Annotated in this window: 209 protein-coding genes, 3 tRNA genes and 1 pseudogene (2 of these 213 running past the window's edge); 133 read left to right on the forward strand and 80 right to left on the reverse strand. The window is 72.6% G+C overall.

The window, feature by feature from the left end; all coding sequences use genetic code 11:
- A protein-coding gene (locus tag ID804_RS01950) for a DeoR/GlpR family DNA-binding transcription regulator (protein WP_169077269.1) crosses the window boundary here: on the reverse strand, window positions 1–254 show its start. It extends 499 nt beyond the left edge of the window; only the first 254 of its 753 coding nucleotides appear in the window; its start codon is at window positions 252–254; its stop codon lies beyond the left edge, outside the window.
- 380 nt (window positions 255–634) lie between these two features.
- On the opposite strand from ID804_RS01950, the gene ID804_RS01955 reads away from it, so the two are divergent.
- The 7 genes from ID804_RS01955 to ID804_RS01985 all read left to right on the forward strand — a co-directional run bounded on the left by ID804_RS01955 (window position 635) and on the right by ID804_RS01985 (window position 7,990).
- The gene (locus ID804_RS01955; protein WP_169077270.1) at window positions 635–1,672 is read left to right on the forward strand and encodes an autoinducer 2 ABC transporter substrate-binding protein; all 1,038 of its coding nucleotides are present in this window, start codon (window positions 635–637) and stop codon (window positions 1,670–1,672) included.
- Between the two features lie 75 nt (window positions 1,673–1,747).
- The gene (locus tag ID804_RS01960; RefSeq protein ID WP_169077271.1) at window positions 1,748–3,259 is read left to right on the forward strand and encodes a sugar ABC transporter ATP-binding protein; all 1,512 of its coding nucleotides are present in this window, start codon (window positions 1,748–1,750) and stop codon (window positions 3,257–3,259) included.
- A gap of 1 nt (window position 3,260) precedes the next feature.
- Entirely contained in the window at window positions 3,261–4,304 is a 1,044-nt protein-coding gene (locus ID804_RS01965) for an ABC transporter permease (RefSeq protein ID WP_169077272.1), read from the forward strand.
- Window positions 4,301–5,461, forward strand: a complete 1,161-nt coding sequence (locus ID804_RS01970) for an ABC transporter permease (RefSeq protein WP_223158885.1) — start codon at window positions 4,301–4,303, stop codon at window positions 5,459–5,461. The genes ID804_RS01965 and ID804_RS01970 overlap by 4 nt, the downstream gene beginning before the upstream one ends.
- On the forward strand, window positions 5,458–6,459 hold the full coding sequence (locus ID804_RS01975; RefSeq protein WP_169077273.1) for a dihydroxyacetone kinase subunit DhaK: 1,002 nt from the start codon (window positions 5,458–5,460) through the stop codon (window positions 6,457–6,459). The genes ID804_RS01970 and ID804_RS01975 overlap by 4 nt, the downstream gene beginning before the upstream one ends.
- Window positions 6,460–6,465: 6 nt before the next feature.
- A complete protein-coding gene (locus ID804_RS01980; protein WP_169077274.1) occupies window positions 6,466–7,101 on the forward strand; it encodes a DAK2 domain-containing protein in 636 nt (211 codons plus the stop codon).
- A 1-nt stretch (window position 7,102) separates the two neighbouring features.
- Window positions 7,103–7,990 carry an NAD(P)-dependent oxidoreductase gene (locus ID804_RS01985; RefSeq protein WP_169077275.1) on the forward strand — a complete coding sequence of 296 codons (888 nt, stop codon included), beginning with the start codon at window positions 7,103–7,105 and terminating at the stop codon, window positions 7,988–7,990.
- Window positions 7,991–8,005: 15 nt separating this feature from the next.
- Here the strand turns inward: ID804_RS01985 and ID804_RS01990 are convergent, their stop codons facing one another.
- The 4 genes from ID804_RS01990 to ID804_RS02005 all read right to left on the reverse strand — a co-directional run bounded on the left by ID804_RS01990 (window position 8,006) and on the right by ID804_RS02005 (window position 11,270).
- Window positions 8,006–9,640 (reverse strand): ABC1 kinase family protein, encoded by a 1,635-nt coding sequence (locus ID804_RS01990; RefSeq protein WP_169077768.1) that lies wholly within the window; start codon window positions 9,638–9,640, stop codon window positions 8,006–8,008.
- A 106-nt stretch (window positions 9,641–9,746) separates the two neighbouring features.
- On the reverse strand, window positions 9,747–10,376 hold the full coding sequence (locus ID804_RS01995; RefSeq protein WP_169077276.1) for a PadR family transcriptional regulator: 630 nt from the start codon (window positions 10,374–10,376) through the stop codon (window positions 9,747–9,749).
- 122 nt (window positions 10,377–10,498) lie between these two features.
- Window positions 10,499–10,777, reverse strand: coding sequence for a helix-turn-helix transcriptional regulator (locus ID804_RS02000; RefSeq protein ID WP_169077277.1), 279 nt, complete (start codon window positions 10,775–10,777; stop codon window positions 10,499–10,501).
- Window positions 10,778–10,799: 22 nt separating this feature from the next.
- Window positions 10,800–11,270, reverse strand: a complete 471-nt coding sequence (locus ID804_RS02005; protein WP_169077278.1) for an Lrp/AsnC family transcriptional regulator — start codon at window positions 11,268–11,270, stop codon at window positions 10,800–10,802.
- A 184-nt stretch (window positions 11,271–11,454) separates the two neighbouring features.
- On the opposite strand from ID804_RS02005, the gene ID804_RS02010 reads away from it, so the two are divergent.
- Complete coding sequence (locus ID804_RS02010; RefSeq protein ID WP_169077279.1) at window positions 11,455–12,531, forward strand: Glu/Leu/Phe/Val dehydrogenase family protein; 1,077 nt, start codon at window positions 11,455–11,457, stop codon at window positions 12,529–12,531.
- A 36-nt stretch (window positions 12,532–12,567) separates the two neighbouring features.
- On the opposite strand, the gene ID804_RS02015 is transcribed toward ID804_RS02010, so the two are convergent.
- Window positions 12,568–13,272 (reverse strand): cache domain-containing protein, encoded by a 705-nt coding sequence (locus tag ID804_RS02015; RefSeq protein ID WP_169077280.1) that lies wholly within the window; start codon window positions 13,270–13,272, stop codon window positions 12,568–12,570.
- Window positions 13,269–14,138, reverse strand: a complete 870-nt coding sequence (locus ID804_RS02020) for a FadR/GntR family transcriptional regulator (RefSeq protein ID WP_169077281.1) — start codon at window positions 14,136–14,138, stop codon at window positions 13,269–13,271. Before ID804_RS02020 ends, ID804_RS02015 begins: the two co-directional genes overlap by 4 nt.
- A gap of 113 nt (window positions 14,139–14,251) precedes the next feature.
- On the opposite strand from ID804_RS02020, the gene ID804_RS02025 reads away from it, so the two are divergent.
- From ID804_RS02025 to ID804_RS02040, 4 genes are all read left to right on the forward strand, one after another.
- Complete coding sequence (locus tag ID804_RS02025; RefSeq protein WP_169077282.1) at window positions 14,252–15,292, forward strand: ABC transporter ATP-binding protein; 1,041 nt, start codon at window positions 14,252–14,254, stop codon at window positions 15,290–15,292.
- Between the two features lie 107 nt (window positions 15,293–15,399).
- Entirely contained in the window at window positions 15,400–16,590 is a 1,191-nt protein-coding gene (locus ID804_RS02030) for an extracellular solute-binding protein (protein ID WP_169077283.1), read from the forward strand.
- A gap of 122 nt (window positions 16,591–16,712) precedes the next feature.
- Window positions 16,713–17,582: an ABC transporter permease gene (locus ID804_RS02035; protein WP_169077284.1), complete on the forward strand. Its 870-nt coding sequence runs from the start codon at window positions 16,713–16,715 to the stop codon at window positions 17,580–17,582.
- A 12-nt stretch (window positions 17,583–17,594) separates the two neighbouring features.
- Window positions 17,595–18,407, forward strand: coding sequence for an ABC transporter permease (locus tag ID804_RS02040; RefSeq protein WP_169077285.1), 813 nt, complete (start codon window positions 17,595–17,597; stop codon window positions 18,405–18,407).
- Between the two features lie 52 nt (window positions 18,408–18,459).
- Here ID804_RS02040 and ID804_RS02045 read toward each other — a convergent pair whose 3' ends face one another.
- Window positions 18,460–19,095, reverse strand: a complete 636-nt coding sequence (locus ID804_RS02045; protein ID WP_169077286.1) for a TetR family transcriptional regulator C-terminal domain-containing protein — start codon at window positions 19,093–19,095, stop codon at window positions 18,460–18,462.
- Between the two features lie 102 nt (window positions 19,096–19,197).
- Between ID804_RS02045 and ID804_RS02050 the strand changes: the two genes are divergently transcribed.
- The 4 genes from ID804_RS02050 (at window position 19,198) to ID804_RS12150 (ending at window position 23,149) form a co-directional block, all read left to right on the forward strand.
- A complete protein-coding gene (locus ID804_RS02050; protein ID WP_169077287.1) occupies window positions 19,198–20,262 on the forward strand; it encodes an agmatine deiminase family protein in 1,065 nt (354 codons plus the stop codon).
- A gap of 5 nt (window positions 20,263–20,267) precedes the next feature.
- On the forward strand, window positions 20,268–21,983 hold the full coding sequence (locus ID804_RS02055) for an amidase (protein WP_169077288.1): 1,716 nt from the start codon (window positions 20,268–20,270) through the stop codon (window positions 21,981–21,983).
- A gap of 72 nt (window positions 21,984–22,055) precedes the next feature.
- Window positions 22,056–22,436 carry an iron chaperone gene (locus ID804_RS02060; RefSeq protein WP_317451137.1) on the forward strand — a complete coding sequence of 127 codons (381 nt, stop codon included), beginning with the start codon at window positions 22,056–22,058 and terminating at the stop codon, window positions 22,434–22,436.
- A complete protein-coding gene (locus ID804_RS12150; protein ID WP_211160883.1) occupies window positions 22,433–23,149 on the forward strand; it encodes a hypothetical protein in 717 nt (238 codons plus the stop codon). Before ID804_RS02060 ends, ID804_RS12150 begins: the two co-directional genes overlap by 4 nt.
- Here ID804_RS12150 and ID804_RS02070 read toward each other — a convergent pair.
- A complete protein-coding gene (locus ID804_RS02070) occupies window positions 23,136–23,468 on the reverse strand; it encodes a ribonuclease E inhibitor RraB (protein ID WP_169077289.1) in 333 nt (110 codons plus the stop codon). The two genes, ID804_RS12150 and ID804_RS02070, sit on opposite strands and share 14 nt — an antisense overlap.
- A gap of 151 nt (window positions 23,469–23,619) precedes the next feature.
- Here ID804_RS02070 and ID804_RS02075 point away from each other — a divergent pair, with 151 nt between their 5' ends.
- From ID804_RS02075 to ID804_RS02095, 5 genes are all read left to right on the forward strand, one after another.
- Entirely contained in the window at window positions 23,620–24,336 is a 717-nt protein-coding gene (locus tag ID804_RS02075) for a CDP-alcohol phosphatidyltransferase family protein (protein ID WP_169077290.1), read from the forward strand.
- Window positions 24,333–24,863, forward strand: coding sequence for a GNAT family N-acetyltransferase (locus ID804_RS02080; RefSeq protein ID WP_169077291.1), 531 nt, complete (start codon window positions 24,333–24,335; stop codon window positions 24,861–24,863). Before ID804_RS02075 ends, ID804_RS02080 begins: the two co-directional genes overlap by 4 nt.
- Before the next feature lie 18 nt (window positions 24,864–24,881).
- Entirely contained in the window at window positions 24,882–25,760 is an 879-nt protein-coding gene (locus tag ID804_RS02085; RefSeq protein WP_169077292.1) for a putative RNA methyltransferase, read from the forward strand.
- 93 nt (window positions 25,761–25,853) lie between these two features.
- Complete coding sequence (locus ID804_RS02090; RefSeq protein WP_317451138.1) at window positions 25,854–29,609, forward strand: DEAD/DEAH box helicase; 3,756 nt, start codon at window positions 25,854–25,856, stop codon at window positions 29,607–29,609.
- A gap of 4 nt (window positions 29,610–29,613) precedes the next feature.
- Window positions 29,614–29,835: a hypothetical protein gene (locus ID804_RS02095; protein WP_169077293.1), complete on the forward strand. Its 222-nt coding sequence runs from the start codon at window positions 29,614–29,616 to the stop codon at window positions 29,833–29,835.
- A 48-nt stretch (window positions 29,836–29,883) separates the two neighbouring features.
- Here ID804_RS02095 and mscL read toward each other — a convergent pair whose 3' ends face one another.
- The 3 genes from mscL to ID804_RS02110 all read right to left on the reverse strand — a co-directional run bounded on the left by mscL (window position 29,884) and on the right by ID804_RS02110 (window position 31,431).
- Complete coding sequence (gene mscL, locus ID804_RS02100; RefSeq protein ID WP_169077294.1) at window positions 29,884–30,366, reverse strand: large conductance mechanosensitive channel protein MscL; 483 nt, start codon at window positions 30,364–30,366, stop codon at window positions 29,884–29,886.
- 59 nt (window positions 30,367–30,425) lie between these two features.
- Window positions 30,426–30,701, reverse strand: coding sequence for an FmdB family zinc ribbon protein (locus ID804_RS02105; protein WP_169077295.1), 276 nt, complete (start codon window positions 30,699–30,701; stop codon window positions 30,426–30,428).
- Window positions 30,702–30,789: 88 nt separating this feature from the next.
- A complete protein-coding gene (locus ID804_RS02110) occupies window positions 30,790–31,431 on the reverse strand; it encodes a 5-formyltetrahydrofolate cyclo-ligase (RefSeq protein ID WP_169077296.1) in 642 nt (213 codons plus the stop codon).
- A 58-nt stretch (window positions 31,432–31,489) separates the two neighbouring features.
- On the opposite strand from ID804_RS02110, the gene galU reads away from it, so the two are divergent.
- From galU to ID804_RS02140, 6 genes are all read left to right on the forward strand, one after another.
- Window positions 31,490–32,380: a UTP--glucose-1-phosphate uridylyltransferase GalU gene (galU, locus tag ID804_RS02115; protein ID WP_169077297.1), complete on the forward strand. Its 891-nt coding sequence runs from the start codon at window positions 31,490–31,492 to the stop codon at window positions 32,378–32,380.
- A 4-nt stretch (window positions 32,381–32,384) separates the two neighbouring features.
- Window positions 32,385–33,044, forward strand: coding sequence for a GNAT family N-acetyltransferase (locus ID804_RS02120; protein ID WP_169077298.1), 660 nt, complete (start codon window positions 32,385–32,387; stop codon window positions 33,042–33,044).
- Between the two features lie 68 nt (window positions 33,045–33,112).
- Window positions 33,113–34,117, forward strand: coding sequence for a hypothetical protein (locus ID804_RS02125; RefSeq protein ID WP_169077299.1), 1,005 nt, complete (start codon window positions 33,113–33,115; stop codon window positions 34,115–34,117).
- Window positions 34,118–34,210: 93 nt separating this feature from the next.
- Window positions 34,211–34,283 (forward strand) — tRNA-Ala (locus ID804_RS02130).
- A gap of 132 nt (window positions 34,284–34,415) precedes the next feature.
- Entirely contained in the window at window positions 34,416–35,387 is a 972-nt protein-coding gene (locus tag ID804_RS02135) for an alpha/beta fold hydrolase (RefSeq protein WP_169077300.1), read from the forward strand.
- A 47-nt stretch (window positions 35,388–35,434) separates the two neighbouring features.
- The gene (locus ID804_RS02140; RefSeq protein WP_169077301.1) at window positions 35,435–35,659 is read left to right on the forward strand and encodes an SCO4848 family membrane protein; all 225 of its coding nucleotides are present in this window, start codon (window positions 35,435–35,437) and stop codon (window positions 35,657–35,659) included.
- Window positions 35,660–35,672: 13 nt separating this feature from the next.
- Here the strand turns inward: ID804_RS02140 and ID804_RS02145 are convergent, their stop codons facing one another.
- The 3 genes from ID804_RS02145 to ID804_RS02155 are packed head-to-tail and all read right to left on the reverse strand — an operon-like array spanning window position 35,673 to window position 38,422.
- Window positions 35,673–36,341: a methionine ABC transporter permease gene (locus ID804_RS02145; protein WP_169077302.1), complete on the reverse strand. Its 669-nt coding sequence runs from the start codon at window positions 36,339–36,341 to the stop codon at window positions 35,673–35,675.
- Window positions 36,334–37,404, reverse strand: a complete 1,071-nt coding sequence (locus ID804_RS02150; protein WP_169077303.1) for a methionine ABC transporter ATP-binding protein — start codon at window positions 37,402–37,404, stop codon at window positions 36,334–36,336. Before ID804_RS02150 ends, ID804_RS02145 begins: the two co-directional genes overlap by 8 nt.
- A 7-nt stretch (window positions 37,405–37,411) precedes the next feature.
- Window positions 37,412–38,422: a MetQ/NlpA family ABC transporter substrate-binding protein gene (locus ID804_RS02155; RefSeq protein ID WP_169077304.1), complete on the reverse strand. Its 1,011-nt coding sequence runs from the start codon at window positions 38,420–38,422 to the stop codon at window positions 37,412–37,414.
- Between the two features lie 154 nt (window positions 38,423–38,576).
- Between ID804_RS02155 and ID804_RS02160 the strand changes: the two genes are divergently transcribed.
- Both ID804_RS02160 and ID804_RS02165 read left to right on the forward strand, forming a co-directional pair.
- Window positions 38,577–39,995: an LLM class flavin-dependent oxidoreductase gene (locus ID804_RS02160; RefSeq protein WP_169077305.1), complete on the forward strand. Its 1,419-nt coding sequence runs from the start codon at window positions 38,577–38,579 to the stop codon at window positions 39,993–39,995.
- Window positions 39,992–41,260, forward strand: a complete 1,269-nt coding sequence (locus ID804_RS02165; RefSeq protein ID WP_169077306.1) for an acyl-CoA dehydrogenase family protein — start codon at window positions 39,992–39,994, stop codon at window positions 41,258–41,260. The genes ID804_RS02160 and ID804_RS02165 overlap by 4 nt, the downstream gene beginning before the upstream one ends.
- A gap of 21 nt (window positions 41,261–41,281) precedes the next feature.
- Here ID804_RS02165 and ID804_RS02170 read toward each other — a convergent pair whose 3' ends face one another.
- Window positions 41,282–41,836, reverse strand: a complete 555-nt coding sequence (locus ID804_RS02170) for a dihydrofolate reductase family protein (protein ID WP_169077307.1) — start codon at window positions 41,834–41,836, stop codon at window positions 41,282–41,284.
- 52 nt (window positions 41,837–41,888) lie between these two features.
- Between ID804_RS02170 and ID804_RS02175 the strand changes: the two genes are divergently transcribed.
- The gene (locus tag ID804_RS02175; RefSeq protein WP_169077308.1) at window positions 41,889–44,246 is read left to right on the forward strand and encodes an ATP-binding cassette domain-containing protein; all 2,358 of its coding nucleotides are present in this window, start codon (window positions 41,889–41,891) and stop codon (window positions 44,244–44,246) included.
- Between the two features lie 34 nt (window positions 44,247–44,280).
- Here the strand turns inward: ID804_RS02175 and araA are convergent, their stop codons facing one another.
- The 4 genes from araA to ID804_RS02195 all read right to left on the reverse strand — a co-directional run bounded on the left by araA (window position 44,281) and on the right by ID804_RS02195 (window position 48,742).
- The gene (araA, locus tag ID804_RS02180) at window positions 44,281–45,801 is read right to left on the reverse strand and encodes an L-arabinose isomerase (RefSeq protein WP_169077309.1); all 1,521 of its coding nucleotides are present in this window, start codon (window positions 45,799–45,801) and stop codon (window positions 44,281–44,283) included.
- 14 nt (window positions 45,802–45,815) lie between these two features.
- Entirely contained in the window at window positions 45,816–47,444 is a 1,629-nt protein-coding gene (locus tag ID804_RS02185; RefSeq protein ID WP_169077310.1) for a xylulokinase, read from the reverse strand.
- Between the two features lie 73 nt (window positions 47,445–47,517).
- The gene (locus ID804_RS02190) at window positions 47,518–48,519 is read right to left on the reverse strand and encodes a LacI family DNA-binding transcriptional regulator (RefSeq protein ID WP_223158886.1); all 1,002 of its coding nucleotides are present in this window, start codon (window positions 48,517–48,519) and stop codon (window positions 47,518–47,520) included.
- A gap of 67 nt (window positions 48,520–48,586) precedes the next feature.
- Window positions 48,587–48,742: a hypothetical protein gene (locus ID804_RS02195; RefSeq protein WP_169077311.1), complete on the reverse strand. Its 156-nt coding sequence runs from the start codon at window positions 48,740–48,742 to the stop codon at window positions 48,587–48,589.
- Window positions 48,743–48,938: 196 nt separating this feature from the next.
- Between ID804_RS02195 and ID804_RS02200 the strand changes: the two genes are divergently transcribed.
- The 3 genes from ID804_RS02200 to ID804_RS02210 are packed head-to-tail and all read left to right on the forward strand — an operon-like array spanning window position 48,939 to window position 51,813.
- Window positions 48,939–50,114, forward strand: a complete 1,176-nt coding sequence (locus ID804_RS02200) for a Re/Si-specific NAD(P)(+) transhydrogenase subunit alpha (protein ID WP_169077312.1) — start codon at window positions 48,939–48,941, stop codon at window positions 50,112–50,114.
- Complete coding sequence (locus ID804_RS02205; RefSeq protein ID WP_169077313.1) at window positions 50,114–50,443, forward strand: NAD(P) transhydrogenase subunit alpha part 2; 330 nt, start codon at window positions 50,114–50,116, stop codon at window positions 50,441–50,443. Before ID804_RS02200 ends, ID804_RS02205 begins: the two co-directional genes overlap by 1 nt.
- On the forward strand, window positions 50,440–51,813 hold the full coding sequence (locus ID804_RS02210; protein ID WP_169077314.1) for an NAD(P)(+) transhydrogenase (Re/Si-specific) subunit beta: 1,374 nt from the start codon (window positions 50,440–50,442) through the stop codon (window positions 51,811–51,813). Before ID804_RS02205 ends, ID804_RS02210 begins: the two co-directional genes overlap by 4 nt.
- A gap of 32 nt (window positions 51,814–51,845) precedes the next feature.
- Here the strand turns inward: ID804_RS02210 and ID804_RS02215 are convergent, their stop codons facing one another.
- Both ID804_RS02215 and ID804_RS12400 read right to left on the reverse strand, forming a co-directional pair.
- Window positions 51,846–52,637 carry a helix-turn-helix transcriptional regulator gene (locus ID804_RS02215; RefSeq protein ID WP_169077315.1) on the reverse strand — a complete coding sequence of 264 codons (792 nt, stop codon included), beginning with the start codon at window positions 52,635–52,637 and terminating at the stop codon, window positions 51,846–51,848.
- Window positions 52,638–52,666: 29 nt separating this feature from the next.
- Window positions 52,667–53,530, reverse strand: a complete 864-nt coding sequence (locus ID804_RS12400) for a helix-turn-helix transcriptional regulator (RefSeq protein ID WP_169077316.1) — start codon at window positions 53,528–53,530, stop codon at window positions 52,667–52,669.
- A gap of 81 nt (window positions 53,531–53,611) precedes the next feature.
- On the opposite strand from ID804_RS12400, the gene ID804_RS02225 reads away from it, so the two are divergent.
- Together ID804_RS02225 and sufU are read left to right on the forward strand one after the other, a co-directional pair.
- Complete coding sequence (locus ID804_RS02225) at window positions 53,612–54,919, forward strand: SufS family cysteine desulfurase (RefSeq protein WP_169077317.1); 1,308 nt, start codon at window positions 53,612–53,614, stop codon at window positions 54,917–54,919.
- On the forward strand, window positions 54,916–55,380 hold the full coding sequence (gene sufU, locus ID804_RS02230; protein WP_169077318.1) for a Fe-S cluster assembly sulfur transfer protein SufU: 465 nt from the start codon (window positions 54,916–54,918) through the stop codon (window positions 55,378–55,380). Before ID804_RS02225 ends, sufU begins: the two co-directional genes overlap by 4 nt.
- On the opposite strand, the gene ID804_RS02235 is transcribed toward sufU, so the two are convergent.
- Entirely contained in the window at window positions 55,377–55,847 is a 471-nt protein-coding gene (locus ID804_RS02235; protein ID WP_169077319.1) for a nitroreductase family deazaflavin-dependent oxidoreductase, read from the reverse strand. The two genes, sufU and ID804_RS02235, sit on opposite strands and share 4 nt — an antisense overlap.
- Before the next feature lie 143 nt (window positions 55,848–55,990).
- On the opposite strand from ID804_RS02235, the gene ID804_RS02240 reads away from it, so the two are divergent.
- Genes ID804_RS02240 through ID804_RS02250 form a run of 3 tightly spaced genes read left to right on the forward strand, consistent with a single transcriptional unit; the run spans window position 55,991 to window position 58,651 of the window.
- Entirely contained in the window at window positions 55,991–56,341 is a 351-nt protein-coding gene (locus ID804_RS02240; RefSeq protein WP_169077320.1) for a hypothetical protein, read from the forward strand.
- Between the two features lie 17 nt (window positions 56,342–56,358).
- Complete coding sequence (locus tag ID804_RS02245; protein WP_169077321.1) at window positions 56,359–57,150, forward strand: alpha/beta fold hydrolase; 792 nt, start codon at window positions 56,359–56,361, stop codon at window positions 57,148–57,150.
- A gap of 46 nt (window positions 57,151–57,196) precedes the next feature.
- Window positions 57,197–58,651 (forward strand): AAA family ATPase, encoded by a 1,455-nt coding sequence (locus ID804_RS02250; RefSeq protein ID WP_169077322.1) that lies wholly within the window; start codon window positions 57,197–57,199, stop codon window positions 58,649–58,651.
- On the opposite strand, the gene ID804_RS02255 is transcribed toward ID804_RS02250, so the two are convergent.
- Window positions 58,641–59,693, reverse strand: a complete 1,053-nt coding sequence (locus ID804_RS02255; RefSeq protein ID WP_169077323.1) for a DUF4349 domain-containing protein — start codon at window positions 59,691–59,693, stop codon at window positions 58,641–58,643. The two genes, ID804_RS02250 and ID804_RS02255, sit on opposite strands and share 11 nt — an antisense overlap.
- A gap of 304 nt (window positions 59,694–59,997) precedes the next feature.
- Between ID804_RS02255 and ID804_RS02260 the strand changes: the two genes are divergently transcribed.
- The 3 genes from ID804_RS02260 (at window position 59,998) to ID804_RS02270 (ending at window position 63,211) form a co-directional block, all read left to right on the forward strand.
- Window positions 59,998–60,984 carry an aldo/keto reductase gene (locus ID804_RS02260; protein ID WP_169077324.1) on the forward strand — a complete coding sequence of 329 codons (987 nt, stop codon included), beginning with the start codon at window positions 59,998–60,000 and terminating at the stop codon, window positions 60,982–60,984.
- Complete coding sequence (locus tag ID804_RS02265) at window positions 60,981–62,330, forward strand: MFS transporter (RefSeq protein WP_169077325.1); 1,350 nt, start codon at window positions 60,981–60,983, stop codon at window positions 62,328–62,330. Before ID804_RS02260 ends, ID804_RS02265 begins: the two co-directional genes overlap by 4 nt.
- Before the next feature lie 71 nt (window positions 62,331–62,401).
- Complete coding sequence (locus tag ID804_RS02270; protein ID WP_169077326.1) at window positions 62,402–63,211, forward strand: siderophore-interacting protein; 810 nt, start codon at window positions 62,402–62,404, stop codon at window positions 63,209–63,211.
- Between the two features lie 125 nt (window positions 63,212–63,336).
- Here the strand turns inward: ID804_RS02270 and ID804_RS02275 are convergent, their stop codons facing one another.
- Window positions 63,337–64,185 (reverse strand): aldo/keto reductase, encoded by an 849-nt coding sequence (locus ID804_RS02275; RefSeq protein ID WP_169077327.1) that lies wholly within the window; start codon window positions 64,183–64,185, stop codon window positions 63,337–63,339.
- A 90-nt stretch (window positions 64,186–64,275) separates the two neighbouring features.
- On the opposite strand from ID804_RS02275, the gene ID804_RS02280 reads away from it, so the two are divergent.
- The gene (locus ID804_RS02280; protein ID WP_169077328.1) at window positions 64,276–64,863 is read left to right on the forward strand and encodes an NADPH-dependent FMN reductase; all 588 of its coding nucleotides are present in this window, start codon (window positions 64,276–64,278) and stop codon (window positions 64,861–64,863) included.
- Window positions 64,864–64,961: 98 nt separating this feature from the next.
- Here ID804_RS02280 and ID804_RS02285 read toward each other — a convergent pair whose 3' ends face one another.
- Window positions 64,962–66,170, reverse strand: a complete 1,209-nt coding sequence (locus ID804_RS02285) for an MFS transporter (RefSeq protein WP_169077329.1) — start codon at window positions 66,168–66,170, stop codon at window positions 64,962–64,964.
- Window positions 66,171–66,512: 342 nt separating this feature from the next.
- Here ID804_RS02285 and ID804_RS02290 point away from each other — a divergent pair, with 342 nt between their 5' ends.
- From ID804_RS02290 to ID804_RS02300, 3 genes are all read left to right on the forward strand, one after another.
- Window positions 66,513–68,990, forward strand: coding sequence for a ribonucleoside-diphosphate reductase subunit alpha (locus ID804_RS02290; protein WP_169077330.1), 2,478 nt, complete (start codon window positions 66,513–66,515; stop codon window positions 68,988–68,990).
- 3 nt (window positions 68,991–68,993) lie between these two features.
- Entirely contained in the window at window positions 68,994–69,086 is a 93-nt protein-coding gene (locus ID804_RS02295; RefSeq protein ID WP_169077331.1) for a ribonucleotide-diphosphate reductase subunit beta, read from the forward strand.
- Window positions 69,087–69,158: 72 nt separating this feature from the next.
- Entirely contained in the window at window positions 69,159–70,142 is a 984-nt protein-coding gene (locus ID804_RS02300) for a ribonucleotide-diphosphate reductase subunit beta (RefSeq protein ID WP_169077332.1), read from the forward strand.
- Between the two features lie 51 nt (window positions 70,143–70,193).
- On the opposite strand, the gene hrpA is transcribed toward ID804_RS02300, so the two are convergent.
- Complete coding sequence (gene hrpA / locus ID804_RS02305) at window positions 70,194–74,132, reverse strand: ATP-dependent RNA helicase HrpA (RefSeq protein ID WP_169077333.1); 3,939 nt, start codon at window positions 74,130–74,132, stop codon at window positions 70,194–70,196.
- Window positions 74,133–74,412: 280 nt separating this feature from the next.
- Here hrpA and ID804_RS02310 point away from each other — a divergent pair, with 280 nt between their 5' ends.
- From ID804_RS02310 to ID804_RS02330, 5 genes are read left to right on the forward strand one after another with little or no spacing between them, the layout of a single operon-like run.
- A complete protein-coding gene (locus ID804_RS02310; RefSeq protein ID WP_169077334.1) occupies window positions 74,413–75,138 on the forward strand; it encodes a GntR family transcriptional regulator in 726 nt (241 codons plus the stop codon).
- Window positions 75,135–76,646, forward strand: a complete 1,512-nt coding sequence (locus ID804_RS02315) for an MmgE/PrpD family protein (RefSeq protein WP_169077335.1) — start codon at window positions 75,135–75,137, stop codon at window positions 76,644–76,646. Before ID804_RS02310 ends, ID804_RS02315 begins: the two co-directional genes overlap by 4 nt.
- Window positions 76,646–77,542: a methylisocitrate lyase gene (gene prpB, locus ID804_RS02320; protein ID WP_169077336.1), complete on the forward strand. Its 897-nt coding sequence runs from the start codon at window positions 76,646–76,648 to the stop codon at window positions 77,540–77,542. Before ID804_RS02315 ends, prpB begins: the two co-directional genes overlap by 1 nt.
- 58 nt (window positions 77,543–77,600) lie before the next feature.
- Complete coding sequence (locus ID804_RS02325; protein ID WP_169077337.1) at window positions 77,601–78,728, forward strand: bifunctional 2-methylcitrate synthase/citrate synthase; 1,128 nt, start codon at window positions 77,601–77,603, stop codon at window positions 78,726–78,728.
- Window positions 78,729–78,742: 14 nt separating this feature from the next.
- Window positions 78,743–79,585 (forward strand): aldo/keto reductase, encoded by an 843-nt coding sequence (locus ID804_RS02330; RefSeq protein WP_188219137.1) that lies wholly within the window; start codon window positions 78,743–78,745, stop codon window positions 79,583–79,585.
- Window positions 79,586–79,748: 163 nt separating this feature from the next.
- On the opposite strand, the gene ID804_RS02335 is transcribed toward ID804_RS02330, so the two are convergent.
- Entirely contained in the window at window positions 79,749–80,633 is an 885-nt protein-coding gene (locus ID804_RS02335; RefSeq protein ID WP_169077338.1) for an MBL fold metallo-hydrolase, read from the reverse strand.
- Window positions 80,634–80,645: 12 nt separating this feature from the next.
- Here ID804_RS02335 and ID804_RS02340 point away from each other — a divergent pair, with 12 nt between their 5' ends.
- Together ID804_RS02340 and ID804_RS02345 are read left to right on the forward strand one after the other, a co-directional pair.
- On the forward strand, window positions 80,646–82,523 hold the full coding sequence (locus ID804_RS02340) for a thioredoxin domain-containing protein (protein WP_169077339.1): 1,878 nt from the start codon (window positions 80,646–80,648) through the stop codon (window positions 82,521–82,523).
- 58 nt (window positions 82,524–82,581) lie between these two features.
- The gene (locus tag ID804_RS02345) at window positions 82,582–84,333 is read left to right on the forward strand and encodes a hypothetical protein (protein WP_169077340.1); all 1,752 of its coding nucleotides are present in this window, start codon (window positions 82,582–82,584) and stop codon (window positions 84,331–84,333) included.
- 16 nt (window positions 84,334–84,349) lie between these two features.
- Here ID804_RS02345 and ID804_RS02350 read toward each other — a convergent pair whose 3' ends face one another.
- The 5 genes from ID804_RS02350 to ID804_RS02370 form a co-directional block, all read right to left on the reverse strand.
- Window positions 84,350–85,975, reverse strand: a complete 1,626-nt coding sequence (locus tag ID804_RS02350) for a chitinase (protein WP_169077341.1) — start codon at window positions 85,973–85,975, stop codon at window positions 84,350–84,352.
- On the reverse strand, window positions 85,972–88,272 hold the full coding sequence (locus tag ID804_RS02355) for a glycosyltransferase family 2 protein (RefSeq protein ID WP_169077342.1): 2,301 nt from the start codon (window positions 88,270–88,272) through the stop codon (window positions 85,972–85,974). Before ID804_RS02355 ends, ID804_RS02350 begins: the two co-directional genes overlap by 4 nt.
- A 173-nt stretch (window positions 88,273–88,445) precedes the next feature.
- A complete protein-coding gene (locus ID804_RS02360; protein ID WP_169077343.1) occupies window positions 88,446–89,054 on the reverse strand; it encodes a CoA-binding protein in 609 nt (202 codons plus the stop codon).
- 2 nt (window positions 89,055–89,056) lie between these two features.
- On the reverse strand, window positions 89,057–90,352 hold the full coding sequence (locus tag ID804_RS02365) for an O-acetylhomoserine aminocarboxypropyltransferase/cysteine synthase family protein (protein ID WP_169077344.1): 1,296 nt from the start codon (window positions 90,350–90,352) through the stop codon (window positions 89,057–89,059).
- Window positions 90,353–90,762: 410 nt separating this feature from the next.
- Window positions 90,763–92,397: a dolichyl-phosphate-mannose--protein mannosyltransferase gene (locus tag ID804_RS02370; protein WP_169077345.1), complete on the reverse strand. Its 1,635-nt coding sequence runs from the start codon at window positions 92,395–92,397 to the stop codon at window positions 90,763–90,765.
- Between the two features lie 95 nt (window positions 92,398–92,492).
- Between ID804_RS02370 and rsmI the strand changes: the two genes are divergently transcribed.
- A complete protein-coding gene (gene rsmI / locus ID804_RS02375; protein WP_169077346.1) occupies window positions 92,493–93,308 on the forward strand; it encodes a 16S rRNA (cytidine(1402)-2'-O)-methyltransferase in 816 nt (271 codons plus the stop codon).
- Window positions 93,309–94,051: 743 nt separating this feature from the next.
- On the opposite strand, the gene ID804_RS02380 is transcribed toward rsmI, so the two are convergent.
- Entirely contained in the window at window positions 94,052–94,537 is a 486-nt protein-coding gene (locus ID804_RS02380) for a hypothetical protein (RefSeq protein ID WP_169077347.1), read from the reverse strand.
- Window positions 94,538–94,617: 80 nt separating this feature from the next.
- Here ID804_RS02380 and metG point away from each other — a divergent pair, with 80 nt between their 5' ends.
- The 3 genes from metG to rsmA are packed head-to-tail and all read left to right on the forward strand — an operon-like array spanning window position 94,618 to window position 98,052.
- Window positions 94,618–96,207 (forward strand): methionine--tRNA ligase, encoded by a 1,590-nt coding sequence (metG, locus tag ID804_RS02385; RefSeq protein WP_169077348.1) that lies wholly within the window; start codon window positions 94,618–94,620, stop codon window positions 96,205–96,207.
- 12 nt (window positions 96,208–96,219) lie between these two features.
- Window positions 96,220–97,203 carry a TatD family hydrolase gene (locus ID804_RS02390; RefSeq protein ID WP_169077349.1) on the forward strand — a complete coding sequence of 328 codons (984 nt, stop codon included), beginning with the start codon at window positions 96,220–96,222 and terminating at the stop codon, window positions 97,201–97,203.
- On the forward strand, window positions 97,204–98,052 hold the full coding sequence (gene rsmA / locus ID804_RS02395) for a 16S rRNA (adenine(1518)-N(6)/adenine(1519)-N(6))-dimethyltransferase RsmA (RefSeq protein WP_169077350.1): 849 nt from the start codon (window positions 97,204–97,206) through the stop codon (window positions 98,050–98,052). It begins immediately after the preceding gene.
- A 20-nt stretch (window positions 98,053–98,072) separates the two neighbouring features.
- On the opposite strand, the gene rlmC is transcribed toward rsmA, so the two are convergent.
- A complete protein-coding gene (gene rlmC, locus ID804_RS02400) occupies window positions 98,073–99,206 on the reverse strand; it encodes a 23S rRNA (uracil(747)-C(5))-methyltransferase RlmC (RefSeq protein ID WP_169077772.1) in 1,134 nt (377 codons plus the stop codon).
- 85 nt (window positions 99,207–99,291) lie between these two features.
- Here rlmC and ID804_RS02405 point away from each other — a divergent pair, with 85 nt between their 5' ends.
- Window positions 99,292–100,227: a 4-(cytidine 5'-diphospho)-2-C-methyl-D-erythritol kinase gene (locus tag ID804_RS02405; RefSeq protein ID WP_169077351.1), complete on the forward strand. Its 936-nt coding sequence runs from the start codon at window positions 99,292–99,294 to the stop codon at window positions 100,225–100,227.
- Here the strand turns inward: ID804_RS02405 and ID804_RS02410 are convergent.
- Window positions 100,178–100,768 (reverse strand): signal peptidase II, encoded by a 591-nt coding sequence (locus tag ID804_RS02410; RefSeq protein ID WP_169077352.1) that lies wholly within the window; start codon window positions 100,766–100,768, stop codon window positions 100,178–100,180. The two genes, ID804_RS02405 and ID804_RS02410, sit on opposite strands and share 50 nt — an antisense overlap.
- A 75-nt stretch (window positions 100,769–100,843) precedes the next feature.
- Between ID804_RS02410 and ID804_RS02415 the strand changes: the two genes are divergently transcribed.
- Complete coding sequence (locus tag ID804_RS02415) at window positions 100,844–102,709, forward strand: ABC-F family ATP-binding cassette domain-containing protein (protein WP_169077353.1); 1,866 nt, start codon at window positions 100,844–100,846, stop codon at window positions 102,707–102,709.
- Window positions 102,710–102,719: 10 nt separating this feature from the next.
- On the opposite strand, the gene ID804_RS02420 is transcribed toward ID804_RS02415, so the two are convergent.
- Together ID804_RS02420 and fgd are read right to left on the reverse strand one after the other, a co-directional pair.
- Window positions 102,720–103,151, reverse strand: coding sequence for a hypothetical protein (locus ID804_RS02420; RefSeq protein ID WP_169077354.1), 432 nt, complete (start codon window positions 103,149–103,151; stop codon window positions 102,720–102,722).
- Window position 103,152: 1 nt separating this feature from the next.
- Window positions 103,153–104,217, reverse strand: a complete 1,065-nt coding sequence (gene fgd / locus ID804_RS02425) for a glucose-6-phosphate dehydrogenase (coenzyme-F420) (protein WP_169077355.1) — start codon at window positions 104,215–104,217, stop codon at window positions 103,153–103,155.
- A gap of 121 nt (window positions 104,218–104,338) precedes the next feature.
- On the opposite strand from fgd, the gene ID804_RS02430 reads away from it, so the two are divergent.
- From ID804_RS02430 to ID804_RS02440, 3 genes are read left to right on the forward strand one after another with little or no spacing between them, the layout of a single operon-like run.
- Window positions 104,339–105,106 carry an SDR family NAD(P)-dependent oxidoreductase gene (locus ID804_RS02430; protein WP_169077356.1) on the forward strand — a complete coding sequence of 256 codons (768 nt, stop codon included), beginning with the start codon at window positions 104,339–104,341 and terminating at the stop codon, window positions 105,104–105,106.
- 37 nt (window positions 105,107–105,143) lie between these two features.
- Window positions 105,144–105,545, forward strand: coding sequence for a hypothetical protein (locus tag ID804_RS02435; protein ID WP_169077357.1), 402 nt, complete (start codon window positions 105,144–105,146; stop codon window positions 105,543–105,545).
- A gap of 11 nt (window positions 105,546–105,556) precedes the next feature.
- Window positions 105,557–105,955: a hypothetical protein gene (locus tag ID804_RS02440; RefSeq protein WP_169077358.1), complete on the forward strand. Its 399-nt coding sequence runs from the start codon at window positions 105,557–105,559 to the stop codon at window positions 105,953–105,955.
- A 22-nt stretch (window positions 105,956–105,977) separates the two neighbouring features.
- Here ID804_RS02440 and ID804_RS02445 read toward each other — a convergent pair whose 3' ends face one another.
- Window positions 105,978–106,481, reverse strand: coding sequence for a MarR family winged helix-turn-helix transcriptional regulator (locus ID804_RS02445; protein ID WP_169077359.1), 504 nt, complete (start codon window positions 106,479–106,481; stop codon window positions 105,978–105,980).
- A gap of 146 nt (window positions 106,482–106,627) precedes the next feature.
- Between ID804_RS02445 and ID804_RS02450 the strand changes: the two genes are divergently transcribed.
- A tRNA-Gln gene (locus tag ID804_RS02450) sits at window positions 106,628–106,699 on the forward strand.
- A 20-nt stretch (window positions 106,700–106,719) separates the two neighbouring features.
- Here ID804_RS02450 and ID804_RS02455 read toward each other — a convergent pair.
- Complete coding sequence (locus ID804_RS02455; RefSeq protein WP_169077360.1) at window positions 106,720–107,241, reverse strand: hypothetical protein; 522 nt, start codon at window positions 107,239–107,241, stop codon at window positions 106,720–106,722.
- Between the two features lie 113 nt (window positions 107,242–107,354).
- On the opposite strand from ID804_RS02455, the gene ID804_RS02460 reads away from it, so the two are divergent.
- The 6 genes from ID804_RS02460 to ID804_RS02485 all read left to right on the forward strand — a co-directional run bounded on the left by ID804_RS02460 (window position 107,355) and on the right by ID804_RS02485 (window position 112,559).
- Window positions 107,355–107,573: a FitA-like ribbon-helix-helix domain-containing protein gene (locus tag ID804_RS02460; protein ID WP_211160886.1), complete on the forward strand. Its 219-nt coding sequence runs from the start codon at window positions 107,355–107,357 to the stop codon at window positions 107,571–107,573.
- Window positions 107,570–107,983 (forward strand): type II toxin-antitoxin system VapC family toxin, encoded by a 414-nt coding sequence (locus ID804_RS02465; protein ID WP_169077362.1) that lies wholly within the window; start codon window positions 107,570–107,572, stop codon window positions 107,981–107,983. Before ID804_RS02460 ends, ID804_RS02465 begins: the two co-directional genes overlap by 4 nt.
- 207 nt (window positions 107,984–108,190) lie before the next feature.
- A complete protein-coding gene (locus ID804_RS02470; RefSeq protein ID WP_317451139.1) occupies window positions 108,191–109,612 on the forward strand; it encodes an L-serine ammonia-lyase in 1,422 nt (473 codons plus the stop codon).
- Window positions 109,613–109,691: 79 nt separating this feature from the next.
- A complete protein-coding gene (locus ID804_RS02475; protein ID WP_169077363.1) occupies window positions 109,692–110,093 on the forward strand; it encodes an SRPBCC family protein in 402 nt (133 codons plus the stop codon).
- Window positions 110,090–111,517 (forward strand): bifunctional UDP-N-acetylglucosamine diphosphorylase/glucosamine-1-phosphate N-acetyltransferase GlmU, encoded by a 1,428-nt coding sequence (gene glmU, locus ID804_RS02480; protein WP_169077364.1) that lies wholly within the window; start codon window positions 110,090–110,092, stop codon window positions 111,515–111,517. Before ID804_RS02475 ends, glmU begins: the two co-directional genes overlap by 4 nt.
- Before the next feature lie 64 nt (window positions 111,518–111,581).
- A complete protein-coding gene (locus tag ID804_RS02485) occupies window positions 111,582–112,559 on the forward strand; it encodes a ribose-phosphate diphosphokinase (protein ID WP_169077365.1) in 978 nt (325 codons plus the stop codon).
- 143 nt (window positions 112,560–112,702) lie between these two features.
- On the opposite strand, the gene ID804_RS02490 is transcribed toward ID804_RS02485, so the two are convergent.
- On the reverse strand, window positions 112,703–114,064 hold the full coding sequence (locus tag ID804_RS02490) for a transaminase (RefSeq protein ID WP_169077366.1): 1,362 nt from the start codon (window positions 114,062–114,064) through the stop codon (window positions 112,703–112,705).
- 286 nt (window positions 114,065–114,350) lie between these two features.
- Window positions 114,351–114,716 carry a hypothetical protein gene (locus ID804_RS02495; RefSeq protein WP_169077367.1) on the reverse strand — a complete coding sequence of 122 codons (366 nt, stop codon included), beginning with the start codon at window positions 114,714–114,716 and terminating at the stop codon, window positions 114,351–114,353.
- Window positions 114,717–114,820: 104 nt separating this feature from the next.
- Between ID804_RS02495 and ID804_RS02500 the strand changes: the two genes are divergently transcribed.
- Window positions 114,821–116,101 (forward strand): APC family permease, encoded by a 1,281-nt coding sequence (locus ID804_RS02500; RefSeq protein ID WP_169077368.1) that lies wholly within the window; start codon window positions 114,821–114,823, stop codon window positions 116,099–116,101.
- Window positions 116,102–116,170: 69 nt separating this feature from the next.
- Window positions 116,171–118,195, forward strand: a complete 2,025-nt coding sequence (locus tag ID804_RS02505) for a CoA transferase (protein ID WP_169077369.1) — start codon at window positions 116,171–116,173, stop codon at window positions 118,193–118,195.
- A 255-nt stretch (window positions 118,196–118,450) separates the two neighbouring features.
- On the opposite strand, the gene gndA is transcribed toward ID804_RS02505, so the two are convergent.
- Window positions 118,451–119,899: an NADP-dependent phosphogluconate dehydrogenase gene (gndA, locus tag ID804_RS02510; RefSeq protein WP_169077370.1), complete on the reverse strand. Its 1,449-nt coding sequence runs from the start codon at window positions 119,897–119,899 to the stop codon at window positions 118,451–118,453.
- 106 nt (window positions 119,900–120,005) lie between these two features.
- On the opposite strand from gndA, the gene ID804_RS02515 reads away from it, so the two are divergent.
- The 4 genes from ID804_RS02515 (at window position 120,006) to mfd (ending at window position 125,571) form a co-directional block, all read left to right on the forward strand.
- Window positions 120,006–120,521 (forward strand): gluconokinase, encoded by a 516-nt coding sequence (locus tag ID804_RS02515; protein WP_169077371.1) that lies wholly within the window; start codon window positions 120,006–120,008, stop codon window positions 120,519–120,521.
- 148 nt (window positions 120,522–120,669) lie between these two features.
- On the forward strand, window positions 120,670–121,332 hold the full coding sequence (locus ID804_RS02520) for a 50S ribosomal protein L25/general stress protein Ctc (RefSeq protein WP_169077372.1): 663 nt from the start codon (window positions 120,670–120,672) through the stop codon (window positions 121,330–121,332).
- A gap of 41 nt (window positions 121,333–121,373) precedes the next feature.
- Window positions 121,374–121,964 (forward strand): aminoacyl-tRNA hydrolase, encoded by a 591-nt coding sequence (gene pth, locus ID804_RS02525; RefSeq protein WP_169077373.1) that lies wholly within the window; start codon window positions 121,374–121,376, stop codon window positions 121,962–121,964.
- A gap of 55 nt (window positions 121,965–122,019) precedes the next feature.
- Entirely contained in the window at window positions 122,020–125,571 is a 3,552-nt protein-coding gene (gene mfd, locus ID804_RS02530; RefSeq protein WP_169077374.1) for a transcription-repair coupling factor, read from the forward strand.
- Here the strand turns inward: mfd and ID804_RS02535 are convergent.
- Window positions 125,520–126,380 (reverse strand): CPBP family intramembrane glutamic endopeptidase, encoded by an 861-nt coding sequence (locus tag ID804_RS02535; protein WP_169077375.1) that lies wholly within the window; start codon window positions 126,378–126,380, stop codon window positions 125,520–125,522. The two genes, mfd and ID804_RS02535, sit on opposite strands and share 52 nt — an antisense overlap.
- A 235-nt stretch (window positions 126,381–126,615) precedes the next feature.
- Between ID804_RS02535 and ID804_RS02540 the strand changes: the two genes are divergently transcribed.
- The 11 genes from ID804_RS02540 to ID804_RS02590 all read left to right on the forward strand — a co-directional run bounded on the left by ID804_RS02540 (window position 126,616) and on the right by ID804_RS02590 (window position 138,005).
- Window positions 126,616–128,049 (forward strand): MFS transporter, encoded by a 1,434-nt coding sequence (locus ID804_RS02540; protein WP_169077774.1) that lies wholly within the window; start codon window positions 126,616–126,618, stop codon window positions 128,047–128,049.
- A gap of 310 nt (window positions 128,050–128,359) precedes the next feature.
- Window positions 128,360–129,091: a nucleoside triphosphate pyrophosphohydrolase gene (locus tag ID804_RS02545; protein ID WP_169077376.1), complete on the forward strand. Its 732-nt coding sequence runs from the start codon at window positions 128,360–128,362 to the stop codon at window positions 129,089–129,091.
- Between the two features lie 137 nt (window positions 129,092–129,228).
- Window positions 129,229–130,152 (forward strand): ABC transporter ATP-binding protein, encoded by a 924-nt coding sequence (locus ID804_RS02550; RefSeq protein ID WP_169077377.1) that lies wholly within the window; start codon window positions 129,229–129,231, stop codon window positions 130,150–130,152.
- Window positions 130,149–131,252, forward strand: coding sequence for an ABC transporter permease (locus tag ID804_RS02555; protein ID WP_317451140.1), 1,104 nt, complete (start codon window positions 130,149–130,151; stop codon window positions 131,250–131,252). Before ID804_RS02550 ends, ID804_RS02555 begins: the two co-directional genes overlap by 4 nt.
- An 85-nt stretch (window positions 131,253–131,337) precedes the next feature.
- Window positions 131,338–132,669, forward strand: coding sequence for a histidine--tRNA ligase (gene hisS / locus ID804_RS02560; protein ID WP_169077378.1), 1,332 nt, complete (start codon window positions 131,338–131,340; stop codon window positions 132,667–132,669).
- A 127-nt stretch (window positions 132,670–132,796) separates the two neighbouring features.
- Window positions 132,797–134,077 (forward strand): phosphopyruvate hydratase, encoded by a 1,281-nt coding sequence (eno, locus tag ID804_RS02565; RefSeq protein ID WP_169077379.1) that lies wholly within the window; start codon window positions 132,797–132,799, stop codon window positions 134,075–134,077.
- A gap of 71 nt (window positions 134,078–134,148) precedes the next feature.
- Window positions 134,149–134,694: an FtsB family cell division protein gene (locus ID804_RS02570; RefSeq protein ID WP_169077380.1), complete on the forward strand. Its 546-nt coding sequence runs from the start codon at window positions 134,149–134,151 to the stop codon at window positions 134,692–134,694.
- Window positions 134,691–135,209 (forward strand): DUF501 domain-containing protein, encoded by a 519-nt coding sequence (locus ID804_RS02575; RefSeq protein WP_169077381.1) that lies wholly within the window; start codon window positions 134,691–134,693, stop codon window positions 135,207–135,209. The genes ID804_RS02570 and ID804_RS02575 overlap by 4 nt, the downstream gene beginning before the upstream one ends.
- A complete protein-coding gene (locus tag ID804_RS02580; RefSeq protein WP_169077382.1) occupies window positions 135,182–136,462 on the forward strand; it encodes a S8 family serine peptidase in 1,281 nt (426 codons plus the stop codon). Before ID804_RS02575 ends, ID804_RS02580 begins: the two co-directional genes overlap by 28 nt.
- 37 nt (window positions 136,463–136,499) lie before the next feature.
- The gene (locus ID804_RS02585) at window positions 136,500–137,822 is read left to right on the forward strand and encodes an NAD(P)/FAD-dependent oxidoreductase (RefSeq protein WP_169077383.1); all 1,323 of its coding nucleotides are present in this window, start codon (window positions 136,500–136,502) and stop codon (window positions 137,820–137,822) included.
- A 109-nt stretch (window positions 137,823–137,931) separates the two neighbouring features.
- A tRNA-Leu gene (locus ID804_RS02590) sits at window positions 137,932–138,005 on the forward strand.
- Between the two features lie 4 nt (window positions 138,006–138,009).
- Here ID804_RS02590 and ID804_RS12315 read toward each other — a convergent pair.
- Entirely contained in the window at window positions 138,010–140,148 is a 2,139-nt protein-coding gene (locus tag ID804_RS12315) for an Ig-like domain-containing protein (protein WP_169077384.1), read from the reverse strand.
- A 184-nt stretch (window positions 140,149–140,332) separates the two neighbouring features.
- Here ID804_RS12315 and ID804_RS02600 point away from each other — a divergent pair, with 184 nt between their 5' ends.
- Window positions 140,333–140,899, forward strand: coding sequence for a LemA family protein (locus ID804_RS02600; RefSeq protein ID WP_169077385.1), 567 nt, complete (start codon window positions 140,333–140,335; stop codon window positions 140,897–140,899).
- Window positions 140,900–140,947: 48 nt separating this feature from the next.
- Window positions 140,948–141,829 carry a M48 family metalloprotease gene (locus ID804_RS02605; RefSeq protein WP_169077386.1) on the forward strand — a complete coding sequence of 294 codons (882 nt, stop codon included), beginning with the start codon at window positions 140,948–140,950 and terminating at the stop codon, window positions 141,827–141,829.
- 16 nt (window positions 141,830–141,845) lie between these two features.
- Here ID804_RS02605 and ID804_RS02610 read toward each other — a convergent pair whose 3' ends face one another.
- Window positions 141,846–143,054 (reverse strand): winged helix-turn-helix domain-containing protein, encoded by a 1,209-nt coding sequence (locus ID804_RS02610; protein ID WP_169077387.1) that lies wholly within the window; start codon window positions 143,052–143,054, stop codon window positions 141,846–141,848.
- 86 nt (window positions 143,055–143,140) lie between these two features.
- Here ID804_RS02610 and ID804_RS02615 point away from each other — a divergent pair, with 86 nt between their 5' ends.
- On the forward strand, window positions 143,141–144,301 hold the full coding sequence (locus ID804_RS02615; RefSeq protein WP_211160890.1) for an AI-2E family transporter: 1,161 nt from the start codon (window positions 143,141–143,143) through the stop codon (window positions 144,299–144,301).
- Window positions 144,298–145,593 (forward strand): threonine ammonia-lyase, encoded by a 1,296-nt coding sequence (gene ilvA, locus ID804_RS02620; protein ID WP_169077388.1) that lies wholly within the window; start codon window positions 144,298–144,300, stop codon window positions 145,591–145,593. Before ID804_RS02615 ends, ilvA begins: the two co-directional genes overlap by 4 nt.
- A gap of 274 nt (window positions 145,594–145,867) precedes the next feature.
- Here the strand turns inward: ilvA and greA are convergent, their stop codons facing one another.
- Together greA and ID804_RS02630 are read right to left on the reverse strand one after the other, a co-directional pair.
- Window positions 145,868–146,359 carry a transcription elongation factor GreA gene (gene greA / locus ID804_RS02625; RefSeq protein WP_169077389.1) on the reverse strand — a complete coding sequence of 164 codons (492 nt, stop codon included), beginning with the start codon at window positions 146,357–146,359 and terminating at the stop codon, window positions 145,868–145,870.
- A gap of 100 nt (window positions 146,360–146,459) precedes the next feature.
- Entirely contained in the window at window positions 146,460–146,882 is a 423-nt protein-coding gene (locus ID804_RS02630) for a DUF4307 domain-containing protein (RefSeq protein WP_169077390.1), read from the reverse strand.
- A gap of 127 nt (window positions 146,883–147,009) precedes the next feature.
- Between ID804_RS02630 and ID804_RS02635 the strand changes: the two genes are divergently transcribed.
- Window positions 147,010–147,339, forward strand: coding sequence for a hypothetical protein (locus ID804_RS02635; protein WP_169076941.1), 330 nt, complete (start codon window positions 147,010–147,012; stop codon window positions 147,337–147,339).
- Here ID804_RS02635 and trhA read toward each other — a convergent pair.
- Window positions 147,283–148,077: a PAQR family membrane homeostasis protein TrhA gene (gene trhA, locus ID804_RS02640; RefSeq protein WP_169077391.1), complete on the reverse strand. Its 795-nt coding sequence runs from the start codon at window positions 148,075–148,077 to the stop codon at window positions 147,283–147,285. The two genes, ID804_RS02635 and trhA, sit on opposite strands and share 57 nt — an antisense overlap.
- An 86-nt stretch (window positions 148,078–148,163) precedes the next feature.
- Here trhA and ID804_RS02645 point away from each other — a divergent pair, with 86 nt between their 5' ends.
- From ID804_RS02645 to ID804_RS02655, 3 genes are all read left to right on the forward strand, one after another.
- The gene (locus tag ID804_RS02645) at window positions 148,164–148,946 is read left to right on the forward strand and encodes an isoprenyl transferase (RefSeq protein WP_169077392.1); all 783 of its coding nucleotides are present in this window, start codon (window positions 148,164–148,166) and stop codon (window positions 148,944–148,946) included.
- 17 nt (window positions 148,947–148,963) lie between these two features.
- Window positions 148,964–150,094: an aminotransferase class V-fold PLP-dependent enzyme gene (locus ID804_RS02650; protein WP_169077393.1), complete on the forward strand. Its 1,131-nt coding sequence runs from the start codon at window positions 148,964–148,966 to the stop codon at window positions 150,092–150,094.
- A 144-nt stretch (window positions 150,095–150,238) separates the two neighbouring features.
- A complete protein-coding gene (locus ID804_RS02655) occupies window positions 150,239–151,618 on the forward strand; it encodes a PhoH family protein (protein WP_169077394.1) in 1,380 nt (459 codons plus the stop codon).
- Window positions 151,619–151,700: 82 nt separating this feature from the next.
- On the opposite strand, the gene ID804_RS02660 is transcribed toward ID804_RS02655, so the two are convergent.
- Entirely contained in the window at window positions 151,701–152,000 is a 300-nt protein-coding gene (locus ID804_RS02660) for a helix-turn-helix transcriptional regulator (protein WP_169077395.1), read from the reverse strand.
- A 163-nt stretch (window positions 152,001–152,163) separates the two neighbouring features.
- Between ID804_RS02660 and ID804_RS02665 the strand changes: the two genes are divergently transcribed.
- The 3 genes from ID804_RS02665 to ID804_RS02675 are packed head-to-tail and all read left to right on the forward strand — an operon-like array spanning window position 152,164 to window position 156,277.
- Window positions 152,164–153,486, forward strand: a complete 1,323-nt coding sequence (locus tag ID804_RS02665) for a proton-conducting transporter transmembrane domain-containing protein (protein ID WP_169077396.1) — start codon at window positions 152,164–152,166, stop codon at window positions 153,484–153,486.
- Window positions 153,483–155,957, forward strand: a complete 2,475-nt coding sequence (locus tag ID804_RS02670; RefSeq protein ID WP_169077397.1) for a putative inorganic carbon transporter subunit DabA — start codon at window positions 153,483–153,485, stop codon at window positions 155,955–155,957. The genes ID804_RS02665 and ID804_RS02670 overlap by 4 nt, the downstream gene beginning before the upstream one ends.
- Window positions 155,954–156,277: a P-II family nitrogen regulator gene (locus ID804_RS02675; protein ID WP_169077398.1), complete on the forward strand. Its 324-nt coding sequence runs from the start codon at window positions 155,954–155,956 to the stop codon at window positions 156,275–156,277. Before ID804_RS02670 ends, ID804_RS02675 begins: the two co-directional genes overlap by 4 nt.
- Before the next feature lie 87 nt (window positions 156,278–156,364).
- On the opposite strand, the gene ID804_RS02680 is transcribed toward ID804_RS02675, so the two are convergent.
- The 5 genes from ID804_RS02680 to xseA form a co-directional block, all read right to left on the reverse strand.
- Window positions 156,365–157,768: a class II fumarate hydratase gene (locus ID804_RS02680; protein ID WP_169077399.1), complete on the reverse strand. Its 1,404-nt coding sequence runs from the start codon at window positions 157,766–157,768 to the stop codon at window positions 156,365–156,367.
- Window positions 157,769–157,813: 45 nt separating this feature from the next.
- Window positions 157,814–158,455, reverse strand: coding sequence for a carbonic anhydrase (locus ID804_RS02685; RefSeq protein WP_211160891.1), 642 nt, complete (start codon window positions 158,453–158,455; stop codon window positions 157,814–157,816).
- A 70-nt stretch (window positions 158,456–158,525) separates the two neighbouring features.
- Window positions 158,526–159,167, reverse strand: a complete 642-nt coding sequence (locus ID804_RS02690) for a DUF4245 domain-containing protein (RefSeq protein ID WP_169077400.1) — start codon at window positions 159,165–159,167, stop codon at window positions 158,526–158,528.
- Window positions 159,168–159,177: 10 nt separating this feature from the next.
- Window positions 159,178–159,414: an exodeoxyribonuclease VII small subunit gene (locus ID804_RS02695; protein ID WP_169077401.1), complete on the reverse strand. Its 237-nt coding sequence runs from the start codon at window positions 159,412–159,414 to the stop codon at window positions 159,178–159,180.
- Between the two features lie 45 nt (window positions 159,415–159,459).
- On the reverse strand, window positions 159,460–160,719 hold the full coding sequence (gene xseA, locus ID804_RS02700; RefSeq protein ID WP_169077402.1) for an exodeoxyribonuclease VII large subunit: 1,260 nt from the start codon (window positions 160,717–160,719) through the stop codon (window positions 159,460–159,462).
- Window positions 160,720–160,804: 85 nt separating this feature from the next.
- Between xseA and ID804_RS02705 the strand changes: the two genes are divergently transcribed.
- The 5 genes from ID804_RS02705 (at window position 160,805) to ID804_RS02725 (ending at window position 166,255) form a co-directional block, all read left to right on the forward strand.
- On the forward strand, window positions 160,805–161,728 hold the full coding sequence (locus ID804_RS02705) for an ATP-binding cassette domain-containing protein (protein WP_169077403.1): 924 nt from the start codon (window positions 160,805–160,807) through the stop codon (window positions 161,726–161,728).
- On the forward strand, window positions 161,725–162,573 hold the full coding sequence (locus ID804_RS02710; RefSeq protein WP_169077404.1) for an ABC transporter permease: 849 nt from the start codon (window positions 161,725–161,727) through the stop codon (window positions 162,571–162,573). The genes ID804_RS02705 and ID804_RS02710 overlap by 4 nt, the downstream gene beginning before the upstream one ends.
- 107 nt (window positions 162,574–162,680) lie before the next feature.
- The gene (locus ID804_RS02715; RefSeq protein WP_169077778.1) at window positions 162,681–163,706 is read left to right on the forward strand and encodes a 4-hydroxy-3-methylbut-2-enyl diphosphate reductase; all 1,026 of its coding nucleotides are present in this window, start codon (window positions 162,681–162,683) and stop codon (window positions 163,704–163,706) included.
- 69 nt (window positions 163,707–163,775) lie between these two features.
- Entirely contained in the window at window positions 163,776–164,966 is a 1,191-nt protein-coding gene (locus tag ID804_RS02720) for a sensor histidine kinase (RefSeq protein WP_169077405.1), read from the forward strand.
- Window positions 164,967–164,977: 11 nt separating this feature from the next.
- Window positions 164,978–166,255, forward strand: a complete 1,278-nt coding sequence (locus ID804_RS02725) for a hypothetical protein (RefSeq protein WP_169077406.1) — start codon at window positions 164,978–164,980, stop codon at window positions 166,253–166,255.
- 6 nt (window positions 166,256–166,261) lie between these two features.
- Here the strand turns inward: ID804_RS02725 and fbaA are convergent, their stop codons facing one another.
- Complete coding sequence (gene fbaA / locus ID804_RS02730) at window positions 166,262–167,290, reverse strand: class II fructose-bisphosphate aldolase (RefSeq protein WP_169077407.1); 1,029 nt, start codon at window positions 167,288–167,290, stop codon at window positions 166,262–166,264.
- 157 nt (window positions 167,291–167,447) lie between these two features.
- Between fbaA and glpX the strand changes: the two genes are divergently transcribed.
- The 3 genes from glpX to ID804_RS02745 all read left to right on the forward strand — a co-directional run bounded on the left by glpX (window position 167,448) and on the right by ID804_RS02745 (window position 172,212).
- Window positions 167,448–168,440, forward strand: a complete 993-nt coding sequence (gene glpX / locus ID804_RS02735; RefSeq protein WP_169077408.1) for a class II fructose-bisphosphatase — start codon at window positions 167,448–167,450, stop codon at window positions 168,438–168,440.
- 65 nt (window positions 168,441–168,505) lie between these two features.
- Entirely contained in the window at window positions 168,506–170,239 is a 1,734-nt protein-coding gene (locus tag ID804_RS02740; RefSeq protein ID WP_169077409.1) for an ABC transporter ATP-binding protein, read from the forward strand.
- Between the two features lie 116 nt (window positions 170,240–170,355).
- Window positions 170,356–172,212, forward strand: coding sequence for an ABC transporter ATP-binding protein (locus tag ID804_RS02745; protein ID WP_169077779.1), 1,857 nt, complete (start codon window positions 170,356–170,358; stop codon window positions 172,210–172,212).
- A 76-nt stretch (window positions 172,213–172,288) separates the two neighbouring features.
- Here ID804_RS02745 and ID804_RS02750 read toward each other — a convergent pair whose 3' ends face one another.
- From ID804_RS02750 to ID804_RS02765, 4 genes are all read right to left on the reverse strand, one after another.
- Window positions 172,289–172,699, reverse strand: coding sequence for a VOC family protein (locus ID804_RS02750; protein ID WP_169077410.1), 411 nt, complete (start codon window positions 172,697–172,699; stop codon window positions 172,289–172,291).
- Window positions 172,700–172,742: 43 nt separating this feature from the next.
- A complete protein-coding gene (locus tag ID804_RS02755; RefSeq protein ID WP_211160892.1) occupies window positions 172,743–173,708 on the reverse strand; it encodes a bile acid:sodium symporter family protein in 966 nt (321 codons plus the stop codon).
- Window positions 173,705–175,447: an AMP-binding protein gene (locus ID804_RS02760; protein ID WP_169077411.1), complete on the reverse strand. Its 1,743-nt coding sequence runs from the start codon at window positions 175,445–175,447 to the stop codon at window positions 173,705–173,707. The genes ID804_RS02755 and ID804_RS02760 overlap by 4 nt, the downstream gene beginning before the upstream one ends.
- 71 nt (window positions 175,448–175,518) lie before the next feature.
- The gene (locus ID804_RS02765; protein WP_169077412.1) at window positions 175,519–176,844 is read right to left on the reverse strand and encodes a DNA recombination protein RmuC; all 1,326 of its coding nucleotides are present in this window, start codon (window positions 176,842–176,844) and stop codon (window positions 175,519–175,521) included.
- A gap of 61 nt (window positions 176,845–176,905) precedes the next feature.
- Here ID804_RS02765 and ID804_RS02770 point away from each other — a divergent pair, with 61 nt between their 5' ends.
- The 4 genes from ID804_RS02770 to ID804_RS02785 all read left to right on the forward strand — a co-directional run bounded on the left by ID804_RS02770 (window position 176,906) and on the right by ID804_RS02785 (window position 180,642).
- Window positions 176,906–177,817, forward strand: a complete 912-nt coding sequence (locus tag ID804_RS02770) for a LysR family transcriptional regulator (RefSeq protein WP_169077413.1) — start codon at window positions 176,906–176,908, stop codon at window positions 177,815–177,817.
- Between the two features lie 110 nt (window positions 177,818–177,927).
- Window positions 177,928–179,415: a CoA-acylating methylmalonate-semialdehyde dehydrogenase gene (locus ID804_RS02775; RefSeq protein ID WP_169077414.1), complete on the forward strand. Its 1,488-nt coding sequence runs from the start codon at window positions 177,928–177,930 to the stop codon at window positions 179,413–179,415.
- A 179-nt stretch (window positions 179,416–179,594) separates the two neighbouring features.
- On the forward strand, window positions 179,595–180,146 hold the full coding sequence (locus ID804_RS02780; protein ID WP_169077415.1) for an OsmC family protein: 552 nt from the start codon (window positions 179,595–179,597) through the stop codon (window positions 180,144–180,146).
- Window positions 180,147–180,234: 88 nt separating this feature from the next.
- Window positions 180,235–180,642, forward strand: a complete 408-nt coding sequence (locus ID804_RS02785) for a hypothetical protein (RefSeq protein WP_169077416.1) — start codon at window positions 180,235–180,237, stop codon at window positions 180,640–180,642.
- Between the two features lie 10 nt (window positions 180,643–180,652).
- Here ID804_RS02785 and ID804_RS02790 read toward each other — a convergent pair whose 3' ends face one another.
- Window positions 180,653–181,267 carry an exonuclease domain-containing protein gene (locus tag ID804_RS02790; RefSeq protein ID WP_169077417.1) on the reverse strand — a complete coding sequence of 205 codons (615 nt, stop codon included), beginning with the start codon at window positions 181,265–181,267 and terminating at the stop codon, window positions 180,653–180,655.
- 117 nt (window positions 181,268–181,384) lie between these two features.
- On the opposite strand from ID804_RS02790, the gene ID804_RS02795 reads away from it, so the two are divergent.
- Both ID804_RS02795 and ID804_RS02800 read left to right on the forward strand, forming a co-directional pair.
- On the forward strand, window positions 181,385–182,380 hold the full coding sequence (locus tag ID804_RS02795; RefSeq protein ID WP_169077418.1) for a DMT family transporter: 996 nt from the start codon (window positions 181,385–181,387) through the stop codon (window positions 182,378–182,380).
- 28 nt (window positions 182,381–182,408) lie between these two features.
- Window positions 182,409–183,461, forward strand: coding sequence for an LLM class flavin-dependent oxidoreductase (locus ID804_RS02800; RefSeq protein WP_169077781.1), 1,053 nt, complete (start codon window positions 182,409–182,411; stop codon window positions 183,459–183,461).
- Between the two features lie 40 nt (window positions 183,462–183,501).
- Here the strand turns inward: ID804_RS02800 and ID804_RS02805 are convergent, their stop codons facing one another.
- A complete protein-coding gene (locus tag ID804_RS02805; protein WP_169077419.1) occupies window positions 183,502–183,963 on the reverse strand; it encodes a hypothetical protein in 462 nt (153 codons plus the stop codon).
- A gap of 40 nt (window positions 183,964–184,003) precedes the next feature.
- Between ID804_RS02805 and ID804_RS02810 the strand changes: the two genes are divergently transcribed.
- On the forward strand, window positions 184,004–184,516 hold the full coding sequence (locus ID804_RS02810; protein WP_169077420.1) for a metallophosphoesterase family protein: 513 nt from the start codon (window positions 184,004–184,006) through the stop codon (window positions 184,514–184,516).
- A gap of 10 nt (window positions 184,517–184,526) precedes the next feature.
- Here the strand turns inward: ID804_RS02810 and ID804_RS02815 are convergent, their stop codons facing one another.
- Entirely contained in the window at window positions 184,527–186,368 is a 1,842-nt protein-coding gene (locus ID804_RS02815) for a gamma-glutamyltransferase family protein (protein WP_223158888.1), read from the reverse strand.
- A 90-nt stretch (window positions 186,369–186,458) separates the two neighbouring features.
- Here ID804_RS02815 and ychF point away from each other — a divergent pair, with 90 nt between their 5' ends.
- On the forward strand, window positions 186,459–187,532 hold the full coding sequence (ychF, locus tag ID804_RS02820) for a redox-regulated ATPase YchF (RefSeq protein ID WP_169077421.1): 1,074 nt from the start codon (window positions 186,459–186,461) through the stop codon (window positions 187,530–187,532).
- A gap of 82 nt (window positions 187,533–187,614) precedes the next feature.
- A complete protein-coding gene (locus tag ID804_RS02825) occupies window positions 187,615–187,872 on the forward strand; it encodes a DUF4190 domain-containing protein (protein ID WP_169077422.1) in 258 nt (85 codons plus the stop codon).
- A 13-nt stretch (window positions 187,873–187,885) separates the two neighbouring features.
- On the opposite strand, the gene ID804_RS02830 is transcribed toward ID804_RS02825, so the two are convergent.
- A complete protein-coding gene (locus ID804_RS02830) occupies window positions 187,886–188,464 on the reverse strand; it encodes a 1-acyl-sn-glycerol-3-phosphate acyltransferase (RefSeq protein ID WP_169077423.1) in 579 nt (192 codons plus the stop codon).
- A 56-nt stretch (window positions 188,465–188,520) separates the two neighbouring features.
- On the opposite strand from ID804_RS02830, the gene ID804_RS02835 reads away from it, so the two are divergent.
- The 4 genes from ID804_RS02835 (at window position 188,521) to ID804_RS12165 (ending at window position 190,633) form a co-directional block, all read left to right on the forward strand.
- Window positions 188,521–188,949, forward strand: coding sequence for a DUF1761 domain-containing protein (locus ID804_RS02835; protein ID WP_169077424.1), 429 nt, complete (start codon window positions 188,521–188,523; stop codon window positions 188,947–188,949).
- Between the two features lie 81 nt (window positions 188,950–189,030).
- Window positions 189,031–189,594 (forward strand): hypothetical protein, encoded by a 564-nt coding sequence (locus ID804_RS02840; protein ID WP_169077425.1) that lies wholly within the window; start codon window positions 189,031–189,033, stop codon window positions 189,592–189,594.
- Window positions 189,591–190,268, forward strand: coding sequence for a DUF2461 domain-containing protein (locus tag ID804_RS02845; RefSeq protein ID WP_169077426.1), 678 nt, complete (start codon window positions 189,591–189,593; stop codon window positions 190,266–190,268). Before ID804_RS02840 ends, ID804_RS02845 begins: the two co-directional genes overlap by 4 nt.
- On the forward strand, window positions 190,265–190,633 hold the full coding sequence (locus tag ID804_RS12165) for a VOC family protein (protein WP_317451141.1): 369 nt from the start codon (window positions 190,265–190,267) through the stop codon (window positions 190,631–190,633). The genes ID804_RS02845 and ID804_RS12165 overlap by 4 nt, the downstream gene beginning before the upstream one ends.
- 14 nt (window positions 190,634–190,647) lie before the next feature.
- Here the strand turns inward: ID804_RS12165 and ID804_RS02850 are convergent.
- Window positions 190,648–191,562, reverse strand: a pseudogene (locus ID804_RS02850) (DMT family transporter); the annotation flags it as partial.
- On the opposite strand from ID804_RS02850, the gene ID804_RS02855 reads away from it, so the two are divergent.
- The 5 genes from ID804_RS02855 to ID804_RS02875 all read left to right on the forward strand — a co-directional run bounded on the left by ID804_RS02855 (window position 191,489) and on the right by ID804_RS02875 (window position 195,599).
- Entirely contained in the window at window positions 191,489–192,031 is a 543-nt protein-coding gene (locus ID804_RS02855) for a MarR family winged helix-turn-helix transcriptional regulator (protein ID WP_223158889.1), read from the forward strand. The pseudogene ID804_RS02850 and the gene ID804_RS02855 sit on opposite strands and share 74 nt — an antisense overlap.
- Window positions 192,032–192,120: 89 nt before the next feature.
- A complete protein-coding gene (locus ID804_RS02860) occupies window positions 192,121–192,714 on the forward strand; it encodes a GNAT family N-acetyltransferase (RefSeq protein ID WP_169077428.1) in 594 nt (197 codons plus the stop codon).
- A gap of 128 nt (window positions 192,715–192,842) precedes the next feature.
- Window positions 192,843–194,234 carry a hypothetical protein gene (locus ID804_RS02865; protein ID WP_169077429.1) on the forward strand — a complete coding sequence of 464 codons (1,392 nt, stop codon included), beginning with the start codon at window positions 192,843–192,845 and terminating at the stop codon, window positions 194,232–194,234.
- 150 nt (window positions 194,235–194,384) lie between these two features.
- Window positions 194,385–194,528, forward strand: a complete 144-nt coding sequence (locus ID804_RS02870) for a GPGG-motif small membrane protein (protein ID WP_169077430.1) — start codon at window positions 194,385–194,387, stop codon at window positions 194,526–194,528.
- A 222-nt stretch (window positions 194,529–194,750) separates the two neighbouring features.
- Complete coding sequence (locus ID804_RS02875; RefSeq protein ID WP_169077431.1) at window positions 194,751–195,599, forward strand: Gmad2 immunoglobulin-like domain-containing protein; 849 nt, start codon at window positions 194,751–194,753, stop codon at window positions 195,597–195,599.
- A 25-nt stretch (window positions 195,600–195,624) separates the two neighbouring features.
- Here ID804_RS02875 and ID804_RS02880 read toward each other — a convergent pair whose 3' ends face one another.
- Window positions 195,625–196,446, reverse strand: coding sequence for an SDR family NAD(P)-dependent oxidoreductase (locus tag ID804_RS02880; RefSeq protein ID WP_169077432.1), 822 nt, complete (start codon window positions 196,444–196,446; stop codon window positions 195,625–195,627).
- Window positions 196,447–196,598: 152 nt separating this feature from the next.
- Between ID804_RS02880 and ID804_RS02885 the strand changes: the two genes are divergently transcribed.
- Window positions 196,599–197,303 carry an LON peptidase substrate-binding domain-containing protein gene (locus ID804_RS02885; protein WP_169077433.1) on the forward strand — a complete coding sequence of 235 codons (705 nt, stop codon included), beginning with the start codon at window positions 196,599–196,601 and terminating at the stop codon, window positions 197,301–197,303.
- Complete coding sequence (locus ID804_RS02890) at window positions 197,300–197,449, forward strand: hypothetical protein (RefSeq protein ID WP_169077434.1); 150 nt, start codon at window positions 197,300–197,302, stop codon at window positions 197,447–197,449. The genes ID804_RS02885 and ID804_RS02890 overlap by 4 nt, the downstream gene beginning before the upstream one ends.
- A 27-nt stretch (window positions 197,450–197,476) precedes the next feature.
- Here the strand turns inward: ID804_RS02890 and ID804_RS02895 are convergent, their stop codons facing one another.
- Together ID804_RS02895 and ID804_RS02900 are read right to left on the reverse strand one after the other, a co-directional pair.
- The gene (locus ID804_RS02895; protein WP_169077435.1) at window positions 197,477–199,009 is read right to left on the reverse strand and encodes an aminopeptidase P family protein; all 1,533 of its coding nucleotides are present in this window, start codon (window positions 199,007–199,009) and stop codon (window positions 197,477–197,479) included.
- Window positions 199,010–199,022: 13 nt separating this feature from the next.
- The gene (locus tag ID804_RS02900) at window positions 199,023–200,030 is read right to left on the reverse strand and encodes an endonuclease/exonuclease/phosphatase family protein (RefSeq protein ID WP_169077436.1); all 1,008 of its coding nucleotides are present in this window, start codon (window positions 200,028–200,030) and stop codon (window positions 199,023–199,025) included.
- 81 nt (window positions 200,031–200,111) lie between these two features.
- Between ID804_RS02900 and ID804_RS02905 the strand changes: the two genes are divergently transcribed.
- Window positions 200,112–200,963 carry a PHP domain-containing protein gene (locus ID804_RS02905; RefSeq protein WP_169077437.1) on the forward strand — a complete coding sequence of 284 codons (852 nt, stop codon included), beginning with the start codon at window positions 200,112–200,114 and terminating at the stop codon, window positions 200,961–200,963.
- Window positions 200,964–200,998: 35 nt separating this feature from the next.
- The gene (locus ID804_RS02910; RefSeq protein ID WP_169077438.1) at window positions 200,999–201,358 is read left to right on the forward strand and encodes an A1S_2505 family phage non-structural protein; all 360 of its coding nucleotides are present in this window, start codon (window positions 200,999–201,001) and stop codon (window positions 201,356–201,358) included.
- On the opposite strand, the gene ID804_RS02915 is transcribed toward ID804_RS02910, so the two are convergent.
- Both ID804_RS02915 and ID804_RS02920 read right to left on the reverse strand, forming a co-directional pair.
- On the reverse strand, window positions 201,265–202,995 hold the full coding sequence (locus ID804_RS02915) for an MDR family MFS transporter (protein ID WP_317451142.1): 1,731 nt from the start codon (window positions 202,993–202,995) through the stop codon (window positions 201,265–201,267). The two genes, ID804_RS02910 and ID804_RS02915, sit on opposite strands and share 94 nt — an antisense overlap.
- Before the next feature lie 107 nt (window positions 202,996–203,102).
- Entirely contained in the window at window positions 203,103–204,539 is a 1,437-nt protein-coding gene (locus ID804_RS02920) for a DEAD/DEAH box helicase (RefSeq protein ID WP_169077439.1), read from the reverse strand.
- Between the two features lie 94 nt (window positions 204,540–204,633).
- Here ID804_RS02920 and ID804_RS02925 point away from each other — a divergent pair, with 94 nt between their 5' ends.
- Window positions 204,634–205,350 (forward strand): ferritin-like fold-containing protein, encoded by a 717-nt coding sequence (locus tag ID804_RS02925; protein ID WP_169077440.1) that lies wholly within the window; start codon window positions 204,634–204,636, stop codon window positions 205,348–205,350.
- Between the two features lie 24 nt (window positions 205,351–205,374).
- Here ID804_RS02925 and ID804_RS02930 read toward each other — a convergent pair whose 3' ends face one another.
- Window positions 205,375–205,692 (reverse strand): hypothetical protein, encoded by a 318-nt coding sequence (locus ID804_RS02930; RefSeq protein ID WP_169077441.1) that lies wholly within the window; start codon window positions 205,690–205,692, stop codon window positions 205,375–205,377.
- A 2-nt stretch (window positions 205,693–205,694) separates the two neighbouring features.
- Window positions 205,695–205,916: a DUF3107 domain-containing protein gene (locus ID804_RS02935; RefSeq protein WP_169077442.1), complete on the reverse strand. Its 222-nt coding sequence runs from the start codon at window positions 205,914–205,916 to the stop codon at window positions 205,695–205,697.
- Window positions 205,917–206,030: 114 nt separating this feature from the next.
- Between ID804_RS02935 and ID804_RS02940 the strand changes: the two genes are divergently transcribed.
- Window positions 206,031–209,255 (forward strand): UrvD/REP family ATP-dependent DNA helicase, encoded by a 3,225-nt coding sequence (locus ID804_RS02940; protein ID WP_169077443.1) that lies wholly within the window; start codon window positions 206,031–206,033, stop codon window positions 209,253–209,255.
- Complete coding sequence (locus ID804_RS02945) at window positions 209,252–212,551, forward strand: ATP-dependent DNA helicase (RefSeq protein ID WP_169077444.1); 3,300 nt, start codon at window positions 209,252–209,254, stop codon at window positions 212,549–212,551. The genes ID804_RS02940 and ID804_RS02945 overlap by 4 nt, the downstream gene beginning before the upstream one ends.
- A gap of 19 nt (window positions 212,552–212,570) precedes the next feature.
- Here the strand turns inward: ID804_RS02945 and ID804_RS02950 are convergent, their stop codons facing one another.
- The 6 genes from ID804_RS02950 to ID804_RS02975 form a co-directional block, all read right to left on the reverse strand.
- Window positions 212,571–213,794, reverse strand: coding sequence for an NAD(P)/FAD-dependent oxidoreductase (locus ID804_RS02950; protein WP_169077445.1), 1,224 nt, complete (start codon window positions 213,792–213,794; stop codon window positions 212,571–212,573).
- Window positions 213,795–213,800: 6 nt separating this feature from the next.
- Complete coding sequence (locus ID804_RS02955; RefSeq protein ID WP_169077446.1) at window positions 213,801–213,995, reverse strand: ferredoxin; 195 nt, start codon at window positions 213,993–213,995, stop codon at window positions 213,801–213,803.
- The gene (locus ID804_RS02960) at window positions 213,992–214,900 is read right to left on the reverse strand and encodes a fumarylacetoacetate hydrolase family protein (protein WP_169077447.1); all 909 of its coding nucleotides are present in this window, start codon (window positions 214,898–214,900) and stop codon (window positions 213,992–213,994) included. Before ID804_RS02960 ends, ID804_RS02955 begins: the two co-directional genes overlap by 4 nt.
- A gap of 2 nt (window positions 214,901–214,902) precedes the next feature.
- Window positions 214,903–215,814 (reverse strand): DODA-type extradiol aromatic ring-opening family dioxygenase, encoded by a 912-nt coding sequence (locus tag ID804_RS02965; RefSeq protein ID WP_169077448.1) that lies wholly within the window; start codon window positions 215,812–215,814, stop codon window positions 214,903–214,905.
- A gap of 2 nt (window positions 215,815–215,816) precedes the next feature.
- Window positions 215,817–217,280: an aldehyde dehydrogenase gene (locus tag ID804_RS02970; protein WP_169077449.1), complete on the reverse strand. Its 1,464-nt coding sequence runs from the start codon at window positions 217,278–217,280 to the stop codon at window positions 215,817–215,819.
- Between the two features lie 108 nt (window positions 217,281–217,388).
- Window positions 217,389–217,886, reverse strand: a complete 498-nt coding sequence (locus ID804_RS02975; protein ID WP_169077450.1) for a MarR family winged helix-turn-helix transcriptional regulator — start codon at window positions 217,884–217,886, stop codon at window positions 217,389–217,391.
- 161 nt (window positions 217,887–218,047) lie between these two features.
- Here ID804_RS02975 and ID804_RS02980 point away from each other — a divergent pair, with 161 nt between their 5' ends.
- Window positions 218,048–219,289 (forward strand): cytochrome P450, encoded by a 1,242-nt coding sequence (locus ID804_RS02980; protein ID WP_169077451.1) that lies wholly within the window; start codon window positions 218,048–218,050, stop codon window positions 219,287–219,289.
- A 21-nt stretch (window positions 219,290–219,310) separates the two neighbouring features.
- Here ID804_RS02980 and ID804_RS02985 read toward each other — a convergent pair whose 3' ends face one another.
- Window positions 219,311–219,997 (reverse strand): type 1 glutamine amidotransferase, encoded by a 687-nt coding sequence (locus tag ID804_RS02985; protein ID WP_317451143.1) that lies wholly within the window; start codon window positions 219,995–219,997, stop codon window positions 219,311–219,313.
- A 129-nt stretch (window positions 219,998–220,126) separates the two neighbouring features.
- Here ID804_RS02985 and ID804_RS02990 point away from each other — a divergent pair, with 129 nt between their 5' ends.
- Entirely contained in the window at window positions 220,127–221,476 is a 1,350-nt protein-coding gene (locus ID804_RS02990) for a glutamine synthetase family protein (protein WP_169077453.1), read from the forward strand.
- A gap of 96 nt (window positions 221,477–221,572) precedes the next feature.
- On the opposite strand, the gene ID804_RS02995 is transcribed toward ID804_RS02990, so the two are convergent.
- On the reverse strand, window positions 221,573–222,385 hold the full coding sequence (locus ID804_RS02995; protein WP_169077454.1) for an acetoacetate decarboxylase family protein: 813 nt from the start codon (window positions 222,383–222,385) through the stop codon (window positions 221,573–221,575).
- Window positions 222,386–222,531: 146 nt separating this feature from the next.
- Between ID804_RS02995 and ID804_RS03000 the strand changes: the two genes are divergently transcribed.
- Both ID804_RS03000 and ID804_RS03005 read left to right on the forward strand, forming a co-directional pair.
- A complete protein-coding gene (locus tag ID804_RS03000) occupies window positions 222,532–224,052 on the forward strand; it encodes an APC family permease (RefSeq protein ID WP_169077455.1) in 1,521 nt (506 codons plus the stop codon).
- Window positions 224,053–224,131: 79 nt separating this feature from the next.
- Window positions 224,132–224,361, forward strand: the 5' portion of a protein-coding gene (locus tag ID804_RS03005) for a hypothetical protein (protein ID WP_169077456.1). 31 nt of this gene lie beyond the right edge of the window; the window shows 230 of its 261 coding nt (coding positions 1–230); the start codon lies at window positions 224,132–224,134; its stop codon lies beyond the right edge, outside the window.

The raw sequence follows: 224,361 nt of genomic DNA on the forward strand, positions 1-224,361 counted from the left end.
ACGCGTTCGGCCATGGCGCGCCCGATGGCGGTCTTCTCCGGGCGGTGCAGCTCCTCCTTGAAGTGGTGCGGGGTCTCCGACTGCCGAACGGGCACGGCGCCGCCGTGGGTGCGCTTGACGAGGTCCATCGCTTCGAGGCGCTCGAGGTCGCGACGGATGGTCGACGCGGTTACGTCGAATCGCGTTGCGAGGTCGTGCACTGACTGAAATCCCTTGACCTGCAGGGCATCCACGATCTCCGCTTGACGCGACACGGTCTCACCTCCACATCGAACAGCCGCTGCTCAGAGGCTAGACCGCGCAGCGCCCGAAGTGAACCTTCGGCGCGCGAAAGTGCGCAGATTACGTGCATCGTGCGGGGATGGGGCGTGCGCGATCCGCCGTGACGTCGGCCGAAGCGCGCGTGATGTCGCAGATTTGCGCCGAGACTCCGCGAAAACGTACTTGATTCGCGTGCTCGAGGACAGTCCTGCGCGAAAACGCGCACGTTGGTGCGCGATATCGCTTGACAAGGTGCGTGGATGCTCGCTAACGTCCCCCCTCAGCGACACATCCCGACACAGCATCGTCCGAGATTGCCGCGACCTGATGGCGGCGGGAGTCGCCACTCACTCGTTCACAAAGGAGTAAACGTATGGATCGCACTCGACTCGGCCGGGGCATCGCCCTCGCGGCGAGCTCAACCCTCCTGCTCGTCGGCTGCACCACCGTGGGTGCAGGCTCGGGCGGCGGCACCGACGAGGGCTCCGGCGACGGCGCCTACACGATGGTGACCGTGGTCAAGGCCCAGACCATCCCGTGGTTCCAGCGCATGGCGGTCGGCGTGCAGGAGTTCGCCGATGACTCCGGCATCGACGCCCGCCAGGAGGGCGCCGACGACGTGAGCCCTGAAAAGCAGGTCGCGATCATCCAGGACCTCATCGCGCAGCGTCCGACGGCAATCACGGTCGTGCCGAACTCGCCCGAGGCGCTGGAGTCGGTGCTCGCTCAGGCGCGCGAGCAGGGCATCATCGTGGTCTCGCACGAAGCCACCGGCATCGAGAACGTCGACATCAACATCGAGGCATTCGACAACGCCTCATACGGCGCGGGCATCATGGATAACCTCGCCGAGTGCATGGGCGGCGAGGGCGAGTACGTGCAGTTCGTCGGCGGCTTCACCGCCAAGACTCACATGGAGTGGGTCGAGGCCGGTTACCAGAACCAGATGGAGAACTTCCCCGGCATGACGCGCGTCGAGGAGCCCATCGAGAGCACCGACAACCAGGAGACCGCGTACGAGCGCGCGAAGGAGATCCTGGCCAAGTACCCGAACATCAAGGGATTCCAGGGTTCGGCCGGCAACGACGTGCCGGGCATCGGCCGAGCCGTGCAGGAGGCGGGTCTCGAGGACGAGGTGTGCGTCATGGGCACCTCGATCCCGTCGGTCGCCAACCAGTACCTCGCCGACGGCTCGATCGACAAGATCTTCTTCTGGGACCCGGCTCTGGCCGGCAAGGCCCAGCTCGAGATCGCGCGGATCCTCGCCGACGGCGGAACGATCGAGGAGGGGACTGACCTCGGCATCGAGGGATACACCTCGCTCAAGAAGCTCGAGGGCTACGACAACGTCTTCGTCGGCGACGCCTCCGTGGCGGCCGATGCTGAGACCGCGGCGCAGTACGACTTCTAGAGTCTCGATCAACCCGGGCTCCGGGAGCGCGAACCGTTCGCGCGCTCCCGGAGCCCCTCGTCAGGAAGGCCGACGATGGAATCTCTCCCGACGCAGGCTCCGGTTCCGGTGCTCTCCGTGCGCGGCATCACCAAGCGCTTCGGCGGCGTCACCGCGCTCGCCGGCGTATCGCTCGAACTGCTCCCCGGCGAAGTGCACTGCCTCGCCGGCGAGAACGGCTGCGGCAAGTCGACGCTCATCAAGATCATCTCGGGCGTCGAGCGGCCGGACGCCGGCGAGGTCATCATCGACGGCGTCTCGCACAGCCGCATGAACGCGACCGCCGCGATCACCGGTGGGGTGCAGGTCATCTACCAGGACTTCTCGCTCTTCCCGAACCTCAGCGTCGCCGAGAACATCGTCCTCACCGCGGAGGTCGCCGGTCGGCAGCGCTTCTACCGAGCCCGTGCCGTGCGCCCCAAGGCGCAGTCGATCGTCGAGGAGCTGGGGCTCGACCTCGACCTCGACGCCGAGGTCGGGGATCTCTCCGTCGCCGACAAGCAGCTGACGGCGATCTGCCGAGCGCTCGTCAACGACGCGCGGGTCATCATCATGGACGAGCCCACGACGGCCCTGACGCACAGCGAGGTCGCGCGCCTCTTCACCATCGTGGAGCGACTGCGCTCCCGCGGCGTCGCCCTCGTCTTCGTCTCGCACAAGCTCGAAGAGGTGCTCGCGATCTCGCAGCGCGTGACGATCATGCGCTCCGGTCGCGTGGTCACCAGCGGCCTCGCGACCGAATTCGATCGGCGTTCGATCGCCCAGCACATGACGGGCACCGAGCTGGACGAGGCGCGCATCGTCGGCCCGATCAATGCCGACGCCGAGCCGAGACTCACGGTGTCGCACCTCGACCTGCCGGGCGCCTTCCACGATGTGTCGTTCACCGTCGCGCCCGGCGAGATCGTCGGCGTCACGGGGCTGCTCGGCTCCGGTCGCACCGAGATCGCCGAGGCGATCTTCGGAGCGCGCCCCGCAGCGTCCGGCGACATCCTCGTCGACGGACGACCCGTGAGCATCCGCAGCATCCCGGACGCGGTCGCGGCCGGCATCGGCTACGTGCCCGAGGATCGACTCTCGCAGGGGCTCTTCCTCGAGAACTCCATCGCGGACAACATCATCGCCGGCTCCCTCGATCGGCACCGCAACCGCTGGCGCGGTCTCGACGGCGCGCGCATCCGGTCGACCATCTCGCGGCTCTTCGCCTCGCTCTCGATCAAGGCGCCCAGTGCCGACGCACCCGTGCGGTCGCTCTCCGGCGGCAACGCCCAGCGGGTGGTGCTCGCCAAGTGGCTCGCGACCGACCCCAAGGTCCTCGTGCTCAACGGCCCCACCGTCGGGGTCGACGTCGGCTCGAAGTCGCAGATCCTCGAGCTGCTGCGCCAGGCCGCGGCCTCCGGCATGGGCATCGTCGTGATCTCCGACGACGCCCCTGAGCTCGTGTCGTGTTGCCACCGAGTGCTCGTCGTGGCGCGCGGCCGCATCGCCGACGAGCTGCGGGGCGACGCGATCAGCGCAGAGAGCATCCACGAGCGGATGGCGGCCTGACATGCAGATCCTGCGACGCCTCCGCGGCAAGAACAACGAGGGCATCCTGGCGCTCGTCCTGGTCGCCCTCATCGTCACCATGTCCGTGCTGAGCCCGGCGTTCCTGACCGCCGGAACCGCGTTCTCGACGCTGCGCAGCGCGACGGTGCCGCTCATCTTCGCGCTCGCCGTGCTCATCGTCATCGTCTCCGGCGGCATCGACGTCTCCTTCGCGGCGGTCGCCATCTTCTCCGCCTACACGGCGGTCTCCTTCGCGATCACGATGGCCCCAGAGCTGCCGGCGGCCGTGATCATCGCCATGGCGATCGCGATCGGGGCCGGTCTCGGGCTGTTCAACGGACTAGTGATCGCGCGGTTCCGCTTGCCCACCCTCATCGTCACGCTCGGGACGCAGGGCATCTTCGTCGGCGTGATGTACACCTACGTCGGCGCGACCTACTACGCGCAGCTCCCGCCGGCGCTCGCCGCGATGTCGTCGATGACTGTTCTCGACTTCTCGACTGGCACCGGACGGGCGTCGCTCCACGTGATGGCCGTCGTCGCGATCGTGCTGGCCGTGGTGGTCTGGTGGATGCTCACGCGCACGATGTTCGGACGCTCGCTGTACGCGATCGGCGGTGACGTCGAGGCCGCGCGACGTGCCGGGTTCCGCGTCATGCGCACGCAGATCCTCGTGTACGTGCTCGTCGGCGTCCTCGCCGCCGTCGCCGGGATCGCGCACATGGTCATGGGGCGCAGCGCGAACCCCCAGGACCTGGTGGGCGACGAGCTGGACATCATCGCGGCGGTCGTGCTCGGTGGTGCCTCGATCTTCGGCGGCCGCGGCTCCGTCATCGGCACGGTGCTCGGCGTCATCCTGATCCAGCTGATCAACAACAGCCTCCTCCTGGCGGGCGTGCCGAGCGCATGGCTCCGCGCGGCGGTGGGGCTGCTGCTCATCGTCGGCGTCGGGGTGCAGGCCCTCTCGGCGCGCAGGAAGGCGCGTCGCGTGCACACGCTCGATGAGGACAAATCCGATCGACTCGTTCAGGAGGACGTGGCATGAGCGAGAAGCAGAGCCCCGCCGGCGCACCCGCCCTGGGCAAGGGCGCGCAGATCAACGAGCGCGTCGGCATCGCGACGCGCGAGTTCATCGCCCGAGCCAGCGCGAACCGAAAGACCGGCAGGATGGTCGTGGCGCTGCTGCTGGCCTTCTCGATCTTCGCGATCGCGAACCCGCGTGTCTTCCTCAATCCGCTGAATCTGCAGAACATCGGGGTCACGGCGCCGGAGATCGGCATCATTGCCATTGCCATGATGCTGGCCATGCTCACGGGCGGCATCGACCTCTCGCTCGTGGCGATCGCGAACCTCTCCGCCATCACGGTCGTCTCCCTCTACTCGGGCATCGCCGCGAACGATCCGGCGCTCGCCGAGAGCTTGACGGTTCCGATCATCGTGGCGGGGGTGCTCGTCGGCATCGGCTGCGGCATGCTCAACGGCGTCCTCGTCAGCGTGATCGGCATCACACCCATCCTCGCGACGCTCGGAACGATGCAGATCCTCAACGGCATCGCGATCGTGACGACGGGCGGCTCGACCCTGTACGGCGCGCCTGAGAGCCTCGCGTCGTTCGGGCGCTCAGGGCTCGGGCCGGTGCCGGTGTTGTTCGTGGTGTTCCTCGTGGTCGCGGTGCTCGTGGCGCTGCTCGTCAGCACCACGCCCCTCGGCCGCAAGATCCAGCTCGAGGGCGCGAACCCCGTTGCGGCGCGCTACTCGGGAATCAGCAGCAGGTCGGTGCTCATGAGCACCTACACGATCGGCGGTGCGCTCGCCGGTGTCGCGGGAGTGCTCTTCCTCGCTCGCAACCCGACCGCATCGGCCGACTACGGCGCCTCCTACGTGCTGCTCGTCATCGTGATCGCCGTGCTCGGCGGCACCAACCCCAACGGCGGTTTCGCGTCAGTGGCCGGCGTCGTGCTGGCGACCCTGACCCTGCAGATCGTCTCGAGCGGATTCACCGCGCTGCGGCTGTCCTCGTACGAGTACGCCATCGCGCAGGGTGTGATCCTCATCGCGGTGATGGTGCTCGATGCCGTCGCCGCGAGCAGGCGAGCACGACGACCGCCCAGAACAGCGATGCCGGCGGCGACGCCAGACGCGCCGGCCGCATCCCCAGAACCGACCCCCGTGACCGCACAGAAAGAGACGGAGCACTCGTGAAGAAGATCATCAATGAGCCCCAGACCTTCGTCGACGAGTTCGTCGACGGCATCCTGCTCGCCCACCCCACGCTGCTGAAGGTGCCGGGACAGGATCGCCGGGTGCTGGTGCGCGCCGACGCGCCGGTCGCCGGCAAGGTCGGGATCATCACCGGCGGAGGTTCGGGGCACCTGCCGCTCTTCAAGGGGTACGTGGGGCGCGGCCTGTGCGACGGCGTCGCGATCGGCAACGTCTTCTCGTCGCCGTCATCCGCGCAGATCCTGGAGACGACGAAGGCCGTCGACGGCGGCGCCGGCGTCCTATACCTCTACGGCAACTACGGTGGCGACGTCTTCAACTTCGACCTCGCCACCGACATGGCCGAGCTCGAGGGGATCCGCACGCTCACCGTGCTCGGTCGGGACGACGTCGCGAGCCAGCCGAAGGAGCGCGCGACCGACCGTCGCGGCGTCGCCGGCATCTTCTTCGCCTACAAGGCCGCCGGTGCCGCCGCGGAGCGCGGCGACTCGCTCGATCAGGTCGCCGCGGTCGCGGAGGACATCATCGAGCACACCGCCACGATGGGCGTCGGTCTGTCGCCGACCATCCTGCCGACGACCGGCAAGCCGAGCTTCGAGCTCGCTGAGGACGAGATGGAGATCGGGATCGGGATCCACGGCGAGCCCGGCATCCACCGCGGCTCGCTGGAGACGGCCGACGAGATCGCCGAGCACCTCGTCGAGCGCCTCGTCGCCGATCTCGGTGCGACCAGCGGAGACCGTGTCGCCGTGCTCGTCAACGGCCTCGGCGCGACGCCGCTGGAGGAGCTGTACCTGCTGTTCCGGCGCACCCACCAGATCCTGGAGGGCAAGGGCATCGCCATCGCGAAGAACTACGTCGGCGAATATGCGACGAGCCTCGAGATGGCCGGCGCCTCCATCTCCCTCCTCCTGCTCGATGACGAGCGACTGGCGCTGCTCGAGGCGCCCGCAGAATCCCCCTTCTTCCGAGAGGTCTGAACCACGATGAACGGACACGAACTGAGCCAGGCGATCCAGAACTGCCTGGTGGTCTTCACCGAGTACGCCGACGAGCTCGGCGACCTCGACCAGGCGCTCGGCGACGGCGACCTCGGCATCACCGTCTCGCTCGGTGCCCAGGCCGCCATCGACGCTCTGCAGCTGCTACCAGCGGAGTCGAAGCCCACCGAGGTGGTCCTCGCCTGCGCCAAGGCTTTCGCCAACGCGAACCCGTCGACGATGGCGGCGCTCGTCGCCGGCGCGCTGCTGGCCGGTTCGCGAGTGTGGGCGGATCGCGAGTCGATCACTCCCGACCTCGTGAACCAGTTCGCACTGGCCGCCGCGGAGTCGATCAGCCAGCGCGGCAAGTCTCAGGTGGGCGACAAGACCATCCTCGACGCGATGTTCCCGGCCGCCGAGGCCCTCAGGGGGATCCCGGCCGGACCCGAGCGGCTGGACGCGGCCATCGAGGCGGCGGAGCGCGGGGTGATCACCTCGAAGGAGCTGCAGTCTCGCCGGGGTCGAGCATCCTGGCTGCAGGACCGCAGCATCGGACTGCAGGACCCGGGGGCGACCGCCTTCCTGCGATTCCTGCAGTCGTGGAAGTCTGCGAACAGCCCTGCACGTGCGGCGGTGAGCTGAGATGGCGCGCCTCGCCGTTGTCGGACTCGGCACGATGGGGCACGGCATGGCCGCCAACCTCCTGCGCGCCGGTCATGACGTGACGGTCTGGAACCGCTCGGAGGGTCGTGCGACCGATCTCGTCGCGCTCGGCGCGCGCGAGGCCAGCAGCCTGGCCGACGCGGTGGCCGACGTCGAGTTCGTGCTGTACTGCCTCTCCGACGACGCTGCGGTGCGCGCCGTCACGCTCGGCGCGGACGCGCTCGCCGCCGTGGTGCCATCGGGAGCCGTGGTGATCGACCTGTCGACCATCAGTCCCGAGGCGAGCGCCGAGGTGCGAGCCGCGTTCGAGCGACGTGGTGCGCACTTCCTCGACGCCCCGGTGTTCGGGTCGAAGGGGGAGGCGGCCGCAGGCGGGCTGTGGGTCGTCGTCGGCGGTGACGACGAGACGGTGGGCCGGGCGCGACCGGTGCTCGAGGCGATCAGCAGTTCCGTGCATCATCTCGGAGGTGCGGGCGCGGGTGTCCGCATGAAGCTCGTCGGCAACCTCATCGTGGCCTCGCAGCTGCTGGCGCTCGGCGAATCGCTCTCGCTCGCAGCAAAGGCGGGTCTGGACCTCGACGCTGTGCTCGGAGTGCTCGCCGTGACCGACTTCCGGTCGCCGATCTTCGACGGCGTCGGCGCGGCCGTGCGCGCTGACGACTACTCGCCCTCGTTCGCCCTCGCGCTCATGCAGAAGGATGCGCGGCTCATCGCAGCCTTCGCCCGCGAGCTCGACGTGCCGCTCGACGGCCTCTCGGTGGTGGCACGCTACATCGATGATGCGGTCGCCTCGGGCCATGGCGGGGAGAACGCCTCGGCGCTCATCAAGGCCGTCGCAGCGCGCGCGGGTGCTCAGCTGGCACGCTGATCGAGCGGCGGCGCACTACCGCAGCCGCCAGGGCGACACCGCGTGGAGCCCCGGCAGGGCCGCCGCCCACAGCAGCACCGTGCCGAGCACCTCGTCGCTCGGGCGCAGCAGGGCCCCGGCGATGAGCAGGCCCGCGGCGAGGATCGCCGAGGTCGTGCGGCGCACGCTGCCGTCGACGACGCGCAGGCGCTGCTCGACCTCGGGGCTGCGCACGGCGAGCTCGCCGCGGTCGATGCGGGTGGCGAGAGCATCCAGACGCTGGGGGAGGCGCGCCAGCGCCGAGAGGATGGCGACCGCCTCGCGACCGAGCGAGCGCGCCGTCGACGACCCGGCGCCGCCGTTGAGTAGGGAGCGGGCGAACGGGTCGACGGCGTCCCACATGTTGAAGTCGCGGTTGAGCGCGCTCGTGACGCCCGAGATGAGCGAGACGGTGCGGATCAGCAGCAGGTAGTTCTCCGGCAGCTGGAACGGCAGTGTGCGGATCAGCTCGCTGAACTGCCGGGCGAACGCCTCCAGCTCGCGCGGGTCGATGCGGGTCAGCTCGGCGACGCCCATGCCGCCGAAGCGGTCGAAGAGGGCTGTGATGGCCCGCTCGAGCTCGACCGTGTCGGCCGACGGCAGCAGCACGCCGAGGCGCTGGGTGGCGGCGACCCAGGCCCGGGCATCCCGCGCGACGACCGCGAAGATGAACTGCTGCAGCCCGTCGCGCAGCTCGTCGGTGATGCGGCCCATCATGCCGAAGTCGATGTAGGTGAGCGCCCAGTCGTCGCCGGCGCCGGACGGCCCCGGCGTGACGAAGATGTTGCCCGGGTGCGGGTCGGCGTGGAAGAACCCGGCGACGAAGATCTGCTCGAACGTAGCGCGGGCGAGCTCGGCGGCGACCGCGTTCGGGTCGATGCCGGCGGCCTCCAGCGTGCCCACGTCGGAGATCTTGATCGCCGTGACGTCGCTGAGGGTGAGCACGCGGCGGGCGCTGCGCTCCCACGCGACGACGGGGGTGGTGACGCGCGGGTCGTCGGCGAAGATCGCGGCGAAGCGCTCGACGCTGACCGCCTCCTGCAGGTAGTCGATCTCCTCCAGGCTCGTCGCCGCGAACTCCTCGACGAGCGCGGGGGCGTCGGTGCGGCGGTTGACGAGCCGCACGCGCGACAGCCAGCGGCCGACGCGGCGCAGCGCGGCGAGGTCGACCTCGACGATGTCCTCGATGCCGGGCCGCAACACCTTCACCACGACGCGCTCGAAGCCGAGGTCGGCGGCGATGCCGGGCGAGAGCGTCGCGCGGTGCGCCTGGCCGAGCGAGGCGGCGGCGATCGGCTCGGTCTCGAACGAGGCGAAGGCCCGATCGAGGGGGATGCCCAGCTCGCGCTCGACCTGCGCCACGATGCGCGCGAACGACTCGGGCGTCACCTCGTCCTGCAGCCCCTCGAGCTCGCGCGTGATCTCGCGCGGCAGGATGTCGAGTCGCGACGACAGGAACTGCCCGACCTTGATCATGAGGCCGCCGAGGTCGGCGGCGAGCCCGTGGAAGCGGCGGGCGAGGCGCTGCAGCCGGCGGATGCGGCCGCGGGCGGCGAGGTTCGCGAGCCCGAACCGCGGCAGCACCAGCTCGAACCACCACGCCTGCGCGAGGGCGAGCGCCGCGAAGCGCATGATGCGGCGGTAGCGGGCGCGCAGCGCGCGGTCGAGGCTCGGCGGGCGATCGGTCGCGGGGGCCGGCGGGGCTCCCGGCACCGTGCCGCCGGGGGCGGTCACCGGGTCAGTCCTCGGCGAGGATCGCGTAGAGCTTGCGGCGCGTCTCGTCGAGCAGCGCTGCGGCGCGCTCCTTCTGCTCCTGCGTGCCCGAGTGCGCGACCTGGGCTGCGGCCTGCGCGAGCTTCGCGCCCGCCTTCGGCACGGCGGCGTCGTGCTCGCTCCAGGGGCCCCACTGCGCCCACGGCCCGGCTTGGTCGCGGCGCGACCAGTCGCCCCAGCCGCGCGCGCCGCCGCGCTCGTGTTCGGGGCGGTGGGCCTCGTGCTGGGCGACATGCTCGGCCGCGGCAGCGGCTCCTGCGGGGGTGAGCTCGTAGACGGTGCGCTCGCCCTCGTGCCGGCTCGACACGAGGCCCTCGTCGGTGAGCTGCTGCAGCGTGGGGTAGACCTCGCTCGCGGCGGGCATCCACCCCTCGTGGGCGGCGGCGATCGCCTGCATGACCTCGTGGCCGTTCTTCGCGCCCCCGTGCAGGGCGACCAGGATCGCGCCGCGCACGTCGTGGCGCTCGTGGCCGCCGTGCTCGCGGGGGCCGAACGCCTCGCGCAGCCGCTCGGCGGCCTCGCGGAAGTCGAAGGTGCGGGGGTCGAACGCGCGCGGGTCGAAGCCGCGCGAGCCGGGGCCGGTGGAGCTGCGCATGAGGGTCCTCTCGAGAAGCGACGGGGCGGCCGGGCTCGGGCTCGCGCCCACCGCGGTGTCGGGGCCGACGCTACGCCGCATCGCTGGATGCTCGCTCACCGCCCGGCGAGCGCGGGCTCGGATCAGCGCAGGTCTGACAGCGCCCTGATCAGCTCGTCGACCGAGTGGGTGGCGTTCGAGGGGTGCCGCAGCGGCAGCTCGGGGTGGAGCACGTAGTGGTTGCGACGTCCGCGTCGCTCGCGCTCGAGGTATCCAGCCACCTCGAGATCGTTGAGGATGCTCACCGCCGACCTCGTCGAGATGCCGATGCCCGCGGCGATCTCGCTCACCGTCGCGTCCTGGTTCTTCGCCACTTCGAGCAGCACGTGCGCGTGGTGGGTGAGGAAGGTCCACGCGGTCATGCGGTCATCCTGCCAGCCCGGCTCAGTGCTCGAGCAGCTGGGCGACGCGGTGCTCGATGAGCTCCCGCAGCACGAGCGAGGTCGCGGTGCGCCGCACGCCCGCGCAGCGCAGGATCTGCTGCCCGACCTCGTAGAGGTGGTCGGCGTCGCGCGCCACGACCTGGATGAGCAGGTCGTTCACGCCCGACATCGCCACGCACTCGATGATCTCGGGGATCTCGCGCAGGGCGACCATCGCGTCGTCGAAGCGATGCTGGTCGACCTCGGCGGTCACCATGGCGCGCACCGCGTAGCCGAGCGATTCCGGATGCGCGGTGATCGAGTGCGGCCGCAGCGTGCGCCCGTCGAACAGCTGCGCGATGCGGCTCTGCACGGTGCCGCGCGAGAGCCCGAGGGTCTCGGCGAGCCAGCCAACCGTCGCGCGCGGGTCGCGGTCGAGGGCGGCGAGGATGCGCTGGCTCGACCGATCGAGGCGTCTGGGCGTTTCGACCATGGTGCGCTCACTGTACGGGCTCGGCGTGATCATTTCGACCAGTTCTGCGCAATGCCCTGGTGAAAGTCGCGGAATCGGCGTTGACTTCGTAGTCATGATGCGCATCGGTGCGCGAGCGGAGATCCCGCGTGGGCGCCGAGCGACGATCACCGCCCACGACCGCACCGATCCTGCTGGAGTCATCATGCCGACCCCCGTCGCGCCCCTGCCCGAGTTCACCCACGAGCGCGTCTCGACCGTCGTCGGCGAGCGCTCCGGGCTCACGATCACCGTCGCGCTGCACTCGAGCGCCATCGGGCCGGCGCTCGGGGGCTGCCGCCTGTGGCGCTATCCGCAGTGGGCCGACGGCATGGCCGACGCGATGCGCCTGGCCTCGGCGATGACGATGAAGAACGCGCTCGCCGACATCGGCGCGGGCGGCGGCAAGTCGGTCATCGCGCTGGGGCCGGATGACCAGCTCGACGACGACCGGCGCCGGGCCGCCCTGCTCGACCTCGGCGACCTCATCGAGACCTTCGACGGCCGCTACCGCACGGCGGAGGACGTCGGCACGACCGAGCACGACATGCTCGTCGTGCGCGAGCGCACCGAGCACGTCGTCGGTCTGCCCGCCGAGAACGGGGGCGCGGGCGAGCCCGCGGAGGGCACGGCGCTCGGCGTCTTCGTGTCGATCGAGCGTGTGGTCGAAGAGCTCTTCGACTCCGGCTCGCTCGTCGGGCGCTCGTTCGTGATCTCGGGCCTCGGGCAGGTCGGCTCGCGGCTCGCCGAACGGCTCGCCCGCGCGGGCGCCCGCCTGTTCGTCACCGACATCGCCGACGCCAAGCGCGCCGTCGCGGCAGACCTCGGCGCCACGTGGATCGCGCCGGAGGAGGCCCTCACGACCGAGGCCGACGTCTTCGTGCCGGCCGGGCTTGGGGGAGTACTCACTCCGGCCGCGATCGCGACGCTGCCCGTGCGCGCCGTCGTCGGCCCCGCCAACAACCCGCTTGCCTACCGCTCGGGGGCCGAGCACCTGGCGGCCAGGGGCATCCTCTACGCCCCTGACTTCGTGGTGAACGCCGGCGGGGTCATCCACCTCGCGCTCACCGGCGAGGGCGCCTCGCCCGCCGAGATCGAGTCGCGGCTGCGCGGCATCGGCGACACGCTGAGCGAGATCCTGTGCACGGCGCGCGCGAAGGGCGTCACGCCCCTCGCGGCGGCCGAGGCGCTCGCGGTCGAGCGGGTCGAGCGCGCGCGGGCGGGCAGGCTCGCCGCCGTCTGACCCGCGCCGGGCATCCGCCGCCTGCGGGCTCTCGCGTCAGCGCGCGGTCAGCACCTCGAGCGCCATGCCGGGGCACGCCCCGCGCACGAAGCCCTCGAGCGCCGCGCCGCGGATCGAGTCGCCGGTCTCGCGCCGCGCGCTCGTCGACAGCAGCACGCGGCCGACGCCGTTGACGATTGAGAGGTCGTCGCCGAAGCCGCGCAGCCGCGGCAGCAGGTCGCGCTCGACCTGGTCGATGAGCAGGTCGAGGCCGGCGACGCCGACGAACTCGCCGTCGAGGGCGACGGGCGCCGCGATCGTGATCGTGTACTCGTCGCTGCACAGGTAGTCGACGTAGGGGCCGGCGACGTGGGGATGCCCGGTCGCCTGCGGCACGCGGTACCACTCGAGCTCGCTGTAGTCGATGTGCTCCTTGTTGACCGACTGCGAGGCGAGCACGAGCTTGGCCCGGTCGGCGCCCTGCCACCAAGCGAGGTGGCTGCGGGCGTCGGCGAGCGAGTCGAGGGCGGCGATGAAGCCAGCGCCGTAGACGGGCAGGTCGAGCTCGTCGAAGGTGCGTCGGGCGTACGGTTCGACGAGTTCGTCGAGCACGTCGGTCGTGACGGGGCCGGCGGCGCGGGCGCGGCGCAGGTCGTCGGCGAAGACGTCCGTCCACGAGGCGAGCGAGTCGATCGCACGACCGAAGTACTCGGTGACGACCGCGACGGCGCTCGAGGCGGTGACGGGTTCGGTGACGGTCACGAGGTCGTCCTCTCTCGCAGGTCGATGAGCCAGTCGACGCAACTCTGCACCTTCTGCCGCGTGAGCGCCACTGCCCGCTGCTCGTCGCCGTCGCTCACCGCATCGAGCACCGCGAGCAGGGCGGCGCGGTTGCGGTGGCGCGCGTCGGCGTCGGTGTCGATGAGCGCGAAGAAGGGCGACAGCTCGCCCTGCAGGCGCATCTGCTCGCGAGTGAGCCTCGCCGACTGGCCGAGGGCGGCGAGCTCGATCTGGGTGTCGTCGGTGACGCGCCGCCACGCGGCGAGGTCGTCGTCGCGCACGCGCTCGAGGCGGGCGCGGATGGCGCCGATCTCGCTCGGGTCGGCGCGGCGGGAGGCGAGTTCGACGGCGGCGGCGGTGATCGCCAGGTAGTGGGCAGCGAGATCGCGCAGGGCGACGCGCGAGGTCTCGACGAGGGTGCGCCGCGCGAACGCGGCGGGGTCGGCGTCGTCGCTGACGAAGCTGCCGCCGTGGCGGCCGCGGCGGGTGACGATGAGGCCGCGCTCGCGCAGGGCGAGCAGCGCCTCGCGGGCGGTCGCCGGCGCGACGCCGAAGGAGCGCGCGAGCTCGGTCTCGGCCGGCAGCCGCTCGCCGGAGGGCAGCACGCCGGCGATGATCGCCTCGGCGATGCGCCGCTCGACGAGGGCGGCGCGGCCCTCGTCGCCGATGGGCTGGAACACCGCTCGGTGCAGTCGTGTCGGGCGCCCGGAGCGCGCGGGTGAGCTCACCCGGTCATTCTCCGGGGCGAGCCTCGGTGTCGCCTGCGGCGCGCGGGGGGCGGGGGATGCTGCGCTCGAGCCGGCGGGCGCGCCGGGGTCGAGGCCGCGCGTGAGGGGAGCCCCGGGCATCCGCACCTCCTCGTCGAGAGCGCCGTTTCGTTACCTGCTTGCAACATAACCTATGAAACCATATGTTTAGAGTTATTACCTCGGTCCACCGAAGCACCCAGGAGACGCCGACCATGGTCGACACCGCCGCCACCCCCTACGCCGTCGAGCTGCGCGGCGTCACTAAGCGCTTCGGCGACACGACCGCCGTCGCCGAGCTCGACCTCGGCGTGAAGCCGGGGGAGTTCTTCTCGATGCTGGGCCCCTCCGGCTCCGGCAAGACCACCGTGCTGCGCATGATCGCCGGCTTCGAGGAGGCCACGACCGGCACGATCCTGCTCGACGGCGACGACGTCACGCGGGCCGCGCCCTTCGACCGCGCCGTCAACACCGTCTTCCAGGATTACGCGCTGTTCCCGCACATGACGATCGCGCAGAACGTCGCCTACGGCCTCAAGGTGCGCAAGACCCCGAAGGCTGAGACGCAGCAGCGCGTCGCCGCCGCGCTCGAGCAGGTGCGCCTCGCCCACGTCGCCGACCGGCTGCCGCACCAGCTCTCCGGCGGCCAGCGGCAGCGCATCGCGCTCGCCCGCGCGCTCATCCTGCGCCCGCGGGTGCTGCTGCTCGACGAGCCGCTCGGCGCCCTCGACAAGCAGCTGCGCGAGCAGATGCAGATCGAGCTCAAGCAGATCCAGCGCGACGTCGGCATCACCTTCGTCTTCGTCACCCACGACCAGGAGGAGGCGCTGACTCTCAGCGACCGCATCGCCGTGTTCAACCAGGGCCGGGTCGAGCAGGTCGGCACGCCGCGCGAGGTCTACGAGTTCCCGCAGACCTCGTTCGTCGCCGGCTTCCTCGGCATCTCGAACTTCATCGCCCCCGAGGTCGCCGAGCGGCTCACCGGCGAGTCGCGCGCCATCACGGTGCGCCCCGAGCGCGTGCGCGTCGTGCCCGCCGAGGTCTCGCCCGCCGCGCACGAGACGAGCGTCGTCGGCACGATCGCCGAGCTCGTCTACACGGGCCCCGCGACGCGCTACATCGTCGAGGGCGAGCACGGCCTGCGCATCATCGCGGAGCGCCACAACGACCACGCCCCCACCGACACCGCCCCCTGGTCGCGCGGCGATCGCGTGCGCGCGGTGTGGGCGACCGAGCACGCGGCCGTCGTGCCCTGATGCGGATGCTCGGGCTCGCGCTCGACGCGCGCCGAGCATCCGCCCCCTGACCTTCCCTCCCTGCACCACCTCAACCCACGCACCACCCACGAGAAACGAGGAGAACCATGAAGAAGCGCTATCGCGTGCTTCCCGCCATGGCAGCAGCAGCGGCGCTGGTGCTGGCGGGCTGCGCCGCAGACGCCGGCTCCGACGGCGACGGCGACGCCAGCGGTGAGATCACCTTCGACGTGCCCGACGTGCCCATGCACGAGGAGATGGGCGAGTTCGAGGACGCGGTCGACATCATCGCCTGGTCGGGCTTCGTCGAGCCCGAGTGGTCGGACGCCTTCACCGAGGAGACCGGCTGCGTCGTCAACCGTCGTGTCGCTGGCACCTCCGACGAGATGGTGCAGCTCATGCGCACGGGCGACTACGACCTCGTGTCGGCCTCGGGCGACGCGAGCCTGCGCCTCATCGTCGGCGGCGACGTCGCCCCGATCAACCGCGACCTGATCCCGAACTTCGGCGACGACATCGTGCCCGGCATGCAGAACCAGCTCTACGACACGATCAACGGCAAGGTCTACGGCGTGCCGATCGGTCGTGGCGCGAACATCCTGCAGTACAACTCGGAGGTCGTCACCGAGGAGCCCACGAGCTGGGACATCGTGTGGGAGACCGACAGCCCCTACGCCGGCCAGGTGACCGCGTACGACGCGCCGATCTACATCGCCGACGCCGCGGTCTACCTCATGTACCACGAGCCCGAGCTCGGCATCCAGAACCCGTACGCGCTCGACGAGGAGCAGCTCGCCGCGGCGATCGAGCTCCTGCAGCAGCAGAACGGGCTCATCTCCGAGTACTGGAGCGACCCGGTCGCCCAGATCACCTCGTTCGCGGGCGGCACGACCGTCGTCGGCACCTCGTGGGAGATCCTGCGCAAGCTCGCCGCCGACGACAAGCTCAAGGGCACGCTGCCCGTCGAGGGCTCGACCGGCTGGGCCGACGCCTGGATGATCTCGGCCGAGTCCGACGCGCCGAACTGCGCCTACGAGTGGATGAACTACACGAGCTCGGCGGAGGTCAACGGCAAGATCGCGATGAACTTCGGCATGGCGCCCGCCAACGGCGCGTTCTGCGAGCTGAACGACGAGGCCGCTGCCCACTGCGAGGAGTTCAACGCCCTCAACGAGGAGTACTTCGAGAACGTCTGGTACTGGACGACCCCCATCGAGCAGTGCCTCGACGGCCGCACCGAGGTGCGCTGCACCTCGTTCCAGGAGTGGACCGACGCCTGGGTCTCGGTCAAGGGCTGACGCCCCGAGCCCTCGGGCGTGACTGAGCACCGCTCCGGGTGGGGCCGAACCTCGACCCCACCCGGAGCATCCCCACCGATCTTCTGCCCCCGCCCGACCCGCCACCCGCCCGGAGGACGCTCGTGACGACGACCGCCAGCAAGCCGCTCTCGACGGCGCTGTACCGCAGCCGCCGCCTGCGGCTCGGCTCGCTGCTGACCCTGCCCCTCGTGTGGCTCGTGGGGCTCTACATCGTGTCGCTCGCGCTGCTGCTCGCGACCGCGTTCTGGCGCGTCGATCCCTTCACCTCGAAGGTCACGCCTGCCTTCCAGTTCGACGCCTTCGAGCAGCTGCTCGCCAATGAGGCGTACCTGTCGACCTCGCTGCGCACGCTCGGCATCGCGCTGACGGTGACGCTGCTGAGCGCCGCCTTCGCCATCCCGCTCGGCATCTACATGGCGAAGGTCGCCTCGCCGTGGGTGCGCGGCTTCCTCGCCGTCGCCATCACGCTGCCGCTGTGGGCCGGGTACCTCGTGAAGATCCTCGCCATGCGCGTGACCTTCACCGAGGAGGGCTTCTTCAACTCGTTCTTCGGGGTCTTCGGCATCTCCGGCCCCGGCTTCAGCCAGACCACGGTCGTGCTGACACTGACCTACCTGTGGTTCCCGTACATGGCGCTGCCGGTGTACACGGCCATCCGGCAGATCCCCGTCAACCTGTTCGACGCGAGCGCCGACCTCGGCGCGAAGGGCTGGACGACCGTGCGCACCGTCGTGCTGCCGCTGCTCGCCCCCGCCCTCATCGCCGGCTCGGTCTTCACCTTCTCGCTGAGCCTCGGCGACTACATCGCCGCCGAGCTCGTCGGCGGGGCGACGCAGATGATCGGCTCGATCATCGCCAACAACATCAACCTCAACCCGCCCGTCGCCGCGGCGTTCTCGATGGTGCCCGTCGCGTTCGTCGTGCTGTACCTGCTCGCCACGCGCCGCACCGGCGCCCTCGAGCGGATGTAGGGAAGGCCGATCATGCTCAGACTCACCCGCGGCGCCCGCGTCGTGCTCGGCGCCATCGTCGGCGTCGTGCTCGTGTTCATGTACGTGCCGCTGCTGCTGGTCATCGTCAACTCGTTCAACGCCGCGCGCATCCCCAGCTGGCCCATCGAGGAGTTCTCCTTCCGCTGGTGGGTCGCCGCGTTCGAGAACGAGGCGCTGTGGACGGCCGTCGGCAACTCGGTGATCGTCGGCCTCGGCGCGATGCTCATCGCTCTGCTGCTGGGCACGCTCGCCGCCTTCGCGCTGCAGCGGTTCGACTTCTTCGGCAAGCAGACCGTCAACCTGCTCATCGTGCTGCCGATCGCGCTGCCCGGCGTCGTCACGGGCGTCGCCTTCAGCAACACGTACAACAACGTGCTCGAGCCGGCGGGCATCCAGCTGGGCTACTTCGGCATGATCGTCGCCCACGCGACCTTCTGCATCGTCATGGTGTTCAACAACGTGTTCGCCCGACTGCGGCGCATGAACCCGAGCATGCAGGAGGCCTCGGCCGACCTCGGCGCGAGCCTGTGGCAGACCTTCCGGCTGGTGACCTTCCCGCAGTTCCGCACCGCGTTCGTCGCGGGCGCGCTGCTGGCGTTCGCCCTCAGCTTCGACGAGGTCGTCGTGACGATCTTCACGGCGCCCGCCGGCGTCGACACGCTGCCGCTGTGGATCTTCAACCAGATGTCGCGCCCCAACGAGGCGACGCAGGTCAACGTGATCGCGACCGTGCTGATCCTGCTGTCGTTCATCCCCGTCTACGTCTCGCAGCGCCTCTCGCGCGCCGAGGAGGACGAGCGGTAGCGGATGCTCGGCGCGTGCCGACTCGCTGGCGGGTCGTGATGCGCGGCCCGGCTCAGCGGGTGAGCGCACCCGCGGGCAGCGACAACTCGCGCTCGAGCATCCCCGCGATGAGGGCGAGGCCCGAGCCGCCCGCGCGGTAGTCGACGAGTTCGTGCGCGTTGAGCCCGTCGACCATGGCGAGCACGTGCGCGGCGATGCGGTCTAGCTCGCGCGCGTGCGTGGCGGCGGGCGCCGCGGCGCGCAGCGCGTCGACGACAGCCGCGTGCCACGCCGTCATCTGCTCGCGCACGGCCGCGGCGAGCGGGGCCGAGCGGCGGGCGATGCTCCAGGCGTCGACCCAGACGCCCGTGACGTCGTCGCGGCTGCCGTCGAGCAGGGTCTCCAGCAGGGCTCGCAGGCGGATGCTCGGCTCGCGCACCGCGGCGGCGTGCGCCCGCACCTCGGCGAGCTCGGTGCGCACGATCGCGGTGAAGGTCTCGGCGACGAGCTGCTCCATGCTCGGGGCGTAGTGGGCGACGAGGCTCGAGGCGACGCCGGCGCGCGCGGCGACGGCGCGCAGAGTGAGGGCGTGCAGGCCCTCGTCGAGCGCGAGGGCCGTGGCCGCGGCGGTGATCTGGGCGGCGCGCTCGGCGGGGGAGGTCCGGGGAGCGCGCGGGCGGGCATCCGCCGCCCTGCTCGCTGTTGACACGCCGACCCCCGCTCGGTAGCTTTCGAGCAGTCTAGATATTGATCACGTGATCAACAAGGGGTTCGACGCAGCCGTCGGACCCGCGACCCTGAGGAGCCGACGATGGCCTGGCGCATGCCCGCAGAGACCGCACCGCACGACCGCATCTGGATGGCGTTCCCCCGCGAGGGCGAGGTCATGGGCGACAGCTCGGCCGCCCGCGAGTCGACCTACGCCGCGTGGACGGCCGTCGCCCACGCGATCCTGCCCTTCGAGCCGGTCACGATGGTCGTCGACCCGAGCGAGCGCGAGCGCGCGCGCCGCATGCTGAGCGCCGAGATCGACATCGTCGAGGCGCAGCTGAACGACTTCTGGATGCGCGACTTCGGCCCCACCTTCGTCATCGACGACGTCACCGGCGAGCTCGGCGGCGTCGACTGGATCTTCAACGCCTGGGGTCAGGGCGCCGACTGCGAGCACGACGCCCTCATCGCCGCGCGCATCCTCGACGAGCTCGGCGTGACCCGCGTGCCGAGCCTGCTCGTCAACGAGGGCGGCGGCATCCACGTCGACGGCGAGGGCACGGTGCTCGTCACTGAGACGGTGCAGCTCGACCCCGACCGCAACCCCTGGGCGACGAAGGAGCGCGTCGAGGCCGAGCTGGCCCGCACGCTCGGGGTCGAGACGGCGATCTGGCTTCCACGCGGCCTCACGCGCGACTACGACGAGCTGGGCACGCGCGGGCACGTCGACATCGTCGCCGCCTTCGCCGAGCCTGGCCGCGTGCTCGTGCACGCTCAGCACGACCCCGCGCACCCCGACCACGCGGTCATGCCCGCCATCCACGACGCCCTGCGCGCCGCCACCGACGCGCGCGGCCGCAGCCTCGAGCTCATCGAGCTGCCCGCTCCCGCCCAGCTGCGCGACGACGAGGGCTTCGTCGACTACAGCTACGTCAACCACCTCGTCGTGAACGGCGGCATCATCGCGTGCGGCTTCGGCGACGATGCGGCGGATGCCCGGGCGCGCGACATCCTGCGCGAGGCGTACGGCCGCGAGGTCGTGACGGTCGACGCCCGCGAGATCTTCGCGCGCGGCGGCGGCATCCACTGCATCACGCAGCAGCAGCCGCGGGCGGGGCTCGCGACCCTCGCCGGCGCCCACGCGGCCGAGGGCGGCGAGCGGTGACGGGCATGCCCCTTGTCGAGACATCGATCGGCGAGCTGCGCGCCGCGCTCGACGCCGGTCGCACGACCGCCGTCGAGCTCGTGCAGGGCTACCTCGCTCGCATCGCCGCCTACGACGCGGCCGGCCCGCGCCTCAACGCCTACGTCGTCATGAACCCGGATGCCCTCGCCGAGGCCCGTGCGAGCGACGAGCGCCGCGCCCGGGGCGAGGTGCTGAGCCCGCTCGACGGCATCCCGTACGCGGCGAAAGACAGCTACATGGTGCGCGGCCTCACGGTCGCGAGCGGCTCGCCCGCCTTCGCCGACCTCGTCGCGCAGCGCGACGCCTTCACGATCGAGCGCTTGCGCGCCGGGGGAGCGATCTGCCTCGGCCTCACCAACATGCCCCCCATGGCGAACGGCGGCATGCAGCGCGGGCTCTACGGCCGCGCCGAGAGCCCGTACAACCCCGACTACCTGACGGCGCCGTTCGGCTCGGGGTCCTCCAACGGCTCGGGCACCGCCGCCGGCGCGAGCCTGTGCGCCTTCGCCCTCGCGGAGGAGACGTGGTCGAGCGGCCGCGGCCCCGCCTCGAACAACGGACTCGTCTGCTACACGCCGAGCCGCGGCGTCATCTCGGTGCGCGGCAACTGGCCGCTCGTGCCGACCATGGACGTCGTCGTGCCCTACGCCCGCACGGTCGACGCGCTGCTGCTCGTGCTCGACCAGGTGGTCGCCGACGACCCCGAGTCGCGCGGCGACTTCTGGCGCGTGCAGCCGTGGGTGAGCATCCCGCTGGCGTCGACGGTGCGCCCGCCGTCGTATGCCGCGCTCGGGATGCCCGAGGCGCGCGCGACCGCGCTGCGAGGCGTGCGGCTCGGCGTGCCGCGCCTGTACCTCGGCGCCGAGTTCGGCGGCGACGACCCGATCGAGACGCGCGCGAGCGTCATCGAGCAGTGGACGAAGGCGCGCGCCGACCTCGAGGCCGCCGGCGCCGAGGTCGTCGAGGTGGACTTCCCCGTCGTGACGAACTACGAGAGCCGCGGCCGCGCCGACGACCGCTCGCTCACCGCTCGCGGCCTCGTGCCCGAGGGCTTCGCCGACTCCGAGCTGTGGGAGCTGTCGATGTGGGGCTGGGAGGAGTTCCTGCAGGCCAACGGCGACCCGCAGCTGCAGCACCTCGTCGACGTCGAACCCGACCTCATCTTCCCGACGCCGCCGGGCTCGCTGCCCGGGCGGTACGACGACCACCTCAGCCGCTTCGCGCCGGAGGACGTGCCGCTCGACCAGTACGTGCACCGCGCGCGCCGCGACGGCATCCCGCCGCTCGAGGCGATCCCGCACCTCGAGCAGGGGCTGCGCGGCCTCGAGGAGGCCCGCCGACTCGACCTCGAGCAGTGGATGGACGAGCTTCGCCTCGACGCCGTCGTCTTCCCCGCCGTCGCCGACGTGGGCCCCGCCGACGCCGACGTGAACCCGGCGTCGAGCGAGCCCGCCTGGCGCAACGGCACCTGGGTCGCCAACGGCAACCTCGTGCCGCGCCACCTCGGCATCCCGTGCGTGCAGGTCGGCATGGGGCTCATGAGCGACATCGGGATGCCCGTGGGGCTCACCTTCGCCGGTCGCGCCTACGACGACTCCCGCCTGCTCGCCCTCGCCGCGGCCTTCGAGAGCGCGGCGAACCGGCCGGGCTCGGCGCTCGGCGCCACGCGCGTCGCCGCGCCGCTCGCCCCCGAGCTCTGAGTCGGGCCGCCGGCGAGTCTTGACGGCCGCTCGGATCAGGGTCAGGCTGGCCCCGACGAGGGCGGAGACGGCGTGAGCGAGATCGACGACTACATCGCGGGCTTCCCGGCCGACGTGCAGGGCATGCTGCGCGGCGTGCGCGCGGCCCTGCGCGAGGGGGCGCCGGGCGCCCCCGAGGCGATCCGATACGGGATGCCCGCCCTGCAGCTCGAGGGCCGCTACTGGCTGCACTTCGCGGGCTGGAAAAATCACGTCGGCCTCTACCCCGTCGCGCGCGGCGACGACGACTTCGAGGCGGAGGTCGCCCCGTACCGGGCGGCGAAGGACAGCGTGAACTTCCTCTACTCCAAGCCCATCCCGTACCCGCTCATCACCCGCATCGCCGAGCACGTGCGCGCGGTGCACGCAACCCCGGCGACGAGTCGACCGGCGGAGCCTAGGGTCGCCCCATGAGCCTGTTCCCGAAGTCGAGCGACGCCTCGCCGGAGCCGGTGCCGGTCACCGAGCCGGCGGCATCGTCGGCCGCATCCCCGCCCGCATCGACCGACGGCGCGCACGCCGACGGCGCCGTCGCCGACTGGCGCGCCGACCGCGTGGCGGCCTGCGCCAACGGCACCAACCCGATGGTCATGGTCGAGCTCACGAGCGGCTGGGCGGTGATCGGCGACACGCAGTTCTTGCCCGGCTACTCGCTGCTCATCAGTCGGCACACCGACGCGGCGATGCTGAGCCAGCTGCCGCGGGAGGAGCGCCTGCAGTTCCTCGCCGACCTCGACCTGCTCGCGCTCGCCGTCGAGCGCGCGTGCATCGCGAAGGATCCGGCCTTCCGGCGGGTCAACATCGAGATCCTCGGCAACACCGACGCCTACGTGCACGCCCACGTCTTCCCGCGCTACGAGTGGGAGGGGCCGAACGCGGCGCTGCCCGTCTGGTCGTACCGCGACACCCGCTGGGTCGACGAGCTGCACGAGTACAAGCCCGGCCACGAGCCGCTGCGCGAGGCGATCACGGCCGAGCTGCGCCTGCTCGCCGGCCTGCCCGTCGAGCCGGAAGGGCCGCTCGCGCAGCCGGGCGACCTCGACCTGGTCGGGCCGTCGAGCACCGAGCCCGCGCCGTCGAGCCCCGCGCCTGCCGCGACGGACGCCGAACCGGCTACGACGGGATGACGGGCGCGCCCCAGCCGTCGTAGTCGCCGCGGTGGCGCTCGACGATCGCGAAGACCTCCTCGACCATGGCGTCGGCGGTCTCGATGTCGACGGTCGACTGCTTGGTCGCGCGCAGCGTGGCGCGGAACAGCATGCGACGCTCGACCTCGACCGCGTAGCCGGCCGCCTCGAGCTCGCGCGCGGCGGCACGGGCCTCCTTGATGGCGCCAAAGTTGGCGAAGTGCTCGACCTCGCGAGCCCGATCGACGTCGTCGCGCATCTTGATGCGCTGGCTGTACTGCTCGACGTTCGTCGTCAGGTGCGGTCGGATGTCTCCCACGGCGGTCGAGCATAGACCCGAGTGCCGCGCTCCGCCCATTCCCGCGGCGCCCCCGCGTTCGCGTTGCCCGCGACCGCCTGCGCCCGTGACACCCTGACGCGGGTATCGAGTTCTGCGCGTTCCTCACTTAGCCTTCCCGCGGGAGGTGCGCATGACCCGAGCCGCCGCGCGCTATGCCGCGCGCCAGCGCGTCCTCGCGGGCGACGACAGTCGCGCCGCCTCGAACGCCCTGCTCGACGGGCTGCGCGAGCAGCGCTTCGGGGCCGCCGCGTGGGGGAGGTTCGCGGTCGAGACGACGCGGCGCAGCATCCTCGAGGCCCGCAAGCGGCCGCGCGCCCTCGCCGAGGCGACGCTCGTGCACGCCGCCGTCGGAGCGCTCGCCGGCCGCGAGGGTCGCGCCTGGCTGCTGACCAGCTGGCTCATGACCGTCACCCACCTGGGGATGCTCGAGCAGCGCCGCACGCTCGGCGCACCCAATCTGCTCACGGTCGCGCGCGCCGCGCTGCCCGCGGCCGCGACGCGACTCGGCGGCGCCCTGCCCGTGCTCGCGCTCGCCACCGACTTCGTCGACGGGAAGCTCGCGCGCCGCACCGGCACGGTGACGCGGTTCGGCACGCAGGGCGACTACCTCGCCGACACCGCGCTGTGGACCTGGTTCGTGCTCAAGCACGAGCCCAGCCGGGCCTGGCAGGTCGCAGCGTTCGCGGCCTGGGCGGTGCCCGTGGCCGCGCTCACCGTCGTGAGCGTCGCCCGCGGGGGCGTCGTCGACCTGCCGCGCTCGGCCTGGCTGCGGCCCGCCGCCGCGGCCGAGGTGCTCATCGGCGCGCGCGCCGTCGCACGCCTGGTCGCGAGGAGGTCGACGCGATGACCGAGCAGCGCTTCACCCCGCTCGAGGCAGAGCTGCGCACCGAGCGCCTGCTGCTGAGCCCGTTCACGCCCGACGACGCCGTCGCGCACGCCGCGATCTGGACGGCGCGCGGCGGGGAGCCGGGCGATCCTGCGCGCGTGCTCGAGCGCATCCCCGCCCTCGAGGCCCGGCTCGCCGGGCACGGTCTGGGGCTGCGGATGCTCCGGCTCTCGGGGGAGCGCTGGCCGATCGGGTACGTCGCGCTCATCCCGGGGCGCTCGACGGTCGACGAGCCCGAGATCGTGAGCGAGCTGCTGCCCGCCGTGCACGGGCACGGCTTCGCGACCGAGGCCGCCGCCGCGCTCGTCGTCGCAGCCTGGCGCACCGGCCGCGAGCGGCTGTGGGCCACCACCCGCCCACACAACCGGGCCTCGCTGCGTGTCGCCGAGAAGCTCGGCTTCGTCGCCCACCACATCGCCGTCGACGAGCGCGGCGAGATCGTGTGGAGCGTGCGCGAGCGGCGGCCCGACGAGGGCCCGCCCCGCTGAGGCTCGTACAGTAGCGGCGTGCCCGCCCCCACCGCTGCCCTCGACGCGGCGCTCGACGTGCTCGTCTGCCCGCTCTGCCGGCAGGCGCTCGAGGCCGTGGACGGCGGCGCCCGGTGCGCGGCACGGCACCACTTCGACCTCGCCAGGCAGGGCTACCTGAGCCTGCGAGGCGGCGCGGCGACTGCGAGCGGCGACACCGCCGCGATGGTCGAGGCGCGCGAGCGGGTGCAGGCCTCCGGCGCGCACGACGCGATCGCCGAGGCCGTCGTCGCCGCGGTGCCCGAGGGGGCGCACTGGCTCGTCGACCTCGGCGGCGGCACCGGCTGGCACGCCTCCCGGGTGCTCGAGGCCCGGCAGGGGCTGCGGGCGATCGTGCTCGACGCCTCCGTGCCCGCGGTGCGGCGAGCGGCGCGCGCGCACGAGCGGCTCGCGGCCGTCGCGAACGACGTGCGGGCGGGCATCCCCGTCGCCGACGGCTCGGTCGACGTCGTGCTGCGGGTCTTCGCCCCCGGCGGCGGTGAGCAGGGGGTCTCCGAACTGCGGCGCGCGCTCGCGCCCGGCGGCCGGGTCGTGGTCGTCGTGCCCGAGCCGCAGCACCAGCACGAGCTCGTCGCGGCCCTCGGGCTGCTGCAGGTGCCGGCCGGCAAGGCGGAGGAGGCCGCTGCGAGCATCCCCGGGGCGGTGCATCGCGCGACGACGACCGTGACCCGCGCGATCGAAGCGAGCCGGGCCCTCGCCGCCGACCTCGTCATGATGGGGCCGAACGCGTTCCACCGCGAGCGCGGTGACGTCGAGGCGGCGCTTTCCGCCCTGCCCGAGCCGATCGCAGTGTCGATCGCTGTGAGCGTCGTCGAGCTCGAGCTGCCCGCCGTCGAGCAAGGCTCGAGAACCCCCTGATTCCGCGCCGGACGGGGCGCAATCCCGGCGTTGGCGCCGCACCGCGCGTAGGGTGTCGGCGTGTGGCGTGCCGATCGATACGACGAACCCGACGTGGTTGACGACGACGCCTCCTCGACCCCGGAGGCGAGCCCCGCGAGCGCGAGCGCGCTGAGCACGGGCGACCCCGCGGTCGGCGTCGGCAACGTCGCGACCCCCGTGTGGCAGCGCTGGCGCGACGAGCTCGCGAGCCTCGGCGGCCGCACGCCCCTGCTGCACTTCGACGACACCGACCGCACCCGCATCGAGCTCGGCACGAGCCACCCCGGCGGCCTCGCGCGCTTCATCGCTGGCAGCCCCACGCTGCTCAGCAACCTCGTGCGCGACGACGTCGCCCTGCGCCGCGCGCGCCTCGCCGCCGAGCGCATCGCCGACAAGGGTCTCGAGCTCGCGAGCGTGCGCGGCATCGACGCCGTCGCCCTCGGCATCGGCATGGTCGCCTGGCGTCACGACGGCGTCGCCTACCGCGCCCCCCTGCTGCTGCGCCCGCTGCGGCTGCGGCGACGGGGTCGCGACGTCGAGCTGACCCTGCGCGGCGACGTCACCGTCAACCCGGCCCTCGTGCGGGCGCTCGCCCAGCAGTTCTCGCTGCACCTCGACACGCAGGCTTTCGTCGCGCTCTCCGATGACGACGGGACCTTCAAGCCCAACCCGCCGCTCGACCGCCTGCGCGGGCTCACCGCGCACCTCGATGGCTTCACGATCACGCCGCGCCTGGTCGTCAGCACCTTCGCCGAGGTCGGCGCCCCCATGGCGGCCGACGCGCACGATCTGGCCCACCCGGTGCTCGACGCTCTCGCCGGCAACCAGAGCGCTCGCTGGGCCGTGCGTGAGAGCACGACCCCGGTCGAACTCGTGCACGCCGACAGGCGCCCGCCCGAGACCGACCTCATGCTGCTCGATGCCGACCCTGAGCAGGAGCAGGTGATCGCCTCGATCGCCGCCGGCAACTCGCTCGTGGTCAAGACCCTGCCCGGCACGGGCGGCACGCAGACGATCGTCAACGCGGTCGGCGCCCTCGTCGCACAGAACAAGCGCGTGCTCGTCGTGAGCCCTCGTCGGGCCAGCCTGCGCGGCGTCGCGAGCCGCTTCACCGAGATCGGGCTGCCCGGGCTCGCGGTCACCGCTCGGACGCTGCGCCGCGACGTGATCCGCGCGATCACGCGCAACGAGAAGGCGCAGAAGCCGCAGGTCGCCGACGTCAACGAGGCGCTCGCCCGCCTGCGCGGCGTGCTCGTCGACTACCGCGAGGCGCTCGCCCGCCCCGACGCTGAGCTCGGCATCAGCGTCTACGACTGCGTCACCGAGCTCAGCCGCCTCGCCCTCCTGCCGGTGCCGCCCACGACGCGCGCCCGCCTCAGCCGCCAGGCGGTCGAGCTGCTCGCGAAGGATCGCGCCCACGCGAGCTCGGTCATGGTGAAGGCCGCCGAGCTGGGGCAATTCAAGTACGGCCCCGACGACTCGCCCTGGTACGGAGCCCGCTTCGCGACGGGCGCGGAGGCCGAGCGCGCGCACGACCGCGCGAAGCGCCTCCACCACGAGCTGCTGCCGCGTCTGCTCGAGCGGGCCAACGCGCTCATCGGCTCGACGCACATGCGCCCCTTCGAGTCGATCGCCGAGCTCGGGGTCTACCTGCGTCTGCTCATCGACATCCGCGACACGCTCGACAAGTTCCAGCCGGCCGTCTTCGACCGCTCGCTGAGCGAGCTCATCGCCGCGACGGCGCCGCGCAGCTCCGGCTCGTCGATGCCGGCAGCGACCCGTCGCCGGCTCAAGGGCCTCGCGAAGGAGTACCTGCGCCCCGGCGTGCACGTGGGCGACCTGCACGAGTCGCTCACGCGCATCCAGCAGCAGCGGGTGCTGTGGCAGCGCTTCGTGCCCGTCGGCATCACGCCGCAGGTGCCGGTCGGCATCGCCGACGTGCACCACGCCTACCAGCAGGTCGAGCAGGATCTCGAGGCGCTGGATGCCCCGCTCGGCCACCACGACAAGACCCAGCTGCTGCACCACCGCCGCATCGCCGACCTGCTCGAGCTCATGGCGGGGCTCGCCGCCGAGAGCGACGTGCTCACCAACCTGCAGGAGCGCACCGAGCTGCTGCGCGAGATGGAGCGCTGGGAGGTCGGCCCGCTGCTGAGCGATCTCTCGGCCAGGCACGTGCCGCACGACCAGGTCGCCGCCGAGCTCGAGCTCGCGTGGTGGCGCTCGGCGCTCGACTCGCTGCTGCAGAGCGATCGCGCCCTGCTCGGCGCCGACACCGCGGTGCTCGACCGGCTCGAGGCCGACTTCCGCCTCGTCGACGAGGCGCACGCGGCGGGCACCGCCTCGCTGCTGGCGTGGCAGCTGGCCGAGAACTGGTCGATCGGCATCACCGACTGGCCCGACGAGGCGCAGGCGCTGAAGTCGCTGCTGAAGTCGGGCATGCTCACCTCGGGCGACCTGCAGCGCTGCGCCCCGCACCTCAGCCGCCCGATCGCGCCCGTGTGGCTGGCCTCGCCGTACGACGTGCACCGCATCAGCGACGACATCCCCTTCGACGCGGTCATCCTGCTCGACGCGGGCGCCGTGACGATCCCCGAGGTCGCCGGAGCCATCCGCCGCGCGCGCCAGGTGGTCGCCGTCGGCGACCCGGTGACGCAGAGCCCCGCCCCGTTCACGATCGGCCTCGAGGGCGACGCCCCCGACGACGATGACGTGGATGCCCGGCACGCCGCCTCGGCGCTCTTCCAGCTCGCCGAGCTGCTGCCGAGCCTGTCGCTCACCCGCTCCTACCGTGCGGGCGGGGAGGACCTCGCCGAGCTGGTCAACCGCCGCTTCTACGCTGGCCGCATCGACTCGCTGCCCTGGGCGGGCTCGTTCCTCGGGCATCCCTCGATCGCGGTCGACCACCTCGACGGCCACGGCATGCCCGACGACGAGTCCGGCGCGGTCGAGAGCGTTGACGTCGAGGTCGAGCGGGTCGTCGACCTCGTGCTCGAGCACGCGACGGCGCGCCCGCACGAGTCGCTCATGGTCATCACCGCGAGCGCGAAGCACGCCTCGCGCGTGCACGCCGCCGTGCTCGAGGCGATCGGCACGCGCCCCGACCTGCACGACTTCGTGCTCGGCGACCGCCCCGAGCCCTTCGCCGTGCTCACCATCGAGCAGGCCGTCGCGCAGAGCCGCGACCGCGTGATCTTCTCGATCGGCTTCGGCCGCACCCCGCACGGTCGCGTGCTGAGCGAGTTCGGCTCGCTCGGGCGGCCCGGCGGCGACCGGCTGCTCGCCGTCGCGATGACCCGAGCGCGCCGCTTCGTGCGCATCGTCAGCTGCATCCGCCACGAGGATCTCGACGACGACCGCATGACCCACGGCGCCCGCGCCCTCGCCGACCTGCTCGCCGACATCGAGGCGCGCCGCTCGCGCATCGAGCTGCCCGACGACAGCGACCCCATGCTCATCGACCTCGCGCGGCGCCTCGAGGCCCGAGGCCTGCGGGTCGCGCTCGGGCACCGCGGCAAGTTCAAGCTCGTCGCGAGCCGCGGCGGCTACTGCATCGCCGTCGACACCGACGCCTCCCTCATGGAGATGAGCCTGCGCGAGTCGCTGCGCCTGCGGCCCGACCTGCTGCGCCGCCTCGGCTGGCACTACGCGCGGGTGCACGTGTTCGAGCTCTTCAGCCAGCCCGACGCGGTCGCCGATCGCATCGCGGCAATGGCGGGAGCATCCGGCACCACGACCGGCCGCCCCTCGGCCGCGACGGAGGCGGCCGCCGCCCGTCATCGGGCCGCCCTCACCGAGACGCAGCCGATCGACGTCGTCGGCTCGTAGACCCGTGGCGTCAGCGCACGACGAGGCGGCGGATGCTCGGCGCGAGCCCGGCGACGCCCCCGCTGCACGGCCCGACGAGCGCGCAGCTGCTCGACCCCGCGTGCGTCGGCGCGCGACGACGCCCCCGCCGCCCGGCTCCGACCCGGCGCCGCTGCCCGAGCCCGAGCGCCACTCCCTCGACGAGAACGACGACCGCCTCAAGGCCGAGAAGCCGCCGCACTACTGAGGCGCCGCAGCCGAGGGACGGGTCGCGCCGACGAGGGGCGCCCGCGCCTCAGCGGGAGTCGGCTCCCGGCGTGGCGTCCGTCGCCGCACCGGCTGCACCCGCGGCGCCCTCGGCGGCCTCGCGGCGGGCCAGCAGGTCGCGGATCTCGCCGAGCAGCTCGAGCTCGGTCGGCGGCTCGTCGGGCGCCGTGACCGGCTGCCCCGCCTGACGGGCGGCCTCGGCGCGCTTGGCGAGGTAGTTCATGGGCGCGACGAGCGCGAAGTACACGACCGCCGCAACGATGAGGAAGTTGAGCACCGCGGCGAGCACCGCGCCGAACAGCAGGTCGGCCGTGCCGCCCGAAAGGGTCGGGATCTGCACGACCAGCGCGGTGCTGAGGCTCTCGGCGTTGAACAGCGCGCCGATCGCCGGGTTGATGACGGCCGTCACGATCGAGTTGACGAGCGCCGTGAACGCCGTGCCGACGACGACCGCGACGGCGAGCTCGATGACGTTGCCGCGCAGGATGAACGCCTTGAAACCACTGAACACCGGAAGACTCCTCGGGGCTGAAGCGAGTGACTGTCGCTTCAGATCCTACTGGGTGGGCGTCAGCTCGCGGCGGCGGGCGCGGCGCTCGAGGCGGAGCTCGTGCTCGAGCTCGACGAGCTGCTCGACGACGACTCCGAGCCGCTCGACGATCCGCTCGAGCTGCGGCTGTCGGTGCGGTAGAACCCCGAGCCGTTGAAGGTCACCCCGACGGCCGAGAACAGCTTCCGCAGCTTCCCGCGGCACTCGGGACACTCCGTGAGCGCGTCGTCGGTGAACGCCTGCTGGATGTCGAACGCGGTCGAGCACTCGGTGCAGCGGTACGAATACGTGGGCATGGCGGTCCTCCGCCTTCCAGGATACGTCGGCCCGAGCATCCGCCCCGCCACGGCGACGAGGCGATGATCGGCGGATGCCCGCCCGCGGTCAGTCGGAGAACCGGGTGATGCCGCTCGGCGTCACCACCCCGTCGACCGGCGCATCGTGCGCCTCTCGCGGCAGCTCCTCGACCAGCTCGTCGTCGAAGACGACCGCGAACACCGGCGGGCGGCTGCTCATCGACCCGAGCGTCTTGTCGAAGTAGCCGCGCCCCCAGCCCATGCGCACGCCGGAGCGGTCGACGGCGGCCGCCGGCACGAGGATGAGGCCGACGTCGTTGATCGCGAGCGGGCTCAGCAGCTCGGCATCGGGCACGGGCATGCCCGCGACGTCGAGCAGCTCGGCGTCGGCGGCGGCGACCGAGCCGCCGGGGGAGGCGCCTGCGTCGAGCGGGGGCGGCGCGTACGGCGCCCAGTCGAGCAGGCCGTCGTCGCGGGAGACGGGCACGAGCACGTCGATGTCGCGCTCACCGGCCCAGCGCAGGAACGCCCGGGTGGGCGGTTCGTCCGGCGTCGACAGGTAGCAGCTGAGGCTGCGCGGCCCGAGGGACGAGGTCAGCGCGATGAGCTGCTGGGTGAGGCGCTCGGCGACCACCTCGCGCTCGTGCTGCGGGCGGATGCGGCGCCGCTCGCGCAGCTCGGCGCGCAGCGCCCGCTTGGCGTGGGCGGCGTGCTCTGCCTCGCTCGACATGTGCACATCCTAGGAGCCACCCGGAGGCCTGCCGAGTGCCTTCGCTAGGGTGCTGGCCATGACCCGCGCACTCACCAAGGCCGTCATCCCCGCCGCAGGGCTCGGCACCCGATTCCTGCCCGCCACGAAGGCGATGCCGAAGGAGATGCTGCCCGTCGTCGACAAGCCGGCGATCCAGTACGTCGTCGAGGAGGCCGTCAACGCCGGCCTGCACGACGTGCTCATGATCACCGGCCGCAACAAGACTGCGCTGGAGAACCACTTCGACCGCATGTACGAGCTCGAGCAGACGCTCGAGGAGAAGGGCGACCGCGAGAAGCTCGCGAAGGTCGAGTACTCGACCGAGCTCGCAGACATGCACTACGTGCGGCAGGGCGACCCGCTCGGCCTCGGGCACGCCGTGCTGCGGGCCAAGATGCACGTCGGGCACGAGCCCTTCGCCGTGCTGCTCGGCGACGACATCATCGACGCCCGCGACCCCCTGCTGACCCGGATGGTCGAGGTGCACGAGCGGCGCGACACGACCGTCGTCGCCCTGCTGGAGGTGCCCGAGTCGCAGACCCACCTCTACGGCATCGCCACGGTCGAGCCGACGGAGGACGACGACGTCGTGCGCATCACGGGCCTCGTCGAGAAGCCCCCGCAGGGCGAGGCGCCCTCGAACCTCGCGATCATCGGCCGATACGTGCTGAAGCCCGGCGTCTTCGACGTGCTCGAGCGCACGCAACCCGGCAAGGGCGGCGAGATCCAGCTGACGGATGCTCTGCTCGAGATGGCGAACGACCCCACGTCGGGCGGCGTGCACGGCGTGGTGTTCCGCGGCCGCCGGTACGACACCGGTGACCGGCTCGACTACATCAAGGCGATCGTGCAGCTCGCCGTCGAGCGCGACGATCTCGGGGCCGAGCTGCGTCCCTGGCTGCGAGAGTTCGCCTCCTCTCTAGACTGACGGCGTGGCCGCCATCCCGACTCTGCGCGACGGCGCGACGACGCTGCGGCCGATCCGGGTGCGCGACGCGCGCGCGCTCGAGCGTGAGCTGCTCGCGAACCGTGCGTGGCTGCGGCCGTGGGAGGCGACGAGCCCCGTCGCCCCGGTGTCGTGGGACACGCGCGGCAGCATCCGCGGGCTGCTCGCCTCGGCTCGCGCCGGGTCGGGGCTGCCGTTCGTCATCGAGACCGACGGCGAGCTCGCCGGGCAGCTCAACGTCTCCGGCATGACCTACGGCTCGCTCGCGAGCGCGACGATCGGCTACTGGGTCGGCGAGCGCTTCGCCGGTCGCGGCTTGACGCCGACGGCGGTCGCGCTCGCGACCGACCACGTGTTCTTCACGCTCGGCCTGCACCGCATGGAGATCTGCATCCGCCCCGAGAACGCGCCCTCGCTCCGCGTGGTCGAGAAGCTCGGCTTCCGCTACGAGGGGCTGCGGCGCCGGTACATCCACATCAACGGCGACTGGCGCGACCACTTCTGCTTCGCGCTCACCGTCGAGGAGGTGCCGGAGGGCGTGCTGCAGCGCTGGCGGGCCGGGCGGGCGCCGATGACGGCCGCGAGCATTCCCGAGGTCGACCGCATCGCCGCACGCCGCGGCATCGCCCTGCCGCCCGCGCGCTGAGCGCGAGCCGAGGGGAATCGCCGCGCGCCTGCACGCTCGGCGCACCACGCGCTCGTACCGTTACCGCCATGGAGTTCACGGGCGGAGGAACAGCGATTCTCGTCGCGCTCGCCGCGGGGCTCTGGCTCGTCTACCTCGTGCCCATGTGGCGGCGCCGCAGCGAGTACCTCTCGACCGAGCGCAACGCCCTGCGGCTGCAGCAGACGCTGCGCATCATGGCCCAGACCGCCGAGCTGCCCGAGGCGGTGCGCGCCGAGATGACGGCGCGCGAGATCGCCAACCAGGAGCGCACGCTCGCCGCCCGCCAGCGCGAAGAGCAGGCGATCGCCCGCGCCCGCGAGGCCGCCGCGCAGCGCGCCGTGCGCGAGAAGCTGCAGCAGACCGCGCCCGGCCTCGCCGCCGAGGTCGAGGCCGCGCAGCGCGGTCAGGCGCGCGTGCGCCGCTCGCGTCTCATCACGACGCTCCTCACCCTCGCCGCGCTCGTCGGCGTCGCCGTCTCCGCCGTCGCCGCGGCCTGGGCCTGGACGGCGCTCGCCGCCTTCATCGCCGTGAGCGGCATCGTGCTGCTCGTCGGCCTCGCGCGGGCGAGCCGCCGCCGCTCGGGCATCGCGACGCGCACGCTGCGCGCGCCGCGTTTCGTCGACTTCGCCGAGGGCGGCGCGAGCGGTGAGCGCGACGCGCGCGCCGACGCCGCCGACCGCGCCTGGACACCCGTGCCCCTGCCGAAGCCCCGGTACCTGGGGGCGCCGGTGCTCGGCTCCGTCGGCACGGGTGCCGGCACGATCGACCACGCCGCGCAGCTCGCCGCCGCCGCGGCCGAGGCGGAGCGATCGCAGCGCGCCGCGATGGCGGCCGCCGCGCGCGCGGAGGTGGCGACCGCCGCATCCGCCGCCCCCGCCGCGTCAGCGGCCCACGAACCTGCCGCTCCGGTCGCCGCTGATGCTGCTGACGCGACCGGGCGCAGTCCTTCCGAGCCCGTCAGCCGCTTCGCGCGGATGGGCCTGCTCGACGGTCTGCCGACCGCCGCGCCCGACCTCGACGAGGTGCTGGAGCGCCGACGCGCGGCCGGCTGATCGCGGCCTCGCCGACGAGGCGACGGATGCTCGCCGCGGGCCGCCCCGTGTGCGAGCACCCCCGGCGACGGTGATAGGGTTGTCGTCGTTCACGGGCCTGTGGCGCAGTTGGTAGCGCGCTTCGTTCGCAATGAAGAGGTCAGGGGTTCGAATCCCCTCAGGTCCACCGGAATGAGGAACCCCGGCTCGATCGAGCCGGGGTTCCGTCGTTCGTGGGGGCGTGACGGGGCGCAGATGTGCGCGGGTCTCCCCGCCGCCGGGCCGGCGGGGTGAACATGGTCGGGAGGGGAGGGCACCCATGGGCTCTCGATCGACCGCACGCCGGGCATCCGGTGTCGCGCTGGGCGCCGCCGCGCTGCTGGGCGGGCTCGCGGCGGGCTGGCTCGCCGCGCACCGCTCCTCGACCGCCGTGCGCACCTGGAGCCCGGGCGCGGGTTCGGCGCTGCCGCCGGCGCCGCTCGCCTCGCGCGTGCACGGCGACGGCGAGACCGTGGTCGTGCTGCTCTCGGGGCTCGCCGCGAGCGGACTGCTCTGGGGCTCGCAGTTCGACGCGCTCGGCCGGTCCGCGACGGTTGTGGCGCTGGATCCGCTCGGCTTCGGCGCATCGAAGGGCGCCCCCTGGGGCGACGGCAGCGTCGAGGACGCGCACATCGCGTCGATCGACGGCACCCTCGCCGCGCTGGGCCTCAGCGGCCGGCCGACCATCGCCGTCGGCCACTCCTTCGGCGCGCAGCTCGCACTGCGATGGGCGGCGAGGTCCACGAGCGTGCGCGGAGTCGTCGCGCTCAGCGCGCCGCTGTTCGCCCATCGACGCGAGGCGGACGAGCGCATCGACCAGATGGGGTGGATGGAGTCGCTGCTCGCGAGCGGGACCCTCGCCGAGCGGCTCTGCCGATGGATGTGCGCGCACCCCCGCTCGGCGGCCCGCGCGGCCGTGGCGCTCAGCCCTCGGCTGCCCGTGCCCATCGCCGCCGCCAGCATCCAGCACAGCTGGAGCACCTACCTGGCGAACCTCGACGGCATCGTGCGCGACGCCGGCTGGCAGCCCGCCCTCGCCGAGCTGCACCGGCGCGGGGTGCCCGTCGAGTTCCTCTACGGCCGGCGCGACGCCGTGCGCGTGCCTGGTCGTCTCGAGGCGATCGCCCGGCGCTCGCCCGAGGTGCGGCTGCACCTCGTGCCGGGCGGGCACCAGCTGCCGCTCGTCGACGCGCCCGCGTGCGTCGCCGCGATCGAGCGCATGATCGCCGAGACCGCCGACCGACCCGGCTGAGGCGAGCGCGCGGAGGGTGCGGCCGGCGGCCCGGTAGCGTCGAAGACATGGATGCTCCCGCCGTCGTCGCCGTCACCGTGCTGCTGCTCGGCGCCCTGTTCAACGTCCTCGCGTGGCCGCGGTTCTACCCGCGCGTCGCCGCCGATCCGCGCGCGACGGACGAGGCCGGGCGCCGCACCGCGTTCTATCGGGTGCACGTCGTGCTCATCGCCCTCGCGCTCGTCATCGCGGTGCTGTCGGTCGGCGCGGCGGTGCTGCTGCTCGTCGGCTGACGGCAGCCTCCGCTCAGCGCTGGTGCTGCACGGCTCGGGCGACGCGGTTGCCGGCCACCTGCGCGAGCTGCACGAGCACGATGAGCGTGACGATGACCGCGATCATCACGAACCAGTCGAAGCGCTGGTACCCGTAGGTGAGCGCGAGGCTGCCGAGCCCTCCGGCACCGACGAGTCCGGCAACCGCGGTCGCGTCGACCAGGGCGACGAAGATGTAGGTCAGCCCGAGCGTGAGCGGCCCGAGCGACTCGGGGATCACGATCGTGAACAGCACGCGCGCCGGCGAGGCGCCCATCGCCGCGCCCGCTTCGACGGTGCCGGGGTCGACCGCGACGAGGTTCGACTCGGCGATGCGGGCGATCGCGACCGAGGCCACGAGCGCCAGCGCGGGCACCGCGGCGGTGGTGCCGATGCTCGTGCCGAGCAGGGCGCGCGTGACCGGGATCAGCGCGATGATGATGATGATGAACGGGATGGGTCGGATCACGTTGATCAGCGCGTTGAGCGCTCCGAACACGAGCCGGTTCTCGAGTAGGTTGCCGGGCCGCGTCGCGTAGAGCAGGATGCCCAGCAGCACGCCGACGACGCCCGCGATCACGAACGACAGCGTGATCATCTGCAGGGTCTGCAGCAGCGCCTCGCCGAGCTTCGGCAGCAGCGCTTCGAGGTCGATGTCACGCATGGATGAGCTCCTCCGCGGCCGACGTCGCCTGCTCGGCCGACGGGGGCAGCTCGATGATCGCGGCGCTCGTCGCGATGCCGGCGATCGCGCGATCGACGTCGAGATCGTTCCCCAGCAGCTCGACCGTCAGCGTGCCGAAGAGCCGTGACTGCAGCTCGCTGACTCCGCCGTACACGACGTTGTAGTCGACGTCGTGCTGTCGGGCGATCCGAGAGAGGAACGGGTCGTTCGACTCGCGGTTCTCGACGTGGATCTGCACGATCCTGCCCCGGTGCACGCGCCGGATGCGGTCGAGCGCCTCGGCGTCGGGCAGGTGGTGCAGCACCGAGGAGACGAATCGGCGCGTCGTCGGATGGCTCGGGCGCGAGAACACGTCGTAGACCGCGCCGTGCTCGACGACGGTGCCCTGCTGCATGACGGCGACTCGGTCGGCGAGCTCGCGCACGACCTCCATCTCGTGCGTGACGAGCGCGATCGTGACCCCGTACTCGCGGTTCACCCGGCGCAGCAGCTCGAGCACCTCGCTCGTCGTCTGCGGATCGAGCGCGCTCGTGGCCTCGTCGCTCAAGAGCACATCGGGCCGGTTGGCGAGCGCTCGGGCGATGCCCACGCGCTGCTGCTGGCCTCCCGAGAGGCGAGACGGATGCTCGAGCGCCCGCTCGCTGAGCCCGACGAATCGCAGCAGCTCGTCGACGCGATCGACGATTTCGTCCTTCGACGCACCGGCGACCCGCAGCGGGTACGCGACGTTCTGGAAGACGGTGCGCGACTGCAGCAGATTGAAGCGCTGGAAAATCATGCCGATGCGCTGCCGCTGACGGTGCAGGGCGCGCCCGCCCAGCGCCGAGACCTCCACGCCGTCGACGACGACGCGACCGGCGGTGGGGCGCTCGAGCGCGTTGATGGTGCGCAGCAGCGTCGACTTGCCGGCACCGGAGTAGCCGACGATGCCGAAGATCTCGCCCCGGTCGATGCTGAGACTGACGTCGTCGAGGGCGGTGACGCGCTGGCCGCCCGCGGTGAACGACTTCGAGACGTGCTCGATGGTGATCGCGGTCGTCATGGCCGGGCTACTGCAGCTCTCGGGCGAGATCCTCGAGCTCGGCGAGGCGCTCGCGCAGAGCATCCACCGAGACGTCGACGAGCACGCTGTTGCCGAAGGAGTCCGCCTCGAGACCGGCCGCGACGCGCTCGTCCTGGTAGACCTCCTGCAGGATCTCGAAGGCCGGATCGTCGACGTTCTCTGCACGCGTCGCGACCACGTTGACGTAGGGCAGCGACGAATCGGCGAGCGAGTCGTCGAGGAAGAGCGCGTCCTCCTTCGTGACGCCCTGCGAGGGGTCGAAGTATGAGGTGCCGACGACGACCGCGGCGACGCTCGGGTCGTCGAACTGCTGCGGGATGGTGATCGCCTGCACGGGCACGAACTCGAGGCCGAGCTCGTTGCCGGTCACGTCGTCGACGGTCGGGTACGAGCCGGCGTCGTCGGAGAGCTCGATGAGACCCGCGTTCTGGAGGATGAACAGCGCGCGGCCGCCGTTCGCGGCATCGTCGGGGATGACCACGCGGTCGCCCTGCTCGAGCTCGTCGAGGTCGTCGATCGAGCTCGAGAAGACGCCCCACTGCGTGATGACCGTCGAGAACACGGGCGTGAGGTCGGCGTCGTTCGCGACGTTGAACGCGCTGAGGAAGGCGATGTGCTGGAAGGCGTTGGCGTCGACCTCGCCGGCGACGAGCGACGAGTTGGGCAGCACCCAGTCGTTCTCGAAGTTGACCCACTCGACGTCGAGGCCCTTCTCGGCGGCGACGAGCTCGACCGCGTCCTGCAGCTCACTCTCGCCGCTGCCGGCGATCGTGATGCTGAGCCGCTCGCCGCTCGCCGCATCGTCGGCCGCGGTCTCGGCGGTGGCGGCGCCCCCGGTGAGCAGCGAGGCTCCGAGCACGGCGGCGCCGACGAGCGCGCCGGCGCCGACGACGGCGCCTGCGCCGAGGAGGAGACGCTTGCGGCGGCGCCGGCGCTGCTCCTCGAGCGCTGCGCGGAGGTCGCTGGTCGGCTCGGCGGGGGGAGTGGGGGTGGTCATGGTGGCTCCTGCGGTCGGTGGTGGGCTCGGCGCTCCCGAGCTCGGCGTGGCCCATCGTGGGCGGCCGACGCGACCGAGCGCGAGAACATGGCGCCGTGTGACGCGAGGTTTCGTAACATTTGTCGGGCCGCCGGCGCTCGTGTGATCTGGGGGCATGAGCGAGCGCATCGGCCTGAACCTGTTCGAGATGAACACCGTCGGCCACATCTCCCACGGCCTCTGGGTGCACCCCGAGAACACCCGGCACCGCTACGCCGACCTCGAGTTCTGGGTCGAGCAGGCGAGGCTGCTGGAGGAGGGGCTCTTCGACGCGGTCTTCCTCGCCGACGTCATCGGTGCGTACGACGGCTACCGCGGCGGGCCCGAGACCGCCATCCGCGAGGCGGTGCAGATCCCGAGCAACGACCCGCTGCTCGTGATCCCGGCGATGGCGTCGGTCACTCGTCACCTCGCCTTCGCCGCGACCTTCTCCACGACCTACGAGCCGCCGTTCGCGTTCGCGCGCCGGGCATCCACCCTCGATCATCTGACGAAGGGCCGCTTCGGCTGGAACGTCGTCACCTCGTACCTGCCGAACGCGGCCCGCAACTTCGGCCTCGACGACGAGATCGCCCACGACGATCGCTACGGCATCGCGGAGGAGTACCTGCAGGTGCTCTACAAGCTGTGGGAGGGCTCGTGGGACGACGACGCCGTCGTCATCGACCGCGGGCGCCGCATCTACACCGACCCGACCAAGGTGCGGGCGATCGATCACGTCGGCGAGCACTTCCGCGTCGCCGGCCCGCACCTGGCCGAGCCGTCGGCGCAGCGCACGCCGGTGATCTTCCAGGCCGGGTCGAGCGACCGCGGCCGCGAGTTCGCCGCGCAGCACGCCGAGGGCGTGTTCGTGGGCGGACGCTCGCTCGAGGTGTACCGCGAGAACGTCGCCGACATCCGGCGCCGGGCGGTCGCGCACGGCCGGCGAGCCGATGACGTCAAGACCTACGCGAGCGCCGTCGTCATCGTCGGCCGCGACACCGCTGACGCTCAGGCGAAGGCCGAGGAGTTCCGGCGGCTGTCGAGCGCCGAGGGCTACCTCGCGCACGCGGGCGGCGGGGGCATCGACCTCGCCGCGCACCCGCGCGAGGCGGTCATCGACGACATCCTCGCCGCCGAGTCGCGCGCGGGTCGCGACGCCGGGCAGTCCGGGCGCCGCTTCCATGCCCCGGGCACGACGGTGGGCGAGGCGCTCGACGCCGTGACGGCCTTCGACCGCAATCCCTTCTTCGTCGCGGGCTCTGCCGTGCAGGTCGCCGACGCGCTCGAGCGCTGGGTCGATGAGACCGGCCTCGACGGCTTCAATCTGCGTCAGTTCCTCACGCCCGGCACCGCGGAGGACTTCATCGAGCACGTGATCCCCGTGCTGCAGCGTCGCGGCCGCTACCGCACGAGCTACGAGGAGTCGACGTTCCGCGAGCGGCTGTTCGGCTCGGGCGCTCGTCGCGTCAACGACCGCCACCCCGCCGCTCGGTACCGGGGCGGGGCGAACCTGCAGGGTGTCGAGCGCGAGCGCGTCGAGGTGGCGTCGTGACCGATGTGCTGGTGGCGGATGCCCGGCGAGACGACGAGCTGAGCGATGAGCCGACGGCCGCCGAGCTCGACGCGCGCATCGAGCGCACGTTCGCGCCGGTGCTCGCCGAGATCGCCGCCGGGGCTGTCGAGCGCGAGCGCCGCCGCATCCTTCCGCTGGACGAGGTGCGGGCGCTGCGCGACGCCGGCTTCGGCGCGCTGCGGGTGCCCCGCCGCTTCGGCGGCTGGGGTGCGAGCCTGCAGCAGCTCTTCCGGCTGCTCATCGCGCTCGGTGAGGCCGACGCGAATCTGCCGCAGCTGCTGCGCGGCCACATCGCGTTCGTCGAGACCCAGCTGGCGCTGCCGCCGAGTGCGCTGCGCACCGAGTGGCTGAGCCGCATCGCCGACGGCGAGGTGCTGTTCGGCAACGCGCAGGCGGAGCGCGGCGAGTCGTCGACGCCGACGACCGAGATCGTCGAGGTCGAGGGCCGCCTGCTCCTGCGGGGCAGGAAGTTCTACAGCACCGGCACCCTCTACGCGGACTGGATCTGGACCGGCGGGCGGCACGGCGATCACCACGTCGCCGTCGCGGTGCCCGCCGACGCGCCCGGCGTGACGCGCGTCGACGACTGGGCGGGCTTCGGCCAGCGGCTCACCGGCAGCGGCACGACCGTCTTCGACGACGTCGAGGTCGATCCGCGGCAGGTGCTCGCCTGGACCGACAACGACGAGCACCGCTCGCTCGCGTACGTCACCGGGCTGTATCAGCTCATCCTGCTCGCGGCGCTCGCGGGCACCGCTCGGGCGATCGTGCGCGACGCCGTCGCGTTCGTGCGGCCCCGCACGCGCACCTTCGGGGTGCCCGGCCTCTCGTCGCCGCGGCACGACCCGCTCGTGCAGCAGGTCGTCGGTCGGCTCGGCGCCCAGGCCTTCGCCGCCGAAGCCGCGGTGCTCGAGGCGGTGCGCCGACTCGAGGCGGCCGACCTGGGTCGCCGTCACGACGCGAGCGACGAGCCGCGGTACTACGACGCTCTCGCCCGCGTGTTCGAGGCGCAGCAGGTCGTCATCGACCTCGTGCTCGACGCGGCTGGGCGCCTCTTCGAGGTGGGCGGGGCATCCGCCGTCGATGCCGACCGCGCGCTCGACCGGCACTGGCGCAATGCCCGCACGCTGGCCTCGCACAATCCGGCGATCCTGCGCGCGCAGCTGCTGGGCGACTACCGACTCAACGGCGTGCTGCCGAAGAGCCCGCTGCACCGCGTGCGCGACGAGGCGGCCGAGCGGTAGGCGGCGGATGCGCGGCGAGCGTCACGCGCGCTCGTACGTAACCTGCACCATGCCGTTGTCGAAGCGGCGCTCGCGCGTCAGCCGCAGGTCGAGCCGCACGTCGTCGGGCAGCGCGCGCGTGCTGCCGCCGACGATGGCGGGGCAGACGAGCAGCTGCACGACGTCGACGAGCCCGAGTCGGAATGCGGTCGCCGCGAGCGTCGGCCCCTCGATCGTGACGTCGCCCGCCGCCTCGGCGAGCGAGCGTTCGATCGACGCCCGCGTGAGCTCGCGCTCGAGGCGCGTGCGGGTGGTGACGACGCCGTCGAGCGTGCGCGAGAACACGACCTTCTCGGCGCGCTGCCACATCGCCGCGAAGCGCTCCATCTCGGGGGTGTCGGCCCACTCGGGCTCGGTCTCCCAGCCCGACATCGTCTCGTACATGCGCCGGCCGTAGAGGTAGGTGCTGACGGCCTCCATGTCGTCGTTGATCGCGGCGACGACCTGCTCGCTCGGGAAGGCCCAGTCGAAGCCTCCGCTCGCGTCGGAGTTGTACCCATCGAGCGAGCAGGCGACCGAGTAGACGAGGCGCGACATGGCGGCCACGCTACGCCCCTCCAACGTCGGTGGGCAGGGCTAGCATCGCGGCATGACCGCAGCGCAGCATCCGGCCGACAGCCACGATCTGATCCGGGTGCAGGGGGCGCGCGAGAACAATCTGCGGGATGTCTCGGTCGACATCCCGAAGCGGCGCCTGACGGTCTTCACCGGCGTCAGCGGCTCGGGCAAGTCGAGTCTCGTGTTCGCCACGATCGCGGCCGAGTCGCAGCGCATGATCAACGAGACCTACAGCGCCTTCGTGCAGAACTTCATGCCGAGCCTCGCCCGACCCGACGTCGACGTGCTGGAGGGGCTGACGACGGCGATCATCGTCGACCAGGAGCGCATGGGCGCGAACTCGCGCTCGACCGTCGGCACCGCGACCGACGCCAACGCGATGCTGCGCGTGCTGTTCAGCCGCCTCGGCGACCCGTACATCGGGCCGCCGAACGCGTTCTCGTTCAACGTGCCGACGACGCGCGTGAGCGGCGAGCGCGAGAGCGCGACGGGCGAGCGCACCGTCATCGAGAACGAGGTGTACCTCGGCGGCATGTGCCCGCGATGCGAGGGCATGGGCAGCGTCACCGACATCGACATCAGCCAGCTCGTCGACGAGAGCCGCTCGCTCGCCGACGGCGCGATCACCGTGCCCGGCTACACGGCCGACGGGTGGATGGTGCGCATGTTCACCGAGTCCGGGTTCCTCGACCCGGGCATCCCGGTGCGCGAGTTCAGCCCCGAGATGCGGCAGGCGTTCCTCTACCAGGAGCCGACGAAGGTCAGGATCGCCGGCATCAACATGACGTACGAGGGGCTCGTGCCGCGCATCCAGAAGTCGATGCTCAGCAAAGACGTCGACGCGATGCAGCCGCACATCCGCGCCTTCGTCGAGCGGGCGGTGACGTTCACGGCGTGCCCCGAGTGCGAGGGCACGCGCCTGAGCGCCGCCGCGCGATCGTCGCGCATCGCGGGTGTCAGCATCGCCGAGGCGTGCGCGATGCAGATCAGCGACCTCGCCACCTGGGTCGCCGCGATCGACGAGCCGGGCGTCGGCCCGCTCGTCGCGAACCTGCGCCGCACGCTCGACTCGTTCACCGAGATCGGGCTCGGCTACCTCAGCCTCGACCGACCCGCCGGCACGCTGTCGGGCGGCGAGGCGCAGCGCACGAAGATGATCCGACACCTCGGGTCGTCGCTCACCGACGTCACCTACGTCTTCGACGAGCCGACCGTCGGGTTGCACCCGCACGACATCCAGCGCATGAACGAGCTGCTGCTGCGCCTGCGCGACAAGGGCAACACGGTGCTCGTCGTCGAGCACAAGCCGGAGGCGATCGCGATCGCCGACCACGTCGTCGACCTCGGCCCCGGCGCGGGCACGGCGGGCGGCGAGATCGTCTTCGAGGGGTCGGTCGACGAACTGCGGCGCAGCGGCACGCTCACCGGCCGGCACCTCGACGACCGCGCGGCACTCAAGCCGAGCGTGCGCACGCAGACGGGGGCGATCGAGGTGCGCGGAGCATCCGCCCACAACCTGCAGAGCGTCGACGTCGACGTGCCGCTCGGCGTGCTTGTCGTCGTCACGGGCGTCGCGGGCTCGGGCAAGAGCTCGCTCATCCACGGTGAGGTCGCAGGGCGCGAGGGCGTCGTCGCGGTCGACCAGGGCGCGATCCGCGGCTCGCGCCGCAGCAACCCGGCGACGTACACGGGCATGCTCGAGCCCATTCGCAAGGCCTTCGCGAAGGCCAACGGCGTGAAGCCCGCGCTCTTCAGCGCGAACTCCGAGGGGGCCTGCCCGACGTGCAAGGGCGCCGGCGTCATCGACACCGATCTGGGGATGCTCGCCTCGGTGTCGTCGCCGTGCGAAGACTGCGGAGGCCGGCGCTTCCAGTCGAGCGTGCTCGAGTACCGCCTCGGCGGGGCGAGCATCACCGACGTGCTGGCGATGCCCGTGAGCGAGGCCGTGACGTTCTTCGCGAGCGGCGACGCGCGCGTGCCGGCGGCGCTCGCCGTGCTCGAGCGCCTCGCCGACGTCGGACTCGGCTACCTCACGCTCGGCCAGCCGCTCTCGACGCTCTCCGGGGGCGAGCGTCAGCGGCTCAAGCTCGCGATGGCGATGGCCGAGCCCGGCCGCGTGCTCGTGCTCGACGAGCCGACCACCGGTCTGCACCTGGCCGACGTCGAGCAGCTGCTCGGCATGCTCGACCGCCTCGTCGACGGCGGCACCTCGGTCATCGTCATCGAGCACCACCAGGCCGTCATGGCGCACGCCGACTGGATCATCGACCTCGGGCCGGGCGCGGGCCACGACGGCGGCCGCGTCGTGTTCGAGGGCACGCCGGCCGAGCTCGTCGCGGCGCGCTCGACGCTCACGGGGCAGCACCTCGCCGAGTACGTCGGCGCCTGAGGCGCGGCCGCGCGGGCGGCCAGCCGCCGCGCCGCTACAGCCCCTGCGCGAGCCGGTGGTACGCCGCGTTCCAGCGCACCTCGTTCTCGAAGCCGGCGATCGTCGTCGACTCGTCGATGACGAGCAGCTCGATGCCGACCATCTTCGCGAAGTCGCGCACGACGTCGACGCCGATCTGGGTCGTCATGACCGTGTGGTGGGCGGCGCCCGCGGTGAGCCACGCGGTGGCCGAGGTGCGGAAGTCGGGGCGCGGCTTCCAGACCGCGTGCCCGACCGGCAGGTTCGGCATCTCGGCCGGCAGCTCCACGGTGTCGACGACGTTGGCGACGAGCCGGAAGCGGTCGCGCAGGTCGCTCAGCGCGACGACGAGCGCCGGGCCGGGGTCGGCCGTGAACACGAGCCGCACGGGGTCGTCCTTGCCGCCGATGCCGAGCGGCGCGATCGTGAGCCGCGCGCGCTGCGACGACAGCGAGGGCGAGACCTCGAGCATGTGCGCGCCGAGGATGAGCTCGGCGCCGGGCTCGAGGTGGTACGTGTAGTCCTCCATGAGCGAGGCGCCGCCGGGTAGGCCCGCGCCCATGACGGCGGCGGCGCGCACGAGCACGGCCGTCTTCCAGTCGCCCTCGGCGCCGAAGCCGTAGCCGTCGGCCATGAGGCGCTGCACGGCGAGGCCGGGCAGCTGGCGCAGCCCGCCGAGGTCTTCGAACGAGTCGGTGAAGGCCGTGAAACCGCCCTCCTCGAGGAAGCCCCGCAGGCCCGCCTCGATGCGGGCGCCCTCGCGCAGCGAGTCGTGCCGGGCGCCGCCGGGGCGCAGCTCTGCGTCGACGAGGTAGGTCTCGAGGTACTCGGCGACGAGCGCGTCGACGGCGGCGTCGTCGACGGCGTCGACGGCCGCGACGAGCTCGTTGACGCCCCACGTGTTGACCTGCACGCCGAGCGTGAGCTCGGCCTCGGTCTTGTCGCCCTCGGTGACGGCGACGTAGCGCATGTTGTCGCCGAAGCGCGCGAGGCGCATGCCGCGCAGGGCGGTGCGGCCGGCGGCGGCGCGCGACCAGACGCCGACGCGCTCGATCACGGCGGGGTCGCTCACGTGCCCGACCACGGTCGTCCGCGGCACCCCCAGGCGCGTCTCGATGTACCCGAACTCGCGGTCGCCGTGCGCGGCCTGGTTGAGGTTCATGAAGTCGAAGTCGATCTCGCCCCACGGCAGCGCGAGGTTGGCCTGCGTGTGCAGGTGCAGCAGCGGCTTCTGCAGCGCGTCGAGCCCGCCGATCCACATCTTCGCCGGGCTGAAGGTGTGCATCCACGCGATGACGCCGATGACGCGGTCGTCGGCGTTCGCCGCGAGCATGGTGCGGCGGATGGCGTCGCTGTCCGTCAGCACGGGCTTCCACTCGACGGTGACGGGGATGCCCGCGGCCGACTGCAGTCCGCGCGCGACCTCCTGCGACTGCTCGGCGACCTGGCGCAGGGTCTCCTCGCCGTACAGCCCCTGGCTGCCGGTGAGGAACCAGACGGTGTACTCGGCGAGGTCGGGCACGACGGAGCGGCTCATGGCGGTTCTTTCTCTCAGAGGGCGGTGATGGCGGCGCGCTCGACGGCGAGGCCGGCGCGGTAGCGGTCGAGGTAGGCGGCGAAGCCGGCGACGTCGTCGGCGACGGGATGCTCGGGGCGAGCATCCGCGCCGGTGAAGACGCGCTCGGTCAGGAAGTCGGCGATCGTCGCGCCCGCACCGGTCGCGGTGTGCGCGGCGAGCACGGCCATGCCCCACGCGCCGCCCTCGGAGGCGCTGTCGGCCACCTCGACGGGGGCGTCGAGCGCGGCGGCGAGGAAGCGCTGGGCGACGCCCGCGGTGCGGAACATGCCGCCGTGCGCGGCCATGCGGTCGACGGCGACGCCTTCGTCGGCGAGCGTGCGCATGCCGAGCGCGAGGGTCGCGAAGACGCCGTAGAGCTGGGCGCGCATCGTGTTGGCGAGCGTGAGGCTCGAGTCGGGGGTGCGCACGAACAGCGGCCGGCCCTCGTCGAGCTCGGCGATCGGCTCGCCGGCGACGTGGTTGTAGGCGAGCAGTCCGCCGGCGTCGGGTGCGCCCGCGAGCGCCTCGCGGAAGAGCGTCTCGTAGACGGCGTCGGTGTCGAGCGGCGTGCCGGCGGCCTCGGCGAAGCGTGCGAACATACCCGCCCAGGCGGCGAGCTCGCTCGCGCCGTTGTTGCAGTGCACCATCGCGACGGGGGCGCCGGCCGGCGTGGTGACGACGTCGATCTCGGGGTGCGCGCGCTCGAGGGGGCGCTCGAGCACGACCATGGCGAAGATGCTCGTGCCGGCGCTGACGTTGCCGGTGCGCGGCGCGACGGCGTTCGTGGCGACCATGCCGGTGCCGGCGTCGCCCTCGGGCGGGCAGAGCGCGGCGCCCGGCTGCAGGGCTCCGGTCGGGTCGAGCAGGGAGGCGCCCTCGGCGGTGAGCGTGCCGGCCTCCGCACCGGCGGGCAGCACGTCGGGCAGCAGCCCCCGCACGCCGCGGCCGAGCGGCGCGTCGGCGGGGTCGACGCCGTGCTGCTCGCGCAGCAGGCGGTCGTAGCGGGCGAGGAAGTCGGCGTCGTAGTCCGTGCCGGCGGAGTCGATCGGGAACATGCCCGAGGCGTCGCCGACGCCGAGCACGAAGCGCCCGGTGAGCCGCTCGTGCACGTAGCCGGCGAGCGTGGTGATGCGCGCGATGCTCGGCACGTGCGGCTCGCGGTCGAGCACGGCCTGGTGCAGGTGCGCGATCGACCAGCGCAGCGGGATCGTGAAGCCGAACAGGCCCGTGAGCTCGGCCGCGGCGCGCCCGGTGCTGGTGTTGCGCCAGGTGCGGAACGGCACGAGCAGCTCGCCCTCAGCGTCGAACGCGAGGTAGCCGTGCATCATCGCCGAGACCCCGAGCGCCCGGTACGCCGTCGGCGCGACGCCGTGGCGCGCGTGCGCATCGGCGACGAGGGCGGCGTGCGCCGCCTGCAGGCCCGACCAGACGGCGTCGAGGTCGTACGTCCACACCCCGTCGACGAGCTGGTTCGCCCACTCGTGCGCACCCGTCGCAAGCACGGTCGTGGGGGAGTCGGGGTCGACGAGGCAGGCCTTGATGCGCGTCGAGCCGAGCTCGATGCCGAGCACGGCTCCGCCGCTCGCGAGCAGCTCGGCGGGGGTGGTCGCGCCAGCGGTCATGGGAGCCTCCTCGGTCATGTGAACGTTAACATCTTCGCGCCTCGGCCGCATCCCCCCTGCTGCATCGCGGTCGTCAGACCGCCCGAACGGATGCTCGGCGCACGAGCACGGGAGCCACCGGCTCGATCGCCGCCGACGCCGACCGCCCGCCGTCGAGCACGCCGACGAGGTGCGCGACCGCGCGTCGCCCGACCTCCGCGAACTCCTGTCGCACGGTCGTCAAGGGCGGCAGGCTGTGCGCCGCCTCGGGGATGTCGTCGAAGCCGACGACGCTCACGTCGTCGGGCACGCGGCGACCCGACTCGACGAGCGCGTGCAGCAGCCCGAGGGCCATCTGGTCGTTGCCGCAGATCACCGCCGTCGTGTCGGGGGCGATCGCGGCGCCCGCGCGGTAGCCCGACTCGACCGTCCAGTCGCCGGGCACCGCCTCGCCCGGCTCGATCCCCGCGGCTCGCAGCTCGGCGTCGACCGCCTCGCGCCGGATGGCCGCCTCGAGGAAGCCGACCGGCCCCGTGATCTGCTGGATGCGCCGGTGCCCGCGCTCGAGCAGGTGCCGAGCCGCCAGCGCGGCCCCCGCCCGCTGGTCGACCGAGGCGGCAACGCCGGGCCCGTCGCCGGACTGCAGCGTCACGACGGGCAGCGCGATGCCGGCGCGGTCGAGCGCGTCGAGCATCGGCTGGTAGGGCGCGATCACGACGAGGGCTTCGATCGCCTGGTCGAGCAGGAACTCCAGACTCGTGCGCATCGCCTCGGCGTCGGGCGGCGTGCTCGTGATGAGCGGCTGGTAGCCGGCGTCGCGCGTCGCGCGCTCGATCGCGTGCAGACTGCTCGTCGGCCCGAAGTCGGGCGTCGCGAGGGCGAGCACGCCGATTGCGCGCGTGCGGCTCGTGACGAGCGTGCGGGCGGCGAGGTTGCGCCGGTAGCCGAGGTGCGCGATGGCCTCGAGCACGCGATCGCGGGTCTCCGGCCGCACCGTCTCGTGCCCGTTGAGCACGCGCGAGACGGTCTGGTGCGAGACCCCGGCGCGCGCCGCGACGTCGTGCATCGTCGGAGCGCGGCGAGCGGCGGTGGCCATGCGCGTCACGCTACCGCTCGGCGGTCTCCGTGCCGAGCGGTGCGGCGGATGCCCTGCCGGGGTCGCGCTACAGCGCCGGGTTGGCCGCGCGCGTGTTCGCGCCGACGCGTGCCTCCTCGGCGGCCGCGGTCGCGCGGCGCCGTGCCGTGCGGCGCTGGAGGCCGGTGACGAGCGAGCGGGCGACCCAGGCGAGCAGTGCTGCTCCGATGGCTTTCTTGATCATGCGGGCATCCTGCGCCCTGCGCGGCGGCGCGCCCAGGGGCTTGCACCTCGCGCCCTCACGGGTGTTGAGGCGCGTTCGCGTTGCCCTGGCGTTAAGAATCTCCGTTCCTTCGCTTTGTTCAGCCAAGATGAACGCTCGTTCTGCACGATCTCGCCACTACAGTCGCCTCACGTCCACCACACACCGAGGGAGCCGCATGCACATCGCCGTGCGCCGCGAACCGATCGAGGGGGAGCAGCGGGTCGCCGCGACCCCCGCCTCGACGGCGCAGTATCTGAAGAACGGTCTGACCGTCACCATCGAACGCGGGGCCGGCGTCGCCGCCGGCTACCCCGACGCCGACTACGAGGCCGCGGGCGCCACGCTCATCGACGCGCTCGACCTCGCGAGCGTCGAGGTGCTCGCCCACGTGCGCCCGCTCGACGCCGCGACGATCGCCGCGCTGCCGAGCGGTGCGATCACCGTCGGCTTCGCCTCGCCCGCCTCCGAGCTCGAGGGCGTCGCGGCCCTGGCCGCGAAGGGCGTCACGGCGTTCTCGCTCGAGCTGATCCCGCGCATCTCGCGCGCCCAGTCGATGGACGCGCTGACCTCGCAGTCGCTCGTCGCCGGCTACCGCTGCGTGCTCGAGGCCGGCATGCGGTTCCCGCGCTTCTTCCCGCTCTACATGACGGCCGCCGGCACCATTCCGCCCGCGCGCGTGCTCGTGCTCGGTGCGGGCGTCGCCGGCCTGCAGGCCATCGCGACGGCCAAGCGCCTCGGCGCGAAGGTCTCCGCGTACGACGTGCGCTCGGCCTCCGCCGACGAGGTGCGCTCGATGGGCGGCACCTTCATCCACCTCGACCTCGACGCCGCGGCCGACGCCGCCGGCGGCTACGCGAAAGAGCTCGCCGCCGACCGCGCCGACCGCCAGCGCGAGCTGCTCGCCCCGCACGTCGCCGACGCCGACGTCATCATCACGACCGCCGCGATCCCCGGCCGGCCCGCGCCGCGCCTCATCACGGCGTCGATGCTGCAGGGCATGAAGCCCGGCTCGGTCATCGTCGACCTCGCCGCCGAGACCGGCGGCAACGTCGAGGGCGCCGTCGCGGGCCAGGATGTCCGCGTCGAGGTGCCCGGTGGTGCGATCACCATCGTCGGCATGAAGGATGCCCCCTCGACGATGCCCTTCGACGCGAGCCGTCTGCTCGCGCAGAACATCGCCAACCTCATCGGCCTCATGACCGTCGAGGGTGCCGTCGCGCCCGACCTCGACGACGAGGTCGTCGCCGGCGCCTGCCTCACCCACGAGGGTCAGGTGCGCCACGAGCCCACCGCCGCCGCGATCGCGGCCGCGACCACCGCATCCACGACCGACCAGACGGGAGCTCGCTGATGGACGCCATCACCCTGCTGACCTTCTTCGTGCTCTCGGTCTTCGTCGGCTTCGAAGTCGTCTCGAAGGTCTCCAGCACCCTGCACACGCCCCTCATGTCGGGCGCCAACGCCATCCACGGCATCATCCTCATCGGCGCGATCATCGTCGCCGGGCAGGCGGAGGACGTCGGGCTGCTCGTCGTCGCCCTCATCGCCGTGCTGCTGGCCACCGTCAACCTCGTCGGCGGCTTTGTCGTCACCGACCGCATGCTCGAGATGTTCGGCGGGCGCAAGCCGGCCGCGGCGTCGGCGAGCACCGCTGCGACGGGCGAGGAGGGCCCGCGATGAGCATCCTCTCGATCGAGGCCACGGCGCTGCTGTACCTGCTCGCCGCCGTCTGCTTCATCCTCGCCCTCAAGGGCCTCAGCTCGCCGAAGACCGCGCGCCGCGGCAACCTCATCGGCGCGTTCGGCGCGCTCGTCGCCGTCGTGACGGTCTTCCTGTCGACCGAGCTGGACAACATCGCGCTCATCATCATCACGATCGCGATCGGCTCGGCGATCGCGGCGCCCGTCTCGCGCCGCGTCGCGATGACGCAGATGCCGCAGCTCGTCGCGCTCTTCAACGGTGTCGGCGGCGGCGCCGCGGCGCTCGTGGCGATGCTCGAGCTCACGCACGTCGACGACCTCGGCTCGGTCATCGCGGTCGCGTTCACGGTGCTCGTCGGCGCGGTGTCGTTCTCCGGCTCGGTCATCACGTTCGCGAAGCTGCAGGAGCTCATGCCGACGCGGCCGATCGTGTTCCCGGGCGGGCCGGTCGTCATGGCCGTCGTCGCCGTCGCGTCGCTCGCCTCGGCCGTCTGGCTCGTCGTGACCGGGGCGCCCCTCGCCGCCTACGTGCTGCTCGGCCTCGGCATCGTGCTCGGCGTGCTGTTTGTGCTGCCGGTCGGCGGCGCCGACGTGCCGATCGTCATCTCGCTGCTCAACGCCTTCACGGGACTCACGGTGGCGGCCTCGGGTCTCGTGCTCGGCAACACGCTGCTGCTCGTCGCCGGCACGCTCGTCGGCGCCTCGGGCACGATCCTCACGCGCGCCATGGCCTCCGCGATGGGGCGCAGCGTGGCGGGCATCCTGTTCGGCGCGTTCAAGGGCGGCTCGACGGCCGGCTCGACGGCGGCGAGCGACCGCCCGGTGCGCTCCTCGAGCGCGGAGGACGTCGCCATTCTGCTCGGCTACGCCCAGCGCGTGGTCGTCGTGCCCGGCTACGGCCTCGCCGTCGCCCAGGCGCAGCACACGATGGCCGAGCTCGCCTCCACCCTCGAGGCGAAGGGCATCGAGGTCGTCTTCGGCATCCACCCCGTCGCCGGCCGCATGCCCGGGCACATGAACGTGCTGCTGGCCGAGGCGAACGTGCCCTACGAGGCGCTGCAGGAGATGGACGAGGTCAACCCGCAGTTCAAGACCGCCGATGTCGCCCTCGTGGTCGGCGCGAACGACGTCGTGAACCCCGCGGCGAAGACCACGCCCGGGTCGCCGATCTACGGGATGCCCATCCTCGACGTCGCCTCGGCGCGCCAGGTGGTCTTCCTCAAGCGGTCGATGCGCCCCGGCTTCGCCGGCATCGAGAACGACCTGCTGTTCGAGCCGCAGACGACCCTGCTGTTCGGCGACGCGAAGGAGTCGCTCACGAAGGTGCTCGGGGCGGTCAAGGCGCTCTAGCCGACCGCGCCCTCTCGACGACGCGCGGGGCCTCAGGTGGTAGAGGCCTCGCGCGTTCCTTTGTCTGCGGCGGTCGGCGCGTCAAGCGGAGCCAGCAGACCCGCGCGCTCGGCGACCTCCACCGCCTCGGTGCGCGACTCCACGCCGAGGGCGTCGAAGACCCGCATGAGGTCGTGGCCGATGGTCGAGGTGCCGAACTGCAGCGCCCGGGCGATCTGCGCGTTGGTGCGGCCGCGGCGCACCTGCTCCAGGATCTCCCGCTGCCGTGCGGTGAGCTCGCCCGGTCCTTGGCCTCCGGCGACCTTCGGGGCGGATGCTCCCGCCGAGGCCGATCTGGCCTCCGCGTCGAGCAGCGCGAGCGTGAGCATCCCGCCCACGGCCTCCCAGAACGCCGACCGCTCGGCGAGCTTCGAGGGCTGCTCCATGCCGAGGGAGATCGCGCCGAGGGTGCGGTCGCCGCTGCGCAGCGGCAGGTACAGGGCGTGCGTGCCGCGCGGCTCGTACTCGGCGAGGGCCGGGTAGCGCTGCGTCATCTCGCGGTAGGTGCCGGCGAGCGGGCGGCCGGTGCGGGCGACATCGGAGAGCGGCAGCGCGTCGTCGAGGGGGAAGCGCGGCCCGCGCCGCAGCGTGCCGGCGGGGAACCCGTGCATCGTGCGGATCTCGAGCAGGCCGTGCTCGTCGATCGTGCCGAGCGCGGAGGCCTTCGCCTCGAAGGGCCGCAGGGCGCCCCGCACGAGCCCCTGCACGAGCGCCGAGAGCTCGGGTCGGCGGGCGCACTGCCGCGCGAGCTCGCCGAGGCAGCGCAGCAGGTCGGCGTCGTTCACGATGTCAACGGTACGAATTTTCCCGCGCGTCAGGAAGTCGGGTCGGGCTCGTGCGCCGCGAGGATGCCCGCGCGCATCGCCGCCTCGACGGCGTCTCGGCGCGACTCGACACCGAGCACGTCGAAGATGCGCATGATGTCGTGACCGATCGTCGAGGTGCCGAAGTTCATGGTGCGGGCGATCTGACCGTTGGTGAGGCCCCGCTGCATGTGGGCGAGGATCTCGCGCTGCCGCGCGGTGAGGGGGCCCGCTCGCCGGCCGCGCTCGCGCGCCGTCGCGAGCTCGTCGATCGCGAGCGACGCGGAGACGAGATCGCAGACGGCGCCCCAGAAGACGCGGTGGCGCTCGTGGTCGGGGCGGGCATCCATCTCGATCGCCAAGCCGCCGATCGTCGCCCCCCGGAGCTGCAGGGGCAGGAAGATCATGAAGCGCCCCTGCAGGCCGATCGGTGCGAGCCCCGGGTAGCGCTCGACGAGCGCCGGCACCTCGTCTTCGATGACCGTGCCGCGGCGCACCGACTCGGGCAGGGGGAAGGGGTCGCCGAGGGCGTAGCGCGGGCCGTCGCGAAGGGCGCCGACGGGGAAGCCGTACATCGTGCGCATGTCGAGGTAGCCCTGCGCGTCGAGCATGCCGACGCCGGCCGCCCGCGCCCCGAAGGGGCGCAGCGCCTGCAGCACGAGCGAGCTGGCGAACGAGGCGCGGTCGGGGCGGTTGGCGCAGATGCGCGCGAGCTCGGCGAGCGAGCCCAGCAGGTCGGCGTCGGCGAGCGGCGAGCGGCGCGCGGTGTGAGTGGTCGTGCTGATGGGGTGGTCCTGACTTCTCGGGCGCGCCCTCCGGCGGCCAAACGACCCCCATCCGACCACACCGAGAATCCGGCCGAAAGGGATTGACACGGCTTCGCCTGTCCGATAGGCGAAAGCCACTCGCGATCTCCTCCCCAGGTCGACGCGTCCGCGACCGCCTACCCTGGAGGAGTGACCGCCGCGCCCCTCACCTCCGCCGAGATCGAGGCGATCCGCGCGCAGTTCCCGATCCTGCGTCGCGAGGTCAACGGGCATCCGCTGACCTACCTCGATTCGGCGGCGACCGCGCAGAAGCCCGGCGTCGTGATCGACGCCGAGAGCGCCTTCCTGCGCACCGCGAACGCCGCCGTCAATCGCGGCGCGCACACCCTCGCCGGCGAGGCGACCGAGGCGTACGAGGATGCCCGCGGCACCGTCGCGCGCTTCCTCGGCGTCGCCGAGAACGAGGTGGTCTTCACGAGCCACGCCACCGAGGCGCTCAACCTCATCGCCTCCTCGCTCGGCACGGCGAGCCTCGGCCGCGGAGCCGGGTCGCACGCCGACGCCGCACCGCTCGCGCTGCGCGAGGGCGACGAGATCGTCGTCACCGAGCTCGAGCACCACGCCAACCTCATCCCGTGGCAGGAGCTCGCCGCGCGCACCGGCGCCACGCTGCGGTACGTGCCCGTGCTCGACGACGGATCGCTCGACCTCGAGGCGGCCGCGCGCATCATCGGCGAGCGCACGCGGCTGCTCGCCGTCACCCACGTCTCGAACGTCACCGGCGCCATCACGCCGCTCGACGCACTCGTGCCGCTCGCCCGCGCCGTCGGCGCCCTCGTCGTGCTCGACGCGTGCCAGTCCGCGCCGCACCTGCCGCTGAGGCCCCGCGAGCTCGACGTCGACCTCGCCGTGTTCAGCGGTCACAAGCTCTACGGCCCCACCGGCATCGGCGTGCTCTACGGCCGCGCCGAGCTGCTCGACGCGATGCCGCCTTTCCTCTACGGCGGGTCGATGATCACGACCGTGACGATGGAGCGCGCCGAGTACCTGCCCGCACCGCAGCGTTTCGAGCCCGGCTCGCCCCGGCTGTCGCAGGCGGTCGGCCTCGCCGCGGCCATCCGCTTCCTCGAGGGCGTCGGCCTCGACCGCATCGCCGCGACCGAGCACGAGCTCGCCGCCCACCTGCTCGGCGGGCTCGCGAGCGTGCCGGGCGTGCGCGTGCTCGGCGGCGTCGACCCCGCGGGCCGCGTGGCGCTCGCCTCGATCGTCGTCGACGGCGTGCACGCGCACGACGCCGGCCAGGTGCTCGACGAGGTCGGCATCGCGGCGCGCGTCGGCCACCACTGCGCGCAGCCCCTGCACCGCCGACTCGGCGCGACGGCCAGCCTGCGGCTCAGCGCGGGCGTGCACACGACGGTCGCCGAGCTCGACCGGGCGATCGAGGCCGTGGCGAGCATCCGCCCGTTCTTCGGGCTCGACGGAGGGGCGGCATCGTGAGCGGGCTCGAGCAGCTGTACCAGCAGATCATCCTCGACCACTCGAAGCACCCGCACGGCGTCGGGCTCGAGCCGGGCGAGGTCACGAGCCACCAGCGCAACCCCGTCTGCGGCGACGAGGTCACGCTCGCGCTGCGGTGGGATGCCGCGGGCGAGCGCGTGACGGAGGTCGCGTGGGAGGGCAGCGGCTGCTCGATCTCGCAGGCGAGCGCCTCGCTGCTGGCGACCCTCGCCGAGGAGAGCGCCGCCGAGGGCGAGGCGTGGCGGCCGGAGGAGCTGCGGGCGCTCATCGACGAGTTCCGCGAGGCGCTGCGCTCGCGCGGGTCGATCGCGCTCGACGAGGAGCGCTTCGGCGACGCGGCCGCGCTCAGCGGGGTGTCGAGGTTCGTCGCGCGCGTGAAGTGCGCGATGCTCGCGTGGGTCGCGGCGGAGGATCTGCTGTCGCGCCGCGCGGGGGTCTAACCCTCGGCGCCTGCCGTCGCCTCAGCGCCCTCGACCGGCTCGAGCAGCCACAGCGGGATGAGCCGCTCCGTCTTCTGCTGGTAGTTCGCGTAGTCGGGCCAGACCTCGCACGCGCGCTGCCACCAGACCTCGCGCTCGGGACCCTCGGGCAGCTCGCGGGCGCGGTAGTCGCGCTTGTCGGCGAGGTCCTGCAGCTCGCACAGCGGGTGCGCGACGAGGTTGTGGTGCCACGCCGGATGCTCGGGGGCGCCGCCCTTCGAGGCGACGCACACGTAGCGGCCCTCGTGCTCGACGCGCATGAGCGCGGTCTTGCGCAGCTTGCCGCTCGCCGCGCCGAGCGTCGTCAGCACGATGATGGGGCGGCCGCGCAGGTCGTTGCCCTCGGCGCCGTTCGTGCGCTCGTAGAGCTCGGCCTGCTCGCGGGCCCAGGCAGACGTGCTCGGTGCGTACTCTCCGGTCAGCGGCATGAGGCAACGGTAGCCCGCGCCGGCGACGTCGCAGCTGCGTTTGGCGTGTCGCGGTCGGGCGGCGTATCGTCAACGTTCGAACACACGTTCGAATCCTGTCGAGTCGCGCGGGCCGGAGCGCACGAGCCGTTGAGGAGGCTGCCGTGCCGGCGCTCGCCCACTCCCTCTCCGCATCCGTCGCGACCCCGACGCCGACGCCCCCGGCTGACGCCTCGGCGGCGCCCGCGGTCGTCTGGGCCGATGCGGAGGGTCGCCCCATCCGCCTGGTCTGGCAGGGCGCGCGCTGGCGCGTCACCGACCGCCCGACCGTCATCACCGAGCCCGTCGCCTGGTGGCGTCGTCTCGACCCGGATGCCCTGGCCCTCGACCTGGCGCCGCGCCAGTGCACCGGCTGGCGCCTGCAGGCCACGAGTGACGACGGCCGCACGTGCGTGCTCGACCTGCGCGACGGGGGTGATGCGAGCCGGTGGTTCGTGGTGAAGGTCTACGAGTAGGCGGCCATAATCGGCACATGGTGCGATGGCGGCGACGGGATGCTCCGCTCCTGACCGTCACGCGCGACACCGGCACCGGCCCGACCGTCGTGATGATCCACGGCATCGCCTCGTCGTCGGTGACTTTCCACCACCTCGTGCCGCTGCTCGAGGCTGACCACCGGTGTATCACCCTCGACATCCTCGGCTTCGGCGCCTCGGTCGCGCCGGAGGGTGCGACCTACACCCTCGAGGAGCACGCCGAGGCGCTCGCCGCCACGCTCACGCACCTGCGCCTGCGCGGCCCCGTCACGCTCGTCGGTCACTCGCTCGGCGCCCTCATCGCGGCGCGCTACGCCGCGACGAGACCCCGTGGGCTCGAGCGCCTCGTGCTCGTCGGCTCGCCGATCTACCTGCCGCCGGCCACCATCGGCGACCCCGTCGACCGCGCGAGCATGGGCGCCTACTTCACCGTTTACGAGTTCCTGCGGCAGAACCCGACCTTCACGCGCCGCACCGCGGCGGCGCTCGCCGCGATCGCGCCCATCCGCGGCGTGCTCGACCTCACCGAGACCAACTGGGTGCCGTTCATGCTCTCGCTGCAGAACGCGATCGAGTCGCAGACGACGCTCGCCGACCTCGCCCGCGTGCGCGTGCCGATCGACCTCGTCTACGGCGCGCTCGACCCCTTCCTCGCCCCGGGCGGCATCGCGATCGTCGAGCAGCTTCGGCACGTGCGCGCGCACCGCGTGCAGGGGGTCGCGCACATCATCCGGCCGCGGCTCGCGCAGGCGGTGGCGCGCGTCATCGCGGAGCCGCCGACCGACTGAGCGCCGCATCCTGCACGAGCGACCCTCCCAGGCTTAGAGTCGAGGGATGATCGATGACGACGACGTCGCGGCGCGTGACGCAGAGTTCGCCGCCCTCTTCCGCCGCTTCCTCACCGACGTCGTGCATCGCGCCGACGCCGGCCCGTCCGCGCTGACGGCGCTCGGCGAACTCGTGTCCCAGCATCTGGGGGTGGATGCTCGCACGCTCGCCGTCGTCGAAGATAGCATCCCGGCTCACCGACTGGCCGACCTCGACGCGGCGTTCGACGCGATCGCGGGCCCCGACGATCGCATCGTCGGCGTCTCGGGCGGGCAGCAGAAGCGCTTCGCTTCGCTCGTGGAGATGATTGCCGGCGGGGGCATGCCGTTCGGGGAGGCTCCCGTCGACTACGTCAGCGTCGACGTCGGGCCCGGCGAGCAGCGCAGCGTCGTCGGCTTCGGGCTGCGCCTCATGACCGTCGACGGCGAGCCCGTCGTCGCCCTGCAGCGCGCGGCTGATCCGCAACACGGCCGCGTGCTCGCGAGCGTCGAGCTGCTCGCTCGCGACCGCGGTCGCGCGGCGTCGCTGCTCGCCGCACTGCGCACCGCCATGAACGAGCACAGCGTGCTCCGCGGCAAGGTGCTGACCTTCTCGCAGAGCGCGTTCGACTACGGCACCGGCGCGATCGGCTTCTTGCCCCGGCCGGAGGTGCCCGCTGAGAGCGTCGTGCTGCCCGAGGGCGCACTCGCGCGCGTGCGCGAGCACATCGTCGGCATCCGCGAGCACGCGCCGAGGCTCCGCGCGGCCGGAGCCCACCTCAAGCGGGGCGCGCTGCTGTACGGCCCGCCCGGCACCGGCAAGACCCTCACCGTCAACCACCTCGTCTCTCGCGCGGAGGGCGTCACCACGGTGCTGCTGACGGGGGCGTCCATCCGATTCATCACGGAGGCCGCCCAGCTCGCTCGGGCGATGAGCCCGAGCCTCGTCGTGCTGGAGGACGTCGACCTCATCGCGCACGAGCGAGACCTGCACGGATCACCGCAGCCACTGCTGTTCTCCGTGCTCGACGCGCTCGACGGGCTCGACGGCGACGCGGACGTCGCCTTCGTGATGACCACGAACCGGGTCGAGCTGCTGGAACGCGCGCTCGTCGAGCGACCTGGCCGCGTCGATCTCGCCGTCGAGATCCCGCTGCCTGACGCGGATGCTCGTCGCCGGCTGTTCGCGATCTACGCCGGCGGTGCACCCTTCAGTGACGCCGCGGTGGCGGAGGCGGCCGACCGCTGTGAGGGCGTCACCGGCTCGTTTGCGAAGGAGCTCGTGCGGCGAGCACTGCTGCGAGCGGCGACGGCGGGCGAGGCCCCCAGCGACGAGCACCTTCGCCAGGCGACCGACGAGCTGCTCGACGATCGCGAGGTGCTCACCCGGCGGCTCGTCGGCGGCACGGACGGCGTCGAGGCGTCGCCGTGGGAGGACGACGGCCCGACGGGCTACGGCTCCACCGTCAGCTTCAGCGGCTGACCTCAGGCGTCGGGACGGGCGTCGTGGGCGCGGCCCCGCCCGCGACCTCGGTCGCCGCGTCACGCGCCGCGCGCCGCCGGCGCCGCGCCCGCAGCACGAGCAGCACGACGAGGGCGAGCAGCCCGAGCGGCAGCAGCCACGGCAGCAGCACGCCGAGGGCGACGAGTGCGCCGCCGAGGAAGGCGAGCAGGGCATCCCACCCCGTGGCGAGGCCGGTCAGGAAGGAGTTGGGCTCGTCGACGGGCGCGACCTCCTGCGATCCGAGCGTGAGGGTGATCGTCGAGAGCGAGACCTGGTCGGCGTAATAGCGCTGCTGCGCCTCGAGGCTCTCCAGCTCGGCCTGGCGGTCGCTGATCGCCGATTCGAGGGCGAGCAGGTCGTCGAGGTCGGCGGCCTGCGACTGAAGCGCGAGCAGTCGCTCGACCGAGGCGCGCAGCGCCGAGATGCGCGCCTCGAGGTCGCGCACGGCGACGGTGACGTCGTCGGTCGAGAGCACGAGCTCCTCCGGCTCGCCGAGTGCCTCGAGGTCGTCGATGACGCCCGAGAGGCGTTCGCTGGGGATGCGCAGCTCGAGTACGGCGCCACCGCCGGGGAAGCTGCCGAGGTACTGCCCGTTCTCGTCGTAGATCGCCGGAGCCCCGCTGTCTCCGTCGCCGCTGGCGCGGCCCGACGCGGCGTATTCGCGACGCCCGTCGACGCGCCCGCCCGCGCGCTCGACGATGCGGGTCGCCTCGTCGGCCGCGGCGAGCGGCTCGTCGACGGTCACGTAGAGGCTGCCGGTGACGATGCGCTCGCGGTCGCCGCCCTGCTCGCCGAGGTCGCCGTCGCCTCCGCTTCCGCCGCCCTCGCCGTCGGGCGCGCCTGGGTCGACGACGCTCGGCGCCTCGCCGCCGCCCGTGAACCAGCCGGAGTCGGTCGACTCGTTTCGCGCAGCGCCGCACCCGGCGAGCAGCGGCGCGGCCACGAGAAGGCCGACGACGAGCGCGAGGGCCGCCCGCGTCGGTCGCGCGGGGCGGTGCGGGGCGGGGCTTCGGCGCCTCATGGGGCTCACGGTAGACCCGGGCGAACGAGCCTCACCAGGCTCGAGCGCACGGTGCAATGCGATCGTGACCTGGGCATCCGCCGACAGGGCTCTGAGCGTCGACCTCGAAGCCCGCGGCCGTGCGGGAGGGCGGGCTACTGTCGCCACCACAGACCAGCGCGCTCAGGGGTGGACGCGAGGGTCGAGGGGGCCGAGCGATCGGCCCCCTCGCTGTTTCTGCGGCAGGCCCCACGGCGTCGGCCGGGCGGCCAGCGCATGCGAGCAGCGGTCGTCGAGCATCCGTCGCCCTGCCTAGGCTGATGGCATGCGTACGTCGATCCTGGGTCGCACCGGTGCGACCGTCTCCTCCCTCGGTCTCGGAACCTGGCAGCTCGGTGCCGACTGGGGTGACGTAAGCGAGACGGATGCCCGGGCCGTGCTCGACGCCGCCACCGAGAGCGGCGTCACGATCTTCGACACCGCCGATGTGTACGGCGACGGTCGCAGCGAGCAGCTCATCGGTCGCTACCTGCGCGACCGCCCCGAGCTCGACGTGTTCGTCGCCACGAAGATGGGCCGACGCCTGCCGCAGAAGCCCGAGAACTACAGCGCCGAGAACTTCGAGGCGTGGACCACCCGCAGCCTGCAGAACCTCGGCGTCGACACCCTCGACCTCGTGCAGCTGCACTGCCCGCCGACCGCCGTGTACGGCATCGACCGCGTCTTCGACGACCTCGACGCGCTCGTCGAGCGGGGGCGGATGCGGCACTACGGCGTGAGCGTCGAGCGCGTCGACGAGGCCCTCGCCGCGATCGCGCGGCCGAACGTGGCGAGCGTGCAGATCATCGTCAACGCGTTCCGGCTCAAGCCGCTCGACGAGGTGCTGCCCGCCGCGCAGGCTGCCGGCGTCGGCATCATCGCGCGCGTGCCGCTCGCCTCGGGCCTGCTGAGCGGTCGGTACACGCGCGAGACGACCTTCGCCGAGAACGACCACCGCACCTACAACCGGCACGGCGAGGCCTTCGACGTGGGCGAGACCTTCTCGGGCGTCGACTACGAGGCCGGCGTCGAGGCCGCGCAGCGCTTCGCCGCCCTCGCCGAGGCGCACGGGCTCGCGCCGTCGACGGCGGCGCTCGCGTGGCTCGCGCAGCTGCCCGGCGTCTCGACCGTCATCCCGGGCGCGCGCAGCCCCGAGCAGGCGCGCGCGAACGCCGCAGCCGGTGAGGTCGCCGACCTGCCGGCGAGCTTCCACGAGGGCGTCGTGGCGATCTACGACGAGTTCTTCCGCGCCGCCATCCACGAGCGCTGGTGAGCGGCGCCGCCGCGCCGGGCGCGGCCGGCACGGGCGGGGCTGGCGCGCGCCGCGGCCTCGGCCGCACCTTCGGCACCGTCTTCACCGCGAACCTCGCCTCGAGCCTCGGCGACGGCATCGCCCGCACGGTCTCGCCGCTGCTGGCGGCGCGGCTCACCGACGACGCCGTGCTCATCGCCGGCATTGCGGCCGTCGCGATGCTGCCGTGGCTGTTCTTCGCGCTGCCGGCGGGCATCCTCGTCGATCGCATGGATCGGCGGCAGGCGCTCGCCCTCGCGGCCGGCGTGCGCACCGCCCTCGCCGTGGGGCTGGTCGTGCTCGTCGCGACCGACGCGCTCACGATCTGGTGGCTCTACCTCGTGATCTTCGTCTACGGCGCGTGCGAGACCCTCTACGACGGCGCGATCAGGGCCGTCGTGCCGAGCATCGTGCCGAAGTCGCGGCTGCCGCGCGCCAACGCCCGCATCGAGGGCGCGGAGCTCGTGGTGCAGAACTTCGCCGCCGCGCCGCTCACCTCGGTGCTCTTCGCCGTCGCCGTGCTCATCCCGGTCGGCGGGCTCGTCGGCGCGTTCGGGCTCGCGGCGCTGCTCGCGGCGTTCCTGCCGGCGGCCGCGTCGGGGCGGCAGTTCCACGCACCCGAGGGCGAGCCGCGCGAGCCCTTCCGTCGCCAGCTGGCCGACGGCTGGCGCTTCATCATCGGCAACCGGATGCTCCGCACGCTGTGGTTCTTCTCCATCGGCACGGCCATCCTGTTCTCGGCGGCCTCGGCGACGCTCGTGCTGTTCGTGCTCGACGAGCTCGCCGTGCCGGAGGCCGCCTTCGGTGCCTTCCTGCTCTCCGGCGCCATCGGCGGGCTGCTCGGCTCGGTCGTCGCCGCGCGCCTGCAGGCGAGGTTCGGCCTCGGCCGGGTGATGGCGGCGGCGAACCTCGTGTGCGGCGTGACGACGGTGCTCATCGGGGTCTGGGCGCAGCCGATCTGGGCGGTCGTGATGTTCGCGCTCGGCTCGGGCGCCGTCACGATCTGGAACATTCTGATGATGTCGTTCCGTCAGGCGATCATCCCGGGCCGACTGCTCGGCCGCGTGCACGGCACGTGGCGCACGCTGCTGTGGGGCTCGATGCCGCTCGGGTCGCTGCTCGGCGGCGGCCTGGCCCTGTTCGGCCTCAGCGTGCCGTGGCTCGTCGGCGGTGCCGGCCTCACGGTGCTCGCCCTCGTGTTCTACAGATTCCTGACGACGCTGCCCGACCCGGAGACGATCGACAACGGCGACGAGCCGCCCGCCGAGACCGGCGCGGTGAGCACGCTGCCACCGGGGGAGCCGCCGGGGGTGCCGGCCGTCGACTGAGCGCGGCGGTGGCGTGGCGGTGCCGTGGCACCGTGGCGTCGCCGCGTCGCGAGCGGTGCCAGCATGGGAGGGTGCCCTTCGACCTGACCCGTCACCCCTTCCCGCCCCGGTTCCGCAGCCTGCGCCTCGCCGCCCGCACCGAGCTCGTGCCCGGCTTCGTGCGCGTGCGCCTGCAGGCCGACGGCCCCCTCGACGGCTTCACCTCGCCGGGCGCGGGCGACCACCTGCGGGTCTTCGTGCCTGAGGCCCCCGCGTGGGCGAGCGTCGCGGTCGACGAGGCCGGGCATCCGACCGGGGAGTCGCGTACCGAGACGATCGTCGCGTTCGACGCGGAGGCGGGCTGGGTCGATCTCGACATCCTCGTGCACCCGGCCGACGACGCCGGCGACGCGGGGCGCATCGGTCCGTGGGCCGCGAGCGCCCCGCTCGGGTCGCCCGTCGTGCTGGCCGACCCGAAGGGCTCGGTCGTGCTCACCGGCACCCCGGCCGCGTTCGTCATCGTCGGCGACGCCTCGGCGATCCCCGCGATCCGTCGCTATCTGCGGATGCTCGCCGCGAGCCCCCGCGGACTCGTGGTGCTCGAGACCGCGTTCGACCCCGCGTCGCTCGACCTCGACCTGGGCCCGGGCATCGAGCTGCGCGTGCAAGCACCCGACCCCGCGCATCCGTCGTCGTCGCTCGTCGCCGAGCTCGCATCCCTCGCAGCGGAGCAGCCGCCCGCCGGCGCCGACCCCGCCCGCCCCGACCTCGGGCCCGACGTCTTCGTCTTCGCGTGCGCCGAGCAGTCGGTCGTCGCACCGGCGCGGGCGCTGCTCGCCGCGTGGGGCATCGCCCCCGAGCGCGCCGTCGCGAAGGGCTACTGGAAGCGCCGCGCGGCCTAGCCCGCGCGCGCCGCTCGCCGCGCGCGCCGAGCCAAGCCCGCACCCACTGCGGTTCGCGGCACACCGCACGCCCTGTTCCGTGGTGTGTGCCGCGAACGGTGGTGTGTGCGACGCGGCGCCCCGCCTCAGTCGAGGTCGTCGGGGTGCTTCCCGGTGCGCTCGCCCGTCTCGAGCTCGTCGATCGCCGCGAGGTCGTCGGCGTCGAGCGCGAAGTCGAACAGCGCCGCGTTCTCCTCCACCCGCGCGAGCGACGTCGACTTCGGAATCACGACGAGCCCCTGCTGCACGTGCCACCGCAGCACGATCTGCGCGGGCGTGCGGCCGTGCTTCTGCGCGATGGCCGCGAGCACTGAGGCGTCGCGCGAGCCCGGCTCGAGCATCCGGCCGCGGGCGAGGGGGCTCCAGCTCTCGGTGACGATGCCGTGCTCGGCGTCGAAGGCCCGCACCGCGCGCTGCGGCAGGTGCGGGTGCAGCTCGACCTGGTTGACGACGGGCACGACCCCGGTCTCGTCGATGAGCCGCTGCACGTGGTGCGGCTCGAAGTTGCTGACGCCGATCGAGCGCACGCGCCCCTCGTCGCGCAGCGCGATCATGGCGCGCCACGCGTCGACGAAGCGGTTCTGCCGCGGCGCCGGCCAGTGGATGAGGTACAGGTCGAGCACGTCGAGCCCGAGCTCGCGCATCGTGTCGTCGAAGGCGCGGCGCGTCTCGTCGAGGCCGTGCGCGTCGTTCCACACCTTGCTCGTGACGAGCACCTCGTCGCGCGGCAGCCCGCTGCGCCGCAGGCCCTCGCCGACCTCGCGCTCGTTGCGGTACAGCGCGGCCGTGTCGACGTGCCGGTAGCCGAGCCGCAGGGCGCCGTCGACGAGGTCGACGGTCTGCGCGGCGGGCACCTTGTACACGCCGAGTCCCAGCTGGGGGATGCTCGTGCCGTCGTGCAGCGGAATGCGGGGGCCGATCGCGCCAGAGCTCATCGCTCCAGTATCTCGACATCGCCGGTGGGCCCGGTGGCAGTTCCCTCCACGCCCGGAATGTCCCCAGCATCCATGCGGTTGCATCGACTCATGACGCGAATCATGATCATCGTCGGCAGCACGCGCCCCGGCCGGGTCGGCCTCTCGGTCGCCGAGTGGGTGCGCGATCGCATGCACGAGACCCTGGAGCAGGACGCGACCGCGGAGGCGCCCGCCGCATCCCTCGACTTCGTCGACCTCGCCGAGCTCAACCTGCCGCTGCTCGACGAGCCGCATCACCCCGCCAAGAAGCAGTACACGAAGCCGCACACGGTCGCGTGGAGCGAGCGCGTCTCCGCCGCCGACGCCGTCGTGCTCGTGTCGCCGGAGTACAACCACTCGTATGCGCCGTCGCTGAAGAACGCCATCGACTTCCTCTTTACCGAGTGGGCGCACAAGCCCGTCGGCATCGTCAGCTACGGCGGCGGCTCGTCGGGCACGCGCGGCGCCGCTGCGCTCGCCCCGGTGCTCGGCAGCGTCGGCATGGTGAAGGTCGCTGCGAACCCGGAGATCGGCATGATTGGCTCGAAGATGGTCGACGGCGTCTTCCAGGGCGACGAGAAGCTCGCCGGCACGGTCGCGGCGATGACGCGCATGCTCGTGCAGACCGCGGAGGCGCTGCGTCCGCTGCGCGGCTGACCACGACGGATGCCCGGGGCGCGTCGCCGACGCCGCCCCGGGCATCCGCGTGATCGGCCCGCGATCGCGGCGCACGCTCGCGCGCGGCACCGCACCCCTCAGCTCACGGGCAGACGCACCGGCTCGGTGTCGGGCAGCGGGCTCGCGTCGCGGCCGCGCAGGTCGGGGTGCGCGCGCTTGAAGGCGACGGCGATGAGCGTGCCGGCGAGGGCGAAGCCGGCGCCCGCTGCGAAGCCGCCGGTCGCGCCGAAGCCGTCGATGAGGAACCCGGCGACGGCCGAACCGAGCGCGGCGCCGATGAGCTGGCCCGTGCCGACCCAGCCGTACGCCTCCGCGGTGTCGCTGAACTTCACGCTCGCCGAGACGATCGCGAACATCACGGCCAGGGCGGGGGCGATGCCCGCGCCAGCGATGAGCAGCGTGATCGCGAGGCCCCAGAAGTCGAGGAAGAACATCGCCGCCGCACCGCCGACGAACACGACGGCCATGCGCCGAGCGAGCGCCCAGGGCCCGATCGGCACGTGGCCGAAGGCGAGCCCGCCGATGAGCGAGCCGACGGCCCAGATGGCGAGCACGACGCCGGCCTCGGCGCCCTCCTCGCCGAAGTTCGCCACGACGCTCGCCTCGATCGCGGCGCACGAGGCGACGAGCAGGAACCCGACGACGGTCGACAGCAGCACGGGCGGGCGCTTGAGCACGACGCCGAAGGCGCGCTTCGAGCGGGGGATGCGCACCCGACCGAGCTCGGGCGAGGCAAGGAACCACAGGCCGCCGCCGACGAGGAAGGCGCCCGCGAGCACGATCGCCGCGATGGTCGAGACCTGCGTGGCGACGAAGGTCGTGATGACGGGGCCGGCGATCCAGATGATCTCCTGCGCGGAGGCGTCGACCGCGAACAGAGGCGTCAGCTGCTTCGAGGTGACCATCTTCGGGTAGATGGTGCGCACCGCCGGCTGGATTGGCGGGTAGGCGAGACCGCCGACGAGCCCCACGAGCATGTACGCCCACAGCGGCAGCGTCACGAAAGCGATCGTCGCCATGCTCGCGGCGCACACCGCCATCGTCAGGGCGATGACCGGGCGCATGCCCCACACGCCCATCCAGCGGCTCGTGAGCGGGCCGGCGACGGCCTGCCCGACACTCGTCGCGGCGAGCACGAGACCGGCGGCGCCGTAGGAGTCGAAGACGCCCTCGATGTGCAGCAGGTAGGCGAGCGAGAGCATGCCGCTGGGGAACCGCGCGGTGAGCTGCGCGGCGATGATGCGGGCGACCCCCCGGGTTCTCAACAGGTCGCCGTAGCCGCTCACGAGAGCCCACTCTAGGGGAGGCCTCCGACGCCGCGCGAAGGGGCCGCGAGGGCCGGAATTCCGGGCCGCGGGCATCCGTCATCGGGGTGTCGGAGGTGGCCTGCAGACTGTGGAGAAGACCGCGAACTTATACACAGCTGTGGATGACACGCCCACTAGATGTGGTGGGTACTGAATGTCAGTGCCCCGATATATAGTGGCCAAGCCGCCGCACCGGAGCCACCGGAGACGACCCCCGAATGAGGGTCGCGGCCCTCCTGGGGGGCCTGGTACAGCGGCCAGGCAGCACAGCCATCGACCACCGCGAGCCGCGCCGATGAGGGCGCGAAGAGGAGAGAGCACGTGAGCAGCATCACGGTCGTCAAGCGCGACGGAACCCGCGAGCCCTACGACGCCAACAAGATCAACCTGGCGATCGAGCACGCGGCCGAGGGCCTCGACCCGAACATCACGTGGGTCACCCAGATCGCGAGCGAGCTCGAGCTCACGCTCTTCGACGGCATCACCACCCAGCAGCTCGACGAGGCCGTCATCCAGGTCGCGCTGCAGAACATCAAGGATGACCCGGCGTTCGACACCGTCGCCGCTCGTCTGCTGCTCAAGACCATCTACAAGCGCGTGCTCGGCGACTACTCCTCGGCCGACGAGCTCAAACGCCTGCACCGCGAGCACTTCGCGGCGTACATCCACCGCGGCGTCAACGAGGTGCTGCTCGACTCGCGGTTCCCGCAGCTGTTCGACCTCGACCGCCTCGCCGCCGCCCTCGAGCCCGCCAACGACGAGCTGCTGAAGTACATCGGCGTCGTCACGCTCAACAACCGCTACGGCATCAAGGCCCGCAACGGCGAGCCGCTGGAGGTTCCGCAGTACTTCTGGATGCGCGTGGCCATGGGCCTGTCGCTCAACGAGGCCGACCCCACCACGCACGCGATCGCCTTCTACGAGAAGATGTCGCGCCTGGAGTACCTCGCCGCCGGCTCGACGCTCGTCAACGCCGGCACGAGCTACCCGCAGCTGTCGAACTGCTTCGTCATGGAGATGCAGGACGACATCGAGCACATCGCCAAGAGCGTGCGCGACGTCATGTGGCTCACGAAGGGCACCGGCGGCATCGGCCTCTCGGTCACGAAGCTGCGCGCCCAGGGCTCGCCCATCCGCTCGAACAACACGACCTCGACCGGGCCGATCCCGTTCATGCACACGATCGACTCGGTGCTGCGCGCGGTCAGCCGCGGCGGCAAGAAGTTCGGCGCCCTGTGCTTCTACATGGAGAACTGGCACATGGACTTCCCGGAGTTCCTGGACCTGCGCCAGAACTCGGGCGACCCGTACCGCCGCACCCGCACCGCCAACACCGCCGTGTGGATCAGCGACGAGTTCATGAAGCGCGTGCAGAACGACGACGACTGGTACCTCTTCGACCCGCTCGAGGTGAGCGACCTCAACGAGCTCTACGGCAAGGAATTCTCGAAGCGCTACGCCGAGTACATTCAGATGGCCGAGCGCGGCGAGATCCGCATGTTCAAGAAGATCGGCGCGCGCGAGCAGTTCAAGCAGATCCTCATCTCGCTGCAGTCCACCAGCCACCCGTGGCTGACGTGGAAGGACACGATCAACAACCGCGCCATCAACAACAACACCGGCACGATCCACCTCTCGAACCTCTGCACCGAGATCTGCCTGCCGCAGGACCGCGACAACATCTCCGTCTGCAACCTGGCCTCGATCAACCTCTCGCGCCACATCGAGAACGGCGTCGTCGACTTCGCGAAGATCGAGCAGAGCGCCCGCCTGGCGGTTCGCCAGCTCGACAACCTCATCGACATCACCGTCTCGAGCGTCGACGAGGCTGACTTCGCCAACCAGCAGAACCGCGCCATCGGCCTCGGCGTCATGGGCTTCACCGACATCGTCGAGAAGCTCGGCTTCTCGTACGACTCGGAGGAGGCCTTCGCGCTCATCGACGAGATCATGGAGCACGTCTCGTACGCGGCGATCGACGAGTCGACCGAGCTCGCGAAGGAGCGCGGCTCGTACGCGAACTTCGCCGGCAGCCGCTGGTCGCAGGGCCTCGTGCCGCTCGACACCATCGACCTCACCGAGGCCGACCGCGGCGTCGAGGTGCAGGTCAACCGCACGAGCCGCCTCGACTGGGATGCCCTGCGCGAGAAGGTCAAGGGCGGCATGCGCAACGCCACCCTCATGGCGATCGCGCCGACCGCCTCGATCGGCCTCGTCGCGGGCACGACCCCGGGTCTCGACCCGCAGTTCTCGCAGATCTTCAGCCGGTCGACGAGCTCGGGCAAGTTCCTCGAGGTGAACCGCAACCTCGTCGCGATCCTGCAGGAGCGCGGCCTGTGGGAGCGCGTGCGCGAGGACATCCTGCGCAGCCAGGGCGACATCCAGGGCATCGCGGCGATCCCGGACGAGATCAAGGCCACCTACAAGACGAGCTTCCAGCTCTCGCCCTACGCCTTCCTCGAGGTCGCGGCCCGCGCCCAGAAGTGGATCGACCAGGCCATCAGCCGCAACATGTACCTCGAGACGCGCGACGTCGACGAGATGGTCGACATCTACTCGTCGGCCTGGAAGAAGGGCGTCAAGACGACCTACTACCTGCACATGAAGCCGCGCCACACGGCCGAGCAGTCGACGGTCAAGGTCAACAAGGCCGAGACGATCGCCGCCGGTTCGGGTGCGCCCAAGAAGGGCTTCGGCGCTGCCGGCGGCGCCTCGGCCCCCGCGGCCGAGCCCGCCGCGGCCGCCGCTCCCGCGCGGAAGGGCTTCGGCTTCGGCGGCGTCGCGAAGGCGGGTGAGTAAGCGATGGACCCCTTCGAGACGACGACCGAGACGGTCGGCGGCTACGTCGTGCCGACCGACCCGATGGACGACCTGCACTGCGAGAGCTGCCAGTAGCCCCGGCTGCGATCCGCGCTCGACACTCCACCCCGAACCTTTCCCGCCTCAGAACAGAAAGACACGACAGCAATGGGAATTCTCGGCACCGGCATCCAGGAGGGCCTGCTCCTCAAGCCCGTCACCTACAAGTGGGCGATGGATCTCTACGACCAGGCCGTGGCGAACACCTGGTTCCCCAACGAGGTGCAGCTCGGTGAGGACATCGCCGACTTCAAGAAGATGACCGACGAGGAGCGCCACGCGATCACGTTCCTCATGAGCTACTTCAACCCGAACGAGCTGCTCGTCAACAAGGCGCTCGCGTTCGGCGTCTACCCCTACGTCAAGGCCCCCGAGGCGCACCTCTACCTCGCGAAGCAGATGTGGGAGGAGGCCAACCACTGCATGAGCTTCGAGTACGTGCTCGAGACCTTCCCGATCGACCGCGCGGCCGCGTACGACAGCCACGTCGACGTGCCGTCGATGGCGCGCAAGGAGGAGTTCGAGGTGAAGTTCATCCGCCGCATGACGGAAGACACCCTCGACATCACCACGACCGAGGGCAAGCAGGACTTCATCCGCAACCTCGTGGCGTACAACGTCATCCTCGAGGGCATCTGGTTCTACTCGGGCTTCATGGTCGCGCTGTCGTTCCGCCAGCGGAACCTGCTGCGCAACTTCGGCTCGCTCGTCGACTGGATCGTGCGCGACGAGTCGCTACACCTGAAGTTCGGCATCAACCTGATCCTCACGGTGCTGGAGGAGAACCCGGACCTGCAGACGCCGGAGTTCGCCGCCGAGATCAAGCAGATGATCCTCGACGCCGTCGAGATGGAGGAGCAGTACAACCGCGACCTCCTGCCCAACGGCATCCTCGGCCTCAACGCCAACTACATCAACCAGTACGTCAAGTACCTGGCCGACCGTCGCCTGGAGGAGCTCGGCTTCGAGCCCGAGTACAACGTGACCAACCCGGCGAAGTGGATGGCGACGGCCAACGACACCCTGCAGCTCGTCAACTTCTTCGAGTCGACGAACACCTCCTACGAGGTCAACGCGAAGACCTCGGCGTAGTCCTCCGCTTCACAGCACCTCGCGGGCTGAGCGGACCCTTCCGGGTCTCGCTCAGCCCGCGAGTGCTTTGCGGATGCGCTGTACCGAGATCGGCCCGTGCGCGCCGAGCGGCTGGGCGAAGAGCGAGATGCGCAGCTCCTCGAGCATCCAGCGGGCGGTGACGAGGTCGGGGCGGGCCTCGGGCGGCAGGGGCAGCGAGCCGCCGGCGCGCGTGAAGAGGGTCACCGCCTCCTGCAGCTCGGTTATGCGCTGGCGGTCGCGGCCGACGTCGTCGGCGAGCCGCTCGACGCGGTGCGTGATGCCGCGCACGTAGACGACGAGGCGCGGCAGCCGCTCGAGCCCGGTGCGCGAGAGGAAGCCGTCGAAGACGAGCTGGTTGAGATGCTCGCGCGCGTCGGCGAGCGGCGCCATGAGCGACAGCGACGACGCACGACCGATCGCGACGTCGGCCTCGCGGGCGGCGGCGAGCACGGATGCGCAGGTCGCCACGATCCGGAACAGCCGGTCGGGCAGGCCGGCGTTGACGCGATCGCGGAGGGCCTCGAACGAGGTGCGATCCCAGGGGATGCCGGCCCCGGCATCCAGCTCGCTCTCGACGACGGCGCGCAGCGCGTCGTCGATGAGCGCCGCCGTCGACCGGTACGGCGAGGCGGCGAGGGTGAGCTTCTCGGTGTGCGTCAGGTGCTCCTGCACGTACGACAGCGGTGACGGCACCCCGAGCTGCACGAGCCGGCGCACGCCCCCGCGGTGCGCGCGACGCTGGTCGTCGGCGGTCGCGAAGAGCTTCAGGGCGACGCTCGACCCCTCGTCGACGAGCGCCGGGTAGGCGCGGATCGTCGTCTCGCCGCGACGCGAGTCGAGCGACTGCGGCAGGGTGCCGCCCTGCCCGATCGTGTCGTCCCACGCGGTGATGCCGCCGCGCTCGAGCGGGCTGCGCGTGGCGGCCGTCGCGACGCGGGCGACGGAGTCGCGCGTGCGCTCGCGCAGCTTCGCCTGCAGCTCGCCGAGGTCGGTGCCGCGGGCGAGGCGCGAGCCGCGCTCGTCGACGACCGCGTAGCCCATGCGCAGGTGCGGCGGCAGGCGGTCGAGATCGAAGTCGCTCGGCTCGACGGGCGTGAACGTCTGCCGTCGGATCTCGCGGGCGAGGAACTCGGTGATCGACAGCTCGCGCAGGTCGGCGCCCTCGGGCACCGCGGCGAGCAGCTTCGCCGCCCAGTCGCCGGCCGGCACGACGTTGCGCCGGATCGCCTTCGGCAGCGTCTTGAGCAGCGCCGTCACAAGCTCGAGGCGCAGCCCCGGCACGAGCCAGTCGAAGCCCGCGGTGTCGAGGCGCGGCAGCAGCGGCAGGGGCACGGTGACGGTCACCCCGTCGTCGGGGGCTCCGGGCTCGAAGCGGTAGCCGACGCTCAGGGTCTGCTCGCCGAGCGTGAGCCTCGTCGGGTAGGCGTCGTCGTCGACCGCGACCTCGTCGGCCTCGACGAGGTCGTCGCGCGTGAAGGTGAGCAGATTGGGATGCTCGCGCCGGGCATCCCGCCACCACCGCTCGAAGCGGCGCACGTCGGTGACCTCGGCGGGGATCACAGCATCGAAGAAGTCGACGATGCGCTCATCGTCGAGCAGGATGTCGCGGCGGCGCGTACGCTCTTCCAGCTGCTCGAGCTCGCGGCGGGTGCGCTGGTTGTCGCGCACGAAGGCGGTGAGGCGCTTGTCGATGCGGCTCGTGTCCCACTCGCCCTGCACGAGCGCGTGCCGGATGAACAGCTCGCGCGCCTGCGCGGGGTCGATGCGGGCGAGCTGAGCACGGCGGCGCGGGATGATCGGCACCCCGTACAGCGTCACCTTCTCGTCGACGACCGCGGCGCCCTGCCGCTTCTCCCACCGCGGCGCGCTGTACTGGCGCTTGGCGAGGTCGCCCGCGATCGGCTCGGCCCACGCGGGGTCAATCGCGGCGACCGTGCGGGCGAAGAGGCGGCTGGTCTCGACGAGCTCGGCGGCCATGACGGCGGCCGGCTGTTTCTTCGCTAGGCCCGAGCCCGGGAACAGCATGAACCGTCGCTGCCGTGCACCGAGATAGTCGCGCTTCTCAACGTCGCGCAGGCCCAGATGGCTGAGAAGGCCCGCGAGCAGCGAGCGGTGGATGGCGTCGCCGTCGGCGCCGCTCTCGGCCGGGCGGCGCGCCTCCTCCTTGGTGAGCAGCTTCAGCCGCTGGCCCTCGCGCACGAGCTGCCGGTAGACGTCCTGCCACTCGCGAATGCGCAGGTAGTTGAGGAACTCGGCCCGCACCTCCTTGCGGAACTGGTTGCCGCTGAGCTCAGCCTGGCGCTGCTGGAGGTGGTTCCACAGGTTGAGCAGGCTGAGGAAGTCGCTGCCGGGGTCGCGGAAGCGGTTGTGCAACGCATCGGCCTGCTCGCGCTTCTCGGCCGGCCGCTCCCGCGGATCCTGGATGCTGAGCCCGGCGACGATCGCCATGACCTCGCGCACGACGCCGTGCCGCTTCGCCTCGAGCACCATGCGGCCGTAGCGGGGGTCGAGCGGCAGCTGGGCGAGGTCGCGGCCGATCCTGGTGATGCGGTGCTCGCCGCCGGCGAGCACGACCGCGCCGAGCTCGAGCAGCAGGTCGAGGCCGTCTTTGACGCCGCGCTTGTCGGGCGGCTGCAGGAACGGGAAGCGCTCGATGTCGCCGAGCCCGAGCGAGATCATCTGCAGGATGACCGCGGCGAGGTTGGTGCGCAGGATCTCGGGGTCGGTGTACTCGGGTCGTTTCGTGTAGTCGAGCTCCGAGTAGAGGCGAATGGCGATGCCGTCGCTCGTGCGGCCGGAGCGCCCCGACCGCTGATTGGCGCTCGCCTGCGAGATCGGCTCGATCGGCAGGCGCTGCACCTTCGCTCGCGCCGAGTAGCGCGAAATGCGCGCCGTGCCGGTGTCGACGACGTAGCGGATGCCCGGCACGGTGAGGCTCGTCTCGGCGACGTTGGTCGCCAGCACGATGCGGCGACGGATGCCCGCGGGGGCCCGCTCGAATACCCGGTGCTGCTCGGCCGCACTGAGCCGACCGTAGAGCGGCAGCACCTCTGTCGCGGAGCCGCGGGCGCCCTGCCGCTGGAGGTGGCCGCGCAGGGCATCCGCCGCGTCGCGGATCTCGTTCTCGCCGCTGAAGAACACGAGCACGTCGCCGTCGCCCTCGCGGGCGAGCTCGTCGACCGCGGCGATGACGCCGTCGATCATGTCGATGGCCTCGCCGGGGGTGCTGGGGCCGTCGTCGTCGCTGTCGGGATCGGTGAGGTTGTCGGTGTCAGCGTCGTCGGGAACCAGCGGCCGGTAGCGGATCTCGACCGGGTAGGTGCGCCCGCTGACCTCGATGATCGGCGCCGGGGTGCCGTCGGCTGCGGCGAAGTGCGCGGCGAAGCTCTCGGGGTCGATCGTCGCGCTCGTGATGATGACTTTGAGGTCGGGGCGGCGGGGGAGGAGCTGCTTGAGGTAGCCGAGCAGGAAGTCGATGGTGAGGCTGCGCTCGTGGGCCTCGTCGATGATGATCGCGTCGTAGGCGTCGAGCTCGCGATCGCCGCGGAGGGCGGCGAGCAGGATGCCGTCGGTCATGAGGGTGACGCGGGTCGCCGCGCCGACCTGGTCGGTGAAGCGCACCTTGTAGCCGACGAGCCCGCCCAGCTCGGTGCCGAGCTCGTCGGCGACGCGCTCGGCGATCGTGCGGGCGGCGATGCGGCGCGGCTGCGTGTGGGCGATGCGCTCTCGGCCCAGCTCGAGCAGGATCTTCGGCAGCTGCGTCGTCTTGCCCGACCCGGTCTCGCCCGCGACGATGACGACCTGGTTCTCGCGGATGGCCGTGGCGATGTCGTCGCGCCGCTGGCTGACCGGCAGGTCCTCCGGGTAGGTGATGCGCAGGGGAGCGGCGCTCGCCGAGGTCGTGCCCGGGCGAGCCGTCGCCCACGCCGCCGACGAGTCGGCCGGCGGGGTCTCGGGCTGCGCAGTCATGAGCCCTCCAGTCTACGTTTCAGCGCCGGGGCTCGGCGCTCGCGTGACGGGCCCTGGCCGTCTGAGCCGGCTCGTGCCGGACGAGCCTGCGCACCACATCGTGCGTCGCCGATCTGGCGCCTTGTAGAACTCCGGAGGGGGCGAGCCGAGTTCGCCCCATCCGGACTTCTGCAAGTCGCGCGACTGGCAGGCGGCACTCCAGACTCGTGATCTGTATACGCTCCATCCAGACAAGACCGAGAATCTGGCGCTCCAAGCGCTGAATGTATACATTGAGACCATGGCGGCGGATGCGGCGGTGCAGCGGGCGACCGCCCTCACCTCCGCCGACCGCGCCTTCGAGACGCTGCGCACGCAGATCGTCGAGGGCGAGCTCGCACCCGGCGCTCCGCTCGCCGAAGTCGAGCAGGCGACGCGCCTCGGCGTGAGCCGCACTCCCGTGCGCGAAGCGTTCGCGCGACTCATCGCGGCGGGGCTCGCGACCGAGCGCGGCCCGCGCACCCTCGTCGTCTCCGACATCGACGCCGACGACGTCACCGCCCTGTTCGACCTGCGCCGCGCCCTCGACGAGCAGGCAGCGCGCCTCGCCGCCGCCCGCGCCGCGAGCGACGCCCCGACCGCGGCCGCCTTCACGACCCTCGCCGACCGCTTCCGCGCCGTCACCTCGGCAACCCTGCAGGCCGACGACGCCCAGCGCCACGGCTACTACGCGCTCGTGGCCGAGTTCGACGCGGCCCTCGACGCCGCCCTGACGAGCAGCCCCTACCTGGCGAGCGCGATCGCGAGCACGCGCGTCCACCTCGCCCGCGTGCGGCGACTCGCGCGCGACGACGACGCCCGCCTCGCGGCCAGCGCCGCCGAGCACGGCGCCATCGCCCGAGCGATCGCCGACGGAGACGGCGAGCGCGCCGCCGCCGCGACCCGGCTGCACCTGCACGAAGCCCTCACGAGCATCCACGCCCACCTGCCGCGCAGCGGCGCGAACCGACCGAAAGAGCGAGCATGACCACGACGCACACCGTCCGCACCTACAAGAGCAGCGAGCCCCTCGCCGCAGCCGACCAGCTCGCCGGCAGGCTCGCCGCGCTCGCCGCCGAGCAGGACCGCCCGCTCGACGACGCCGCCGTCGACATGGTCATCAACCGCATCATCGACAACGCCGCCGTCGCCACCGCGAGTCTCGGCCGCGCCCCCGTCGTCAGCGCCCGCGGGCAGGCCGAAGCCCACCCCTACAGCCCCGGCGCGACTGTCTTCGGCCTGCCGGCCGCGCAGAAGTACAGCCCCGAGTGGGCCGCCTGGGCCAACGGCGTCGCCGTGCGCGAGCTCGACTACCACGACACCTTCCTCGCCGCCGACTACTCGCACCCCGGCGACAACATCCCACCGATCCTCGCCGTCGCGCAGCACACCGGGCAGAACGGCGCGCAGCTGCTCAAGGGCCTGCTGACCGGCTACGAGATCCAGATCGATCTCGTGCGCGCCATCTGCCTGCACGAGCACAAGATCGACCACGTCGCCCACCTCGGCCCGAGCGCCGCCGCCGGCATCGGCACGCTGCTCGGTCTGCCGCAGGAGACGATCTTCCAGGCCATCGGCCAGGCCCTCCACACGACGACCGCCACGCGCCAGTCGCGCAAGGGCGAGATCTCGACCTGGAAGGCGCACGCCCCCGCCTTCGCCGGCAAGATGGCGGTCGAGGCTGTCGACCGGGCGATGCGGGGCCAGACCAGCCCGAGCCCCATCTACGAGGGCGAGGACGGGTTCATCGCGTGGCTGCTGAGCGGCCCGGATGCCCGCTACGAGGTTCCGCTGCCCGACAGCGGCGAGCCGCTCACGGGCATCCTCGACAGCTACACGAAAGAGCACTCGGCCGAGTACCAGGCGCAGGCGTGGATCGACCTCGCCCGCCGCCTCGGCACCGAGCGCCCCGAGCTGCGCGACCCCGCCAACATCGCGAGCATCGTGCTGCACACGAGCCACCACACGCACTACGTCATCGGCTCGGGCGCGAACGACCCGCAGAAGTACGACCCGACCGCGAGCCGCGAGACGCTCGACCACTCGATCCCGTACATCGTCGCCGTCGCGCTGCAGGACGGCGGCTGGCACCACGTCGACTCGTACGCTCCCGAGCGCGCCGCCCGCCCCGACACCGTCGCGCTGTGGCACAAGATCACGACGACCGAGGACGCGGAGTGGACCCGCCGCTACCACTCGCTCGACATCAGCGAGAAGGCGTTCGGCGGCCGCATCGAGATCGAGCTCACGAACGGCGAGCGGGTCGTCGACGAGATCGCCGTCGCCGACGCGCACCCGCTCGGCGCGCGGCCCTTCGGTCGCGCCGAGTATGAGCACAAGCTGCGCATCCTCGCGGACGGGGTCCTCGCCGACGAGGAGGTCGACCGCTTCCTCGCCCTCGCGGCCCGCCTGCCCGAGCTGAGCGCCGACGAGCTCGGCGGCCTCACCGTCACGCCGATCCACCCCGTGCCCGCCGCCCCGAAGGGACTCTTCTGATGCTGTCGACCACCACGACGCCGTCGCAGCGTCGCCAGGCCTTTCGGGCGGGCCTGCAGAGCGACCGCCTGCAGGTCTTCCCTGGCGCGTTCACGCCGCTGAGCATCCGCCTCATTCAGGAGAAGGGCTTCGACGGCGCCTACATCTCCGGCGCCGTCATGGCCGCCGAGCTCGGCCTGCCCGACATCGGCCTCACCACGCTCACCGAGGTCGCCCAGCGCGCGCACCAGATCAGCCGCATGAGCGACCTGCCGACCCTCGTCGACGCCGACACCGGCTTCGGCGAGCCGATGAACGTCGCCCGCACCGTGCACGAGCTCGAAGACGCGGGCGTCGCGGGCCTGCACCTGGAGGATCAGGTCAACCCGAAGCGCTGCGGCCACCTCGACGGCAAGGCGGTCGTGGATGCCGACACGGCGATCAAGCGCATCCGCGCCGCCGTCGACGCCCGCCGCGATCGCGACCTCGTGATCATGGCCCGCACCGACATCCGCGGGGTCGAGGGCATGGACGCCGCGATCGACCGCGCGAAGGCGCTGCAGGACGCCGGCGCCGACGCGATCTTCCCCGAGGCGATGGGCACGCTCGAGGAGTTCGCGGCGATGCGCGCCGCCGTCGAGGTGCCGATCCTCGCCAACATGACCGAGTTCGGCAAGAGCCAGCTCTTCACGCACCAGCAGCTCGCCGACGTCGGCGTGAACATGGTCATCCACCCCGTGTCGCTGCTGCGCATCGCGTTCGGCGCCATCGAGCGCGGCCTCGACACGCTGCTCGCCACCGGCACCCTCGACGGCGAGGTCGCGGGCATGCAGACTCGGGGCAGGCTCTACGAGCTGCTCGACTACGAGGCGTACAACGCCTTCGACGACGGCATCTTCACCTACACCGGCCGCTGATCGCGGCCCGGCCGTCCACCGGCCGCTGACCCCGCCCCGCCACAGCAAGGAGCGCACCATGACCGAAGACATCCGCAAGGGCCTCGCCGGCGTCGTCGTCGACCACACGGCGATCAGCAAGGTGAACCCGGAGACGAACTCGCTGCTCTACCGTGGCTACCCCGTGCAGGAGCTCGCCGCGCGGTGCACCTTCGAGGAGGTCGCCTACCTGCTCTGGCACGGCGAGCTGCCGACGGATGCCCAGCTCGCCGAGTTCGAGACGCTCGAGCGGGCGCACCGACGCCTGAACCCGACCGTGAAGGACGCGATCGACGCGCTGCCGCTCGCCGCCCACCCCATGGACGTCGTGCGGACCGCCGTGAGCGTGCTCGGAGCCCTCGACGAGTCGCTCACGACCGACCGCACGTGGATCGACGGCGACCTCACCCTCGAGCGCAGCATCCGTCTCTTCGCACAGCTGCCCGCGATCGTCGCCTACGCGCAGCGCCGCCTGCGCGACGAGCGGCTCGTCGAGCCCCGCGACGACCTCGGCTACTCGGCGAACTTCCTGCACATGACCTTCGGCGAGGTACCCGAGAAGGTCGTCGTCGACGCGTTCGACGTGTCGATGATCCTGTACGCCGAGCACTCGTTCAACGCCTCGACGTTCACGGCGCGCGTCATCGCCTCGACGCTCAGCGACGTCTACTCGGCCGTCGTCGGCGCGATCGGCGCGCTCAAGGGGCCGCTGCACGGCGGTGCCAACGAGGCCGTCATGCACACCTTCGACGAGATCGGCTCGGCCGACCGCGCGCAGGCGTGGCTCGAGACGGCGCTCTCCGAGAAGCGCAAGATCATGGGCTTCGGCCACCGCGTCTACAAGAACGGCGACTCGCGCGTGCCGACCATGAAGGCCGCGCTCGAGACCCTCGTCGCGCACTACGACCGGCCCGAGGTTCTCGACCTGTACGACACGCTCGAGGCGGCGATGGTCGGCGCGAAGGGCATCAAGCCCAACCTCGACTACCCGTCGGGCCCCGCCTACAACCTCATGGGCTTCGACACGACCATCTTCACGCCGCTGTTCATCGCCTCGCGCGTCACCGGGTGGACGGCGCACGTCATCGAGCAGCTCGGAGCGAACGCGCTCATCCGTCCGCTGAGCGCGTACAACGGGCCCGACGAGCGGCACCTCTCGGGTTCGTGAGCGAGAGTGGGGGCATGACTGCTGCGATTCAGACCCCCCACCTCACGCTCAACGACGGCCGGAGCATCCCGCAGCTGGGCCTGGGCGTCTTCCTCGTCGACCCCGCCGAGGCGGAGCGCATCGTCAGCGACGCCCTCGAGGTCGGCTACCGCCACATCGACACGGCCATGATCTACAAGAACGAGGAGGGCGTCGGGCGCGCGATCGCGAAGTCGGGCATCACGCGCGACGAACTCTTCATCACGACCAAGCTCTGGAACAGCGACCAGGGCACCGACTCGGCGCGCGCGGCGCTCGACACGTCGCTGTCGAAGCTGGGGCTCGACTACGTCGACCTGTACCTGATCCACTGGCCGGCGCCGAAGTACGGCAGGCACGTCGAGTCGTGGCAGACGCTCGTCGAGCTGCGCGAGACCGGGAAGGCCCGCTCGATCGGCGTCTCGAACTTCATGCAGACCCACCTCGACGACCTCGCGCAGGCCTCCGACGTCGTGCCGGTCGTCAACCAGGTCGAGCTGCACCCGGCCTTCCAGCAGCGGGAGCTGCGCGCCTTCCAGGAGCCCCGCGGCATCCTCACCGAGGCGTGGGGCCCGCTCGGGCAGGGCAAGTACGAGCTCGCCGAGCTGCCGGGTCTCGCCGAGATCGCCGAGCGGCACGGCAAGACGGTGCAGCAGGTCGCGATCCGCTGGCACCTGCAGGAGGGCATCATCGTCTTCCCGAAGACCACCAAGCGCGAGCGCATGGTCGAGAACGCCGACGTGTTCGACTTCGAGCTCAGCGCCGACGAGATGGCGACGATCGCGGCGGCCGACCGCGACCAGCGCGTGGGTGCGCACCCGCTCAACACCGACTTCTGAGCGGCGGGGCGGATGCTCGGCTCGCACCGGGCGTCCACCCGCTGCCGCACACACTGCGGTTCACGGCATGCACCGCGCTTCAAGGCGTAGTGCATGCCGTGAACGGCAGTGCGTGCGCGAGCGAACGCGGCACGGGGCGGGCCGGCGCGACCCGCGGCCGCGCCTACAGCGCGAGCTCGACGCGCTCGCCGAGCGGCGTCGCCGCGAGCAGCGCGCCGCCCGCGGGCGAGGTGAGCCCGGCGAACTCGCGCTCGAGGGCGTCGCGGCCCTCGCTGAAGTGCGTCCACTGGTCGACGTGCACCCCGACGACGCGGCGGGCGGCGAGCGCGAGGGCGGCGGCGCGCGCGTCCGCCGCGGTGAGGGTGAGGGGCGCATCGATCGCGGGAACGCGCGCAGCGCCCGCGAACAGCACCGCAGCATCCACCGCGCCGTGACGGGCCGCGATCGCCCGAACGACGTCGACTGACGAGTTGTCGCCCGACACGTAGACGGTCGGCTCGCCCGGCGCGGTGAGCAGGAACCCGATCACGGGGCCGAGTCGCTCGGCGAACTCCTCCGGCCCGTGCTGGGCGGCGACCGCGGTGACGCGGGCTCCGCGCGGGGCGTGCCCGGCGACGGCGTCGCCGACGAGCGGGGCGCTGTCGAGGGCGAGCGACTCATCGACCTCGAGACCGATGACGGTCGCGGTTCCGTGACCGGCCGCGCACTCGGCGGCGAGCTCGCGCGCCCCGAGCGACGTCGTCACGACGAGCGGCAGCCCGAGCGAGTAGGCGCGGCCCGCGCGGTCGAGGTTGTCCTCGTGGTGGTGGTGCGACACGAGCGCGACGTCGACTCGGCCCAGGGCATCCGCCGCCACCGCCGGGCCGGCGACCTTCTGCAGGTCGTTCGGTCCGTCGCCGTAGACGGTCGGGGGGTCGAAGGTCGGGTCGAGCAGCAGGCGCAGCCCCGCCCACTCGAGCAGGGCGGTGGGGCCGCCGATGACGGTGACGGCGACGGGCGAACCCGTGCGCGGGCTGGCAGTCGCGGAGGATGCGGAGGAGGCGCTCATAGGCTGAAACCTATGGCAGCCAGGCTCGAGAACGCCGTCAGCCCGTACCTGCAGTCGCACGCCGGCAACCCGGTCGACTGGTGGCCGTGGGGTGCGGATGCCCTGGCCGAGGCCGCCCGCCGCGACGTTCCCGTCATGATCTCGATCGGCTACGCCACGTGCCACTGGTGCCACGTCATGGCGCGCGAGACCTTCGCCAACCCCGAGGTCGGGGCGTGGCTCAACGAGCGAGTCGTCGCCATCAAGGTCGACCGCGAGGAGCATCCGGAGGTCGACGCCGCCTACATGACCGCGGCGAGCGCGTTCAGCGACCAGCTCGGCTGGCCGCTCACCGTCTTCGCGACGCCCGAGGGCCGCACCTTCTACGCCGCGACCTACCTGCCGCCGCAGCCGATCTCGGGCGTGCCGTCGTTCCGGCAGGTGGTCGAGGCAGTGCTCGAGGCGTGGCAGTCGCGCCGCGACGAGGTGCTGCAGAGCGCCGAGGGTTTGCGCGACGCGATCGCCGCCGCGAGCCGCCGCGAGCCGGGGGCCCTGCCGACGCGCGACGACCTCGCCGCGATCGTCGCCGAGCTTGCGGGCTTCGAAGACACGCTGCACGGCGGGTTCGGCGGCGCGCCGAAGTTCCCCGTCGCGCCGACGCTGCTCTTCCTCCAGGGCCGCGGCGCGGCCGGCGACACGGATGCTGCCGCCCTCGCCGCGCGCACCCTCCAGCGTCTCGCCGCGAGCGACCTGCGCGACCCCGTCGAGGGCGGCTTCTTCCGCTACGCCACCCGGCGCGACTGGACGGAGCCCCACTACGAGCGCATGCTCAACGACAACGCCCTGCTGCTCGAGGCCGCGGCGCGCGCCGGGGCGCACGAGACGGCCGCCGGCGTCGTCGCCTTCCTGCGCGAGATCATGCGCGTGCCCGGCGGGCTCGCCTCCGGGCAGGACAGCGAGAGCGAGCTCGACGGCGAGCGCAGCGAGGGTGGGTACTACGCCCTCACCGCCGACGAGCGGGCGAGGCAGCCGCGCCCGGCCCTCGACGCGAAGGTGCTCACCAGCTGGAACGGGCTCGCGATCGGTGCGCTCGCCGTCGCCGCGCGACTGCTCGACGAGCCGTCGTGGGCGGCGTTCGCGCGCGAGCTCGCCGACGAGCTGCTCGCCGGGCACCTCTCGCGCGACGAGTCGGGGGCGCCCCGGCTGCTGCGGGCGAGTCGCGAGGGCCGGGCATCCGCCGCCGCGTCGACGCTGGAGGACTGGGGCGACCTTGCCGTCGGCCTGCTCGAGCTCGCGATCACGACCGGCGAGCACGCGCACGCGGCCCTCGCGCGCGAGCTCGTCGACGCGTGCCTCGCGGCGGGCGACCACGAGGCGGTCGCGACGGGCCGGCCCCTCGCGGCCGCGGTGCCCGGCGGCGGCGACCCGGTGCTCAGCAGCCGCGGCCTCGCGGCGGGGGAGGACGTCAACGAGGGCTCCGCGCCGAGCGGCGAGGCGGCGGTCGCCCGCGCGGCCCTCCTGCTGCATCAGCTCACCGCGCAGCCGCGCTACCGCTTCGCCGCGGAGGCGATCGTCGCACCACTCGCCCCGCTCGCACGGCAGCGGCCGATCGCGTTCGGGGCGACGCTCGGCGTCGCGTCGGCGCTCGCCGAGCCGTCGCGGCAGCTCGTCGTCGTGCGGCCCGACGACGCCGAGCCGGGTGAGCTGGAGGCGGCGGCGCTCACGCGCCAGCGGGAAGGGGAGCTCGCCATCGCGCTCACGGCGTCCGCGGCGTCGGCGTGGGCCGAGGCGGGCTTCGAGCTGCTCGCGGGCCGCGCGCCGCAGGGGTCGACGAGCACCGCGTTCGCGTGCACCGACTTCGTGTGCCGGCTGCCGGTCACGACGGTCGACGAGCTCGACGCGGCGGGGTGAGCGCGGGCGGGCATCCGAGCTATTGTCACCCGGGCGCGCGAGGTCTAGCATCGCGCTCGTGCGCACCCTCGCGGCGTCCCTCGCGGCAGTGCTCGTCGGCGCCCTCGTGGCGTGCACGCCGTCGGGGCCCATCGGGGCGGTCGAGGTCATCGAGCTCGACGTGACTCCGGTCGCCGTGCCCGACGCGCCGCCGCCCCTGCCCGACGATCAGGGCGGCATCCCGTTCGCCACGGTCGAGATGCTCGACGACTACATCGCCCTGACCGGAGAGACGGTCGACGTCGCCGGACTGCTCGAGGCCGAGCGCCTCGCCGGCGAGCAGCTGCGCGCCGCCCTCGACGAACCCGACCCGGCTGCGCCTCCCGAGGCGAGCGCCGGAGCGGGGTCGCCGGTCGGCGCGGCGACCGTCGGTGCCGTCGCGGCGGCCGCGGATGCCCGCCCCGCCGCCACCGCCCAGCTCGCCCTCGCGACGCCCCTGCTGCGATCGCCCACCGAGTCCGGCGGGGCGGGAGAGTCGCTCGTGGTGGGCATGCTCACCACGGGGCTGCTCGTGCCCGCCATGCAGGGCGCGTGGTGGGCGAGAGATCTGAAGATCGGCCAGTCGAGCGGTCGCATCGGCGACGCGCAGACCGCTGCCGCGCGCAGCAGCGGTGAGACGGAGGTGCGGCGCACGGGTGCGAACGAGCTCTCCGTCGCGATCCAGCAGGAGTCGACCTCGGCTGACGGCGTCACGACGCGCAACCGCCTGACGCAGGAGGGGAAGGTCTGCCCGGGCGATGACGGCGAGTTCGACTTCACGGTGAAGCTCGAACGGGAGGTCACCGGCCCCGGCGGTACAGTGCGCGAGGAGCTCACCGTGCGCGTCACGGGGCGACTCGGCGAGAACGGCTACCCCGAGTCGATGGCGATCGACGCTGCGCAGGCCACCCGCGAGGTCCCCGCAGGCAAGCAGGCCATCTACGTGGAGACGCGGCAGACGCTGCCGGACGCGAACGTGCTCAACGTCATCCTGGTCAGCCAGCAGCCGGCGCAGCTCGTGCGCTCCTCGAGCGGAGCGACGAGCGCCGACGTGCGGCGGCTCGCCGCCCGTGCCTCGGCGCGCCTCGGCGCACTGTCGTGGGGGTCGGCGCTGGGTTCCGTGACGGGGATGTGGAACAACGGCTGCGTCGGCATCGAGGCGACGGCGCCGACGACGGTGCCGCCCCGGTCGGGCCTCGAGATTCCCGTCACGGTGCGCTCGAAGCTCTCGGCCGAGGAGTTCGGCTCCGCCGTCACGGCCGCGCTCACCGGCAGCGATACGGTGGCACCCGAGTCGTTCCGGTCGACGAGCACGATCACCTTCGTTGCCGGCGAGGCGGGCACGCAGGGCACGATCCTGCTGAAGGCGGCGTCACGGCGCGGCACCGCAACGAAGGAGCTCACGATCTCGACCGGGGGTCGTGCGTATCTGGTCGAGGGCACGAACGGCGACGTCTACGCCTCCGGGGTGATCTGCGACCTCTCCAGCCGTCGCTCGTTCGAGCTCGTCGGCACCGGCACCGTCACGACCTTCTCGCCGAACGACGACCGCACCGGAGACTTCCGGTACGTCGACGACGGTACCTACGGCCAGGGCCTCATCGAGCTGGATGCCCGCGGCTCGTACACGATCGCCCTCGAGCCCGACGGGCTCACGGGCCGCATCACGACGAACGGCACCGGCACGACGGCCTACGAGACGCCGCTCGGCCGGCAGGAGTTCCAGTTCCCCGCCAACTTCACCTACACGATGACCGCGATCGAGGGCACGCCCGACGAGTGCGTCGGGTGAGCCCTCGATCGCGCGGTCAGGGTTCCGGCGTCGGCGAGCGCTCGATCGTCGGCGGTGCGTCGCTCGACTCGAGCTCGAGCAGGATCTCCTCGATCTCGTCCAGCCGCACCGGTGTCCATGGCGAGCTGTCGGGGTCGGCGGCGTAGGCCTCGGGGCTGTCGCCCTGGTTCCACCACTTGGCCTCGTACGGCGCGCCCTCGAAGAGGATCCGCTCGCCCTTGTCGTAGATCTGGGTGCCCTCCCATTCCGGGTACGCGCCGTAGGGCAGCGTCGGGATCTCGCGGGGCTTCTCGCCGTCGAGCACGGGGCCGACGAGCGTCCACGGCGTCTCCCACTCGTTGAGCACCGGGTTGTCCGGGATCTCGCCGCGCGTCCACCACTTCGCCTCGTAAACGTTGCGGTACCAGACGACCTTGCTGCCGGCGAGGTAGGCGGCCTCCTCGTTCCAGATCGGGTAGGGGCTCGTCTCCGGGTCGTCGATGAAGTCGGCGGGGTCGCGCGGCTCGGGTGTCGTGACGACGCCGGCGCTCGCGTCGAGGCGCCCGGGGAAGCCCGCCGCCAGGACGTCCGCGAAGCGGGTCTCGCCCTGCGGCACGCCCGAGCACGCGTCGGAGACACGGCTGAGGTCGACGTAGTTCGGTCCGCACGGCACGTCACGGTTGAGCGACCACATCGACATGCGGCCGAGCCCGCGCTCGACGGCCCACGCGTTGAGGGTGCGTGCGTCAGCCACGCTGAAGACGTCCTCGACGACGTCGTTCTGCCCGATCATCGGCGTCGCACCGATCTTGCGCCACAGCGTCGCGTCACCGAGCTCGATCTCGGCGAGGCGGTAGATGACGCCGAGCTGACGGTGCGTCGACTGCAGAGCTCGGATCGATGCCTCGGCCATCGATTCACCCTCCTCGCGCGACGCGCCGTAGTTCATCGTCATGACGTTGACTCCCGCGACGTCGACGCCGGCCTCCAGCATCTGCTGCACGAGGGTCGTGCCCTCCTCGGTGAGGCCGCCCGGTGTGACGGGCAGCGTCAGCCAGACCGCGAGGTCGTCGCCCGCGGCGCGGCGGCGTTCTTGCAGCGTGGCGATCGCCTCGGCGCGCCGCTGACCGGCAACCGTGTTCGACAGGTTCTCGCCCTCGATGTCGAGGTCGATGGTCGACACGTCATAGCGCTCGATGACGCGGTCGTAGGCGCGCACCAGCTCGGCCGGGTTCGTGCATACCGTTGCGAGCTCGTCGTTCAGGAGCCCTCCGAAGGAGATGGATAGGTCGGCGCCGAGCTGCTCGAGCCTCGCCAGTCGGCGGTCGAGGTCGAGCTCGACCGCCGCTTCGTCGAGGTCGTACGCCGTGCCCCAGGTCGGTTCGCACGGCGCCTCCGGGTCGGCGACGATGAACGACAGCACGATGTCGCGCGCTGCGGTCGCCTCGACGTCCTCGAAGGCGAACGCGGGGGTCGCGGTCGCGTCGACGTAGCCGGCGAACCACGGTTGCTGATCGGCGATCGAAGATGCTCCCACCCAGGCCTGCGCCGAGACGACACCCCACGTGCCGAGGCCTCCAGCGAGCACCGCGGCGAGCACGGTGCGGAAGGGCGAAAGACGGCGGCCGTCGCGCCAGAGCACGCGTTGCGCGAGGGCGCTCATCGCTGGCCTCCGCTCGTCGGGGTACCGAGGAGCGCCGGCGCGGGATGCTCGAGCGCGTGGTCGTGGATCGCGCCGTGGTACAGCACGGTCCGCCAGTCGGCGGTCGCGTCGTCGGCGGAGCGCTCGGTCTCGGTCGCCGTGCGACGGGGCGTCACGTAGAGCCAGTTGGTCGCGCCGAACCACAGGTCGACGAGCGACGTGCCGACGCCGATGTACGCGATCACCGCCGCGAGCGCGAGCACCGCGTTGAACGCGGCGAACGCCGCGTTGCCCCAGTTGCCGGCCTGCACGTCGCGCCAGAGCGTGAAGAGTGAGAAGCCGATGATGAGGTACGGCGCCGCGACGTAGAGCAGCGGCGTCGTGGTGCGGTTGCGCACCTTCGGCGTGCGGGCGAACGGGATCTTCTTCGAGGTGATGGCCTGCTCGATCGACTTCGCGACGCCCGCGAGGTTGACGGGCAGCAGAATCAGGTTGAAGCCGTAGATGCGGAAGACGTCGGAGCGCTTGTAGCCGCTGTAGCGCAGATCGCTCGCCATGGCGAGGAAGTACGGCAGCGCCGCGAACAGCACCACGGGGCTCAGCAGTCGGCTGTCGTACGGGTAGGCCAGCAGGAACACCAGGCCGAAGCTCGCCCACGCGATCGAGGTCATGTAGTTGATGCGCAGCATGATCTCGGTCGCCGTGACGCGCTCGCCGCGGGCGCGGCGCTCGCGCACCTGTCGAAGGTACTTGGGCAGGATCAGCAGTCCGCCGTTCGCCCAGCGGCGGCGCTGGATCACGAGCGACCCGAAGTCGGGCGGCGTCGCGGAGTAGCTGAGGCGCTCGGGGTAGTTGACGAGCGTCCAGCCGTGCATCCCCAGGTCGACGCTCGACTCGGTGTCCTCGATGACGGTGCGGTCCTGCACGAAGCGCTTGATCGTGAACCCGCCGCTGGTCTCGGTCTCGACGATGTCGTCGAGGGCGCGCTTGCGGATGACGGCGTTCGCGCCGACCCAGAAGGTCGCGTCGTGGTGCGAGAACCCCTGGTGGAGGATGTGCTGAATGTCGGTGGTGGCCGCCGCGAGCCTCTCGATGCGGGTGCTCGCGCCCCGGTACGACGAATACGGGGTCTGCGTGACGGCGACGCGCGAGGTCTCCGGCTGCTCCATCGAATGCACGAGCCGCAGGCAGTAGTCGCGCAGCAGCATCGAGTCCGCGTCGAGCGTCAGCAGGTAGTCGCTGTCGGGCACGACGAGGTCGGCGCCCTCCGCATGGGGCACGGGCCGCAGCACGATGCCGTCGGGTGTCGGGTCGAACACGTAGGCGCCGCCCATGAGGCCGATGTACGAGTTGAGGTTCATGGCCTTGTTCGCCTCGTGCGAGAGCGAGGCGTAGCGCTTGCGCTCGAAGGTCGAGACGGAGGCCGTGAACGTCCAGGCGAGACGGCGCAGCAGGTGCACGGCGTGGGCCGCCGTCAGGCGGTAGCCCTCGCGATGCGCGCTCTGCAGGGCCTCGGCGGTGATGTCGAACTCGTGACGGATGCCCCCCAGCACCTGCTCGGTGAAGAAGACGTCGACGTGGTCGGCGATCGGGTGATCGGCGATGCGAGCATCGAGCCACGCCACCGCCCAGCGGAAGTGCTCGACCACCTCGGCGACCTCGTCGTCGTCGAGCTCGTCGACGTCGGCGACCTCGCGGCTGAGGAGGGCGTCGCGGAAGCGGCTTCCGGGCTCGACGAGCGCCTCCTCGATGGCGCCGGCGAGGGCGCGCGTGGCGTCGAGGCGGGCGAGCGCGATCGGGTCCTTCGGGGTCGGCGGGTCGTCGACGAGCAGCACGACTCTGATCTCGGGGTACTCCTGGAGTGCCGCCGACCAGAGCGTCGTGGCCACGACATCGGGCTCCTCGGCGTACGAGGGCACGAGCACCGTGATCGAGGTGGAGCGGTCGGCGAAGTGCCGATCGAGCTCAGCACGCGGCACGCGCACGTGCGCCCGGAAGCGCTGGAGGGCGCCGTGTCGGGCGACGAGGTACATGAGCGCCGAGAAGGTCAGGAAGGTCACGACGACCACGTAGGAGATCGCCTCGGTCGTGAACTGGAAGCTCTGGGTTCCGTTGTTGAGGAACTCGGCGATGACCGTGTAGACGACGTACACGATCCAGAAAAGGATCGTCGCGACGATCGCGAGCCGGGCGAGCGCTATCCGTCGATCGCTCGGGCGGGGGTGGACGATCGGGAGCGGCGTGGTGCGCTTCTCAGCGCCCCACTGCCGCCGCCGACCCGTATCGGGCATGGGCGTGCCCAGGGTGGTGGTAGGCATGTTCGGGTGACCTCGAGCGGCCTCACCGGTTTCGGGTCCCGGTGATTCGGGTGGTGACCGCGTGCACGACCCTAGTTTTCGTCAGGTAGCGCCGCGACCCCCAAACGGGGGTGATTTGTCCTCCGAAAGGCGGACACGGATGAACGTTCGGTGAACAGGCCGACGAGCTCCGCTCAGCGCACCTGCTTCTTCGCGCTGATGACGCCTGTGTCGAAGCCCATGAGGTGCAGCCCGCCGTGGAAGCGCGCGTGCTCGACCTTGATGCAGCGGTCCATGACGACCGTGAGGCCCTTCGACTCGCCGTAGTAGGCGGCCTCCTCGTTCCAGATGCCGAGCTGCACCCAGACGGTCTTCGCGCCGACGGCGAGCACATCGTCGATCACCGAGGGGATGTCGCTGGCCTTGCGGAACACGTCGACGATGTCCGGAACCTCCGGCAGCGAGGCGAGGTCGGGGTAGGCCGGTGCCCCAAGGATCTCGGTCGCGTTCGGATTGACGAAGTACACGCGGTAGTCGCTCGACTGCTGCAGGTAGGTGCCGACGAAGTACGAGCTGCGGGCAGGGTTCGGCGAGGCCCCGACGATCGCGACCGACTTCGCGCGGCGCAGGATGCCCAGCCGCTCCTTCGCGGAGGGCCCCACCCAGGTGCGCTGCGACTTCAGCAGCTTCGCCAGCGGCGAGCTCGCTGGGATCGAGCAGGTCAGCCCGTTGGCGAGCGTGACGGTGGCGGTGTCGGCGCCGGTCGCATCCGCCGTCGTCTCGGGTGCCGTCGTCTCAGCCATGGTCACACCGCCTTCTGCGCCGCGTCGAGCGCCTGGTCGAGGTCGAAGATGATGTCGTCGACATCCTCGATGCCGACCGATAGGCGCACGAGGCCGGGGCCGATGCCCGAGTCGAGCAGCTGCTGCTCGGTGAGCTGGGCGTGCGTCGTCGATCCCGGATGGATGATGAGCGTCTTCGCGTCGCCGATGTTCGCCAGGTGGCTGGCGAGCTGCACGTTCTCGATGAGCGCCTCTCCGGCGGCACGGCCGCCCTTCACGTCGAAGCTGAACACCGAGCTCGGGCCGAGGGGCAGGTACTGCTGCGCGCGAGCGTGGTGGCGGTGCGAGGGCAGGCCCGCCCAGCGCACGCGCTCGACGCGCGGGTCGGCCTCGAGCCACTCGGCGACGGTGCGCGCGTTGTCGACGTGCGCTTGCATGCGGTACGGCAGCGTCTCGATGCCCTGCGCGAGCAGGAACGCCGAGTGCGGCGCGAGGGCGGGGCCGATGTCGCGCAGCTGCTCGGCCCGCAGGCGGGTGAGGAACGCGTACTCGCCGAAGTTGCCGTACCAGGTGAGGCCGCCGTAGTGCGGCACCGTCTCCTCGAACAGGGGGAAGTTGTGGTTCGACCAGTCGAAGCGGCCCGACTCGACGACGACGCCGCCGAGGGTCGTGCCGTGTCCGCCGAGAAACTTCGTCGCCGAGTGCACGACGACGTCGGCGCCCCACTCGATCGGGCGGCACAGGTAGGGCGTCGCGACCGTCGAGTCGATGATGAGCGGGATCTCGGCGGCGTGCGCGACCTCGGCGAGGCCGGCGATGTCGGCGATGTCGCCGGAGGGGTTCGCGATGGTCTCGGCGAAGACGAGCTTCGTGCGGCCCGGGATGATCGCGGCGGCGTAGTCGGCCGGGTCATCGCTCGCGACGAAGGTCGTGTCGACCCCGAACCGGCGCAGCGTCACGTCGAGCTGCGTGATCGAGCCACCGTACAGGTTCGCCGAGGCGACGATGTGGTCACCGGCGCCGGCGAGCGAGGCGAAGGTCACGAACTGCGCGGAGAGCCCGCTCGAGGTCGCGACGGCGCCGAGGCCGCCCTCGAGGCTCGCGACGCGCTCCTCGAAGCTCGCCACGGTGGGGTTCGCCAGTCGGCTGTAGATGTTGCCGTACTTCTGCAGGGCGAACCGCGCGGCGGCGTCCTGCGCGTCGTCGAAGACGAACGCGCTCGACTGGTAGATCGGCAGGGCGCGAGCGCCCGTCGCCGAGTCGGGGACGTTGCCCGCGTGCAGGGCGCGCGTGCGGAAGCCATAGTCGCGGTCGGCCATCCCGCCAGGCTAGGCGAGCGACGGATGCTCGGCCGACGCGCGCGTCATAGTGCGTAGCACTCGCCGGCGGGCGCCGGCCGCACCTGCCGACGGTACGGCGGTGCCCGATCGACGATCCCCACCGTCGACCGAGCACCGCCCGGACGGCTCGACGCCGCCCGCCCCCGAACGCGGCATCCCGTGTCGCTCCGCACCCTCGGAGTCGACGGGACCTCGCCGCGTTGCACCGAAGCAGGCGCGCGGGCGCGTCTGCGTGGTCGAATGGGCCCCGGGTCAGGGCCTGATGCGCCGATCGCGAGGGTGCGCGATCGGCTCGATGTTCGGGTTGAGTGATGACACCGTATCCCCCCGGACGGGTCACACGGAAGGACGCGCCGCATCGGGTTGCGCGCCCCGAGTGTCGAAATGTGTCAGATCCACCCCGGCAGCCAGTAGTGCAGGCGGATGAACTCGATCGGCACCGGCAGACCCGTCCACAGAGGCAGGAAGAACGCGCTCAGCGCGAGCGACACCACCACGAGCACCGCCACCACCGCGAGGCCGAGCCGGCGTCGGGGCGCCGGATCGGCGGGCCCACCCAGCACCGACCGCAGCACGAGCACCAGACCCAGCACGAGGAACGGCGTCAGCACCACCGTGTAGAAGAAGAACATCGTGCGCTCCGGGTAGAGCAGCCATGGCAGCCAGCCCGCCGCCACCCCGGTCAGCACCACCGCCACCGGCCAGGCGCCGCCGAAGGGCGCGATCGCCGCCGCCCCGTCGCGACCGCGCGCCGCCGCGACGGCGGCCACGACGCATCCGGCCACCAGCACCAGCACCGCCGCCACCGCAGCCCACCAGATCAGCGGGTTCGGAATGCCCGTGATCGCGCTCGCCGTGCCGTCACCGCGATCGGCGTAGTGCATGTACGTCGGCCGCAGCAGCAGCGGCCAGCCGATCGCCGGCGCCTCGTAGGCGTGCGGGCTCGACTCGCCCACGTGGTACTCGTACACGTCGACCTGATACCGCCACAGCGCCTGCACCCCCGGGGGCACCCAGGCGAGGATGCCCGACCAGCGCTCGCCGCCCTCCGCCACCCACAGCCGGCCCCAGCCGCCGCTCGTCGTGAACCAGCCCGTCCAGGTCAGCAGGTGCGCCGCGAGCGCCGTCGGCAGCAGCAGCACCGCGCTCACCGGGGCCTGCTTCAGCAGCGTGCCCGACGCCCACAGCGCCACGCCCGCGCGCCGGCGCTCGACCGCGTCGGCCACCACCGTCAGCACCGCGAACGCCGCCAGCAGGTACAGCGCGCTCCACTTCACCGACGCGGCGAGCCCGAACGCAACGCCCGCCGCGAGCAGCCACGGCCGGCCCCACAGCGCCGGGCCCCAGTCGGTCGCCCGCCCCTCGTGCCGCCGTCGATCCAGCCACACCGCGACCCGTCGCCGGGCGTGCTCGCGGTCGAGCACCACGAACAGCACCGCCAGCAGCACGAACAGCGTCAGGATGCCGTCGAGCAGCGCCACCCGGCTCATCACGATCGCGTTGCCGTCGATCGCCACCAGCCCACCGGCGAGCGTCGCAAGCGCGAGCGACCGGGTCAGCCGGTGCGCGAGCAGCATCACGAGCGCCACCACGACGATCCCGGCGAGCGCCGTGCCGAGCCGCCAGCCCACCGGTGACTGCGGGCCCACCGTCGCGAGCCCCAGCGCGATCACCCACTTCCCGAGCGGCGGATGCGCGACGAACGCCGCCTCCTCGCTCGGCGACGGCGGCATGCCCGCCGCGAAGCCCTCGTTGGCGCCCTCCGGCCACGCGCCCTCGTAGCCCAGCTGCAGCAGGCTCAGCGCATCCTTCACGTAGTAGGTCTCGTCGAACACGAGCGAGCGCGGCTCGTCGAGCCCGATCAGGCGCAAGGCTGCCGCGGCCCCGAGCACGAGCGCCGGTGCGGCGATCCGCGCGGCCCGGCGGGCGGCGGGGGATGCCTCGGCCCAGCGCTCGTCGAGGCGCGAGCCGAGCATCCGGGCGCCGACCGGCGCAGGCGCGGAGGTCGGCTCAGCTCGCGTCACGCGCTCATGCTAGTCGCGCGCGCTCGGGCCGCCCGGTTCCTCAGGCCCGCCCGCGCGCCCGCCCCCGCGCCGCCCGCGGTGGGAGGATGGCCGACGTGATCGTGCTCGCCGCCACCCCCATCGGCAACCTCGGCGACGCCTCGCGCCGACTCGTCGACACCCTCGAGGCCGCCGAGCTCGTCGTCGCGGAGGACACCCGCACGACGGCCCACCTGCTGCGTGCGCTCGGCGTCGAGAACCGCCCGCAGCTGCTCGCCCTGCACGAGCACAACGAGCGCGCTCGCGCCGCCGAGATCGTCGAGCTCGCCCGCGACACCGACGTCGTCGTGCTCACCGACGCCGGCATGCCCGGCATCAGCGACCCCGGCTACGTGCTCGTCGAGGCCGCCATCGCCGCCGACGTCGGCGTCACCGCGCTGCCCGGCCCGAGCGCCGTGCTCACCGCGCTCGTGCTGAGCGGGCTGCCCACCGACCGGTTCGCGTTCGAAGGGTTCCTGCCGCGCAAGGGCCGCGCCGGAGCGCTCGCCGCCCTCGCCGGCGAGCAGCGCACCCTCGTGTTCTTCGAGGCGCCGCACCGCATAGCCGCGGCGCTCGCCGACCTGCGCGACGCCTTCGGGCCCGACCGCCGCGCCGCCGTCTGCCGCGAACTCACCAAGAAGTTCGAGGAGGTCGCCCGCGGCACCCTCGCCGAGCTCGCCGACCGCTACGCCGACGGAGCCCGCGGCGAGATCGTGCTCGTCGTCGAAGGCGCCCCCGCCCGCTCGGCCGACCTGCCGGGCGCCGTCGCCGAGGTCGTCGCGCGCGCCGCCGCCGGCGAGCGCCTCAAGGATGCGGCGTCGGCGGTCGCCGCCGCCACCGGGCTCGGCACGCGCGAGCTCTACGAGGCCGCGCTGCAGGCCCGCCGCGGGTAGCGCCGCTGCGCCGCTGTGCCGCCGCCCCGCTGCGCGGCTGCGCCGCCGCCCCACCGCGCCGCCGCCCCGCTGCGCCGCTGTGCCGCCGCCCCGCTGCGCGGCTGTGCCGCCGCCCCACCGCGCCGCCGCCCCGCTGCGCCGCTGTGCCACCGCCCCGCCGCCACCCCGCACCCCGTGCCCGCCCCGCGCCTCGCGCGGGCCGCGCCCCTGCCGACTGCGCTGAGACGCGTCTATCGGTCACTCGTTGTGGTCAGTCCGCTCTGCGGCCGCAAAAACTGACCGATAGACCCAGCGCCGTACGCACCTCGTCGGCGAGCCCGAGGCCGGCGCCGTCCAGGCGCCGCATCCGCTCCACCGCGCCCGCGTGATCCGGGCGTGTGCCTGGCAGTGTGCCTGGCCGTGTGCCTGGCACGGCATGTGCCGCACGCGGCACACTCCGCGCACCGAAGCGCCGCAAGCAGCCGAGCGCCCTCCGCTAATGCGGTGTTGCTTCGCGCAAGAGGTGCCGGTTCACACCGGCACCTCTTGCGCAGACCGGCGCCCCGTCGGCAGGCGCGGCCTCCGCACCCCGAGCGCGCAGCAGCGCCTGCGGAGCGCGCAGCAGCGCCCGCTGACGCCGCAGCACTTCAGTGACCGCGCAGCAGTTCGAACTGGCGCGACCTCACCGAAGTGCGGCGTTGTCAGCAGACGTGGCGCCGCCCCGCGACGCGGGCCCGGCCGCGGGCGCGACCGAGGGCCCAGGCCTACGCGCAGGAGTCGCGCAACTCGAGCACGACGGGCGCTGTCGTCGTCCGCGACTCAGTCTCGACGGTCACGCCGTCGACGAGGCCCTCGCCCGCCCCGGTGCGCCGCACCTCGATGCCGACGAACGCGGCCGCGTCGGGCTCGATCGCCTCCGCGTCGAGGTCCACCCCGTCGAACGAGTCGCGCCCGCCGTCGTCGAAGAGCACCGCGGTCGAGCGCGCCTCCTCGTCCGCAGCGATGAAGCGGTCGACGATGTCGACGCCCTCGCTGGCGGCGAGCTCGACGTCCACGATCTCGAGCGGGTCGCCCGCCGAGTTGGTCACCCCGAGCACGATCGTGCCGCGCTCGCCCTCGACGCAGCCGCTCAGCGCGGCCTGCTGCTCCGCGGGGGTCGGGTTCGAGCATCCGGTCACCGCGATCGCGACCGCGACGACGGCGATGACGGATGCTGTGGCCCGGGCGGGGCGGGCGGGCGGTCGGCTCACACACAGAACGCTACGCGACGCGGCCATCGCCCTCCGCCGCGCGCGAGCCGCGCATCCGCCCGCCCGTAGACTGGGGGGTTATGGCCGCAGGCTCCTCCTTCTCCGTCACGACGCCGATCTTCTACGTCAACGACGCGCCCCACATCGGTCACGCGTACACCGAGGTCGCGGCCGACGTGCTCGCGCGGTGGCACCGGCAGAGCGGCGTGCCGACGTGGTCGCTGACGGGCACCGACGAGCACGGTCAGAAGATCCTGCGCACGGCGGTCGCGAACGGCGTCACCCCGAAGGAGTGGGCCGACAAGCTCGTCGCCGATGCGTGGGTGCCGCTGCTGAAGACGATCGACATCGCCAACGACGACTTCATCCGCACGACGGAGGAGCGGCACGAGAGCGTCGTGCAGCAGTTCCTGCAGAAGCTGTACGACGACGGCCTCATCTACGACGGCGAGTACGAGGGCTACTACTGCGTCGGCTGCGAGGAGTACAAGCAGCAGTCGGACCTCGTCGACGGCTCGGGCGAGTTCGAGGGCCAGTACGTGTGCCCGATCCACGGCCGGCCGGTGGAGGTGCTGAAGGAGAAGAACTACTTCTTCCGCATGAGCGACTTCCAGCAGCGCCTGCTCGACCTGTACGAGGCGCAGCCCGACTTCATCCAGCCGGACAGCCTGCGCAACGAGATCGTGTCATTCGTGCGCCGCGGCCTCGACGACCTGTCGATCTCGCGGCAGAGCTTCGACTGGGGCGTGCGCGTGCCGTGGGACGACAAGCACGTCGTCTACGTCTGGTTCGACGCGCTCATCAACTACATCTCGGCCCTCGGCTGGAACCCGGAGACGCCGGGCGAGCTGTTCGACCGCTTCTGGCCGTCGAACCACATCGTCGGCAAAGACATCGCGCGGTTCCACGCCGTCATCTGGCCGGCCATGCTCATGGCGGCCGACCTGCCGGTGCCGGCGCGCGTCTTCGGCCACGGCTGGCTGCTGGTGGGCGGCGAGAAGATGTCGAAGTCGAAGCTCACGGGCATCGCGCCGTCGCAGATCACCGACGTGTTCGGCTCTGACGCGTTCCGCTACTACTTCCTGCGCGCGATCGCGTTCGGCCAGGACGGCTCGTTCTCGTGGGAGGACCTCGCCGCCCGCTACCAGGCCGAGCTCGCGAACGGCTTCGGCAACCTCGCCTCGCGCGTGGTCGCGATGATCGGCCGCTACTGCGACGGCGCCGTGCCCGCCGCGGGCGAGCTCACCGCCGCCGAATCGAGCATCCAGAAGACCGTGGCGGATGCCGTGGCCGCCGCCGACGCCGCGATCGGCCGCTTCGCGATCCACGAGGCGATCGCGGCGATCTGGTCGGTGGTCGACGAGCTCAACGGCTACCTGACGGAGCAGGAGCCGTGGAAGGTCGCGAAGGACGACTCGCAGTCCGAGCGCCTGCACACGATCCTCGCGACGGCCGCCGAGGGCCTGCGCGCGCTCGCCGTGCTGCTGAGCCCGGTGCTGCCGCAGGCGACGGCGAAGCTGTGGCGGGCGCTCGGCGCCGAGGCCGCCCTGGGGGCGCTCACCGACCAGCGCATCCCCGATGCGGGAGCATGGGGGCAGCTGCCCGCGGGCTCGCAGACCGAGCCTCTCGAGGCGCTCTTCCCGCGCATCGAGCACGAGGCGAGCGCCTAGGAGGCATCCCGCATGACCGACGAGCTGCACCCGCACGTGCGCAGCCGCGCCGCGATGGAGGACTCGTCGCGCGACCTCAGCTACCCGCCGAGCCCCGAAGCGCTCGTGGTGCCCGTGTACGACAACCACACACACCTGGAGATCGCCGACGGCGAGAACCCGATGCACTACCGCGAGCACCTCGACCGCGCGTCGGCGGTCGGCGTGCGCGGGGTCGTGCAGGTGGGCACCGACGTGCCGACGAGCCGCTGGTCGGCGGCGATCGCGGCACGTGAGCCGCGCGTGCTCGCCGCGGTCGCGATCCACCCGAACGAGGCCGCGACGCTCGAGGAGACCGGTGGGCTGGATGCCGCGCTCGCGGTGATCGACGAGCTGGCCGCGCAGCCCCGCGTGGTCGCCGTGGGCGAGACGGGCCTCGACTTCTTCCGCACCACCTCCGAGAGCGGACGCGCCGCCCAGCTGCGCGCCTTCGAGGAGCACATCCGCATCGCGAAGCGCCACGACCTGGCCCTGCAGATCCACGACCGCGACGCGCACGACGAGGTCGTGGCGACGCTGCGCCGGGTGGGCGCCCCGGAGCGCACGGTGTTCCACTGCTTCTCGGGCGACGTCGAGCTCGCGTCGATCTGCGCCGAGAACGGGTGGTACGCCTCGTTCGCGGGCACGCTGACGTTCAAGAACGCCCGCAACCTGCGCGACGCGCTCGACGTGCTGCCGCGCTCGCTGCTGCTGGTCGAGACGGATGCGCCGTTCCTCACGCCGCACCCGTTCCGCGGCCGCCCGAACTCGCCGTACCTGCTGCCGTGGACGCTGCGGGCCATGGCCGAGCACCTCGGCACCGACGCGTCGATGCTCGCGGCGCAGCTCAGCTCGAACACCGAGGCGGTGTACGGCACGTGGGATGCTGAGCCCGTGACGGCTCCCGGCGACCCGTGGGCAGATCGCCCCGACGACTTCGACAGCGGCGTGCACGCTCCTGACCCCGGCAGGGCCTGAGTGGCGCGGCTGCTGGGCCCGGCGGAGGTGCGCGACCTCGCCGAGCTGCTCGACGTCACGCCGACGAAGAAGCTCGGCCAGAACTTCGTGCACGACGCCAACACGGTGCGCCGCATCGTCGCGACGGCGGCCCTGCCCGCCGGGTCGACGGTGCTGGAGGTGGGGCCCGGGCTGGGCAGCCTGACGCTCGGCCTGCTGGAGGCCGGGCATCCGGTCGTCGCCGTCGAGGTGGATGCTCGACTCGCCGCCCAGCTGCCCCTCACAGTCGCCGACCTGCAGCCGCAGGCGCGCCTGGAGGTGGTGCACGCGGATGCCCTGCGCGTCACGTCGCTGCCCGACGCGCTCGGCGAGCCGACCGCGCTCGTGGCGAACCTGCCGTACAACATCTCGGTGCCGGTGCTGCTGCACCTGCTGGCGACGTTCCCGTCGATCACGCGCACGCTCGTGATGGTGCAGGCTGAGGTCGGGCAGCGGCTCGCGGCGACGCCGGGGTCGAAGATCTACGGCAGCCCGAGCGTGAAGGCCGCCTGGTACGGCGACTGGGCGCTCGAGGGCACGGTGAGCCGGCAGGTGTTCTGGCCGGTGCCGAACGTCGACAGCGTGCTCGTCGGCATGAAGGCGCGGCGCTCCGCCCTGCCCGGGTCGGAGGCCGAGCGCGCCCGCACGTTCGCGCTCGTCGACGCGGCGTTCGGTCAGCGGCGCAAGATGCTGCGGCAGGCGCTCGCCGAGGTGTTCGGCTCGTCGGCCGCGGCGACGGCGGCGCTCGAGGCGGCCGGGCTCGACCCGACGGCGCGCGGCGAGCAGCTCGTCATGGCCGACTTCCTCGCCCTCGCGCGCGTGCCCGCCTGACTGGCGTCGCACCTTCCCGCTCAGGCTGCGGGCGCCCGCTCGAGCAGCACCATCACCTCGGAGTGCGTCGACTGCGGGAACATGTCGAACAGTCGCGCCTGAGTGACCCGGTACGACGGCATGCCCTCGAGGTCGCGGGCGAGCGACGCTGCGTTGCAGCTCGAGTAGACGACGGTCGGGATGCGCGACCGCTCGATCCAGTCGGCGAGGTCGGCTCCGAGGCCGCGGCGCGGCGGGTTCACGACGAGCAGCTCGGGCGCGGCGCCCGCGACCCGCACCGCGGTCGTCGCATCGCCGACCTCGAAGGCCACGTCGGGCATCCCGAGCGCGCCGGCGGCGGTGCGCGCGCTCTCGACCGCGTCCGGCGACACCTCGATGCCGAGCACGCGTCGACCCGGCGCGGCGGCGTGCAGCGCGAACCCGCCGACGCCGCAGTACAGATCCCAGACGGTCGAGGGGGCGACGGCGTCGATCCACGCCCGACCCTGCCGGTAGAGCGCCCCCGCGATCGCGGTGTTGGTCTGCACGAAGCTCTGCGGCCGCACCTGCAGCGTCACGTCGCCGACCCGCATCGGCAGCGTGGACCGCGACGTCAGCACGACCTCCTCGGCGCCCTCGACGACGGCCTTGTGCTCGGGCAGCAGGTTCGCGGTGACGACGGCGACCTGCGGCAGCGCCTCCTGCAGGGCCGACACGATCGAGGCCACCGCCGCGACCGACGCGCGCGATCGCACGACGAACCGCACCATGAGCTCGCCGTCGGCCGACTCGGTCACGATGACGTTCTTGAGCTCGCCCCGCCGGGCCGGAACGTCGTAGGGCTCGAGCCCCGACGCCGTGATCGCCTCGGCGAGCGCGTCGAAGGCGGCGCGGATGCCCGGCGCGACGATGCCGCAGCGCCGCAGGTCGACGCCCCGTCCCTGCCCGTCGAGGATGCCCAGGGTGGGGGCTGCGCTCGAGCCGCCGACGACCATCTTCGCCTTCGCGCGGAAACCGGATTCGGCGCTCGCGACGGCCGGCAGCCAGACGGCGGAGTCGTGCGCGGCGAGCAGCGTGCGCGCCGTCGCCTCCTTCGTCGCCAGCTGCTCGGCGTACGGCACGCCCATGAGCGTGCACGAGTGGCACAGTCCGGCGTCGAAGTACGAGCACTGCATAGCCTGCCCAGGGTAGTCGTCGAGCCCGCGACCGCCCGTGCAGGGAGCGAGCGAGGCCCCGGTCACGCTCCCCTAGTGTGGAGGCATGGTCGCAACCGGAGCCTCCCGCGTCGTGCACGTGCGGGCGCCCGGCAAGATCAATGTCTTCATGAAGGTCGGTGCGCTGCTCGACGACGGGTACCACGAGGTCGCGACCGCCTACCAGGCGATCTCGCTCTACGAAGAGGTGCACGCGCGCCCCGCCGATGACTTCTCGGTGCGGTTCTCGGGCCCGATCGACTGCAGCGGCCTCGCGACCGACGGCTCGAACCTCGCCATCCGCGCCGCCCGCCTGCTGGCCCGCGTCGCCGACTACCGCGGCGGCGTCGCCCTCGAGATCGAGAAGCACGTGCCCATCGCGGGCGGCATGGGCGGCGGCTCGGCCGACGCGGCCGCGACGCTGCTCGCCTGCGATCACCTGTGGGGCACGGGCCTCGGCCGCGACGAGCTGCACTCGCTCGCCGCCGAGCTGGGGGCCGACGTGCCGTTCGCGCTCATGGGCGGCACCGCCGTCGGCACGGGCCGCGGCGACCAGTTGTCGCCGGCGCTCGCGCAGGGCACCTTCCACTGGGTGCTCGTGCTCGCCGACCTCGGCCTGTCGACGCCCGACGTCTACGCCGAGCTCGACCGCCACCGCGAGCGTCACGTGCACGACATCGCCCCGGCGCCCATCCAGCCGACGGTCGACGTCGAGGTGCTGCAGGCCCTGCGCGCCGGTGACCCGCATCAGCTGGCCGAGTACCTGCACAACGACCTGCAGGCTCCCGCGCTGCACCTGGCCCCCGAGCTCGCCCGCACCCTCGAGGCAGGCGAGCGGGCGGGTGCCCTGGCGAGCCTCGTCTCAGGCTCCGGCCCGACCGTGGCCTTCCTCGTCGCCGACGCCGACGCGGCGCTCGAGCTGCAGGTCGAGCTCAGCGCCGGCGGCCATCAGGTCATTCGGGCGACGGGCCCAGTTCACGGGGCTCGGGTCGTCGCGGGCTGACCCCGGCGAGGCTCAGCACGACGATGCCGATCGCGCCGAGCACGAGGGCGATGTCGGCGACGTTGCCGATGAAGAATCCCGCGTAGTCGATGAAGTCGACGATCTCGCCCTTCGCGAAGCCGGGCTCGCGGAAGAGCCGGTCACCGAGGTGGCTGATGGCGCCGCCGAACAGCGCTCCCGCCGCGATCGCCCAGCGGATGCTCGACAGTCGCGTCACGAACACCGCGAGCCCGACGACCGCGAGCGCGGCGACCACCGTGAGGATCCAGGTGTAGTCGCCCCCGATGCCGAAGGCCGCGCCCGGGTTGTAGACCAGGCGCCACTGGATGAGCTCGCCCAGCACCGGCACGCCGACGCCGGGCTCGAGCGTCGCCTCGGCCCAGAACTTCGAGCCCTGGTCGAGCAGGATGATGCCGGCCGCGAGCAGCAGCGTGTACGGCAGCACGCGACGGATGCGCGCCCGCACGCTCGGGTTGTCGAGGCTCGTGGCGCTCTCGTCGTCGAGCGGGGCGGGCGCGGCGGTGCCGTCGGCAGCAGACATGGCTCCCATTCTGCCGGGTCGCGCTGGCGCCGCCGACCGTCGGGCCGGGCATCCGCCGCGCCGTAGGCTCGAAGGATGGCCCACCTGCTGGGAGCCGAGCAGCTCCGCGTCGAATACCCCACCCGCGTCGTGCTCGACGGGGTGACGGTCGGCATCGGCGAGGGCGACCGCATCGGCGTCGTCGGCCGCAACGGCGACGGCAAGTCGACGCTTCTGCGCATCCTCGCCGGCAAGCAGGAGCCCGACGGCGGACGCGTCACGCGCCGCCGCGGGGTGACACTCGGGATGCTCGACCAGGCCGACGAGCTCGCGACGGGCCGCACGGTGCTGCAGACGGTGGTGGGCGACCGGCCCGAGCACGAATGGGCGGGCGACCGCAACGTTCGCGACGTGCTCGCGGGGCTCATCGCGGACATCCCCGGCGACACGCTCGTCGACGACCTCAGCGGCGGCCAGCGGCGCCGTGTCGCGCTCGCCGCGCTGCTGAGCCGCGAGTGGGACATCGTCGTGCTCGACGAGCCCACCAACCACCTCGACATCGGCGGTGTCGCCTGGCTCGCAGAGCACCTCAAGCGCCGCTGGCCCGCGGGGCAGGGCGCCCTGCTGGTCGTCACGCACGACCGGTGGTTCCTCGACGAGGTGAGCCTCGACACGTGGGAGGTGCACGACCGCATCGTCGAGCCCTTCGAGGGCGGGTATGCGGCCTACGTGCTGCAGCGCATGGAGCGCGATCGCCAGGCCGCGACCATGGAGGCCAAGCGCCAGAACCTCATGAAGAAGGAGCTCGCGTGGCTGCGCCGCGGGGCTCCGGCGCGCACGTCGAAGCCGAAGTTCCGCATCGAGGCGGCGAATGCGCTCATCGCCGACGTGCCGCCGCTGCGCGACACTGTCGAGCTGACGCAGATGGCGACCTCGCGCCTCGGCAAGGACGTCATCGACCTGCTCGACGTCTCGGTGTCGTACGGCGACCGCGTCGTGCTGCACGACGTCGAGTGGCGCGTCGCGCCGGGGGAGCGCACGGGCATCCTCGGCGTCAACGGCGCCGGCAAGTCGACGCTGCTGAAGCTCATCGACGGCTCGCTCGAGCCGACCGCCGGGCGGGTCAAGCGCGGCAAGACCGTCGTCGTGGCGACGCTCGACCAGCAGCTCGCCGACCTCAGCGCCGTCGCCGACGAGCGCGTCTCGGCGGTCATCGCCTCGAAGCGCACCTCGTACGTCGCCGGCGGCAAGGAGCTCACGCCCGGCCAGCTGCTCGAGCGCCTCGGCTTCACCTCGGCCCAGCTCTCGACACCGATCAAGGATCTCAGCGGTGGCCAGAAGCGCCGCCTGCAGCTGCTGCTGATCCTGCTCGACGAGCCGAACGTGCTCATCATGGACGAGCCCACGAACGACCTCGACACCGACATGCTGGCCGCGATCGAGGACCTGCTCGACTCGTGGCCCGGCACCCTCATCGTCGTCTCGCACGACCGGTACCTGCTCGAGCGCGTCACCGACCAGCAGTTCGCGGTGCTCGGCGGTCGACTGCGGCACCTGCCGGGCGGCGTCGACGAGTACCTGCGGCTGAGCGCGGCGATGGCCGGGTCGGCGGCGGATGCGGGGCGCGCGACGGTCGCCTCCGTCACGAGCGCGAGCGGGGCATCCGCCATCGCGACCGCGCCCGCACCGGGCTCGAGCGCCCCGGCGGCTGCCGCGGCCGCGCCCGCCGCACCCGCGCTCGCCGGTGCCGAGCGCCGCGCCGCCGAGAAGGAGCTCGCGTTGGTCGAGCGCCGCATCGCCAAGCTGCAGGGCGAGGTCGACGCGCTGCACGTGCGCCTCGCCGAGCACGACGTCAGCGACTACGTCGGCATCGGCGCGCTGCACGAGCAGCTGCGCGAGGTCGAGGCGCAGCGCGACGAGCTCGAGACGCGCTGGCTGGAGCTCGGCGAGCTGCTCGGCTGAGGCGGGCGTGCTACTTCGTGCGGCCGATCAGCAGGTCGACGCGCCAGCCCTGCTTCGTCTGCACGACCGCCAGGGGGATGCGCGGCTTGTCGCCCCGGCCGTCCAACCGGCGCACAGCCTCGTCGTAGATGCTCTCGAGTCCGCGCGGCACGACGCCGACGACGCCCGAGACGCGGCGACCCGAGAAGACGCGCACCTCGATGGGAGCATCCACCCGCTCCTGCTCGAGGGTGCGCGCCGGGGTCGCCGTCGCGAGCGCCTCGGGGTCTTCGCCGGCGAGCGCGGCGATCTCGTCCTGGTGCGGGGTCGCGTCGGCGAGCCGCAGCGTGATGTCGCGGTTCTTCGGGATCAGGTCGTACAGGTAGTCGTCGAACGAGCCCTTGCCGCGGTCGTCCTTGGGCAGGTTCGGGTCGCCGAACTCCTGCTTGCGCCAGAACGGCACGTCAGGCCTCCGCGCCCGCGGCTGCCTCGGTGCCCGCCGTCGCGGCGTCGTGCTCGGCGACCGCGGCCCGCAGCCGCGGCATGACCTCGGCGCCGTACAGCTCGAGGAATCGCGCCTGGTCGGGGCCGGGCGCGTGGAAGACCAGGTGACGGAAGCCCATGCGCACGTAGTCCATGACGCGCTCCACGTGCTCGTCGGGGTCGGTCGAGACGATCCAGCGCGAGGCGGCTCGCTCGATCGGCAGGGCGTCGGCGAGCTTCTCCATCTCTCGCGGATCCTCCACGCCCATCTTCTCCTCGCCGCTGAGCGCGAGGGCGGCCCAGTGGCGGGTGTCTTCGAGGGCGCGCTGGTAGTCGGTGTCGAACGACACCTTCATCTCGATGAGGGTGTCGACCGTGCCCGGCTCGCGCTCGCCCTTCTCGAGGCCTTCGCGGAAGGCGGGCAGCAGGTTCTCGGTGTAGAGCTCGCGCGGCTTGCCGGAGGTCGTGATGTAGCCGTCGGCGATGCGGCCGGCGAGGCGCGTCGCCGCGGGGCCGGAGGCGCCGATGTAGATCGGCACGCGCACCTCGGGCCGGTCGTAGATGGTGACGTTGTCGGTGCGGTAGTGCTCGCCCTCGTGGGTGACGCGCTCTTCGGCCCAGAGGCGCTCGATGAGCTGCACGGCCTCCTTGAGGCGGGCGAAGCGCTCCTTGATGTCGGGCCAGACGAAGCCGAGCGGCGCCTCGTTGAGCGACTCGCCGGTGCCGACCCCGAGGATCACGCGACCCGGATACAGCTGCCCGAGCGTGCCGAACGCCTGCGCGACCATCGCCGGGTGGTGCCGGAAGGTCGGCGTCAGCACCGAGGTGCCCATGACGATGCGCTCGGTCTTCGCGCCGAGGGCTCCGAGCCAGGCGATCGCGGCGGGGGCGTGGCCGTCGGTGTGCTTCCACGGCTGCAGGTGGTCGCTGATGAACACCGACTCGAAGCCAGCCTGCTCGGCGAGCACGCCGTAGTCGAGCAGCTCGCGCGGCGCGAACTGCTCGCTCGAGGCCTTGTAGCCGATGCGGAACGGAACGGTGCTCATGCGTGACTCCAGTCGACGGCGGCGGGTGCAGAAGAACCCTACGCGGCGCACCCCCGTGGTAGGCATGGAAGCCGCGCCGTCATCGCCGTCGGCGCTCCGATGAGCCTGACGGAGGGCATCCATGAACATCACCGGCCGCACCGCGCTCATCACCGGGGGCGCTTCGGGGCTCGGCCGGGCGACGGCTGAGCGGATGCTCGCCGCGGGCAGCTCGGTCGTCATCGCCGACCTGCCCCAGTCACCGGGAGCCGCGCTCGCCGACGAGTGGGGCGACCGCGCCGTCTTCGTGCCGACCGATGTGACCGACGCCGACCAGGTGCAGTCGGCCGTGGATGCCGCGAGCGAGCTCGGGCGGCTCGACGTCGTCGTGGCGTGCGCGGGCATCGTGCGCGGGGCGCGCGTCGTGGGGCGGAAGGGGCCGTTCCCGCTCGAGATGTTCCGGCAGGTGGTCGACATCAACCTCACGGGCACGTTCACGGTCGTGAGCCTCGCGGCGGCGCGCATGGTCGAGACGCCGCCGACGGAGACGGAGGAGGAGTCGGGCGTCATCGTCATGACCGCCTCGGTCGCCGCGTTCGACGGGCAGGTCGGTCAGGCCGCCTACTCGGCGTCGAAGGGTGGCATCGTGGGCCTCGCCCTGCCGCTCGCGCGCGACCTGGCCGAGCACCGCATTCGGGTGATGGCGATCGCGCCGAGCCTGTTCCGCACGCCGATGGCCGAGATGCTGCCCGAGGAGGCGCTCGCCTCGCTCGAGGAGCAGACCCTGCACCCGCACCGCCTCGGCAAGCCGGAGGAGTACGCGGCGCTCGTGCAGCACATCGTCGAGAACCCGATGCTCAACGGCGAGGTGATCAGGCTCGACGGCGCGGTGCGCATGGCGCCGCGCTGAGCGGGCTCGCGCCGGGCATCCGCCCTACGATGAACCCATGACCGAGCCGCTCGACGCCATCGCGATCGTCGGCGAGGTCGTCTCGTGGCTGCTGCTGCCCAGCGGACTGCTGCTGCTCGTCATCGGCCTCGCCCGCCGCTCGTGGGCGCGCAATTACCGCGCGGCGAAGGCAGTCATCACGACTGTGCACGAGCGCGACGCGAAGCTGCGCTGGTTCGGCGACGAGGGCGACGTGCACGAGACCGTCTCGCCCCTCACGGGGCCGATTCCGGCGGTGGGGGATGCCCGCACCGTCTGGGTGCACCCCTCGCGCCCCGAGAGCGCCCGCCTCGACTCGCCGGCCCACGATGGGCGCGCGCTGACCACCCTCGGCGGCATCCTGACGGCGGTCGGAGTGTTCGCGGTCGTGCTGTCGTTCGTACTGCCGCTGGTGGGCTAGGCGCGGCGATCATGCGCGGATTCGCCGTCTCGATCGCAGCGGTCGCTCTCGCGCTCGCCGGGTGCGGCATCCTTCCCGGCGCGACGTCGCCGGCGGTGTGGGAGCTCGCTCCCGATCAGGTCGTCGACGCCGAGACGACTTCCTTGTCGGTGCTGGTGACCCGAGTGGCGTGCAACAGCGGGGTGACGGGAACGGTGAACGAGCCCGCCATCGACCGCACAGACGGTGAGCTCGTCATCACCTTCACCGTGAGCCCCGGTGATCCTCCCGCGGCGGAATGCCCGAGCAACGATCTCGTCGAGTACGTCATCGAGCTCGACGAGCCGGTCGGCGACCGTGCGCTCGTCGACGGCGCGTGCCGCACGACCGACGCGGCCGACACGGTGTCTTGCGACTCCGAGTTCCGGTAGCTCTTCGGCGGGGCTGCCGAATTTAGACGGTGCCCTCGAAGTCGGCGCCGAGCGTCCGCAGCAGGCTCGCGAGCCGCTCCTGGTCGGCGCGGCTGAGGCCACTGAGCAGCTCGCGCTCGGCGACGACGAGCTCGGCGATGGCGTGGTCGACGCGCTCGCGGCCCGCATCGGTCATCCGCACCAGGATGCCGCGGCCGTCGTTGGGATCGGTGCGCCGCTCGACGAGTCCGCGCGCGGTGAGCCGGTCGATGCGGTTGGTCATGGTGCCGCTCGAGACGAGGGTCTGGCGCAGCAGCGACGTGGGACTCAGCTCGTACGGGGAGCCGGCGCGGCGCAGGGCCGCGAGCACGTCGAACTCCCAGCTCTCGAGCGCGGATGCCGCGAACGCCGCCTTCCGCGCGCGATCGAGGTGCTTGGCGACGCGTCCGAGCCGCGAGAGCACGTGCAGCGGCGAGAAGTCGAGGTCGGGCCGCTCGCGCTGCCAGGCGTCGACGATGCGGTCGACGTCATCGGCAGGGGCGGTCATGCGTTCATTATCGCGGGCGCCTCATGTGGGTCGGTCGCGTCGCGACTCAGTCGCCTGCCGGCAGCGACGGATGCTCGGCGCGCGCCCGCCGCCCGCGGGCCGTTCGGGCTCGTCTGGCAGACTTGCCCCGCGCCCGTGAGGCGCGATCCGCCTTGGTGTAACGGCAGCACGACGGCCTTTGGAGCCGTGAGGCCCAGGTTCGAATCCTGGAGGCGGAGCTTCATGTCGCCATCGGCAGTCACCGGACCCAACACGCGTGCTGCCACCCCGGGACGGGTTCGCCGTCTTCGTCGAGTGTCGTGCCGTCGGCGTAGGTGTACACGATCATCATCGGCCCGGTGATGCCAGCTTCCCGCATGCCGGGGAAGACCGCCCTACGGCAGTCCAGGTCCATAATCAGACGCTGCTGATCCAGACCGACGGTGAGTGCTTCCCAGTCCACGGGATCCGCGAAGACGAAGTCGATTTGGAGTGTCGAGTAACGACCTTCGGGAGCGGCGAGGCCGGCCGGGACGTCATCGATGAACGAGCTCACTTCGATCGACTCGTACTCGTTAGGTCGGTCGGCCAGTTGATCAGGGATTGCGGCCTCCACTCCGTCTGCGTGCGCCGCGAGCAGCTCGAGGTTGCGTTCTGAAGCGTCGTCGGTCGACCGGACGGACTTAGATGGAGAGCTTCCCGGATCGGCTGTGCAACCGACCGTCGCGAGGAGTGCGATGACGGCGAGAGTGATCGCGGGAACGCCGAGCTGGGGCTTCATGTCTGCACCTTCCGAGGAGAGTGCGGGGAAGCTAACGGGACGGGGAGTCGATTGCTCTCGTTCTCCACCGACCCCTCCTGCTAGCATTGCTAGCAGGAGGTCCGATGGCTACTTTGACGATCCGGAACCTGCCCGAGCCGGTGCGCCGCTCACTCAAGGAGCGAGCCGCGGCCCACAACCGCTCGATGGAGGCCGAAGTGCGCGCGATTCTGGAGGACTCCGTCGCGCCTCGCGCCGATTTCATGTCCCGCTGGGTCGCCTCCACCGAGGCTCTCCGGGGCGACTTCGAGCTACCCGAGCGTTCGCCTGCTCGCTCGGTCGAGCTGTCGTGATCGTTCTCGACACCAACGTCGTATCCGAACCTCTGAGCCGCGTTCCTGACCAGAACGTGCTGCGGTGGATCGCCGAGCACGCGACCGACCTCGCGATCACCTCGATCACGGTCGCCGAGCTTCGTTTCGGAGTGCAGCGCATGACCGAGGGCCGGCGGCGCGACCATCTGGCAGCCGCCGTCCACGACCTCATCGTCGGTGCCGCCGAGCGCATCCTCCCGTTCGACGCCGAGGCGGCCGACACCGCTGGCAGGCTGCGAGCGCGACGCGAAAGCGTCGGTCGGCTCGTCAGCGCGGAGGACACGATGATCGCCGCGATCTGCTTGGCCGGCGGACACGCGCTCGCAACCCGGAACACGCGGGACTTCGACGATGCGGGCGTCGAGCTTCACAATCCCTGGGCCGACTGACCGCCAAGCGCGCGCTACCGGCTCACGACCAGCGCAACGCGCACCTGCGCAAGGTCGTGCGCCTCCGAACGATCCGCGCCACAATAGAGTCGCGGCTCGACGACGCCCGCACGAGGGGTGTCGCGCGCGCCGCCGACCCGCGCAGCGCGAGCAGGGCGGGTCGCTCCACCCCTCGGCCGTGACCCGGCCCCACCGATCGGAGCCCTCGTGAGCATCCCCGTCGCGGTCAGCCTGCCGCTCGCCGAGCGCGAGTTCATCTCGGTGCACGACCTGTTCCGCGTCGGCATCGGCCCCTCGAGCTCGCACACGGTCGGCCCCCTCCGCGCCGCGAAGGCGTTCGTGAGCGCGCTCAGCGACGCCGAGCTCACCACGGTGAACAGCGTCCAGTGCACCCTCTTCGGCTCGCTCGGCTCCACCGGTGTCGGCCACGGAACCCCCGACGCCGTCCTCGCCGGGCTCGCCGGCCACGAGGTCGAGCACGTCGTGCGCGACGACGTCGTCGCGGTCCGCGAGCGCGCCGACACCGAGGGGCGCCTCAGGCTCGACGGCCGCCACGACATCGCGATCGACGCGGGCTGGCTGATCTTCGCGCCGCGCGAGCTCAAGCCGCGGCATCCGAACGCCCTGACTTTCATCGCCCGCGACGCGGCCGGCGCGGTCGTCGCGGAGGAGACCTACTACTCGATCGGCGGAGGCTTCGTCGAGCAGGAGAGCGCGCCCGCCTCCGAGCGCGCCGGCGACGCGCACGACGCGGCGCCGCGAGTCCCGTACCCGCACGACACCGCCGCCGAGCTCCTGCGCCTGTGCCGCGCCAACGGCCTCACGATCGCGCAGCTCGCGCGCGCCAACGAGGAGGCGCTGCGCAGCCCCGACGAGTCGAGCGCCGCCCTGCGCCGCATCTGGCGCGCCATGAGCGACTGCATCGACGCCGGGCTCGAGACCCGCGGCACCCTGCCCGGCGGGCTCAAGGTGCCGCGCCGTGCCGCCGCGATGGCCGCGCAGCTGCGCGACATCGACGATGCCCGCACGCGCGACTGCTCGCTCGAGTGGCTGCAGGCCTACGCGATCGCCGTCAACGAGGAGAACGCCGCGGGCGGCCGCGTCGTCACGGCGCCGACGAACGGGGCGGCGGGCATCATCCCGGCCGTGCTGCGGCACGCGCTCGACGTGCTGCCGATCACCGACAAGGATGCGGCGGCCGAGGAGTTCCTGCTCGTCGCGGGGGCCATGGGCGCCCTCATCAAGAACAACGCGAGCATCTCGGGCGCCGAGGCCGGCTGCCAGGGCGAGGTCGGGTCTGCCGCGTCGATGGCCGCCGCCGGCTTCACGCACCTGCTCGGGGGCAGCAACGAGCAGATCGAGAACGCGGCCGAGATCGCCATGGAGCACTCGCTCGGTCTCACCTGCGACCCCGTCGCGGGCCTCGTGCAGCTGCCGTGCATCGAGCGCAACGCGATCGGCGCGGGCAAGGCGGTCGCCGCCGCGCGCATGGCGATGCACGGCGACGGCACGCACCTCATCAGCTTCGACACCGTCGTCGCGACCATGCGCCAGACGGGCGACGACATGTCGCGCAAGTACAAGGAGACCTCCGAGGGCGGCCTGGCCGTCAACTTCGTCGAGTGCTGACACGGATGCCCGGCCGGGCCCCGCGCGGCTGTGCACTGCGCCACCGCCCGCGTCGGCGGTGCCCGGCAGACTGACCCGCATGTTCAAGGCCCGGCACGTCAGCGAGTCCATCGGTCGTCCGCCCGCGGTGGTGATGGCGATCGCGCGCGACCCGCTGCGGCTGCCCGAGTGGGCGGCGGGGCTCGCCGAGGGCATCCGCCGCGAGGGCGACGGGTGGGTGGCGAGCTCGCCGTTCGGCGAGGTGCGGGTCGAGTTCCGCACCGACCTCGAGCGGGGCATCCTCGACCATGACGTGACGATGCCCGACGGCGTCGTCGTGCAGAACTTCATGCGCGTGCTGCCGAACGGCGGCGGCAGCGAGGTCGTGTTCACGCTGTTCCAGCGCGAGGGGATGTCCGACGCCGCGTTCGAGTCGGACGCGGTCGCCGTCGCGGCCGACCTGCGAGCACTGCGCGAGCTGTGCGAGAGGATAGCGGGATGACCGATTCGCAGCTCGCCGTCATCGTGCTCGCCGCCGGCCAGGGCACCCGCATGAAGTCGCGCACCCCCAAGGTGCTGCACCGGCTCGCGGGGGTGCCGCTCATCGGCCACGTGCTGGCCACGGCGCGTGCCCTCGAGCCCGCACACGTCGTCGCCGTCGTGCGGCACGAGCGCGACCTCGTCGCCGCCGCGATCGCCGAGCTCGACGCCGACGCGCTCATCGCCGACCAGGACGAGATCCCGGGCACCGGTCGCGCCGTCGAGGCCGCCCTGGACGCCCTGCCCGCCGACTTCGCCGGCGACGTGCTCGTAGTCTCGGGCGACGTGCCGCTGCTCGACGCCGATACCCTCGCCGGGCTCATCGCCGAGCACCGCGGGCGCGCAGCGGCCGCGACCGTGCTGAGCGCCGTGCTAGACGACGCCACCGGCTACGGCCGCATCGTGCGCTCGAGCGAGGGCGACCTCGACCGCATCGTCGAGCAGAAGGACGCCTCGGAGGAGGAGCGCGCCCTCACCGAGATCAACTCGGGCACGTACGTCTTCAGCGTCGCGCCGCTGCGCAGCTCGCTCGCGCTCGTGTCGACCGACAACGCCGCACAGGAGAAGTACCTCACCGACGTCATCGGCCTGCTGCGCGGCGACGGGATGCCCGTCGCGGCGCTGCCCGCCGGCCAGTCGTGGCTCGTCGCCGGCGTCAACGACCGCGTGCAGCTCGCCGACGCCGCGCAGCGGCTCAACGCCATGATCGTGCGAGGCTGGCAGCTCGCCGGCGTCACCATCAGCGACCCGGCCTCGGTGTGGATCGACCGCACCGTCACGCTCGAGGCCGACGCGGAGGTGCTGCCTGGCACGCAGCTCAAGGGCGCCACGACGATCGCCGCGGGCGCCGTCGTCGGCCCCGACACGACGCTCGTCGACACCGAGGTCGGCCCCGACGCCCGCGTCAGCCGCACCGACGCGACGCTCGCCGTGATCGGCGCCGGCGCATCCGTCGGGCCCTTCGCCTACCTGCGCCCCGGCACCGTCGTGGGCGAGAAGGGCAAGATCGGCACCTTCGTCGAGACGAAGAACACCACCCTCGGCGCCGGCAGCAAGGTGCCGCACCTGTCGTACATCGGCGACACGACCGTCGGCGAGGGTTCGAACATCGGCGCCGGCACGATCACCGCCAACTACGACGGCGTGAACAAGCACCGCACCGAGGTCGGCTCGCACGTGCGCACCGGGTCTCACAACGTGTTCGTCGCCCCCGTTAGGATTGGCGACGGAGCGTACTCCGGCGCCGGCACGGTCATCCGCAAGGATGTCGCGCCGGGGGAGCTGGCCGTGAACGTCGCTCCGCAGCGCAACATCGCCGGCTGGGTGGAGAAGAACCGGCCGGGAACCGCGGCCGCCGAGGCGGCAGCCGCAGCCTCGGACGGCTAGCCCCGCCCCGCCGCAACTGCACAGACCGAACGCAACGTCGCCGCGGCGGCAGAACTGGGGACTCGTGGCCAGCATCAAGATCACCGGCCAGAAGCGCCTCGTCATCATCTCGGGGCGCGCGTACCCCGAGCTCGCCGACCAGATCGCGGCCGAGCTCGACACCGAGGTCGTGCCGACCGATGCCCGCACCTTCGCCAACGGCGAGATCTACGCGCGCTTCGACGAGAGCGTGCGCGGCTGCGACGCCTTCGTGATCCAGTCGCACGCGCGACCCATCAACGAGGCGCTCATGGAGCAGCTCATCATGGTCGACGCCCTCAAGCGCGCCTCCGCCAAGCGCATCACGGTCGTGGCGCCCTTCTACCCCTACTCGCGGCAGGACAAGAAGGGCCGCGGGCGCGAGCCGATCTCGGCCCGCCTCGTCGCCGACCTGTTCAAGGCCGCCGGCGCCGACCGCATCATGAGCGTCGACCTGCACGCCGCGCAGATCCAGGGCTTCTTCGACGGCCCCGTCGACCACCTCTTCGCGATGCCCGTGCTGCTGAAGCACTTCCAGGAGCAGCTCGACCCCGCCACCCTCGCCGTCGTCTCGCCCGACATGGGCCGCGTCCGCGTCGCCGACATCTGGAGCGACAAGCTCGGCGCGCCGCTCGCGATCATCCACAAGCGCCGCGACCCGCTCGTGCCCAACCAGGTCTCGGTGCACGAGATCGTCGGCGAGGTCGAGGGCAAGGTGTGCCTGCTCGTCGACGACATGATCGACACCGGCCGCACCATCGTGAAGGCCGCCGAGGCGCTCAAGAAGAACGGCGCGATCGGCGTCGTCGTCGCCGCGACCCACGCGATCTTCAGCGACCCGGCCTTCGACATCCTGCAGGCGGAGGCTATCGATCAGGTCGTCGTCACCGACACGCTGCCGATCCCGCCCGAGAAGCGCTGGGATCGCCTCACCGTGCTGCCCATCGCTCCGCTCATCGCGCGCGCGATCCACGAGGTGTTCGACGACGGGTCGGTCACCTCGATGTTCGACGGCGCGGCGTAGCGCGCCCACGCTCAGTGCTCGGCGGGCGCCGAGTCGGGCCCTCGCTCGCCGCCGAGGCGGGCACTTGAGTCGAGACGGGCCTTTCGAAGGCCCGAGTCGACAGAAACGCCCGCCTCGGCGAGCCGCGCCGCGCGGGCAGCGCGCTACGCGCCGACGAGCTCGCGGATGCACTCCTCGAACGCCGCGTGGTGAGCATCCACGTCGGCGCGCGTCGTCATCGGCGCCATGAGCGCCATGTTGTGGAACGGCGTGAGCATGATGCCGCGGTTGGCGAGGTACAGGTGGATCATGTCCTCGAGCTCGCCATCAGCGGCGAGAGCCGCCTGCGTGCCGTTGATCGGATACGGCCGCGCGAAGCGGTACTCGGCCCGCGCGCCGAGCTGGTTGATCGCCCACGGCAGGTCGTAGCGGTCGAACAGCGCGTTCACGCCGTCGGTGAAGTACGTCGCCGTGTCGATCATGGTCGCGAAGGCCTCGTCGGTGAGCACGTGCTCGAGGGTCGCGCGCATCGCCGCGACCGAGACGGGGTTGCCGGCGAGGGTGCCGCCGACGCCGCCCATGTCGACGAGGTCGAGGTCGGTGCGGGCGAGGGCGCGCTCGGCGAACTCCGCCGAGAGGCCGTAGGCGCCGGTCGGGATGCCCCCGCCGATCGCCTTGCCGATGACGACCAGGTCGGGCTCGAGGTCGTAGGCGGTCGTCATGCCGCCGGGCCCGGCCGAGAAGGTGTGCGTCTCGTCGATGATGAGCAGCGCGTCGTACTTCCGGGTCAGCTCGCGCACGCCCTCGAGGTAGCCGGGCTCGGGCAGCACGATGCCGATGTTGGTGAGCGCCGGCTCGATGAGCACCGCGGCGACGTCGCCGTGCGCGAGGGCCCGCTCGAGGCCGGGCAGGTCGTTGTACTCGGCGGCGCGCGACGTCTCGGTCACCGGCACGGGGGCGCCGACGTTGCCGGGGCGCGACATGCTCTCGCCGTCGGGCCCGACGACGACGAGCGACTCGTCGACCGATCCGTGGTAGCAGTACGAGTGGAAGACGATCTTCGGCTTGCCGGTGATCGCGCGCACGAGACGAATCGCCCAGCGATTCGCATCCGTCGCCGTCAGTGAGAAGCTCCAGCGGTCCATCTTGAAGCGCCGCGAGAGCTCGGCGCCGACCCACTCGGCGTCCTCGGTCGGCAGCATCGTGGTGAGGCCGCCGAGCTCGCCGATGCGCCTCTGCACCGCCTCGACGACGACCGGGTGCGAGTGCCCGGCCATCGAGCCGGTGTCGCCGAGGGCGAAGTCGATGTACTCGTGGCCGTCGATGTCCCACACGCGGTTGCCCTGCGCGCGGTCGAGGTAGATCGGGAAGCCGCCTGCCTTCTTGTTCATCCAGGTCATCGGCACGCGGCCGAACAGGTGCTCGGCGCGCTCGTAGGCGGCCTTCGACTTCGGGCGGGCGGCGACGAACGCCTCCTGCTCGCGGGCGTACAGCTCGGCCAGGCGGGTGCGATCGATGGTGATCATGGGGTCCTCATTCGTTTCGTCGACGATGCGGCCCTCGCCCGGGGCGCGGTCGCTGCGGCCACTCAGTCGTTCGGGCTGAGCGGTCGGCATGGCGTGCGCGGGCAGGGTGCACCGGTTCCGTGCTGGTGATCGCATGAGGTGACCGGAAGCGATGAAAGCAACCACCGCTCCTCGACGGGTCAGGCGCTGCGCCCTTCGGGGCGCCGCCATCCGCGAACACGGAACGCCTCATTCTCGCAAATCGGCCCCCGGTCGCGAAAGAGGGGGGCGGATGCGCGGCTCGCGCTCAGGCGCCGCTGCGCGGCCGCAGGTCGGGCGCCCCCGGGATCACCCCGAGCACGGCCACGCGCACCTCGCCCGTGGGCGCGAGGGCGTAGCAGTTCCAGCCGAGGGTCTCGAGGCGGTCGACCTCGAAGGCGACGCGCGACGGCGTGCGAGCATCCGCCATCGCATCGACGGCCAGGCGGCAGGCGCGCGTCGCCGTCGACTCGGCGAGCGCCCACGTCGACAGGGCGCCCGGCACGACGAGCGCGAACAGGGCGACGAGGCTCACGACGCGCACGAGCTGCGCGCGCCGCCGCAGCGCGGGGGAGCGGTCGCCGTCGTCGTCGGGCCAGTCGGCCTCGCGGAGCTCGCGCGGGTCGTCGTCCATCACGGCCAGTCTCGCACGCGGGTGCGCGCCGCCGCCGGGCGAGCGGCAGCGGCGGGTGCGCGCGACGTCACATCGGCGCCACCCACGCCGGGTAGTCTGCGCGCGTGCCGACCCCCGACCCTGCCGCGCACCCGGCCCTCGCCCGTCGCATCGGCCTGCCTGGCGCGATCGGCATCGGTCTCGCGTCGATGATCGGCGCCGGAGCCTTCTTCGTCTGGGCGCCCGCGGCCGCCGTCGCCGGCGAGTGGCTGCTGCTCGCGCTCGTGCTCGCCGCGATCGTGGCGACCCTCAACGCGTTCAGCTCGGCACAGCTGGCGATGGCGCACCCCACCTCGGGCGGCGCCTACGCCTTCGGGCGCCGCTACCTCGGCCCCGTGCCCGGGTTCACCGCGGGCTGGCTGTTCGTCACGGGCAAGACGGCCTCGGCGGCGGCGATCGCAGCGGTCGCGGCGGGCTATCTCGGCACGGCGGCTGGGCTCGACGACACCGCGACCCGTCTGCTCGCCGCCGCGCTCATCGCGACCTTCGCGGCGCTCAACATGTCGGGCGTGCGCACGACGGCCCGGGTGGCGATCGCGATCGTGAGCCTCGTGCTCGCCGGCCTGCTGGTGTGGTTCGTCGCGGTGAGCGTCGCCCCCGCGCCGTCATCGATGGCGGATGCCCCGCTCGCGCTCGACCCGACGACCCCGCTCGGCGTGCTGCAAGCCGCGGCGCTGCTGTTCTTCGCGTTCGCCGGCTACGCCCGCATGGCGACCCTCGGCGAGGAGGTGCGCGACCCGCGCCGCACCCTGCCCCGCGCGATCCTGCTCGCCCTCGGCGTGGTGCTGGCGCTCTACGCGGCCCTCGCGCTCGTGCTCGTCGACCGGCTCGGGGTGGCGGCGCTCGCCGCGAGCGACTCCCCGCTCGCGGCGGCGATCGACCCCCGCTGGGCGGTGCCGGTCGCGGCCCTCGCGACGCTCGCGTGCCTCGGGTCGCTCGCGGGCATCCTCGCCGGGCTCAGCCGCACGAGTCTCGCGATGGCGCGCGAGCGCGACCTGCCGGGGGTGCTCGCGCGCGTCTCGCCCCGCACGCGCGCGCCGATCGTCGCCGAGGCCGTCATCGCGCTCGTCGCGATCGGCATCGTGCTGCTGCTGCAGCCGGCGCAGCTCGTCGCCGCGTCGAGTTCGGCGGTGCTGCTGTACTACGCGGTCGCGCACGCCTCGGCGCTGCGCCAGCCGGCGAGCGAGCGCTGGCAGCCGCGCGCGGTCGCCGTCGCGGGGCTCGTCGGCTGCGTGCTGCTGGTGGCAGCGCTGCCGCCCGTGTCGCTGCTCGGCACGGCGGCGCTGCTCGCGGTGGGGCTCGCGCTGCGGGCCGTCGCGGTGCGGCATCGTCGCGCTCCGGCGTGACGGCGCCGGCGCAGCCCACCCGGGCGGCCGGCGTGAGCGGCCCTCACGCGCATCCGGCAGACTGTTCCGGTGCCGCGACCCGAAGCCCAGCACACCACCCCTGACCCTGCCGACGCCGAGCAGCCCGACTCGGCGCTCACGCGGGCCGTCGCCGCGCTCGCGGAGGCCGCCGGCTTCGACGCGCAGGCCGCAGCCCGGGTGCGCGTCAGCGGCGAGCCCGTGCTCGGCGGCCGCTACCCCGTCGGGACCTTCGCGGCGGCGGCGATCGCGACGACGGCTCTCGCGACCGCCGAGCTGACCGGCCACGACGGCCCGGTGCAGGTGGATGCTCCGCTCGCGAACGGCTGGTTCCGAGCCGCGGTGCGCCCGCGTGCCGAACAGCCGAGCCCCTGGGATCCCCTCACGGGCGACTACCGCACCGCCGACGGCTGGATCCGGCTGCACCTCAACGCACCCCACCACCGCGCCGCCGCGCTGCGCGTGCTCGGGCTGGCGCCGGCCGCCGACGCCCCCGACCCGACCCGCGACGAGGTCGCCCGCGCCGTCGCGCCGTTCGGGGCCGACGCGCTTGAGACCCTCGTCGTGCAGGCGGGCGGTGCGGCCGCGCGACTGCGGTCGGTCGCGGCGTGGGCGCAGCATCCGCAGGGCGTCGCAGTGGCGAGCGAGCCGCTCATCGCCGTCGAGACGACCGGCGACGTGCGGGCGGCCGACGCGCCATTCCCCGCCGGAACCCCTGAGCGCCCCCTCGCCGGCGTGCGCGTGCTCGACCTCACGCGCGTGCTCGCCGGCCCCGTCGCGACGCGCTCGCTCGCCCTGCTCGGCGCCGACGTGCTGCGCATCGACCCGCCCGACTGGCACGAGCCCGCCGTCGAGCCTGACATGACCCTCGGCAAGCGCTGCGCCCGCGTCGACGCGCACACGGTCGAGGGCCGCAGCGAGCTGCTCGCGCTCGTCGCCGAGTGCGACGTGCTCGTGCACGGCTACCGCCCCGGAGCCCTCGACGGCCTCGGCCTCGACCCCACCACCCTGCGGTCGGTGCGCCCCGGCCTCGTCGAAGTGCAGCTCGACGCGTGGGGCTACTCGGGCCCGTGGGCGGGGCGGCGCGGCTTCGACTCGCTCGTGCAGCTCGCGACCGGCATCGCGAGCCCCGACGCCGCCGACGGCGACGATGCGGGGGATGCCCCTCGGGCATCCGACGCCCCGATCGCCCTGCCCGTGCAGGCCCTCGATCACGCCACGGGGTGGTTCGCCGCGACGGCCGCCCTGCGCGCGGTCGCGCGCGCCCGCCGCACAGGCGAGGGGTCGCGCAGCCGGGTGTCGCTGGCCCGCACGGCGCTCGAGCTCGAGCGGCTGCGCGCGCAGCTCGGGCCCGCTCCCGCGCGCGACGAGCCGCGCCTGCCGAGCGCGCCCTTCGACACCCCGTGGGGGGTCGCCGACGTGCTCGAGCCGCCTTACTCGGCGGGCGGCGCGCGGCTCGGCACCGTGCATCCGCCGCGGCACCTGGGCAGCGACGAGCCGTTCTGGCTCGTCGACGACCGTGCCGACGAGGCCGAGGCCGAGCGCTTGCGGCCGCGAGGCCCGCGACCGGCCGTCATGCTGCCGGCTCGGGCGCTCGCCTGGGCGCTCGTGAGCGCCGCGCTCGTGTGGGCGGCGCAGGGCGGCTTCGAGGTCGTCGGTGCCGCCGTGCTCGGCCGGCCCGACATCGGCGCCGGCTGGTGGAGCCGCCCCGCCTGGGCCGCCGGCGCCGCCCTGCAGGCGGTCGCCCTGCTGCTGGGGTGGATGCTCGCCTCGCGCCGCCTCACCGTCGCACCCGCGCTCGCCGTCGCGATCGGGTCCGGGCACGTCGCGAACCTCGTGGGAGTCACGGTCGCGACCTCCCTCGTCGGGGCGTCGCTCGGCGCTGGCCCCAGCGCGCAGCAGGTGCTGCAGACCGGCCTCGGGCTCGGCGTCATCGCGTGGGTGACGGGGGCGGCGCTCGTGCAGCTCGCGACGCCCGTGCTCGTGGCGCTGCTGCCGCCTTTCCTCGGTCGCGTGAGCGGGCGGGCGCGCGCCGTCGAGCCGCGCTACGCGCGTCGCGGCCGCCGCGCCCGCTGACCGCGGCCCGCGCCGCCGACCCTGCCTGCTCGCGCCGGCAGCCCCGCCCCGTCGCGCAGCCCCGGCGCGTCTCGGCGACACGCCGCGCGCGCGGCCCGCGACTCCTGCATGTCGGGCCCGCACCGGGTCGACGAGACAGCGTGAGCCGCCACCTCCGCCGCTGCGGCCCCCTGGCAACGCCGACGGCCCGCACCCCCGAGGGGGCGCGGGCCGTCGAGGCGACTCAGGCGGCGACGCCGCCGCCGCGCCGAGCACCTAGTGCGCGTCGGCCGCCGAGATCTCCGTGCGGTCGCCGCTCCACAGCGTGTGGAACGTGCCCTCGCGGTCGATGCGCCGGTAGGTGTGCGCGCCGAAGAAGTCGCGCTGGCCCTGCACGAGCGCGGCCGGCAGGCGGTCGGCGCGCAGGCCGTCGTAGTACGACAGCGACGACGCGAAGGTAGGGGTGGGGATGCCCGCGAGCGCCGCGCCCGAGACGACGCGACGCCACGACGGCAGCGCGCCGGCGACCGCGTCGGCGAAGTACGGCGCCGTGACGAGCGCGACGAGCTCGGGGTCGGCCGCGTACGCCTCGGTGATGCGGTTGAGGAACTGCGCGCGGATGATGCAGCCGGCACGCCAGATCTTCGCGATCTCGCCCTTCTTGATGTCCCAGTCGTACTGCTCCGCGCCGGCGACGATCGCGTCGAAGCCCTGGCTGTAGGCGATGATCTTCGAGGCGTAGAGCGCCCGGCGCACGTCTTCGACGAACGCGGCGCGGTCGTCCACCGTCCACTCCTGCGAGCCGGCCGGCAGGGTGCGCGCGGCGGCGCGCTGCGCGGGCTTCGACGAGAGCGAGCGGGCGAACACGGCCTCCGCGATGCCCGACACGGGCACGCCGAGGTCGAGCGCCGACTGCACCGTCCACGCGCCGGTGCCCTTGGCGCCGGCCTGGTCGAGGATGACGTCGACGAGCGGCTTGCCGGTCGTCGCATCCACCTGCTTCAGCACCTCGGCAGTGATCTCGATGAGGTAGCTCTCGAGCTCGCCGGTGTTCCACTCGGCGAAGATCTCCGCGATCTCGGCAGGCGTCAGCCCGCCGACGCGGCGCAGCAGGTCGTAGGCCTCGGCGATGAGCTGCATGTCGGCGTACTCGATGCCGTTGTGGATCATCTTGACGAAGTGCCCGGCGCCGTCGGTGCCGACGTGGGTGACGCACGGCTCGCCCTCGGCGACCGCGGCGATCGAGCGCAGGATCGGCCCGAGCGTCTGCCAGGCCTCCGCCGAGCCGCCGGGCATGATCGAGGGCCCCTTGAGGGCGCCCTCCTCGCCACCGGAGATGCCGGCGCCGACGAAGTTGATGCCCGTCTCACGCACCGCCTTCTCGCGGCGGATCGTGTCGGTGAACAGCGCGTTGCCGCCGTCGACGATGATGTCGCCCGGTTCGAAGACCTGCGTGAGCGCGTCGATGACGGCGTCGGTGCCGCGGCCGGCCTGCACCATGATGATCGCGGTGCGCGGCTTCTGCAGCGCGGCGGCGAACTCCTCGTAGGTCGAGGTCGCGATGAAGCCCGCCTCGGGGTGCTGCTCGATGAGCGTGGCGGTCTTCTCGTACGAGCGGTTGAAGATCGCCACGGTGTTGCCCTCGCGGCTGGCGAGGTTGCGGGCGAGGTTCGAGCCCATCACGGCGAGTCCGACGACGCCGATGTTGGCCTGGGGCTGGGTCACGGGTGACTCCTCGAGTGCGGGTCTTCGCGGCGCGCGAGCGTCACGAGCGGCAGGGTGGTGGTGGTCTCCAGCCTATTGCGCCGCCGCTGTCGATACCGTGGGGCGCATGACCGCCCAGCCCTCGCTCGTGCTCATGGGCGTCTCGGGCGCCGGCAAGACCGTCGTCGGCCGCGATGCCGCGGCCCGCGCGGGCGTCGCCTTCCTCGACGCCGACGACCTCCACCCGGCCGCGAACGTGGCCAAGATGGCGTCGGGGCAGCCGCTGAACGACGCCGACCGGGCCCCCTGGCTGGATGCCGTGGGCGCCGCCCTGCGCGACCACCGCCCCTGCGTCATGGCCTGCAGCGCCCTCAAGCGCTCCTACCGCGCCCGACTGCGCGAGCTCGCCCCCGGCGCGCTCTTCGCTCTGCTCGAGGTGCCCCGCCCCGTGCTCGAGCAGCGCCTCGCGAGCCGCGAGGGCCACTACATGCCGCCGAGCCTGCTCGACTCGCAGCTGGCGACGCTCGAGAGCCCGGCGCCGGGCGAGCTCGTCACGGTGCTCGACGGCGAGGCGAGCATCCCCGAACTGGCGCAGCAGGTGGCTCACCTGCTGGCGTCGGCGGCGCGCCGCGATCTCGCGTAGACTGGGCCGCTGAACTTCGGCGAGGAAGGGCTGTGGCCCTTCGTGATCGACGCGGTGGGCAAGGCCCAGGTCTTTCCTCACGCGATTGCGCGTTCGAGTTGAACATCCACGACCGGGCCGAGCGGCCCGCAGACACAAGGAGTCCGGCATGTCCGAGAACACCCACCTCTCCGCGGAGGTGCGCACGAGCTTCGGCAAGGGCGCTGCCCGCAAGATCCGTGCGACGAACAAGATCCCCGCGGTCATCTACGGCCACGGCACCGAGCCCCGCCACGTGACCCTGCCCGGTCACGAGACGGCGCTGCTGCTGCGCAAGAAGAACGTCGTGCTCACGCTCGACATCGCCGGCGACGAGCAGCTCGCGCTCGTGAAGGACGTCCAGAAGGACCCGGTGCGTCAGCTCATCGAGCACATCGACCTCGTCGTCGTGCGCAAGGGCGAGAAGGTCGTCGTCGACGTGCCCGTGCACCTCGAGGGCGAGAGCTTCTCCGGCACGATCGCGATGCTCGAGCACACGACCGTCTCGGTCGAGGCCGAGGCCACGCACATCCCTGAGAACATCGTCGTCTCGATCGAGGGCGCCGAGGAGGGCACGCAGATCCACGCCGGCCAGCTCGAGCTGCCCAAGGGCACGACGCTCGTGACCGACCCCGAGGCGATCGTCGTCGTCGTGACGGTGCCGCAGCTCGACACGACCTCCGACGCCGACGGCTCGGCCGAGGCCGCCGATGAGGCCGCTGAGGGCTCGGCCGAGGCCGAGGGCGACGCCGCGGAGGCCGCCGAGGGCGAGTCGGCCGAGACCGCCGAGTAGGCGCCATCTTCGGTCTCACGAGGCGTCAGGCACCTCCGGCCGTGGCCGATCAGAACGTCTGGCTCGTAGCCGGGCTCGGGAACCCCGGGCCCGGCTACGCCGGCAATCGGCACAACGTCGGCCAGATGGTGCTCGACGAGCTCGCCACCCGACTGGGCGGGCGCTTCTCGCGCCACCGCTCCACCACGATGCTCGCCGAGGTGCGCACGCGCCCCGGCGGGCCGAAGCTCGTGCTCATCAAGCCGCTGAGCTACATGAACACCTCCGGCGGGCCGGTCTCGAGCGCCGCGAAGTACTTCGGCATCCCGCCCGAGCGCGTCATCGTGCTGCACGACGACCTCGACCTGCCGTTCGAGACCGTGAAGCTCAAGGCCGACGGCGGCCACGGCGGCCAGAACGGCGTGCGCGACATCATCAAGGCGCTCGGCACGCAGGAGTTCCCGCGCGTGCGCGTCGGCATCGGCCGCCCGCCCGGCCGGCAGGATGCCGCCGACTACGTGCTGAAAGATTTCGCCGCCGCCGAGCGGGCCCGCCTGCCGTTCGTGCTCGGCGACGCCGCCGACGCGGTCGAGCTGCTCGTCGAGCAGGGGCTGCTCGCGGCGCAGCAGAAGTTCCACGCCCCGCGCGCGTAGCGGCGGCCGCACCCCGCGCCGCACCCCCAGCCCAGCGCGCGTACGCTTGTGCGACGTGAGTCTCGAGCGGTTGATCCCGGCCCTGTCGCGCGCCCGCACACTGCAGGAGGCGCTCGAGCACAGCCGGGCATCCACCGATTTCTCGGTCGTCGAGGGCCTGCGCGCCCCGCTCGTCGCGAGCATCCTGCGCGCCGAGACCGGCCCGCGCTGCCTGCTCGCGATCACCGCGACGGGCCGCGAGTCCGAGGGCTTCATCGACGCGCTGCGCTGCCTGCTGCCCGAGGCGACGATCCTCGACCTGCCGGCGTGGGAGACCCTGCCGCACGAGCGTCTGAGCCCGAGCGCCGAGACCGTCGGCCGCCGCATCCGCACCCTGCGGGCGCTCGCGCAGTGGGCGGATGCCCCCTCCGCCCCGCTCGTCGTCGTCGCCTCGGTGCGCGCGGCGCTGCAACCGCTGCCCACGGGTCTGACGAGCATCGAGCCCGTCGTGCTCGCGGCCGGGCAGCGCGGGCACGAGCTCGCGCCGACCGTCGAGCGGCTCGTCGATCTCGCCTACGCGCGCGTCGACATGGTGACGCGCCGCGGCGAGTTCGCAGTGCGCGGCGGCATCCTCGACGTCTTCCCGGCGGTCGCCGAGCACCCGGTGCGCGTGGAGTTCTTCGGCGATGAGGTCGAGCAGCTGCGCGAGTTCTCGGTCGCTGACCAGCGCAGCCTGCCGACCGCCGTCGAGCGGGTCGAGCTGCCGCCGACGCGCGAGCTGCTGCTGACGCCGAGCGTGCAGCAGCGGGCGCGCGAGATGCAGCACGAGTTCCCGAGCCTCGCGCAGATGCTGGAAAAGATCGGCCAGGGCATCCCCGTCGAGGGCATGGAGAGCCTCGCGCCCGCCCTCGTCGACGAGCTCGTGCCGATCACCCACTACCTGCCCGAGGGCGCCGCGATCGCCGTGCTGAGCCCCGAGCGGGTGGCAACGCGCGCGGCCACGCTCGTCGAGACGAACCGCGAGTTCCTGAGCGCGGCGTGGCACGCGGCGACGGCGGGGGCCGAGGCGCCCATCGACCTCGACGCGGGCGACTTCCTCACGGTGAACGGCCTGCGCGCAGCATCCGCCGGGCGCCCCTGGTTCACGATCAGCGCGTTCGACGCCGACGACCCGGAGGTCGTGCGCATCGACGCGGTCGAGCCGCCGAGCTTCGCCGGGCGCGCCGGGGGAGCGGTCGACCACGTCGTCGACCGCGTGCGCGACGGCTGGGCGATGGTCGTCGTCGCCGGCGGCATGGGCCTGCTCGAGCGCGCCGCGGACGTGCTCGCCGAGCAGCAGGTCGCCGCGCGCATCGTCGACGAGCTGCCCGACGCCCTCGAGCCCGGCGTCGTGCACCTCGTGCGCGGCACCGTCGAGCACGGCTTCGAGCTGCCGGAGCTGCGCCTCGGGCTGCTGAGCGAGACCGAGTTCTACGGCCGGTCGGTGGGCTACGACTCGCGCCAGCCGAAGAAGCTCGCGAGCCGCCGCAAGAACGTCGTCGACCCGCTGCAGCTGAAGACCGGTGACTTCGTCGTGCACGCCACGCACGGCATCGGGCGGTTCCTCGAGCTCGTGCAGCGCGAGGTGTCGACCGGCGGCGGGCGCAACGCGGTGAAGAGCACCCGCGAGTTCCTCGTCATCGAGTACGCGCCGTCGAAGCGCGGCTACCCGGGCGACAAGCTCTACGTGCCCACCGACCAGCTCGACCTGCTCACCCGCTACGTCGGCGGCGAGGCCCCCCAGCTCAGCAAGATGGGCGGCAGCGACTGGGCGGCGGCGAAGGGCCGGGCGCGCAAGGCGGTGCGCGACATCGCCGTCGAGCTCGTGAAGCTGTACTCGGCGCGCATGTCGAGCAAGGGCTACGCCTTCCCGCCCGACACCCCGTGGCAGCGCGAGCTGGAGGAGGCGTTCCCCTACGCCGAGACGCCCGACCAGCTGACCACCATCGAGGAGGTCAAGCGCGACATGGAGTCGCCGATCCCCATGGATCGCCTGCTCGCCGGCGACGTCGGCTACGGCAAGACCGAGGTCGCCGTGCGCGCCGCGTTCAAAGCCGTGCAGGGCGGCAAGCAGGTGGCGATGATCGTGCCGACGACGCTGCTGGTGAAGCAGCACATGGAGACCTTCGCCGACCGCTTCGCCGGGTTCCCGGTGCACGTGCGCGCGCTCAGCCGCTTCCAGAGCGACAAGGAGGCGAAGGAGACGATCGAGGGCCTCGCCCGCGGCACGGTCGACGTCGTCATCGGCACCCACCGCATCCTGAGCCAGGGCGTGCAGTTCAAAGACCTCGGCCTCGTCATCATCGACGAGGAGCAGCGCTTCGGCGTCGAGCACAAGGACGCGCTGAAGAAGCTCAAGACCAACGTCGACGTGCTCGCGATGTCGGCCACGCCGATCCCGCGCACCCTCGAGATGGCCGTGACGGGCATCCGCGAGATGTCGACCCTGGCGACCCCGCCGGAGGACCGCCACCCGATCCTGACCTTCGTCGGCCCGTACAGCGACAAGCAGGTGGCGGCGGCGATCCACCGCGAGCTGCTGCGCGAGGGGCAGGTGTTCTACGTGCACAATCGCGTGTCGAGCATCCAGCGCGTCGCCAGCCACCTCGCCGAGCTCGTGCCCGAAGCGCGCATCGCCGTCGCCCACGGGCAGATGAGCGAGTCGACGCTCGAGCAGGTCATGGTCGACTTCTGGGAGCGCCGCTTCGACGTGCTCGTCTCGACGACCATCATCGAGACCGGCCTCGACGTCGCCAACGCCAACACGCTCATCATCGACCGCGCCGACAAGTACGGCCTCAGCCAGCTGCACCAGCTGCGCGGGCGCGTCGGCCGCGGGCGCGAGCGGGCGTACGCGTACTTCCTCTACGACGAGCTCAAGCCCCTCACCGAGACGGCGCACGACCGCCTGCAGACCCTCGCCGCGAACAGCGACCTCGGCGGCGGCATGGCGATCGCGATGAAAGACCTCGAGATCCGCGGCGCCGGCAACCTGCTCGGCGCCGAGCAGGCGGGCCACATCGCCGGCGTCGGCTTCGACCTCTACCTGCGCATGATCGGCGAGGCGGTGAGCGCCTTCCGCGGCGACGCCGCCGACGAGCAGACCGAGCTGCGGCTCGAGCTGCCGGTCGACGCGCACATCCCCGAGGAGTTCATCGAATCGGAGCGCCTCCGCCTCGAGGCGTACCAGAAGCTGTCGGCGGCCGCCGGCCCCGCCAGCCCCGACGATGCGCTGGATGCCGTGCTCGACGAGCTCGCCGACCGCTACGGCGACCCGCCGCAGCCGGTGCTCACGCTGCTCGCCGTCTCGCGCCTGCGCCGCCTCGCCCAGAGCCTCGGACTCAGCGACGTCGTCGTCATGGGCTCGAACCTGCGCGTCGTCGGGCGCGAGCTGCCCGACTCGCGGCAGCTGCGCCTGCAGCGCATGTACCCGGGCTCGAAGTACTTCGCCCAGCAGAGGGTCGCGACGATGCCGCTGCCGAAGGATGCCAGCGACGACGACCTCATCGCCTGGGTGCGGCAGGTGCTCGAGAACCTCTACGTGGCCGAGCCGGCGGCGTCGGGGGCGGCGGCCTCGCCCTCGGCCTGAGGCTCGCGCAGCGACAGCCCGCGCAGCGGCGGCGGGAACCGCCGCGACCCGGGCACCCGGTGCACCTCGTACACGGCCATCGGCACGACGACGAGTGTGCGCAGGTCGAGGGCGGCGTGCAGCGCGATGGCGACGACGATGCTGCCGCTCAGCACGTAGGCGGCCGTGAGCAGCAGCCCGACGACGAGCGTGCCAGCGACGCCCGCCGGACCCTGGTAGGCGTGCAGGGCCGCGAACAGCAGTGCGGCGAGCCCGAAGGCGCTGAGCGGCTCACCCGTCACGACGAACAGCAGCGCTGGCAGGCACAGCCGGAACAGCAGCTCCTCCACGACCCCCGCGTTGACCGCGAGGCCCGCCGCCCACCCGAGCTCGGGCCGGTTGCGCGGCAGCAGCGCCGCGATGTCGCCGATCATCACGACCCCGCCCTCGCGGCGAGCGGAGCGCACCCCCACGAGCGTGAGCGCCACGAGCGCGGCGACGCCGAGCGCGAGGCCGAGCATCCCCGCCGGTGACGACAGCCAGCCGACGACCGCCGCGACCCACGGCACCGACCGGGCCGCGTCGAGAACCGGCTGCGTGAACGGATGCACGACCAGCGCCAGCAGCGCCGCCGAGCCGCCGAACACGACGATCGACTCGACGAGCCAGCGCCGCAGCAGTCGTTGCCGGCGCACCGTCGAGCGGTAGCGGCGGAACCGCGCGTACTCGCGGCGATCCTTGCGGGCCGCCCGCCACACGAGCACCGAGACGAGCCCCAGCGCGATCGCGAGCGCGACGACGCGGCTCACGGGGTCGTCGGGGCTCAGCACGGGGCCATCCTGACAGGGGCGGATGCGCGGCCGCCGAGGGGCCGCCTCCCAGACTGCGGTGCCAGAGTGACGGGGCCGCGGCGCGGCCGGGGTCGAGCATCCGCGCGGCGCCGCACCACCGCGCGTGACGCGCCGCGAGAGGGAGCCAGCACTGAGCGAGCGAGCAGCGGGCGCGACCGTGCGTCGCGCCGACGTCGGCCTGAGGTCGTCGCGCGGACCCATCCTGCTCTCGCTCATGGTGACGACGGGGCTCGTCGCGATCGACGCCACGATCCTCGCGACCGCCGTGCCGACCCTCGTGGCCGAGCTCGGCGGGTTCGAGCAGTTCCCGTGGCTGTTCTCGATCTACCTGCTCGCGCAGGCGGTGTCGGTGCCGATCTACGCCAAGCTCAGCGACGTCGTCGGGCGCAAGCCGATCATCCTGTTCGGCATCGGCGTGTTCCTGCTCGGGTCGATCCTGTGCGGCCTTGCCTGGAGCATGCCCGCCCTCATCGCCTTCCGCGCCATCCAGGGCCTCGGTGCGGGCGCCGTCGGCCCCATGTCGATCACGATCGCCGGCGACGTCTACTCGGTCGCCGAGCGCGCGAAGGTGCAGGGATACATCGCGAGCGTGTGGGGCGCCTCGGCCGTCGTCGGCCCGCTGCTGGGCGGCCTGTTCGCCCAGCTCGACGCGTGGCGCTGGATCTTCTTCGTCAACATCCCGCTGTGCCTGCTGGCGGGGTGGATGCTCCTCCGCTCGTTCCACGAGACCGTCGAGCGCCGCCGCCACCGCATCGACTACCTCGGCGCCGCCCTGCTGAGCGGGTCGCTCGCGCTCGTGCTCGTCGGCGTGCTCGAGGGCGGGCAGGCGTGGGCGTGGGCGTCGTGGCAGACGGCCGTCGCCTTCGGCGTCGGCGGGGCGCTGCTCGTAGTGTTCGCGCTCGTCGAGCGCCGCGCATCCGAGCCGATCCTGCCGCTGTGGGTGCTGTCGCGCCGCCTCGTGCTGTCGACGACGCTCGTCTCCGTCGGCATCGGCGCCGTACTGTTCGGCCTCACCTCGTACGTGCCCACCTACCTCGAAGGATCGCTCGGGGTGTCGCCGCTCGTCGCCGGGCTCGCGCTCGGCGCCCTCACGATCGGCTGGCCCATCTCGGCCGCCCAGTCGGGCCGGCTCTACCTCACGCTCGGGTTCCGCACCACGGTGCTCATCGGCATGGCGCTCGTCATCGCCGGGCCGGCCCTGCTCGCCGCCCTCGCCGCGGCGCCCTCGGTCGCCGTCGTCGCGCTCGCGTGCTTCATCAGCGGACTCGGCATGGGACTCGTCGCGACTCCGTCGCTCATCGCCGCGCAGGCGAGCGTGCCGTGGAACGAGCGCGGCGTCGTCACCGGCACCAACCTCTTCGCCCGCTCGATCGGCAGCGCCGTCGGCGTCGCCATCTTCGGAGCCATCGCCAACGGCATCATCGGGCGCGAGGGCGCGGGGCCGGTCGCCGGCGTCACGCCCGACGAGATCGTCGCCGCCTCGTCGGCCGTGTTCCTCGGCACGCTCGTCGCCGCCTCGTCGGCCGTGTTCCTCGGCACGCTCGTCGCCGCCGTCGCGACCCTCGCCGCGGCGGTCGCGATGCCGCGCACGCCGGCGCCCGCCGCCGACGAGGCGCACGCGGCGCCGGCGGCTGCCGCCGCCGCGTAGCGCGCGCCGCGCCGCGTCTCGCGCCGCCGCGCCGCGTCTCGCGCGCCGCGCCGCGTCTCGCGCGGCCCCGCGTCTCGCGCGGCCCCGCCGTGCGCACGCCCGCGCCGCGCGGCCCTTCCGCGCTCTCGCACCTCACACACCACACGGTTCACGGCATGCACTGCGGAACAAAGCGCAGTGCATGCCGTGAACCGTGTGGTGTGCGACGGCTGCTCGCGTCGATGGCGTCGGCGCGCCGAGCCGCCCTCGCCGAGCGTCCTCGCCGAGCCGCCCCCACCGCCGCGCCCCGACCCGGTGGCAAGATGACCGCATGAGCGCGAGCGCCCCCCACCCCGACCTCCCGCCGGGCACCCCGGTCGAGCCGCACCCCGCCCTCGACGCGCTCATCGGCGTCATGCACCGCCTGCGCGCGCCCGGCGGCTGCGCCTGGGATGCCGAGCAGACCCACGAGAGCCTCACGAAGTACCTCATCGAGGAGGCGCACGAGCTCGTCGACGCGATCGAGCACGGCTCCCGCGACGACATGCTCGAGGAGCTGGGCGACGTGCTCTACCAGGTGCTGTTCCACGCCGACATCGCCGCGGCCGACGCCGAGCATCCGTTCACGATCGACGACGTCGCGGCCCGCAGCATGCGGAAGATGGTCGGCCGCCACCCGCACGTCTTCGCCGACGTCGTGGCCGACACGGCCGACGAGGTCTCCGCCAACTGGGAGACGTGGAAGGCCGCCGAGAAGCCCGCCCGCACGAGCGTGCTCGACGGGCTGCCCGCGGCCCTACCCGCGCTCGTGCGCGCCGAGAAGGTGCTGAGCCGCGCGGAGCGGCTGGGAGTCGAGCAGCGCCCGCTCTCGACCACCGACGACACGCGCGGCGCCGAGCCGACCCACGTCACCGCCGACGAGCGCGCCCTGGGCGAGCAGCTGCTGCACCTGGTGGCGGTCGCCCGCGAGCGGGGGTGGGATGCCGAGCGCGCCCTCCGCATGGCGGTGCGCGATCTCGAGACGAGCATCCGCGATCACGAGCGAGGCCGCGCGGAGCGCTGACGGCCGCGGCAGCGATCGCGAGCCGAGCCGATCCGCACAGCCGCACCGCCGCACCACCCCGCACCCGCGTTCGCGAGTATTCGTCGCGACCGCGCGTCGCCGCGACACCCCGTGCCGCCCCTGCCAGACTCGCCCGCATGACCCAGCCCCCCGCGATCGCGGTCGAGGGCGTGGCCCGCAGCTTCGGCTCGGTGCACGCCGTGCGCGACGTGACCTTCGAGGCCCATCCCGGGCGCGTGACGGCCCTCATCGGTCCGAACGGCTCCGGCAAGACGACGCTGCTGCTCATGCTCGCGTCGCTGCTGCAGCCCGACCGGGGCACGATCCGCATCCAGGGTCACGACCCGGTGACCGATCCGCGCGCCGTGCGGCGCGTCATGGGGTGGATGCCCGACGTGCTCGGTTCGTGGGCCACCCTGACGGTGCGCCAGACCCTCGAGACCACCGCGCGCCTGTACGAGCTCGACGCCGCGCAGGCCCGCTCCCGCGCCGCCGAGCTCATCGACCTCGTCGGCCTGGAGGAGCTCGCCGACCAGCCGACCCGGGTGCTCAGCCGCGGGCAGAAGCAGCGCCTGAGCCTCGCGCGCGCCCTCGTGCACCGACCCACCGTGCTGCTGCTCGACGAGCCGGCGTCGGGCCTCGACCCGGCCGCCCGCATCGATCTGCGCGTGCTCGTGCGCCGCCTCGCCGCTGAGGGGGCGAGCGTGCTCGTCTCGAGCCACGTGCTCGCCGAGCTCGACGAGATGGCCGATGACGCCGTCTACCTCGACCACGGCGTGACCGCATCACGTGAGAGCGTCGAGGCGAGCCGCTCGACGGTGCGCGACTGGCGCGTGCGCGCGCTCGACCCGGCGGCGCTCGCCGCGGCGCTCGCCGAGTTGGGAATCCCAACCGGGGGCGACGACCATCTGGGCACCCTCGTGCCGGTGGCCGGCGAGCAGGAAGCCGCCGCCGTGCTCACGCGGCTCACCGCCCACGGCGTCGCGATCAGCGCCTTCGGGCCCGCCGTCGGCGACCTCGAGCACACCTTCCTCGACCTCGCGAAGGGCGGTCGCTCGTGAACGGCTGGATCACCGGGCTCGGCACCATCGCCGCCCTCGAGCTGCGGCAGCGCGTGCGCAGCGTCGCGTGGCTCGTGCTGCTCATCGTCGTGTTCGTCATCGTCGCGATCGTGACGCTGCTGCTGTGGTTCTCGCTGTCGACGTTTGGCGACGATTCGGTCGACAACGCGGCGATCTACTCGAGCATCGTGTTCTTCGTGCTGCTCGTCGGCACGCTCGTCACCCCCGCCGTCTCCGGCGGTGCGATCAACGCCGAGCGCGACGCGGGCACGCTCGCCACGACGCAGGTCACGCTCGTGAGCGCGGGCCAGATCGTCCTGGGCAAGTTCCTCGCCGCTTGGACGATCGCCCTCACCTTCCTGGCCGCGAGCCTGCCGTTCATCGTGCTCGCGGTCGCGATCGGGGGCGTGCCGATCACGACGCTGCTGACCTCGCTCGCCGTGCTCGTGGTCGAGCTCGGTGTCGTCGCGGCGATCGGCGTCGGGCTCTCGGGCCTGCAGACGCGCGCGCTGTTCTCGGTCGTCACCACCTACCTCGTCGTCGCGGCGCTCAGCATCGGCACGCTCATCGCCTTCGGCCTCGGCGGTCTGGCGAGCCAGAGCGAGGTGCGCAGCGTCTACATCGGCTACACCTACGACCAGTCCGTCGAGCTCGACCCGGACACGGGCCTGCCGGAGGATCCGGACGACATCACCTGCCTTGAGCCCGAGGTGACGACGTACCAGGCGCCGCGGTTCGACCGGGTGTGGTGGTTCCTCGCGGCGAACCCGTACATCGTGCTCGCCGACGCCTCGCCGACGACGTTCGACGAGAACGGCAACCCGGAGGATCTTTTCGGCGGCATCGGCCTCGGCATCCGCGGTGCGCAGCTGCCGCCCGACCTCGAGCAGACCTATGACGAGTGCGCGAACGCGAAGGCGAACTGGCGGCTCGTGCAGGACGACTACGAGACCCCCGAGGAGGTCTACGCGAAGACGGTGCCGAGCTGGTTCGTCGGCATCGTCATCCACCTCGTGCTTGCCGGTCTCGCCCTGTGGGGAGCGGTCGCCCGCACGCGCACGCCGTCGAAGCACCTGCCGAAGGGCTCGCGCGTCGCCTGAGCCGTGGGGCCGGCGCGCGGTCGCGGCCCGGCGGGAGCATCCGCCCCCGACCGGACGCTCGGCGCCCCTCTGACAGAATCGAGGCATGGCGAGCCCTGTCACCCCGCCGCGCGGCATGCGCGACTTCCTGCCCGCTGACAAGGCCCGCCGCGAGCGCGTGCTCGGGCTGATCCGCGGCGTGTACCGCGCGCACGGCTTCGACGAGATCGAGACCCCCGTCATGGAGGACGCCTCGCGCCTGCACGCGGGCCTCGGCGGCGACAACGAGAAGCTCGCCTTCGCGGTCATGAAGCGGGCCCTGACGACGGATGCCCTGCGCGAGGCCGCATCGCCGCTCGACCTCGCCGACCTCGGCCTGCGGTTCGACCTCACGGTGCCGCTCGCCCGCTTCTACGCGAGCAACCGCGCGCAGCTGCCGAGCGTGTTCCGGGCGATCCAGATCGCGCCCGTCTGGCGCGCGGAGCGCCCGCAGAAGGGCCGGTTCCGCCAGTTCGTGCAGTGCGACATCGACATCATCGGCGAGCCGGGGGTGATCGCCGAGATCGAGCTCATCAGCGCGACCTCGAGCGCGCTCGCGGTGCTCGGCATCCCGGGCTGCACCATTCGCATTAACGATCGGCGGCTGCTGACGAGCATGCTCACGGCGCTCGGCTTCGCCGCCGAGGCGCACGCCGAGGTGCTCATCTCGCTCGACAAGCTCGACAAGATCGGCACGGCGGGCGTGCTCGACGAGCTGCGTGAGCGCGGCCACGCGGCCGACGCGATCGAGGCACTCAGCGCGGTGCCGGCGTTCGCCGCGTTCGGGGCGGAAGCGGCATCCGCCACCGTGTCGGAGGGCCATCACGCGCCCGCCGCCGGCGGCGCGCTCACCGCCGACAGCATCGCCGCCCTGCTGCCCGCCGGCGTCGACGAGCAGGCGCTCGCCGACCTCGCGGCGATCGCGGCGGCGGTCGGCGGCACGGCGCCGCTCGTGTTCGACCCGTTCCTGGTGCGCGGCATGGGTTACTACACGGGCCCGATCTTCGAGGTCGCGCACCCCGAGCTCGGCTACTCGCTCGGCGGGGGAGGGCGCTACGACGGCATGATCGGCCGCTTCCTCGGCGCCGACGTGCCGGCGACGGGCTTCTCGCTCGGCTTCGAGCGCCTCATCGACCTGGTCGAGCTGCCCGCTGACGAGGGCGAGGGCGACGCGGCCCTCGTCTACGACCGTGACGTCGCGCCCGCCGACCTGCTCGCGCTGCAGCGTCAGCTCGTCGCGGAGGGCGCGCGCGTGCGCCTCGTGAAGCGCCCCAAGAACCTGAAGTCGGTGCTCGATCAGCTGGCCGTCGACGGCTTCGCCCGGTTCGCGACGGTGAGCGCGGCGTCGGGGGCGGATGCCTCGGCCCTCGACTGGCGGCCGCTCGAGCGCGGCGCCTGAGGCCGACCCGCGCCGGGTCGCTCGGTCGCGCCCGGGCCCGAGTCGCCCGCTCCCGCGGCGAGTAGGCTTGCCTGCGGACGACCACCACCGTCGCGTCCGCATCCCCCTTTCGTTAGGAGACCCATTCGTGGCAGCTATCGAGGCCGTTGGAGCCCGTGAAATCCTCGACTCGCGAGGCAACCCGACCGTCGAGGTCGAGGTTCTGCTCGATGACGGCACCGTCTCGCGCGCGGCCGTGCCCTCGGGCGCGTCGACCGGCGCCTTCGAGGCCTACGAGCTGCGCGACGGCGACAAGGGCCGCTACCTCGGCAAGGGCGTGCTGAAGGCCGTCGACTCGGTGCTCGACGTGCTCGGCCCCGCCATCGAGGGTCTCGAGGCCAGCGACCAGCGCCTCATCGACGCCGAGCTGAAGGCCGTCGACGGCACGGACAACAAGTCGAAGCTCGGCGCGAACGCCATCCTCGGCGTCTCGCTCGCCGTCGCGAAGGCCGCCGCCGACTCGGCCGACCTGCCGCTGTTCCGCTACCTCGGCGGCCCGAACGCGCACGTGCTGCCCGTGCCGATGATGAACGTCATCAACGGCGGCGCGCACGCCGACACCGGGGTCGACGTGCAGGAGTTCATGATCCTGCCGATCGGCGCCGAGAGCTTCACCGAGGCCCTGCGCTGGGGTGCCGAGACCTACCACGCCCTCAAGGGCGAGCTGAAGGCCGGCGGCTACGCCACGGGCCTCGGCGACGAGGGCGGCTTCGCCCCCGACCTCGCCGGCACGACCGCCGCGCTCGACTTCCTGCTCGCCGCGATCGAGAAGGCCGGCTTCACCCCCGGCACCGACATCGCGCTGGGCCTCGACGTCGCCGCGACCGAGTTCTACCGCGACGGCGCGTACCACTTCGAGGGCCAGCAGCGCTCGGCCACCGAGCTCGCCGCCTTCTGGGCAGACCTCGTGAAGCAGTACCCGCTCGTGACGATCGAAGACCCGATGTCGGAGGACGACTGGGACGGCTGGGCGGCGCTCACGAGCGAGATCGGCCGGGCGGTGCAGCTCGTCGGCGACGACCTGTTCGTCACGAACCCCGCGCGCCTGGGCGACGGCATCGCGCGTGGCACGGCGAACTCGCTGCTCGTGAAGGTCAACCAGATCGGCTCGCTCACCGAGACGCTCGACGCCGTCGCGCTCGCGCAGCGCAGCGGCTACACCGCCGTGCTCTCGCACCGCTCGGGCGAGACGGAGGACACGACGATCGCCGATCTCGCCGTCGCGACGAACTGCGGCCAGATCAAGACCGGCGCCCCCGCCCGCAGCGAGCGCGTCGCGAAGTACAACCAGCTGCTCCGCATCGAGGAGGAGCTCGGCGACGCCGCGGTGTACGCCGCCCGCAGCGCCTTCCCGCGCTTCCGCGGCTAGTCCGCCCGCAGCGCTCGAGGCCCGCCGTCCCCGCTCCCGGGGGCGGCGGGCCTCTCGCGTACCCTGGGGGCATGGCCGGCCGCTCGCGTGACATCCCCGTCGAGCTGCCCGCCGGCGCTCCTGCCGCGACGCCGTGGTTCCGCAACCTGCAGGTCTCCGGCTTCACCGTCACCGTGCTGCTGCTCATCGTCGGCGCCCTCGTCGTGCTCGCCCCCTCGCTGCGGGTGCTCGTCGAGCAGCAGCAGGAGATCGCGGCCCTCGAGGCGCGCGTCGCCGCGCAGGAGGCCGCCGTCGACGACCTCACCGCCGAGATCGACCGCTGGTCCGACCCCGCCTACATCGAGTCGCAGGCCCGCGACCGCCTGCTCTACGTGAAGCCGGGCGACATCAGCTACCTCGTGATCGACGACGGCGCGACGGTCGAGGTCGACCCGGTGCAGCCGGTGAGCGACGAGATCCAGCGCACGCGCATCGACTGGAGCCGCGCCGTGCTCGCCTCGGTGCTCACGGCCGCCCTCACCGACCTGCCCGCCGTCGAGCTGCTCGGCCCCGAGCCCGAGCCCGATCCCGCCGACCCAGCGGCCCCCGCCGCCCCCGCCCCCGAGGAGGCCCCGTGAGTCGCCCGCCCTTCGAGCCCGTGAGCGCTGAGGATGTCCGCATCGTCTCCGCGCAGCTGGGCCGGCCCGCGCGCGACGTCGTCGGCATCCCCGCCCGGTGCGCGTGCGGCGCTCCGACGGTCGTCGCCACCGCTCCCCGGCTCGGCAACGGCACGCCCTTCCCGACGCTGTACTACCTGACGCACCCCGCGGCGACCGCCGCCGTGTCGCGACTCGAGGCGAGCGGCGTCATGACCGAGTACCAGGCCGCTCTCGCCGACGACCCCGAGCTCGCGGCCGGCTACGCGGCGGCGCACGAGGCGTACCTCGACGACCGCGCCCGCTTCGGCCGCGTGCCGGAGATCGAGGGCATCAGCGCCGGCGGCATGCCGACGCGCGTGAAGTGCCTGCACGCCCTCGTCGGCCACAGCCTGTCGGCCGGCCCCGGCCTCAACCCGGTCGGCGACCTCGCGCTCGCGGCGTGCGACTGGAGCCCCGAGGTCTGCGCGTGCGCGCCCGACCAGCGCGGGTCGTAGCCGCCGCGCTGCTGGCCGCCGCGATCGCGGCCGCGCCGCTCGCGGTGCCGCAGGCGGCGCTGTCGGCGCCCGCGGGCATCCTCGCCGCCGATGCGATCCGCGATCGGCAGTACTGGCTCGACGAGTACGGCATCCGCGAGGCCTGGCAGGTGACCCGCGGCGCGGGCGTGACCATCGCGATCATCGACTCGGGCGTCGACGCAAGCCACCCCGACCTGCGCGGCGCGGTCGTCGGGGGCATCGACCTCTCGGGGGTGGGCGCGGCCGACGGCACGCGCCCGGTCGGCTCCGACGCGCCGGATCACGGCACGATGGTCGCCTCTCTCGCCGCCGGCCGGGGCAGCGCGCCCGGCGATGGCGTCATCGGCGCCGCCCCCGAGGCGAGCCTGCTGAGCGCCTCGCTCGCCTTCGGTCCCGAGCAGCGCGACGGCGACGCGCAGGTGGCCGAGGCGGTGCGCTGGGCGGTCGACGCGGGCGCCGACGTCATTTCGCTCTCGCTCACCCGCAACACGCTCGCCTGGCCGGAGAGCTGGGACGACGCCTTCGGCTACGCCGAGGCCAACGACGTCGTCGTCATCGCCGCGGCCGGCAACCGCGGCAGCGGCACCGAGCAGGTCGGCGCTCCCGCGACGATCCCCGGGGTCGTCGCCGTCGGCGGGGTCGACCGGGCCGGCCGCGCGAGCGACGCGGCGAGCGCGCAGGGCATCTCGATCGCCGTGATGGCGCCGAGCGAGCAGCTCGTCGGCGCCGTGCCGGGCGGCGGCCACGTCATCTGGCAGGGCACGAGCGGCGCGGCGCCCATCGTGGCGGGCATCGCCGCGCTCATCCGGGCGGCGCACCCCGAGGCGACGGCCGCCGACGTCGTCACGCGGCTCATCACCACTGCGCAACCCGTGACCGCGACGGTGCCCGACCCCCTGTACGGGTACGGCCTGGTGGATGCGGCCGCCGCCGTGCGCGCCGAGCTTCCCGCCGCCACCGAGAACCCCCTCGGCAGCCTGGCCGAGTGGGTCGCGCTCAACCGTCGGGCAGAGGCCGAGGCTCGAGAGGTGCTCGTCGCGGGCGGGCGCGAGGCGATCGCGCGCGCCGGGCATCCGGCCGACGGGGAGGCGGTCGCGACGGCGCACGCGATCGCGGTCGTCGTCGGCCCCGTGGCCCTCCTCGGCGCGGCCGTGCTCGCCGGCTCGCTGCTCGTGATCGGGGCGATCGTGATGGCGGCTCCACGATTCGTCAGGCGCGAGCGCGCGCGGTAGATTGTCGGAGTCCCTCACCACAAGGAGTCCTTTCGCCGTGCCCAGAATCCTCATCGTCGGTGGCGGTTACGCCGGTTTTTACACCGCACTGAAGCTCGAGAAGTGGCTGCGCCGGGGTGAGGCCGAGGTCGTGGTCGTCGATCCGCTGCCGTACATGACGTACCAGCCGTTCCTGCCCGAGGTCGCCGCCGGCCAGATCGAGCCGCGCCACGCGGTCGTCTCGCTGCGCCGCCACCTCGAGAAGACGCGCGTCATCACCGCGAAGGTCACCGGCATCGACCACGCCGCGAAGACCGCGACGATCACCCCCGAGGTGGGCGAGTCGTGGCAGCTGGAGTACGACCACATCGTCGTGACCGCCGGTGCCGTCTCGCGCACGTTCCCGATCCCGGGCGTCGCCGACGAGGCCATCGGCATGAAGGCGATCGAAGAGGCTGTGGCCGTGCGCGACCGCCTCATCGACAACTTCGCCCGCGCGGCCCTGCTGCCCGCCGGCCCCGAGCGCGACCGCCTGCTCACCGTCGTCGTCGTCGGTGGCGGCTTCGCGGGCATCGAGACCTTCGCCGAGCTGCGCAGCCTCGCCAGCTCGCTGCTGAAGGAGTACCCGCAGCTCACGATCGACGACACCCACTTCCACCTCATCGAGGCGATGGGCCGCATCATGCCCGAGGTGTCGCTCGAGACCAGCCAGTGGGTGCTGAAGAACCTCGCCCAGCGCGACGCGATCGTGCACCTCGACACGCAGCTCACGAGCGCGGTCGACGGCCGCATCGAGCTGTCGACGGGCGAGAGCTTCGAGAGCGACCTCATCATCTGGACGGCCGGCGTCATGGCCAACCCCGTCGTGCGCTCGACCGACCTCCCGGTCGAGGAGCGCGGCCGCATCCGCGCCCAGGCCGACCTGCGCGTCATCGACGAGACCGGCGCGGTCGTCGAGGGCGCGTGGGCCGCGGGCGACGTCGCCGCGGTGCCCGACCTGAGCGGCGGCGGCGTGGGCGGCTTCTGCGTGCCCAACGCTCAGCACGCGGTGCGCCAGGGCAAGCTGCTGGCGAAGAACCTGGTCGCCGTGCTCCGCGGCGAGCAGCCGAAGGACTACGTGCACAAGAACCTCGGCGCGGTGGCTGGCCTCGGCCTGGGCCACGGTGTCTTCCAGTCGGGCAAGCTCGCGATCAAGGGCTTCCCGGCGTGGGTCGCGCACCGCGGCTACCACGGTCTCGCGATCCCCATGTGGGAGCGCAAGCTACGCGTCTTCAGCGGCTGGTTCTGGAACCTGCTGCTCGGCCGCGACAACGTCACGCTCGCCGCGCGCGAGGAGCCGCAGGAGTACTTCCAGGCCTTCGCCTCGCGCCCCAAGGCCTAGCACCTCCGCACGCATCAGCGGGCCCCGTCGCACGTCGACGGGGCCCGCTGGCGTTCGCGGCGCCATGCGTCACCCCCGACGCCGGACGCTCGCTCTAGGCTGATCGGGCGCCCCGGTAGCCCAATCGGCAGAGGCAGCCGACTTAAAATCGGCGCAGTCTGGGTTCGAGTCCCAGCCGGGGCACCGCTCAGTCGAGCGCGGGCTCCACCCAGCGCACCCATACCGTGGCGCCGACGAGCACGGCGCCCACGCCGGCGGCCGCGAGCGCGAGCGGCACGAGCGGGAAGCTCGCGCCGGAGGCGACGATGGCGCCCGTGACGCTCGCGGCGGCGAGCGCGGCGATGACCCAGAGCGCGCGCGAGACCGCGTAGACGGCCCGGCCGGGGAACGCGCCGACCGGCAGCAGCATCACCAGCAGCGAGCCGAGGCCGCCGAGCGCGACGGCCGCCGCGGTCTCGGCGGTGAAGCTCACCCAGAACCCCGAGCTGGGGGTGAGCAGGTCGTGCACGGCCCAGCCGAGCAGGGCGAGCGCGGCGACGGCGGCGAGCTGGGCGACAGCGAGGGCGACCCGCACGCGGAACCGCGCCGCCCCGATCACGCTCGCCGCGACGAGCACCCCGATGAGGATGCCCGGCCGCAGCTCGGCGACGCGAGTGAGCAGCGCCGCCCCCGCCGCCACCGCGAGGATGCCCGGCAGCAGCCGCACGACGACGCTCGCGCCCGTCGCCCGGCGGACGACGCTCGCGGGCAGCGCGATGCCGACGCCGGCGAGCAGCAGCATGCCGAGGCCGATGGCGGCGGTGAGTCGGGCGTACCGCACTTCGAGGTCGAGCCCGCCCTCGACGCCGGCGATGAGCGCCGCGCCGGCGAAGACGCCGATCGTCGTGAGCACGGGCGACACGACGGGCCCGTCGTCGTCGGCGACGACGCCCCGATTGCGCCCGGTGAGGCGGGGCAGGGCGAGGCGGATGCGCGGCAGCGCGTGCGTGGCGAACCAGCGCAGCGGCAGGGCGACGAGCAGCAGGTAGCCGAGGGCGATGAGGGGGGCGGCGACGAGCCCTCCGCGTTCGACGATCTGCGCCGCGGTGGGCAGCGCGCCGCCGAAGCCGGTGGGGGTGCCCCAGTTCGTCGACAGCTCGGGCTGGCCCCGCTGCGGCGGCGCGGTCGGCCCGCCGTCGCCGGGAGTCGGGGCGCCCGGGGTCGGCGAGCCGCCGGGCGCGCGCGGGTCGCCGTGCGCGCCGGGGGACGCGCCTTCTGTCGCCCCGGGGGAGGGCTGCCCGGGCCGTTCGGCGTCGGGGTCATCGCCGGGAGGCGAGGACGGGGTGGCGCCGCCGGTCTCGCCCGGCACGGCCCACTCGATGCGCACGCCGTCGCTCGCCGAGCTGAAGTTGCCGGCGCCGTCGCGAGAGAGCGCCCGCAGCTCGAGCTCGCCGGGCTGCGGCAGCTCGATGCGGCACTCCCAGGTGCCGCGCGCGTCCACGCGCGCCTCGCACACGATGTCGCCGCTGGCGAAGAGCTGCAGGCTCGCGCCCGGCTCGGCCGTGCCCGCGACGCGCAGCGTCGAGGAGGCGGTGCGCGTGCCGCTGCGGGGGAAGTCGATCGAGGGCGCCGGGGGCACTTCCCGGTCGACGGTCGCGAGCGTCGCGCCCGACCAGTCGGAGCGCTCGGGCCCGATCGCGTCGACCTGCTGGCGAGCACTCACCCGGTAGTCGCCCGAGGGCACCTGCACGATGCACGACCAGAAGCCGTCGGGCAGCGCGGCCGGGCACGAGTGCACGACGGCGCCGCGCTCGTCGACGGTGCGCACCTCCACGTCGGCCCCCGGTGCGGCGATGCCCGTGAAGCGGCCCGCGGTGAGTGTCGCCGCGCCCGCCCCGTCGATGCGCGGCGGCGGCAGCACGCGCAGCTGCACGCTGCCGAAGGGGCGCTCCGTGCCGTCGACGAGCACCTCGACGCCCGCGAGCTCGACGCCGCCGGTCGGCAGCGCGACGTCCGAGCAGCTCCACGTCGTGGGGCCGGGCTCGGCCTCGCAGACCGTGCCGCCGCCGACGATCGCGACGCGCACGCCGCTCGTGGCGTCCTTCTCGCCCGCGACGGTGATGGCGGCGGAGCCCACGAAGCCGCTCTGCGGGCTCGTGAAGCTCGCGGCGACGGCGGAGAACGGCGTCGGCTCGGGTGACGGCGTCGGGTCGACGGTCGCGGCGGCCGGGCCCGCGGTCGCACCCAGCGCGAGCCCGAGCGTCGCCGCGACGAGGGCGACCCTCGCGATGATTCCGAGCGGGGATGCCCGGCGCGGCCCGGCGGAGACGGAGGGGCGAGCGCGCATCCCGCCTCCCTCACCCGCTGCCGACCGTGTTCCGTGCGCCTCGCCCGCGGCGACTGAGCGCTCGTCGATTCTCCCAGGTGCCGGCCGAGCGCTCGCCCAGCGCGCGGGGGTCGCGGCGAATCCATAGCGACCGCGCCGCCCTCGCGCCTGTCGGCGCCCCGCGGCGAGTCCTATGCTGTGCCGCATGGAAATCCTCATCCTCGTCGGCGTCGTCGTGCTGCTGGCGGTCATCGTCGGCATCTACCTCTGGGCGACCTACAACTCGCTCGTCACTCTCAACGTGCGCGTCGACGAGGCCTGGAGCGACATCACCGTGCAGCTCAAGCGCCGCGCCGACCTGCTGCCGAACCTCATCGAGGCGGTGAAGGGCTACGCGGCCCACGAGAAGCAGGTCTTCGAGTCCGTCACGAAGGCGCGCGCCGAGACGCTCAGCGCTCAGGGCCCCGCCGACGCCGCGGTCGCCGAGGGGCACATGCAGCAGGCGCTGAAGAGCATCTTCGCCGTCGCCGAGGCGTACCCGCAGCTGCAGGCGAGCCAGAACTTCCTGCAGCTGCAGGGCGAGCTCGTCGACACGGAGGACAAGATCCAGGCGGCCCGCCGCTTCTACAACGGCGGCGTGCGCGAGCTCAACACGAAGATCAAGCAGTTCCCGAACACGCTGTTCGCGCGCCGCCTCGGCTTCACCGAGCGCGACTTCTTCGAGGTGAGCGACGCCGCGGCGATCGCCGAGCCGCCTCGCGTGCAGTTCTAGGGGCCGGAACGGGCATCCTCACCTCGATCTCGCCCCGGGAGGGCTGACGTGTACCGCGCGATCGCCGCGAACAAGCGCAACACCTGGTTCATCATGCTGGCGTTCCTGGTCATCATCGGAGCGCTCGGACTGCTCGCCGATTACCTCTACGGCGGCGGGTTCTCGATCTTCATCGGCACCCTCATCGGTGCGGCCGCGTACACGCTCTTCCAGTACTTCGCCGCCGGGCGGCAGGCGCTCTCGATGGCCGGCGCCCGCCCCATCGAGAAGGCCGACAACCCGCGCCTGTACCGCATCGTCGAGAACCTCGCCATCACCGAGGGGCTGCCGATGCCGAAGGTCTACATCGTCGACGACCCCGCCCCGAACGCGTTCGCGACCGGGCGCGACCCGCAGCACGCGAGCGTCGCCGCGACGACCGGGCTGCTCGAGATCATGAACGACCGCGAGCTGACCGGCGTCATGGCGCACGAGCTGGGGCACGTGAAGAACTACGACATCCGCGTCTCGACGATCGTGTTCGGGCTCACCGTCGCCGTCGGCCTCATCGCCGACATCCTGGCTCGCATGGCGTTCTTCGGCGGCAACCGCAACAACAACGGCGGCAACCCGATCGTGCTGATCTTCGGCCTCGTCGCGATGCTCGTCGCGCCGCTCGTCGCGGCCGCGATTCAGGCGGCGGTGTCGCGGCAGCGCGAGTACCTCGCCGACGCGACCGGCGCTCTCACCACGCGCGACCCAGAGGGGCTCGCGAGCGCCCTGCAGAAGCTCGGCGACTACGCCCGCCCCATGCGCCGCCAGCAGTCGACGATGGCGCACCTCTGGATGAACGACCCCATGAAGCCCGGCGTCATGGATCGCATGTTCCAGACCCACCCGCCCATCCCCGACCGGGTGAAGCGCCTGCTCGAGAACTCGAGCCGCTTCTAGCGTCGGGCGGGCGGCCTCAGCAGCGCTCGAGGGCCGCGCGCACGGCGGCCGCAGCGTCGCCGCGGTCGGCGACCACGACATCCCCCAGCCCCTGCCAGGCGGCGGCCGCGCGCAGCGCCGGCGCCACCCGCTCGGCCATCGCGCCAGCCGACGCGCCCGGCTCGACCCAGGCCGACTGCACGCGCAGCACGCCCGCCGCGCGGTCGCTCTTGAGGTCGATGCGCCCCGGCAGCGCATCGTCGATGAGCACGGGCAGCGAGTAGTAGCCGTACTGCCGCTTCGGCGCCGACGTGTAGATCTCGATGCGGTAGTGGAACCCGAACATCCGCAGCGCCCGGTCGCGGAACCACACGACCGGGTCGAACGGCGACAGCAGCGCCGTCGCCTCGATACGACGGGGGATGCGCGTGCCCGGCACCCGGAACGCCGGCAGCGTCCTGCCGCCCCGCTCCCACCCCTCGACCGCGACCTGCTCGACGGCACCAGCCTCGACGAGCTCGCGCAGCGCCTGCGTCGTCGGCGCGATCTTCAGCCGGTGGTAGTCGGCGATGTCGTCGATCGTGCCGACACCGAGAGCGCGCACGCTGCGCAGCACGAGCTCGCGCACGGCCTCCTCGCGCGGCACCACCACCTCGTGCAGCGCGCCGAGCCCCACCTGCTCGGGCAGCGCGTACACGCGCGAGAAGCCGCGCCGGCCGCCGCTGACGACGTCGCCGAAGGCGAAGAGGTACTCCAGGCCCTCCTTGACGTCGCTCCAGCCCCACCACGGGCCGCGTCGCACCGTCGCGTCATGCTCGACCTCGGCGACCGTCATGGGGCCCTTGTCGGCGAGCTCGGCCAGCAGCCAGCTCATGAGGGCGGCGTTCTCGCGCACCCACGGCCGCGTGCGCGTGAACCGCTCGCGCAGCGCCTCGCGCTTGAAGTGCCACAGCGGCCAGTCCTCCCGTCGGATGATCGCGGCCTCGTGCGCCCAGTACTCGGTGTACCGGCCGCCGCGGGAGAAAAGCATCCGGTCGAGCGCCCCCTGGTCGTAGGCGCCCAGCCGAGCGAACAGCGGCAGGTAGTGCGAGCGGGCGAACACCGACACCGAGTCGAGCTGCAGAACCTGCAGCCGGTCGACGGTCGCCGAAAGCTGCCGAGCGCCGACGACGGGCGGATGCGCGCGGTCGAAGCCCTGCGCGGCGAGCGCGAGGCGGCGCGCGGCGGCGGCGGAGAGGCGATCCACGCGGCCACGCTAGCGGTGCGCACCGACGCTGGGCGGCCGCCGGACGCATCCGCCGCCGCGCATGACCCCGCTCGTAGACTGGGGCGATGTTCCGACGACTGCGCGACGTGCCCGCCGAGTCGACGACGCTGCGCGCGGAGGACGTGCCGCGGGGCATGCGCATCGCCGGCGCCTACGCGTGGCGGCTGCTCGCCCTCGCGGGCGTCGCGGGCGTGCTGATCTTCCTCGTCATGCAGCTGAGCCTGCTCGTCATCCCGCTCTTCGTCGGCGTGCTGCTCGCGGCACTGCTCGGCCCCTTCGTCGGCTGGCTGCGCCGGCACCGCGTGCCCAACGGCCTCGCCGCGACGATCGGCCTGCTCACGCTGCTGGGCGTCATCGCGGGGCTCGTCTGGCTCGTCGTGACGCAGATCCGCTCCGGCATGGGCGATCTGCGCGAGCGCTCGGTCGAGCGCTTCGACGAGCTGCTCGGCTGGGTGTCGTCGACGTTCGGGCTGTCGCAGAGCGAGATCCAGGCCTCGATCGACGAGTTCTTCGGGCAGTTCGACCTCACCGACGACTGGTTCGTCAGCGGCGCGCTGTCGATCGGCGCGACGACGGCCGACATCCTCACCGGCGCAGCCCTGGCGCTCTTCGCCCTGCTGTTCTTCCTGCTCGACGGCCGCCGAATCTGGCTCTTCGTCGTGGGGCTGTTCCCGCGCACCGCGCGCGAGGCGGTCGACGGCGCGGCGAGCGCGGGCTGGCGCACCGTCACCGAGTTCGCGAAGGTGCAGATCTTCGTCGCCTTCGTCGACGCCGTCGGCATCGGGCTGGGCCTGGTGATCCTGCAACTGCCCCTCGCTCTGCCGATCGCGGTGGCCGTCTTCCTCGGCAGCTTCGTGCCGATCGTCGGTGCGATCGTGACGGGCTCGCTCGCCGTCATCGTCGCCCTCATCTACTCGGGCCCCGTGACGGCGCTCATCATGCTCGGCATCGTGCTGCTCGTGCAGCAGATCGAGGGCAACGTGCTGCAGCCGCTCGTCATGGGCACCGCGATCAAGGTGCACCCGCTGGCCGTCGTCGTCGCGGTCGCAGCGGGAGGCTTCCTCGCGGGCATCCCCGGCACGCTCTTCGCGGTGCCGATCGTGGCGTTCCTCAACGTGTTCGTCCGGTACATTGCGTCGGGGGCCTGGCGATCGACGCCCGCTCCGCTCGCGCTCGGTGCGGCCGCCCCGCCGCCCGTGCCACCCCGCTCAGAGAGGTCTCGATGACCGATACCGCCGCCGTGCCCGTGGTCGCCGCGACCCCCGCGGCGGATGCCCTGCGCACGCCGCTCGCCCTGCCGGGGCCGACCCTCGCCGAGGTCGAGGCCGCGCGCGCCATCGTCAGTGCGGTCGCCGAGGTCACCCCCCTGCAGAGCTCGCGGCACCTTGGCGCGATGCTCGGAGCCCCGGTGTTCCTGAAGACCGAGAACCTGCAGCGCACCGGCTCGTACAAGATCCGCGGCGCCTACCACCGCATGTCGAAGCTCAGCGACGAGGAGCGCGCGCGCGGCGTCGTCGCGGCGAGCGCGGGCAACCACGCCCAGGGCGTCGCCTTCGCGGCCGGCGAGCTGGGCATCCGCGCCACGATCTTCATGCCGGTGGGCGTCGCCCTGCCGAAGCTGCAGGCGACCCGTCATTACGGAGCCGAGGTCGTGCTCGTCGGCGACACCTTCGACGAGTCCCGCCGTGCGGCCCAGCAGCACGCGGCCGAGACGGGCGCGGTGTTCATCCCGCCCTTCGACCACCCCGACGTCATCGCCGGTCAGGGCACGCTGGCGCTCGAGCTGCTCGACCAGGTGCCCGACCTGCAGACGGTCGTCGTGCCCATCGGCGGCGGCGGACTCGCGGCCGGCGTCGCGACCGTGCTCAAGCAGCGCGCGGCGCTCGAGGGTCGCAGCATCCGCGTCATCGGCGTGCAGGCCGCGAACGCCGCCGCCTACCCGCCCAGCCTCGCGGCCGGTGAGCCGACAGCGGTCGCCGTCACCCCGACGATCGCCGACGGCATCGCCGTCGCCAAGCCGGGCGCCCTGAACTTCGCGATCATCCGCGAGACCGTCGACGAGGTCGTCACGGTCGACGACGACGACATCGCGCGCGCCATGCTCGTGCTGCTCGAGCGCGCCAAGCTCGTCGTCGAGCCCGCGGGCGCCGTCGGGGTCGCCGCGATCATGACCGGCCGCATCGCGCCCGAGGGCACGACCGTCGTCATCCTCTCCGGCGGCAACATCGACCCGCTCGTCATGGAGCGCGTCATCAGCCACGGCCTGGCCGCGAGCGAGCGGTACCTCAAGCTGCGCATCCCGCTGCCCGACCGACCGGGCCAGCTCGCGCGCACGAGCGAGATCGTCGCCGCGCAGAACGCCAACGTCGTCGAGGTGCTGCACACCCGCCACGGATCGGGGCTGCAGATCAGCCAGGTGGAGCTCGAGCTGCACATCGAGACGCGCGGGCCCGAGCACGCCGAGCAGGTCATGTCGGCGCTGCGCGAGGCCGGCTACGACCCGCGGCGCACGCTCTAGCCGCGCGCGTAGCGCTGCTTGGCCCGCGTTCGACCCGCGCCGCGCGCGTCATGCGACGCGCCCGCGGTGGGTGCCTGACTGCCACAGCGTGCGATTCCGACACGAGCGTGCGAAGAAGCGCACGTCTTGGGCGGAACGGCACGGCCCCATAGGCCGGCAGAGCGGAACGGCACGGCCCCATAGGCCGGCAGATCGGGCGCCCGCCACCGCGCGCGGCCCGCAGACGACGACGGCGCCCGCCCCTCCAGGGGAGCGGGCGCCGTCAGGGCCGCCGCTACGGGCGGTAGGTCTGCACGTCGACGATCTCGACGTCGATCTCGCGGCCGTTGGGCGCGGTGTAGGTGGTGAACTCGCCGATCGTGAGCCCGAGGATCGCCGCGCCGAGCGGGCTCTGCTCGCTGTAGACGTCGAGGTCGCTGCCGTCGGCGAGGATCTCGCGACTGCCGAGCAGGAACTTCTCCTCGTCGCCGGCGACCTTCGCAGTGACGACGGTGCCGGGCTCGACCACGTCGGTCGCCTCGGGAACCTCGCCGACCGTCGCGGTACGCAGCAGCTCGGTGAGCTGGCGGATGCGCGCCTCGATCTTGCCCTGCTCGTCCTTCGCGGCGTGGTAGCCGCCGTTCTCCTTCAGGTCGCCCTCCTCCCGCGCGGCCTCGATGCGCTTGGCGATGTCGGCGCGGCCCGTCGTGGAGAGGTGCTCCAGCTCGGCGGTGAGACGGTCGTGGGCCTCCTGCGTCAGCCACTTGGTGCCGCTGGTGTCGCTCATGGGTGGTCCTTCCGTGCCGAGGGGCCGCGGCGTCGAGGCCGGGCGGTGAACAAAAGGAACCGGCCGCACGGGCCGGTTCCTCAGGTTGGTTCCGTGGATTCTACGGAAGCCAGCAGCGGTACGGCAAACCCGTCACGGGAGGCTCCGCGGTGCGCACCGTCTCCTCGAACACGCGCGTGAAGCGGTCGGAGGCGCCCAGGTCGACGACCTTCCAGCCGACGATGCCGAAGCTGCCGTTGAGGGCCTGCAGCGCGCACGACACTTCTGTGCCGGGCTCGACCGAGACCTCCCAGCGCACCTGGATCGACGTGTCGGTGGCCTCGCTGTAGCCGAGCTCGCGCACCTCCAGGGAGGCGTTGGTGCCCGAGAGCCCGCCCCAGATCACCCAGGCGGCGAAGACGACGACGAACGCGATCGCGGTGCCGATGACGAGCAGGCGCGAGCGGCGCTGCGCGGTCGGCGTGCGGCCGTAGCGGGCGTCGAGCCTGGCCTGCGTCGAGTGCGGCGCGGGGGAGTCGGTCATCGCGGGCGGGGCATCCTGTCTGCTCACGGGAACGGGCCGATAGTCTTTACTCCACGCTACTGCGCGGCGCTGAGCGCCGACCGCACCGGCAACCGCCCGGCCGTCCACTCGCTTCGAGGAGCACCCCGTGACCTGGCTGTCCTCCCTCGCCCCGCTGACCGTCGGGCCCGGCCCCGTCGACGACCCGAGCGACCCGCTGATCCCGCCGATCGAGGTCGATCCGAACCTCGTCACTCCCGGCATCGCGGGCTTCATTGCGATCGCGCTCGTGACGGTCGCCGCCATCCTGCTCATCATCGACATGAGCCGTCGCGTGCGTCGCGTGCGCTACCGCGGCGAGGTGCGCGAGCGTCTCGAGGCGGAGGCCGCCGAGGCCGAGCTCGCCGCCCGCGCCGGCGGGTCAGCCGCCGAAGGGCGGGTCGAGGGCGATGAGCAGGATCCCCGTCCAGTGGCATAGGAAGGCCACCACCGTCAGGGTGTGGAAGATCTCGTGGAACCCGAACACGCCGGGCACGGGGTTGGGCCGCTTGAGGCCGTAGACGACGGCGCCGACCGTGTAGGCGAGGCCGCCGACGATGACGAGCACCATCATGGCGACGTTTGCGGCGAACAGGTCGCCGAGGTACAGCACCGCGGCCCAGCCGAGCAGCACGTAGAGCGGCACGTACGCCCAGCGCGGCGCCGTGATCCAGAACACGCGGAAGCCGATGCCGAGCACCGCGCCCGACCAGACCAGCACGAGCAGCAGGATGCCCTTCTCCGGCGGCAGCGCGAGGGTCGCCAGGGGCGTGTACGTGCCGGCGATGAGCAGGAAGATGTTGGCGTGGTCGAGCCGCTTGAGCATGACCCGCATCCGCTCGGTCCAGGTGAAGCGGTGGTAGGTCGCCGAGATGCCGAACAGCAGCAGCGACGACAGCACGAACACGGCGCTCGACCAGCGCGCGGCGGGCCCGTCGCCGAGCGCGATGAGCACGAGACCGAGCACGATCGCGAGCGGGAAGGTGCCCGCGTGGATCCACCCGCGCCACAGCGGCTTGCCCTCGACGGGCGGGTGCGCGAGCTCGTCCTCCAGCAGGGGCAGATTGGGGATGTCCGCGGCCGGCTCGCGATCGACCGCCGCTTCGCGCGCGGTCTCGGCGGGGTTCGCGCCCGAGGTGGCGCCGGCGTTCGGGTCGGGGGTTGCGCGGGAGGCCATGGCTCCACGCTACGCGCGCGGCATGCCCGCCGCGGAATCCCTTGGCCCCCGGGGACAACTCGCGGCCGGTCGACTACCGTTGGCCTGTGCGTTCGACGAGAATCCCCGCTGGCAGCGGGCTGCTCTACGAGCTGTACATGCGGCGGCTGCGCAAGCAGCTGGCCGGCACCACGCACCCTCGCCACGTCGCGATGATCATCGACGGCAACCGGCGCTGGGCCCGGCAGTTCGGCGGCACGACCGAGCACGGGCACCGCGCGGGCGCCGAGAAGATGCGCGAGTTCCTGACGTGGTGCGACGAGGCCGGCATTGGCGTGGTGACGCTCTACCTGCTGTCGACCGACAACCTCACCGGCCGCGACGAGGCGGAGCTCACGGCCCTCACGCGCATCATCGCCGAGCTCGCCGACGAGCTCTCGCACGTGCCCGGCTGGCGCGTGCAGCACGTCGGCAGCCGCGAGGGCCTGCCCGACACCCTGCTCGCGGCGCTCGACGCCGCGGAGGCGCGCACCGCCGACGACCGCGGCCTGCACATCAATCTCGCGGTCGGCTACGGCGGTCGCCGTGAGATCGCCGACGCGGTGCGCTCGATCGTGCACCACCACGCCGAGCGCGGCGGCACCCTCGACGAGCTCGCCGAGCAGGTCACGCCGGAGAAGATCGCCGAGCACCTCTACACCGGCGGCCAGCCCGACCCCGACCTCGTGATCCGCACCTCGGGCGAGCAGCGCCTGAGCGACTTCATGCTGTGGCAGAGCGCCCACAGCGAGTTCTACTTCGTCGAGGCCCTCGGCCCCGACCTGCGCGAGGTCGACTTCCTGCGCGCCCTGCGCGACTTCGCCCGACGCCAGCGCCGCTTCGGCGCCTGACCCGAGAAGGCACCCCCATGCCCACGATCGACGAGTTCGCCGCCCGCTTCACGGAGGAGCCCGGCTACCTCAACTTCCCCTCCTTCGGCCCGCTGGGCGAGGCGGCGCTCGAGGAGCAGCGCGCGCAGAGCGAGCTCATGACGCGCGCCCGCTTCGGTTCGGTGCCGTCGATGGAGGCGGAGGAGGAGCGGGTGGATGCGGCCGTCGCCGCCCTGCTGGGCATGCGGCCCGATCAGGTCGTCTTCCAGCCCTCCACGAGCCAGGCCCTCATGCACGTCATGTTCGGCGTGACCGGGGGCATCGCCGCGGCGACGGAGGAGTTCCCGTCGATCGGCTACGGCATCGCGCGCGCGGCCGAGGCGCTCGGCGTGCTCGTGCCGCACGTCATCACGCCCGACCACGAGCGCATCACGCCCGCCGTCGTGCGCGACCAGATGGCGAGCTCGGTCGTCGCGGTCGCGGTGAGCCTCGTCGACTACCGCACCGGTCACCTCGTCGATCTCGAGGGTATCCGTCAGGTCATCGGCGACCGCCTGCTCATCGTCGACGCGATCCAGGGACTCGGGGCCGTGGAGGCGCCGTGGGAGCTGTGCGACGTCATCGTCTCCGGCGGGCAGAAGTGGCTGCGCGCCGGCTACGGCACGGGCTTCCTCGCGCTCAGCGACCGCGCCGCCGAGCAGCTCACCCCCGTGTGGTCGGGCTGGAACGCGATCGGCGAGCCCTTCATCGACGGCCCGCGCCACGACATCGTCGCGCCCGACCGCTCGGCGCGCGGGTTCCGGGTCGGGTACGCCGACCCGATCGCGCAGGCGCGCCTCGCGGGTGCGGTCGAGGAGCTCACGGCGGTGGGGGTCGGGCCGGTGCGGCAGCGGATCCTCGAGCGAGCATCCGCCATCATCGACCTCGCCGACGAGGTCGGCCTGCCTGTCGTGTCGCCCCGCGACGACGCCGAGCGCGCCGGCATCGTCGCGCTCGAGCCCGCCCCCGAGCAGCTGAGCCTGCTGAGCGCGGCCCTGCACAACCACGGTGTCTCCACGACGGTGCGCGGCGGCCGCGTGCGGCTGGGCCCGCACGTGTCGACGACCGACGAGACGCTCGAGCTGCTGCGGGCGGCGTTCGTCGAGTACCAGTCGGCCGCGCGCGTGTGACCATTCCGTGTCGCGCGCGTGTCGCGCCGCGCGGAGGTCGAGGGCGGGTCTAGCGTCAGCGCCATCGGGCACCTCGCCCGGTCGGGACGGCCTCGGAATCGTCTCGCGAGCCCCCGGCCGTCTCGCAGCGACTATGGTCCGGGGATGCCCGCGCTCCCCGGGGACGGAGCACCGGTGGCCTCTTCCCGCACTACTCGCCAGGCAGCATCCAGCAGCGCGACGTCGGGGGAGGTGGGGCAGCGCACCTACGTGCTCGACACGTCGGTGCTGCTGAGTGATCCGAAGGCCCTGTTCCGGTTCGCCGAACACGCCGTCGTCATCCCCGTCGTCGTCATCGGCGAGCTCGAGGCCAAGCGGCACGACCCCGAGATCGGCTACTTCGCGCGGCAGGCGCTGCGCAATCTGGATGACCTGCGCGTGCAGCACGAGCGCCTCGACTTCCCCATCGCGGTGGGCGACGGCGGCTCGCTGCGCGTCGAGCTCAACCACTCCAACCAGTCGGTGCTGCCCTCGGGGCTGCAGCTGGGGGACAACGACTCGCGCATCCTCGCCGTGGCGATGAACCTCGCGAGCGAGGGCCTCGACGTCGTCGTGGTCTCGAAAGACCTGCCGATGCGGGTCAAGGCCTCGTCGATCGGTCTCGCCGCCGAGGAGTACCGCGCCGAGCTCGCCGTCGACTCCGGCTGGACGGGCATGAGCGACGTCTCACTGTCGGCCGAGCAGATGGCGACGCTCTACGAGCGCGAGACCATCGAGTCGTCGGCCGTCGCCGAGCTGCCGATCAACACCGGGCTCGTGATCCACTCCGACCGCGGGTCGGCGCTCGGCCGTGTCATCGACAAGGGCCGCGTCGGGCTCGTGCGCGGCGACCGCGACGTCTTCGGCCTGCACGGCCGCTCGGCCGAGCAGCGGCTCGCGATCGACCTCCTCATGGACCCGCAGATCGGCATCGTCTCGCTCGGCGGCCGCGCCGGCACCGGCAAGTCGGCGCTCGCCCTCTGCGCGGGCCTCGAGGCCGTGCTCGAGCGGCAGCAGCAGCGCAAGATCATGGTGTTCCGGCCGCTGTACGCGGTCGGCGGGCAGGAGCTCGGCTACCTGCCGGGCGACGCGAGCGAAAAGATGAACCCCTGGGCGCAGGCGACGTTCGACACGCTCTCGAGCGTCGTGTCGCAGAACGTGCTCGACGAGGTCATCGACCGCGGGCTTCTCGAGGTGCTGCCGCTCACGCACATCCGTGGCCGGTCGCTGCACGACGCCTTCGTCATCGTCGACGAGGCGCAGTCGCTCGAGCGCAACGTGCTGCTGACGGTGCTGTCGCGCATCGGGCAGAACTCGAAGGTCGTGCTCACGCACGACGTCGCCCAGCGCGACAACCTCCGCGTCGGCCGGCACGACGGCGTCGCGAGCGTCATCGAGACGCTCAAGGGCCACGGGCTGTTCGGGCACATCACGCTCACGCGCAGCGAGCGCAGCGCGATCGCCGCGCTCGTGACCGATCTGCTCGAGGGCAACGAGCTCGCCTGAGGCGGGCATCCGCTCGATGGTGCGGCGCTCGCCCTGCGGGGCGGGCGCCGCTCCTCGTTCGCGGGCCTCGTTCGCCGGGCGGTCAGCTGTCGGCGGGCCGGTCGCGGCGAGACTGCGCGACGGCCGCGAGCAGCTCGCCGAGCGTGTGGTCGCCCTCGACCCGGTGGCGCAGGCTCGCGTCGCCGTTGACGGTGTAGCGGTTGCGGCGGCCGTCGCGCTCCTTGACGAGGTAGCCGCCCTCGACGAGCTCGGCGATGATGCGCTGCGTGGCGCGCTCGGTGATGCCGACGAGCTCGGCGATCTCGCGCATGCGCAGCTCGGGGTCGGCGGCGAGGCACACGAGCACGTGGGAGTGATTGGTCAGGAACGTCCACTCGGCCACCAGCCCACTGTAGGGCGCGAGTCCGGCGATCGTCCGGAAGCGCGCGTGGCGGAGCTCGAACGCGCACGGGGCGCGGAGCGAGCCCTAACCCGACATCCGAAACGCGACACGAAACACACGAACTACATTACGTGTATTGTGTGACGCGTAAGGAGGTTCGCCCATGCCACCCGCACCGCCGATCAGCCTCGAACCGCTCTCCGTGCTCCTGCTCGTGCTCGTCGCCGGCATCGCCCTCGCGGTGCTGCCCTACGCGCACCGCTCGCTGCGCGGCGACCGCCGCGGACGCTCGACCACCGTCGCGATCGCGGCGATGCTCGTCTCTACCGCCGTGCTCGCCGTCGCCGATGCTCCGTGGCTGATCGCCGCCGCCTGGAGCGCCGCGACCCTCGCCACGCTCGCCGCCCTCGGCCTCGGCGGCGGAGCGGCCGCCGTGCGCCGCGCCGCCCCCTGGCTCGTCATCGGCGACCTCGCGCTCTGGGGGGCCGTCGCCGCGATCGCGGCGGGAGGGCGCGGCGACCTCGCGGCCGTCCTGCTCGTCGTCGCGGCGGGCATCCGCTGCGCCGCCCCGCCCGCCCACGGCTGGCTCGTCGACTCGCTGCACGCCCCCACGCCCGTCAGCGCCGCCCTGCACGGCGGCATCGTCAACGGCGGCGGCATCCTGCTGCTGAGCCAGCTGCCGGTGCTGCAGGCGAGCCCGCTCGCGCTCGGCCTGCTCGCCGCGCTCGCCGCCGTCGCCGTCGTCGCCGGCACGATCGGCGCCCTCGTGCGCACCGACGTCAAGGGCCGCCTCGTGCTCTCGACCGTCGCGCAGATGGGGTTCATGCTGCTCTGCCTCGCGCTCGGCCTCGCCGCCGCGGCCGCCCTCCACCTCGTCGCGCACGGCTTCTACAAGAGCGCGCTCTTCCTCGGCTCGAGCGACGGCATCGACCGCCGCGCCGCCGACCGCCGCGCGCCCGCCGCGCTGCGCCTCACGGCCGCCGGCCGTCGGGTGCGGATGCTCGTCGGCGCGCTGCCCGCCGTGCTCGCCCTCGTCGTCACCGCGCTCGCCCTCTACCCGGGCGGCCGCGGGCTGCCCGAGGCGCTGCTGCTGCTCGTCATGGCCGCCGCCGTCGCGACCGCCGGATACCGCGCCGCCCTCGCCGCGCGCACCCTGCCGCACGCGCTCGGCGTCGGAGCCCTCGCCGCCGCCGGCGCCACCGCGTTCGCCGCGCTGACCTCGGCGCTCTCCGGGGCGCTCGCGCTGCCCTCCGGGGGTGCCGCGGCCGGTGGCGCCGCCGTGCCGCTCGTGCTCGCCGTGCTCACGATCGCGGCCCTCGCCGGGCTCGCCGCCGTGCGGGGCACGGCGCCCTCGGGGCGGCTCGGGCTGCGCATCCTCGCCCTCGGCCACCGTCTCGGCGGGCCCGGTCTCGTCGGCCGCCCCCGCTCGCGCCCCGCCGCCTCCCGCACCGCCGGTTCGCGCTTCCCGATCGGAGCCTCCGCATGACCAGCCTGCTGCCGACCACCGCGCGCATCCTGCGCGCCCGCGCCGACGCCGAGATCGCCGCGAGCGTCATCGCGCCGTACTACGGCCTTGACGCCGCGATCGCCGTCAACCCCGTGCTGCCCTCGCTGCGGCAGGGGATGCCCGCGGCGCTCCGCGACGCCGCCCCCGCCCTCGGGGCGCGCGGCGGCGTGAGCGAGCAGTGGGCCCGCGAGCGCTTCGACGCCGGGCGCATCTCGCGCACCGAGCTCGCGCGCGCCCTGCGGGAGCGCCTCGACGCCGACCACCCGGCGGTCGGCGAGAGCGACGCGACCCTCGTGGCGCGGTTCCTCGCCGGCGCGGGGGCGGTCGCCGAGCCGCCGGTCGCCGACGCGGTCGCCGACGCCGCGGAGCAGGCCGCGCTCGGTGTCGACGAGCGCGTGACGTCCTGGTGCCGCGCCGCGCTCGCCCCCGAGGCCGCCGCCTGGCCGGTGCCGGTCGCCGAGCTCGGCTTCTACGGCGCCTGGCGCGCCGTCGCTGCCACCGACCTCACGCTGCCCCGCGAGGCTCGGCGGCGCATCGAGCAGGCGCCGCTCGCGGCCGATGCCGCGCTCGCTGCGGCACTCGAGGCGAGCGGCCTGCCGCAGGCCGACCGCGCCGAGGCCCTGCGGCGCGAGCTCGCCCGCACGCCCGGCTTCACCGCCCACGTGCGCTGGCTCGCCGAGACGCGCGGCGACGTCGAGATCGTCGACCTGCTCGCCGTGCGGCTGACGCTGCGCCTCGCGCTCGACGCACCGCTGCCGTCGCCCGCCGCGACGCTCGCACGGCCCCGTCGGCCCCGACGCGACGAGCTCGGGCTCGACGCCGTCGACCGCGCCCTCGTCTGGCAGAGCGCGCTCGAGGCCCGCGTGCACGGCCGCCTGCTGTCGCGCGTGCGCCCCGAGCCGCCGACCCCCGCCGCGTCGCCGGCTGCACACCTGGTCTTCTGCATCGACGTGCGCAGCGAGGGCATCCGCCGCCACCTCGAGCAGCAGGGCCCCTACGCGACCTCGGGCTTCGCCGGGTTCTTCGGCATCGCCGCGGAGGTTGAGCCGCTCGCCGCCTCCGCCGCCTCCGCGGCGTGCCCCGTGCTGCTCAGCCCGCGCTACCGCGTGAGCGAGCGGCCCGTGCCGGGTGCCTGGCGCGGCGCGAAGGGCCTCGTCGACCGCCTCGCCGGAGGCCGGGCGTGGCGCTCGGCGCTGAAGGCGCCGGACGCGGTCGCCGGTGCGCCGCTCGGCTGGGCCGAGATGACCGGGTGGCTGTGGGGTCCGGTCGCGGCGACCCGCAGCATCCTCGCCGGCGCCGCAGGCCGCGATCGCCGACCCGACGAGCCCGCGACCGCCCCCGCGACCCTCTTCGACGTCGACTCGGCGCTCACGATCGACGACCAGCTCGACACCGCCGAGGTGATCCTGCGCACGATGGGCATGACCGCGCCGGATGCCCCGCTCGTGGTGCTCGTCGGCCACGGCTCGACGACCGTCAACAACGCCTTCCGCACCGCGCTCGACTGCGGCGCCTGCGGCGGCCACCGGGGCGCGCCGAACGCCCGCATCGCCGCGGCGATCCTCAACAGCGAGGCGGTGCGCGCCGGGCTCGCCGAGCGCGGCATCGTGATCCCCGCCGAGACGGTGTTCCTCGCGGGCGAGCACGACACCGTGAGCGACGCCCTGCGCATCGTCGACGCCTCGGCGCTGCCCGCCTCGCGCCGGGGCGAACTCGACACCCTGCTCGCCGACGCCGCGCGCGCCGCCGACGCCCTGCAGCGCGAGCGCGCTGCCGAGCTGCCGGGCGCCGCTCGGCGCGGCGGTCGCGGGCGGGCGCGCCTGGAGCGCCGCGGCCGCGACTGGGCGCAGGTCTACCCGGAGTGGGGCCTCGCCCGCAACGCGGCGATCGTCATCGGGCCCCGCTCGCGCACCGCCGGGGTCGATCTCGAGCGCCGAGCCTTCCTGCACTCGTACGACCCGGTGGCGGATGCCGACGGTCGCGCCCTCGAGACCATCCTCACCGCGCCGCTCGTGGTCGCGCACTGGATCAACGCCCAGTACTACTTCTCGGCCGTCGACCCCGACGTGCTCGGCGCCGGCTCGAAGACCGTGCACAACCTCGTCGGCGGCGCGGGCGTGCTCGCCGGACCGGGCGGCGACCTGCGCATCGGCCTGCCCTGGCAGTCGATCGGCACCCGCGCCGGGCTGCACCACGAGCCGCTGCGCCTGCTGGCCGTCGTCGACGCGCCCCTGCCGCGCATTGACGACATCATCCAGCGCGCCGACATCGTCGCCGACCTGGTGTTCGGCGACTGGGTGCTGCTCGTCGCCCCCGGCGCCGAGCCCGGCACCTGGGTGCGCCGCACCCGCGAGGGCTGGCAGCCGTACGCGCTCGATGCGAGCATGCACACCGAGGAGGGCGCGCCCGGCGCTGCTCCGCAGACCACCGACCGGAAGGAGGCGGCATGAGCCGCGACTCACTCACCCGCATGACCAAGATCGAGGTCGTCGCGCGCACCGCCGACTCCGACGCGGTGCGCCGCCAGATCGTCGCCTCCGGAGCGACCGGCTACACGAGCCTGCCCGCCGTGACCGGCCTCGGCCACCACGGCGCCCACGAGGGGCGCGCGCTGTTCAACGACCGCGACGCGCTCACCCTCACGATCACCGTCGTGCCCGACGACCGCGCCGACGACCTCATCGACGGCCTGCGCTCGCTGCTCGAGCGCTCAACGGGCGTCATGTTCGTGAGCGACACCTACGTGAGCCGGCCGCACTACTTCAGCTGAGCGCGGCGCGAGCCGAGCATCCGCGAACCGGAACGGCGCCCGCCCCGAGAGCCGGGGCGGGCGCCGTTCGCGTCAGGCGAGTGCGGCCTACAGGCCGGGCGACGTCATCGAGAGCACGTCGAGCAGCTCGTCGAGCTGCTGCTCGGTGACCTCGCCGCGCTCGACGAAGCCGAGGTCGACGACGGCCTCACGCACCGTGATGCCCTTCGCGACCGAGTGCTTGGCGACCTTCGCGGCGGCCTCGTAGCCGATGACGCGGTTGAGCGGCGTGACGATCGACGGCGACGACTCGGCAAGGGCGCGAGCGCGCTCGACGTTCGCCTCGAGGCCCACGACGGTCTTGTCGGCGAGCACGCGCGTCGAGTTCGCGAGCAGGCGGATCGACTCCAGCAGCGAGGTGCCCATGACCGGAATGGCGACGTTCAGCTCGAACGAGCCCGAGGCGCCCGCCCAGGCTACGGTCGCGTCGTTGCCGATGACGCGCGCGCACACCATGAGCACGGCCTCCGGCACGACCGGGTTCACCTTGCCGGGCATGATCGACGAGCCGGGCTGCAGGTCGGGGATGCTCAGCTCGGCGAGACCCGTGTTGGGGCCCGAGCCCATCCAGCGCAGGTCGTTGCAGATCTTCGTCAGCGACACCGCGATGACGCGCAGCGCGCCGCTCGCCTCGACGAGGCCGTCACGCGCGCCCTGCGCCTCGAAGTGGTCGAGCGCCTCGGTGATCGGCAGACCGGTCGAGGCGGCGAGCTCGGCGATCACCTTCTGCGAGAAGCCGAGCGGGGTGTTGATGCCCGTGCCAGTCGCGGTGCCACCGAGCGGCACCTCCGCGACGCGCTCGATCGTCGCCTGCACGCGCGCGATGCCGAGGCGGATCTGCCGGGCGTAGCCGGCGAACTCCTGGCCGAGCGTGACCGGGGTCGCGTCCATGAGGTGGGTGCGGCCGGCCTTGACCACGGTCTTCCAGAGCTCGGCCTTCTCCTCCAGGGCGCCGGCGAGGTGCTCGAGCGCGGGCACGAGGTCGGCCATCAGCGCCTGCGTGACGGCGAGGTGCACCGAGGTGGGGAAGACGTCGTTCGACGACTGGGAGGCGTTGACGTGGTCGTTGGGGTGCACGGCGAGGTCGTCGGTCGACGCGAGCGTCGCCAGCACCTCGTTCATGTTCATGTTCGAGCTCGTGCCCGAGCCCGTCTGGTACGTGTCGACGGGGAAGTGCTCGTGGTGGCTGCCGGCGATGATCTGGTCGGCGGCGGCCACGATCGCCTGCGAGCGGGCTGCGTCGAGGATGCCCAGCTCGGCGTTCACGATCGCGGCGGCGCGCTTGATCTGCGCGAGGGCGACGATCTGACCCGCCTCGAGCCCGGTGCCCGAGATGGGGAAGTTCTCGACCGCGCGCTGCGTCTGCGCGCGGTACAGGGCGCTGCGCGGCACGCGCACCTCGCCCATCGTGTCGTGCTCGATCCGGTAGTCCAGCTCAGCGTTGTCGCTCACAGCGATGCGCTCCTTCTCGTGAGAGTGCGGGGGTCGGCGCGCCGGTCAGATCTGGCCGACGACGATGTCGGGCACTGCTCGACCCTCGAGCAGGCGGTAATTGGCACCGACGATAGCCAGGGTACCGGCGGCGACGGCGTCGCTGATCAGCTCGCTCGCGGCCAGCAGCTCGCCGACGGTGTCGCGCAGGTGCTCGCGCCCGACGACCTGCGCGTCGAGTTCGGCGGGGTCGGTCGTGCCGGCGGCGAGCAGGCAGCGGTCGACCGCGGGCACGATGCGCTCGACGAGACCCTGGATGTGCGGGGGCAGCGGCGGAGCATCCGCCCCTCGGGAGTCGATCGCCGCCCGCACCGCACCGCACTCGTCGTGGCCGAGCACGAGGATCAGCGGCACGCCCAGCACGCCGACCGCGTACTCGAGCGAGCCGACGACGCTGCTGGAGATCACCTGCCCGGCGTTGCGCACGACGAAGAGGTCGCCGAGGCCCTTGTCGAAGATGATCTCGGCCGCCAGGCGCGAGTCGCTGCAGCCGAAGAGGGCCGCGTGCGGCGCCTGCGAGGAGGCCAGCTCGTTGCGCCGCTCGACGTCCTGTCGCGGATGCGCGGGCTCACCGGCGACGAAGCGGGCGTTGCCGCGCTCCATCTCGCGCCACACGTCGGCGGGGGTGCGCTGCTCGATCGGCGGCATGGCGGCTCCGGGAGGCGTCAGAGGTGGAGGGCGGGGCTCCACGGCCCCCGACCTGCGAGCCTACGCCCGCTCAGCGGCCCGGTGTGTCGAGCTCGTCGGCGATCGCTGTGGCGAGCTGCGCGAAGTCGGCGTCGCTCGCGGTGCCGTACAGCACGACCGTGCTCGACCCGGCGTCGGTGACGAGCGCGTAGGCGCGATTGCCGATCTCGTCGACGTCGCGGCGATCGAAGGCGCGCCACTCGCGCCCGCCGATCTCGACGACCTCGCCGTCGCCGTTGGGCCCGCGCAGGGCGTCGTCGAGCCACGTGGGGTTCGCGTCGAAGCCCTGCAGCAGGCCGATGAAGCGGTCGTCGGCGGTGATGAGGCCGACGTACCACTCCTGCACCTCGCCGTCGCCGCCCAGGTCGGCCCGGTTGGCGTACCAGCCCTCGGGCAGCGCCGGCGCGACGACGGACTGCCCGAGCCCGGCCTCGGCCTGCTCGGCGGTCGCGGCGTAGTCGACGCTCTCGGGCGTCGGATCCTCCCGCACCGTCACGACGATGAGGAACAGCACGATGAGCAGCGAGGCGCCGATCGACAGCAGCAGGTTCTTCGTCGACTGGTTGGCGCGGCGCTTGGCCCGGTTGGCGGCGACGCGGGCCGCGCGCTCCTCGTCGGTCTCGGGGCGACCGAGCTCGGCGACGATCGGGCGGCCGGTGACGGGGTCGGTCATGGGCGGATGCTCAGCCCTGGCCCGCGGCGGAGCGTGCGGCGTCGAGGCGCTCCTTCGCGCCGATCAGCCACTGCTCGCAGCGGCGCGCGAGCGCCTCGCCGCGCTCCCACAGGGCGATCGACTGCTCGAGCGTGGCGCCGCCCTGCTCGAGCTCGGTGACCACGCGCACGAGCTCGTCGCGCGCCTGCTCGTACGACAGGGCGTCGACGTCGGTCGCGGCGTCGGCGGTGGGGGTCACGTCAGTCATGGTACGAGCGTCTCTCTGTCGAGCGGGTGGGTGCGGGGTGCGAGGTCACCGAGCGGGGTCGCCGACGGCGGGCAGCGCCGCGCCCGCGGTCGCCGCGAGTCGCCCGGCGGCGAGCGTGAGCACGAGCGCGTCGCCCGCGCTCGCCTCGGCCGGGTCGCGCAGCACCTGGCCCTCGCCGCGCTGCACGATCGCGTACCCGCGGTCGAGGGTGTGCTGCGGCGAGAGGGCGCGCAGCTGCCGGCGGCGCTCCTCGACCTCCTGGCCAGCGCGCTCGAGCCGACGCTCCGTGAGCTCGACGCCGCGCGCGACGAGGCGCACGAGCTCGTCGGCGCGCTGGTCGATGATCCAGCCGGGCGCGGCGAGCGAGGGCCGGGAGCGCACCTGGGCGATGCGGTCGATCTCGGTGCCGATGAGGCTCGTGACGCGCGAGAGCATGCGCGAGCGCACCTGCTGCACGCGCGCGAGCTCGTCGGCGACGTCGGGCACGACGCGCTTGGCGGCGTCGGTCGGCGTCGAGGCGCGCAGGTCGGCCACGTCGTCGAGCAGCGGCCGGTCGTTCTCGTGCCCGATCGCGCTCACGAGCGGGGTCTCGCAGGCCGCCGTGGCGCGCACGACGGCCTCGTCGCTGAACGGCAGCAGGTTCTGGAAGTCGCCGCCGCCGCGGGCGACGATGATGACGTCGACCTCGGGGTCGGCATCCAGCGCCCGGATGCCCGCCACGAGCTCGCCGACGGCCCGCTCGCCCTGCACCGCCGAGTGGTGCACCCGGAACCGCACGGAGGGCCAGCGCAGCTGCGCGTTGCGCAGCACATCCTTCTCGGCGTCGCTGTCGGCGCCCGTCACGAGGCCGATGCAGTGCGGCAGGAACGGCAGCGGCTTCTTGCGCGCCGCGTCGAAGAGCCCCTCGGCGCGCAGCTGCTGGCGCAGCCGCTCGAGCCGCTCGAGCAGGTCGCCGAGGCCGACGCGGCGCATCTCGAACACCTGCATCGTGAGGCTGCCGCCCTTGACCCACCAGTTGGCCTTGACGAGCGCGACGACGCGGTCGCCCTGGCCGAGGCCGTCGGGCAGCTTCGCCCGCACGCTCGACCACACCGTGAACGACACGGTGGCGTCGACGGCGAGGTCTTTGAGCTTGCCGTAGACGTTGCCGCCCGAGACGCCCCACTGGGTGATCTCGCCCTCGACCCACACGCTGCCGAGCCGGTCGATGTAGCCCTTGATCTTCTGCGACAGCTCGCCGACGGGCCACGGGGCATCAGCCGTCGAGGGAGCGGCGGCGGGTGCGCTCGACGCGGTCTCGCTCATGCCCCTCCTTGCTTCGTTCGGCGGCCTCCGCCAGGGTAGTCGACGGCACCGACGGCCGTCGGGCCGAGCGGAGAGTCGAGGAACCATGCCGTCATCCACACCCCTGGAGGTGTCGCGCCTGACGAAGGTCTACGGCCCCGTCACGGCCCTGCACGACGTGAGCTTCACCGCGCAGCCGGGGCGCGTGACGGGCTTCCTGGGCCCGAACGGCGCGGGCAAGACCTCGACGCTGCGCATCCTGCTCGGCCTCAACCGCCCCACCTCCGGCAGCGCCACGATCGCGGGCGTGCCGTACCGCGCGCTCGAGCGGCCCCTGACCCGCGTGGGCGGCTCGCTGTCGAGCGACGTGTTCCACCCGGCGCGCTCCGGCCGCGACCACCTGCGGGTCGTGGCGCTCGCGGCGGGCATCCCCCTGCCGCGCGTGGACGTCGTGCTCGAGCAGGTGGGGCTGCAGCACGCGGCCCGGCGCCCCGTCGGGGGTTACTCGCTCGGCATGCGCCAGCGGCTCGGCCTCGCCGGAGCCCTGCTCGGCGACCCCGACGCGCTCGTGCTCGACGAGCCCATCAACGGCCTCGACCCCGACGGCATCCGCTGGATGCGCGGTCTGCTGCGGGCGCTCGCCGACGAGGGCCGCACGGTGCTGCTGTCGAGTCACGTGCTGAGCGAGGTGCAGCAGACGGTGGATGACGTGGTCGTCATCCGGCACGGACGCATCGTCTTCGACGGCGCGCTCTCCGATCTCGAGCAGGGCACCGCGCGCGTGCGCGTCGACGTCGCACCCGGCGATCGGGCGGCGCTCGCCGCAGCGCTGACCGCCGCGGGCGCGGGCGTCGAGGCGGGCGAGCACGGCCTCGTCGTGGTCGGCCTCGACGCGCGCCGCACGGGCGAGGTCGCGCGCGACGCGGGGCTCGCGCTCACGCACCTCAGCGACGAGGGCGACGGGCTCGAGGCGATCTTCCTGCAGCTCACCGCCGACGAGTCCGCCAGCGCCGAGGGGAGCGCGGCATGAGCGCGCTCGGCCGCGCCGTCGCCTCCGAGTTCGCGAAGGTGCTCTCGCTGCGCGCCTGGTGGCTGCTCGGTCTCGTGCTGCTGCTCTACATCGCGGTCACCGCGGCGGGGCTCGCCTTCTTCCTCAGCGACCTCGGTGCGCAGCTCGGCGCGGCGGCGGGCCCCGGCGCTCCGGTGCTCGACGCGGTGACGACGGCGAACCTCGTCTACTCGAGCGTCACCGCGGTCGGCCTCGTGATCCCGCTGCTGTTCGGCGCGCTGCTCGCGACGACCGAGTACCGTCACCGCACGCTCACCCCGACCGTGCTCGCCCAGCCGCGCCGCGGCGTCGTGCTCGCGGCGAAGGCCGTCGTCGCGCTCGTCATGGGCGCGCTCTACGGCGTCATCGGCCTCGCCGGCTCGGTCGGCGCCGGCGCCCCGACCCTCCTGGCTGTGGGCGAGCAGGCGGCCCTCGACGAACCGGACGTGCTCACGGTGCTCGCCCGCACCCTGCTGGCGACGGCGCTGTGGTCGCTGCTCGGCCTCGGCCTCGGTGCGCTGCTGACGAGCCAGATCGCGGCGATCGTCATCGTGCTGGCGTTCACGCAGTTCGTCGAGCCGATCCTGCGGCTCATCGCCGGCATCAGCGAGCCCACGGCCGCGATCGCGCGCTTCCTGCCCGGGGCGGCGACCGACGCGCTCGTCGGCGCGGGCATCCTCAGCTCGCTCGGGGCGATCGATCCGAGCGTGCCCAACGCGACGGCGGATGCCCTGCTGTGGTGGCAGGGCGGCCTCGTGCTCGCCGCCCTCGCCGTCGTCCCGGTGGTCGTCGCGGCCCTCACGACCGCCCGGCGCGATGTCGAGTAGCCGGAGCCCGCTCGCGCTCGGCGAGCGCCCACCCGCGCCCTCGTAGACTGGCGCCCGTGAGCAGCATCACGAACGGCGCCCTCGGCGCGACCCTGACCGCCCCCGTCGTGCCCGAGCGACGCGAGCGGCTCGTGCCGACCGCCGTCGACGGCCCGCGCCGCGTGCTGCTCGCCGCGCCCCGCGGCTACTGCGCCGGCGTCGACCGCGCCGTCATCGCCGTCGAGAAGGCGCTCGAGCAGTACGGCGCCCCCGTCTACGTGCGCAAGCAGATCGTGCACAACGTGCACGTCGTGAGCGAGCTCGAGAAGCAGGGCGCGATCTTCGTCGACGAGGTCGACGAGGTGCCGGAGGGCTCGCACATCGTGTTCTCGGCGCACGGCGTGAGCCCGGCGGTCGTGCAGGGCGCCGCCGATCGAGGGCTCGCCGCGATCGATGCGACGTGCCCGCTCGTGACGAAGGTGCACCGCGAAGCGGTGCGCTTCGCGAAGCAGGACTACCGCATCCTGCTCATCGGTCACGCGGGCCACGAGGAGGTCGAGGGCACGATGGGCCACGCCCCAGAGCGCACGATCCTCATCGGCACGCCGGAGGAGGCCGACACGGTCGAGGTGCCCGAGAGCGACACCCTCATCTGGCTGTCGCAGACGACGCTGAGCGTCGACGAGACCATGGAGACCGTGCGGCGCCTGCGCGCGCGGTTCCCGCACCTGCAGGATCCGCCGAGCGACGACATCTGCTACGCCACCCAGAACCGACAGGTCGCCATCAAGAAGGTGGCACCGGATGCTGACCTCGTGATCGTCGTCGGCTCGGCCAACTCCTCCAACAGCGTGCGCCTCGTCGAGGTCGCCCTCGAGTACGGCGCGAAGGCCGCCTACCGCGTCGACTACGCGAGCGAGATCAAGCAGGAGTGGCTCGAGGGCGTCGCGACGGTCGGCGTCACGAGCGGCGCGAGCGTGCCGGAGGTGCTCGTGCAGCAGGTGCTCGCCGACCTCGCCGACGCCGGCTTCGCCGACGTCGAGGTCGTCAAGACGGCGGAGGAGGACCTCATGTTCTCGCTGCCGAAGGAGCTGCGCACCACGGCGAGCGGCGAGCAGGACGCTCGCGCGCTCGGCGGCCGCACTCGAGCCTGAGCACCGCTCGCCCGGCCCGGCAGTAGTCTGCGAGGGCAGCGCCCCCACGGGCGCGCCTCGGGAGGGAAGATGCCCGGCATCGCACTGCCGCGCGACATCGCGTCGGCGGTCGTCGTGCGCGGCTTCGCGACGGCACAGCGCGCGATCGTCGTCGTGGCAATGCTGCTCACGGTCGTGCCCGTCACCGTCACCGTGCTCGACCGCGGGGGCTCGGTGCCGCACCTTCTCGTCGCGGTCGCCTGCCTGCTCGTCACCGCCGGTCTTGCACTGCAGCTGCTGCTCGCGCCCAGCGTCGGTCGCGCCGTGCTCTTCCTCGTCGGCGGCTCGGTCGTCTCCTCGGTGTACGCCGTCGCCCTGCTGCGGTCGGGCGCCGACCTCACCGAGCCGGCGCCGTTCCTCGTCAACCGCATCGCCGTCGCGCTGCTGATGGTCGGCGCCCTCAGCGCCAGCGCCCGCGTGGGGCTCGTGTGGACCGTGCTCGGCTTCGCCGCGGGCGAGCTCTCGCTCATCGTCGGCTTCGCCCTCGCGGGGGAGGCCGCGCCCACTGGGGTCGCTCCGTTCCTCGCGCTCGCCGTCGTGCTCGCCGTGTACGGGGCCTTCGAGATCGGCGGCCGCCGGCTGCGCAGTCAGCTGGCCGACATCGGCGCGCTCCAGTCGGAGCTCGCGGAGGTCGAGCATCAGCGCGAGCTCGAACGGCGCGCCTCGCGCATCGTGCACGACACCGTGCTCGCCGACCTCGCGATCGTCGCCGCTCGCTCGGGCCCCGTCGACGGGGCGGCGCGAGCGCGCCTCGAGCGCGACGTCGCGGCCGCCGCCGCCGGCACGGTCGCGCTGCGGGGAGCGGGGGCCGCGCCCGCCCGCTCGAGGGTCGGCGACGAGCTGCTCGACCTCGCTCGCGACTACCAGTGGAGCGGCGTGCGCATCGACATCTCCGGTTTCGACGCACTCGACGCGGAGGTCGACGACGACGTGCGCGAGGCCGTCATCGGTGCGACGCGCGCCGCGCTCGACAACGTCGTGCGGCACGCCGGCGCCGACCGGGCCGAGGTCGTCGTCGGGGTGCGCGACGGCACGCTCTCGGTGCTCGTCGTCGATGACGGCATCGGCTTCGCCGCCGACGACGTCGACCCCGACCGCCTGGGCGTCCGTTCGTCGATCGATGAGCGCGTGCGCCGTGTCGGGGGCGCCGTGCGCGTGTGGTCGGGCGACGAGGGCACGACCGTCATGCTGACCGTGCCGGCTCGAACGGGCGCATCATGAGAGGCGCAGCGATGCGAGCACCGCGCACGCCCCGCAGCGCCACGGGCGAGCGGCTCGGCTCACTGTGGTCGGCCGACCCGCTCAGTTGGCTCGCCACGCGGTGGCTCGCCGCCGGGTGCGCGATCAGCGCGGTGCTGCTGGCGGTGGTGATGCTCGTGCTGTTCGCCGGCAGCTCGGCGCGCCTGCCCGTGCAGATCGCCGCGCTCGCCGTGTCGACCGCCGCGTTCGCGCTCGTGCACGTCGCCACGCGCCCGCACCGCGGCGGGCTGCCCGAGTCGACCGCGTGGGCCGCACTGGCCCTGTCGCTCGCGGGCGTCGGCCTCTCGGCGGCGGGCTACGTCGGCCTGGACTTCCGCGTGCAGTTCTGGTGGGCGCCGGTGAGCGTCTCACTGCTGCTCATCGCGCTCACCCCTTTCTCGACGGCGGCGCAGGTGGCCCGCTACGGCGCGGCGTCGTTCGTGGTGTGCGGCGGCCTCGCCGTCGGGCTCGCCTCGACCGGCACCCTGCAGTGGCCGATGCTCGTCATCATCTACCTCGTCGAACTGCAGATCGTGATCGCGACGGTGGGCTGCATCGTCTTCACCACGGTCGTCACGCGCCTGCTGCGCGGCTGGAACGAGCGCCCCCTGCCGGCCGTCGCGACAGGGCCCGAGCCCGAGCCCGATCCTGATGCGCGGCGCGAGCCGAACGAGGCCGACGACCGCGCGGAGTCCGCGCGCGCCGAGCTCGCCGCCCGCGTCGATGAGGCCATGTCGGCGCGGCTCGCGGCGCCGCTGCAGCTGCTGCGGGGCATCCTCGATCGGGGCGTCGTCGAGCCGGAGGATCAGCGGCGCGCGCTCGAACTCGCCGCCGCGCTGCGCGCCGACCTCGTCGCGCAGGCCGACGCCACGTGGCTCGACCGCCTCGTCGACGGCCAGCCGGTGCGGGTCGTCGATCCCGAGCGCCTTGCCGATCGCCTGAGCCTGCCGCAGCGGTCGGCGCTGCGCGCGATGCTGGATGCCCTGCTCGCGCACCCCGCATCGGGCTTCGTCGAGGGCCGCATCGAGCTGCTGCCCGCCGATCGCGGCACCGTGGCCGTGGCGCTGCGCATCGTGACGACACTGCCGGAGGGCCGCCGCGAGACCTTCCTCGCGCCGTACTACGTCACGCTGCAGACCGTCGTGAACGGCATCCGCTGGCGCAACGGCACCGCGCTCGAGGTCGACTTCGAGGTGCCCGTCGCCGAGGCGACGAGCCGGCCGGTCGTGCAGCGCTCACCAGCTCCGAGCCCGCAGCGACCGACCGGCTGAGGTCGACTAGCGGCCCGAGTGGCCGGCCGAGCCGAGCTGCTGCGTGGCCTCGACGACGCGCTTCGCCATCGCCGACTCGGCGAGCTTGCCCCAGGCGCGCGGGTCGTAGATCTTCTTGTTGCCGACCTCGCCGTCGACCTTGAGCACGCCGTCGTAGTTGCGGAACATCGTGTCGGCGATCGAGCGCGTGAACGCGTACTGCGTGTCGGTGTCGATGTTCATCTTGATGACGCCGTTGCGCACCGCCTCGGCGATCTCGGCGTCGGTCGAGCCGGAGCCGCCGTGGAAGACGAGGTCGAGCGGCAGGGCATCCGTGCCGTACTTCGCTTGGATGCCGTCCTGGATCTCCTTCAGGAGCTCGGGGCGCAGCTTGACGTTGCCCGGCTTGTACACGCCGTGCACGTTGCCGAAGGTCAGGGCAGCCATGTAGCGGCCGTGCTCGCCGAGGCCGAGCGCCTCGACGGCCTGCGTCACGTCGCCGAGCGTCGTGTAGAGGGCGTCGTTCGAGCCCTCGTGCTGCACGCCGTCCTCCTCGCCGCCGACGACGCCGATCTCGACCTCGAGGATGGCGTTGATGTTCTTCACGCGCGGCAGCAGCGTCTTCGCGATCTCGATGTTCTCGGCCAGCGGCACGGCCGAGCCGTCCCACATGTGCGACTGGAAGATCGGGTTGCGCCCGGCCTTGACCTCGGCCTCGCTCGCCTCGATGAGCGGCATCACGAAGCCGTCGAGCGCGTCCTTCGGGCAGTGGTCGGTGTGCAGCGCGACGGTGACGGGATAGTTCTTCGCCACCTCGGTCGCGAAGGCCGCGAAGGCGAGGGCGCCCGAGGCGCGGGCCTTGACGCTCTGCCCGGCGAAGTAGTCGGCGCCGCCCGTCGTGACCTGCAGGATGCCGTCGGAGCCGGCCTCGGTCAGGCCCTGCAGCACCGCGTTGATCGTCTGCGACGACGAGACGTTGATCGCGGGGTAGGCGAAGCCGCCCTTCTTGGCCTTGTCGAGCATCTCGGCGTACTGCTCGGGGGTTGCGACGGGCATGGCGCTCCTTTGCGGGATGGGGCGGTGGTGGATGTCGACGCCAGTCTAGCGACGGGCTCCGCCACGCCGACGGGCCGCGCGCTAGGGTGGGAGCGCGCTGTCTACCACCCGGCGCGTCCGTCATCGCAGCCCGCCACGACTCGAGAGGACGCCACTCATGGTGACCACGCAGACCGGTTCGCTCTACCTCCAGCCCGACCGCAACCTCGCCATGGAGCTCGTGCGGGCGACCGAGGCCGCCGCGATCCGCGCCACCCCGTTCATCGGCAAGGGCGACAAGAACGCCGCCGACGGTGCCGCTGTGGATGCGATGCGCAAGTTCCTCGGAACGGTCAACTTCTCCGGCGTCGTCGTCATCGGCGAGGGCGAGAAGGACAAGGCGCCCATGCTCTTCAACGGCGAGGAGGTCGGCAACGGATACGGCCCCGCGTGCGACATCGCCGTCGACCCGATCGACGGCACCTCGCTCACCGCGGCGGGCCGCTCGCACGCGATCTCGATGCTCGCCGTCGCCGACCGCGGCTCGATGCTCGACGCCTCGAGCGTGTTTTACATGGAGAAGATCGTCACCGGCAGCGAGGGCATCGGCGTCGTCGACATCCGCCAGTCGGTGGGCGAGAACATCCGGGCGCTCGCGAAGGTCAAGGGCAAGCCGGTGGAGGAGATGCGCATCGCGGTGCTCGACCGGCCGCGCCACGAGGGGCTCATCGAGGAGATCCGCAGCGCCGGTGCCGGCACCCGCATCATCCTCGACGGCGATGTCGCCGCGGGCATCAACGCCGCCCGCCACGACTCGCGCATCGACATGGCGATCGGCATCGGCGGCAGCCCTGAGGGGGTCGCGACGGCCTGCGCCATCCGCGCGCTCGGCGGCTTCATCCAGGGCCGTCTCGCGCCGGGCTCGCAGGAGGAGATCGACCGGGGCCTGGCCGCGGGCCTGAAGTTCGACCACGTCTACGAGGCCAACGAGCTCGTGCGCAGCGACAACACCTTCTTCGTCGCCACGGGCGTCACCGACGGCGAGCTCGTGCGCGGCGTGCGCCGCCAGGGCGACATCATCACGACCGAGTCGATCGTGCTGCGCTCGCGCTCGGGCACCGTGCGCCGCGTCGTGGCCGACCACCTCGCCTCGAAGTGGCTCGACTTCTGAGCCGCTGACGCTGACGGCGAACGCGACCGCGCGGCCTCGTGCGGCGGGTGAAGAATGAGCGCACGATGCTCGCGCGAATCCTCAGGACGCACCTGCGCCCATCCCTGCCCCTCATCGTCGGGGTGATCGCGTTCCAGCTCGCGCAGGCGCTCGCCTCGCTCGTGCTGCCCGCGCTCAACGCCGACATCATCGACCGCGGCATCGCGCGCGGCGACACCGGCTACATCCTCGGCGTCGGCGGCGTCATGCTCGCCGTCACGCTCGTGCAGATCGCGTGCGCGATCGCCGCCGTCTACTTCGGCGCGCGCGTCGCGATGGCCCTCGGGCGCGACCTGCGCGGCGTGATCTTCGCCCACGTCGGCACCTTCAGCGAGCGCGAGGTCGCGCGCTTCGGGGCGCCCTCGCTCATCACGCGCACGACGAACGACGTGCAGCAGGTGCAGATGCTCGTGCTCATGACCTCGACGATGCTCGTGAGCGCACCGATCCTCGCCGTCGGCGGTGTCATCATGGCTCTGCAGCAGGATGTCGGGCTGTCGGCGATCATGGCCGTCGCGATCCCCGTGCTGCTCATCGCCGTGAGCCTCATCATCGTGCGGATGGTGCCGCTGTTCCGCGTCATGCAGGAGCGCATCGACGGCGTCAACCGCGTGCTGCGCGAGCAGCTCGCCGGCATGCGCGTCGTGCGGGCCTTCGTGCGCGAGCGCCACGAGGTCGAGCGCTTCGGCGAGGCGAACGCGGCCCTGACCGACACGGCGCTGCGGGCGGGCCGGCTGTTCGCCCTGATGTTCCCCATCGTGCTGCTCGTGCTCAACGCCTCGAGCGTCGCGGTACTCTGGTTCGGCGCCAGCCGCATCGACGCCGGCCTCATGCGGGTCGGCGCGCTCACGGCCTTCCTCACCTATCTCATCCAGATCCTCATGGCCGTGCTCATGGCGACGTTCATCGCCGTGATCCTGCCGCGCGCGACCGTCTCGGCTGATCGCATCGGCGAGGTGCTCGACACGCCCTCGTCGGTCGTCGTGCCGGCGGCCCCCGTCACCGAGCTCGCCACGACAGGTCGCGTCGAGCTGCGCGGTGTGAGCTTCGAGTACCCCGGCGCGGAGGAGCCCGTGCTCGCCGGCATCGACCTCGTCGCCGAGCCGGGTACCGTCACGGCGCTCATCGGCAGCACCGGCGCGGGCAAGACGACCCTTGTGAATCTGCTGCCGCGGCTCATCGACGCGACCGCCGGGCAGGTGCTCGTCGACGGGGTCGACGTGCGCGACCTCGACCCCGACACGCTCTGGAACCGCATCGGGCTCGTGCCGCAGCGGCCCTTCCTGTTCTCCGGCACGATCGCCTCGAACCTCCGCTTCGGCAAGCCCGACGCAAGCGACGACGAGCTGTGGCAGGCGCTCGAGATCGCGCAGGCGGCCGACTTCGTGCGCGCGATGCCCGAGGGGCTCGAGACCGCCGTCGCGCAGGGCGGCACGACCGTCTCGGGCGGCCAGCGGCAGCGCCTCGCGATCGCCCGCGCGCTCGTGAAGCGACCCCCGATCTACGTCTTCGACGACTCGTTCTCGGCCCTCGACACGGCGACGGATGCCCGACTGCGGCAGGCGCTGCGGCGTCACGTCGCCGACGCCACCGTCATCGTCGTCGGCCAGCGCGTCGCGACCGTGCAGGACGCCGACCAGATCGTCGTGCTCGAGGATGGCCGCATCGTCGGCCGCGGCACGCACGCCGAGCTGCTCGCGAGCAGCGACACCTACGCCGAGATCGTGAGCAGCCAGCAGCGGGCGGAGGTGGCGTCGTGAGCGAGGCCGCCGCGTCCCCGGCCCCCGCGCCCTCCGGCCGTGCCGTGAGCGCGGCCGCGTCGACCGCCCCGACGGCGCCCGCGGCGCCGGAGCGCCCGGTCGGCCCGCCCGGCGGCATGCGCCGCGGCGGCCCCATGGGCGGGCCGATGGGCGGCATGGGCATGCCCGCCGAGAAGGCCGTGTCGTTCGGCCCGTCCGCGAAGCGGCTCATCGGGCGTCTGGCGCCCGAGCGCGCCGGCGTGGTCTGGGTCGTCGTGCTCGGCGTCGTGAGCGTCGTACTGAGCGTCGTCGGCCCCGCCCTGCTCGGGCTCGCCACCAACCTCATCGTCGTCGGCGTCTCCGGCAGCGACGACCTCTCGGGTGCGCTCGGCTCCGGCCCCGGCATCGACTTCGCGGCCCTGCAGGCGCTGCTCGGCGGCGTGCTGCTGGTCTACGTGCTGTCGTCGGTGTTCTCGTGGCTGCAGGCGTACGTGCTCAACGGCATCACGCAGCGCACCGTGTTCCGGCTGCGCGAGGAGGTGCAGGCCAAGCTCAACCGGCTGCCGCTGTCGTACTTCGACCGGGTGCAGCGCGGTGAGGTGCTCAGTCGCGTCACGAACGACATCGACAACGTCTCGCAGAGCCTGCAGCAGACCCTCAGCCAGCTGCTCACCTCGCTGCTGACCGTGCTCGGCGTCATCGTCATGATGCTCGTCATCTCGCCCGTGCTGACGCTCGTCGCGCTCATCACGATCCCGCTCACGCTCGTCATTACTGCGATCATCGCCCGCCGCTCGCAGGCGCTCTTCGCCGCGCAGTGGCGGCACACCGGCGAGCTCAACGCCCAGATCGAGGAGACCTTCACCGGTCACGCGCTTGTGAAGGTGTTCGGGCGGCAGCGCGAGGTGCAGGCGCGCTTCGACGCGAAGAACGCCGAGCTGTTCGACGCGAGCTTCGGCGCGCAGTTCGTCAGCGGCATCATCATGCCCGCGATCATGTTCGTCGGAAACCTGGTCTACGTCGGCATCGCCGTCGTCGGTGGCCTGCTCGTCACGAACGGCGGCATGACGATCGGCGGGGTGCAGGCGTTCATCCAGTACTCGCGGCAGTTCACGCAGCCGCTCGGGCAGCTGGGCTCCATGGCGAACCTGCTGCAGTCGGGCGTCGCGAGCGCCGAGCGCGTGTTCGAGCTCATGGACGCACCGGAGCAGGCACCGGACCCGGCCTCGCCGGCGCGCCCCGAGGCATCCGCCGGCCGGCTCGTCTTCGAGGACGTGTCGTTCCGCTACGAGGCCGACCGCCCCCTCATCGAGCATCTGTCGCTCGTCGCCGAGCCCGGACAGACCGTCGCGATCGTCGGCCCGACCGGGGCGGGCAAGACGACGCTCGTCAACCTCATGATGCGCTTCTACGAGCTCGACGGCGGGCGCATCACGCTCGACGGCGTCGACATCGCCACGTTGACGCGCGACGAACTGCGCTCGCGCACCGGCATGGTGCTGCAGGATACCTGGCTGTTCGGCGGCACCATCCGCGACAACATCGCCTACGGGCGACTCGACGCCACGGAGGAGGAGATCGTCGAGGCGGCCCGCGCCACCTACGTCGACCGCTTCGTGCACTCGCTGCCCGACGGCTACGACACGGTGCTCGACGACGACGGCGGCAACGTCAGCGCGGGCGAGAAGCAGCTGCTGACGATCGCGCGGGCGTTCCTGGCGCGCCCGAGCGTGCTGATTCTCGACGAGGCGACGAGCTCGGTCGACACGCGCACCGAGGTGCTCGTGCAGCAGGCCATGAGCGCGCTGCGCCGCGACCGCACGAGCTTCGTCATCGCGCACCGGCTCTCGACGATCCGCGACGCCGACCTGATCCTCGTCATGGAGGCGGGCCGCATCGTCGAGCAGGGCACTCACGACGAGCTGCTCGCGGCGGGCGGCGCCTACGCGCGACTCTACGAGGCGCAGTTCGCCGAGCCCTTGGGCGAGGCGTAGTCAGCACGGTGCGGAGCCCTTGGGCGAGGCGTAGTTCAGCACGGTGCCGAGCCGCTCGGCGAGGCGTAGCGGCGCCTCAGACGAGCGCGGCGTCGTCGGCCGGCGGATTCTGCAGCACGGCGATGATGTTGCCGGCCGGGTCGGTGAACCAGCCGATGTCGGGGCCGCGTCCGCTGGCGATGCCGCGGGCGATGCCGCGCTCGTCCTGCGCGAAGCCGTCGTAGCGCTGCAGGGCGACGCCGGCGGCCTCGAGCTCGTCGACGGCGCGGTCGATGTCGTCGACCTCGAGGTTGAGCACGGTGTACGTCGCGGGGGTGTGGTCGGGCTTGGGGTAGACGAGCACCCAGCCGCCGCCGGGCAGTTCGAGGGAGAGCTGCCCCATCGACTCGACGGCGACCTCGAGCCCGAGCACGTCGCGGTAGAAGCGGTGGGCGGCGTCGATGTCGGGCACGGCGAAGCCGGCGAACGCGAACGTCGTGGCGATCATGGCCGCGAGGCTACTCCCGCGTGGCGAGCGCGTCGACGGCCAGTCACAGCAGGTTGGGGATCTTCTGCTCCGCCGCGGTGTTTGCCCGGCGGAAGACGATCGTCACGACGGTGGAGATCAGCACGATGAACAGCGAGTACAGCGCCGGCACGATGAGGATCAGCCCGATGTCGGGGCTGCCGCTGTAGGTGAGCAGGATGATCGCGATCGCGAGCGGCCCGTTCTGGATGCCCGTCTCGAGCGCGATCGTGCGTGCGTTCGCCGGGTGCAGCCTGATCGCCTTCGAGATGCCGTAGGCGATGAGGATGCCGAACAGGCCCAGCCCGATGGAGACCACGTAGGTCTGCCACGGGGTGGAGGTCAGCAGCCCCCAGTTGCGCGGCACCCACGTCGCGAGCAGGAACACGATGAAGAAGAGCCCGAAGAACCCGCCGAGCAGCTCGAGCACGGCACCGATGTTGGCGCTGAAGCGTCGGATGAGCATCCCCAGCACGACCGGGATCAGCAGCAGCGCGATCGTGGCGATGATGTTGCCGATCGGGATCTCGAACTCCGAGGCCTCGGTGAAGAGCAGCCCGCCGAAGATCGCGAGGGCCAGCGGGGTCATGACGATCGCCCAGAGGGTCGAGTTGGTCGTCATCATGACGCTGAGGGCGAGGTTGCCCTTCGAGAAGTACGTGAACATGTTCGAGGTGGTGCCGGCGGGTACCGAGCCCATGAGCAGCGCGCCGATCGCGACCGGCACCGCGTACTCGGGCGCGAGCTGGAACAGGAACGCCAGGCACAGCACGTACGCGAGCACCGGCATGATGCCGAACTGGGTGAGGAACCCGATGATGAGCCCGGCGGGGCGCTTGAGCGCGAGCTTGAAGTCACGCGGGGTGAGGCCCGCGCCGAGGCCGAACATGATGACGAACACGAGCCCGACGAGCAGGTTCTGCTCGAAGGGCGTCACGACGTCCTGCTCGCTGATGCCCGCTTGCGCGGCGATGACGGATGCTGCGCTCACGACAGCTCCCGCCCCTGCGTCTCGACGGCCGCTGTCGCGGAGGTGACCGCCTCGGCCCGCAGCTCGCGCCGCAGGATCTTCCCGATCGGGCTCTTGGGCAGCTCGTCGACGAAGCGCACCGACTTCGGCACCTTGTAGGCGGCGAGGCCCTCGCGGCAGTGGGCGAGCACCGCCTCCTCCGTGGGCGGCGCGCCGCTCGGCACGATGTAGGCGCGCACGCTCTCGCCGGTGCGCTCGTCGGGCAGCCCGATGACGCCGACCTCGAGCACGCCGGGCAGGGCGGCGATGTGCTCTTCGACCTCATTGGGGTACACGTTGAAGCCGCTGACGAGGATCATGTCCTTCTTGCGGTCGACGATCGTGAAGTAGCCGTCCGCGTCCATCTCGGCGATGTCGCCGGTGCGGAACCAGCCGTCGACGATGCTCTCGGCGGTGTCGGCCGCTCGGTTCCAGTAGCCGAGCATGATCTGCGGGCCGCGCGCGGCGAGCTCGCCGGGGGTGCCCACGGGCACCTCGGCACCGGCGTCGTCGATGCAGCGCAGCTCGGTGGAGGGCACGGGGATGCCGATCGAGCCATCGCGCGCTCCGGCGCCGAGCGGGTTGAAGCTCAGCACGGGGGAGGTCTCGGTGAGGCCGTAGCCCTCGACGATCGGCGAGCCGGTGACGCGGCGCCACTCGGCGGCGACGGCGTCGTGCAGCGCCATGCCGCCCGCGGCGGCGCCCTGCAGGTGGCGGGGCGGGCTGTCGAGGAACCACCGCTCGTTGAGCAGGGCGTTGAAGAGCGTGTTGACGCCGCTGAGCCACGTGATGCGGTAGTTCTCGAAGGCGCGCTTGAGGTTGCTCGGCGGCCTCGGCGAGGGCACGAGGATGTTGCGGGCGCCGACGTGGAAGAAACCGAGCAGGTTCACGGTGAAGGCGAACACGTGGTACAGCGGCCGGGCGGTCAGCACCGTCTCCTTGCCGGGGCGGATGCCGTCGCCGAGCATCTGGATCATCTGCACCGTGTTGCTCACGAGGTTGCGGTGGCTCAGCATCGCGCCCTTCGCGACGCCGGTCGTGCCGCCGGTGTACTGCAGCGCGGCGAGCGAGTCGGGGCCGAGCCCGTCGAGGTAGTCGGCGACGTCGTGGCCGCGCCGCTCGTCGGCGCCCGCCGCGAGCGCTGCGCCGAGCGGCACGTGCGGCACGGTGATGGGCGGCAGCGAGCGGTTCCACCACCTCTGCACCATGCGGATGACGCCGGCGATGACGGGCGGGAAGAACTCGGTGATGCGCACCGTCACGACAGTCTCGATGCTCGTCTGGGGCAGCACCTCCGGCAGGCGGTCGGCGAACATGTCGATGATGACGAGCACCGTGGCGCCGGAGTCGGTGAACTGGTGCACCATCTCGCGCGGGGTGTACAGCGGATTGGTGTTGACGAGCACGCAACCGGCCTTGAGCACGCCGAAGGCGACCACGGGGTAGCTGAGGCAGTTGGGCATCTGCACGGCGACGCGGTCGCCCTGCTGCAGCCCGAGCACGTCGCGCAGGTACGAGGCGAAGTCGTCGGAGAGCTCGTCGACGCGCTCGAAGCTCAGCGAGCCGTTCATGCCGTTGGGCATGCACTGGGTGAAGGCCGTCGTGCCGGCGTAGGTGGTGGCCGCGCGGCGCAGCATCGCGGGCAGGTGCGCTTCGAGGTGCGCGGGCAGCTCGGGCGCGACGCCGTCGGGGTAGTGGGCGATCCAGGGGCGTTCGGTCATCGTCGATCTTTCGCCGAGTGGGTCACCGCCCCGTCATCGTCGACGGGGGGCCGTGCGCCCGATGGTAGCCGTCAGGCCGCCGGCTCTGAACCCTCTTCGCTTATGGATCCGCTGATGATCGACTCGGTGAGCTCCGGCGCCGTGAGCTGCTTCGGCTGCTCATCGATCGTGCGGGGAGCCGCGATGACCTTGCTCTCGTCGAGGCCGTCGAGCCGTCGCGCGGTCACGAGCACGCGGCTCTCGAGCGAGCTCGCGAACTGGTTGTAGGCCTTGACGCTGCGCTCGATCGCGCCGCCGAGGGCGTCGGCGTGCTCGGCGAGCTTCGCCACGCGCGTGTAGAGCTCCTTCGAGAGGTCGAACAGCAGCTTCGCCTCGTCGGTCAGCACCTCCTGCTGCCAGGTGAAGGCCACCGTCTTCAGCACCGCCCAGAAGCTCACCGGGCTCGCGAGCGCGATGCGCTTGGAGAATGCGTACTCCAGCAGGGTCGGATCCTTCTCCAGCGCCGCCGCCAGCAGCGGCTCGTTGGGGATGAACGCGATCGTGAACTCGGGGCTCGCCTCGAGACCCGTGAAGTAGTGCTTGGCGGCGAGGGCGTCGACGTGCGCCTTGATGCGCTTGGCGTGCTCGGCGAGCAGCGCCGAGCGCCGGGCTTCCTCCTCGCCCGTCGCGGTCGCCGGGATCGCGCTGGCCTCGATGTAGCTGTTGTAGGGCACCTTCGCGTCGACCGCGATCGACTTGCCGCCCGGCAGGCGCAGCACCATGTCGGGGCGGCGCGCGGCGCCGTCGGCCTCGATCGATTCCTGCAGGAAGAAGTCGACCCGGTTCAGCAGCCCGGCCGACTCCACGAGCGTGCGCAGCTGGGTCTCCCCCCACACACCGCGCGTGGCGTTGTTGCGCAACGCGCTCGCGAGCGATTCGGCCGTCGCGCGCAGGCGCTCCTCCGCCTCCGTCGCCTGACGCAGCTGCTGCGAGAGCTCGCCGTGCTGCTGACTGCGCTGCGTCTCGAGCTCGGTGACCTTCGCCTGCATGCTGCGCAGCATCTCCTGTACGGGGGTCAGCTGCTGCAGCACGCGGCTCTCGGCTCGCTCGCGCTCCGCCTGCGCCTGCTGCTCGACGCGCTGGCGGTCGAGCAGCTCGCGGTACTGCTCCTGCTGCTGTGCCAGCTGCTCGCGCAGCGCGCTCGCCGTCGCCTGCAGGCCCGAGAGCTCGGCGGTGAGGGCGGCGCGGTGCGCGGCTTCCTCCGCCCGCACCTCGGCGAGCAGCGCCTGGTGCCGCGCTTCGACGACCGCCGGGTCCTCCGTCGTGGGGCGCGCGCGCCGAGCCACGAGCAGCCCGACGGCGAGACCGAGCAGCAGGCCGAGGAGCGCGCCGACGAGGAGGGGGAGCAGGAAGTCCATAGCCAGCAGTGTGGCAGGGGCATCCGACATCGACGCCGTCGCCGGGTCGTAGGGTGAGCGCATGGCCGCGCCCCGCCCGCACGACGTCAGCACCGACGACGTGCGCTACCTCATCGCGGTCGCGCGGGTCGGGCGGCTGACCTCCGCCGCGGCGCTGCTCGGCGTCGATCACACGACCGTGCGGCGGCGCATCGACCGGCTGGAGGCCGCGCTCGCGGCCCGGCTGCTCGACCGCGGCGCCGACGGGTGGGAGCTCACCGCGATCGGCCGCGAGGTGGTCGAGCGGGCATCCGCGCTCGAGGGCATCGTCGAGCAGGTCGTCGCGGCGGCCGCGGGTGACGCCTCCGTGCGCGGCACCGTGCGCGTCGCGGCCCCCGACGGTTTCGGCGCGGTGTTCGTGGCGCCGGCCCTCGCGCGGGTGCGGGCCGAGCATCCGGGCGTCGCGCTCGAGCTCGTCACCTCGACCCGCCCGCTGAGCCTGCGCGGCTCGGGGTTCGACCTCGCGGTGACGATCGGCGCGGCGGGCGGTGCGCGCGTGCAGTCGGAGCCGCTCGCCGAGTACGCGCTGCGCCTCTACGCCTCGCCCGACTACCTCGCCGCCCGACCGCCCGTGCGCGCGCTGGCCGACCTCGAGGGCCATGACCTGGTGTTCTACGTGGATGCCCTGCTCACGGTGCGCGAGCTCGACCTCGCCCCCGTGCTCGGCGGCATGCGCCTCGGCCTCGGCTCGACGAGCGTGTTCGCGCAGGTCGAGGCGACCGCGGCGGGCGCGGGCATCGGCCTGCTGCACGCCTTCATGGGTGAGGGGGATTCCCGGCTCGTGCCCGTGCTGCCCGAGCTGGTCGACTTCCGGCTCCGGTTCACGCTGTCGACGCGGCCGGAGAGCCCCGCGGTCGATGCCGTGCGCCTCGTGCGCGAGGCGCTGCACGAGGAGGTCGCGCGTCGGCGCGACGAGCTCGTGCCCCGACGCTGAGGCGATGTGCGTTTCCGCACATCGAGTGTGCGTGCTTGGTGCTTGATCGCAGATGCGACGCGCGCGCACACTGAGATCACCTTCCCTTCCCTCTCGACAGGAGCACCACCATGTCGCTCGTGCAGCACTGGGTCGACGGCGCCACGTTCGCCGGAGCATCCACTCGCACCGCCCCCGTCTACAACCCGGCCACCGGTGCCGTGCAGCGCGAGGTCGCGCTCGCCACGACCGACGACGTCGCGGCCGCCGTCGCCGCCGCCAAGAAGGCGCTGCCCGGCTGGGCCGGCATGTCGCTCGCGAAGCGCCAGCAGCTGCTGTTCGCCTTCCGCGAGGTCATCAACGCCCGCAAGGAGGAGCTCGCGGCGATCCTGACCGCCGAGCACGGCAAGGTCACCTCCGACGCGCTCGGCGAGATCGCGCGCGGCCTCGAGGTCGTCGAGCTCGCCACCTCGCTGCCGCAGCTGCTCAAGGGCGAGTACAGCGAGAACGTCTCCACCGGTGTCGACGTGTACTCGATCAAGCAGCCCGTCGGCGTCGTGGGCATCATCAGCCCCTTCAACTTCCCGGCGATGGTGCCGCTGTGGTTCTTCCCGATGGCGATCGCCGCGGGCAACACCGTCGTGCTGAAGCCCTCGGAGAAGGACCCGTCGGCGTCGATCTGGCTCGCCGAGCGCTTCCAGGAGGTCGGCCTGCCCGACGGCGTGCTCAACGTCGTCAACGGCGACAAGGAGAGCGTCGACGCCCTGCTCGACCACCCCGACGTCGCGGCGATCAGCTTCGTCGGCTCGACGCCCATCGCGAAGTACATCTACGAGCGCGGCACCGCCAACGGCAAGCGAGTGCAGGCCCTCGGCGGCGCGAAGAATCACATGCTGGTGCTGCCCGACGCCGACCTCGACCTCGTCGCCGATTCGGCCGTCAACGCCGGCTTCGGTTCGGCCGGCGAGCGCTGCATGGCGATCTCGGTCGTCGTCGCCGTCGAGCCGGTCGCCGACGAGCTCATCGGCAAGATCACCGAGCGCATGAGCGGCCTGAAGGTCGGCGACGGCACGCGCAACTGCGACATGGGCCCGCTCATCACGAAGGAGCACCGCGACAAGGTCGCCGGCTACCTCGACGTCGCGACGGCCGACGGCGCGTCGATCGTCGTGGACGGCCGCGGCGTCGAGGTCGACGGCGAGGCGAACGGCTTCTGGCTCGGCCCGACCCTCATCGACCGCGTGCCGACCACCTCGCGCGTCTACACGGAGGAGATCTTCGGCCCCGTGCTCTCGATCGTGCGCGTGAAGAGCTACGAGGAGGGCCTGGCCCTCATCAACGGCTCGCAGTACGGCAACGGCACCGCGATCTTCACCAACGACGGCGGCGCCGCCCGCCGCTTCCAGAACGAGGTGACCGTCGGCATGGTCGGCATCAACGTGCCGATCCCCGTGCCGGTCGGCTACTTCTCGTTCGGCGGCTGGAAGGACTCGCTGTTCGGCGACACGAAGGCCTACGGCACGCAGGCGATGCACTTCTTCACGCGCGAGAAGGCCATCACCTCGCGCTGGCTCGACCCGAGCCACGGCGGCATCAACCTGGGGTTCCCGCAGAACTGATCGGTGCCCTCCCGGGCGAGACCCCGGGGGCGGATGCGGGGCTCGCGCTGCGGCGCGAGCCCCGTTCCGGTGTCGCGGCGCATGACGTCGTGTGACGTCGTGCGACGCAGCATGACCGAGCGTTGCGCGACGTGACGAGCCCGCGTGACGCGCGCCGAGCATCCGCCTAGCGTGCCCGCATGAGCCTTCTCACCGCACCCGCCGTTCCCGACACCGCCGCCGACGAGCGCGCCGCGCGCCTCACCGAGGCCGCCGCCGCATGGGGCGAGCGCATCGCGCAGAACCCCGCCTCTGCCCAGCTGACCTACCGCGTCTCGGGCGCGGGCGAGGGCTCGGTCGCCACGACGATCCGCGCCGGCAGGCACGAGTTCGTCGTCGACGAGCCGGCCGCCCTCGCGGGCGACGACGTCGCCGCGAGCCCCGTCGAGTACGCGCTCGGCGCGCTCATCTCGTGCCAGGTCGTCGTCTACCGCCTCTACGCGCAGGCGCTCGGCATCGTCGTCGACGAGATCGACGTGCAGGCCGAGGGCGACCTGGATGCTCGGCGCCTGTTCGGCATCGACGAGTCGGTGCGCGCCGGGTTCAGCGACATCCGCCTCGTCATCACCCTCACCGGCCCCGAGTCGGAGGAGCGCTACCAGGAGCTCCGCGCCGCCGTCGACGCGCACTGCCCCGTGCTCGACCTCTTCGCCAACCCCACGCCCGTGAGCTCGGTCGTGCGCAAGGGCTGAGCCTGCGCTCGCGACGTCTCGCGCCCACCGCCAGCCGCCGCTGTCAACGCCCTCACGGCGTCGACGGCGGCGGCTTACGTTCTCGGCCATGAACGACACGCAGACCACCACCGTCATCATCGTCGTCATCGTCGTGCTGCTGCTCGTCGCGGCGATCGCGGTCGTCGTCGCCCGCCGCGGCAAGGCCCAGCGGCAGGAGCAGGAGCGCCGCCGCGCCGACGAGCTGCGCCAGCAGGCCGAGCGCGACCGCCTCACGGCCGCCGACCGCGAGGCGCGCGCCGCGCAGGCGCAGGCCGAGGCGCAGCGGGCCGAGGTCGAGGCCCAGCGCCTGCGGCAGGAGGCCGACGAGCACGCCCGGTCAGCGCAGCAGGTGCACCACCGCGCCGACGAGCGGCTCGGCGAGGCGCACAAGCTCACCGGCGATCGCGGGCGCCCCCTCGACTCGAACGACATCGACGGCGCCCATGCGCGCCGCGACGGCGACGCTCGGCGCTAGGCGCTCGGCACTAGGCGAGTGCGGCGGGGCGGCGCTCGGCGGCGAGCTCGTCGGCCGCCGCGCCGATCGCGCCGATGCTCGCCCCCGTGATGCGGGCGAGCTCGTCGACGTCGGCAGCGTCGTGCCGCTTCGCCGCGTGCACGACGATCGCGGCACAGGCCTGCGCGTCGGCGAGCGCGTCGTGGTGCTGGAAGTCTTCGAAGCCCGCCGCCATTGCGGCCACCGGCAGGCGGTACGAGTCGAGGTGGTAGGTGCGGCGCGCCACCCGCAGGCTGCACAGGTAGCGCAGGCTCGGCACCTCGAGGAAGCTCGCCTCGGTCGCCGCGCGCAGCACGCCCATGTCGAACCCCGCGTTGTGGGCCACGAGCACGTCGCCGTCGACGAACTCGAGCAGGGCATCCAGCTGATCGGCCCACAGGGGAGCGTCGGCGATGTCGGCAGCGGTGATGCCATGGATGCGCGTGTTCCACTCGAGCATGTGGTCGTAGCCGAGCGGCGGGCGGATGAACCAGCTCGCCGCATCGACCGCGCGACCGTCGACGACCTTCACGAGCCCCACCGAGCAGGCCGAGGCCGCGTGGTTGTTGGCGGTCTCGAAGTCGATGGCGGTGAAGTTCAGCGGCACCCCTCCAGGGTCGCACGGGGCTCCGACGGCGGGGGTGCGGCGCTCCGCGCGCGCCGCCGCGCGGATGCGCCGGCGCCCGCGTCATCGTTCGGGCCCGCACGGTTCTAGCCTGGAGGGGTGCACTCCCTCCGCCGCTTCGCGCCGCCCGTGCTGGCGCAGCTGTTCTGGGCCACCAACTTCATCTTCGGCTCCCGGCTCATCCAGGAGTTCACGCCCCTCGAGCTGACCACCTACCGCTGGTTGGGCGCGCTGCCGCTGCTGCTGCTCATCGCGTGGTGGCTCGAGCGCCCCGACTGGCGGGCGGCGTGGCGCGAGTGGGGCTGGCACCTGCTGCAGGCGCTGCTCGGCATGGTCGGGTACACGCTCTTCCTCTACGCGGCGCTCGAGACGAGCTCGTCGGTGAACGCGGGCGTCATCAGCGCCATGAGCCCGGCGACGATCACGATCGCGGCGGTCATCCTGCTGGGCGAGCGCGTCACGCGCATCGGCGTCGCGGGCATCGCCCTGTCGATCGTGGGCGTGCTGCTCGTCGTGCTCGCGGGCCAGAGCGGAGCATCCGGCCTCGCGGTCAGCGTCGGTGACCTGCTGCTCGTCGCCTCCGTGGTCGTCTGGACGGCCTACGTCATCGTCTCGCGCCGCCTGCGCACGCCGCCGATCACCGCGACGGCGGTGCAGGTCGCGCTGAGCGTCGCCGTGCTGCTGCCGGTGCTCGCGATCGTCGGCGCGCCCGCCGAGCCGACCGCCGCGGGATGGTTCGGCCTGGCGTGGATCATCGTCTTCCCGAGCGCGCTCGCCTACCTGCTGTGGAACATCGCCGCCGCGACCCTCGGTCCGGCGAAGACGGGCGTGTTCTTGAACCTGCTGCCGGTGTTCACGACGATCATCGCGCTCGCGCTCGGCGACGTCGTGACGGTGTGGCAGATCGTCGGCGGCGTCATCGTGCTCGTGGGCGTGTACCTGGCGACGCGTCCGCCGCGGGTGCCCGCCGACCCGCCCCTCGTCGCCGACGGCGCGGCCGAGCCCGGGGCGACGCACACGGCGCCGATCGAGATCGTCGGCCACGGGCATCCTGCGACGGATGCTCGTGCCGAGGAGTCGCGGCGCGAGGAATAGCCGCGCCGAAGCATGCGTTCGCATGAGCATGACGCGCCTCGGCTTCCTCTCGTTCGGCAACTGGAGCAACGTTCCCGGCTCGCTGACGCGCACCGGCGGCGACGCGATCCTGCAGGGCATCGAGCTCGCCGTCGCGGCCGAGGAGGCCGGCGTCGACGGCGCCTTCTACCGCGTGCACCACTTCGCGAAGAACTACTCGTCGCCCTACCCGATGCTCGCCGCCGCGGCCGCGCGCACCTCGCGCATCGAGCTCGGCACCGGCGTGATCGACATGCGGTACGAGAACCCGCTCGCGATGGCCGAGAACGCCGCCGCGACCGACCTCATCTCGGGCGGGCGCCTGCAGCTCGGCATCAGCCGGGGGTCACCCGAGACGTCGATCGCGGGGTACGAGGTGTTCGGGCACGTGCCGGGGGCCGCTGACGGGGTGTCGGCGTCGGAGACCGATGCGGACATGGCGCGGCGGCACACTGCCGCTTTTCGCGAGGCTCTGACCGGGGTCGGGCTCGCGCCGGCCAACCCGCAGATGGTCGGCACGGTCGGGCTGCTGCCCGTCACGCCGCAGTCGCCCGGCCTCGCCGACCGCATCTGGTGGGGAGCCGGCACGCGCGCGACCGCCGTCTGGGCCGCCGAGCAGGGCATGAACCTCATGAGCTCGACGCTGCTCACCGAGGACACGGGTGTTCCGTTCGACGAGCTGCAGGCGGAGCAGATCGCGCTGTTCCGGCAGGCGTGGGCCACCGCCGGGTGGGAGCGCGAGCCGCGCGTATCGGTCAGCCGCAGCATCATCCCGCTCATCGACGACGAGACCGAGCACTACTTCGGGCTGCACGCGCAGGCGGAGCAGCGCGACCAGGTCGGCATGCTCGACGGGTCTCGCTCGCGCTTCGGGCGTCAGTACATCGGCACGCCCGACCGCCTCGCCGAGGAGCTCTCGCGCGACGCCGCGGTGCTCGCCGCCGACACGCTGCTCGTCACCGTGCCGAACCAGCTCGGGGTCGACTTCAACGCGCGCATCCTGGGCGCGCTCGCGCGCGACGTGATGCCGGCGGTGCGGGCAGCGGTGCCGTCGCTCGCGTGATCCCGGCTGACGAGGGCGGCGTGATCAGGCGGATGATCGGCTAGCCGACCTCGCCCTCGATCACGGCGGCGAACACGGCGCCGGAGCCGCCGCGCAGCACGCCGTCGAGCGTGACCTCGGTGATGCGGTCCCGCGGGTCGGGCAACTTCACGCGCGTGGGCTCGCCGTCGCACACCACATCGGTCTCCAGCCCCACGCTGCCCCCGGAGTGCTGGGCTTCGACGCTCATCGCTGCCTCGCCGTCGCCGAAGCAGACGAGCTCGATGAGGTCGACGCGCGTCGGGCCGGGGAAGGTGAGCGTGGTGCCCTCGCCCGGGGCGCGGTCGTCGCCAGCGGACATCCGGCCGGACGCACCGCCGAGCGCGCCGGCCCCGCCACCCGATTCGAGGAACGCGTCGGCCCGCGCCTGCGCCGCATCCCAGTCCGGCTCCGCAGTCGTGCAGCCTGAGGCGCTCACGGCGGCGGCGACGGCGATGGCGAGCACTGCTCGAGTACGGCGCATGGCGCGACGCTACCACCGGATGCTCGCCTAGGGTGCTCGCGTGAGGATCCTGCTGCTCAGCGACACCCACCTGCCCGTGCGGGCTCGCGAGCTGCAGCCGCAGGTCTGGCGGCTCGTCGACGAGGCCGAGCTGGTCATCCACGCCGGCGACTGGGTCGACGTCGCGACGCTCGACGCACTGCAGGCCCGCGCACGGCGGCTCATCGGCGTCGCGGGCAACAACGACGGGCCGGAGCTGTGGGCGCGGCTCGGCGAGGTTGCGCGCGTCGAGGTCGAGGGCGTGCGCATCGCGGTCATCCATGAGACGGGGGCGGCGGCGGGTCGCGAGGTGCGCTGCGACGCCCGCTTCGGCCCGTCGTCGGATGCCCCGGCCGACGTGCTCGTCTTCGGCCACTCGCACATCCCCTGGGCTTCGACGACGCCCGGCGGCGTGCGCCTGCTCAACCCGGGCTCGCCCACCGACCGGCGGCGGCAGCCCGTCGGCACGGTCATGACGCTCGAGGTCGAAGACGGCGCCGTGCGCAGCGTCGAGCTCGTGCCGACGCCGCGCTAGCCCGTGTGCCCTACCGGCCGGCCGCGTACCCCTGCGCCCCGCGCGAGTTCGATGCCGCGTACATCCAGCCGCGCTCGCGGTCGATGCCGACGCAGCTCATGCGGCCAAGCGTCCACGGTCCGACGACCGTCACATCGTGACCCCGCGCCTTCAGTCCTTCGATCACCTCGTCGCCGAGCCTCGACTCGACCGTGAGCGACGCGACCTGCACCGTGCGCGGCTGGAACGACGCCACCATCGCGTCCGTGTGGAACATCGGCGCATCGATCGCCTGCTGCGGCTCGTACCCGCCGACGATGCGGCGCAGCAGGTAGAGCAGCTGCCACTGATCCTGCTGGTCGCCGCCGGGCGTGCCGAGCGCCTCGAACACGACCCCGTCGCGTGCGAGCATCGTCGGCGAGAGCGTCGATCGGGGGCGGATGCCCGGCTGCAGCCGCGACGGAGACGCCGGGTCGAGCCACATCATCTGCGCGCGCGTGCCGAGGCAGAAGCCGAGGGTGGGGATCGTGGGGGAGGACTGCAGCCACCCGCCCGAGGGGGTCACCGACACGAGTGTGCCCCACTGGTCGACGACGTCGAGGTGGCACGTGTCGCCGCGGGAGCGGCCGCTGCGGTCGATCGTCGGCTCGCCCGCGCCCGACGACGAGGCCGCGCCGCCCGCGACGGCGGCCCCGTGGTCGACGACCGGGGGCATCCACGGCCATCGGCCGCCGGGGCTGCCGGGCCGCACCTCGCGCGAGGCCTCGTCGCCGATCTGCTTGGCCCGCGACGCCAGGTACGAGGGCGACAGCAGGTCGGTGAGCGGCACGTCGACCGCCGCCGGGTCGGCGAACCACGCGTCGCGGTCCGCGAGCGCGAGCTTGAGCGCCTCGACGATGGTGTGCACGCCGAGCTCGGTCGAGGGGTCGAGCACACCGTCGCCGTGCGTCGCGGCGCGCGCCTCGAGGATGCCCAGCGCCATGAGCAGGGCGGGCCCCTGCGTCCACGGCCCGGCCTTGACGACATCGACGCCGCGGAAGGTCGTGACGACCGGCTCCTCCTCCGCCGGCGCGAACGCCGCGACGTCGGCCGCCGTGATGACGCCCGCGTGATCGCCGCCGGTCGAGTGCCGCACGGGGGTCTGCACGAACGCCTCGATCTCCTCCGCGACGAAGCCGTGCTGCCACATGCCGATCGCGGCATGGATGCGATCCTCGCGCGAACCCGTCGACTCGCCGGCCGAGATCAGTCGCCGCAGCACCCCGGCCCACGCCTCGTTGCGGATCATGTCGCCGGGCGCGGGGATCTCGCCGCCGGGCATCCACTGCGCCTTCGAGGTCGGCCAGTGCTCCTCGAACAGCGGGGCCACCGCGCGGATCGTGCGCACCACGTTCTCGTGCACGGGGTGGCCGTCGGCGGCGTAGCGCAAGGCGGGGGCGAGCACGTCGCGCAGCTCCCAGGTGCCGCGGTCGGCGAGCAGGGTCAGCCACGTCACGACCGAGCCCGGCACGGCCGCGGCGAGCGGTCCCGCGCCAGGCACCTCGTCGAGGCCCAGCCCGCGGTAGTGCGCGATCGTCGCGCCCGCGGGCGCCGCGCCCTGCCCGGCCAGCACGATCGGCGCCTCGCCCGCCGGCGCCACGAGGCCGGTCAGGTCGCCGCCCGGCCCGTTCAGGTGCGGCTCGACGACGTGCAGCACGAACGCGCACGCCACCGCGGCGTCGATCGCGGTGCCGCCGCGCTCGAGCACCGACTGGGCGGTCGCGGTGGCGAGCCAGTGCGTGCTCGCCGCCATGCCGAAGGTGCCGCGCAGCTCGGGGCGGGTGCGATCGGTGGGGGCGGGGGTGAAGGGGGCGTCGTCGGTGACGGGGGTCATCCTTCGAGGCTAACCCGGGCATCCGCCCCCGATCTGAGCGCGCCGCCGTGCAGGCGAGCGCCGCGCGCCCCGCCGGTAGGCTGGTGCCTCGTGGCTCTCACTATCGGCATCGTCGGCCTGCCCAACGTCGGCAAGTCCACCCTGTTCAACGCGCTGACCCAGAACGACGTGCTCGCGGCGAACTACCCGTTCGCGACGATCGAGCCGAACGTCGGCATCGTCGAGCTGCCCGATGAGCGCCTGCAGGTGCTCGCGGGCATCTTCGGCAGCGAGCGCATCCTGCCGGCCACGGTGTCGTTCGTCGACATCGCCGGCATCGTCAAGGGCGCGAGCGAGGGCGAGGGGCTCGGCAACCAGTTCCTCGCCAACATCCGCGAGTCGGATGCGATCGCGCAGGTCGTGCGCGCCTTCACCGACAGCGACGTCGTGCACGTCGCAGGCCAGGTCGACCCGGCCAGCGACATGGAGACCATCAACACCGAGCTCATGCTCGCCGACCTGCAGACGCTCGAGAAGGCGATCCCGCGCTACGAGAAGGAGGTCAAGGGCAAGAAGCTCGACCCCTCGGTGCTGCAGGCGGCGCAGGATGCTCACGCGCTGCTCTCCGCGGGCACTACCCTCTCGGCGGCGGGCTTCGACGCGTCGCCCATCCGCGAGCTCGGCCTGCTCTCGGCCAAGCCGTTCATCTACGTCTTCAACGTCGACGAGGGAGTGCTCGGCGACCCGGCGCGCATGGACGCGCTCGCGGCGCTCGTTGCGCCGGCGAAGGCCGTCTTCCTCGACGCGAAGATCGAGAGCGAGCTCATCGGCATGGACGCTGAGGATGCCGCCGAGCTGCTGGCCTCGACCGGCCAGACCGAGAGCGGGCTGCACCAGCTCGCTCGCATCGGCTTCGACACGCTCGGCCTGCAGACCTACCTCACCGCCGGCCCCAAGGAGTCGCGCGCCTGGACGATCGGCAAGGGCTGGAAGGCTCCGCAGGCGGCGGGCGTCATCCACACCGACTTCGAGAAGGGCTTCATCAAGGCGGAGGTCATCTCGTTCGACGACCTCGTCGCGTGCGGTTCGGTGGCCGAGGCCCGCGCCCGCGGAAAGGCGCGCATCGAGGGCAAGGACTACGTCATGCAGGACGGCGACGTGGTGGAGTTCCGCTTCAACGTGTGACAGCAGCGCTCGCGGGGCGCGACGCAGGTTCTGCGCCCTGTCGCCAACCGTTCCAGCGCGTGCTGCATGTGAGGATGAGCGCATGACCGCCGCCCAGCCGCCCCGCACGAACACGCTCGCCCTCGTCGGCTTCATCGCGAGCTTCGTGATCCCGGTCGTCGGCATCGTGCTCGGCGTCATTGCTCGGCGGCAGATCGAACGCACCGGGGAGGACGGTCGAGGACTGGCCCGCGCCGCAGTGATCATCGGTGCGATCGGGGCGACCGCGCAGGTAGTCTTCTTCATCGTCTGGCTGTCTTTGTTCTCGACCGCGATCAGCCAGGCGACATTCCTCCTCTGAGACCGGTGCAGGCTCAGCCCCCCGCCAGCTCCTCCCGCAGCCGCGGCTCGACCCGATGCTTCGGGTGGTGTCCCGCCTTGTCGGCGTAGTACGCCCGCACCCGATCCATGTCGGCCCCGACGTCGCCCGTGAGCTCGAACGTCGGTCCGAGCCCGGTGGTCATGGTGGTGCGGTCGACATACCCGAGCGTCACCGGCATCCCCGTTTCGCGCGCGATGCGGTAGAAGCCCGACTTCCAGTGCGTGTGGCCCGAGCGGGTGCCGTCGGGCGTGACGACGAGACTGAAGCGCTCACCCGAGCGGATGCGCTCGACCACCTCGCGCACCACGTCGCCGGGAGCATCCCGATCGACAGGGATGCCGCCGAGGCGACGCATGATGGGCCCCCGCCAGCCGGCGAACAGGCTCTTCTTGCCGAGCCAGCGGATGTGCAGGTCGAGCTTCCATGCGATGCCGAGCATGAACACGAAGTCCCAGTTCGACGTGTGCGGGGCGCCGATGAGCACGGTGGGGCGGTCGGGCGCCGGCTCGGTGACGAGGCGCCAGCGGCTGAGCGCCCAGAAGATCCGGGCGATGAGGCGGCGGAGGTGCATCCGTCCAGGGTAAGTCGCTCTCGCCGCCCGGGCTCTCGCGGGAGTACGGTCGCGCCATGTCCTTCCCTGAGCTCTCCTGGCTGGCCATCCTCGCCGGCTTCGTCGTCTACTTCGTGACCGGCGCCATCTGGTTCGGCCCGAAGACCTTCTACCCCGCCTGGATGCGCCTGCGCGGCAAAGATCCGGCCGAGCCGCAGGGCAGCCACGGCATGGCGGTCGTCTTCGGCGCGACGGCGGTCGGCGCACTCGTGCAGGTCTTCACGCTCGCGGTGATCCTCGGCTTCGTCGCGCAGGCGACGGGCGACCCGGTCGGACCGCTCGGCGGGGCCCTCGGCGGCCTGCTCTTCGGCCTCGGCCTCGTCGCGGCGAGCTCGCTCTCGCACCGGCTCTTCGGCGGCGACGGCTTCAGGGTGTGGGCGATCGAGGTCGGCGGCGACGTCGTCGGCCTGACCCTCGCCGGTCTCGTCGTCGGTCTGCTCAGCTAGCGGCACGGTTCCGGGCGCACGCGGCGACGGGCGACGGTGCGGCCAGGTGCGGCGCCCAGCCGCATCCGGCACGATAGGCGCGTGGATGCTCCCCGCGCGCTCGCCGAGGCCCGCGCCGCGCTCGCCGCGGCCGCCGCCGAGCTCGCCGCCGCGGGTGCGCGCCCCGAGCAGCTGGCCGTGCTCGAGCCGCCGCGTCGCGCGCTCGGGTTCATTCCGGTGCGCGAGAAGCTGCGGCGCACCGGCGAGGGATTCCTCCTCGGCGCACTGCTCGCCACGCGAGACGGCGACGTGCTCGACCCTGGCCGCATCGTCCGCGCGAGCCGGCAGGTGCTGCCGGGCCATCAGTCTGCGAGCGCGCAGGAGCGCCGCGCCCTGCGCCAGCTCGCCCTCGACTCCGGCTTCGATGAGGGCGAGACCCTCGTGCTCGGCTCGCGGCCGATCCCGCTCGACGACGTCGCGGCGATGCGCGCCGAGCGCGGGCCCCTCGTGCTGCGCGAGAACGCTGGCTCGGCCGAAGTCCTCGTCCGCTGGATCCCGACCGCCCCCGACAGCGCGCTGCGCCCGCTCGCGGCCTACCTCGCCGAGCGCGTTGAGCTCGCGCGCGGGGCGCTCGTCGCCTCTCAAGCCGAGGGCGAGCATCCGTGACAGCAACGACCGACGCGACCCCCTTCTCGGGCCTCGACCCTGACGCCTTCGCCTTCTACGCCGAGCTCGAGCAGCACCAGAACCGCGAGTGGTGGCTGGCCAACAAGCGGCGCTACGACGAGCGCGTGAAGGCCCCGGTCGAGCGCCTCGTCGACGCGCTCGGCGGCGAGTTCGGGCCGCTGAAGATCTTCCGGCCCTACAAGGATGTGCGGTTCTCCGCCGACAAGCGCCCCTACAAGGATCACCTCGGCCTCGTGAGCGCCGACCAGTCGGGCCCCGCCTTCTACCTGCAGCTCTCGCACCACGGCCTCATGCTCGCGGGCGGGCTGTACCAGCCGACGCGCGAGCAGCTGGCCCGGTTCCGCGAGATCTGCGACGACAACCGCCTCGTCGGCGATCTCGAGGCGACCCTCGAGGAGGCTGCCGATCACGGCTTGCAGATCATGACGACGGATGCCCTCGCCACCGCCCCGCGCGGCTTCCGGGCCGACCACCCGAAGATCGCCCTGCTGCGGCTGAAGCGCCTGGCCGTCGCCGCCGAGCACGCGCCAGCCGAGTGGATGACCGCGCCCGAGTGCCTCGACCGCGTGCGCGCGGGCTGGCGCGCCGTGCGCGAGTGGAACGACTGGCTCGTCGAGAACCTGCCCGCCCCTGTGGAGAGGAGCGCATCGTGAAGCTGCGCCAGGTCGCCCAGCGCGCCGTCGATCTCGATCGCGCGATCGCCTTCTACCGCACCGTGCTCGGGCAGGGGCCGATCGCCCGCTTCGATCCGCCCGGTCTGGCCTTCTTCGACCTCGACGGCACGCGGCTGCTGCTCGACGTGAACGCGCCGAGCTCGCTCGTCTACCTCGAGGTCGACGACGTGCCGACCGCGATCGCGCGCCTGCGTACCCTCGGCGTCGAGGTCGACACCGAGCCGCACGTCGTCTTCACCGACCCCGACGGCGTCTTCGACGCGCCCGGCGACGAGTGGCTGGCGTTCGTGCGCGACTCCGAGGGCAACCTCCTCGGCCTCATGAGCCGACGCACGACGGGCTGACCGAGCGCGATTCCGACGAGCACCGTCACCATGCCGAGCAGCTGCGGCGCGGTGAACGACTCGCCCGCGATGAGGGCTCCGAGCACGACGCCCGTGACGGGGTTGAGCAGGCCGATGAGCCCCACCGAGCCCGCGGGCAGTCGCTGCAGCGCGCTGAACCAGGCGACCCAGGCGAGCGCGGTGGCGATGAGGGTGATGTAGGCCTGCCCGGCCCAGCCGGCGGCATCGAGCGCCGGGGGAGCGCCTTCGACGAGCACGGCCACGGGCGCGAGCGCGAGGCCGCCGGCGGTGAGCTGCCACGCCGTCATCGAGCGCGGCGGCACCCCGCCGCCCCAGCGCTTGGCGAGCACGAAGCCGATCGACGACATGAGCATGGCCGCGAGCGAGGCCGCGACCCCGCCCAGGTCGACGGCGGTCGCGCCGCTGGAGAGCATGACGACGACGCCGACGAAGCCGAGCACGGCGCCCGTGAGCGACAGCACGTGGGGCCGCTCGGCGAGCAGCGGCCAGGCGAGCAGCATCATGACCGCGGGCGAGACGGCCATGAGCATCGCGGCGAGGCTCGAGGGCAGCAGCTGCGCGGCGAGGTAGATGAGCACGAAGAAGGCTCCGACGTTGAGCACGCCGAGAACGAGCGAGCGCCACCACCAGGGGCCGGTCGGCAGGCGACGCGCTCCGCGCGCGACGGGTAGCGCGAGCAGCAGCAGGCCCGCGGGCAGGGCGCGCAGCACCGCACCCCACAGCGGGGTCTCGGGCGGCAGCAGCTCGGCCGTCACGAGGTAGGTCGAGCCCCACGCCACGGGCGCGATCGCTGCGACGAGCATCCATCGCCAGATGTTTTCCATGGAAGAGATAATGTCTTCCACGGAAGGTAATATTCCCGACATGGTCGACGACGACGGCACGGCGCCCGATAGGGTCGCGCGCATCCAGCAGGAGTGGCGGCGCGAGCGCCCCGACCTCGACCCCTCGCCGCAGGGCGTCTTCGGCCGCCTCGCCCGACTGCACGGCCACCTGAGCGAGCAGCTCGCGATCGTCTTCCGCGCCCACGGGCTCACCGAGGGCGAGTTCGACGTGCTCGCCGCCCTGCGTCGCGCCGGCGACCCCTTCGAGCGCACGCCGAGCGAGCTCGCGGCGAGCGTCATGATCTCCAGCGGAGGGCTCACCAAGCGTGTCGACCGGCTCGAGGCCGCCGGGCTCGTCGCGCGACGACCGCACGAGGGCGACGGGCGCAGCCGCGTGGTGGCGCTCACCGCCGCCGGGCGAGACCTCGTCGACCGCGCGTTCGAGGCGCACCTGGCGAACGAGCATCGGCTGCTGGCCGCGCTCGAGGAGGGCGATCGACACGCCCTCGAGGGCATCCTCACGCGCTGGTTGCGGGCCAGCGGCGAGGAGTGACGAGCGGCGCGCCCGCCGCGTGACGGCGCGTGACGTCGCCTGCGCACGACGCTCGCCCGGTGTCGGAGCTGCGACATAGTCTCGACTCCGTGCTCCTCGAGACCCACGTGCTGCAAGACACCGACCCCGACCTCGATCGGCTGCTCGTCGACGGCTTCGCGGTCGTCGGCGAGTCGTGGGGCGCCGAGCTGCGGCTCGACTCGGTCGCGCAGGTCGACGAAGCGGTGGATGCCCTGCGCGAGCGCGTCGCCGCCGCCGAGCAGGCGGGGCTAGCCGTGCGCGAGCTGCACCCCGCCGACGCCGCCGCGATCGCCGCGCTCGACGCCGCGAGCTGGGCCGACGTGCCCTCCACGCCCGCGACGACGCACAGCCCCACGACCGAGGCAGAGGCCCGCGCGTGGGCCGGCCGCGGCCGGCGCGGCTTCGGCGCCTTCGACGGCGACCGGCTCGTCGGCCTGTGCGTCGGCGCGGGCGGCGACAACGATTTCATCGTCGTCGCGGCGACCCATCGCGGCCGGGGGCTCGGTGCGGCCGTCGTGGCGGCGTGGATGCTCGCGGCCATCGAGGCGGGCGAGCGCGCGTTCACGGTCGGCGGCGCCGCCGAGAACGTCCGCAGCCTCGCGCTCGTGCGCAGCGTGGGCTTCCGCGTGACCGAGCGCTGGCTGAGCCTGCAGCGGCCCTGACCCTCGAGCGTCGCGCTGCACCCACGGGTCTGTCGACTACCGGGTCGCTGTGCAGGGGAGTACTGTGCGCCGCACACCGGCATTCGGGGTCGGCGCCGCTCTCGCTCGCACGCTCGAAGGAGCCTCTCATGGCCGCATCCGGAACGTCACCCATCCACTCGTCGACGCGGCGGTCGGCTCGGGCCGGCCGGCGGCGGCTCCGGCCGATCGCGGCGGCGTCGACGCTCGCCGTGGCGGTCACGATCGCCCTCGCGCCGCCGGCCGCCGCCGAGACCAGCACCCCGATCGCCTCCGCCTCCGCCCACGGCGTCGCGCTTGAGCTCGATCGCGTGATCGGCACGCCGGAGTGGGCGTTCGGGCCCGACGAGTGGCGGTACTACCGCCTCCAGGCGCAGCTCACCGGTGAGGAGGAGGTCACCCTCGGGCTCTCCGTCGACCTGCTGGAGGAGCGCGTCTTCGAGGAGCTCTGGCGATCGCCCACGCTCGCGCTCCTCGACGACGGGGCCATCCTGCGCAGCTTCTTCAGCACCTCCGTCACCTCGGGCGGCATCGACACTCCCATCCCCGACTGGCCCGGGCTCACCTACGTCTTCTCCGTGCTGGATTCGGAGACCCTCGACCCGATCGGCGAGGTGCTGCGCGTCACCAACGAGGGCCTGCACGTGCCCTTCCTGGATTACAGCCGACCGGGGTACGGCATCAATCTCGCCAGCCTCAGCGGGGCGGACCTCTTCCCGGGCATGACGGCGACTGTGACCGCCGCGAACATGCCGCCCGGGCGCGAGCTCGGCGTCTGGATGGCTCCCGGCCTGAACTACGTCTTGTTCATGCTCGCCGGCGCGCAGCTGCCGCCCGGGGCGATCGAGGCGGGTCGTGCCGTCGTCGGTGCCGACGGTCACTACTCGGCGACGTTCACGCTGCCGCCCTCGACGCCCACCGGGCACTACCAGCTCGTGGTCGGCGACCCCGCGACGCGCGCGTGGCCGGCGGGCACCGAGCAGGCGTTCCTGGTCTCCGCCGCGGCGACGCAGCAGTCGGTGCCGACCCCGACGGGGGCTGGCGTGCAGACCGCCCTCGGGCCGCCGACGTCGACGATCACCGTCACCTACGACACCGTCTCGACGGCCGGCGACACCACCGCGATCGTCTCCAGCACGGGGCCGCTGCTGTCGGGCTTCCAGTTCGCGCTCACGCCGCCCGAGTACGTGCACCTCTCGACGACCGCGACGACGAGCGGCCCGCGCGAGGTGTGCCTCACCTATGACCCGGCGCGCGCGGCCACACCGCCCCGGCTGTACCACTTCGACGTCGATCGCTGGGTCGACGTCACGACGGTGCGCGAGGTCGGCCGGGTCTGCGGCGTCACCACGAGCTTCTCGCCGTTCGTGCTGGGGTACTCCACGGGTGTCGAGCTCGCGAACAAGCAGCAGTGCAAGAACGACGGCTGGCGCACGAGCACCCTGCCGCGATTCGTCAACCAGGGCGACTGCGTGAGCTGGTTCGAGGCGCGCCGATGGTGAGACGGCGAAGGCGTTTCACGCCCCGCACCCCCGCGTCAACCCCCTGGGGGCCGGTTCTCGGCACCCGTTAGCGTCGCGCCATACCGACAGGCCGTCGGGGGTCATCGGCACGAGCCGAGGCGCGATCCGCGGCCGGAAGGAGCAACCACCATGGCAACACTTCTCTGGATCATCGCGGCCATCCTCGTCATCGCCGGGATCGTCACGCTCGTGCGCGGTCAGGTGCTCTGGGGCATCGTGCTGATCGTGCTCGGCCTGCTCGTCGGCCCCGGAGGCGTCAGCCTCTTTGCCTGAGCCCGCTCGCTCCACGCCCGTCGGGGGCGCGGAGCGAGCGATCACCGTCGGCGACCGGTCACGTCGCCGCCGCCCGAGAGGCGGGGCCGCCCACACGGCCCCGCCTCTCGCCGCGTGCGGAACGCCCGGCGCCTCCTGCAACGGGACCTTCGGCCCTGCCCCGCACCGCAAGCGCGGGGCTACCGTGTCCCCACCCGGCAGGCCGCCCCACGGGAGGTTCCCATGAGTCGCCGTCGACACACCCGCCCCCGGGCTCTCACCCCGCTCGCGCCCGCGGTGCTGACGCTGCTGATGCTCTCCGCGTGCGGTGGCCCGCCGCCCAGCGGGCCCAGCGCCGAGCCGACTCCGAGCCCGAGCGCGACGGCCCAGGTCGAGCTGTACTTCGCCGTCGCGCATCCCGCCGACCTCGACCTCGTCGGCGAGGTGCGCGAGATCACCCACGACGGCGACGTGCTGGAGGCGGCGATCCGAGGCCTCGTCGAGGGCACCATCGCGCCGCTCGATCCCGATTACGACGACCTCTGGAGCGGGGTCCCGCTCCGCGGCCTGGAACGCGACGGCGACGTGCTGCGCGTCGACCTCGGCGGCGCGCTGACGAACGTCGGCGCCGAGGCCGAAGCGGTCGCGATCGAGCAGCTGGTCTGGACGGCGGCGGGCATCGAGCCGAGCATCCGCGCCCTCGCCTTCACGATCGACGGCGCGACCCCCGAGACCCTCGGCGGCCACGTGGATGCCCGGGGCCAGTTCGCGCGCGGGCTTCCCGAGAGCACGCTCACGCCCCTGCAGATCGACGCGCCCCGCGAGGGGCAGACGGTCGACGGCCCGCTGCGCGCCTCCGGTGTCGCGTGCGTGTTCGAGGCCACCTTCGGCTGGGAGCTTCTGCAGGGCGGCACCGTCATCGACCAGGGCACGGCGATGAGCGCCGAGTCGTGCCCCGCCCGCGCGCCGTGGAGCCTCGACCTCGGCGCCCGGCCGGCGGGGGAGTACACGCTCGTCATCACCGAGTACTCGATGAAGGACGGCGCCGTCGCGAGCACCGACTCGAAGACGTTCACCGTGAGCGGGCGCTGACCGCGCCCCGCCCACGGCGAGGGCCTCAGCCCAGCAGGTCCTTCATCTGCGAGTGGATGAGCGCGGCCGCGCGCTTCGGCGACAGCCGGCTCAGCCGCGACATGAACGTCGCATCCTGCCCGATGAAGATCTCGTAGCTGCCGCGCTCGATCGCCTCGACGATCTGTCGGCCGGCCTCCTGCGGCGACGTCGTCTTCCGCTGCTTGCCGTCGCCCGCCTTCGCCGCCATCGCCTCCATCTCGGCGGCGGTCATGACGCCGGAGTTCGCAGCGATGTTCGTGCCGATCGCGCCGGGGAAGACGCCCGTGACCGCGACCTTCGTGCCCATGAGCTCGGAGTGCAGGCTGCGGCTCAGCTGCGCGACCGCGGCCTTCGTCGCGCCGTACACCGACTGGCCGGGCACGGGAGCGTAGGCGCCCATGCTCGCGACGGTGACGAGCGCCGCGTCGGGCCGCTGCACGAGCTCGGGCAGGAATGCCTTGATGGTGTTGATCGTGCCCCACAGGTTGACGTTCACGACGCGCTCGATCTGGTCGAAGTCGAGCTGGGCGACGGGCACGAACCTCTGGATGATGCCCGCGATGTTGAGCAGGGCATCCACCTGCCCGTGGGCGGCGATGATCGCCGCCGGCAGCGCCGCCACCTGCGCGCGGTCGGTGATGTCGACGACGTGGGTGGAGATCGCGTCGCCCTTCGCACCGGCCAGGCGCACGGTCTCGGCGAGACCGGCCTCGCTGAGGTCGAGGGCGGCGACGCGGCCGCCCTTCTCGACGAGCTGGAGCGCCACCTCGCGCCCCATGCCGTTGCCGGCGCCGGTGATGGCGAAGACCTTGCCGTTGATCTGCATGCTGCTCCTTCGAAGGATGCCCTCAGGTGGGCTCATCGCGAGGCTAGTGCCGCGCATCCGCCGATCGGCAGGGGCGAAGGTCACCCGATCGTTCCGCGTGTCGCGCCCGCAACCCCGTCGAATCGCCCAGGTTGCGGTGCGACGCTGGAGGCATGACGGTGATGCCGATGTTCCCGCTGGGCTCGGTGCTGTTCCCGGCGATGCCGACGGCGCTGCGCATCTTCGAGGAGCGCTACATCGTCATGCTCTCGGAGGTGTTACAGCAGGAGCCGGCCGAGTTCGGCATCGTCCTCATCGAACGCGGCTCGGAGGTCGGCGGCGGCGAGCAGCGGTTCCCGATCGGCACGATCGCGCGCATCGCGCAGGTGCAGGCGAGCGAGGGCTTCATCGGCCTCATCGCGCAGGGCACGCAGCGCATCCAGGTCGAGGAGTGGCTCGACGACGACCCCTACCCGCGGGCTCACGTGCGGGTGCTGCCCGAGCTGGAGTGGCACGACGCCCTCGGTCCGCTCTTCGACGAGGCCGAGTCGACGGTGCGGCGCGCCCTCGCGCAGGCGAGCGAGTTCGTCGAGCAGCAGTGGGGTGCCGACGTCGAGCTCAGCGCCGACCGCGTCGAGGCGATGTGGCAGCTCGCCGGCATCGCGCCGCTCGGCCCGCTCGATCACGTGCGGCTGCTGCAAGCGGCCGACGCCGAGGCCCTGCTGCGCGCGCTCATCGACGCCGCGAACGACGCGACCGAGGTGCTCGCGGTCACGTGGGACGACACCGACGACTTCCCGACGGCCGACGACTTCCGCGACCCCGGCGATGCGGGTGATGCTGACGGCGCCGACGCGCCCGACGACGAGGGGCGATGACGCGGATGCTCGCCTTCCCGATCCCGACCGACCCCGGCACCGCGGCCGCCGCCGGGCCGCTCTTCGTCGCCATGGGCCTCGTGACCGTCGGGGTGCTCGTGTGGCAGGCCGTGCGGTACTTCCGCGACTCCCGCGACGACGACTAGCGCCGCGCGGTCGCGCCGCGGCGGGCGTCAGCTCCGGCCGCGCGCCATCCAGGCCTCGACCTCGTCGGCCGTGCGCGGGATGCCCGCCGACAGGCTCTCGCAGCCGTCGGCCGTGACGAGCACGTCGTCCTCGATGCGCACGCCGATGCCGCGGTACTCCTCCGGCACGGTGAGGTCGTCGGGCTGGAAGTACAGGCCTGGCTCGATCGTGAACACCATGCCCGGCTCGAGCACGCCGTCGAGGTAGAGCTCGCGGCGGGCCTGAGCGCAGTCGTGCACGTCGAGGCCCAGGTGGTGCGAGGTGCCGTGCACCATGTAGCGGCGGTGCTGGCCGCCCTCCGGCTGCAGCGCCTCCTCCGCGCTGACAGGCAGCAGACCCCACTCGGCGGTCCTCGTCGCGATGACCTCCATCGCCGCGGCGTGGATCTCGCGGAACCGGATGCCCGGCCTCACGATCGCGAACGCGGCGTCGGCCGCCTCGCGGACGGCCTCGTAGACGCGCCGCTGCACCTCGGTGAACGTGCCGCTCACCGGCAGCGTGCGGGTGATGTCGGCGGTGTAGTAGCTCTCGAGCTCGACGCCGGCGTCGATGAGGATGAGGTCGCCCGGCACCACGGGGCCGTCGTTGCGGGTCCAGTGCAGGATGCACGCGTGCGGGCCGCTCGCCGCGATCGTGTCGTAGCCGACCGTGTTGCCCTCGGCGCGCGCGCGGCGGTCGAAGGTGCCCTCGACGAGGCGCTCGCCGCGCGGGTGCGCGACGATCTCGGGCAGGTCGGCGATGACGTCGTCAAAGCCCTGCTTCGTCGCCTCGACGGCCCGGCGCAGCTCGGCGATCTCGAAGGCGTCCTTCACGAGCCGCAGCTCGCTGAGGTCGCGGGCCAGGTCGGCGTCGCGCTCGGCGAGCTCGTCGGCGAGGGGCGACTCAGCGGCGGCAGCGTCGGCGTCGCCGAGCAGCAGGCGCTGAGCATCCACCCGGTCGGTGATCGCGCGGTCGGCGTCGCGCACGACGAACGTGTCGGCGTCGACGCCGTCGAGCACGGCCTCGAGCTCGCCGAGCCCGCGCGTCGCGAGGCCCAGGTCGAGCGCGACATCGGCGGCCGTGGGGCGCGGGCCCGTCCAGAACTCGCCGATCTCGGGGTTGGCGTAGAACTCGTCCGAGTCGCGGCCGGCGGCCTCGCGGAAGTACAGCACGGCCTCGTGGCCGTCGGGCTCGCCCGACTCGGTGGTGCGAGGCTCGAGCACGAGCACGCTGCCGGGCACCGTGTCTGCGCCCCAGCCGGTGAGGTGCGCGAAGGCGGAGTGCGCGCGGTACGGGTAGTCGGTGTCGTTCGAGCGCTGCTTGGCCGGCCCGGCCGGCACCAGGATGCGCGCCGTCGGGTGCAGCGCCGAGAGGCGCGCGCGGCGCTCGGCCGCGAAGGCGGCCTGCTCGCGCGGCCCGGTCGTCGCGCTCGGGCGCTCGGCCCAGCCCTGCGAGATGTAGGTCTTGAACGCGTCGGAGCCGGGGGTCGTCGACCGGTTCGCGGTCGCGCGCGGGGCATCCTTCTGGTGGGTCTCAGCCATGCGACCCATCCTCTCAGGGCGCCAGCCTCGCCACCACCGGGCGGTGATCGCTGCCCGCGTCGTCGCGGGTCGTGATCACGCGGAAGCCTCGGATCTCCAGGTCGGGCGTCGCGAGCACGTGGTCGATCGGGGCGCCGAGCAGCGGCGGCAGGCGCGTCGGCCACGTGCCGACGGCTCCCGCACCCGAGGCGAGGGCCGCGTCGACGCATGAGCCGAGGCCTGGCCCGTCGTCGGTCGCGGTGAAGTGGTCGGCGGTCGCGTTGAGGTCGCCGGCCATGATGACGCGCTCGCCCGTGCAGACCTCGTCGAGCCAGGCGAGATCGGCGCGCCAGTTGGCGAGCTCACCGGGCACCGGCGCGATGGGATGCACGCCGATGATCGTCGGCCCGTCGCCGTCGGCGGGTCGCAGCACGATGCTCGGCAGCACGGTCGTCGAGCCGACGGTGTCGTCGCGCACGTACTCGCCGAGCCCGGCGGAGATCAGCACGCTCGTCGATCGGGCCTTGAGCTCGAGCTCCGGGTCGAACTGCAGGGCGTGCACCCACATGGGGCGGCCGCTCGCGCGCAGCGACTCCGCCGCGGCGATCGCGGTCTCCTCCGTCGTCTCGGGCAGCACGATGACGTCGGCCTGCTGCTCGAGGGCCAGGTCGGCGATGGCCTGCGCGCCGGTCGCGTCGCCGAGGGTGTTCCAGGCGAGTACCACGAGCTCGTCGTCGGCGGGCGCGGGCAGGGCATCCGTCGCGAAGCCGCGACTGGAGAGCACGGCGAGATTGAGGGCGGCGAAGGCGAGCGCGATGACCGCGAGGCCGGCCAGGAAGCGTCGCGCCGCGGGCCAGCCCGCCGCGACGATGAGCAGCGCGATCGCCGCGACCACGGCGACGAGGGCGAGGGCGGCGCGCAGCGACACGAGCTGCGCGATGACGGGGGCGCCGGCGAGCCCGAACAGGCTGGGCCAGCCGATCACGAGCAGGGCCGCCGCGACGCCGACCAGCAGCACGGCGGCAGCGGTACGGCGGATCATGACCCGGCGAGCCTACCCCGGTGCTGCGTGCGCACCCGTCGCCCGGCGTGCGTGCGGCCCGCCCTGCGTAGCATGAGGAGCATGCCCGAGCCGCGGATCGACCTGCACAGCCACAGCAGCGTCTCCGACGGCACCGAGACGCCGACGCAGCTCGTGCGCGCGGCGCTCGCCGCCGGCCTCGACACGATCGCGATCACCGATCACGACTCGACCGCGGGCTGGGATGAGGCGGTCGCCGCCGCCGCGGGCACGGGCCTGCAGATCATCCGCGGCATGGAGCTGTCGACGCGGCACGAGTGGCGCAGCGTGCACGTGCTCGGCTACCTCTTCGACCCGAACGATGCCGACCTCGTCGCCGAGACGGGCCGCATCCGCGACGACCGGCTGACGCGCGCCGAGCGCATGGTCTCGCGCATCGCAGAGGACTACGACGTCACATGGGACGACGTGCTCGCCCAGTCGGGCGGCGTCTCGATCGGCCGGCCGCACATCGCCGACGCGCTCGTGGCGCGCGGCATCGTGCGCACGCGCAGCGAGGCCTTCGAGACGATCCTGCACTTCAGCGCCGGCTACTACCTGCCGCACGCGGCCCCGACGGTGCTCGACGGCGTGCGCATCATCGCCGAGGCCGGGGGAGCGCCCGTCATCGCGCACCCGGCCACGCGCGGTCGCGAGGCCGTCATCGATGAGCGGATGCTCGCGCAGCTGGTCGACGCCGGTCTCGTCGGCCTCGAGGTCGACCACCGCGAGAACACCGCCGAGGGCCGCGAGACGCTGCACCGCTACGCGGCCCGCTTCGGGCTCGTCATGACCGGGTCGAGCGATTACCACGGCGACGGCAAGCCGAACCGGCTGGCCGAGCACACGACGAGCCCCGAGGCGCTCGAGGCGATCGTCGCGCGCACCCGCGGGGTCACACCCGTGCGCTCCTGACGCGCGCCGCGCGCGCCCCGCGTAGCCTCGCTCGCATGATCAGCGAGCTCGGACCCGACGAGGTGTTCGTCTTCGGCTCCAACGCCGACGGCTGGCACGCCGGCGGCGCCGCGCGCACCGCCCTCGAGCGCTTCGGGGCGGTGTGGGGCGAGGGGCACGGGCACCACGGCCGCTCGTACGCGATCGACACGATGAGCGGGCTCGGGGTGCTCGCGGAGGAGATCGCCGCCTTCGTCGACTACGCCCGCGCCCACCCCGAGCTGCGCTTCCTGCTCACGCCCGTCGGCACGGGCATCGCCGGCTACGCGCCGGAGGAGGTGGCGCCGCTCTTCGTCGACGCGCCCGACAACGTGGTGCTGCCGCCCGAGTTCGTGGAGGCGCTCGCCGCCGAGTGAGCGCCGGCGGGGCGCTGCTCGCCTTCGTCGTGCCCGGCGTCGTGCTGCTCGGCGTCGCCCGTCGTCGCGTCCTCGGCCGTCGGCTCCTCGCTCGCCCCGTCGGCGCCCTCGGGCGCAGCGTGACCGCCGTGCGGCTGCGTCATGGGGGTGCGCCGCACGAGCAGCACGAGCGGGATGGTGATGAGCGAGATGAGGGCGCCGACGATGAACGCGGCACGCACGCCCTCCGCCGTCACCGACTCGGTGGCGCCGCCGCCCGTGCCGGCGAAGGCCGCGGCGACCGAGATGAACAGGGCGATGCCGGCGGCGCCGGCGACCTGCTGGATGGTGCCGACGATCGCGCTGCCGTACGAGTTGAGCTGCGGCGGCAGCGACGACATGCCGTTCGTGATGAGCGGCGTGAACAGCAGCGCGAGGCCGAGGCTCGTGCCGAGGTTCGCGACCGAGACGAGCCACAGGGGCGTCGTGGCGGTGAACAGCGTCATGCCCCACAGGGAGGCCGAGAGCAGGATGGCGCCCGGCACGATGAGCGGGCGCGGCCCGACGGCGTCGAAGCGGCGACCGATGACCGGCGCCGCGAAGGCCATGAGCAGCCCGCCCGGGAGGATGAGCAGACCCGAGACGACCGCTTCGGCGCCGAGCACGTCCTGCACGTAGAGCGGGATGAGGATGATCGCGCCGAAGAGCGCCATCGAGGCGATCGTGACGGTGCCGATGGCGAGCGCGAACTCGCGCGAGGCGAAGGTCCGCAGGTCGAGCAGCGCGCCGTCGGTGCGCTGCAGCACGATCTGGCGCCAGGCGAAGAGCGCGAGCACGACGACGCCGATGCCGAGCGACACGAGGCCCGGCACGAGCTCGCCGCCGCCCTCGCCGAGCAGGCTGAGGCCGTAGACGAGCCCGCCGAAGCCGGGCACGGACAACGCGACGGAGAGCAGGTCGAGGCGCACCGGTCGCTGCTCGCCCACGTTGACGATGCGCGCGGCGCCGAGCGCGAGGCCCGCGACCGCGAACGGCAGCATCGTGATGAACAGCCAGCGCCAGTCGGCGATCGAGAGGATGAGCCCCGAGACGGTCGGCCCGAGCGCGGGGGCGACCGAGATCACGATCGAGATGTTGCCGACCACCCGGCCGCGCAGGTGCGGCGGCACGAGCGCGAAGACCGTCGTGAACAGCAGCGGCATCATGATCGCCGTGCCGCTGGCCTGCACGACGCGCGCGATGAGCAGCACCGTGAAACCCGGCGCGATCGTCGCGATCGCCGTGCCGAGCGTGAAGAGCGACATCGCCGCGAGGAACATCGTGCGCGTCGAGAAGCGCAGCATGAGGAAGCCCGTGATCGGGATGACGACCGCGAGCGTGAGCATGAAGGCGGTCGTGAGCCACTGCGCCGCCGACGCCGAGATGTTGAGGTCGGCCATGAGCTCGGGAATCGCGACGCCCATGAGCGTCTCGTTGAGAATCACGACGAAGGCGGAGACGATGAGCAAGCGGATCACGCCCATGGTGCGCTTGAGGTCGTCGGCGTCGGTCAGGGTCTGATCGGTGGTGGGAACGGGGAAGCGGGCACGAGACTCCTCGTGGTGTTCGGTGGTGGCGGGGGCGCGGCGAGGATCGCTCGCCCGCGAGTGCGGGGGCACGTGCGAGAACGCCAGGAACGCTCAACGTACGGTACTCCTCCGACATTCCCGACGGCAGGGGCGGGATGCGGAGCGCGGTGGTGCGCAGCGGCCGGAGGGGCCGCCGATCAGGCCTGCGCGGCCGAGCTGCCCTCGGCGGCGGCGCCGCCCGAGCCGCCCGAGCGACGACGGCGGCGACGGCGCTTGGCCGAGGCCGACGTGCCCTCGCCCGCGGGCGACGCGGGAGGGGCATCCGCGGCCTTCTCGCCGCCCTCGCCGCTGCGACGCCGCTCGCGCGGCGGACGCGAGCCGTCGCCGGAGCCCGACCGGGAGCGCGAGCGCGGCGGGTGCGAGGCGTCCTTCTCAGCCTTCGGAATGGGCGTCGCCTTGAGGCGGCCCTTCGAGCCTTCGGGGATGTTGAGGTCGGTGAACAGGTGCGGCGACGAGGAGTACGTCTCGACCGGCTCGGGGATGCCCATCTCGAGCGCGCGGTCGATGAGCGCCCACTTGTGCATGTCGGCCCAGTCGACGAACGTCACCGCGATGCCCGTCTTGCCGGCACGACCGGTGCGGCCGGCGCGGTGCAGGTAGGTGTCGTGGTCGTCGGGCACGGTGTGGTTGATCACGTGCGTGACGTCGTTGACATCGATGCCGCGCGCCGCGACATCGGTCGCGATGAGGATGTCTTTCTTGCCGGCCTTGAACGCGGCCATCGAGCGCTCGCGCGCCTCCTGGCTCATGTCGCCGTGCACCGCGCCGGCGTTGAAGCCGCGGTCGGTGAGCTCTTCGACGAGCTTCGCTGCAGCGCGCTTCGTGCGCGTGAAGATGACGGTCTTGCCGCGGCCCTCGGCCTGCAGGATGCGGCCGATCACCTCGTCCTTGTCGAGCGCGTGCGCGCGGTAGACGATGTGCTCGATGTTGGCCTGCGTGAGGCCCTCGTCGGGGTCGGTCGCGCGGATGTGGATCGGTCGGGTCATGAACCGACGCGCGAGCGCGACGATCGGGCCGGGCATGGTCGCCGAGAACAGCATCGTGTGCCGCGTCGGCTTGGTCTGCGCGAAGAGCTTCTCGATGTCGGCGAGGAAGCCGAGGTCGAGCATCTTGTCGGCCTCGTCGAGAACCATGACCTCGACGTTCGCGAGGCTCAGCAGGCGCTGGCTCGCGAGGTCGAGCAGGCGGCCTGGGGTGCCGACGACGATCTGCGCGCCGGCCTTGAGCTGCTCGATCTGCCCCTCGTAGGCCTTGCCGCCGTAGATGGAGACGATCTTGACGTCGCGGTTCTTCGCCGCGAGCTCGAGGTCTTCGGTCACCTGCACGCACAGCTCGCGCGTGGGCACGACGACGAGCGCCTTGACGCCCGGCTCGGGGTGGAGGCCGAGGCGCTGGATGAGCGGGAGGCCGAAGCCGAAGGTCTTGCCGGTGCCGGTCTTGGCCTGACCGATGATGTCCTGCCCGGTGAGGGCCAGCGGGATGGTCTGCTGCTGGATGGGGAAGGGCTCGATGATGCCCTTGCTTGCGAGGGCATCGACCAGATCGGTCTCGATGCCCAGTTCGGTGAAAGTCACGTGGAGGTTCGCCCTGTCTTGTCTTGGTGCAGCCAGTTTAGCCGCCGGGGGAGCCCGCGGCGGGTGCGGTCGGCGCATCGCCTAGGCTGTCGGCGTGGCCTCGTGGTTCCGTCGCTCCCGCCCGCGCACGCCCGCGCCCACCCTCACCTCGCGCGACACCGCGACCGCGGCGACGCGCGTCGACCTGCACGAGCTCACTCCGGCGACCGACGTGTTCCTCGGCCACTGCGCCGCGCTGCACCTGACGTTCTTCGAGCAGCTGAGCCACGCGGTCGCGAACGCTCCGCGCGTCGCCGAGAAGGATGCCCTGGCTCGCGCCGCGGCGACGACCCTCGCGCGCTACGAAGCCCTCGTGGCCGAGATCGGCCGCCAGCGCCTCGACGCCACCGCGGTCATGGAGCCGCACCTGCGCGGCGTGCAGGAGTTCGAGCGCCGCACGATGGGCGCCGACTGGCACGAGCAGGTGGCGAGCGCCCACGTGACCATCGGGTTCCTCACCGACTTCTGGGTGCGCCTGGCCGCGGGCCTGCCGCGCGACGCTCGTGAGGGCGTCGAGGAGGCCCTCCGCCGCGGCGAGCTCGAGCAGCCGCTGCACGCCATCATCGAGCAGGCGATCGCCGCCAACCCGCGGCTGTCGTCGCGCCTCGCGCTCTGGTGCCGCCGCCTCGTCGGCGACACGATGCTGCAGGCCCGCTCGGCGCTCGCGCTGCACGCCGACCGCGTACGCGACGAGGAGCAGATCGAGCCGGTGTTCACCGAGCTCATCGCCGAGCACACGCGGCGACTCGACCGCCTCGGGCTCACCGCCTGATCGACGCCGCCTGGCGGGCTCGGCTCAGGCCGTGCGGGCCGCGACCGGCTGCCCCGGCCGCATGAGGCTCGCGAGCAGGGCCTCGTCGGCGGCGCGCCGGCGCGGGGGCAGCAGCAGCGCGAAGGCGAGCGCGACGGCCGGGCCGATCACGAGGCTGAACACCCAGATCCAGCCGCCGTCGAACGTGAACCCCAGCCAGACCAGCAGCACCCACGTCGCGGCGGTCGCGGCGGCACCGATCGCCGGCACGAGCAGCAGACCGTGCGTCTCGCGACCCGGCACGGCGTAGCGCACGCCGAGTGCGAGCGCGGCGCCGATGACCGTGACGAACAGCAGCTCCACGGCTAGCCGACGAATCCGATGCGGCGGGTCGACTCCGACCCGATCTCGACGTAGCCAATGGAGGCGGCGGGCACGACGTACTGCTTGCCCTTGTCGTCGGCGATCGACAGCACGGTGCCGGAGGCGAGCGCCTCGGTCACGGCCTGCTCGATCTCGGCGGCGGTCTTCGAGCTCTCGAACGAGAGCTCACGGGGGCTGTTGAGGATGCCGATGCGAATGTCCACGAGCGTCACTGTACCCCGGCGCCCGAGTCGCATCGGGCGCGTTCACCGAGAGCGGAGCGCCGGGCATCCGCTGCGCCGCGCCGCGGTGTCGGAGGGCGCCGCTACCGTGATCGCATGCCCTCCCTCGACACCGCTCAGCGCGCGGTGCTCGAGGCGCGCCGGGGCCGCGGCGCGGTCGTGCTGGGGGCTCCGGGCACCGGCAAGACCACGGCCGCGATCGAGCTCGTGGCGGCGGCGATCCTCGACGACGGCCTCGCCCCGGCCGACGTGCTCGTGCTCACGCCCTCGCGCCGCACGGCGACCGCCCTGCGCGATCGACTCGCCCTGCGCCTGGCCGAGCTCGATGAGGCGCAGGCTCCCGTGCTGCCTGGCCCGCTCGCGCGCTCGATCGCCTCGTACGCCCATGCGATCGTCACGGCGGATGCCCGGCTGAGCGGTGCCGCCGACCCGAGGCTGCTCTCCGGCGCCGATCAGGATGCCGACCTCGCCGAGCTGCTGCTCGGCCACGAGCTCGACGGCCGGGGGCCCGTCTGGCCGGAGCACCTCGGGCCAGAGGTGCGTTCGCTCGCGGCGTTCCGCACCGAGCTGCGCGATCTCGTCTCTCGGCTGTCGGAGCACGACTGGTCGAGCGATGACCTGCGTGCTGCCGCCGCGCGGCGCTCGCGCCCCGAGTGGGCGGCCGTCGCCGAACTCGTCGACGAGTACCGGCTCGTGCTCGGCGGTGCTCGCGCCGATCAGGTCGACCCTGCCGAGCTCGTGCGCGCCGCCGTCGGCCTCGTGCGCGACCCGCATCCGGCGGCGCCGCCCGTGCCGCGCCTGGTCGTGCTCGACGATGCGCACGACGCGACCCCGAGCGGCTTCGACCTGCTCGCCGCGCTCGCCGCCCGCGGGGCCGCGGTCGTCGTGCTCGGCGACCCGGACGTCGCCACGAACACGTTTCGCGGGGCGGAGCCCGAGGCGGTCGCGCGCTTCGCGGCCCTCGTCGAGGGGGCGAGCCTGCCGACGATCGTGCTGGGCACGGCGCATCGGCACGGGCCGGGCATCCGCTCGCTCGTCGCCGCTCTCGCAGCTCGCATCGGCACGGCGGCGGCCGGCCCGCAACGCCGGGCCGTGCCCGGCCGCGACGCCGACGCGGAGGCGGTCGGAGAGCGCCCGGCGCTCGCGCCGCCGCTGCTCGCCCTCACCGCCGCGAGCGGCGCGCGCGAGCGGGCGCTCGTCGCCGACCTGCTGCGCGAGCGGCACGTGCTCGACGCCGTGCCGTGGTCGCGCATGGCCGTCGTCGTGCGCAGCGGCGCCCAGGTGCCGCTCGTCGCGCGAGCGCTCACCGCCGCGGAGGTGCCGGTGCGCACGACCGCGGCCGGTCGACCGCTGCGCGAGCACCCGGCGGCGCGCGCGCTCATCCGGTTCGTCGACATCGGCGTGGGGCGCAGCGCGCTCGACGCCGCGGCCGCCACCGAGCTGCTGCTCGGTCCGCTCGGCGGGCTCGACCGCATCGGGCTGCGCCGGCTGCGGCGGGCCCTGCGCGCGGAGGAGCTCGCGGGCGAGGGCGATCGCCCGGCCGACGCGCTGCTGGTCGAGGCGCTGCAGGCGCCCGACCGGCTCGAGACGATCGACCATCGCGTCGCCCGCCGTGCTGCGCGGGTGGCGCGCACGCTCGCCGGCATCCGCGCTCGCCACGAGGCGGGCGCCACCGTCGACGAGCTGCTCTGGCGGGCCTGGAGCGACGCGCGCGTCACCGACGACTGGGCGGCGCGCTCGGCCGCGGGTGGCCCCGCGGCGGCCGAAGCCGACCGCGCGCTCGACGCCGTCGTGTCGGTCTTCACCGCGGCGACCACGATCGTCGACACGGTGCCCGAGGCGACCGTCGAGACCTTCCTCGCGCGCGTGCTCGACAGCGACGTCGCCGACGACCTGCTCGCCCCCGTGCGCGTCGCCGAGTCGGTGCTCGTGACGACCCCGGCCTCGGCGACCGGCCTCGAAGTCGACGTCGTCGTCGTCGCGGGGCTGACGGAGGGCGTCTGGCCGAACCTGCGCATCCGCGGCTCGCTGCTGCACGCCCCCGCCGTGAGCCGCCTGGCCCGCGGCCTGCCCGTCGACGACCTCGACGAGCGTCGCCTCGTGCTCGACGACGAGCTGCGCATGGCCGTGCTCGCGTTCTCCCGCGCCCGGCAGCAGCTCGTCGTGACGGCGACCTCCGGCGACGACGAGCAGCCGAGCGCGCTGTGGCAGCTCGTCGCCGACGCGGCCGAGCAGCTCGCCCTCGCCGCGGATGCTGATGCCGACGCTGCTGTCGCCCCCGGCGCCGCCGCTGACGCACGGGGTGGTGGCCCCGGCCGCGCGGCCGTCGCCGCGATCGCGCGCCGCGGCAGACCGCGGTCGCTGCGGCGTCTCGTCGGGCACCTGCGGCGCATCCTCACCGAGCCCTCGACGGGCGAGACCGCGCGCGCCGAGGCCGCCATCGCGCTGCGCCGGCTCGCCGAGGCGGGCGTCGCCGGCGCCGACCCGGCGGAGTGGTGGGGGCTGCTCGAGCCGTCGACCACCGAGCCGCTCTTCGCCGACGCCGAGCACGTCGCCCTCTCGCCGTCGAAGCTCGAGGCGATCGAGGCGAGCCCGCTCGACTGGTTCCTCGACCGGGTCGCCCCCGAGGAATCGAGCCCGGCGATGGGCATCGGCACGATCGTGCACGGCGCGATGGAGACCGCGACCGACCCGAGCGTCGACGCCGTGTGGGCCGCGATCGAGGCGCGCTGGGGCGAGCTCGTGTTCGAGTCGCCGTGGCTCGCCGAGCAGCAGCGACGACTCGCCCGCCGCTACGCCCAGGGCGTCGCCGCCTACCTGCAGGATGCCGCCGCGGCCGGGCGCGCGCTCGTCGCCGCCGAGCGCGGGTTCTCGGTCGACGTCGGTCGCGCGCGCCTGCGCGGCACCGTCGACCGCATCGAGCGCGACGCCGACGGCTCCGTGCGCATCATCGACCTCAAGACGGGCCGACCTCTCACCGACCAGCGGAAGGTCGCCGAGCACGCCCAGCTCGGCGCCTACCAGCTCGCCTACGCCGACGGCGCCTTCGACGAGGCGCTCGACGCTCTCGGCCCCCACCACGCGGAGGGCGCGCGGCTGCTCTACGTGCGCGAGGGGGTGAGCGGCAAGCCCTATCGCGAGGCGACGCAGCCGGTGCTGGACGAGGCCGCGCTCGAGGCGTTCCGCGAGCGGCTGCGCCAGGCGGTCTCGGCGATCGCCGTCGCCGAGCTCACGGGCGTGCGCGCTGCCGGCCGGTACGACCTCGGCGCGCGCCGCCACCGCATCCACCGCGTGCCGCCCGTGACGGGAGACGACGCATGAGCTGGGTCGCCGACGTGCCGGGCGCGCGCGTGAGCGCCGATCGCATCGCCGACGCCATCGGGCAGCACCGCCCGACGGCCGAGCAGCGCGCCGTGATCGAGGCGCCGCTCGGTCCGGCGCTCGTCGTCGCCGGGGCCGGCTCGGGCAAGACCGAGACCATGTCGGCCCGCGTGCTCTGGCTCGTCGCCAACGGCTTCGTCGCACCCGAGCAGGTGCTCGGCCTGACGTTCACGCGCAAGGCCGCCGGAGAGCTCGGGCACCGCATCCGCGAGCGGCTCACCGCGCTCGGCCGCAGTGACCTGCTGGGCCGCGGCGCCGACGACCCGCCGCTCGTCGACGCCTTCACCCAGCCGACCGTCTCGACCTACAACGCCTTCGCCTCCACCCTCTACCGCGACCACGCCGTGCTCATCGGGCGCGACCCGGATGGCGCCGTGCTCGGAGAGGCGAGCGCCTGGCAGCTGGCACGCGAGCTCGTGACCTCCGCGTCGGATGCCCGGCTCGCCGACCTCGACCTGCCGGTCGACCGCCTCACCGCCGCCGCGCTGCAGCTCGCCCACGCGGTCGCCGAGCACGACGCCGACATCGCCGACGTGCGCGCGTACCTCGAGCGCTTCCTGCGCGTCGCCGACCTGCCGCTCGGAGACCGGCACGAGCGGCGGGCCGGCATGGAGGCGCTCCTGAAGCTCGACGCGACGCTGCCGATCGTCGACCTCGTCGAGCGGTTCCAGGCCGCCAAGGCCCGCGATGGGCTCGTCGAGTTCAGCGACCAGGTGAGCCTCGCGCTGCGCATCGTGGGGCGGCACAGCGACATCGCGGCGAGCATCCGCGACCGCTACCGGGTCGTGCTCCTCGACGAGTACCAGGACACGAACGTCGCCCAGGCGCGCCTGCTCGCCGCGCTGTTCGCGGGCATGCCCGTCATGGCCGTCGGCGACCCGCACCAGTCGATCTACGGCTGGCGCGGGGCGAGCGCCTCCAACCTCGACGACTTCGCCCGGCGCTTCGCGGGTGACGCTGAAGGCGGGGGAGCCTCGACCGTCGCGCGGTACTCGCTCAGCACCTCGTGGCGCAACGGCACGGGCATCCTCGACGTCGCCAACGCGCTCGTCGAGCCGCTCGCCGCGCGTGGCGGCGTGCCCGTCGAGACGCTCGCACCCGGCCCGATGGCCACGCACGACCCGGTCGAGCTCGTGCAGCTCGAGACGATCGACGACGAGGCCGACGCCGTCGCGCAGTGGCTCAAGGCCCGCCTGGCCGAGCCCGTGCGCGGCGCCGCGCCGGGCGCGCTCGACGCCGAGGGCCGCCCGCTGCGGCCGAGCGCGGCGCTGCTCATGCGCAACCGCACGCTGCAGCCGGCGTTCCTGGCGGCGCTCCGTCGGCACGAGGTGCCCTTCCACGTGCTCGGCATCGGCGGCCTGCTCGCCGAGCCCGAGATCGCCGACCTCGTCAGCGCCCTCGCCGTCGTCGACGACCCCGCGGCCGGCACCGAGCTCGTGCGCCTGCTCGCCGGGCCGCGCTGGCGCATCGGGCTCGCCGACCTCGAGACGCTGCGCGGCATCGCCTCGTGGCTGCGGGAGCGCGACCTCGCCCAGCGGGCGTTCACGCCGGAGGTGATCGAGCGCATGCGCGCCTCCGTCGCCGCGACCGACGGCGTCTCGCTCGTCGACGCCCTCGACTTCGTCGCCACCGCGCCCGAGGGGCACGGGCAGCTCGCGCGGCTCAGCGATGTCGGGCGCGAGCGGCTGCGCGAGGCCGGCCAGCTGTTCGCGCGCCTGCGCTCGCGCACCGCGCTCGACCTCGCCGACCTCGTCGCCGCCGTCGAGCACGAGCTGCAGCTCGACATCGAGGTCGCCGCCAACCCCGCGCGCGTGCTGCGCGACGCGCCCCGGGAAGCCTTCCTCGACGCGCTCGACGGGTATCTCGCGCTCGCCGATCACGCCACGCTCGGCGGGTTCCTCTCGTGGCTGCGCGAGGCCGAGTGGCGCGACAACCTCTCGCCGCGCAGCGAGGAGCCGGAGCCCGGCACCGTGCAGGTGCTGACGATCCACGGCTCCAAGGGCCTGGAGTGGGACGCCGTCGCCGTGCCGCGCTTCGTCGTCGACGAGCTGCCGGCGAAGCCGCGCGAGGGCACGAGCGGCTGGCTCAGCCTCGGCGTGCTGCCCTACGAGCTGCGCGGTGACGCCGCCGAGCTGCCCGTCTTCGCCTGGCAGAGCGCCGAGACCCGCAAGGAGCTCCTCGAGCGGCGCGAGCAGTACGGGGCGGAGGTCGGCGCGCACCTCGAGCGGGAGGAGCGACGGCTCGCCTACGTCGCCGTGACGCGGGCGCGGCACCGACTGCTGCTCTCCGGCTCGTTCTGGGCGGGGCACGCCAAGCCGCGGGCGACGAGCGGCTTCCTCACCCCGCTCATCGAGTGCGAGGTGCTGCCTGCGGTGCCTGAGGCGAGCATCCACGAGGAGAACCCCCTCGTGCAGGAGGACGACACGGCGCCCTGGTGGCCCGGCGACCCGCTCGGCGGGCGCCGAGCCGCCGTCGAGCGCGCCGCCGCCCGCGTGCGAGCCGCGCATCCCGACGCCGCGAGCGCCTGGCACGACGACATCACCCTGCTGCTCGCCGAGCGCGAGGCGCGACTCGCCGGCGCGCAGCGCGTCGAGGTGCCGCTGCGCGTCGCCGCCTCCACCGTCAAAGAGTTCGTCACCGACCCCGCCGCGATCGCCCAGCGGCTGCGTCGACCCCTGCCGCAGCGCCCCTACCGCGCGACGCGGCTCGGCACCGTCTTCCACCGCTGGGTCGAGCAGCGCAGCGGGGTCACCGCCCTCGAGGAGAGCGTCGACGGCCTCGGGCTCGACCTCGGTCTCGACGACGAGGTCGGCGGCGACGCCGTCGAGCGCGAGCGGCTCGCCGAGCTGCAGCGCACCTTCGAGGCCTCGCCGTGGGCGACCCGGCGGCCCCTCGACGTCGAGCGCGAGCTGCACGTGCCGCTCGAGGGGCGCATCCTCGTCTGCAAGATCGACGCCGTGTACCCGCTGGAACCCGGCCCGGACGGCGGGGAGCGCGTCGAGATCGTCGACTGGAAGACCGGCCGGGCCCCGCGCGACGACGCCGACCGCGCCGCCAAAGAGCTGCAGCTCGCCGTCTACCGGCTCGCCTACGCGCGCTGGCGCGGCCTGCCGCTCGAGAGCGTCGAGGCGGTCTTCTACTTCGTCGCCGACGACGCCGTGCTGCGGCCCGAGCGCCTGCCCGACGAGGCCGAGCTGCGCGTGCTGTGGCGCGAGGCGATCGGCGCGCAGGGCTGAGCCGCGCGCGCGGGCCTCGCTAGACCGTCGCCGACGGCATGCTGAACCGCGAGCGGTAGCTCTGCACCAGCGAGCGCATGCCGATGCCGCACACCCCCACGAGCGTCTCGCCGCGGAAGTACTCGACCACGCACTCGTCATCGAGCGAGCCCGCGACGAGCTCGCGGCGATCAGCGAGGTAGGTCATGCCGAAGGCGAGCAGGTGCATGTCGTACTGGTCGCTCCAGAACGACGGCAGCGGCGCGAAGCCGGCCGCCGCGAGCGGCTCGCAGTCGTCGCCCCGCAGATGCGCGGCGATGAGCTGCCCGGCGCGCTTGCCGGTCTCCGTCGGCAGGTTCCAGTGCTCGACCCGCCGCGGCACGTCGTCGAAGAGCGGGTTCGGGTAGCGGGCGACGTCGCCCACCGCGAACACGTCAGGGCGCACGACGCCGTCGACGCCGATCGCGCGCAGGCCCGCATCCACGAGCACGCCGTCGCTCACGTCGAGGCCCGAGCCCTGCAGCCACTCGGTGTTCGGGTCACTGCCGATCGCCACGACGAGCACGTCGCACTCGAGCATGACGCCGCTCGTGAGGATCACCCGCTCCACCGCGGTCTCGCCGACGAGCCCGAAGAGTCCGTCGCGGGTGAAGAAGCGCACGCCATGCGCCTCGTGCCGCCGGCGCACCTCGCCACCGAGCTCGGGCCCGAGCGCGCGGTCGAGCGGCACGGCGCTCTGCGTCACGATCGAGACCGAGCATCCGTTCTTCGCCGCCGTCGCCGCGATCTCGCAGCCGACGAAGCCCGACCCGAGGATGACGACGTTCGCGCCCGGCCGCAGCGCCGAGCGCAGGCCGACGGCGTCGTCGAGCGTGCGCAGCACGTGGATGCCGCCGAGCCCGTGCGAGGGGATCGGCAGCGGCTTCGGCCGCAGCCCCGTCGCGATCACGAGCGATGAGTACGGATGCTCGACTCCGGCCTCGTCGACGACGACCCGTCGCTCGGCGTCGAGCGAGGCGGCCGCGCGACCGAGCGTCCACGTGACGCCCTGCTCGAGCGCCGAGCGGATGGGGAAGGCCACCTCGTCGTGCCCGTGCCCCTCGGTCTGCAGCAGCTCCTTCGACAGGGGCGGCCGGTTGTACGGCGCGTGCGCCTCGGCCCCGAGGAACTCGATGGGGCCGTCGTAGCCGGCGCGCCGAGCCCCCTCCGCGGTGCGGAGGCCGGCCATCGACGCGCCGACGATGAGGAGCGGGGCATCCGTCATGGGGGCCTACTCGCGCGTCAGCATGATCGCCTGCATCGGGCAGACGTCGGCCGCAGCCTCGAGGTCGGCGAGCATCTCGTCGGGCGCCTCTGCCTTGTACTCGAGCTTGTCGTCGGCGTTCAGCTGGAACACCTCCGGCGCCTCGAACACGCACTGCCCGTAGTGCTGGCACTTGTTCATGTCGACGTCGATCTTGATCATGCGTCTTCTTCCTCCTGGACGGTGGACGGGTAGAGATCCTTCGAGGGAGTGCGGATGCCGCGGAACTCCCAGTCGCCGCCGAGCGCGGTCGAGACCACCTCTTCGCTCTCGGTCGGCTGCGCGCCGACGTCGGTGCGGATCGGCGTCGGCCCCTCGACGATGCGGTTGCGCAGGCGACCGAGGCCCTCGACCTCGACCTCGACGACGTCGCCGGGCTGCACGGGTCGCGAGTTCGCCGGCGTGCCGGAGAAGATCATGTCGCCGGGCTCGAGCGTGATCGTGCGCGCGAGGTCGGCGACGAGGTAGTGCATGTCCCACTCCATGTTGTCGGTCGAGTCCTCCTGCTTGAGCTCGCCGTTGACGTAGGTGCGGATCATCTTGTCCCGGAAATCCCAGCCCTCCACGAGGCCCGGCCCGACCGGCCCGAGCGTGTCGGAGCCCTTCACGCGCAGCATCGAGCCGGCGTCGGTGTCGCGGAAGTCGTGCAGCCCGTAGTCGTTGCCGACCGAGTAGCCGGCGATGTAGTCGCCCGCCTCCTCGGGGCTCACGTTGCGGCACGTGCGCCCCATGATGATGACGATCTCGCCCTCGTAGTTCAGCCACTTGCAGCCGGCCGGGCGCACGACGTCGCCGTCGTGGCTGTTGAGCGCCGTGATCGGCTTGTGGAAGTACGTCGGCGCCGGGGGGAGCTTCGTCATGAACTCCTCGGTGCGGCTGGCGTAGTTGAGGTGCACCGCGATGATCTTCGAGGGGATGCTCGGCGCGAGGTGCACCGCCTCCGAGATCGCCACGCGGCGGCCGTCGGGCGCCACGAGCTCCTCGCCGTCGCGACGCACGCGCACGGGCGCGCCGCCGAGCAGGATGCGGCGGTACTCGGTCGTCTCTGCCGGGGTCGTCTCGCCCATGCTCAGCGCTCCCGCGAGAGCACGAGGTCGCGCGGCTGCGGGAACCCGCCCTCGGGCTCGGGGAAGTAGACGTGCACCTGGCCGGTGCCGATCGAGTTCTCGTACTCCGAGTACATGACGCCCTTGGCGGTGTTGGCGCCCTCGCCGGTCGCGCCCGCCATGGTGAGCCAGTGGCTGAAGTTGGCCTCCGGCTTGTACTTCTTGAACTCGTCCATCGTGTCGAGGATGCGCTGGTGGTCGCCGGCCTTCATCCACTCGATGCGCTCGAGGTCGGCCTCGCGCGCCTCGGGGCTGTAGATGTGGCTGGGGTCGCTCGACTCGTGCTGGCGCAGGTCGCGCAGCTTGTAGAAGGTGTGCGAGAGCGCGCCGGAGGCGAGCAGCAGCACCTTGCGGTCGCTGTCGCGGATGGCCTCGCCGAGGGCGCGGCCAGCGCGGAGGAAGTCCTCCGTCTCGGCGGTCTGGCAGACCGACATGCTGACCCAGCGCTTGTCGAGGCCGCGACCGAGGTAGTGCCACAGGTTGACGGTCGCGTAGAAGATCGGCAGGTGCGGGTCGCTGATGGGCGTCACCCAGGTGCCGTTCTTCTCGTCGTAGTCGGCGACGGCGTTGGCGAGCTCGGGGTCGCCCTTGAAGGCGTACGGGATCTGCGACATGCCGCGCGGCAGCTCCTCGCTCGTGAAGAGCCCGGAGCGCTCGGCCTGCGCGGTGATGACGAACTCGACCGTCGTGGCCCAGTGGGAGTCGAGCACGACGACGGTGTCGTAGTCGAGGGTCTCCATGACCTCCTCGCGCAGGCGCTTGAGGCCCGGCACGAGGCTGATCTCCTTGCCCTCGTTCAAGTCGTACCGCACGTCCTGCGGCAGCATGATGGTGGGCACGTGCGCCAGGATCGCGGCGCCGACGACCTTTCCCATGGTTATTCCTTCCATCCGGTCGGTGCGTAGACGGTGTTCTTGACGTCGGCGTAGAAGTCGAACGACCACACGCCGCCCTCGCGGCCGATGCCCGACTTCTTGCTGCCGCCGAACGGTGCGCCGAGGTCGCGCACGAAGAAGCAGTTGACCCAGATCGTGCCGGCGACGAGGTTCTTCGTCAGGCGCTCGGCACGGTCGCGGTCGCCGCAGACGACGACCGCGGCGAGGCCGTACTCGGTCGCGTTGGCGACCTCGACGGCCTCCTCGTCGGTGGCGAAGGTCTGCATCGCGAGCACGGGACCGAACACCTCGGCGGTGAGGATCTCGCTGCCCGGCTTGGCGCCCGTGATGAGTGTCGGGCGGTAGTAGAGGCCGCCGAGCTCGTCGTTGCGGTCGCCGCCGAAGGCGACGGTCGCGCCTTCGGCGCGAGCCCGCTCGACGAAGCCGGCGACGCGCTCGAGGTGCACGGCGTGGATCTGCGGACCGATCTGCGTGGCCTCCTCGCGCGGGTCGCCCTGCACGATCTGCGCGGCGCGCTCGGCGAACCGGGCCGAGAAGGCGTCGGCGATGGCCTCGTGCACGAGCAGGCGCGTGCCGGAGAGGCACACCTGCCCGGCGTTGTCGTACTGCTCGATGGCGAGGTCGACCGCGAGGTCGAGGTCGGCGTCGTCGGTGACGATGAAAGGGCTCTTGCCGCCGAGCTCGAAGCTGACGGGCGTCAGGTTGTCGGCCGCCGAGCGCATGATCGCCTTCGCGGTCGGCACGCTGCCGGTGAACGCGATGCGGGCGATGCCGGGATGCGCGACGAGGGCCGCGCCGGCCTCGGCACCCAGGCCCTGCACGACGTTGAACACGCCAGCGGGCATCCCCGCCTGCTCGCAGAGGTCGGCGAAGACGCTCGCGGTCAGAGGGGTCCATTCGGCGGGCTTCAGCACGACCGTGTCGCCCGCGGCAAGGGCGGGGCCGATGCGCCACGTGGCGAGCATGAGGGGCGCGTTCCAGGGCGTGATGATCGCCGCGACGCCCGAGGGATCCCACGTGACGACGTTGTCGTGCCCGCGGGTCTGCCAGACGGGGTGCGAGAGCTTCTGCATCGCCCAGTCGGCGAAAAAGCGGATGTTCATGGCCACGCGCGGCATGACGCCGCGGCGGTGGCTGCGCAGCAGCGAGCCGTTGTCGAGCGTCTCGAGCTGCGCGAGCTGCTCGACGTGCTGCTCGATGAGGTCGGCCAGGCGGTGGAGGATCTCGCCGCGGCCCTGCGGGCCGAGGTCGCGCCAGCCGGGGAACGCCGCACGGGCCGCGTCGACCGCCGCGTCGACCTCGCGCGCCCCGCCGCGGGCGACCTCCGCGAGCACGGCGCCGTCGACGGGCGAGACGCTCTCGAAGGTGGTCTCGCTCGCGACGCGCTGCCCTCCGATCCAGTGGCGGGTGTCGACGGTCAGGCCGGCGAGTTGCACCTGGTGCACGTGGCTGCTCCCTTGCAGTGGCGGTCGCGATTCATTCGGATGCGAATGACTAGGGGGATAGTAGCCGACGGCGCCGGGGCGCGACACCCCCGCGCAGCCCGCGTCGCGTCAGCGGCGCGCCTCGATGCTCGCCGTGACGTGGCGCAGCAGCTCGGCTAGGCGCTCGCGATCGTCGCCGGCCGACTCGGCGACCTGCTGCTCGTGCTGGTTGAACTCGGGGAACAGCGACTGCATGAGCTCGCGCCCCGCCGGCGTCATCGACACGAGCACGAGGCGGCCGTCGGTCGTGCTGCGCGAGCGCTCGAGCAGGCCCTTGCCCTCGAGCGTGCCGAGCACGCCCGTGAGGGTCGCCTTCGAGAAGCCGCCCTCCTCGGCGATCTGCCGCGTCTCGATGGGCTCCCAGATCCAGGTCACCCAGAGCACGACGAAGGCCGTCCACGACAGCCCGTGCGGGGCGAGCACGGTGCGCTCGAGGTAGTTGCGCGTCGCGTTCGCCGCGCGGAAGAGGTTCGAGACGACGGCGGTCGCGGCGAAGTCGATCGGCAGTCCGCCGAGCTTCTCGGCGACCTGCAGCTCCGTCTCGGCGAGCGTGTGCGGGCTGGGCATGCGCTGCTCCTCTCCACGAGCATCCAACCTCATTCGGCCCCGAAACGTGCTGAACCCTCGCGGACGCGAGGGCGACCCGCCGGAGAACGGGGGACTCGACGCGACCCCGAAAAGATTGTTAGCATCCGAATAATCTCGGCCTCCCACGAAAGCAGGCGCCCATGTCGACGACGACAGCCCTCACCCTCGCCGACCTCGACCTCTTCGCGCACGGCGCGCCGTGGGAGGTCTTCGAGGAGCTCCGCCGCACGCCCGGCCTCCACCACTCGACGGAGGAGGCGCCCAACAGTGGCTTCTGGTCCGTGACCCGCTATCACGAGATCGTGCGCGTGCTACGCGACCCCGAGACCTTCACCTCGACGAAGTTCACCAACCTCGAGGAGGTCGACCCCGCACTGCAGGATCAGCGTCGCTCGCTGCTGGAGATGGACGGCGTGCGTCACCGCGCCCTGCGCCGCATGCTGCAGGGCGAGTTCACGCCGCAGGCCGTCGCGAAGTACGAGACCTTCCTGCGCGGCATCACCGCCAAAACGCTCGACGACGCGCTCGCCAAGAAGGAGTTCGACTTCGTCGACGAGGTGAGCGCCGACTTCCCGATCCGCGTGCTCGCGCGACTGCTCGGCGTGCCCGACAGCGACACCGGGCAGCTCATCGCGTGGGGCAACCGCATGGTCGGCAACACCGACCCCGAGCACGCCGACGTGCTCATCGACTCGGCCGACAGCGAGGCGTACCGGCACGTGCCGTTCCGCTCGCCCGCGGCGATCGAGGTCTACGAGTACGGCCGACACCTCAAGGCCGAGCGCACCGGCAAGGGCGGCACCGACCTCGTCACGCTGCTCGCCGACGGCGTGCCCGGCGACGGCAGGCCGCTCACCGAGGACGAGTTCAACACGAACTTCCTGCTGCTCGTCGTGGCCGGCAACGAGACCACGCGCCACACCATCACGCACACGATGAAGAACCTGCTGGAGAACCCCGACCAGCTCGCGCTGCTGAAGAACGACCCCTCGCTCATCCCCTGGGCGGTCGAGGAGTTCCTGCGCTACGCCTCGCCGGTCTACCACTTCCGTCGCACTGCGACGAAGGACGTCGAGTTCTCCGACACCCAGATCAGGGAGGGCGAGAAGGTCGTCGTGTGGTTCGCCTCCGGCAACCGCGACAGCGCCGTCTTCGACGACCCGTACCGCTTCGACGTGACCCGCAACCCGAACGAGCACATGTCGTTCGGTCGCGGCGGCCCGCACATGTGCCTCGGCAACGCCCTCGCGCGCATCGAGCTGCGCATCATGTTCGAGGAGCTGTTGGCGCGCGACGTCGTGCTCGAGCGCGCGGGCGACATCGACTACCTGCGCAGCAACTTCGTGCACGGCATCAAGCGGATGCCCGTCCGCGTGGTCTGACCGCGCTTCGGCGCGCCCGGCTCAGGCCCCCGGCACGAGCCCGGCGACACGCGCCAGGAACGCGTCGACGAGCGCGAACGTGCGCTGCCGGGCGGCGCCCTCGACGGCGCGCGTCTGGGCGAGCATGACCTCCGGGTCCTGTCCGTCCTCGCGCACCTTGGCAGCGCCGCCCCAGTCGAGCCAGCCCTGCAGGCCAGCCGCGTCGAGCTCGGGGTGGAACTGCACGGCGAGCGTGCGCTCGACCGTGAACGCCTGCGAGGCGACCGGGTTGCGGGCGAGCTCGACGGCGCCGGGCGGCACCTGCCACCGGTCGTAGTGGAACTGGAACCAGGGCCCCTCCGGCACGAGTGAGGCGTCGTCGCTCCAGATGGCCGTCCAGCCGATCTCGCCCTTCGGCCCGGGCGCGACCGAGCCGCCGAGCGCGCGGGCGACGAGCTGGCCGCCGAAGCAGATGCCGAGCACGGGCATCCCGTCGCGGACGGCGTCGCCCAGCCAGTCGAGCTCGGGCAGCAGCCAGCGGCCGATGCACGCGTCGTCCCAGGCGCCCCACGGTGCGCCGAGCGGCACGAGCACGTCGTAGTCGCGGGCGTCGGGGAAGGTCGTGGCGATGTTGGGCGCCGCGAACGAGGCCTCGGGTACGACGAGATGGGTGTCGATCTCGAACCCGTGGTGGGCGAAGCGCTCGCCGACGGGCCCGAGCGGGCTCACATGGTCATGCTGGACGAACAGCGCTCGCATCGGGCACCCTCCTCATCGACGGCCGACGCGGCCTACTGTATCGTTTGATACCGAACGATCCACTGTCGGATCACCAGTCGTGCCACAAGGGAGTCGCACATGAGTCGGAGCCTCGTCAACCTGCAGACCGAGCTCACGGAGGCGGGCATCGACGTGCTCCGTGTCATCTACGCCGACATCATCGGCACCGTGCGGTCGAAGGACCTGCTCGTCAGCCAGCTCGACAAGATCAGCCACGGCGGCCCGGCGTTCTGCCAGGGCGTGTGGGTGACGACGACGCAGGGCGGCGTGCTCGACGGCGGCGACGTGCTCAGCGACGGCCTGGAGGACTTCATCACCCAGATCGTGCCGGAGAGCTGGCGCGCCCTGCCGTGGGAGCCCGGTGTCGCGTACGTCGTCGCGGGCGCCAACAACCCCGACATGACGCCGAACGAGTTCGCGCCGCGCACCCTGCTCGAGCGCATCATGCGCGAGTACGCGGCGCTCGGCCTCACGCCCGTCGTCGGCCCCGAGCTCGAGTTCTACATCGCCGACCGCAACGACGACGGCACCTTCCGCCGCGCGCTCACCCAGCCCGGCCGGGTGTACACGAGCGGCGCGACGGTCGACCCGAAGGGCACCTTCCTGCACCTGCTGCGGATGCTCGACCAACTCAAGATCGGCGTCTTCGCCGGCAATCACGAGTTCAGCCCCAGCCAGTACGAGATCAACATCTGGCACGGCGAGGCCCTCGACGCGTGCGACCGCATCTTCATGCTCAAGGCGGGCGTGAAAGACCTCATCGCGCGGCTCGGCCAGGCGGCGACGTTCTCGGGCAAGCCGTGGGGCGACGAGGGCGGCAGCGGGTTCCACCTGCACGTGTCGCTCGTCGACGCCGACGGCGAGAACCTCATGCACGACGGGCGCGAGCTCAGCGTGCTCGCGCAGCGCATGATCGCCGGCATCGTCGCGCACGCGCCGGCCCTCACCGCGCTCTGCAACCCGACGATCAACGCCTTCAAGCGCCTCGGGCCCGACACGCTCGCGCCCTACCGCGCGAACTGGGGCTACGACAACCGCAGCGCGATGCTGCGCGTGCCGCCGGAGCGCGGCGGCGGCACCCGCCTGGAGATGCGCCTCGCCGACGGCGCCGCGAACCCGTACCTCATGACCGCGGCGATCCTCGCCGCCGGCCTCGACGGCATCCGTCGCGAGCTCGACGCGCCGCCGCCGGCCGTCGGCTACTCCTACGAGGACGAATCGCAGACGGTGCTGCCCATGAGCCTCGATGCGGCCCTGGATGCTCTGCGCGCCGACAGCGCCCTCATCGAGATCCTCGGCGGCCCCCTCGTCGACGTCTTCGAGGTCATGAAGCGCGACGAGCTCGAGCGCTACACGGCGAGCGTCGACGACCCCGCCACGCGCGACGTCACGGCGTGGGAGGTGAAGGAATACTTTCTGGATCTCTGATCCAGAAAAGACAAGCACAGCTGGAGCCGTTCGAGAGATCAGACCGGAAGGGCCCGAGAGCATCGCTCTCGGGCCCTTCCGGTTCCGTGCTGTGATCTACACCGACGGGTTCGAGCTGTCGCCGACCAGTCGCCCCCCGTTGAACGTCACGCCGACCTCTCGGTAGTACGCGCCGATCTTCTCCCGCATGGGCAGGATCGAGGCGAGCTCGTCCCAGGGGGAGTCGTGCAGTTCGAGCTCGAAGTCGCCGCGCCAGGTGGCGCCGATCTCGGCGTCGGTCGTGCTCATGGTGATGAGCTGGTCGAGGCTGTTGCCGGCGCCGGGCGTGATGGAGGGCATCCACCGCGAATGCAGCATGGGGTGGCCGTTGACGAAGCCGTTCGTGTCGCTCTCGGCCTCGAGGGTGACGACGAGCGAGGCGAGGCGGTGGTCGTAGGCGGCGAGCGAGGCGCCGATCTTGGCGCCGGGGGCGAGGCGAGGCGCGGCGCGGCCGACGTTCATGACGCGCGTGACTGCCATCGAGCCGAGCTTCTTGGGGTAGCCCTGGAACCAGCCGCGGGCGATCGCGAAGTCTTTCGTGACCCAGATGGCGACGCAGCGCGTGTAGGTCTGGCCCTCGTGCTGCACGCGCACGACGGCGAAGGTCTCGAGGTACTGCGAGCGCTGCGGGTCGAGCAGCTCGGCGCCGGAGGCCGAGCAGGACTGCCAGTCGGCCCAGATGAGCGCGACGGCTCCCGGGTCTTCGGCGGCGAGCTCGAGGCCCTCGGGCAGGAGGGCGGCGACCTTCTCGGGGTCGGTGCGGTACTCGGCGGTGAGGAGGGTGCCCGAGTAGTACCAGGGCATGTCGGGCACGATCGCGCTCGCGCCGCTGGGGGTCTTCGGGGCCATGAAGCCGTGGAGGTCTGCCATGCGCTTCAGCGTAGCGATTCGTTCGTAAACAAACGATAGGGAATATCGCGCGAGCGCGCCCGCTTGACGGCGGGTTCTCGCGGGGCCATTCTGTGACCAGTCGTTTAGGCCCGAACGATCATCCGTCTCAATGAGGAGTCTCGGACATGACCCATTCCACCCCCACGGCCCAGGCGGAGCGCTCCTCGCTGCGCGCCGGGCGCCTCGGCGTCATCGGCGTCGTCTTCTTCGTCGTCGCCGCCTCCGCCCCGCTCGTCGGCATCACGGGCGCCGTTCCGGTCGCGATGCTCGTCGGCAACGGCGCGGGCACGCCCGGCGCCTACCTCGTCGTCGGCCTGACGCTGCTGCTGTTCAGCGTCGGCTACGCCGCGATGAGCCACCGCGTCACGAACTCCGGCGCGTTCTTCGCCTACGTCGGCAAGGGGCTCGGGGTGAACGCGGGCGTCGCCTCGGCCTTCGTGTCGATCCTCACCTATGTGACCATCCAGCTGGCGATCTATGGCTTCTTCGGCGGTCTCGTCGCGGGCACGATGGCCGAGCTCGGCGTCGACCTGCCCTGGTACGTGTGGTCGCTCATCGCCTGGCTGCTCGTCACCGGTCTCTCGCTGCTGACGGTCGACATCGGCGCCAAGGTGCTCGGCGTACTGCTCGTGCTCGAGCTGCTCTCGCTGCTCGTGGCCGCGATCGCGATGCTCGCCGACGGCGGCCCCGAGGGCTGGAACATCGCCGCCTCGTTCAGCCCCGAGAACATCTTCGCGGGCGGCTTCGCCGGCGGCGCGGGCATCGCGCTCGCCTTCGCCCTCGCGAGTTTCATCGGCTTCGAAGCGACCGCGATCTACGGCGAGGAGTCGAAGGACCCCAAGCGCACCGTGCCGCTCGCGACGTACATCGCGATCTCGACCATCAGCATCCTGTTCGCGATCGTGTCGTTCGGCATGGTCACCGGCATGGGCGCCGGCGGCATCATCGATGAGGTCGTGACGCGCTCGGCCGACGCCGACGGCAACCCGCTCGTGAACCCCGCGGGTGTGCTCTTCAGCCTCACCGAGCAGTACGTCGGCGGCTGGCTCGTGACGATCATGACGGTGCTCGTCATCACGAGCCTCTTCGCCGGCCTCCTGGCCTTCCAGAACGCGGCCTCGCGCTACTTCTTCGCCCTCGGCCGCGGCGGCGTGCTGCCGGCCCGCGCGGCGACGACGAACGGCGCCGGCGCCCCCGTCGGCGGCGTCGTCATCACCTCGGCGCTCGCCGCGCTCGTCATGATCGTGTTCGCGATCGCCGGGCTCGACCCGGTCGGCAACCTCTTCTTCTGGATGAGCTCGATCACGGCGATGTCGGTCATCGTCGTGGAGATCCTGGTCTCGATCGCGATCATCGTCTTCTTCCGCCGCGAGGGCGGCGGCTCGCTCTGGAAGACCGTGATCGCCCCGGCGCTGTCGGCCGTGCTGCTGGCGCTGGGCCTGTACCTCGTGATGTCGCGCTTCAACCTGCTCGCCGGCACCGTGCCGGAGGGCGTCGACCCCACGCTGCCCGAGAGCGCCTTCCAGCTCAACGCGCTCGGCTGGTTCCTCGTGCTGCTGCCGTTCCTGTTCCTCGTGATCGGGTACGTCGTCGCCCTCATCAACAAGAAGGAGAACGAGCAGCTCGTGCGCGACTTCGCGTCGTAGCCTCGGATGCTCCGCCCGGCCGGGCGGCGCGCGCTGCGGTTCCCGCCGCCCGGCCCTCACCCCTCGCGAAAGGTCACTCATGGCTCACGACTTCGACCTCGACGTCACGCCCGAGCACGACGTCGACGACTCCGCCGTCGACGCGCTCGGCTACGAGGAGCTCGTGGGCCGCATCTCGCAGCTGCCGCCCGAGCTGCGTGCGCCGATGGGCGCGATCCTGCTGGAGCGGCGCACGTACTCCGACGTGTCGCAGGAGCTGGGCATCCGCCAGCCGGAGCTCGTGCGGGCGGTGCAGCGCGGTCGCGCGAT

The organism is Microcella alkalica (assembly GCF_014595885.1).
In the GTDB taxonomy this organism is placed as follows: domain Bacteria; phylum Actinomycetota; class Actinomycetes; order Actinomycetales; family Microbacteriaceae; genus Microcella; species Microcella alkaliphila_B.

Excerpts from the sequence above, each read along its gene's own strand:
- ID804_RS01955 (WP_169077270.1), top strand. The coding sequence starts at position 635 with ATGGATCGCACTCGACTCGGCCGGGGCATCGCCCTCGCGGCGAGCTCA.
- ID804_RS01960 (WP_169077271.1), top strand. The coding sequence starts at position 1,748 with ATGGAATCTCTCCCGACGCAGGCTCCGGTTCCGGTGCTCTCCGTGCGC.
- ID804_RS01965 (WP_169077272.1), top strand. The coding sequence starts at position 3,261 with ATGCAGATCCTGCGACGCCTCCGCGGCAAGAACAACGAGGGCATCCTG.
- ID804_RS01970 (WP_223158885.1), top strand. The coding sequence starts at position 4,301 with ATGAGCGAGAAGCAGAGCCCCGCCGGCGCACCCGCCCTGGGCAAGGGC.
- ID804_RS01980 (WP_169077274.1), top strand. The coding sequence starts at position 6,466 with ATGAACGGACACGAACTGAGCCAGGCGATCCAGAACTGCCTGGTGGTC.
- ID804_RS01985 (WP_169077275.1), top strand. The coding sequence starts at position 7,103 with ATGGCGCGCCTCGCCGTTGTCGGACTCGGCACGATGGGGCACGGCATG.
- ID804_RS01990 (WP_169077768.1), bottom strand. The coding sequence starts at position 9,640 with ATGCGCTTCGCGGCGCTCGCCCTCGCGCAGGCGTGGTGGTTCGAGCTG.
- ID804_RS01995 (WP_169077276.1), bottom strand. The coding sequence starts at position 10,376 with ATGCGCAGCTCCACCGGCCCCGGCTCGCGCGGCTTCGACCCGCGCGCG.
- ID804_RS02000 (WP_169077277.1), bottom strand. The coding sequence starts at position 10,777 with ATGACCGCGTGGACCTTCCTCACCCACCACGCGCACGTGCTGCTCGAA.
- ID804_RS02005 (WP_169077278.1), bottom strand. The coding sequence starts at position 11,270 with ATGGTCGAAACGCCCAGACGCCTCGATCGGTCGAGCCAGCGCATCCTC.
- ID804_RS02010 (WP_169077279.1), top strand. The coding sequence starts at position 11,455 with ATGCCGACCCCCGTCGCGCCCCTGCCCGAGTTCACCCACGAGCGCGTC.
- ID804_RS02020 (WP_169077281.1), bottom strand. The coding sequence starts at position 14,138 with ATGCCCGGGGCTCCCCTCACGCGCGGCCTCGACCCCGGCGCGCCCGCC.
- ID804_RS02025 (WP_169077282.1), top strand. The coding sequence starts at position 14,252 with ATGGTCGACACCGCCGCCACCCCCTACGCCGTCGAGCTGCGCGGCGTC.
- ID804_RS02030 (WP_169077283.1), top strand. The coding sequence starts at position 15,400 with ATGAAGAAGCGCTATCGCGTGCTTCCCGCCATGGCAGCAGCAGCGGCG.
- ID804_RS02040 (WP_169077285.1), top strand. The coding sequence starts at position 17,595 with ATGCTCAGACTCACCCGCGGCGCCCGCGTCGTGCTCGGCGCCATCGTC.
- ID804_RS02050 (WP_169077287.1), top strand. The coding sequence starts at position 19,198 with ATGGCCTGGCGCATGCCCGCAGAGACCGCACCGCACGACCGCATCTGG.
- ID804_RS02055 (WP_169077288.1), top strand. The coding sequence starts at position 20,268 with ATGCCCCTTGTCGAGACATCGATCGGCGAGCTGCGCGCCGCGCTCGAC.
- ID804_RS12150 (WP_211160883.1), top strand. The coding sequence starts at position 22,433 with ATGAGCCTGTTCCCGAAGTCGAGCGACGCCTCGCCGGAGCCGGTGCCG.
- ID804_RS02075 (WP_169077290.1), top strand. The coding sequence starts at position 23,620 with ATGACCCGAGCCGCCGCGCGCTATGCCGCGCGCCAGCGCGTCCTCGCG.
- ID804_RS02080 (WP_169077291.1), top strand. The coding sequence starts at position 24,333 with ATGACCGAGCAGCGCTTCACCCCGCTCGAGGCAGAGCTGCGCACCGAG.
- ID804_RS02105 (WP_169077295.1), bottom strand. The coding sequence starts at position 30,701 with ATGCCCACGTATTCGTACCGCTGCACCGAGTGCTCGACCGCGTTCGAC.
- ID804_RS02110 (WP_169077296.1), bottom strand. The coding sequence starts at position 31,431 with ATGTCGAGCGAGGCAGAGCACGCCGCCCACGCCAAGCGGGCGCTGCGC.
- galU (WP_169077297.1), top strand. The coding sequence starts at position 31,490 with ATGACCCGCGCACTCACCAAGGCCGTCATCCCCGCCGCAGGGCTCGGC.
- ID804_RS02125 (WP_169077299.1), top strand. The coding sequence starts at position 33,113 with ATGGAGTTCACGGGCGGAGGAACAGCGATTCTCGTCGCGCTCGCCGCG.
- ID804_RS02135 (WP_169077300.1), top strand. The coding sequence starts at position 34,416 with ATGGGCTCTCGATCGACCGCACGCCGGGCATCCGGTGTCGCGCTGGGC.
- ID804_RS02140 (WP_169077301.1), top strand. The coding sequence starts at position 35,435 with ATGGATGCTCCCGCCGTCGTCGCCGTCACCGTGCTGCTGCTCGGCGCC.
- ID804_RS02145 (WP_169077302.1), bottom strand. The coding sequence starts at position 36,341 with ATGCGTGACATCGACCTCGAAGCGCTGCTGCCGAAGCTCGGCGAGGCG.
- ID804_RS02150 (WP_169077303.1), bottom strand. The coding sequence starts at position 37,404 with ATGACGACCGCGATCACCATCGAGCACGTCTCGAAGTCGTTCACCGCG.
- ID804_RS02155 (WP_169077304.1), bottom strand. The coding sequence starts at position 38,422 with ATGACCACCCCCACTCCCCCCGCCGAGCCGACCAGCGACCTCCGCGCA.
- ID804_RS02160 (WP_169077305.1), top strand. The coding sequence starts at position 38,577 with ATGAGCGAGCGCATCGGCCTGAACCTGTTCGAGATGAACACCGTCGGC.
- ID804_RS02170 (WP_169077307.1), bottom strand. The coding sequence starts at position 41,836 with ATGTCGCGCCTCGTCTACTCGGTCGCCTGCTCGCTCGATGGGTACAAC.
- ID804_RS02175 (WP_169077308.1), top strand. The coding sequence starts at position 41,889 with ATGACCGCAGCGCAGCATCCGGCCGACAGCCACGATCTGATCCGGGTG.
- araA (WP_169077309.1), bottom strand. The coding sequence starts at position 45,801 with ATGAGCCGCTCCGTCGTGCCCGACCTCGCCGAGTACACCGTCTGGTTC.
- ID804_RS02185 (WP_169077310.1), bottom strand. The coding sequence starts at position 47,444 with ATGACCGCTGGCGCGACCACCCCCGCCGAGCTGCTCGCGAGCGGCGGA.
- ID804_RS02190 (WP_223158886.1), bottom strand. The coding sequence starts at position 48,519 with ATGGCCACCGCCGCTCGCCGCGCTCCGACGATGCACGACGTCGCGGCG.
- ID804_RS02195 (WP_169077311.1), bottom strand. The coding sequence starts at position 48,742 with ATGATCAAGAAAGCCATCGGAGCAGCACTGCTCGCCTGGGTCGCCCGC.
- ID804_RS02200 (WP_169077312.1), top strand. The coding sequence starts at position 48,939 with ATGCACATCGCCGTGCGCCGCGAACCGATCGAGGGGGAGCAGCGGGTC.
- ID804_RS02205 (WP_169077313.1), top strand. The coding sequence starts at position 50,114 with ATGGACGCCATCACCCTGCTGACCTTCTTCGTGCTCTCGGTCTTCGTC.
- ID804_RS02210 (WP_169077314.1), top strand. The coding sequence starts at position 50,440 with ATGAGCATCCTCTCGATCGAGGCCACGGCGCTGCTGTACCTGCTCGCC.
- ID804_RS02235 (WP_169077319.1), bottom strand. The coding sequence starts at position 55,847 with ATGCCGCTGACCGGAGAGTACGCACCGAGCACGTCTGCCTGGGCCCGC.
- ID804_RS02245 (WP_169077321.1), top strand. The coding sequence starts at position 56,359 with ATGGTGCGATGGCGGCGACGGGATGCTCCGCTCCTGACCGTCACGCGC.
- ID804_RS02250 (WP_169077322.1), top strand. The coding sequence starts at position 57,197 with ATGATCGATGACGACGACGTCGCGGCGCGTGACGCAGAGTTCGCCGCC.
- ID804_RS02255 (WP_169077323.1), bottom strand. The coding sequence starts at position 59,693 with ATGAGGCGCCGAAGCCCCGCCCCGCACCGCCCCGCGCGACCGACGCGG.
- ID804_RS02260 (WP_169077324.1), top strand. The coding sequence starts at position 59,998 with ATGCGTACGTCGATCCTGGGTCGCACCGGTGCGACCGTCTCCTCCCTC.
- ID804_RS02275 (WP_169077327.1), bottom strand. The coding sequence starts at position 64,185 with ATGAGCTCTGGCGCGATCGGCCCCCGCATTCCGCTGCACGACGGCACG.
- ID804_RS02280 (WP_169077328.1), top strand. The coding sequence starts at position 64,276 with ATGACGCGAATCATGATCATCGTCGGCAGCACGCGCCCCGGCCGGGTC.
- ID804_RS02295 (WP_169077331.1), top strand. The coding sequence starts at position 68,994 with ATGGACCCCTTCGAGACGACGACCGAGACGGTCGGCGGCTACGTCGTG.
- ID804_RS02300 (WP_169077332.1), top strand. The coding sequence starts at position 69,159 with ATGGGAATTCTCGGCACCGGCATCCAGGAGGGCCTGCTCCTCAAGCCC.
- hrpA (WP_169077333.1), bottom strand. The coding sequence starts at position 74,132 with ATGACTGCGCAGCCCGAGACCCCGCCGGCCGACTCGTCGGCGGCGTGG.
- ID804_RS02310 (WP_169077334.1), top strand. The coding sequence starts at position 74,413 with ATGGCGGCGGATGCGGCGGTGCAGCGGGCGACCGCCCTCACCTCCGCC.
- ID804_RS02315 (WP_169077335.1), top strand. The coding sequence starts at position 75,135 with ATGACCACGACGCACACCGTCCGCACCTACAAGAGCAGCGAGCCCCTC.
- prpB (WP_169077336.1), top strand. The coding sequence starts at position 76,646 with ATGCTGTCGACCACCACGACGCCGTCGCAGCGTCGCCAGGCCTTTCGG.
- ID804_RS02325 (WP_169077337.1), top strand. The coding sequence starts at position 77,601 with ATGACCGAAGACATCCGCAAGGGCCTCGCCGGCGTCGTCGTCGACCAC.
- ID804_RS02330 (WP_188219137.1), top strand. The coding sequence starts at position 78,743 with ATGACTGCTGCGATTCAGACCCCCCACCTCACGCTCAACGACGGCCGG.
- ID804_RS02335 (WP_169077338.1), bottom strand. The coding sequence starts at position 80,633 with ATGAGCGCCTCCTCCGCATCCTCCGCGACTGCCAGCCCGCGCACGGGT.
- ID804_RS02340 (WP_169077339.1), top strand. The coding sequence starts at position 80,646 with ATGGCAGCCAGGCTCGAGAACGCCGTCAGCCCGTACCTGCAGTCGCAC.
- ID804_RS02350 (WP_169077341.1), bottom strand. The coding sequence starts at position 85,975 with ATGAGCGCCCTCGCGCAACGCGTGCTCTGGCGCGACGGCCGCCGTCTT.
- ID804_RS02355 (WP_169077342.1), bottom strand. The coding sequence starts at position 88,272 with ATGCCTACCACCACCCTGGGCACGCCCATGCCCGATACGGGTCGGCGG.
- ID804_RS02360 (WP_169077343.1), bottom strand. The coding sequence starts at position 89,054 with ATGGCTGAGACGACGGCACCCGAGACGACGGCGGATGCGACCGGCGCC.
- ID804_RS02365 (WP_169077344.1), bottom strand. The coding sequence starts at position 90,352 with ATGGCCGACCGCGACTATGGCTTCCGCACGCGCGCCCTGCACGCGGGC.
- metG (WP_169077348.1), top strand. The coding sequence starts at position 94,618 with ATGGCCGCAGGCTCCTCCTTCTCCGTCACGACGCCGATCTTCTACGTC.
- ID804_RS02390 (WP_169077349.1), top strand. The coding sequence starts at position 96,220 with ATGACCGACGAGCTGCACCCGCACGTGCGCAGCCGCGCCGCGATGGAG.
- rlmC (WP_169077772.1), bottom strand. The coding sequence starts at position 99,206 with ATGCAGTGCTCGTACTTCGACGCCGGACTGTGCCACTCGTGCACGCTC.
- ID804_RS02405 (WP_169077351.1), top strand. The coding sequence starts at position 99,292 with ATGGTCGCAACCGGAGCCTCCCGCGTCGTGCACGTGCGGGCGCCCGGC.
- ID804_RS02410 (WP_169077352.1), bottom strand. The coding sequence starts at position 100,768 with ATGTCTGCTGCCGACGGCACCGCCGCGCCCGCCCCGCTCGACGACGAG.
- ID804_RS02415 (WP_169077353.1), top strand. The coding sequence starts at position 100,844 with ATGGCCCACCTGCTGGGAGCCGAGCAGCTCCGCGTCGAATACCCCACC.
- fgd (WP_169077355.1), bottom strand. The coding sequence starts at position 104,217 with ATGAGCACCGTTCCGTTCCGCATCGGCTACAAGGCCTCGAGCGAGCAG.
- ID804_RS02430 (WP_169077356.1), top strand. The coding sequence starts at position 104,339 with ATGAACATCACCGGCCGCACCGCGCTCATCACCGGGGGCGCTTCGGGG.
- ID804_RS02435 (WP_169077357.1), top strand. The coding sequence starts at position 105,144 with ATGACCGAGCCGCTCGACGCCATCGCGATCGTCGGCGAGGTCGTCTCG.
- ID804_RS02440 (WP_169077358.1), top strand. The coding sequence starts at position 105,557 with ATGCGCGGATTCGCCGTCTCGATCGCAGCGGTCGCTCTCGCGCTCGCC.
- ID804_RS02445 (WP_169077359.1), bottom strand. The coding sequence starts at position 106,481 with ATGACCGCCCCTGCCGATGACGTCGACCGCATCGTCGACGCCTGGCAG.
- ID804_RS02455 (WP_169077360.1), bottom strand. The coding sequence starts at position 107,241 with ATGAAGCCCCAGCTCGGCGTTCCCGCGATCACTCTCGCCGTCATCGCA.
- ID804_RS02475 (WP_169077363.1), top strand. The coding sequence starts at position 109,692 with ATGTTCAAGGCCCGGCACGTCAGCGAGTCCATCGGTCGTCCGCCCGCG.
- glmU (WP_169077364.1), top strand. The coding sequence starts at position 110,090 with ATGACCGATTCGCAGCTCGCCGTCATCGTGCTCGCCGCCGGCCAGGGC.
- ID804_RS02490 (WP_169077366.1), bottom strand. The coding sequence starts at position 114,064 with ATGATCACCATCGATCGCACCCGCCTGGCCGAGCTGTACGCCCGCGAG.
- ID804_RS02495 (WP_169077367.1), bottom strand. The coding sequence starts at position 114,716 with ATGGACGACGACCCGCGCGAGCTCCGCGAGGCCGACTGGCCCGACGAC.
- ID804_RS02515 (WP_169077371.1), top strand. The coding sequence starts at position 120,006 with ATGACCGCCCAGCCCTCGCTCGTGCTCATGGGCGTCTCGGGCGCCGGC.
- ID804_RS02520 (WP_169077372.1), top strand. The coding sequence starts at position 120,670 with ATGTCCGAGAACACCCACCTCTCCGCGGAGGTGCGCACGAGCTTCGGC.
- ID804_RS02540 (WP_169077774.1), top strand. The coding sequence starts at position 126,616 with ATGGTGACGACGGGGCTCGTCGCGATCGACGCCACGATCCTCGCGACC.
- ID804_RS02545 (WP_169077376.1), top strand. The coding sequence starts at position 128,360 with ATGAGCGCGAGCGCCCCCCACCCCGACCTCCCGCCGGGCACCCCGGTC.
- ID804_RS02550 (WP_169077377.1), top strand. The coding sequence starts at position 129,229 with ATGACCCAGCCCCCCGCGATCGCGGTCGAGGGCGTGGCCCGCAGCTTC.
- hisS (WP_169077378.1), top strand. The coding sequence starts at position 131,338 with ATGGCGAGCCCTGTCACCCCGCCGCGCGGCATGCGCGACTTCCTGCCC.
- ID804_RS02570 (WP_169077380.1), top strand. The coding sequence starts at position 134,149 with ATGGCCGGCCGCTCGCGTGACATCCCCGTCGAGCTGCCCGCCGGCGCT.
- ID804_RS12315 (WP_169077384.1), bottom strand. The coding sequence starts at position 140,148 with ATGCGCGCTCGCCCCTCCGTCTCCGCCGGGCCGCGCCGGGCATCCCCG.
- ID804_RS02600 (WP_169077385.1), top strand. The coding sequence starts at position 140,333 with ATGGAAATCCTCATCCTCGTCGGCGTCGTCGTGCTGCTGGCGGTCATC.
- ID804_RS02615 (WP_211160890.1), top strand. The coding sequence starts at position 143,141 with ATGTTCCGACGACTGCGCGACGTGCCCGCCGAGTCGACGACGCTGCGC.
- ilvA (WP_169077388.1), top strand. The coding sequence starts at position 144,298 with ATGACCGATACCGCCGCCGTGCCCGTGGTCGCCGCGACCCCCGCGGCG.
- greA (WP_169077389.1), bottom strand. The coding sequence starts at position 146,359 with ATGAGCGACACCAGCGGCACCAAGTGGCTGACGCAGGAGGCCCACGAC.
- ID804_RS02630 (WP_169077390.1), bottom strand. The coding sequence starts at position 146,882 with ATGACCGACTCCCCCGCGCCGCACTCGACGCAGGCCAGGCTCGACGCC.
- trhA (WP_169077391.1), bottom strand. The coding sequence starts at position 148,077 with ATGGCCTCCCGCGCAACCCCCGACCCGAACGCCGGCGCCACCTCGGGC.
- ID804_RS02650 (WP_169077393.1), top strand. The coding sequence starts at position 148,964 with ATGCCCACGATCGACGAGTTCGCCGCCCGCTTCACGGAGGAGCCCGGC.
- ID804_RS02655 (WP_169077394.1), top strand. The coding sequence starts at position 150,239 with ATGCCCGCGCTCCCCGGGGACGGAGCACCGGTGGCCTCTTCCCGCACT.
- ID804_RS02665 (WP_169077396.1), top strand. The coding sequence starts at position 152,164 with ATGCCACCCGCACCGCCGATCAGCCTCGAACCGCTCTCCGTGCTCCTG.
- ID804_RS02670 (WP_169077397.1), top strand. The coding sequence starts at position 153,483 with ATGACCAGCCTGCTGCCGACCACCGCGCGCATCCTGCGCGCCCGCGCC.
- ID804_RS02675 (WP_169077398.1), top strand. The coding sequence starts at position 155,954 with ATGAGCCGCGACTCACTCACCCGCATGACCAAGATCGAGGTCGTCGCG.
- ID804_RS02685 (WP_211160891.1), bottom strand. The coding sequence starts at position 158,455 with ATGCCGCCGATCGAGCAGCGCACCCCCGCCGACGTGTGGCGCGAGATG.
- ID804_RS02690 (WP_169077400.1), bottom strand. The coding sequence starts at position 159,167 with ATGACCGACCCCGTCACCGGCCGCCCGATCGTCGCCGAGCTCGGTCGC.
- ID804_RS02695 (WP_169077401.1), bottom strand. The coding sequence starts at position 159,414 with ATGACTGACGTGACCCCCACCGCCGACGCCGCGACCGACGTCGACGCC.
- xseA (WP_169077402.1), bottom strand. The coding sequence starts at position 160,719 with ATGAGCGAGACCGCGTCGAGCGCACCCGCCGCCGCTCCCTCGACGGCT.
- ID804_RS02705 (WP_169077403.1), top strand. The coding sequence starts at position 160,805 with ATGCCGTCATCCACACCCCTGGAGGTGTCGCGCCTGACGAAGGTCTAC.
- ID804_RS02710 (WP_169077404.1), top strand. The coding sequence starts at position 161,725 with ATGAGCGCGCTCGGCCGCGCCGTCGCCTCCGAGTTCGCGAAGGTGCTC.
- ID804_RS02720 (WP_169077405.1), top strand. The coding sequence starts at position 163,776 with ATGCCCGGCATCGCACTGCCGCGCGACATCGCGTCGGCGGTCGTCGTG.
- ID804_RS02725 (WP_169077406.1), top strand. The coding sequence starts at position 164,978 with ATGCGAGCACCGCGCACGCCCCGCAGCGCCACGGGCGAGCGGCTCGGC.
- fbaA (WP_169077407.1), bottom strand. The coding sequence starts at position 167,290 with ATGCCCGTCGCAACCCCCGAGCAGTACGCCGAGATGCTCGACAAGGCC.
- glpX (WP_169077408.1), top strand. The coding sequence starts at position 167,448 with ATGGTGACCACGCAGACCGGTTCGCTCTACCTCCAGCCCGACCGCAAC.
- ID804_RS02740 (WP_169077409.1), top strand. The coding sequence starts at position 168,506 with ATGCTCGCGCGAATCCTCAGGACGCACCTGCGCCCATCCCTGCCCCTC.
- ID804_RS02745 (WP_169077779.1), top strand. The coding sequence starts at position 170,356 with ATGCGCCGCGGCGGCCCCATGGGCGGGCCGATGGGCGGCATGGGCATG.
- ID804_RS02750 (WP_169077410.1), bottom strand. The coding sequence starts at position 172,699 with ATGATCGCCACGACGTTCGCGTTCGCCGGCTTCGCCGTGCCCGACATC.
- ID804_RS02760 (WP_169077411.1), bottom strand. The coding sequence starts at position 175,447 with ATGACCGAACGCCCCTGGATCGCCCACTACCCCGACGGCGTCGCGCCC.
- ID804_RS02765 (WP_169077412.1), bottom strand. The coding sequence starts at position 176,844 with ATGGACTTCCTGCTCCCCCTCCTCGTCGGCGCGCTCCTCGGCCTGCTG.
- ID804_RS02770 (WP_169077413.1), top strand. The coding sequence starts at position 176,906 with ATGGCCGCGCCCCGCCCGCACGACGTCAGCACCGACGACGTGCGCTAC.
- ID804_RS02775 (WP_169077414.1), top strand. The coding sequence starts at position 177,928 with ATGTCGCTCGTGCAGCACTGGGTCGACGGCGCCACGTTCGCCGGAGCA.
- ID804_RS02780 (WP_169077415.1), top strand. The coding sequence starts at position 179,595 with ATGAGCCTTCTCACCGCACCCGCCGTTCCCGACACCGCCGCCGACGAG.
- ID804_RS02785 (WP_169077416.1), top strand. The coding sequence starts at position 180,235 with ATGAACGACACGCAGACCACCACCGTCATCATCGTCGTCATCGTCGTG.
- ID804_RS02800 (WP_169077781.1), top strand. The coding sequence starts at position 182,409 with ATGACGCGCCTCGGCTTCCTCTCGTTCGGCAACTGGAGCAACGTTCCC.
- ID804_RS02805 (WP_169077419.1), bottom strand. The coding sequence starts at position 183,963 with ATGCGCCGTACTCGAGCAGTGCTCGCCATCGCCGTCGCCGCCGCCGTG.
- ID804_RS02815 (WP_223158888.1), bottom strand. The coding sequence starts at position 186,368 with ATGACCCCCGTCACCGACGACGCCCCCTTCACCCCCGCCCCCACCGAT.
- ID804_RS02825 (WP_169077422.1), top strand. The coding sequence starts at position 187,615 with ATGACCGCCGCCCAGCCGCCCCGCACGAACACGCTCGCCCTCGTCGGC.
- ID804_RS02830 (WP_169077423.1), bottom strand. The coding sequence starts at position 188,464 with ATGCACCTCCGCCGCCTCATCGCCCGGATCTTCTGGGCGCTCAGCCGC.
- ID804_RS02835 (WP_169077424.1), top strand. The coding sequence starts at position 188,521 with ATGTCCTTCCCTGAGCTCTCCTGGCTGGCCATCCTCGCCGGCTTCGTC.
- ID804_RS02855 (WP_223158889.1), top strand. The coding sequence starts at position 191,489 with ATGTCTTCCACGGAAGGTAATATTCCCGACATGGTCGACGACGACGGC.
- ID804_RS02865 (WP_169077429.1), top strand. The coding sequence starts at position 192,843 with ATGGCCGCATCCGGAACGTCACCCATCCACTCGTCGACGCGGCGGTCG.
- ID804_RS02870 (WP_169077430.1), top strand. The coding sequence starts at position 194,385 with ATGGCAACACTTCTCTGGATCATCGCGGCCATCCTCGTCATCGCCGGG.
- ID804_RS02875 (WP_169077431.1), top strand. The coding sequence starts at position 194,751 with ATGAGTCGCCGTCGACACACCCGCCCCCGGGCTCTCACCCCGCTCGCG.
- ID804_RS02880 (WP_169077432.1), bottom strand. The coding sequence starts at position 196,446 with ATGCAGATCAACGGCAAGGTCTTCGCCATCACCGGCGCCGGCAACGGC.
- ID804_RS02885 (WP_169077433.1), top strand. The coding sequence starts at position 196,599 with ATGACGGTGATGCCGATGTTCCCGCTGGGCTCGGTGCTGTTCCCGGCG.
- ID804_RS02890 (WP_169077434.1), top strand. The coding sequence starts at position 197,300 with ATGACGCGGATGCTCGCCTTCCCGATCCCGACCGACCCCGGCACCGCG.
- ID804_RS02895 (WP_169077435.1), bottom strand. The coding sequence starts at position 199,009 with ATGGCTGAGACCCACCAGAAGGATGCCCCGCGCGCGACCGCGAACCGG.
- ID804_RS02900 (WP_169077436.1), bottom strand. The coding sequence starts at position 200,030 with ATGATCCGCCGTACCGCTGCCGCCGTGCTGCTGGTCGGCGTCGCGGCG.
- ID804_RS02905 (WP_169077437.1), top strand. The coding sequence starts at position 200,112 with ATGCCCGAGCCGCGGATCGACCTGCACAGCCACAGCAGCGTCTCCGAC.
- ID804_RS02910 (WP_169077438.1), top strand. The coding sequence starts at position 200,999 with ATGATCAGCGAGCTCGGACCCGACGAGGTGTTCGTCTTCGGCTCCAAC.
- ID804_RS02940 (WP_169077443.1), top strand. The coding sequence starts at position 206,031 with ATGCCCTCCCTCGACACCGCTCAGCGCGCGGTGCTCGAGGCGCGCCGG.
- ID804_RS02945 (WP_169077444.1), top strand. The coding sequence starts at position 209,252 with ATGAGCTGGGTCGCCGACGTGCCGGGCGCGCGCGTGAGCGCCGATCGC.
- ID804_RS02950 (WP_169077445.1), bottom strand. The coding sequence starts at position 213,794 with ATGACGGATGCCCCGCTCCTCATCGTCGGCGCGTCGATGGCCGGCCTC.
- ID804_RS02955 (WP_169077446.1), bottom strand. The coding sequence starts at position 213,995 with ATGATCAAGATCGACGTCGACATGAACAAGTGCCAGCACTACGGGCAG.
- ID804_RS02960 (WP_169077447.1), bottom strand. The coding sequence starts at position 214,900 with ATGGGCGAGACGACCCCGGCAGAGACGACCGAGTACCGCCGCATCCTG.
- ID804_RS02965 (WP_169077448.1), bottom strand. The coding sequence starts at position 215,814 with ATGGGAAAGGTCGTCGGCGCCGCGATCCTGGCGCACGTGCCCACCATC.
- ID804_RS02975 (WP_169077450.1), bottom strand. The coding sequence starts at position 217,886 with ATGCCCAGCCCGCACACGCTCGCCGAGACGGAGCTGCAGGTCGCCGAG.
- ID804_RS02980 (WP_169077451.1), top strand. The coding sequence starts at position 218,048 with ATGTCGACGACGACAGCCCTCACCCTCGCCGACCTCGACCTCTTCGCG.
- ID804_RS02990 (WP_169077453.1), top strand. The coding sequence starts at position 220,127 with ATGAGTCGGAGCCTCGTCAACCTGCAGACCGAGCTCACGGAGGCGGGC.
- ID804_RS02995 (WP_169077454.1), bottom strand. The coding sequence starts at position 222,385 with ATGGCAGACCTCCACGGCTTCATGGCCCCGAAGACCCCCAGCGGCGCG.
- ID804_RS03000 (WP_169077455.1), top strand. The coding sequence starts at position 222,532 with ATGACCCATTCCACCCCCACGGCCCAGGCGGAGCGCTCCTCGCTGCGC.